The 230,686-nt window shown below is 67.7% G+C and carries 199 protein-coding genes and 1 pseudogene; 97 read left to right on the forward strand and 103 right to left on the reverse strand.

Features of this window, described 5'->3' with window-relative positions:
- Nucleotides 1-100: 100 nt before the first annotated feature.
- Genes BCO18175_RS20210 through BCO18175_RS20220 form a run of 3 tightly spaced genes read right to left on the reverse strand, consistent with a single transcriptional unit; the run spans nt 101 to nt 2,179 of the window.
- Nucleotides 101-1,339 carry an MFS transporter gene (locus BCO18175_RS20210; protein ID WP_174913697.1) on the reverse strand — a complete coding sequence of 413 codons (1,239 nt, stop codon included), beginning with the start codon at nt 1,337-1,339 and terminating at the stop codon, nt 101-103.
- Entirely contained in the window at nt 1,336-1,671 is a 336-nt protein-coding gene (locus tag BCO18175_RS20215) for a hypothetical protein (RefSeq protein ID WP_174969903.1), read from the reverse strand. The genes BCO18175_RS20210 and BCO18175_RS20215 overlap by 4 nt, the downstream gene beginning before the upstream one ends.
- A gap of 37 nt (nt 1,672-1,708) precedes the next feature.
- Nucleotides 1,709-2,179 (reverse strand): MarR family winged helix-turn-helix transcriptional regulator, encoded by a 471-nt coding sequence (locus tag BCO18175_RS20220; RefSeq protein ID WP_174983476.1) that lies wholly within the window; start codon nt 2,177-2,179, stop codon nt 1,709-1,711.
- A gap of 170 nt (nt 2,180-2,349) precedes the next feature.
- On the opposite strand from BCO18175_RS20220, the gene BCO18175_RS20225 reads away from it, so the two are divergent.
- On the forward strand, nt 2,350-2,841 hold the full coding sequence (locus tag BCO18175_RS20225) for a 2,4'-dihydroxyacetophenone dioxygenase family protein (protein WP_174913688.1): 492 nt from the start codon (nt 2,350-2,352) through the stop codon (nt 2,839-2,841).
- Between the two features lie 102 nt (nt 2,842-2,943).
- Here the strand turns inward: BCO18175_RS20225 and BCO18175_RS20230 are convergent, their stop codons facing one another.
- Nucleotides 2,944-4,092: an epoxide hydrolase family protein gene (locus BCO18175_RS20230; protein WP_174983478.1), complete on the reverse strand. Its 1,149-nt coding sequence runs from the start codon at nt 4,090-4,092 to the stop codon at nt 2,944-2,946.
- A 76-nt stretch (nt 4,093-4,168) separates the two neighbouring features.
- Nucleotides 4,169-5,128, reverse strand: coding sequence for a GlxA family transcriptional regulator (locus BCO18175_RS20235; RefSeq protein ID WP_174983481.1), 960 nt, complete (start codon nt 5,126-5,128; stop codon nt 4,169-4,171).
- Between the two features lie 134 nt (nt 5,129-5,262).
- Here BCO18175_RS20235 and BCO18175_RS20240 point away from each other — a divergent pair, with 134 nt between their 5' ends.
- The 3 genes from BCO18175_RS20240 (at nt 5,263) to BCO18175_RS20250 (ending at nt 8,630) form a co-directional block, all read left to right on the forward strand.
- Nucleotides 5,263-6,063, forward strand: coding sequence for an SDR family NAD(P)-dependent oxidoreductase (locus tag BCO18175_RS20240; RefSeq protein WP_174983483.1), 801 nt, complete (start codon nt 5,263-5,265; stop codon nt 6,061-6,063).
- A gap of 325 nt (nt 6,064-6,388) precedes the next feature.
- The gene (locus BCO18175_RS20245; RefSeq protein ID WP_254608135.1) at nt 6,389-8,209 is read left to right on the forward strand and encodes a sensor domain-containing diguanylate cyclase; all 1,821 of its coding nucleotides are present in this window, start codon (nt 6,389-6,391) and stop codon (nt 8,207-8,209) included.
- Between the two features lie 124 nt (nt 8,210-8,333).
- Entirely contained in the window at nt 8,334-8,630 is a 297-nt protein-coding gene (locus BCO18175_RS20250) for a hypothetical protein (RefSeq protein ID WP_174913677.1), read from the forward strand.
- Nucleotides 8,631-8,651: 21 nt separating this feature from the next.
- Here BCO18175_RS20250 and BCO18175_RS20255 read toward each other — a convergent pair whose 3' ends face one another.
- The 3 genes from BCO18175_RS20255 to BCO18175_RS20265 form a co-directional block, all read right to left on the reverse strand.
- Nucleotides 8,652-9,992, reverse strand: a complete 1,341-nt coding sequence (locus BCO18175_RS20255; protein WP_174983485.1) for an MFS transporter — start codon at nt 9,990-9,992, stop codon at nt 8,652-8,654.
- Nucleotides 9,993-10,079: 87 nt separating this feature from the next.
- On the reverse strand, nt 10,080-11,423 hold the full coding sequence (locus tag BCO18175_RS20260) for an MFS transporter (RefSeq protein ID WP_174913672.1): 1,344 nt from the start codon (nt 11,421-11,423) through the stop codon (nt 10,080-10,082).
- Nucleotides 11,424-11,604: 181 nt separating this feature from the next.
- Nucleotides 11,605-12,564 (reverse strand): MBL fold metallo-hydrolase, encoded by a 960-nt coding sequence (locus BCO18175_RS20265; RefSeq protein ID WP_174956349.1) that lies wholly within the window; start codon nt 12,562-12,564, stop codon nt 11,605-11,607.
- 177 nt (nt 12,565-12,741) lie between these two features.
- Here BCO18175_RS20265 and BCO18175_RS20270 point away from each other — a divergent pair, with 177 nt between their 5' ends.
- Together BCO18175_RS20270 and BCO18175_RS20275 are read left to right on the forward strand one after the other, a co-directional pair.
- The gene (locus BCO18175_RS20270; RefSeq protein ID WP_174983487.1) at nt 12,742-14,391 is read left to right on the forward strand and encodes an IclR family transcriptional regulator; all 1,650 of its coding nucleotides are present in this window, start codon (nt 12,742-12,744) and stop codon (nt 14,389-14,391) included.
- Between the two features lie 243 nt (nt 14,392-14,634).
- Nucleotides 14,635-14,778 (forward strand): hypothetical protein, encoded by a 144-nt coding sequence (locus BCO18175_RS20275; protein WP_241020352.1) that lies wholly within the window; start codon nt 14,635-14,637, stop codon nt 14,776-14,778.
- Between the two features lie 441 nt (nt 14,779-15,219).
- Here BCO18175_RS20275 and BCO18175_RS20280 read toward each other — a convergent pair whose 3' ends face one another.
- A complete protein-coding gene (locus tag BCO18175_RS20280; protein WP_021159229.1) occupies nt 15,220-15,702 on the reverse strand; it encodes an Lrp/AsnC family transcriptional regulator in 483 nt (160 codons plus the stop codon).
- 284 nt (nt 15,703-15,986) lie between these two features.
- Between BCO18175_RS20280 and BCO18175_RS20285 the strand changes: the two genes are divergently transcribed.
- The 5 genes from BCO18175_RS20285 (at nt 15,987) to BCO18175_RS20305 (ending at nt 19,173) form a co-directional block, all read left to right on the forward strand.
- Complete coding sequence (locus BCO18175_RS20285; RefSeq protein WP_174983489.1) at nt 15,987-16,625, forward strand: LysE family translocator; 639 nt, start codon at nt 15,987-15,989, stop codon at nt 16,623-16,625.
- Between the two features lie 120 nt (nt 16,626-16,745).
- On the forward strand, nt 16,746-17,921 hold the full coding sequence (kch, locus tag BCO18175_RS20290; RefSeq protein ID WP_174983491.1) for a voltage-gated potassium channel protein: 1,176 nt from the start codon (nt 16,746-16,748) through the stop codon (nt 17,919-17,921).
- Between the two features lie 69 nt (nt 17,922-17,990).
- Nucleotides 17,991-18,422 (forward strand): YqaA family protein, encoded by a 432-nt coding sequence (locus tag BCO18175_RS20295; RefSeq protein WP_174983492.1) that lies wholly within the window; start codon nt 17,991-17,993, stop codon nt 18,420-18,422.
- A 96-nt stretch (nt 18,423-18,518) separates the two neighbouring features.
- Nucleotides 18,519-18,845 (forward strand): type II toxin-antitoxin system RelE/ParE family toxin, encoded by a 327-nt coding sequence (locus BCO18175_RS20300; RefSeq protein ID WP_174983494.1) that lies wholly within the window; start codon nt 18,519-18,521, stop codon nt 18,843-18,845.
- Nucleotides 18,838-19,173: a helix-turn-helix domain-containing protein gene (locus BCO18175_RS20305; RefSeq protein ID WP_174983496.1), complete on the forward strand. Its 336-nt coding sequence runs from the start codon at nt 18,838-18,840 to the stop codon at nt 19,171-19,173. The genes BCO18175_RS20300 and BCO18175_RS20305 overlap by 8 nt, the downstream gene beginning before the upstream one ends.
- A gap of 125 nt (nt 19,174-19,298) precedes the next feature.
- On the opposite strand, the gene BCO18175_RS20310 is transcribed toward BCO18175_RS20305, so the two are convergent.
- Entirely contained in the window at nt 19,299-20,954 is a 1,656-nt protein-coding gene (locus tag BCO18175_RS20310) for an acyl-CoA synthetase (RefSeq protein WP_174983498.1), read from the reverse strand.
- A gap of 168 nt (nt 20,955-21,122) precedes the next feature.
- On the opposite strand from BCO18175_RS20310, the gene BCO18175_RS20315 reads away from it, so the two are divergent.
- The 7 genes from BCO18175_RS20315 to BCO18175_RS20345 all read left to right on the forward strand — a co-directional run bounded on the left by BCO18175_RS20315 (nt 21,123) and on the right by BCO18175_RS20345 (nt 30,911).
- Nucleotides 21,123-21,878 carry a Crp/Fnr family transcriptional regulator gene (locus BCO18175_RS20315; protein ID WP_174913646.1) on the forward strand — a complete coding sequence of 252 codons (756 nt, stop codon included), beginning with the start codon at nt 21,123-21,125 and terminating at the stop codon, nt 21,876-21,878.
- A 228-nt stretch (nt 21,879-22,106) separates the two neighbouring features.
- Nucleotides 22,107-25,274, forward strand: coding sequence for an efflux RND transporter permease subunit (locus tag BCO18175_RS20320; RefSeq protein ID WP_174983500.1), 3,168 nt, complete (start codon nt 22,107-22,109; stop codon nt 25,272-25,274).
- 36 nt (nt 25,275-25,310) lie between these two features.
- Complete coding sequence (locus tag BCO18175_RS20325) at nt 25,311-26,540, forward strand: efflux RND transporter periplasmic adaptor subunit (RefSeq protein ID WP_174983502.1); 1,230 nt, start codon at nt 25,311-25,313, stop codon at nt 26,538-26,540.
- Between the two features lie 5 nt (nt 26,541-26,545).
- A complete protein-coding gene (locus BCO18175_RS20330; protein WP_174984006.1) occupies nt 26,546-28,060 on the forward strand; it encodes an efflux transporter outer membrane subunit in 1,515 nt (504 codons plus the stop codon).
- A gap of 28 nt (nt 28,061-28,088) precedes the next feature.
- Nucleotides 28,089-28,784, forward strand: coding sequence for a heavy metal response regulator transcription factor (locus BCO18175_RS20335; RefSeq protein ID WP_011355331.1), 696 nt, complete (start codon nt 28,089-28,091; stop codon nt 28,782-28,784).
- Nucleotides 28,781-30,220 (forward strand): heavy metal sensor histidine kinase, encoded by a 1,440-nt coding sequence (locus tag BCO18175_RS20340; RefSeq protein ID WP_174983504.1) that lies wholly within the window; start codon nt 28,781-28,783, stop codon nt 30,218-30,220. Before BCO18175_RS20335 ends, BCO18175_RS20340 begins: the two co-directional genes overlap by 4 nt.
- A gap of 103 nt (nt 30,221-30,323) precedes the next feature.
- Nucleotides 30,324-30,911, forward strand: coding sequence for a LysE family translocator (locus BCO18175_RS20345; protein ID WP_174913635.1), 588 nt, complete (start codon nt 30,324-30,326; stop codon nt 30,909-30,911).
- 10 nt (nt 30,912-30,921) lie between these two features.
- Here BCO18175_RS20345 and BCO18175_RS20350 read toward each other — a convergent pair whose 3' ends face one another.
- Complete coding sequence (locus BCO18175_RS20350) at nt 30,922-31,767, reverse strand: AraC family transcriptional regulator (RefSeq protein WP_174983506.1); 846 nt, start codon at nt 31,765-31,767, stop codon at nt 30,922-30,924.
- A 233-nt stretch (nt 31,768-32,000) separates the two neighbouring features.
- Between BCO18175_RS20350 and BCO18175_RS20355 the strand changes: the two genes are divergently transcribed.
- Nucleotides 32,001-32,795, forward strand: a complete 795-nt coding sequence (locus BCO18175_RS20355; RefSeq protein WP_174974304.1) for an SDR family NAD(P)-dependent oxidoreductase — start codon at nt 32,001-32,003, stop codon at nt 32,793-32,795.
- 24 nt (nt 32,796-32,819) lie between these two features.
- On the opposite strand, the gene BCO18175_RS20360 is transcribed toward BCO18175_RS20355, so the two are convergent.
- The 5 genes from BCO18175_RS20360 to BCO18175_RS20380 all read right to left on the reverse strand — a co-directional run bounded on the left by BCO18175_RS20360 (nt 32,820) and on the right by BCO18175_RS20380 (nt 37,958).
- The gene (locus BCO18175_RS20360) at nt 32,820-33,194 is read right to left on the reverse strand and encodes a hypothetical protein (RefSeq protein WP_174983508.1); all 375 of its coding nucleotides are present in this window, start codon (nt 33,192-33,194) and stop codon (nt 32,820-32,822) included.
- A 188-nt stretch (nt 33,195-33,382) separates the two neighbouring features.
- The gene (locus BCO18175_RS20365) at nt 33,383-34,453 is read right to left on the reverse strand and encodes an AI-2E family transporter (protein ID WP_174983510.1); all 1,071 of its coding nucleotides are present in this window, start codon (nt 34,451-34,453) and stop codon (nt 33,383-33,385) included.
- Between the two features lie 128 nt (nt 34,454-34,581).
- Nucleotides 34,582-35,691 (reverse strand): NADH:flavin oxidoreductase/NADH oxidase, encoded by a 1,110-nt coding sequence (locus BCO18175_RS20370; RefSeq protein ID WP_174983512.1) that lies wholly within the window; start codon nt 35,689-35,691, stop codon nt 34,582-34,584.
- Nucleotides 35,692-35,832: 141 nt separating this feature from the next.
- Entirely contained in the window at nt 35,833-36,519 is a 687-nt protein-coding gene (locus tag BCO18175_RS20375; protein ID WP_174913617.1) for a type 1 glutamine amidotransferase domain-containing protein, read from the reverse strand.
- A gap of 410 nt (nt 36,520-36,929) precedes the next feature.
- Nucleotides 36,930-37,958: a substrate-binding domain-containing protein gene (locus BCO18175_RS20380; RefSeq protein ID WP_174983513.1), complete on the reverse strand. Its 1,029-nt coding sequence runs from the start codon at nt 37,956-37,958 to the stop codon at nt 36,930-36,932.
- Nucleotides 37,959-38,130: 172 nt separating this feature from the next.
- Between BCO18175_RS20380 and BCO18175_RS20385 the strand changes: the two genes are divergently transcribed.
- A complete protein-coding gene (locus BCO18175_RS20385; protein ID WP_174983515.1) occupies nt 38,131-39,708 on the forward strand; it encodes a glycoside hydrolase family 68 protein in 1,578 nt (525 codons plus the stop codon).
- A 175-nt stretch (nt 39,709-39,883) separates the two neighbouring features.
- Complete coding sequence (locus BCO18175_RS20390; RefSeq protein WP_174983517.1) at nt 39,884-41,521, forward strand: glycoside hydrolase family 32 protein; 1,638 nt, start codon at nt 39,884-39,886, stop codon at nt 41,519-41,521.
- A 92-nt stretch (nt 41,522-41,613) separates the two neighbouring features.
- Here BCO18175_RS20390 and BCO18175_RS20395 read toward each other — a convergent pair whose 3' ends face one another.
- Entirely contained in the window at nt 41,614-42,363 is a 750-nt protein-coding gene (locus tag BCO18175_RS20395; protein ID WP_174913604.1) for an SDR family oxidoreductase, read from the reverse strand.
- 152 nt (nt 42,364-42,515) lie between these two features.
- A complete protein-coding gene (locus tag BCO18175_RS20400; protein WP_174983519.1) occupies nt 42,516-43,433 on the reverse strand; it encodes a LysR family transcriptional regulator in 918 nt (305 codons plus the stop codon).
- Nucleotides 43,434-43,729: 296 nt separating this feature from the next.
- Between BCO18175_RS20400 and BCO18175_RS20405 the strand changes: the two genes are divergently transcribed.
- From BCO18175_RS20405 to BCO18175_RS20440, 8 genes are all read left to right on the forward strand, one after another.
- Nucleotides 43,730-45,214, forward strand: coding sequence for a PLP-dependent aminotransferase family protein (locus BCO18175_RS20405; RefSeq protein WP_174983521.1), 1,485 nt, complete (start codon nt 43,730-43,732; stop codon nt 45,212-45,214).
- A gap of 94 nt (nt 45,215-45,308) precedes the next feature.
- Entirely contained in the window at nt 45,309-45,746 is a 438-nt protein-coding gene (locus BCO18175_RS20410) for a carboxymuconolactone decarboxylase family protein (protein ID WP_124577788.1), read from the forward strand.
- A gap of 10 nt (nt 45,747-45,756) precedes the next feature.
- Nucleotides 45,757-46,182 (forward strand): cupin domain-containing protein, encoded by a 426-nt coding sequence (locus BCO18175_RS20415; protein WP_174983523.1) that lies wholly within the window; start codon nt 45,757-45,759, stop codon nt 46,180-46,182.
- 268 nt (nt 46,183-46,450) lie between these two features.
- Nucleotides 46,451-47,149 (forward strand): TetR/AcrR family transcriptional regulator, encoded by a 699-nt coding sequence (locus BCO18175_RS20420; protein WP_174983525.1) that lies wholly within the window; start codon nt 46,451-46,453, stop codon nt 47,147-47,149.
- Nucleotides 47,150-47,151: 2 nt separating this feature from the next.
- Complete coding sequence (locus BCO18175_RS20425; RefSeq protein WP_438820506.1) at nt 47,152-48,111, forward strand: HlyD family secretion protein; 960 nt, start codon at nt 47,152-47,154, stop codon at nt 48,109-48,111.
- Nucleotides 48,108-49,058, forward strand: coding sequence for an ABC transporter ATP-binding protein (locus BCO18175_RS20430; RefSeq protein WP_174983528.1), 951 nt, complete (start codon nt 48,108-48,110; stop codon nt 49,056-49,058). Before BCO18175_RS20425 ends, BCO18175_RS20430 begins: the two co-directional genes overlap by 4 nt.
- Entirely contained in the window at nt 49,055-50,209 is a 1,155-nt protein-coding gene (locus BCO18175_RS20435) for an ABC transporter permease (protein ID WP_174983530.1), read from the forward strand. Before BCO18175_RS20430 ends, BCO18175_RS20435 begins: the two co-directional genes overlap by 4 nt.
- A gap of 10 nt (nt 50,210-50,219) precedes the next feature.
- Nucleotides 50,220-51,710 carry an efflux transporter outer membrane subunit gene (locus BCO18175_RS20440; protein ID WP_174983532.1) on the forward strand — a complete coding sequence of 497 codons (1,491 nt, stop codon included), beginning with the start codon at nt 50,220-50,222 and terminating at the stop codon, nt 51,708-51,710.
- Nucleotides 51,711-51,933: 223 nt separating this feature from the next.
- On the opposite strand, the gene BCO18175_RS20445 is transcribed toward BCO18175_RS20440, so the two are convergent.
- Both BCO18175_RS20445 and BCO18175_RS20450 read right to left on the reverse strand, forming a co-directional pair.
- Entirely contained in the window at nt 51,934-53,148 is a 1,215-nt protein-coding gene (locus BCO18175_RS20445; RefSeq protein WP_174983534.1) for a porin, read from the reverse strand.
- A 489-nt stretch (nt 53,149-53,637) separates the two neighbouring features.
- Nucleotides 53,638-54,702, reverse strand: coding sequence for a phytoene/squalene synthase family protein (locus BCO18175_RS20450; RefSeq protein WP_174983536.1), 1,065 nt, complete (start codon nt 54,700-54,702; stop codon nt 53,638-53,640).
- Between the two features lie 374 nt (nt 54,703-55,076).
- Here BCO18175_RS20450 and BCO18175_RS20455 point away from each other — a divergent pair, with 374 nt between their 5' ends.
- Nucleotides 55,077-56,222 carry a glycerophosphodiester phosphodiesterase gene (locus BCO18175_RS20455; RefSeq protein WP_174983538.1) on the forward strand — a complete coding sequence of 382 codons (1,146 nt, stop codon included), beginning with the start codon at nt 55,077-55,079 and terminating at the stop codon, nt 56,220-56,222.
- A 77-nt stretch (nt 56,223-56,299) separates the two neighbouring features.
- On the opposite strand, the gene BCO18175_RS20460 is transcribed toward BCO18175_RS20455, so the two are convergent.
- Nucleotides 56,300-57,928 carry a rhodanese-related sulfurtransferase gene (locus tag BCO18175_RS20460; RefSeq protein WP_174983540.1) on the reverse strand — a complete coding sequence of 543 codons (1,629 nt, stop codon included), beginning with the start codon at nt 57,926-57,928 and terminating at the stop codon, nt 56,300-56,302.
- 110 nt (nt 57,929-58,038) lie between these two features.
- Nucleotides 58,039-58,605: a cysteine dioxygenase gene (locus tag BCO18175_RS20465; protein WP_174913563.1), complete on the reverse strand. Its 567-nt coding sequence runs from the start codon at nt 58,603-58,605 to the stop codon at nt 58,039-58,041.
- Nucleotides 58,606-58,679: 74 nt separating this feature from the next.
- On the opposite strand from BCO18175_RS20465, the gene BCO18175_RS20470 reads away from it, so the two are divergent.
- Nucleotides 58,680-59,597, forward strand: a complete 918-nt coding sequence (locus BCO18175_RS20470) for a LysR family transcriptional regulator (RefSeq protein WP_174983542.1) — start codon at nt 58,680-58,682, stop codon at nt 59,595-59,597.
- Between the two features lie 67 nt (nt 59,598-59,664).
- On the opposite strand, the gene BCO18175_RS20475 is transcribed toward BCO18175_RS20470, so the two are convergent.
- Nucleotides 59,665-61,035: an acyl-CoA dehydrogenase family protein gene (locus BCO18175_RS20475; protein WP_174983544.1), complete on the reverse strand. Its 1,371-nt coding sequence runs from the start codon at nt 61,033-61,035 to the stop codon at nt 59,665-59,667.
- A gap of 313 nt (nt 61,036-61,348) precedes the next feature.
- Here BCO18175_RS20475 and BCO18175_RS20480 point away from each other — a divergent pair, with 313 nt between their 5' ends.
- The 8 genes from BCO18175_RS20480 to BCO18175_RS20515 all read left to right on the forward strand — a co-directional run bounded on the left by BCO18175_RS20480 (nt 61,349) and on the right by BCO18175_RS20515 (nt 69,465).
- Nucleotides 61,349-62,434 carry an LLM class flavin-dependent oxidoreductase gene (locus tag BCO18175_RS20480; RefSeq protein ID WP_174983546.1) on the forward strand — a complete coding sequence of 362 codons (1,086 nt, stop codon included), beginning with the start codon at nt 61,349-61,351 and terminating at the stop codon, nt 62,432-62,434.
- Between the two features lie 23 nt (nt 62,435-62,457).
- Nucleotides 62,458-63,297, forward strand: a complete 840-nt coding sequence (locus BCO18175_RS20485) for a class II aldolase/adducin family protein (RefSeq protein ID WP_174983548.1) — start codon at nt 62,458-62,460, stop codon at nt 63,295-63,297.
- A gap of 32 nt (nt 63,298-63,329) precedes the next feature.
- Entirely contained in the window at nt 63,330-64,364 is a 1,035-nt protein-coding gene (locus BCO18175_RS20490) for an ABC transporter substrate-binding protein (protein ID WP_174983550.1), read from the forward strand.
- Nucleotides 64,365-64,368: 4 nt separating this feature from the next.
- Entirely contained in the window at nt 64,369-65,463 is a 1,095-nt protein-coding gene (locus tag BCO18175_RS20495) for an ABC transporter permease (protein ID WP_174983552.1), read from the forward strand.
- A complete protein-coding gene (locus tag BCO18175_RS20500; protein ID WP_174983553.1) occupies nt 65,457-66,284 on the forward strand; it encodes an ABC transporter ATP-binding protein in 828 nt (275 codons plus the stop codon). The genes BCO18175_RS20495 and BCO18175_RS20500 overlap by 7 nt, the downstream gene beginning before the upstream one ends.
- A gap of 50 nt (nt 66,285-66,334) precedes the next feature.
- Nucleotides 66,335-67,519 carry a c-type cytochrome gene (locus BCO18175_RS20505; protein WP_174983555.1) on the forward strand — a complete coding sequence of 395 codons (1,185 nt, stop codon included), beginning with the start codon at nt 66,335-66,337 and terminating at the stop codon, nt 67,517-67,519.
- A gap of 37 nt (nt 67,520-67,556) precedes the next feature.
- Nucleotides 67,557-68,510 carry an ABC transporter substrate-binding protein gene (locus BCO18175_RS20510; RefSeq protein ID WP_174972191.1) on the forward strand — a complete coding sequence of 318 codons (954 nt, stop codon included), beginning with the start codon at nt 67,557-67,559 and terminating at the stop codon, nt 68,508-68,510.
- Nucleotides 68,511-68,598: 88 nt separating this feature from the next.
- The gene (locus tag BCO18175_RS20515; RefSeq protein WP_174983557.1) at nt 68,599-69,465 is read left to right on the forward strand and encodes an MOSC domain-containing protein; all 867 of its coding nucleotides are present in this window, start codon (nt 68,599-68,601) and stop codon (nt 69,463-69,465) included.
- 90 nt (nt 69,466-69,555) lie between these two features.
- On the opposite strand, the gene BCO18175_RS20520 is transcribed toward BCO18175_RS20515, so the two are convergent.
- The 3 genes from BCO18175_RS20520 to BCO18175_RS20530 all read right to left on the reverse strand — a co-directional run bounded on the left by BCO18175_RS20520 (nt 69,556) and on the right by BCO18175_RS20530 (nt 73,098).
- Nucleotides 69,556-70,977 carry a sensor histidine kinase gene (locus tag BCO18175_RS20520; protein ID WP_174983559.1) on the reverse strand — a complete coding sequence of 474 codons (1,422 nt, stop codon included), beginning with the start codon at nt 70,975-70,977 and terminating at the stop codon, nt 69,556-69,558.
- Nucleotides 70,978-71,053: 76 nt separating this feature from the next.
- Complete coding sequence (locus tag BCO18175_RS20525) at nt 71,054-71,734, reverse strand: response regulator (protein WP_069251438.1); 681 nt, start codon at nt 71,732-71,734, stop codon at nt 71,054-71,056.
- A gap of 125 nt (nt 71,735-71,859) precedes the next feature.
- On the reverse strand, nt 71,860-73,098 hold the full coding sequence (locus BCO18175_RS20530) for a multidrug effflux MFS transporter (RefSeq protein ID WP_174983561.1): 1,239 nt from the start codon (nt 73,096-73,098) through the stop codon (nt 71,860-71,862).
- A 102-nt stretch (nt 73,099-73,200) separates the two neighbouring features.
- On the opposite strand from BCO18175_RS20530, the gene BCO18175_RS20535 reads away from it, so the two are divergent.
- From BCO18175_RS20535 to BCO18175_RS20555, 5 genes are all read left to right on the forward strand, one after another.
- The gene (locus tag BCO18175_RS20535) at nt 73,201-74,688 is read left to right on the forward strand and encodes a PLP-dependent aminotransferase family protein (RefSeq protein ID WP_174983562.1); all 1,488 of its coding nucleotides are present in this window, start codon (nt 73,201-73,203) and stop codon (nt 74,686-74,688) included.
- A gap of 217 nt (nt 74,689-74,905) precedes the next feature.
- Nucleotides 74,906-76,006, forward strand: a complete 1,101-nt coding sequence (locus tag BCO18175_RS20540; RefSeq protein ID WP_174983564.1) for an ABC transporter substrate-binding protein — start codon at nt 74,906-74,908, stop codon at nt 76,004-76,006.
- 100 nt (nt 76,007-76,106) lie between these two features.
- On the forward strand, nt 76,107-77,879 hold the full coding sequence (locus tag BCO18175_RS20545; RefSeq protein ID WP_174917233.1) for an ABC transporter permease: 1,773 nt from the start codon (nt 76,107-76,109) through the stop codon (nt 77,877-77,879).
- Nucleotides 77,872-78,939 (forward strand): ABC transporter ATP-binding protein, encoded by a 1,068-nt coding sequence (locus BCO18175_RS20550; RefSeq protein WP_174972213.1) that lies wholly within the window; start codon nt 77,872-77,874, stop codon nt 78,937-78,939. The genes BCO18175_RS20545 and BCO18175_RS20550 overlap by 8 nt, the downstream gene beginning before the upstream one ends.
- 168 nt (nt 78,940-79,107) lie before the next feature.
- Entirely contained in the window at nt 79,108-80,199 is a 1,092-nt protein-coding gene (locus tag BCO18175_RS20555; protein WP_174983566.1) for a porin, read from the forward strand.
- A gap of 175 nt (nt 80,200-80,374) precedes the next feature.
- Here BCO18175_RS20555 and BCO18175_RS20560 read toward each other — a convergent pair whose 3' ends face one another.
- Together BCO18175_RS20560 and BCO18175_RS20565 are read right to left on the reverse strand one after the other, a co-directional pair.
- The gene (locus BCO18175_RS20560; RefSeq protein ID WP_174983568.1) at nt 80,375-81,340 is read right to left on the reverse strand and encodes a quinone oxidoreductase family protein; all 966 of its coding nucleotides are present in this window, start codon (nt 81,338-81,340) and stop codon (nt 80,375-80,377) included.
- 46 nt (nt 81,341-81,386) lie between these two features.
- On the reverse strand, nt 81,387-81,638 hold the full coding sequence (locus BCO18175_RS20565; RefSeq protein WP_174972220.1) for a hypothetical protein: 252 nt from the start codon (nt 81,636-81,638) through the stop codon (nt 81,387-81,389).
- 95 nt (nt 81,639-81,733) lie between these two features.
- On the opposite strand from BCO18175_RS20565, the gene BCO18175_RS20570 reads away from it, so the two are divergent.
- A complete protein-coding gene (locus BCO18175_RS20570; RefSeq protein ID WP_174983570.1) occupies nt 81,734-82,531 on the forward strand; it encodes an AraC family transcriptional regulator in 798 nt (265 codons plus the stop codon).
- A gap of 50 nt (nt 82,532-82,581) precedes the next feature.
- Here BCO18175_RS20570 and BCO18175_RS20575 read toward each other — a convergent pair whose 3' ends face one another.
- The 9 genes from BCO18175_RS20575 to BCO18175_RS20615 form a co-directional block, all read right to left on the reverse strand.
- Nucleotides 82,582-83,157, reverse strand: a complete 576-nt coding sequence (locus tag BCO18175_RS20575; protein ID WP_174983572.1) for a PIN domain-containing protein — start codon at nt 83,155-83,157, stop codon at nt 82,582-82,584.
- Nucleotides 83,154-83,621: a helix-turn-helix domain-containing protein gene (locus BCO18175_RS20580; protein ID WP_174972226.1), complete on the reverse strand. Its 468-nt coding sequence runs from the start codon at nt 83,619-83,621 to the stop codon at nt 83,154-83,156. Before BCO18175_RS20580 ends, BCO18175_RS20575 begins: the two co-directional genes overlap by 4 nt.
- Before the next feature lie 113 nt (nt 83,622-83,734).
- On the reverse strand, nt 83,735-84,541 hold the full coding sequence (gene hpaI, locus BCO18175_RS20585) for a 4-hydroxy-2-oxoheptanedioate aldolase (RefSeq protein WP_174972228.1): 807 nt from the start codon (nt 84,539-84,541) through the stop codon (nt 83,735-83,737).
- 12 nt (nt 84,542-84,553) lie between these two features.
- Nucleotides 84,554-85,357: a 2-oxo-hept-4-ene-1,7-dioate hydratase gene (gene hpaH, locus BCO18175_RS20590; RefSeq protein ID WP_043183524.1), complete on the reverse strand. Its 804-nt coding sequence runs from the start codon at nt 85,355-85,357 to the stop codon at nt 84,554-84,556.
- 20 nt (nt 85,358-85,377) lie between these two features.
- A complete protein-coding gene (locus tag BCO18175_RS20595) occupies nt 85,378-85,770 on the reverse strand; it encodes a 5-carboxymethyl-2-hydroxymuconate Delta-isomerase (protein ID WP_059599287.1) in 393 nt (130 codons plus the stop codon).
- Nucleotides 85,771-85,798: 28 nt separating this feature from the next.
- Nucleotides 85,799-86,647, reverse strand: a complete 849-nt coding sequence (gene hpaD / locus BCO18175_RS20600; protein WP_174983573.1) for a 3,4-dihydroxyphenylacetate 2,3-dioxygenase — start codon at nt 86,645-86,647, stop codon at nt 85,799-85,801.
- A 50-nt stretch (nt 86,648-86,697) separates the two neighbouring features.
- Nucleotides 86,698-88,161, reverse strand: coding sequence for a 5-carboxymethyl-2-hydroxymuconate semialdehyde dehydrogenase (gene hpaE / locus BCO18175_RS20605; RefSeq protein WP_174948728.1), 1,464 nt, complete (start codon nt 88,159-88,161; stop codon nt 86,698-86,700).
- Between the two features lie 22 nt (nt 88,162-88,183).
- On the reverse strand, nt 88,184-88,948 hold the full coding sequence (locus BCO18175_RS20610) for a fumarylacetoacetate hydrolase family protein (protein ID WP_174983576.1): 765 nt from the start codon (nt 88,946-88,948) through the stop codon (nt 88,184-88,186).
- On the reverse strand, nt 88,945-89,631 hold the full coding sequence (locus tag BCO18175_RS20615) for a fumarylacetoacetate hydrolase family protein (RefSeq protein WP_174983578.1): 687 nt from the start codon (nt 89,629-89,631) through the stop codon (nt 88,945-88,947). The genes BCO18175_RS20610 and BCO18175_RS20615 overlap by 4 nt, the downstream gene beginning before the upstream one ends.
- 152 nt (nt 89,632-89,783) lie before the next feature.
- Here BCO18175_RS20615 and hpaR point away from each other — a divergent pair, with 152 nt between their 5' ends.
- Nucleotides 89,784-90,224, forward strand: coding sequence for a homoprotocatechuate degradation operon regulator HpaR (hpaR, locus tag BCO18175_RS20620; protein WP_048245409.1), 441 nt, complete (start codon nt 89,784-89,786; stop codon nt 90,222-90,224).
- 55 nt (nt 90,225-90,279) lie between these two features.
- Here the strand turns inward: hpaR and BCO18175_RS20625 are convergent, their stop codons facing one another.
- A complete protein-coding gene (locus BCO18175_RS20625) occupies nt 90,280-91,491 on the reverse strand; it encodes an SDR family oxidoreductase (protein ID WP_174983580.1) in 1,212 nt (403 codons plus the stop codon).
- Between the two features lie 653 nt (nt 91,492-92,144).
- Between BCO18175_RS20625 and BCO18175_RS20630 the strand changes: the two genes are divergently transcribed.
- From BCO18175_RS20630 to BCO18175_RS20645, 4 genes are all read left to right on the forward strand, one after another.
- Complete coding sequence (locus BCO18175_RS20630; RefSeq protein WP_174917248.1) at nt 92,145-92,489, forward strand: DUF3564 family protein; 345 nt, start codon at nt 92,145-92,147, stop codon at nt 92,487-92,489.
- Between the two features lie 418 nt (nt 92,490-92,907).
- The gene (locus tag BCO18175_RS20635; RefSeq protein ID WP_174983583.1) at nt 92,908-94,803 is read left to right on the forward strand and encodes a peptidoglycan D,D-transpeptidase FtsI family protein; all 1,896 of its coding nucleotides are present in this window, start codon (nt 92,908-92,910) and stop codon (nt 94,801-94,803) included.
- Between the two features lie 212 nt (nt 94,804-95,015).
- Nucleotides 95,016-96,011, forward strand: coding sequence for an arabinose ABC transporter substrate-binding protein (locus BCO18175_RS20640; RefSeq protein ID WP_174983585.1), 996 nt, complete (start codon nt 95,016-95,018; stop codon nt 96,009-96,011).
- 19 nt (nt 96,012-96,030) lie between these two features.
- On the forward strand, nt 96,031-96,795 hold the full coding sequence (locus tag BCO18175_RS20645) for an SDR family oxidoreductase (RefSeq protein ID WP_174983587.1): 765 nt from the start codon (nt 96,031-96,033) through the stop codon (nt 96,793-96,795).
- A 78-nt stretch (nt 96,796-96,873) separates the two neighbouring features.
- On the opposite strand, the gene BCO18175_RS20650 is transcribed toward BCO18175_RS20645, so the two are convergent.
- The 4 genes from BCO18175_RS20650 to BCO18175_RS20665 form a co-directional block, all read right to left on the reverse strand.
- The gene (locus BCO18175_RS20650; RefSeq protein ID WP_174983589.1) at nt 96,874-98,592 is read right to left on the reverse strand and encodes a cation:proton antiporter domain-containing protein; all 1,719 of its coding nucleotides are present in this window, start codon (nt 98,590-98,592) and stop codon (nt 96,874-96,876) included.
- Nucleotides 98,593-98,798: 206 nt separating this feature from the next.
- Nucleotides 98,799-100,211: a cytochrome c gene (locus tag BCO18175_RS20655; protein ID WP_174983592.1), complete on the reverse strand. Its 1,413-nt coding sequence runs from the start codon at nt 100,209-100,211 to the stop codon at nt 98,799-98,801.
- The gene (locus BCO18175_RS20660) at nt 100,208-101,986 is read right to left on the reverse strand and encodes a GMC family oxidoreductase (RefSeq protein WP_174983594.1); all 1,779 of its coding nucleotides are present in this window, start codon (nt 101,984-101,986) and stop codon (nt 100,208-100,210) included. The genes BCO18175_RS20655 and BCO18175_RS20660 overlap by 4 nt, the downstream gene beginning before the upstream one ends.
- The gene (locus BCO18175_RS20665) at nt 101,986-102,723 is read right to left on the reverse strand and encodes a gluconate 2-dehydrogenase subunit 3 family protein (RefSeq protein WP_174983596.1); all 738 of its coding nucleotides are present in this window, start codon (nt 102,721-102,723) and stop codon (nt 101,986-101,988) included. Before BCO18175_RS20665 ends, BCO18175_RS20660 begins: the two co-directional genes overlap by 1 nt.
- 603 nt (nt 102,724-103,326) lie before the next feature.
- Here BCO18175_RS20665 and BCO18175_RS20670 point away from each other — a divergent pair.
- Nucleotides 103,327-103,911 carry an RNA 2'-phosphotransferase gene (locus tag BCO18175_RS20670; protein WP_174983598.1) on the forward strand — a complete coding sequence of 195 codons (585 nt, stop codon included), beginning with the start codon at nt 103,327-103,329 and terminating at the stop codon, nt 103,909-103,911.
- 9 nt (nt 103,912-103,920) lie between these two features.
- On the opposite strand, the gene BCO18175_RS20675 is transcribed toward BCO18175_RS20670, so the two are convergent.
- Nucleotides 103,921-104,337, reverse strand: a complete 417-nt coding sequence (locus tag BCO18175_RS20675; RefSeq protein ID WP_174917291.1) for a DUF3995 domain-containing protein — start codon at nt 104,335-104,337, stop codon at nt 103,921-103,923.
- Nucleotides 104,338-104,660: 323 nt separating this feature from the next.
- Between BCO18175_RS20675 and ald the strand changes: the two genes are divergently transcribed.
- The gene (gene ald, locus BCO18175_RS20680) at nt 104,661-105,776 is read left to right on the forward strand and encodes an alanine dehydrogenase (protein ID WP_174983600.1); all 1,116 of its coding nucleotides are present in this window, start codon (nt 104,661-104,663) and stop codon (nt 105,774-105,776) included.
- Nucleotides 105,777-105,830: 54 nt separating this feature from the next.
- On the opposite strand, the gene polX is transcribed toward ald, so the two are convergent.
- The 4 genes from polX to BCO18175_RS20700 form a co-directional block, all read right to left on the reverse strand.
- Nucleotides 105,831-107,600 carry a DNA polymerase/3'-5' exonuclease PolX gene (gene polX, locus BCO18175_RS20685; protein WP_174983602.1) on the reverse strand — a complete coding sequence of 590 codons (1,770 nt, stop codon included), beginning with the start codon at nt 107,598-107,600 and terminating at the stop codon, nt 105,831-105,833.
- Nucleotides 107,601-107,761: 161 nt separating this feature from the next.
- Nucleotides 107,762-108,154: a TraR/DksA family transcriptional regulator gene (locus tag BCO18175_RS20690; RefSeq protein WP_174917259.1), complete on the reverse strand. Its 393-nt coding sequence runs from the start codon at nt 108,152-108,154 to the stop codon at nt 107,762-107,764.
- Between the two features lie 380 nt (nt 108,155-108,534).
- Nucleotides 108,535-109,950, reverse strand: a complete 1,416-nt coding sequence (locus tag BCO18175_RS20695) for an undecaprenyl-phosphate glucose phosphotransferase (protein ID WP_254608136.1) — start codon at nt 109,948-109,950, stop codon at nt 108,535-108,537.
- 2 nt (nt 109,951-109,952) lie between these two features.
- Nucleotides 109,953-110,735, reverse strand: a complete 783-nt coding sequence (locus tag BCO18175_RS20700; protein ID WP_174983604.1) for a Crp/Fnr family transcriptional regulator — start codon at nt 110,733-110,735, stop codon at nt 109,953-109,955.
- A gap of 919 nt (nt 110,736-111,654) precedes the next feature.
- On the opposite strand from BCO18175_RS20700, the gene BCO18175_RS20705 reads away from it, so the two are divergent.
- The 6 genes from BCO18175_RS20705 (at nt 111,655) to BCO18175_RS20730 (ending at nt 118,562) form a co-directional block, all read left to right on the forward strand.
- Nucleotides 111,655-112,437, forward strand: a complete 783-nt coding sequence (locus tag BCO18175_RS20705) for a Crp/Fnr family transcriptional regulator (protein WP_174983606.1) — start codon at nt 111,655-111,657, stop codon at nt 112,435-112,437.
- A gap of 174 nt (nt 112,438-112,611) precedes the next feature.
- Nucleotides 112,612-112,863, forward strand: coding sequence for an acyl carrier protein (locus tag BCO18175_RS20710; protein ID WP_174917262.1), 252 nt, complete (start codon nt 112,612-112,614; stop codon nt 112,861-112,863).
- Nucleotides 112,860-114,056 carry an acyl-CoA dehydrogenase family protein gene (locus BCO18175_RS20715; RefSeq protein ID WP_174972264.1) on the forward strand — a complete coding sequence of 399 codons (1,197 nt, stop codon included), beginning with the start codon at nt 112,860-112,862 and terminating at the stop codon, nt 114,054-114,056. Before BCO18175_RS20710 ends, BCO18175_RS20715 begins: the two co-directional genes overlap by 4 nt.
- Nucleotides 114,053-115,027 carry an amino acid--[acyl-carrier-protein] ligase gene (locus tag BCO18175_RS20720; RefSeq protein ID WP_174983608.1) on the forward strand — a complete coding sequence of 325 codons (975 nt, stop codon included), beginning with the start codon at nt 114,053-114,055 and terminating at the stop codon, nt 115,025-115,027. Before BCO18175_RS20715 ends, BCO18175_RS20720 begins: the two co-directional genes overlap by 4 nt.
- Entirely contained in the window at nt 115,024-116,082 is a 1,059-nt protein-coding gene (locus tag BCO18175_RS20725; protein WP_174983610.1) for a DUF1839 family protein, read from the forward strand. The genes BCO18175_RS20720 and BCO18175_RS20725 overlap by 4 nt, the downstream gene beginning before the upstream one ends.
- Nucleotides 116,079-118,562 carry a glycoside hydrolase family 2 protein gene (locus BCO18175_RS20730; RefSeq protein ID WP_174983612.1) on the forward strand — a complete coding sequence of 828 codons (2,484 nt, stop codon included), beginning with the start codon at nt 116,079-116,081 and terminating at the stop codon, nt 118,560-118,562. The genes BCO18175_RS20725 and BCO18175_RS20730 overlap by 4 nt, the downstream gene beginning before the upstream one ends.
- A gap of 46 nt (nt 118,563-118,608) precedes the next feature.
- On the opposite strand, the gene BCO18175_RS20735 is transcribed toward BCO18175_RS20730, so the two are convergent.
- The gene (locus BCO18175_RS20735; RefSeq protein ID WP_085037775.1) at nt 118,609-120,000 is read right to left on the reverse strand and encodes a sigma-54 dependent transcriptional regulator; all 1,392 of its coding nucleotides are present in this window, start codon (nt 119,998-120,000) and stop codon (nt 118,609-118,611) included.
- Between the two features lie 1,371 nt (nt 120,001-121,371).
- On the opposite strand from BCO18175_RS20735, the gene BCO18175_RS20740 reads away from it, so the two are divergent.
- On the forward strand, nt 121,372-122,037 hold the full coding sequence (locus BCO18175_RS20740) for a drug:proton antiporter (RefSeq protein WP_254608137.1): 666 nt from the start codon (nt 121,372-121,374) through the stop codon (nt 122,035-122,037).
- Nucleotides 122,034-123,596, forward strand: coding sequence for a mannose-1-phosphate guanylyltransferase/mannose-6-phosphate isomerase (locus BCO18175_RS20745; RefSeq protein ID WP_174983613.1), 1,563 nt, complete (start codon nt 122,034-122,036; stop codon nt 123,594-123,596). Before BCO18175_RS20740 ends, BCO18175_RS20745 begins: the two co-directional genes overlap by 4 nt.
- A gap of 27 nt (nt 123,597-123,623) precedes the next feature.
- Here BCO18175_RS20745 and BCO18175_RS20750 read toward each other — a convergent pair whose 3' ends face one another.
- From BCO18175_RS20750 to BCO18175_RS40640, 14 genes are all read right to left on the reverse strand, one after another.
- Nucleotides 123,624-124,913, reverse strand: coding sequence for a hypothetical protein (locus BCO18175_RS20750; RefSeq protein WP_174983615.1), 1,290 nt, complete (start codon nt 124,911-124,913; stop codon nt 123,624-123,626).
- Between the two features lie 80 nt (nt 124,914-124,993).
- A complete protein-coding gene (locus BCO18175_RS20755) occupies nt 124,994-126,208 on the reverse strand; it encodes a glycosyltransferase family 4 protein (protein ID WP_174983617.1) in 1,215 nt (404 codons plus the stop codon).
- 158 nt (nt 126,209-126,366) lie between these two features.
- On the reverse strand, nt 126,367-127,533 hold the full coding sequence (locus BCO18175_RS20760) for an acyltransferase family protein (protein WP_174983619.1): 1,167 nt from the start codon (nt 127,531-127,533) through the stop codon (nt 126,367-126,369).
- Nucleotides 127,534-127,645: 112 nt separating this feature from the next.
- Nucleotides 127,646-129,454 carry an alpha/beta hydrolase gene (locus BCO18175_RS20765; RefSeq protein WP_174983621.1) on the reverse strand — a complete coding sequence of 603 codons (1,809 nt, stop codon included), beginning with the start codon at nt 129,452-129,454 and terminating at the stop codon, nt 127,646-127,648.
- 204 nt (nt 129,455-129,658) lie between these two features.
- Entirely contained in the window at nt 129,659-130,867 is a 1,209-nt protein-coding gene (locus BCO18175_RS20770; protein WP_174983623.1) for a glycosyltransferase, read from the reverse strand.
- Between the two features lie 119 nt (nt 130,868-130,986).
- On the reverse strand, nt 130,987-132,225 hold the full coding sequence (locus BCO18175_RS20775; RefSeq protein ID WP_174983625.1) for a hypothetical protein: 1,239 nt from the start codon (nt 132,223-132,225) through the stop codon (nt 130,987-130,989).
- The gene (locus BCO18175_RS20780) at nt 132,222-133,661 is read right to left on the reverse strand and encodes a DUF6418 domain-containing protein (RefSeq protein ID WP_174983627.1); all 1,440 of its coding nucleotides are present in this window, start codon (nt 133,659-133,661) and stop codon (nt 132,222-132,224) included. Before BCO18175_RS20780 ends, BCO18175_RS20775 begins: the two co-directional genes overlap by 4 nt.
- Nucleotides 133,662-133,672: 11 nt before the next feature.
- On the reverse strand, nt 133,673-134,854 hold the full coding sequence (locus BCO18175_RS20785) for a glycosyltransferase (protein ID WP_174983629.1): 1,182 nt from the start codon (nt 134,852-134,854) through the stop codon (nt 133,673-133,675).
- Between the two features lie 42 nt (nt 134,855-134,896).
- The gene (locus BCO18175_RS20790; RefSeq protein ID WP_174983631.1) at nt 134,897-137,119 is read right to left on the reverse strand and encodes a GNVR domain-containing protein; all 2,223 of its coding nucleotides are present in this window, start codon (nt 137,117-137,119) and stop codon (nt 134,897-134,899) included.
- Between the two features lie 231 nt (nt 137,120-137,350).
- A complete protein-coding gene (gmhB, locus tag BCO18175_RS20795) occupies nt 137,351-137,923 on the reverse strand; it encodes a D-glycero-beta-D-manno-heptose 1,7-bisphosphate 7-phosphatase (protein ID WP_174972290.1) in 573 nt (190 codons plus the stop codon).
- Complete coding sequence (locus tag BCO18175_RS20800) at nt 137,913-138,644, reverse strand: nucleotidyltransferase family protein (protein WP_254608139.1); 732 nt, start codon at nt 138,642-138,644, stop codon at nt 137,913-137,915. The genes gmhB and BCO18175_RS20800 overlap by 11 nt, the downstream gene beginning before the upstream one ends.
- The gene (locus BCO18175_RS20805) at nt 138,641-139,222 is read right to left on the reverse strand and encodes a D-sedoheptulose-7-phosphate isomerase (RefSeq protein WP_174917280.1); all 582 of its coding nucleotides are present in this window, start codon (nt 139,220-139,222) and stop codon (nt 138,641-138,643) included. Before BCO18175_RS20805 ends, BCO18175_RS20800 begins: the two co-directional genes overlap by 4 nt.
- Nucleotides 139,219-140,265 carry a GHMP family kinase ATP-binding protein gene (locus BCO18175_RS20810; RefSeq protein WP_174917281.1) on the reverse strand — a complete coding sequence of 349 codons (1,047 nt, stop codon included), beginning with the start codon at nt 140,263-140,265 and terminating at the stop codon, nt 139,219-139,221. Before BCO18175_RS20810 ends, BCO18175_RS20805 begins: the two co-directional genes overlap by 4 nt.
- A gap of 231 nt (nt 140,266-140,496) precedes the next feature.
- Complete coding sequence (locus BCO18175_RS40640) at nt 140,497-140,907, reverse strand: hypothetical protein (RefSeq protein WP_254608150.1); 411 nt, start codon at nt 140,905-140,907, stop codon at nt 140,497-140,499.
- Here BCO18175_RS40640 and BCO18175_RS20815 point away from each other — a divergent pair.
- Both BCO18175_RS20815 and BCO18175_RS20820 read left to right on the forward strand, forming a co-directional pair.
- Complete coding sequence (locus BCO18175_RS20815) at nt 140,813-141,895, forward strand: polysaccharide biosynthesis/export family protein (RefSeq protein ID WP_254608140.1); 1,083 nt, start codon at nt 140,813-140,815, stop codon at nt 141,893-141,895. The two genes, BCO18175_RS40640 and BCO18175_RS20815, sit on opposite strands and share 95 nt — an antisense overlap.
- Nucleotides 141,896-142,356: 461 nt before the next feature.
- Complete coding sequence (locus BCO18175_RS20820) at nt 142,357-144,558, forward strand: glycoside hydrolase family 3 C-terminal domain-containing protein (protein ID WP_174983636.1); 2,202 nt, start codon at nt 142,357-142,359, stop codon at nt 144,556-144,558.
- 247 nt (nt 144,559-144,805) lie between these two features.
- Here the strand turns inward: BCO18175_RS20820 and BCO18175_RS20825 are convergent, their stop codons facing one another.
- On the reverse strand, nt 144,806-145,384 hold the full coding sequence (locus BCO18175_RS20825; protein WP_174983638.1) for a DUF4865 family protein: 579 nt from the start codon (nt 145,382-145,384) through the stop codon (nt 144,806-144,808).
- A gap of 127 nt (nt 145,385-145,511) precedes the next feature.
- Between BCO18175_RS20825 and BCO18175_RS20830 the strand changes: the two genes are divergently transcribed.
- The 3 genes from BCO18175_RS20830 (at nt 145,512) to BCO18175_RS20840 (ending at nt 147,877) form a co-directional block, all read left to right on the forward strand.
- A complete protein-coding gene (locus tag BCO18175_RS20830) occupies nt 145,512-146,369 on the forward strand; it encodes a LysR family transcriptional regulator (protein ID WP_174983640.1) in 858 nt (285 codons plus the stop codon).
- A 29-nt stretch (nt 146,370-146,398) separates the two neighbouring features.
- On the forward strand, nt 146,399-147,049 hold the full coding sequence (locus BCO18175_RS20835; RefSeq protein ID WP_174983642.1) for a DUF2625 domain-containing protein: 651 nt from the start codon (nt 146,399-146,401) through the stop codon (nt 147,047-147,049).
- A 240-nt stretch (nt 147,050-147,289) separates the two neighbouring features.
- Nucleotides 147,290-147,877: an IMPACT family protein gene (locus BCO18175_RS20840; RefSeq protein ID WP_174983644.1), complete on the forward strand. Its 588-nt coding sequence runs from the start codon at nt 147,290-147,292 to the stop codon at nt 147,875-147,877.
- 131 nt (nt 147,878-148,008) lie between these two features.
- Here BCO18175_RS20840 and ppk2 read toward each other — a convergent pair whose 3' ends face one another.
- The 7 genes from ppk2 to BCO18175_RS20875 all read right to left on the reverse strand — a co-directional run bounded on the left by ppk2 (nt 148,009) and on the right by BCO18175_RS20875 (nt 155,627).
- Nucleotides 148,009-148,959 (reverse strand): polyphosphate kinase 2, encoded by a 951-nt coding sequence (ppk2, locus tag BCO18175_RS20845; RefSeq protein WP_174983646.1) that lies wholly within the window; start codon nt 148,957-148,959, stop codon nt 148,009-148,011.
- Nucleotides 148,960-149,048: 89 nt separating this feature from the next.
- A complete protein-coding gene (locus BCO18175_RS20850) occupies nt 149,049-150,461 on the reverse strand; it encodes an OmpW/AlkL family protein (protein ID WP_174983648.1) in 1,413 nt (470 codons plus the stop codon).
- Between the two features lie 4 nt (nt 150,462-150,465).
- Complete coding sequence (locus BCO18175_RS20855) at nt 150,466-151,761, reverse strand: HlyD family secretion protein (RefSeq protein WP_124577653.1); 1,296 nt, start codon at nt 151,759-151,761, stop codon at nt 150,466-150,468.
- A gap of 12 nt (nt 151,762-151,773) precedes the next feature.
- Nucleotides 151,774-152,778, reverse strand: a complete 1,005-nt coding sequence (locus tag BCO18175_RS20860) for a hypothetical protein (RefSeq protein WP_174983650.1) — start codon at nt 152,776-152,778, stop codon at nt 151,774-151,776.
- Nucleotides 152,775-154,895, reverse strand: coding sequence for a peptidase domain-containing ABC transporter (locus BCO18175_RS20865; RefSeq protein ID WP_174983652.1), 2,121 nt, complete (start codon nt 154,893-154,895; stop codon nt 152,775-152,777). Before BCO18175_RS20865 ends, BCO18175_RS20860 begins: the two co-directional genes overlap by 4 nt.
- A 144-nt stretch (nt 154,896-155,039) precedes the next feature.
- A complete protein-coding gene (locus BCO18175_RS20870) occupies nt 155,040-155,225 on the reverse strand; it encodes a hypothetical protein (protein ID WP_027791386.1) in 186 nt (61 codons plus the stop codon).
- A 225-nt stretch (nt 155,226-155,450) separates the two neighbouring features.
- A complete protein-coding gene (locus BCO18175_RS20875) occupies nt 155,451-155,627 on the reverse strand; it encodes a hypothetical protein (RefSeq protein WP_006479216.1) in 177 nt (58 codons plus the stop codon).
- A 278-nt stretch (nt 155,628-155,905) separates the two neighbouring features.
- Between BCO18175_RS20875 and BCO18175_RS20880 the strand changes: the two genes are divergently transcribed.
- The 7 genes from BCO18175_RS20880 (at nt 155,906) to BCO18175_RS20910 (ending at nt 163,581) form a co-directional block, all read left to right on the forward strand.
- The gene (locus tag BCO18175_RS20880; RefSeq protein WP_174983654.1) at nt 155,906-157,321 is read left to right on the forward strand and encodes a TolC family protein; all 1,416 of its coding nucleotides are present in this window, start codon (nt 155,906-155,908) and stop codon (nt 157,319-157,321) included.
- A 486-nt stretch (nt 157,322-157,807) separates the two neighbouring features.
- Nucleotides 157,808-158,845 (forward strand): aliphatic amidase, encoded by a 1,038-nt coding sequence (locus BCO18175_RS20885; protein ID WP_043183421.1) that lies wholly within the window; start codon nt 157,808-157,810, stop codon nt 158,843-158,845.
- A 68-nt stretch (nt 158,846-158,913) separates the two neighbouring features.
- Nucleotides 158,914-159,396: an AmiS/UreI family transporter gene (locus BCO18175_RS20890; RefSeq protein WP_174910522.1), complete on the forward strand. Its 483-nt coding sequence runs from the start codon at nt 158,914-158,916 to the stop codon at nt 159,394-159,396.
- On the forward strand, nt 159,396-160,235 hold the full coding sequence (locus BCO18175_RS20895) for a CbbQ/NirQ/NorQ/GpvN family protein (RefSeq protein ID WP_174983656.1): 840 nt from the start codon (nt 159,396-159,398) through the stop codon (nt 160,233-160,235). Before BCO18175_RS20890 ends, BCO18175_RS20895 begins: the two co-directional genes overlap by 1 nt.
- Nucleotides 160,232-161,788: a nitric oxide reductase activation protein NorD gene (locus BCO18175_RS20900; RefSeq protein WP_174983658.1), complete on the forward strand. Its 1,557-nt coding sequence runs from the start codon at nt 160,232-160,234 to the stop codon at nt 161,786-161,788. Before BCO18175_RS20895 ends, BCO18175_RS20900 begins: the two co-directional genes overlap by 4 nt.
- Nucleotides 161,789-161,820: 32 nt before the next feature.
- Nucleotides 161,821-162,963, forward strand: coding sequence for a transporter substrate-binding domain-containing protein (locus BCO18175_RS20905; RefSeq protein WP_174932346.1), 1,143 nt, complete (start codon nt 161,821-161,823; stop codon nt 162,961-162,963).
- 6 nt (nt 162,964-162,969) lie between these two features.
- Nucleotides 162,970-163,581 carry an ANTAR domain-containing response regulator gene (locus BCO18175_RS20910; protein ID WP_174910533.1) on the forward strand — a complete coding sequence of 204 codons (612 nt, stop codon included), beginning with the start codon at nt 162,970-162,972 and terminating at the stop codon, nt 163,579-163,581.
- A gap of 22 nt (nt 163,582-163,603) precedes the next feature.
- Here BCO18175_RS20910 and BCO18175_RS20915 read toward each other — a convergent pair whose 3' ends face one another.
- Complete coding sequence (locus BCO18175_RS20915; protein WP_069251376.1) at nt 163,604-164,053, reverse strand: winged helix-turn-helix transcriptional regulator; 450 nt, start codon at nt 164,051-164,053, stop codon at nt 163,604-163,606.
- Between the two features lie 353 nt (nt 164,054-164,406).
- Between BCO18175_RS20915 and BCO18175_RS20920 the strand changes: the two genes are divergently transcribed.
- A complete protein-coding gene (locus tag BCO18175_RS20920; protein WP_174983660.1) occupies nt 164,407-165,330 on the forward strand; it encodes an alpha/beta fold hydrolase in 924 nt (307 codons plus the stop codon).
- Between the two features lie 86 nt (nt 165,331-165,416).
- Here BCO18175_RS20920 and ggt read toward each other — a convergent pair whose 3' ends face one another.
- The gene (gene ggt, locus BCO18175_RS20925) at nt 165,417-167,138 is read right to left on the reverse strand and encodes a gamma-glutamyltransferase (protein ID WP_174983662.1); all 1,722 of its coding nucleotides are present in this window, start codon (nt 167,136-167,138) and stop codon (nt 165,417-165,419) included.
- 397 nt (nt 167,139-167,535) lie between these two features.
- On the opposite strand from ggt, the gene BCO18175_RS20930 reads away from it, so the two are divergent.
- The 3 genes from BCO18175_RS20930 (at nt 167,536) to BCO18175_RS20940 (ending at nt 174,249) form a co-directional block, all read left to right on the forward strand.
- Complete coding sequence (locus BCO18175_RS20930) at nt 167,536-168,060, forward strand: metal-dependent hydrolase (protein WP_174910538.1); 525 nt, start codon at nt 167,536-167,538, stop codon at nt 168,058-168,060.
- Nucleotides 168,061-168,261: 201 nt separating this feature from the next.
- Complete coding sequence (locus BCO18175_RS20935; protein ID WP_174983664.1) at nt 168,262-172,839, forward strand: DEAD/DEAH box helicase; 4,578 nt, start codon at nt 168,262-168,264, stop codon at nt 172,837-172,839.
- 135 nt (nt 172,840-172,974) lie between these two features.
- A complete protein-coding gene (locus BCO18175_RS20940; protein ID WP_174983666.1) occupies nt 172,975-174,249 on the forward strand; it encodes an APC family permease in 1,275 nt (424 codons plus the stop codon).
- A 162-nt stretch (nt 174,250-174,411) separates the two neighbouring features.
- On the opposite strand, the gene BCO18175_RS20945 is transcribed toward BCO18175_RS20940, so the two are convergent.
- The 4 genes and pseudogenes from BCO18175_RS20945 to BCO18175_RS20960 all read right to left on the reverse strand — a co-directional run bounded on the left by BCO18175_RS20945 (nt 174,412) and on the right by BCO18175_RS20960 (nt 177,067).
- Nucleotides 174,412-174,708 carry an XRE family transcriptional regulator gene (locus BCO18175_RS20945; RefSeq protein ID WP_011355454.1) on the reverse strand — a complete coding sequence of 99 codons (297 nt, stop codon included), beginning with the start codon at nt 174,706-174,708 and terminating at the stop codon, nt 174,412-174,414.
- 76 nt (nt 174,709-174,784) lie between these two features.
- A pseudogene (locus BCO18175_RS20950) lies at nt 174,785-175,141 on the reverse strand (type II toxin-antitoxin system RelE/ParE family toxin); the annotation flags it as partial.
- A gap of 121 nt (nt 175,142-175,262) precedes the next feature.
- Nucleotides 175,263-176,249: a pca operon transcription factor PcaQ gene (gene pcaQ / locus BCO18175_RS20955; RefSeq protein ID WP_174983668.1), complete on the reverse strand. Its 987-nt coding sequence runs from the start codon at nt 176,247-176,249 to the stop codon at nt 175,263-175,265.
- 77 nt (nt 176,250-176,326) lie between these two features.
- The gene (locus BCO18175_RS20960) at nt 176,327-177,067 is read right to left on the reverse strand and encodes a helix-turn-helix domain-containing protein (protein WP_174969384.1); all 741 of its coding nucleotides are present in this window, start codon (nt 177,065-177,067) and stop codon (nt 176,327-176,329) included.
- Nucleotides 177,068-177,187: 120 nt separating this feature from the next.
- On the opposite strand from BCO18175_RS20960, the gene BCO18175_RS20965 reads away from it, so the two are divergent.
- From BCO18175_RS20965 to pcaG, 3 genes are all read left to right on the forward strand, one after another.
- Nucleotides 177,188-177,754, forward strand: a complete 567-nt coding sequence (locus BCO18175_RS20965) for a YiiX/YebB-like N1pC/P60 family cysteine hydrolase (protein WP_174983670.1) — start codon at nt 177,188-177,190, stop codon at nt 177,752-177,754.
- A gap of 273 nt (nt 177,755-178,027) precedes the next feature.
- The gene (gene pcaH, locus BCO18175_RS20970) at nt 178,028-178,735 is read left to right on the forward strand and encodes a protocatechuate 3,4-dioxygenase subunit beta (protein ID WP_006489685.1); all 708 of its coding nucleotides are present in this window, start codon (nt 178,028-178,030) and stop codon (nt 178,733-178,735) included.
- A gap of 3 nt (nt 178,736-178,738) precedes the next feature.
- Nucleotides 178,739-179,332 (forward strand): protocatechuate 3,4-dioxygenase subunit alpha, encoded by a 594-nt coding sequence (gene pcaG, locus BCO18175_RS20975; protein WP_059732799.1) that lies wholly within the window; start codon nt 178,739-178,741, stop codon nt 179,330-179,332.
- Between the two features lie 458 nt (nt 179,333-179,790).
- On the opposite strand, the gene BCO18175_RS20980 is transcribed toward pcaG, so the two are convergent.
- Nucleotides 179,791-180,570: an AraC family transcriptional regulator gene (locus tag BCO18175_RS20980; protein ID WP_174983672.1), complete on the reverse strand. Its 780-nt coding sequence runs from the start codon at nt 180,568-180,570 to the stop codon at nt 179,791-179,793.
- A gap of 142 nt (nt 180,571-180,712) precedes the next feature.
- On the opposite strand from BCO18175_RS20980, the gene BCO18175_RS20985 reads away from it, so the two are divergent.
- On the forward strand, nt 180,713-181,492 hold the full coding sequence (locus BCO18175_RS20985) for an alpha/beta fold hydrolase (protein WP_174983674.1): 780 nt from the start codon (nt 180,713-180,715) through the stop codon (nt 181,490-181,492).
- A 38-nt stretch (nt 181,493-181,530) separates the two neighbouring features.
- Here BCO18175_RS20985 and BCO18175_RS20990 read toward each other — a convergent pair whose 3' ends face one another.
- From BCO18175_RS20990 to BCO18175_RS21025, 8 genes are all read right to left on the reverse strand, one after another.
- Nucleotides 181,531-182,358, reverse strand: coding sequence for a M55 family metallopeptidase (locus BCO18175_RS20990; RefSeq protein WP_174983676.1), 828 nt, complete (start codon nt 182,356-182,358; stop codon nt 181,531-181,533).
- The gene (locus BCO18175_RS20995) at nt 182,355-183,437 is read right to left on the reverse strand and encodes a DmpA family aminopeptidase (protein ID WP_174983678.1); all 1,083 of its coding nucleotides are present in this window, start codon (nt 183,435-183,437) and stop codon (nt 182,355-182,357) included. Before BCO18175_RS20995 ends, BCO18175_RS20990 begins: the two co-directional genes overlap by 4 nt.
- A complete protein-coding gene (gsiD, locus tag BCO18175_RS21000) occupies nt 183,437-184,330 on the reverse strand; it encodes a glutathione ABC transporter permease GsiD (protein WP_174983679.1) in 894 nt (297 codons plus the stop codon). The genes BCO18175_RS20995 and gsiD overlap by 1 nt, the downstream gene beginning before the upstream one ends.
- A 7-nt stretch (nt 184,331-184,337) precedes the next feature.
- Nucleotides 184,338-185,258, reverse strand: a complete 921-nt coding sequence (gene gsiC / locus BCO18175_RS21005) for a glutathione ABC transporter permease GsiC (RefSeq protein ID WP_174910576.1) — start codon at nt 185,256-185,258, stop codon at nt 184,338-184,340.
- 79 nt (nt 185,259-185,337) lie between these two features.
- On the reverse strand, nt 185,338-186,900 hold the full coding sequence (gene gsiB, locus BCO18175_RS21010; RefSeq protein ID WP_174983681.1) for a glutathione ABC transporter substrate-binding protein GsiB: 1,563 nt from the start codon (nt 186,898-186,900) through the stop codon (nt 185,338-185,340).
- A 95-nt stretch (nt 186,901-186,995) separates the two neighbouring features.
- Entirely contained in the window at nt 186,996-188,885 is a 1,890-nt protein-coding gene (locus BCO18175_RS21015) for a dipeptide ABC transporter ATP-binding protein (protein WP_174983683.1), read from the reverse strand.
- A 29-nt stretch (nt 188,886-188,914) separates the two neighbouring features.
- Nucleotides 188,915-189,916: an isoaspartyl peptidase/L-asparaginase family protein gene (locus BCO18175_RS21020; protein ID WP_174983686.1), complete on the reverse strand. Its 1,002-nt coding sequence runs from the start codon at nt 189,914-189,916 to the stop codon at nt 188,915-188,917.
- Entirely contained in the window at nt 189,913-190,857 is a 945-nt protein-coding gene (locus BCO18175_RS21025; RefSeq protein WP_174984012.1) for a MurR/RpiR family transcriptional regulator, read from the reverse strand. The genes BCO18175_RS21020 and BCO18175_RS21025 overlap by 4 nt, the downstream gene beginning before the upstream one ends.
- Nucleotides 190,858-191,329: 472 nt before the next feature.
- On the opposite strand from BCO18175_RS21025, the gene BCO18175_RS21030 reads away from it, so the two are divergent.
- The 5 genes from BCO18175_RS21030 to BCO18175_RS21050 all read left to right on the forward strand — a co-directional run bounded on the left by BCO18175_RS21030 (nt 191,330) and on the right by BCO18175_RS21050 (nt 199,060).
- Nucleotides 191,330-192,601 (forward strand): MFS transporter, encoded by a 1,272-nt coding sequence (locus tag BCO18175_RS21030; RefSeq protein WP_174910591.1) that lies wholly within the window; start codon nt 191,330-191,332, stop codon nt 192,599-192,601.
- Nucleotides 192,602-192,628: 27 nt separating this feature from the next.
- On the forward strand, nt 192,629-195,049 hold the full coding sequence (locus BCO18175_RS21035) for a glycoside hydrolase family 31 protein (RefSeq protein ID WP_174983688.1): 2,421 nt from the start codon (nt 192,629-192,631) through the stop codon (nt 195,047-195,049).
- Between the two features lie 112 nt (nt 195,050-195,161).
- Nucleotides 195,162-196,349 carry a porin gene (locus tag BCO18175_RS21040; RefSeq protein WP_174983689.1) on the forward strand — a complete coding sequence of 396 codons (1,188 nt, stop codon included), beginning with the start codon at nt 195,162-195,164 and terminating at the stop codon, nt 196,347-196,349.
- Nucleotides 196,350-196,665: 316 nt separating this feature from the next.
- Complete coding sequence (locus BCO18175_RS21045) at nt 196,666-198,687, forward strand: BCCT family transporter (protein ID WP_174983691.1); 2,022 nt, start codon at nt 196,666-196,668, stop codon at nt 198,685-198,687.
- 61 nt (nt 198,688-198,748) lie between these two features.
- The gene (locus BCO18175_RS21050) at nt 198,749-199,060 is read left to right on the forward strand and encodes a hypothetical protein (protein WP_174983693.1); all 312 of its coding nucleotides are present in this window, start codon (nt 198,749-198,751) and stop codon (nt 199,058-199,060) included.
- A 99-nt stretch (nt 199,061-199,159) separates the two neighbouring features.
- Here the strand turns inward: BCO18175_RS21050 and BCO18175_RS21055 are convergent, their stop codons facing one another.
- Nucleotides 199,160-200,008 (reverse strand): class I SAM-dependent methyltransferase, encoded by an 849-nt coding sequence (locus BCO18175_RS21055; protein WP_174983695.1) that lies wholly within the window; start codon nt 200,006-200,008, stop codon nt 199,160-199,162.
- A gap of 198 nt (nt 200,009-200,206) precedes the next feature.
- Here BCO18175_RS21055 and BCO18175_RS21060 point away from each other — a divergent pair, with 198 nt between their 5' ends.
- From BCO18175_RS21060 to BCO18175_RS21070, 3 genes are all read left to right on the forward strand, one after another.
- Nucleotides 200,207-201,670, forward strand: a complete 1,464-nt coding sequence (locus tag BCO18175_RS21060; protein ID WP_174983697.1) for a metallophosphoesterase family protein — start codon at nt 200,207-200,209, stop codon at nt 201,668-201,670.
- A 44-nt stretch (nt 201,671-201,714) separates the two neighbouring features.
- Entirely contained in the window at nt 201,715-203,061 is a 1,347-nt protein-coding gene (locus tag BCO18175_RS21065) for a cytochrome-c peroxidase (RefSeq protein WP_174983699.1), read from the forward strand.
- A gap of 97 nt (nt 203,062-203,158) precedes the next feature.
- Nucleotides 203,159-203,434: a hypothetical protein gene (locus BCO18175_RS21070; protein WP_011355479.1), complete on the forward strand. Its 276-nt coding sequence runs from the start codon at nt 203,159-203,161 to the stop codon at nt 203,432-203,434.
- A gap of 81 nt (nt 203,435-203,515) precedes the next feature.
- Here BCO18175_RS21070 and BCO18175_RS21075 read toward each other — a convergent pair whose 3' ends face one another.
- Entirely contained in the window at nt 203,516-205,000 is a 1,485-nt protein-coding gene (locus tag BCO18175_RS21075; protein ID WP_174983701.1) for a PLP-dependent aminotransferase family protein, read from the reverse strand.
- Between the two features lie 202 nt (nt 205,001-205,202).
- Here BCO18175_RS21075 and BCO18175_RS21080 point away from each other — a divergent pair, with 202 nt between their 5' ends.
- Nucleotides 205,203-205,553, forward strand: a complete 351-nt coding sequence (locus BCO18175_RS21080) for a hypothetical protein (protein ID WP_174983703.1) — start codon at nt 205,203-205,205, stop codon at nt 205,551-205,553.
- 153 nt (nt 205,554-205,706) lie between these two features.
- Here the strand turns inward: BCO18175_RS21080 and BCO18175_RS21085 are convergent, their stop codons facing one another.
- From BCO18175_RS21085 to gtdA, 8 genes are all read right to left on the reverse strand, one after another.
- Nucleotides 205,707-206,129 (reverse strand): DUF6691 family protein, encoded by a 423-nt coding sequence (locus tag BCO18175_RS21085; protein ID WP_174983705.1) that lies wholly within the window; start codon nt 206,127-206,129, stop codon nt 205,707-205,709.
- Nucleotide 206,130: 1 nt separating this feature from the next.
- Entirely contained in the window at nt 206,131-206,565 is a 435-nt protein-coding gene (locus tag BCO18175_RS21090; RefSeq protein ID WP_174969364.1) for a YeeE/YedE family protein, read from the reverse strand.
- Complete coding sequence (locus BCO18175_RS21095) at nt 206,555-206,905, reverse strand: ArsR/SmtB family transcription factor (protein ID WP_174983707.1); 351 nt, start codon at nt 206,903-206,905, stop codon at nt 206,555-206,557. The genes BCO18175_RS21090 and BCO18175_RS21095 overlap by 11 nt, the downstream gene beginning before the upstream one ends.
- 96 nt (nt 206,906-207,001) lie before the next feature.
- On the reverse strand, nt 207,002-208,363 hold the full coding sequence (locus BCO18175_RS21100) for an MFS transporter (RefSeq protein WP_174983709.1): 1,362 nt from the start codon (nt 208,361-208,363) through the stop codon (nt 207,002-207,004).
- Nucleotides 208,364-208,443: 80 nt separating this feature from the next.
- Entirely contained in the window at nt 208,444-209,652 is a 1,209-nt protein-coding gene (locus BCO18175_RS21105) for a 3-hydroxybenzoate 6-monooxygenase (protein ID WP_174983711.1), read from the reverse strand.
- A gap of 19 nt (nt 209,653-209,671) precedes the next feature.
- Entirely contained in the window at nt 209,672-210,313 is a 642-nt protein-coding gene (gene maiA, locus BCO18175_RS21110) for a maleylacetoacetate isomerase (RefSeq protein WP_174983713.1), read from the reverse strand.
- 25 nt (nt 210,314-210,338) lie between these two features.
- Nucleotides 210,339-211,037, reverse strand: coding sequence for a fumarylacetoacetate hydrolase family protein (locus BCO18175_RS21115; protein ID WP_174910641.1), 699 nt, complete (start codon nt 211,035-211,037; stop codon nt 210,339-210,341).
- 132 nt (nt 211,038-211,169) lie between these two features.
- Nucleotides 211,170-212,213 carry a gentisate 1,2-dioxygenase gene (gtdA, locus tag BCO18175_RS21120; protein WP_174983715.1) on the reverse strand — a complete coding sequence of 348 codons (1,044 nt, stop codon included), beginning with the start codon at nt 212,211-212,213 and terminating at the stop codon, nt 211,170-211,172.
- A 164-nt stretch (nt 212,214-212,377) separates the two neighbouring features.
- On the opposite strand from gtdA, the gene BCO18175_RS21125 reads away from it, so the two are divergent.
- On the forward strand, nt 212,378-213,322 hold the full coding sequence (locus BCO18175_RS21125; RefSeq protein WP_174910646.1) for a LysR family transcriptional regulator: 945 nt from the start codon (nt 212,378-212,380) through the stop codon (nt 213,320-213,322).
- A 58-nt stretch (nt 213,323-213,380) separates the two neighbouring features.
- Here the strand turns inward: BCO18175_RS21125 and BCO18175_RS21130 are convergent, their stop codons facing one another.
- The 4 genes from BCO18175_RS21130 to BCO18175_RS21145 form a co-directional block, all read right to left on the reverse strand.
- Nucleotides 213,381-214,649 (reverse strand): NAD(P)/FAD-dependent oxidoreductase, encoded by a 1,269-nt coding sequence (locus tag BCO18175_RS21130; RefSeq protein WP_174983717.1) that lies wholly within the window; start codon nt 214,647-214,649, stop codon nt 213,381-213,383.
- The gene (locus tag BCO18175_RS21135) at nt 214,646-214,879 is read right to left on the reverse strand and encodes a 2Fe-2S iron-sulfur cluster-binding protein (RefSeq protein WP_012338331.1); all 234 of its coding nucleotides are present in this window, start codon (nt 214,877-214,879) and stop codon (nt 214,646-214,648) included. The genes BCO18175_RS21130 and BCO18175_RS21135 overlap by 4 nt, the downstream gene beginning before the upstream one ends.
- Before the next feature lie 127 nt (nt 214,880-215,006).
- On the reverse strand, nt 215,007-216,134 hold the full coding sequence (locus BCO18175_RS21140; protein ID WP_174983719.1) for an NAD(P)/FAD-dependent oxidoreductase: 1,128 nt from the start codon (nt 216,132-216,134) through the stop codon (nt 215,007-215,009).
- Nucleotides 216,131-217,063: a 4-hydroxyproline epimerase gene (locus BCO18175_RS21145; RefSeq protein ID WP_174984013.1), complete on the reverse strand. Its 933-nt coding sequence runs from the start codon at nt 217,061-217,063 to the stop codon at nt 216,131-216,133. Before BCO18175_RS21145 ends, BCO18175_RS21140 begins: the two co-directional genes overlap by 4 nt.
- Nucleotides 217,064-217,314: 251 nt before the next feature.
- Here BCO18175_RS21145 and BCO18175_RS21150 point away from each other — a divergent pair, with 251 nt between their 5' ends.
- From BCO18175_RS21150 to ilvD, 5 genes are all read left to right on the forward strand, one after another.
- Nucleotides 217,315-218,235: a dihydrodipicolinate synthase family protein gene (locus BCO18175_RS21150; RefSeq protein ID WP_006484863.1), complete on the forward strand. Its 921-nt coding sequence runs from the start codon at nt 217,315-217,317 to the stop codon at nt 218,233-218,235.
- A 234-nt stretch (nt 218,236-218,469) separates the two neighbouring features.
- Nucleotides 218,470-220,095 carry an APC family permease gene (locus BCO18175_RS21155; RefSeq protein WP_174983721.1) on the forward strand — a complete coding sequence of 542 codons (1,626 nt, stop codon included), beginning with the start codon at nt 218,470-218,472 and terminating at the stop codon, nt 220,093-220,095.
- 76 nt (nt 220,096-220,171) lie between these two features.
- Nucleotides 220,172-221,764, forward strand: coding sequence for an aldehyde dehydrogenase (NADP(+)) (locus tag BCO18175_RS21160; protein WP_174983723.1), 1,593 nt, complete (start codon nt 220,172-220,174; stop codon nt 221,762-221,764).
- Complete coding sequence (locus BCO18175_RS21165; RefSeq protein ID WP_174983724.1) at nt 221,757-222,779, forward strand: Ldh family oxidoreductase; 1,023 nt, start codon at nt 221,757-221,759, stop codon at nt 222,777-222,779. The genes BCO18175_RS21160 and BCO18175_RS21165 overlap by 8 nt, the downstream gene beginning before the upstream one ends.
- Before the next feature lie 284 nt (nt 222,780-223,063).
- The gene (gene ilvD / locus BCO18175_RS21170; protein WP_174983726.1) at nt 223,064-224,923 is read left to right on the forward strand and encodes a dihydroxy-acid dehydratase; all 1,860 of its coding nucleotides are present in this window, start codon (nt 223,064-223,066) and stop codon (nt 224,921-224,923) included.
- Nucleotides 224,924-225,034: 111 nt separating this feature from the next.
- Here ilvD and BCO18175_RS21175 read toward each other — a convergent pair whose 3' ends face one another.
- Together BCO18175_RS21175 and BCO18175_RS21180 are read right to left on the reverse strand one after the other, a co-directional pair.
- Complete coding sequence (locus BCO18175_RS21175; protein WP_217483922.1) at nt 225,035-225,835, reverse strand: SH3 domain-containing protein; 801 nt, start codon at nt 225,833-225,835, stop codon at nt 225,035-225,037.
- Nucleotides 225,836-225,874: 39 nt separating this feature from the next.
- Nucleotides 225,875-226,312, reverse strand: coding sequence for a hypothetical protein (locus BCO18175_RS21180; RefSeq protein WP_174983730.1), 438 nt, complete (start codon nt 226,310-226,312; stop codon nt 225,875-225,877).
- Nucleotides 226,313-226,610: 298 nt separating this feature from the next.
- Between BCO18175_RS21180 and BCO18175_RS21185 the strand changes: the two genes are divergently transcribed.
- Together BCO18175_RS21185 and BCO18175_RS21190 are read left to right on the forward strand one after the other, a co-directional pair.
- Nucleotides 226,611-228,146 (forward strand): sigma-70 family RNA polymerase sigma factor, encoded by a 1,536-nt coding sequence (locus BCO18175_RS21185; protein ID WP_174983732.1) that lies wholly within the window; start codon nt 226,611-226,613, stop codon nt 228,144-228,146.
- A gap of 181 nt (nt 228,147-228,327) precedes the next feature.
- Nucleotides 228,328-229,230 (forward strand): helix-hairpin-helix domain-containing protein, encoded by a 903-nt coding sequence (locus BCO18175_RS21190; protein ID WP_174983734.1) that lies wholly within the window; start codon nt 228,328-228,330, stop codon nt 229,228-229,230.
- A gap of 1 nt (nt 229,231) precedes the next feature.
- On the opposite strand, the gene BCO18175_RS21195 is transcribed toward BCO18175_RS21190, so the two are convergent.
- Both BCO18175_RS21195 and BCO18175_RS21200 read right to left on the reverse strand, forming a co-directional pair.
- Nucleotides 229,232-230,029, reverse strand: a complete 798-nt coding sequence (locus BCO18175_RS21195) for a hypothetical protein (protein WP_174983736.1) — start codon at nt 230,027-230,029, stop codon at nt 229,232-229,234.
- A gap of 104 nt (nt 230,030-230,133) precedes the next feature.
- Nucleotides 230,134-230,559, reverse strand: coding sequence for a helix-turn-helix domain-containing protein (locus BCO18175_RS21200; RefSeq protein WP_174910680.1), 426 nt, complete (start codon nt 230,557-230,559; stop codon nt 230,134-230,136).
- Between the last annotated feature and the right edge of the window lie 127 nt (nt 230,560-230,686).

Here is a 230,686-nt window from a genome sequence, read left to right on the forward strand (position 1 = left end):
TGAACGGCTGAACGGCTGAACGGCTGAACGGCTGAACGGCTGAACGGCTGAACGGCTGAACGGCTGAACGGCTGAACAGTGTGAGCCCGTTTTCGGCCGCTCAGGCCCCCTCGCCCATCCCCGGCTGCGCACGCATCCGCTTCATGAAATGCGTCGCGACGAGCGCCGCGGCAAAACCGGACAGCGCGCCGACACCGAGCGCCCAGCGCGGGCCCAGATGATTCGCGACCCAGCCGGCCACCGGCGCACCGATCGGTGTGCCGCCGAGCGCCACCGCGAGACGCAGCGCCATCACGCGACCGCGCATCGCCGGCTCGGTCGACAGTTGCACCAGGCTGTTGGTCGAGTTCATGAAGGTGATCGCGGCGATCCCGGTCAGCACCAGCGCGGCGCCGAACAGCCAGTAGCCCGGCGCCAGCGCGGCCAGCGTACAGCCGAGCCCGAACAGCGCCGCGCCGATCCACAGATGCCGGAAGCGCGGCCGGTCGCGGCGCGCCGCGAGCAACGCCCCGGTAATCGTACCGACGGCCATCATCGACGACAGCACGCCGAAGCCGCGCGCGTCGACGTGAAACACGCTAGCAGCCATCGTCGAGATGAACAGTTGGAAATTGAGCCCGAACGTGCCGATCAGGAACAGCATCACGAGGATCGCCTTCAGATCCGGGCGCTGCCACACGTAACGGAACCCGTCGAGCAGGCTCCCGCGCGTGCGGTCGGCCCGTGCATGCGCGCGCAGCTCGTCGGCGCGCAGCATCGACAGCGACGCCAGCACCGCGACGAAGCTGAGCCCGTTGAGCAGGAACGCCCAGCCGGTGCCGACCGACGCGATGATGAAGCCGGCCGCCGCCGGCCCGATCATCCGCGCCGCGTTGAACGACGTCGAGTTGAGCGCGACGGCGTTCGCCAGCTCCCGATCGGCGACCAGCTCCGCGACGAACGTCTGCCGCACCGGCGCATCGAACGCCGACGCGCAGCCGAACAGGAACGCGAACAGATACACGTGCCACAGCTGCGCGACGCCCGTCACCGTCAGCAGCCCCAGCAAGAGCGCGAGCCCGCCCATCAGTGCCTGCGTCGCCATCAGCAGCTTGCGCTGGTCGAAACGGTCGGCCGCGTAACCCGTCCACGGCAGCAGCAGAAGCTGCGGGCCGAACTGCAGCGACATCACGATACCGACGGCCGATGCGTCGTGATGCGTGAGCTGCGTGAGGACGAGCCAGTCCTGCGCGGTGCGCTGGATCCACGTGCCGATGTTCGATACCAGCGAACCGATCGCCCACACGCGATAGTTGAAGCTGCGAAGCGAGCGGAAGACGCCCGCCGCCGGCACGCTCATGGCCGCTCCCGGTCGGGCTCGTTGCCGCCGTGCAGCTCGCCGAAGTGCCTTGCGACGAACAGGCCGAGCGCGAGGATGCCGAGGCCGAACGCCGCCGCGTCGGCCGTCACCCGGAGGTCGAAATCGCCGACGCGGCACACCAGCACATAGGCCATCACGAGGTTCGCGACGCCCCACAGGACATTCACCGTGGACGACGACAATCCGCGTCCGGGCGGATTCGCGAACGGGGTCTGGAACGGCTCGCCGCGCAACCCGCTGACGAGATGCGGCACGACGTTCGCGAGAAACGCGCCGCCGAAGAAATACGACACGAGATGCGGGAGGTTCATGTTCGGGTTGTCCTTTCTCCGAGCGGGTCGAGGTGGCTCACGGGCGCAGCGGTTCCTGGAATTCGGCGAGCCGCTGCAGCAGCTTCACGGCCGACGCGAGCTCGGCCTGCTCGGCCTCCGACAGTTGCGCGTGCAGCGCGCGGAACAGCCAGTCGTCCTTGGCCGCGCGGTTGGCCTGCAGCACCTTGCGGAAACCGGGCGTGAGCGCGATCAGCGTCTGCCGGCCGTCGGAGGGATCGGGCTCGCCGCTGACAGCGCCCAGCGTCTCGAGCGTCGCGACCGTCACGCGCATCGACTGCGGCCGCACGCTTTCGGCGCGCGCGAGCGCCGACACGGTCGCGGGGCCGTCGCGGTCGAGCCTCAACAGCACCGATTTCTGCGACGACGTGAGGTCGTGCGGGTGGATCTGCTCCCGCATCCGCCGCATCAGCTTGCCGACCGAGATGCGAAGTTCGCCGGCGAGACCGGCCAGTGGGAGCGCTTCGGAGGGAAGCAATGGCGTGTTCATAAATTCAAGATAGCAGATATACAGTCAAACTGTACAGTTTAGCTGCATATTTCAAGCTGTAAGGATCGCCTCTTCGCATGAGTTCGAAAGCCGACGCAAAGCATCCCGTTCGGCTGCTCGAGCCGGCTCTGCGATAATGCGGGCTCCCCATTTCCGCTCCGCCTTCCGCCATGACGCAGCCGTCCGCCCCGCTCTCCACCGACCTGCCGCCGATCTCGTGCCTGCCCGGCGAGGCGCTGCCGTGGCTGCCGATGAGCGCCGACCTGCCGGGGCTGGCGATCAAGTACCTGCACATCAATGCGGCCGAGGACACGCTGACCGCGCTGCTGAAGATGCCGGCCGGCGGCACGCTGCCGCGCCACCGCCACGAAGGTGAGGTGTTCGTCCATACGCTGCAGGGTGCGTGGCGCTACCGCGAATACGACTGGGTGGCGCACGCCGGCTCGACGGTGCTCGAACCGGCCGGCTCGGTGCATACGCCGGAAACGCTCGGCGCACCGGGCGAGGACGTGATCACGCTGAACGTGATGCGCGGCGATCTCGTGCTGCTCGACGACGACGGCCGCGAAACCGCGCGCGAGAACTGCCGCGTCGCGCTGCTGCGCCAGCGCAAGCATGCGCGCACGGCACCGGACGACGCCGTCGCGTTCGTCACGCGGTAACGCAGGCGACAGCGTCGCGTCACGATCCGCGTGGTGTTCGCGCGCCCTATCGCCTGGATGGCCGCCGGTGCACTTGGCCTGCTTCGCCCGCCGACCGGCTCGTCACCGAAAGCGCCGGAAAAATTTCCGAATGTCGTTGGCCAGCAGATCCGGCTCTTCCATGGCCGCGAAATGGCCGCCGCTCGGCATGTCGGTCCATTGCACGACGTCGAACACGCGTTCGAGCCAGCTGCGCGGCGGCCGGCTGATTTCCTTCGGAAAGCACGCGAATGCAACGGGTACCGTCACGCGTTGCCCGGCCGCGAAGCGCATGGGCTGCAGCCGGTTTTCCCAATACATCTGCATTGAAGAGCCGATGCAGCCGGTGAACCAGTAGAGCGAGATTCCGGTCAGCAGCGCATCGTGCGAAAACCGCCGTGCGACGTCGCCGTCGCAATCGCTCCACGCACGGAATTTCTCGGCGATCCATGCGGCCAGTCCGGCCGGCGAATCGTTGAGCGCGACGGCCAGCGTCTGCGGCTTCGTCATGTGCACATGCGCGTATCCGCCTTCCAGCGCGGCCCACTCGCCGCGCTGTATCACGAAGGCCCGTTCGGCCTCGGTCAGCGGCAAAGCCGCGTCCGTCGGAGGCTCGTAGCTGCCAGGCAGGTAGTTCAGATGGATGCCGTCCACCCTGTCGGCATGTCGCGCGCCGAGCGCGACCGACACACCTGCGCCGAGATCGCCGCCTTGCGCGCCGAAGCGTCGATATCCGAGACCGGACATCAACGCCGCCCAGCGGTCGGCGACCTGAAATGCCGACATGCCGGGTGCCGTCGGTGCGGGCGAGAACAGGAAGCCCGGCAGCGACGGTACGACGACATCGAACGCGTCGTCAGGATTGCCGCCGAATGCCGCCGGATCGCAGAGGCGATCGATCAGCGCGTCGAATTCGAACACGGAGCCCGGCCAGCCGTGCGTGATGACGAGCGGATAAGGTTGCGGTCCCGCCCCGCGCCGATGGATGAAATGCACGCGCTGGCCATCTGCGTCCGCGACGAACTGCGGCAACCGGTTCAGCGTGCGCTCCACCGCCCGCCAGTCGAAGCGCTCGGCCCAGTACTCGGTCAGTTCGCGCAGCCACGCGCCGTCCATACCCTGCTGCCACGGCTCAGCGGGCGTGAGCATCGGCGGACGACGGTCGCGCAGGCGCCGACGCAGGTCATCAAGCGCGTGATCGGGTATCGCAATGTCGAACGGCTCGGCGTGCATGGTGTCTCCTCGCGAAGGATGCCGGAGATTCTGCGCGATTTTTCCGCCCCCTGCTGGCGTCTCGCGCCCGCGGGCATCAGCCCGTTTCCCGCTCGTCCGCCCGCGCGTCACGCCGCATCGCCTGCGGCGGCACGCCGAACCCGCGCACGAACGCCTCGCGCATGTGCCGGCGGTCGCGAAAGCCGTTCTCCTTCGCGATCACGTCGAGCGAATGGCGGCTCTGCTCGATCATCAGCCGCGCGGACTCCAGCCGCAGACGCTCGATCGCCTTCGCCGGCGACTGCCCCGTTTCGAGCGTGAACACGCGGCTGAACTGGCGCGGGCTCAGGTGGACGGCTTCGGCGAGATCCTCGACCGTCAGCGCACGGCCGAGATTCTGCCGCGCGTAGTTCAGCGCGTTCTGGATCCGGTCGGATTTCGGCGCGAGCTCCAGCATTTCCGAATGCTGCGACTGGCCGCCGGCCCGCCGCTGGTGCATCACGAGCTTGTGCGCGACCGACCGTGCGGCATCCGCGCCCAGATCCTTTTCCACCATCGCGAGTGCGAGGTCGAGGCCGGCCGTCATCCCGGCCGACGTCCAGATCGGGCCGTCGACGATATAGATCCGGTCTTCCTCGACGCTAATCTCCGGGTACTGCCGCTGCATGTCGCGGCCGAACGCCCAGTGCGTCGTCGCGCTGCGCTGCGCGAGCAGCCCGGCCTCGGCCAGCACGAACGCACCCGTGCAGATGCCGGCGATCCGCCGCGTGCGCGCCTGGGTGCGGCGCAGGAACGCGACGACGCCGGCCGGTGCCGGCGAAGCAAGCGGATCGTTGACGCCCGCGACGATCCACGTATCGACCGCGATCCGCCCGCGCAGTGCGTGCGTGGCAACCGGCAGCCCGAGCGACGAGCGCACGTCGCCGCCGTCGACCGAATAGTTGTCCATCACGTAGAACGGCTCGCTCATGCCCATGTTCGCGTACTCGAACACCGACTGCGCGGCGAGCGCCATGATCTGGAAGCCGTCGCTGATCAGAAAGCCGATGCGGTGCATGTGCGTTCTCCCGTCCCGGGCAAGTGGGTTGCCCGATGTCCTGAATCATACCCATCTACGTCATTTGTGTCGCAGCGATTCGAGACCAGAATGGTTTCACGCCATCCGGCCATTCCATCGAAACGGAGCACATCATGACGCAAGCACATCGCGGTACCGCCCTCATTACCGGCGCGTCGTCGGGCATCGGCGCCGTCTACGCCGACCGCCTCGCACGCCGCGGCTACGACCTGATCCTGGTCGCGCGCAGCCGTGAACGGCTGACCGCCCTCGCCGAGCGCATCACGAACGACACGCAGCGCAGCGTCGAGATCATCGACGCCGACCTCAACGACCACGCGGCACTCGCCGCCGTCGAGACGAAGCTGAAGCAGGATGCGAGCATCACGCTGCTCGTGAACAACGCCGGCGTCGGTACGCACGCGCCGCTGCTCGACAGCGACGTCGACGCGATGACGCGGATGATCGACCTGAACGTGACCGCGCTCACGCGCCTCACCTATGCGGCCGTGCCCGGTTTCGTCGCCCGCGGCCACGGTGCGGTGATCAACATTTCGTCGATCGTCGCGATCTCGCCGGAAACGCTGAACGGCGTGTACGGCGGCAGCAAGGCGTTCGTACTCGCGTTCAGCCAGTCGCTGCATCACGAGCTTGCCGGCAAGGGTGTGCAGGTGCAGGCCGTGCTGCCCGGCGCGACCGCCACCGATTTCTGGCAGACGGGCGGCCTGCCGCTCGAGCATCTGCCGAAGGAAATCGTGATGCCGGCGCCCGCCATGGTCGATGCGGCGCTGGTCGGCTTCGATCGCGGCGAACTCGTGACGATCCCGTCGCTGCATGCGGGGGACGAATGGACCGCATACGAGGCCGCGCGCCGCACGATGGCCCCGCACCTGTCGGCCGATACGCCCGCGCCGCGCTACGCGACGGCACGCTGACCACGCGGCATCCCGCAAGTCGAAAGCGACGAGCGCGTCGAACCGGGGACGCGCCACGGAACACGGTGATATACGGCGTATCGCCCGCAATCACCCGAGGTTCCGCGGCACGTTTCCGGGCACGCGCCGATCGGTGGATTCGTCTGCGGGAACCCGCGCCGGATTCTTTCCCGACCGGCGCAAATGGTGCGCATCAACAGACGATTGCGGTTCACTTGCCATGCATTCCGCGCAACAGTAAGCTCTGCGATTGCAGTCCCCAAGCGGCCTCGCTCGACCGGTATTCGTCCGATCACGAGGCAATCGTCCGTTGCGGAATTCGACCATGCGGGTCCGTATGTTCATCACCGAGACCGGCGACGCGCCGGCCTCCGCACGCGGTGCGGCAGACCGTCAGCCCGCGCTCCCGCCCCTGCCCGAACTGGACACCGTCTGTCGTGTCGCGCGTACGCATTTCGGCGCCGCCGGCGCGTTCATTGCGCGCGTCGATGCCGATGCGCAACGTGTGCTGGCCGCCGACGGCATGCTGCCCGAGCCGCTTCCCGATCCACTGCCCGCCGCTTGCTTGCCGCCCCAAATCGCGCCGGATCCGGCCGCGGATGCGCGGTTCGCCCTGCACGGCACGAACGCCAACGGGCGACCCGACGTCGACCCGCCTCACGCGCTGCGGCTCGTCGCGGCCTGCGAACTGGCCGCGCCCGATGGCACGACACTCGGCACGCTGTGCATCGTCGACGATAAGCGCCTCACGCCCGACGCCACCCAACGCGCGATGTTGCGCGACCTCGCCACGCTCGCCGCAAGCGCGCTGGCCCGCGCGATCGAAGCAGCCGCGCTGCGCGAGCGGCTCGCCGTCGTCGAGGAACACAGCACGCTGACCACGCTCGCGCTCACCGAAAGCGGCACCGGCGTGTGGGATCGCAACGTGGAAACCGGCGAGATCCATTATTCGCCCGCCTGGAAGGCGTTGCTCGGCTACGCGCCGCACGAGCTCACCACCCGCATCGAAGATGCGTACGAACGGCTGCATCCGGACGACGTCGACGACGTGAAGGCCACGATGCTGGCGCACTTCGAGCGCCGCACCGACTGCTACGCGGTCGAGCACCGCATCCGCTGCAAGGACGGTTCTTACAAATGGATCTGCAGCCGCGGCAAGGTGATTGCCCGCGACGGCAACGGCCGAGCGCTCCGGATGGTCGGGACGACCACCGACATCACCGCGCTGCGCGAGCTCGCCGCGCGGTTGCGCGACTCGGCCGCGCTCGTCACGGATCTCACCGACCAGGTTCCCGGGCTCGTGTTCCAGCTGCGGCAGGCGGCTGACGGGCACCGCGTCTTCACCTATGCGAGCGCGGGGGTCAGCGACATCTACGAACTGACGCCCGAGCAGGTCGCCCGCAGCGCGGAGGCCGTCGAGACACGGATCCATCCGGCCGACCTGGTCGCCTATCGGCTGTCGCTGCACGATTCGTCGATACGGCTGACGCCGTGGCGCCTCGAATATCGCGTGCTGCTGCCCGGCCAGGGCCTGCGCTGGCGCGAAGGCGACGCACGCCCGCAGCGCACGGCCGACGGCGGAACCGTGTGGCACGGCTTCATCACCGACGCAACCGACCGCAAGCACATCGAGGCGGAACTGCACCGGATGGCGACGACCGACCACCTGACGCAACTGTCGAACCGCCACGCGTTCATGCGGCAAAGCGAAGCCGCGCTGCGCAACGTGCGCACGACCGGCCTGGCCGCCGCGGTGCTGATGCTCGATCTCGATCACTTCAAGGCGCTGAACGACCGCTGGGGTCATCCGGTCGGCGACCGCGCGCTCCGGCATTTCGCGCGGCTGCTGCTCGCAGAAACCGGGCCGGACGGCATCGTCGGCCGGGTCGGCGGCGAGGAATTCGCGATCGTGCTGCCGAGGGCGGATCTCGACACTGCGCTGGCTTTCGCGCAGCGCGTGCAGCAACGCGCGATGCAGGCGCGGCTCATGCACGAGGACCAGCAGGTCACGCTGACCGTCAGCATCGGCATCGACGCGATGCGGGCGTCGGACTTCGGCGCGTACCAGCCGCTGTCGCGCGCCGACAAGGCGCTCTACCTCGCGAAGGAACGCGGCCGCAACCGGATCGAGGTGTATCGGGCGTAGCCGCCCCGCGCCCCCGGCCAGGCGACGGCGCGCCGCGTCAGGCTTCCGGCCGCCCCCGTTGCACGACATATTCGGGACGGATCGTGTAGGCTAGTGCCCCTGACCCTACCCGCCCCGACTTGCCATGGACAATGCCAAACGAACCGCGCGAATCGCGTCGGGTCTTCTCGTCGTCGCGCTCATCGAGTTGCTGGCACTGGTGATCGGCTACGTGTTCGCCAGTTCGATGGACGATCCGTACGCCGGCCTTCGCGTGCTCATCACCGCGCTCTTCTGGGTGGCAGGCCTGTCGGTCATCGGGGTCATCGCGGCTATCGCCTACCTGTCGATCGACCTGCAGGCGCGCGGCGGCATGATCTACGGGGCGCTGGTGCTGCACGGCCTGCTCGTCCTGCCCGGGCTGTTCCTGTACTTCCACTGAATCGCACCGTAGCCGCCAGCGTCACGCCGCGCCATCACGCGGCACCGCCCGCACACCCAGCAGCATCGCGACCGCGCACGCGGCCAGCAGCGCCGCGATCATCAGCATCGCCGAATCCATGCTGCCGGTTTTCGTGCGGATCAGCCCGACGAGCCACGGCGTGATCATGCCGCTCGACACGCCGATGCTGCTGATCAGCGCGATCCCGCCCGCCGCGCCCGCGCCGGAGAAATACGCGGACGGCACGGCCCAGAACACCGGATGCGCGGCGAAGATCAGCATCGCCGCGACCGACAGCAGCGCCATCATCGCGACGATGCTCGACAGGTGCAGCGTCAGCAGCGCGAGCGCCACCGCGCCGCCGAACGCGCACGCGGCGAAGTGCCGGCGCCGTTCGCGCTTGCGATCGGAGCGCCGCGCGATCGCGATCAGGCCGGCCGCGCCGATCGCGTTCGGCACGACCGACAACAGGCTGATCTGCACGACGTCGTGGATGCCGAATTCGCGGATCATCAGCGGCATCCAGAACAGCAGCATCAACAGCGCGGTGGTCAGCGAGAAATAGATGAACGCGAACAGGTACGTGCGCGGTTCGGCCAGCACCTGCCGCAGCGAGTGCGGCGCCGGCGTATCGGCACCGGCGTGGTCGGCGGCCAGGTCGGCCGCGAGCCGCTGCCGATCGGCATCGGACAGCCACTGCGCCTGCTCGGGACGATCGCACAGCCAGAACCACGCGATCACGCCGAGCAGGATGGCAGGCGCGCCCTCGATCGCGAACATCCATTGCCAGCCGTGCAGCCCGAGCACGCCCGACATCCCGCGCATCAGCCAGCCCGACAGCAGCCCGCCGACCATCCCGGCCACCGCGACACCCGCGTAGAAGATCGACAGCACCGACGCACGCCGCCGCGCCGGGTACCAGTACGTCAGGTAGAACACCACGCCCGGGAAAAAACCGGCCTCGAACAGCCCGAGCAGGAAGCGCAGCACGTAGAAATGCTTCGCGCTGTCGACGGTGATCATCGCGACCGACACCGCGCCCCACAGGAACATGATCCGCGCGAACGTGCGGCGCGCGCCGAAGCGGCGCAGCAGCGCGTTGCTCGGCACCTCGAACAGCACGTAGCCGACGAAGAACAGTACCGCGCCGAGGCTGTACATCGCGTCGGTCAGGCCGAGATCCTGCCGCATCTGCAACTGCGCGAAGCCGATGTTGCTGCGATCGAGGATCGACACGATGTAGCAGATGAACAGGAACGGCACGATCCGCGCGCCGATGCGCCGGTACAGCGCGTCGTCGTCGGTTGAAGCGACGCCGGACGCGACGGCACGCGCGGCGTCCGCTTGAAGAGGGGCTGACATCGATCGTCTCCTCGATGGATTCGGGTACGGGGCGCACACGTGACGCCGGTCGCCGCCGCCCGCGCGCGGCGACCGGCCGTTGCTCGTTCAGTCGCGCGGCGCGCCTTCGGCTTTCACGCCGAGCATCAACGCAACCCCGCTCGCCACCAGCAGCGCGGCCAGCAGATACACGGCGAGATCCATGCTGCCGGTGCGCGTGCGGATCATCCCGATCACCCACGGGCTGACGATGCCGCTCGTGATCCCGATGCTGCTGATCAGCGCGATCCCGGCCGCGGCCGCGTTGCCCGACAGGTAGCGGGTCGGCACGGCCCAGAAGATCGGCAGCGCGGCGAAGATCAGCGTCGCCGCGATCGACAGGCACGCGAGCATCGCCGCGAAGCTGTGCAGGTGCAGCGTCAGCGCCGCAAGCGCGAGCCCGCCGCCGATCGTGCAGCACGCGAAGTGCTTGCGGCGCTCGCCGGTGCGATCCGAACGGCGCGCGATCAGGATCAGCCCCACCGCACCGACCGCATTCGGCACGACCGTGTACAGGCTCACGGCCACGACGTCGGTCACGCCGAAGTCGCGGATCATCAGCGGCATCCAGAAATTGAGCGTCAGCGACGCGCAGGTCAGCGAGAAATAGATGAACGCGAACAGGTACACGCGCGGATTCGCGAGCGCGGCCACGAGGCTGCGCCCGTCGTGCGCGTTGCCGTGCCCGCCGCCGCCGGCGCACAGCGCGGCAACCCGCGCCTTTTCATCGGACGTGAGCCACGTGGCATCCTGCGGCCGGTCGACCAGCAACGTGAACGCGGCGAATGCGAGCAGGATTGCCGGCGCGCCTTCGATCGCGAACATCCACTGCCAGCCGTGCATCCCGAGCACGCCGCTCATGTCGCGCATGATCCAGCCCGACATCAGGCCGCCGAGCACGCCGGCCACCGCGACGCCCGCGAAGAACACCGAGATCGCGGCCGCCCGCCGGTTCGCGGGGAACCAGTAGGTCAGGTACAGCACGATGCCGGGAAAGAAGCCCGCTTCGAACACGCCGAGCAGGAAGCGCAGCACGTAGAAATGCGACGGCTGCGACACGAACATCATCCCGGTCGATGCGATGCCCCACAGCAGCATGATCCGCGTGAAGGTGCGGCGCGCGCCGAACCGCGCGAGCAGCAGGTTGCTCGGCACTTCGCAGAATACGTAGCCGACGTAGAACACCGCGGCGCCGAGGCCGTACATCGCATCGCTGAAGCCGAGGTCGTGCTTCATCTGCAACTGCGCGAAGCCGATGTTGATGCGGTCGAGGAACGAGATGACGTAGCAGAGGAACAGGAACGGCACGATCCGCCATGCGATCTTGCGGAACAGCAGCGCATCGTCCGTGGCGGCGGAAGCCGAAGCGCTCGCGTGCGCGAGCGCCGCTTCGGCGGGAAGCGATTGGGGCATGTCTCTCTCCAAACAGGCTGCGCGATTCGAGCGCGCAAGCCGTCTCCCAGGGCGTACGTGCGCCCTGCTTTTTTAATGAGATCGGATACGGCAGACGGAAAGACGGCGGAACGCCGCGGCCGGTCGCCGCTTCAGAAAAAAGGCGGAGCGCCCTGCCGGACACCCCGCCTGTGCAAGCCGCTCAGTCCTGCAGCGCGGCCCACATATCCTTGTCGCGCTGCGCGGTCCAGATGCGCGGATGCGTGATGCCGCTCGCCTCGTCGAACGCACGCGACACGTCGAACGGCAAGCAGTGCTCGTAGATGAACACGTGGCCGAACTTCGGATCCATCGCTTCACGCGTGAGCGCCATCGACGCCTTCAGGTCGAGCTTCTGCTCGACGGCCTTGCGGCCCTGTGCGAGCAGCGTCGTGACGAAATCCTTCGTGTAGTCGAGGCCCTTGTTCACGTCGGCCGGGTTCAGCAGCGCGGGGCCGCGGCCCGGCACGAGCTTCTCGGCGCCGAGCGCGCGCAGCGCCTCGAGCGTGGCCGGCCACTGTTCGAGCTGCGCGTCGCCGCAGTAGCACGCGGCGTCGTATTCGACGAGGTCGCCCGAGAACAGCACCTTCTGCGACGGGATCCAGACGATCGTGTCGCCCTTCGTGTGGCCCGAGCCGACGTGCATGATCTTCACTTCGAGCTTGCCGAGGAACAGCGTGATCTCGCGCTCGAACACGAGCGTCGGCCAGGTCAGGCCGGGCACCGTCTCGACACCGGCGAACAGGCGCGGAAAGCGTTCGATCTCCGACTTCATGTCGGCCTCGCCGCGCTCGACGATCATTTCGTACGTGCCGCGGCTCGCGATCACGTGCTGCGCGCCTTCGTCGAAATACGCGGACGCGCCGAGCACGCGCACCGCGTGGTAGTGCGACAGCACGACGTGCTTGATCGGCTTGTCGGTCACGCTGCGGATCTTCGCGATCAGGTCCTGGGCCATCGCGGGCGTCGCGGTCGTGTCGACGATCAGCACGCTGTCGTCGCCGATGATCACGCCCGAGTTCGGGTCGCCTTCGGCGGTGTACGCGTACGCGTTCTCGGACAGCTTCGTCCAGGTGACTTTCTTCTCTTCCAGATCGGCTTGGGAGGCGAATGCTTTGGCCATGTTGCGTTCCGTGGCTGCGAGCCATGTGTTGAGGGGAGTGAGCGGATCATCTTCCTGCATCGAATATTTGTCAATGACAAAGTCGCTTGCTATTGTTTAATACGGGTAAACGTGCGGGCTGGCGCGATAAATGGCGTCGGATACCATGCGGGGTTTCGTCAACGGAAGAATCATCGCGTGCAGAACCACGAAGTCAGCGCAGACGACGCGCCGCCCAAGGCGCAGCGCGGAATCCAGAGTGTCGAGGTCGGCGGCCGGCTGCTCGACGCGCTCGCGCGCCGGCGCAAGCCGCTCGGCCTGTCGGAGCTGGCCGCGGCGGCCGACCTGTCGACCGCGCAGGCGCACACCTATCTCGTCAGCCTGACGCGGCTCGCGCTCGTGAAGCGCGACGCAATCACCGGCAACTACGAGCCGGGCCCGTTGTCGCTGCGGCTCGGGCTGATGTCGATCGAGCGCCAGCCGGCTTACCGCGCGGCGCTGCCGCACGCGGCGCGGCTCGCGGAAGCGGTCGGCCTGAGCGTCGCGCTGTCGGTGGCGGGTGCGCTCGGACCGACGATCGTGCGTATCGAGCACGGCGGCTATCCGCTGCACGTGAACCTGCACGTCGGCTCGGTGATGTCGCTCGACACGACGGCCACCGGCCGCGTGTTCCGCGCGTTCGGCGATCCCGCGCAACTCGATGCGATGGCGGCCAGCCAGGCCGGCGCGGGTGCCACGCTCGCGGGCGCCGAGCAGCCCGTGCCGGACGCCGGCGTGCCGCAGGCGGAACTCGACGCGATCCGCGCACGCGGTATCGAGCGCGGCGTCGACCTGCCGAGCCCCGGCGTCAGCGCGATGTGCGTGCCGGTGTTCGACGCGGAGGGCAAGCTGCAGCTCGCGTTGACGGTAATCGGTTCGACGGGCTCGATCGACGTCGACTGGGACGGCCCGATCGCGGCGGCACTGCGCGACGCGGCACGGCAGGCCACCGCATCGCTCGGCGCGGCGCACGACGCACCGCCGCCCGCATCCGGCCCGGCCCCGGCCGCCCCGCGCGTGCCGCCCGCGCTGGCAGACGATGCGAAGACGCAGCGCGGCATCAACGCGCTCGACAGCACCGGCGAGTTGCTGCTCGCGCTGGTGTCGGCGGGCCGCGCGCTGCCGCTGCGCGATCTCGCGGCGGCAGCCGGCATGCCGGCCGCGAAGGCCTTTCCGCATCTCGTCAGCCTGCAGAAGATCGGCCTGCTGAGCCGCGACGACGCCGGCTGCTTCGGCGGCGGCCCGCTCGGGCAAGCGCTCGGCCTGATCGCGATGCAACGCGTGTCGCCGACGCGCGACGCGGAAGCCGAGATCGTCGCGCTGGCCGGCGCGACCGACATGAGCGTGGCAGCCGCGACGCTCGGGCCGCTCGGTCCGACCGTGATCCGCCTCGAGGAATCGGCGCGGCCGCAGCACGTGAGCCTGCAGGTCGGCACGGTGATGTCGCTCGTCAATACGGCGATCGGACGAATCTTCGCGGCCGGCATGTCCGACGACGTGCTGGCCGACCTGCTCGCCGACGAACCCGTGCGCCTCGCGGGCAACGTCGCCGCGCCGGCCGACGACGCCTTCCGCGCACGGCTCGCGACGATCCGCGTGGACGAACTCGATTTCGCGTTCGACGCGCCGGTGCCGGGCATCGGGACGGTCGCCGCGCCCGTGTTCGATCACACCGGCAGCATCCGGCTCGTGATCGCGATCATCGGCTCGTCGCGCGGCTTCCCGCGCGGGCCGGACAGTGACCTCGCGCAAGCGTTGCTCGCCGCGACGCGGCGGCTGTCGTGGCGGTTCGGGTGGATCGGCCGGTAAGCCGCCGCCCGCTTCCGGCATCCTCCCCGCCACTCGAATTCCCCTTTCTCATCCCATGCGATGGCCGTGCAGGCACGGCCTCGTTACGCCTGTGAGGCATGCGCAGGCAGCCGATATTCATGTTGCGAAGCAGCAACACAAATTGTCAGTAATTCTCATATAACGAAATCGCATTTCACAAAGCGGAGGCATTTCGCTATGATTAGGGTTATCCCTAACTCGCCACCTATATGGGGCTTCGTCATGCAAACGTCTAACATCTCCGACCGTTCCACCGAATCCGCTGGCTGGCTCGCACGTATGGGCGAGCTGATTGCAGAAGCGTGGGCACTCCACCTCGAGAACTGCGAAGTCATCGCTGAAGCGCACGCACGCCTGCCGCGCTGAACGTGGAATGGCCGGCCGCCAGCCGGTTGGCCAAACGATGTCCTGCCTGATCCGCTTGCCCGGACGCGCGCCATCAGGCCGCGGCGTCGGGCAACGGGTTGCATGGCAAGTCACTGGAAACAGGCCGGGTAGTCCCGTGGCATGCGCTCCCCGTATCGGACGCGCGTTGAAGTCGCTCTGAAGTTGCTTTAAACCTGATGCCGGCGCCGATCAACATCGGCGCGGTTTTGTCTGCCGGTTGCCCGGGCGGGCAGCCGTTATCTCGCCGGCGCGCGAGTACGCCGGATCGTCACGGACGGAAGATTCATCCGTCTTGGCGGCCCGGGCGCCGAACCGCGCCGTACGCGTTGCCCCTCGCCCGATTGCCGGCTTTCTCCGCGCAAACGCGCAATCACATGCGCCGTCGCTTCAACGACGGCCGCGTGCTCATCCCCGCCCTCATCACACCTGAATCGACGGCACGTCCTTCATGCAGCGCAGCGCGAACATCGAGCGGCTGTGACGGATGCTCGAAATCTTGTACAGCTTTTCGCGCAGGAAGCGCTCGTAGCCGGCGGTGCCGTCCACCGCGACCTTGATCCAGTAGTCGTACTCGCCCGACACGAGATAGGCCTCGAGCACCTCGGGCAGCGCGGCGAGTTCCTCGCCGAAGCGGGCAAGCGCGTCATCCTCGTGACGATCGAGCGTGACTTCGAGGATCACGATGTCCGCATAGCCCAGCTTCCGCTGGTTGACGAGCGCGACGTAGCCGTCGATGTAGCCGTCCACCTCGAGCTGCCGCGTGCGGTTCCAGCACGCGGTGGTCGACATGCCGATCTGTTCGGCCAGTTCGGCGTTCGACAGACGCGCATTTTTCTGCAGTGCACCAAGAATTTTGCGGTCCTGGCTGTCGAGCGTTTTCGGCGAGCGTTCACGTGTGGCCATGGCAGGAGGAATCTTCTACTGAAAACAGGGATTCTATCTGAACGACATTCCGGATTTGTGTCGGTTTGTGTGGAAAAGCGGAAGCCTTTTAATCCGGCCCCTTGATATATTTTCCCCATGCCTGTTGTCCGGCACGCTCCCCGCGACAACCCCTTCGCACCGGGACGCATGGCCGCAATCACGAGTTGCGGTGCCGGCCAGCAGGCATGCGATTCCCCGCCGTCCGCGCGCCTATCCGGCCGCGCGGCTTCGGCGCCCATGTTCCTGTTCCTGCCCTACCCGTCATGTCGTTCAGGCTTTACCTCTCGTTTCTCGCGGCTTCCGCCGTTCTCGTCTACGCCCCCGGCCCCGTCAACCTCCTCACGATGAACCAGGCGCTGCGCGCCGGCTGGCGCCGCGCGCTGCCGTGCGTCTGGGGCGGCACGCTCGCCGTGCTGCTGCAACTCGCGCTGACCGCGCTGTGCCTGAATTCGCTCGTGCATCTCGACGAGCGCGCGTTGACCGTGCTGCGCTGGGCCGGCGCGGCCTACCTCGTCTGGCTCGGCTGCAAGCAATGGCTCAGCCGTGCACCGGCCGGCGCGCCCGCCACAACGACCGGGCCGGCGACACCGGAGACCGACTCGCACCGCGCGCTGTTCTGGCGCGGCGTCGCGACCTCGGGCCTCAATCCGAAGACGCTGCTGTTCTTCCCGTCGTTCTTTCCGCAGTTCATCATCCCGAGCGCCGACTGGAGCCTGAATCAGCAGTTCCTGCTGCTCGCGGCGACGTTCGCGGTGCTGTTCGCGGGCGGCGTCGCGTCGATGGCGCTGTTCTCGCACCGGCTGAGCCGCGCGCTGCAGCGTCCGGCGCGGATGCGCGCGATGAATCGCGTGACGGGCGGCCTGCTCGTCGGGATGGGCGCAATCATGGTCGGCTGGAACTGAACGACCGGGCGGCCGGCTTCATCGCGGCCGCCGCCATGGCCCTCTAAAAAGCAGGCAATCGCCGAATGCTTTAGGGTAGCGGCTGTTTCGTTGGACATGCCCGGCCAGCCGGGCGACTGGATGAAGCCCCTCACTACCCGCCTGCGGCGCCTGTTCGCGCCGATCGGCCTGCACTGGTATCTCGCCCTCCTCCTCGCGCTCGATGCGCTCATGGTGCTGCGCCCCGTCGTCGAGCATGCAAGGCTCGGCGTGCATCACGCGTGGCTCGCCGATGCGCTGAACCTCGTCGACAACGCCGGGCTCGTCGTGTTGCCGCAAGTGGTCGTCGCGGCCGGCCTCGCGACGATGGCCATCGGCATCGTGCTGCGCGCCCGCGTCGCGTGGGTGCTGTCGATCCTGCTGCTGGTCGCGGCTGCCGCGATCAGCGTGCTCGGCGGCTATCGCAGTCACGGGGTGTTCGTGTACACGGCCGTGCTGGCCGTCGCGCTGCTGTATTACTGGCGGCACTTCGACCGCGCGAGCGTCGCCGCGAGCAGCCTGTTCGCGTTGCTGAGCATCGTGTCGCTGCTGATCTACGCGACCTTCGGCGTGCTGTATCTCGGCGACGAATTCACGCCGCCCGTCCACGATCTCGCCACGGCCGTCTATTTCTCGATCGTGTCGATGTCGACGGTCGGTTACGGCGACATCGTTCCGCACGCGCCGACCGCCCGCCTGTTCACCGCGTCGATCATCGTGCTCGGCATCACGGTGTTCGCGACGTCGATCAGCGCGGTCGTCGGCCCCGTGATCGGCGGCAATCTGAAACGGATCGTCAAGGGAGGCCTTTCGAACGTGATCCGCAAGCATCATTACCTGATCGTCGGCGCGACACCCGTCGCGCATGCGGTGCACGACGGGCTGCGCAAGCGCGGCTACGCGGTGACCGTCATCGTGCCGGCCGGCGTCGAGCACAACTATCCGGCGTCGACCGACCTGATCGTCGGCGATGCGACCGACCACGCGGTGCTGGAAAGCGCCGGCGCGGCGACCGCGCGTGCGGTGCTCGCGCTGCGCTCCGACGACGCCGAAAACGCCTTCATCATCCTCGCGATCCGCGAGATCGCGGCATCGGTCCGCACGGTCGCGCTCGTGAATCACCAGCGCAACCTCGAACGGCTGCGCCTGCTGAAGCCCGACATGGTGTTCTCGCCACAGCAGCTCGCGGGCGAACTGCTGGCCAGCACGCTCAACGACGAACCGGTCGACAAGTCGCTGATCTCGCACCTGCTGTTCGGCACGGTCGACGCAGCATGAACGCCTGACCGCATGAACGTGTGACCCTGTGCCCCGGGTTGGCCGGCGCGCGCCCGGTACAATCGCGCGATGTCCGAATTGCTCACTTACGGCGGCCTGTTCGCCGTGTCGATGGTCGCCGCGACCCTGTTCCCGCTCCAGTCCGAAGCCGTGCTCGCCGGCCTGCTGCTCGCCGGGCGCGAACCCGTGTGGGCGCTGGTGCTCGTCGCGAGCATCGGCAACGTCGCCGGCTCCGTGATCAACTGGGCGCTCGGGCGCGGCATCGAGCACTTCCGCGAGCGCCGCTGGTTTCCCGTCAAGCCGGCCGCGCTCGCGCGCGCCGAGCGCTGGTATGCGCGCTATGGCCGCTGGTCGTTGCTGCTGAGCTGGGCGCCCGTGATCGGCGATCCGCTGACGATGATCGCCGGCGTGCTGCGCGAGCCGCTACCGTCGTTCCTCGCGATCGTCACCGTCGCGAAGGTCGCCCGGTATCTGGTTGTTGCGTGGCTTGTTACGCAGTGAGCAACACGTCGCGACGCCCATTCTGCACGCACCTCCACCCAGCCCCGACCCGACGCATGCCTTGCCCGGAGTTAGCAAATTTGCTAACATTCACCGATGAATTGGACCGTCACTTACTACAGCGAACGTGTCAAACGCGATGTGTTCGAGCTGCCGCCAGGAATTCTCGCCAGTTATCTGAGACTGCTGGAATTGATGGAGTCGTACGGGGCCGACCTTCGCATGCCACACTCGCGGGCAATGGGCGGCGGTCTTTTTGAACTGCGCCCGAAGGGCCGCGAAGGTATCGGGCGTGTTTTCTACTGCATGGAGGTTGGTGAGCATATCGTTGTCCTGCACTCCTTCGTCAAGAAGACTCAGGAAACGCCGGACAGTGAATTACGCATCGCTCGTAACCGAATGAAAGAGGTACACAATGGCTAAAGCCGTACGCCCTGCTCGCGAGCACGAGGACCGGTATGCACCGGTCAAGCACACGAAAGCCGATACGAAACGTCTGCTCGCCGATCCGGCGGTCAAGGCGGCCTATGATGCGCTCGATGAGGAATTCACGGCACTCGACGCACTGTTGGCCGCTCGTCGGGATGCCGGCCTCACCCAGGCGCAGGTTGCCGAACGTATGGGAACCACCGCATCCGCCGTGTCACGTCTGGAGGCATCGCTTTCCAGCGACAAGCATTCACCGTCGTTCTCGACGTTGCGAAAATATGCGGCGGCCTGCGGGAAAAAGCTGGTGATCTCGTTCGCGTGAACAAAGTTCAGCATCGCCTCTCACCTTCAATTCGCGTGATGCCGCCCGATTGCGATACATGATGCTCGCTAACGCGGCAAATCGGGCAGCACTTTCGAAACGGCCGAAATGGTCGGGCCGATCACCTACTTCTTGTCGTCGCCCGCCAGATCGATCGCCTTGTCCGACCCGACTGCATTGCGCAGCTGGAATTTCTGGATCTTGCCGGTCGACGTCTTCGGCAGTTCGCCGAACCGCACGGCCTTCGGCACCTTGAAGCCCGCGAGCAGCTGCTTGCAATGCGCGACGATCTCCTCCTCGGTCGCGCTCGCGCCTTCGCGCAGCTCGACGAACGCGCACGGCACCTCGCCCCATTTCGGGTCGGGCATCGCAACGACGGCCGCCACCGCCACCGCCGGATGCCGGTACAGCGCATCCTCGACCTCGATGCTCGAGATGTTCTCGCCGCCCGAGATGATGATGTCCTTCTTGCGATCCTTGATCCGGATGTAGCCGTCCGGCATCAGCACGGCGAGGTCCCCGGTATGGAACCAGCCGCCGTGGAACGCCTCGTCGGTCGCCTTCGGATTCTTCAGGTAGCCCTTCATGCAGATGTTGCCGCGGAACATGATCTCGCCGAGCGTCTCGCCGTCGGCCGGCACCGGCGCCATCGTGTCGGGATCGAGCACCGTCGCGCCCGCTTCCAGGTGATAGCGCACGCCCTGGCGCGCATTGAGCCGCGCGCGGTCCTCGTCGGTCAGTTCCTCCCAGTGCGACTGCTTCGCGCACACGGTCGCCGGGCCGTAGACCTCGGTCAGCCCGTACACGTGCAGCAGGTCGAAGCCGATCTCCTTCATCTTCGCGATCACGGCCGGCGCGGGCGCCGCGCCCGCGACCATCGCGTGCACCGTGTGGTCGATGCCCGCGCGGAATTCAGCCGGTGCGTTCGCGATCGCGCTCTGCACGATCGGTGCGCCGCAGTAGTGCGTGATGCGTTCGCGGCGGATCAGGTCGAACACCGTCTTCGCGTCGAACTTGCGCAGGCAGACGTTCACGCCCGCGCGCGCCGCGACGGCCCACGGGAAGCACCAGCCGTTGCAGTGGAACATCGGCAGCGTCCACAGATAGACGGCGTGCTTCGGCATGTCCCATTCGAGGATGTTGCTGATCGCCGCCAGATACGCGCCGCGATGGTGGTAGACGACGCCCTTCGGGTCGCCGGTCGTGCCGGACGTATAGTTCAGCGCGATCGCATCCCATTCGTCGGCGGGCGGTGTCCACGCATAATCGGCGTCGCCGCTTGCGACGAGCGCCTCGTAATCCGTCGCACCCGCGAAGCGCGCGGGGTCTGCCGGCATCGCATCGGCCACGCTGACGATCTTCAGGCCCGGCACCTCGAGCGCCGCGCGATGTGCGAACTCCGCATACTCGGTGTCGACGATCAGCACCTTCGCCTCGCCATGACGCAGCATGAACAGCACCGTCGCCACGTCGAGCCGCGTGTTGATCGTGTTCAGCACCGCGCCGGCCATCGGCACGCCGAAGTGCGCCTCGACCATCGCCGGGATGTTCGGCAGCATCGCCGCGACCGTGTCGCCACGTTCGACGCCGAGCCGCGCGAGCGCGCTCGCCAGTTGCTTCGCGCGCGTGTAGGTCTCGCCCCAGGTGCGCCGCACGTCGCCGTGCACGATGGCAAGGCGATCGCCGTAGACTTCGGCCGTCCTGACCAGGAAGTCGATCGGGGTGAGCGGCACGTAATTCGCGTCGCGGCGGCCGAGTCCGGCCTCGAACATCTGCGTCATGATCCTGTCTCCCGTGTCCTGTCGACCGGGGCGCATCCACCCCGGATCGTTTTGATGTGGTTCAATTGCCGACAGCCTAACGGGCGCTATTGTGAGCCGTCTGTCATCGAAACGACAGAGTGCCTTTCACGCGCCGAGCGTTATCCCTATCCTCGCAAACCCGCACCCATGCACGACCCACTCGCTGCACCGCCCGACGCGCCCGCCCACCCGGCCGACGCGCTTTCCGAACCGGGCCCGCTGCCGGCGCTGGCCTCGCTGTTCGGCCAGTGCGCATGGTTCCGCACGCTCGCACCCGAGCACCAGGCGCTCGTGCTCGCGCAGTCGCGCGTCGAGCAGTGCGAGGCCGGCGATGTAATCGCCCATCGCCTCGCGCCGTCGGAATACTGGATCGGCGTGCACCGTGGGCTGCTGAAGCTCGCGATCTTCAATGCGTCGGGGCGCGGCTGCACGTTTTCCGGCGTGCCGTCGGGCGGCTGGTTCGGCGAAGGCAGCGTGATCAAGCGCGAACTGCGCAAGTATGAAGTCGTCGCGATCCAGCGCTCGACGGTGCTGTTCGTGCCGGTCGACACGTTCCATGCGCTGCTCGACACCAGCCTGCCGTTCACGCGCTTCGTGATCCACCAGCTGAACAACCGGATGGGCGAATTCATCGCGTCGATCCAGAACAGCCGGCTGCTCGACGTCGATGCGCGCGTCGCGCAGGCGCTCGCGCAACTCTTCAACCCCGACCTGTACCCGGACACCGGCCCGTCGCTGTCGATCTCGCAGGAGGAACTGGGGATGCTCGTCGGCGTTTCGCGGCAGCGGATCAATCAGGCGCTGCAGCAGCTCGAGAAGCTCGGCGCGCTGCGGCTCGCGTACAACCAGATCGACGTCGTCGATCTCGGTGCGCTCGCGCGCGTCGGGATCGAGCAGATCTGAGCGCGCGCCGATGAACGGAATCGCCGCCGACGCAGCCTGCCCGTCCGGTATCACGGCCGTTTGCCGGCCGTCGCGCCGCGCTGCGTTTCCTCTGCTGAATCGGCAATCGACCGCCGCGCCCCAACCTGACAATTCCGCCAGTTTCGCGACAGTAACCCGTTCCACGCCGACGCCTATCATTCGGGTTCCATTTACCCACGCCTGATCACCGCCTGTCCCGCTGCCTCCATGTGGATCGTCAATCTCGCGCTCAAGCGCCCCTACACGTTCATCGTGATGGCCATCATGATCGTGCTGGCCACCCCGCTTGCGCTGATGCGCACGCCGGTCGACGTGCTGCCCGCGATCAACATTCCCGTGATCAGCGTCATCTGGAATTACAGCGGCTTCTCCGCGACCGAGATGACGAACCGCATCACGTCCGTGCATGAACGGATCCTGACGACGACCGTCAACAACATCCAGCACGTCGAATCGACGTCGCTGCCCGGCATCGCGGTCGTGAAAGTGTTCCTGCAACCGGGCGCGAACGTGCAGACGGCGATCGCGCAGACGGTCTCGTCCGCGCAGGCGATCGTGCGGCAGATGCCGCAAGGCGCGACGCCGCCGCTCGTGATCACCTATTCGGCATCGAGCATTCCGGTGATCCAGCTCGGGCTGTCGAGCAAGACGCTCAGCGAACAGTCGCTCGCCGACATCGCGCTCAACTTCCTGCGCCCGCAGCTGATCACGGTGCCGGGCGTGCAGATCCCGTTCCCGTACGGCGGCCGCTCTCGCGTGGTCGCGATCGACCTCGATCCGCAGGCGCTGCTCGCGAAGGGGCTCACGCCCGCCGACATCGTCAACGCGGTCAACGCGCAGAACCTCGTGCTGCCGACCGGCACCGCGAAGATGGGCCAGACCGAATACCGGATCGACACGAACGCGTCGGCCGACACCATCGCCGACATCAACAACCTGCCGGTCCAGACCGTCAACGGCGCGACGACCTACCTGCGCGAGGTGGCATCGGTACGCGACGGCTTCGCGCCGCAGACCAACGTCGTGCGCCAGAACGGCCAGCGCGGCGTGCTCATCTCGATCCTGAAAAGCGGCGACGCGTCGACGCTCAAGGTCGTGTCGGACCTGAAGACGCTGCTGCCGAAGGTGATCCCGACACTGCCGGAAGGGCTCACGATCACGCCGCTGTTCGACCAGTCGGTGTTCGTCAACGCAGCCGTCCAGGGCGTGATCCACGAGGCGCTGATCGCCGCCGTGCTGACCGCGATGATGATCCTGCTGTTCCTCGGCAACTGGCGCAGCACGCTGATCATCGCGATCTCGATCCCGTTGTCCATCTTCACGTCGCTGATCGCGCTGTCCGCGCTCGGCGAGACCATCAACATCATGACGCTCGGCGGGCTCGCGCTCGCGGTCGGGATCCTGGTGGACGACGCGACGGTGACGATCGAGAACATCGAGCGGCACCTGCATCTCGGCACCAACCTGCACGACGCGATCCTCGAAGGTGCCGGCGAGATCGCGGTGCCCGCGTTCGTGTCGACGCTGTGCATCTGCATCGTGTTCGTGCCGATGTTCTTCCTGACGGGCGTCGCGCGCTTCCTGTTCGTGCCGCTCGCGGAAGCCGTCGTGTTCGCGATGCTCGCGTCGTACGTGCTGTCGCGCACGCTGGTGCCGACGCTCGCGATGCTGCTGTTCCGCCCGCAGCAGGCAAGCACCGGCCCCGATCATGCGACGTCGCGCTTCGCGCGCATCCACCATGCGTTCAACAACGCGTTCGAGCGGCTGCGTGCGTGGTACATCGTGCTGCTCAGCATCCTGCTGGTGCGCCGCCGCTTCTACGCGATGTGCTTCCTCGGCTTCTGCGTGCTGTCGACGGGCCTCGTGTTCGTGCTCGGCCGCGACTTCTTCCCGAATGCTGATTCCGGCAACATCCGGCTGCACATGCGCGCGCCGACCGGCTACCGGATCGAGGAAACCGCGCGCCTCGCCGACCAGGTCGAGCGCGTGATCCGCGAAACCGTGCCGCCCGACGAACTCGGCGCGATCGTCGACAACCTCGGCCTGCCGGTGAGCGGCATCAACCTGTCGTACAGCAACGCCGGCACGATCGGCACGCTCGACGGCGAGCTGCTGATCGCGCTGAAGCCCGGCCACCGCGCGACCCAGCACTACGTGCAGGCGCTGCGCACGGTGCTGCCCGAGCGCTTCCCGGGCGTCGAGTTCTTCTTCCAGCCGTCGGACATCATCACGCAGATCCTCAACTTCGGCCAACCGGCCGCGATCGACCTGCAGGTGCTCGGCAACGATCTCGCGAGTAACATGACTATCGCGAGCAGCCTGATGAAAAAGATCAGGCAAATCCCCGGCGCCGTCGACGTGCACGTGCTGCAACGCAACGACGAGCCGACCCTGCTGGCCGACATGGACCGTACGCGCATGCAGCAGCTCAACCTCTCCGCGCAGAACGTCGCGCAGAACATGCTGATCTCGCTGTCCGGCAGTTCTCAGACCACGCCGTCGTTCTGGATCAACCCGCGCACCGGTGTCCAGTACCCGCTGCAGATCCAGACCCCGCAATACAGCATCGCGTCGGTCGACGACCTGCTCGGCACGCCGATCTCGGCGAGCGGCCGCACGGGCATGCCGCTGCAACTGCTCGGCAACCTCGTGCAGGTGCGCAGCACCGCGAACCCGGCCGTGATCACGCACTACAACATCCGCCCGGCGATCGACGTGTACGTGAGCGTCGAAGGCCGCGACCTCGGCGCGGTCGCGGGCGAGATCGACCGCATCGTGTCGGATGCGCGCGCGACGCTGCCGCGCGGCACCGAGCTGACGATGCGCGGCCAGATCGAGACGATGCGCACGTCGTACATCGGCCTCGGCGCGGGCGTCGCGATGGCGATCGTGCTCGTCTACCTGCTGATCGTCGTCAATTTCCAGTCGTGGCTCGACCCGCTGATCATCATCAGCGCGATGCCGGCCGCGCTCGCCGGCATCGTCTGGATGCTGTTCATCACCGGCACGCACCTGAGCGTGCCCGCGCTCACCGGCGCGATCATGACGGTAGGCGTCGCGACCGCGAACAGCATCCTGGTCGTGTCGTTCGCGCGCCAGCGCCTCGAGGCCGGCGCGCCGCCGCTCACGGCCGCGCTGGAAGCAGGCGCGACGCGGATCCGGCCGGTGCTGATGACGGCGCTCGCGATGATCATCGGGATGGTGCCGATGGCGCTCGGTCTCGGCGAAGGCGCCGAGCAGAACGCGCCGCTCGGCCGCGCGGTGATCGGCGGGCTGCTGTTCGCGACCGTGTCGACCTTGCTGTTCGTGCCGCTCGTGTTCGGCGGCGTGCATGCACGGCTGGCCCGCCGGCGCGCGCGCCAGGCCGGACACTGATTTTCGTCCCACTACCCGGTTGATTTGGTTGAATTCATGGAAGAGAAACATCACAGCTCCGTCGGCATCCAGGTGGACGAACACGGCATGCACCTGCCGACGCGCACGTCGGTATCGCGACGCGGGAAAATCGTCCTGGTCGTGATCGGCGTGCTGCTGGCCGCCGGCGCCGCGCGCACGGTCTTCGTCAACGTGCTGAACCGCAACCGGCTCGACGCGGTCGCCGAGCAGAACACGCGCCAGTACGTGACGATCGCGCATCCGGTCGATGCGGCCACCGGCGGCAAGCTGACGCTGCCCGGCACGCTGCGCGGTTTCGTCGAGGCGCCGATCTACGCCCGCGCGAGCGGCTACGTGCTGCGCTGGCAGGCCGACATCGGCGCGCACGTGAAGCAAGGGCAGACGCTCGCCGAACTCGACACGCCCGAACTGAACCAGGAACTCGCGCAGGCCACCGCTCAGCGCCAGCAGGCGCAAGCCGCACTCGCGCTCGCGAAGACGTCGTTCGACCGCGCGCAGCAGTTGCGCCAGCGCGATGCCGTCTCGCAGCAGGAACTCGACGACCGGCAAGGCGCGTTCAACCAGGGCACCGCGAACCTCGCCGCGGCCGACGCGAACATGCGCCGCCTCACCGAGCTGAAAGGCTTCCAGCGGATCGTCGCCCCGATCGACGGGATCGTCACGCAGCGCAACGTCGACGTCGGCGATCTCGTCAGCTCCGGCAACGCGGGCCGCTCGCTGTTCACGGTCGTGCAGGCCGACCGGCTGCGCCTCTACGTGCAGGTGCCGCAGGCGTACGCGCAGCAGGTGAAGGTCGGCCAGCACGTGAGCGTCGCGCAGGCCGAGCTGCCGGGCCGCACGTTCGACGGGACGATCACGCGGACGTCCGAGGCGATCGACGTCGCGACGCGCTCGCTGCAGATCGAGATCACGCTGCCGAACCCGGACGGCCGGCTGCTGCCCGGCGCGTACGTGCAGGCGACGCTGCCGATGACGCCGGTCGGCCGCCTGCAGGTACCGGCCAATACGTTGCTGTTCCGCGGCGAAGGCCCGACGGTCGCGACCGTCGACGCGAACGGCCAGGTGCGCCTGAAGCAGGTGACGGTCGTGCGCACGATCGGGCAGACGCTCGAAGTCGACGGCCCGCTCACGCCGAACGACCGCCTCGTCACGAACCCGAGCGACGCGCTCGCGAACGGCGACCAGGTGATCGTCTCGGCGCCGGCCGCGAAGCCGGCCTCCGGCGCCGCGGAGACGAAGTCGTGATCGCGATGCGCTTCCGCCGGCGGCCTGCCGCCGTCTCCGCCACCGCCGTTGCGCTCGCGGCTGCCCTCGCCGGCTGCACGGTCGGCCCCGATTACAAGCGGCCCGACGTCGACACGCCCGCCGCGTGGCGGCTCGACCCGGCAGATTCGTACTGGCATCCGGCGGCACCCGCCCGCGCGCCGCTCGACCCGGCGTGGTGGACCGCATTCGGCGATCCGCAGCTCGATGCGCTGGAAGCCGAAGCGCTGCGCAACAACCAGAACCTGAAGGCCGTCGCCGCGCGCTACGACCAGGCGAAGGCGACACTCGCGTCGGTCGCATCGGCGCAGTACCCGGCCGTCGGCCTGACCGCCAGCGGCCAGCGCTTCAAGATCTCGGCCGACCGGCCGCAGACCAACTACGCGACGCAAAGCACGGCGACCGTGCAGAACGACGTCCAGGTCGGCGCGGCCGTCAGCTATGAGCTCGACCTGTTCGGCCGCGTGCGGCGCAGCGTCGAATCCGCGCAGGCGACCACCGAGCAGGCCGGCGACGATTTCGCGAACGCACGCCTGGTGCTGACGGCCGATCTCGCGTCGAGCTATTTCGCGCTGCGCGAATTCGATACCGAGATCGACGTCGTCAAGCGCTCGATCGACCTGCAGCAGAAGGCGCTCGACTACGTGAGCGCGCGCCACGACCTCGGCGCGGTATCGGGCCTCGACCTGCTGCAGCAGCGCGCGCAACTCGACGCGACGCGCACGCAGGCGCAGTTGCTGCTCCAGCAACGCGTGCAGGTCGAAACCGCGATCGCGACGCTGGTCGGCACGCCGGCCCCCGCCTTCTCGATCGCGCCGCGCGTCGTGCCGATCAACGCGCCGGCACTGCCGACCGGCCTGCCGAGCGACGTGCTGCAGCGGCGCCCGGACGTCGCATCGGCCGAGCGCGCGATGGCCGCCGCGAATGCACAGATCGGCGTCGCGCGCGCCGCGTATTTCCCGCGCATCATGCTGTCGCCCGATATCGGCTGGGACGCGACGCGCTTCGCGGGCCTGTTCACCGTGCCGGCATTGCTGTGGTCGGTCGGCGGGTCGCTCAGCCAGCCGCTGTTCGAAGGCGGCAAGCTGAAGGCCGGCGTCGATTTCGCGCAGGCCGGCTACGTCGCCGCGCAGGCCAGCTACCGGCAGACCGTACTCACCGCGTTCCAGGAGGTGCAGAATGCGGTCTCGGGATTGTCGGTGCTCGCCGAGGCCGCGCAGCAGGCCTCCGCGGCCGTCGACGACGCGCGCAAGCTCGTGTCGCTCGCGCAGGATCGCTACGCGGGCGGGCTGACGCCGTTCATCGACGTGCTGACGGCCCAGCAGCAGTTGCTGACGAGCGAGCGGCAGGCCGTGCAGATCCAGGGCCAGCGCGCGGCGCTCGTCGTGTTTCTCGCGAAGGCGCTGGGCGGCGGCTGGGATGGCCATGCCGCGGGCGGCCCCGCACCGGCCGAGGTCGCCACGGCGGCCCCGGTGCCGGCGGCGGCGCACCCGAGCCCTTAACCGGATTACCCGGACAACGGATTCGAACATGAAAGTCCTGATCGTCGAAGACGAACCGAAAGTCGTTGAATACCTGAAGAGCGGCCTGACCGAGGAAGGCTGGGTCGTCGACACCGCGCTCGACGGCGAGGACGGCGCGTGGAAAGCCGTCGAATTCGACTACGACGTGGTCGTGCTCGACGTGATGCTGCCGAAGCTGGACGGCTTCGGCGTGCTGCGCGCGTTGCGCGCGCAGAAGCAGACGCCCGTCATCATGCTGACCGCGCGCGACCGCGTCGACGACCGCGTGCGCGGGCTGCGCGGCGGCGCCGACGACTACCTGACCAAGCCGTTCTCGTTCCTCGAGCTGATCGAACGGCTGCGCGCGCTGACGCGCCGCGCGCGCGTGCAGGAATCGACGCTGATCTCGATCGGCGACCTGCGGGTCGACCTGATCGGCCGCCGCGCGACCCGCGACGGCACGCGCCTCGACCTGACCGCGCAGGAGTTCCAGCTGCTCGGCGTGCTCGCGCGGCGCAGCGGCGAAGTGCTGTCGAAGACGACCATCGCCGAACTCGTGTGGGACGTGAACTTCGACAGCAACGCGAACGTCGTCGAAACGGCGATCAAGCGCCTGCGCGCGAAACTCGACGGCCCGTTCACGGACAAGCTGCTGCATACGATCCGAGGCATGGGCTACGTGCTCGAAGCGCGCGAGGACGGCGATACCGAGAGGCCTGCATGAAACGCTCGATCGTCCTGCGGCTGTCGGCGATGTTCGGCATCGTGTCGCTGCTCGTGTTCACGCTGGTGGGCTGCGGGCTGTTCGTGATGATGGAACGCCAGCTGTTCGCCGAGCTGCGCGCAACGCTCGACACGCGTGCCAAGGTCGCCGAGATGATCGTGTCGCATGCGACCACGGCCATGCGCGGGCGTCTCATGCAGGAAAAACTCGCCGACCTCGAACCGCCCGACGGCTCGACGCGCTACCAGGTCGACAGCACGAATCCGAACTTCCGCTTCGGCAAGCCCGTCAACGGCGTGCCCGTCGGCGAGCCGTTCGGCGCGTTCCAGCAATACGCGCTCAACGACAGCACCTACGACGTGATGACGAAGACCGTCACGGTGGCCGGCAACGGCGAGCGGCCGACGTTGAACCTGATCGTCGCCAGTTCGTGCGAGCGCACGCAGCGAATGTTGCGCCGCTTCGGCTGGACGCTCGCCGCGCTGATCACGATCGCGACGATCATCACGCTGCTGCTGAGCCGCGCGGTCGCCCGCTTCGGGCTCGCGCCGCTCGACCGGCTGTCGCAGGACGCCTCGGCCATCAGCCTCGCAAACCGCCGCCAGCGGCTGCAGACCGACGCGCTGCCGGCCGAGCTGCGCGACCTCGCCACGTCGTTCAACGGCGCGCTCGACCGCATCCAGCAGACCTACGCGCGGCTCGAGGCGTTCAACGCGGACGTCGCGCACGAACTGCGCACGCCGATCAGCATCCTGATCGGCCAGACCCAGGTCGCGCTGACCAGCCGCGACCGCACGGTCGACCGGATGCAGCAGACGCTGCAGTCGAACCTCGAGGAATTCGAACGGCTGCGCGTGATCATCAACGACATGCTGTTCCTGTCGCGCAGCGACCGCGGCGAACGTGCGACCGACCTGAAGGACGTGTCGCTCGCCGACGAGGTACGGCGCATGCTCGACTTCCTCGAAATCCCGCTCGACGAGGCGCAGTTGCGCGCCGAGCTGCACGGCGATGCGCGCGCGGCCGTCGATCCGTCGCTGTTCCGCCGCGCGATGACGAACCTGCTGATCAACGCGATCCAGCATTCGGCGCCCGGCGCGACGGTCAGCGTGACGATCGTGCGCCGCGATACGCTCGTCGAAATGTCCGTCGCGAACCCCGGCGAGCCGATCGACCCCGCCCGGCGCTCGCACGTGTTCGAGCGTTTCTACCGTCTCGAGGAAGCCCGCGCGAACAGCAAGGAGAACCACGGGCTCGGGCTGTCGATCGTCAAGGCCGTCGCCGAGATGCACGGCGGCAGCGTATTCGTCGCGTGCTCGGGCGGCATCAACACGTTCGGGTTCTCGGTATCGACGCAACCCTGCGCAGGCGGCCCGCTGCGTCCGGCCGACACGCGCGATGCGCGGCCGGCGCACGCGCCGCGCGCATTGCACTGACGGCGGCCGCGCGGCCGCCCCCGAGGGCAGTTTTCTTCAATACGGGCCCGTGCGGCTCCCGTAGTCTCGATGCGACTTTCGCCCTTTCGCATGGAGACATTCAATGAGCATGCTGGTTTCGATGGCCGCGTTCGCGCTCGCCTCGTCGATCACCCCCGGCCCCGTCAACATCGTCGCGCTCAGTGCCGGCGCGCGCCACGGCCTCGGCGCGAGCCTGCGCTATGCGGCCGGCGCGACGCTCGGCTTCGTCGCGCTGTTCCTGCTGATCGGCCTCGGGCTGCACGCGGCGCTCGCGCGCTGGCCCGTGCTGACGACCGCCACGCAGTGGTCGGGGATCGCGTTCCTGCTTTATATGGCGCTGCGGCTCGCGCTCGATGACGGCCGGCTGTCGGCCGACCCGGACGTGGCCGGCCCGTCGGCGGCGGCCGGCGCGGCGATGCAGTGGCTGAATCCGAAAGCGTGGCTCGCGTGCGTGGCCGCGATGGGCGCCTATGCGGCCGACGGCGACCGCGCGCAGGTCTGGCAATTCGCCGCGCTGTATCTGGTGATCTGTTTCGCGTCGATCGCGTGCTGGTCGTATGCGGGCGCGTCGCTGCGGCACCGGCTTGCGAACGCGCGGCACATGCGCGTGTTCAACCGCTTGATGGCGCTGCTGCTCGCGGGCAGCGCACTTTTCCTGCTCGACGTGTAGCCCTTGCCGTTCAGCTCGTCGCGCTGCGGTACTGGCCGGGGGTCGCCGCCGCAATCCGGCGGAACGCGCGCTGGAAATGCGCCTGGTCGGCGAAGCCCGCGTCGAGCGCGACGTCGGCGATCGGCCGGCCGCGGCGCAGCTCCGTGCGCCCGTATTGCACGCGGCGATCGATCAGGAATGCATGCGGCGTCATCCCGTAGCGTGCGTTGAACGCGCGGATCAGGTACGACGGCGACAGATCGGCCGCCGCGCAGATCGCATCGAGCGTGACGCCCTCGCGGCAATGCGCGGCGATGTAGTCGGCCGCGCGCGCGAGCCTGGCGTTGTCGTCGCCGGCGCGCGGGCCCGGCAGTTCGCGATCGAGCGCACCGTGCAGCGCCGTGAAGAACTCGACCGCCGCGCTTTCCTTGCCGAGCGGATCGAATCCGGGCGCGACGAGCGTGCGGTAGAAGCCGCCAAATTGCGCGAACAGGTCGCGCCGCTCCGTCAACTTCGGCGAAAAACCGTGAAAATCGCTGTTTGGATCGCGGCCCAGCGAATGCTGCAGCCGCGCGAGCCACGGCACGTCGACATAGACCATCCGGTACGCCCATGCGTCGGGGCCGTACGGATTGCACGCATGCACCTGTTCCGGATCGATGATCACCAGCACGCCGCGCCCGACGTGCTCGTTCGTCGCGCCGTTCACGTAGGTGCTCGTGCCGCCGACGATCGCGCCCACCGAAAACGTGTCGTGCGTGTGCTTCGCGTAGCAGATCGCGCGGCCATCGTCGACGGTGCGCGCCTCGATGAACGGCAGCGCGGCATCACGCCAGAACGGCGACGGTACGACGGATCGGTTGGCGGTACGGCTCACGCGGCGGGCTCCCGGTTCGGACGGCGAACGCCCACCGTACAAGACTGTGCGGCGCCGCGCAACCGGATTGCCGGATTGCCGGATTGCAGGATTGCCGGATTGCCGGATTGCCGGATCGCCGGATCGCCGGATCGCCGGCTTCGACGCCGGATCGCGCCGTTTCGCCTAAGCTTTGAATTCCGTCCGCCGCGGCGCACACGGCGGTTCCCGTTCCCTCCTCTCCCGTCACGCTCATGCATATCGATCTGAAAGGCAAGACCGCGGTCGTCACTGCCTCCACCGCCGGTATCGGGCTCGCAATTGCCGAAGGGCTCGCGCGCGCCGGTGCGCGCGTCGTCGTCAACGGCCGCAGCGACGCATCGGTGCAGTCCGCGCTCGCACAATTGCGCGCCGCCGTCCCCGATGCGGGCTTCGACGGCATCGCGGCCGACCTGTCCGACGCCGCCGGCGTCGCGCGCATCACGCAGCACACGCCCGCGGCCGACATCCTCGTCAACAACGCGGGCATCTACGGCCTGAAGGCGTTCTTCGATATCGACGACGCCGAATGGGACCACTATTTCCAGACCAACGTGATGTCCGGCGTGCGCCTCGCACGGCATTACCTGAAGGGGATGATCGAACGCAATGCCGGGCGCATCGTGTTCATTTCGTCGGAATCGGGCCTGAACATCCCGGTCGACATGATTCATTACGGCTTCACGAAAACCGCGCAGCTGTCGATCGCGCGCGGGCTCGCGAAGCTCGCGGCCGGCACCCACGTGACCGTCAACTCGGTGCTGCCGGGGCCGACGATGTCGGACGGCGTGCGGGCGCTGCTGAAGGAAACGGCCGACGAAACCGGCCGCAGCGTCGAAGACGTGGCCGTGGATTTCGTGCGCAACCATCGCTCGAGCTCGATCATCCAGCGGCCTGCGACGCCCGAGGAAGTCGCGAACCTGGTCGTCTACGTGTGCTCGCCGCTCGCTTCCGCAACGACGGGCGCCGCGTTGCGGGTGGATGGCGGCGTGGTCGATACGATCGCCTGACGGCGGGCGGGCATGGCCGCCACGCTAGCGTGAAGCGGCCTTGCCCGGCTGGAGCGTGCCCTTGCGGTCGGCGTTCATGCAGGAATCGAAGCCGTATTGCGTGACGACGCCGGCCCTGTCGAACACGACGAAATACTCGCGGTGATCGTTGCCGTGCTCGATGAAGTAGTTGTAGCAGACGCCGTCGCCGTTGCGGACCATCCAGACGCTGCGCGGATTACCGGCGGCGCGGACGACATCGGCGCGCGTCGCGCCGTGCCGCGACGCGGCCCTCGCGAGCGGCGTGCGCGAATACGAGAATGGCAGCCACCAGTCGAACCACGCGCAGCCGTGCAACATCAGGCAACTGGCGGCCAGGGACAGCGTCGCTGCGGGACGGGCCATCTGAATCAATCGCATACTTGGTGAAATCTGCTGCGCCGTGCCGGCGCGATCGAAAGCCCCATGCTACTCGACCTTTGGGTCCGGATCGAAAAGAAATGTAGAGATCTTTATCCCAATCCATGCATTGCATGCTTCGGCACACGCCTGATCGTCGCCCGTCGCGGCGGCCGATGCGCGCTTGAACGCGCATCCGTACCGCCGCGTCATGCAATCCATTCGGCCCACAGCATCGTCAGCACCGTCATCAGCGCGGGGCCGACGAACAGCCCGATCAGGCCGAACGTCTCGGCGCCGCCGAGGATGCCGAACAGCACGAGCAGGAACGGCAGCCGCGCCGAGCTGCCGATCAGCACCGGCCGCACGAAGTGCTCCGCGACGAACACGACCACGAAACCGAGCACCGCCACCACGACGGCCCACATCGTCGCGCCCTGCACGAACAGCCAGAGCGCCGCACCGCAGAACACGACGGGCGCGCAGAACGGCAGCATTGCCGCGATCGCCGTGACAAGGCCGAGCAGCGCCGCATGCGGGACGCCGGCCAGCGCATACGCGACGCCGAGCAGCGCGCCCTCGCCGAGCCCGACGACGACGAGCCCCGTCACCGTGCCGAACACGGCCGCGACCATCCGCTCGATCAGCTCCGCGCCGTTGTGCCCGAACGCGCGCCGCGCGCCCTGCAGCAAGGCTCCCGACAGCTTGTGGCCCGCGCGCAGGATCACGAACAGCGTGACGAGCATGAAGCCGAATTCGAGCAGCGCATGCGCGAGCTTCGTGCCGAACTGCCGGCCGAACGCGAGGAATTTCTCGCTGTTGACGCCGTGCATCGCGCTGGCCGCATGCAGCGGATGGCCGAGGTTGGCCTGCCACCATTCGGTGATCTGCGCCGCGCCGTAAGGCAGCCGGCCGACCACGTCCGGCACCGGGATGCCGTTGTCCTGGATCGTGTGCAGCCACTCGCGCAGGTCATGCGCCTGCCCGATCGCCTGGGTCGCCGCGACGGCGACCGGCAACACGACCAGCAGCGAGATCGCCGCCGTGATGACGAGCGCGATGAGCGTCGGGCGGTTGCGGAACAGCCGGTGCGATTCGAAGCGTTTCAGCATCGGCCACATCGCGATGGCGATCACGCAGGCCCAGGCGATGGCGGGAATGAAATCGCGGATCACCCACAGCGCGATCACCAGCAGCGCCGCGTACAGCACGGCACGGGCGACCTGCTGCGCGCGCGGCCGCGTGGCAGGATCGTGAGACGACGGGACATGTGCGCCCATGGCACCTCTGTCGAAATGAAAAAATGGCGGTTCGCGCAGGCAACCGGCCTGCGCGAACCGCCATTCTATCCATCGGCGCCGGATCGGCGGCGCATGTCATGCGCGCGCCGCCCCGGTACCACGCCCGCTCAGGCCACCTTGTCGGCGGTCCGGTAACGCTCGAGCCAGTGCGCGTACGGCGCGGGCAGCGTCCACGACGGACGCTCGACGCCGAGCTGCTTGGCCGCGTAGTACGGCCAGTGCGGATCGGCCAGATGCGCGCGGCCGACCATCACGAGATCCAGCTGCTCTTCCGCCACCACGCGGTTCGCCAGTTGCGGCGTGTCGATCCCCCATGCGGACGACACCGGCAGCCCGGCCTCGCGGCGCACGCGCTCGGCGATCGGCGCGAGGAACGCCGGGCCCCACGGAATCTGCGCGTCGGGCGTCGAGAACCCGACCGACACGCTCAGCATGTCGAGCCCTTCCTGCTTCAGCCGCTGCGTGAGCGCGATCGATTCGGCGAGCGTCTCTTCGTCGCGGCCGTCGTATTCGATCACGCCGAAGCGCGCGGTCAGCGGCAGATGCTCCGGCCACACCTTGCGCACGGCCGCGAGCGTCTCGACGAGGAAACGGCCGCGATTCTCGGCCGAGCCGCCGTATTCGTCGTCACGCTGGTTCGCATGCACCGAGAAGAAGCTCTGGCCGAGATAGCCGTGCGCGAAGTGCAGTTCGAGCCATTCGAAGCCCAGGTCGCGCGCACGCTTCGCCGACGCGACGAAGTCGGCCTGCACGCGTGCGATGTCGTCGCGCGTCATCGCGCGCGGCGTCTTCGGCAGATGCGCGCCGAACGGTACGGCCGACGGTGCGATGGTCTGCCAGCCGCGCGGATCGCCGTCGGCGATATGGTCGTCGCCTTCCCACGGACGGTTCGCGCTCGCCTTGCGGCCGGCGTGTGCGATCTGGATGCCGGGCACCGCGCCGGCCGCCTTGATCGCCGCGACCGACGGCGCGAACGCCTCGGCCTGCGCATCGGTCCACAGCCCCGCGCACCCCGGCGTGATGCGCCCTTCCGGCGACACGGCGGTCGCCTCGGCGATCACGAGGCCCGCGCCGCCGCGCGCAATGCCGGCCAGATGCACGTGATGCCAGTCGTTGACGACGCCGTCCTCGGCGACGTACTGGCACATCGGCGGCACCGCGATGCGGTTGCGCAGCGTGACATCCTTGAGTTTGAACGGTTCGAACAGGGCAGACATCCACGGCTCCTTTGCTTGGTTCTGCAAAACAACTGGAAACGCGTCGCGCAATGCGCACGACGGAACGATTCGGGCCGTCGCCGGGCAGCGTGCGCCCGGCGACGGATTCGGTACGGCGCCGGCCGTGCCGGCGCCATCGGCTCAACGGTGACCGAGCTGCGCGAGCAGCGCCTCGGCCGCAGGCTCCGACGACGCGGGGTTCTGCCCCGTGATCAGCAGCCCGTCGGTGACGACATGCGGTGCCCAGTCGGCGCTGCGCTCGAATTGCGCACCGTTGGTCTTCAGCATGTCCTCGACGAGGAACGGCACGACTTCCGTCAGTTCGACGGCCGCTTCCTCGCTGTTGGTGAAGCCCGTCGCGCGCTTGCCGCGCACGACCGATTCGCCGGTCTGCGGGTTCTTCACGTGACGCAGCACGCCCGGCGCATGGCACACGGCCGCGACCGGCTTGCCGGCCGCCAGCGCGCGCTCGATCAGGCCGATCGAATGCAGATCCTCGGCGAGATCCCACAGCGGGCCATGGCCGCCGGGGTAGAACACGGCGTCGTAGTCGTCCACGGACACGTCGGCCAGCTTGCGCGTCGAAGCCAGTTCGGCCTTGGCCGCCGCATCGGCGTCGAAGCGGCGCGTCGCGTCGGTCTGGGCCGTCGGGTCACTGCTTTTCGGGTCGAGCGGCGGCTGGCCGCCCTTCGGCGACGCAAGCGTCAGCTCGACGCCCGCATCCTTGAACGTGTAATACGGCGCGGCCAGTTCCTCGAGCCAGAAGCCCGTCTTCTTGCCGGTGTCGCCGAGCGTGTCGTGCGAGGTCAGGACAACCAGAATCTTCATGATCGGATACTCCTTCGAAAATGGATGGGGAACGGGGCCGCACGACCGGGCAACCCGGCCGGCGCGGCACGCCTGTCGGTTAGTCAGCTGTGACGCGTCAACGTGCGACCCGCGTATCCGAATGCGACATGCGCCTATTAGACCAGTCGTCTAGAAAAATTCGAAATAAAAGGACGGCGTCTCACTGCACCATCAGCATCGCAGCGCGAAATGGCATTCACATGGCATTTTCGCGTCTTCGTTGCATGCGCCGCGGACGTCGTCGCATTCATGAAGACGGATGATAGCCCCGGATTAGACCGGTCGTCTAGTAAACGGATAATCGCCCCTGCCGACGTCATGGCCTTTTCGGAGGAGCGCGATCCGCCGGCGTCTGCAGTCGCCCGCGCCCCTCACCTGCACCGCGCCGGCTAGCCGCGCAACGGACCGTCCGTGTCGCCTGCCTCGATTGCCGGCGCCTCGAGCCGCCGCTCGCGAACACCGTCGCCCAGCAGCCGCAGCATCAGTTCCGCCAGTGTGCGCCCCGAAGCGTGGCCGGTCGGCTGCACGACCGCCGTCACGCGATACGGATGCGCGATGTCCGGCGGCACGCCGTCGTAGACGATCAGCGACACGTCCTCGCCCAGCCGCAGCCCGCTGTCCACGAGCGCCCGAAACGCGCCGCCGCCCGCGAGGTTGTTGTCGACCAGCAGCGCCGTCGGCCGCTCGGCGCGCGCGAGCAGCGCCCGCGCAGCCTGCAGCCCGCCGTCGTGCGTAAAGGGGCACTCGACGAGCAGCGCCGGATCCGGCTCGATACCGGCTTCGCGCAGTGCCGACAGATAGCCTGCACGGCGCTGCGCGGCGAAATTCAGTGCCAGCGGAGCGCTGATCATCGCAATGCGCCGATGCCCGAATGCCGTCAGCCGACGCACCGCGTCCCGCGCGCCGGCCTCGTTGTCGAAATCGAACCACGCATACGGCTCGGCCACCCGGGTCCGGCCGTAGGCCACGTACGGAAACGCGCTCGCTTGCAGATACGCGATGCGCGGATCGTCGACCAGCGTGCGCGCAACGATCAGCCCGTCGACAAGTTTGCCGTCGACGATGCGCCGATAGGTGTCCAGTTCCGCGTTCGGCCGCGCCGACGCGATGATGAAATCGAGATTGCGTTCCGCGAGCCGCTCGGTGATGCCCGCGACGACCTCGCCGAAACGCGGATCGCCGAGATCGCCCGCGCCGAACGGATAGACGATCCCGATCACGTCCGCGCGCCCGGTCGCGAGCCGGCGCGCGGTCGGATCCGCCACGTAGCCCATTTCCCGTGCAGCCCGCGCCACGCGCTCGCGCGTCGCCTCGCTGACGTCGTCGTAACCGTTCAGCGCGCGGCTGACCGTCGTTCTCGACAGCCCGAGCGCGTCCGATAGCGCCTTCAGATTCACCTTCACCGTCGTTCCTCGCACTCCATGTGCCGCGCGGCATGCCGCGGGTCGGCAATTGTTTCCGTTCGGTAGCGATTACCGTCAAATAATTATCTTTTGACGTCCAAACCGGTTTGAAATAGCATCCAAACCGGTTTGGACATCGATGCCCACTCAGCCGTTCACTTTCACCTTTCCTGGAAACGACGACGAGATGACATACTTTCCCCTTTTCCGCCCGATCGCGGCCAAACGTCTGTTCCTCGCTGGCGGCGCACTCGCCGCCTTCGCGTCCGTCGCGCATGCGCAGTCCGGCGGCACGGGCGCGCCCATCCCCACGCCCCATACGCAGCAGGCCTACGATCCCGAAGGCAACTTCACGATGCGCTGGACGCGTGCGGACATCCGCCAGATCGTCGCGCAGTCGCACACCGCCGGCGCGGACAAGAACTCGCTGCCGCAAGCGCTGACGATGCCGGACATCCCGCAGGATTTCCCGCTGATCAACTCGAACGTGTGGGTGTGGGACACGTGGCCGCTGGCCGACCTGCGCGCGAACCAGCTCAGCTACAAGGGCTGGGAAGTGATCTTCTCGCTCACCGCCGATCCGCATGCGGGCTACACGTTCGACGACCGTCACGTCCATGCGCGCATCGGCTTCTTCTACCGTCGCGCGGGCATCCCCGCGTCGCAGCGCCCCGCCAACGGCGGCTGGACCTGGGGCGGCCACCTGTTCCCCGACGGCGCCAGCGCCAAGGTATTCGGCACCGCGCCGATGACCAACAACGCCGAATGGTCGGGCTCGGCGCGCCTCACGCACGGCGACAACGTCAGCCTCTACTACACCGCGACGTCGTTCAACCGCTCGGCACCCGGCGGCGCCGACATCACGCCGCCGCAGGCGATCATCACGCGCGCCGACGGCCATATCCACGCCGACGACAAGCATGTGTGGTTCAGCGGCTTCGACGATCACAAGGCGCTGCTGCAACCGGACGGCAACTACTACCAGACCGGCCAGCAGAACACCTACTTCTCGTTCCGCGATCCGTTCGTGTTCACCGATCCCGCGCACCCGGGCAAGACCTACATGGTCTTCGAGGGCAACACGGGCGGCCCGCGCGGCGCACGCACCTGCACCGAAGCCGATCTCGGCTACGCGCCGAACGATCCGTACAGGGAAGATCTCAACGCGGTAATGAATTCGGGCGCAGTGTATCAAAAGGCCAATGTCGGCCTGGCGATCGCGACGAACCCGCAATTGACCGAATGGAAGTTCCTGCCGCCGATCCTGTCGGCGAACTGCGTCGACGACCAGACCGAGCGCCCGCAGATCTACCTGAAGGACGGCAAGTACTACCTGTTCACGATCAGCCACCGCACGACGATGGCGGCCGGCGTCGACGGGCCGGACGGCGTGTACGGCTTCGTCGGCAACGGCATCCGCAGCGACTTCCTGCCGCTGAACGGCGGCAGCGGCCTCGTGCTCGGCAACCCGACCGACTTCTCCGCGCCGGCCGGCGCGCCGTATTCGCAGGATCCGAACCAGAACCCGCGCGAATTCCAGTCGTATTCGCACTACGTGATGCCGGGCGGGCTCGTCGAGTCGTTCATCGATGCGATCGGCCCGCGCCGCGGCGGAACGCTCGCGCCGACGGTGAAGGTCAACATCAACGGAACGTCGACGGCGGTCGATCGCACTTATGGACGCAGCGGGCTCGGTGGCTACGGCGACATTCCGGCGAACCTGCCCGCGACCGGTGCCGGTCACAACGGCGGCAACGGCCAGTGAAATCAGGATAACCAACAATAACGAACGCTGGTAAAGGCACGGGGTTACGGAGGCGCGTATCGCGCGTGTCGCGTGCGCGCCTCCCTTTTTTCCCTTCCATCCATTGCGCACGCCGCCGTTGAAAGCGGCATGCGCCCTCCTTTCCCGCTTTGCACGGCGGAGCACGGGACCCCGCATGATATCGACGTCTTTCCGCTTTTCCATCCGGATCGCCCGGTTGCTGCTCGCCTGCGTGGCCTGCACCCAGGTCGCCGCCGCACCTTGCCAGGCGCCGGCTGAAAACGGCACGCCGCAATGGCGGCCCGCGCTCCACTACACGCCTCAGCGCAACTGGATGAACGACCCGAACGGGCTCGTCTACGACAACGGCCGCTATCACCTGTTCTATCAATACAATCCGCTTGGCAACGACTGGGGCAACATGTCATGGGGCCACGCGACGAGCACCGATCTCGTCCACTGGCGCGAGCAGCCGGTCGCGATGCGCGCGAACGCGACGGAGGAAATCTTCTCCGGCTCGATCGTCGCCGACACCCTCAACACGTCCGGCCTGGGCAAGCCGGGCCACACGCCGCTCGTCGCGCTTTATACGAGCGTATACAAGGCGGGCTCCGGTCACGCGCCGGGCATCCAGGCGCAGTCGCTCGCGTACAGCGTCGACCAAGGCGCGACCTGGCAGCCGTACGCACACAATCCGGTGCTGACGCTCGATCCGGAATCGAAGCAATTTCGCGATCCGAAAGTGTCGTGGTACGCACCGGGCGGCTACTGGCTGATGACGACGGTGGTCGCCGACGCGCACGTCGTGAAGCTCTATCGCTCGGACGACCTGATCCACTGGAATTTTCTGAGCGACTTCACGCGGCCGGGCGTGCCGCACGACGGCGCGCTGTGGGAAATGCCCGACCTCGTGCCGCTGCCGCTCGACGGCGACCCCGCACGCATCCGGTGGGTCATGATCGTCAACGTCAATCCGTGGTCGATCGCCGGCGGCTCCGGTGCAATGTACTTCGTCGGCGACTTCGACGGCCGCACGTTTACGCCGGATCGGATTGCCCCCGCCGGCTCCGATCCCGCGCAATTCCGCTGGGTCGACCATGGCGCGGACTTCTACGCAGCCGGCACCTTCTCGGGCGCACCCGGCTCACGGCCGGTCGCGATCGCGTGGATGAGCAACTGGGATTACGCGGCGAACGTGCCGACCACGCCGTGGCGCGGCGCGACGACCCTGCCGCGCGAACTGTCGCTGAAAACGATCGACGGCGAACCGACGCTCGTCGTCGCACCGGCCGCCGCGTTCGATGCATGGGCGGACGGCAGGCCCGCCGTGCATGAAGGCGACCTCACGGTCGATTCCACGACACGCGTGCTGTCGGCCGCAACGCGCGGTGTCGTCCAGCGCATCACGGTCACGATCGCGCCGCAGCACGCGGCACGTGCGGGCCTGATCGTCCGGCGCTCGGCTGACGGCTCGGTCGGCACCCGGATCGTGTACGACACGGCAAAGCGCACGCTGACGCTCGACCGTTCGATGTCCGGTGAAACGAATTTCGCCGGCACGTTCAGCCGCGAACATATCGTGGACCTGCCGCTCGAGCACGATCAGTTGCGGCTCGAGATCGTCGTCGATCGCGGCTCGGTGGAAGTGTTCGCGAACGGCGGCCGTGTAGCGCTCACCGACCTGATCTTCCCGCCGCTCGACGCCGACCGCGTCGCCGTGTTCGCCGAGCACGGCCGTGCGACGTTCTCCGGGCTCACGGTGACGCAGCTCGAAGCCGGTGGCGGTAGCCATGGCGCCTGTGCGGCGCGATAGAGGCGATGTGCGGACACCTTCCGTCCGCACGTGACGGGAACTGTCCGCCCGGCGTCACGCCGGGCGGTTGCCCCCCGCCGGGGACTCGCCGATCAGAGCAGCCCCATCCCGCCCGACGCGATGATCTCCGCGCCGACGATGAACGCGGATTCCGGCGCGCTGAGGTGCAACACCGTCGACGCGATCTCGTCCGGCGTGCCGAACCGGCCGACCGGCACGAGGCCCTTGATCTTGTCGGCCGTTTCGTCGAGCGTCGCCGCATCGAGCCCGAGCTTGCCGTAGAGCGGCGTCTGCACCGGCCCGGGGCTCACGACGTTCACGCGCACGCCGTGCGGCAGCAGTTCCGTCGACAGCGTCTTCGCGAACGAATTGACGGCCGCCTTGCTCGCCGCGTACACCGACGAGCCGGGCATCCCGATATGCGCGTTGATCGATCCGTTGATCACGATCGACGCGCCGCGGTTCAGCAGCGGCACCAGCGACTGGATCTGGAAATAGGCGCCCTTCACGTTGGTGTTGAACACGAGATCCCACATGGCCTCGTCGCTGTCCGCGAACGGCGCGAGTTTCGCGACGCCCGCGTTGATGAACACGGCGTCGAGCCGCGCCCCCGCCGACGCGATCGCATCGGCCAGCGCACGGGCCGACGCGACGCTGCCGGCCTCGTTGCGGATCGCGAGCGCGCCGGCGCCGAGCGTTTGCCGCGCGGCCTCGAGCGTCTGCGCATCGCGCCCGGTGATGATGACGCGCGCACCTTCTGCCGCGAATGCCTTGGCGGCCGCGAGGCCGATACCGCTGTTACCACCCGTGACGAGGACCGTCTTTCCTTCGAAGCGTTGCATGATGTTCTCCTGTGAACCGGTGAGTTGACCGTGAATACAGAATGCGCGCTGCGCCCCGCCTTGCCGTGCGACGTCCGCGATGAACATGTTCGAAATCTTCGAACGTGTTTGGGCGGGCAGGTTCGATTGCCCTGTTCTGTCCGGTGCTGTTGTCAGCCGGTCACGTCGATGCCGTCGAGCAGGCGCTGCGCGAGCCTCGGTTCGCGCAATTGCTCCAGCCACCACTGCAGCGCGCGGCCGTCCCGGTCGCCGTGCCACGCGACGTACAGCAGGTTCGGTTCGCGCGGATCGGCCGTCTGCCTTTCCACGAGTTCGCCGCGCGCGAGCAGCGACGCCACGCGCCGGCGCGGCACCCAGCCGACGCCGAGCCCGTCGCGCTGCGCGAGGATCTTCGCGCGCATCGACGGCACCGCGAGCACGGCTTGCCCGCCGAGCAGGCCATATGCGCGGCCGGCCGCGCGCCGCGACGAATCGGCAACGACGACCGCGCGGTGCGCGCCGATCGCATCCCGCGTCAGCGCGCCGCTCGCTGCGGCCAGCGGATGCCGCGGCGATACCGCGAACACCCACTCCATCGCCCCCAGCTCGAACCACTTGAAGCCGGGAATCGCCGGCGGCTCGTTGGTCGCGCCGACCACTAGGTCCGCGCGGCCGTCGCGCAACGCTTCCCAGGTCCCGCCGAGCACTTCGTGCGTAAAACGCAACGACACGCCCGAGTCGAGCGCATCGAATGCACGAACGACCGGCAGCAGCGTGTCGAACTCCAGCACCTCGTCACTGACGATCCACAACCGGTCTTCCCAGCCGCTCGCGACCTGCCGCACGCGCTGCGTCAGCCGCGCGACGTCCAGCGCCAGCCGTGCCGCCTCGTCGGTCAGCAACTGTCCGGCCGGCGTGAGCTGCAGCCGGTAGCCGCGCCGGTCGAACAGCAGCGCGTCGAAGCGCGTTTCGAGCTGGCGCGCCGCGTGCGACACCGTCGACGGCGCCTTGCCGAGCCGCGCGGCCGCGCGCGACAGGCTGCCGGTGGCGCGGATCGCGTCGAGCAGCGCAAGTTCGTCTTCGGACAGCATGGGCACGCTCCGGTGTGGGGTTGTCGTGGATCGTAAGGCAGCGGCGGGCCGAGGTCCAATCGCTCGACGGGGCTGCGGCGTCTGACGATGCCCGTCCCCCTGACGGATGCCGCCGGGCCAGCGTTGAACGATGCACAGCCCGCGTCGCCCCGTCCGGATTCCTTGCACCGTGACGGCCGGTTCCTGCATCGAGCGAAACCCGCGAAACCGTCACGCAGCGCAGAACCACCAATTCTCCCGCCGACTTCCGGTATGCTGGCCGGTGCAAAATCACCGCAAATGAGGTAACCACTGCGATGGACATCGCCATCCGCATCGAAGGCCGTCACGACCTGACGGGGCAGATCTTCCGGCAGCTGCGCACCGCGATCGTCGACGGGCGGCTCGCCGGCGGCGCACGGCTGCCGTCGACGCGCGACCTTGCGAAACAGCTCGGCGTATCGCGCAAGACGACGCTCGACGCGTTCGAGCGCCTCGTCGCCGAGGGCTACCTGACTACGCGCGCGGGCGACGGCACGTTCGTCGCCGACGGCCTCGCTCGCGTGCCGCACGCTGCCGCCATGTCGGCACCGTCGCTCGTCGAGGACACGCCGCGTGTCGACGCGGTCGATGCGCGTGCGCTGTGGGACGACCTGCCCGACGCGCTCGCGATGCCTACGCCGCAGGATGCGCCCGGCTTCGATTTCCGCGGCGGCGTGACCGACAAGGCGCTGTTCCCGTTCGATGCGTGGCGGCGCTGCCTGCATCACGCACTGCGCCAGCAGATGCGCGGCCCCGCCCAGTACCACGACCCGGCCGGCGATCCGCAGTTGCGCGGCGCGATCGCGCGCTACGTCGCGTTCAGCCGCGCGGTCGCGTGCGGTTGGGACGACGTGCTCGTCACGCAGGGCGCGCAACAGGCGCTCGACCTGATCGCCCGCGTCGTCGTGCGGCCCGGCGACGTGGTCGCGGTCGAGGATCCCGGCTATCCACCCGCCCGCGCCGCGTTCGCGTCGCTCGGCGCGACGGTGATCGGCGTGCCGGTCGACGCGCACGGGCTGGTGACGGAACGGCTGCCCGACGACGCGCGCCTCGTCTACGTGACGCCATCGCATCAGTTCCCGCTGGGCATGCCGATGACGCTGGACCGGCGCGTCGCGCTGCTCGAATGGGCGCAGCGCCGCCGCGCGGTGATCATCGAGGACGACTACGACGGCGAGTTCCGCTTCGAAGGCCGGCCGGTGGAATCGCTGAAGAGCCTCGACCGCACGGGCCTCGTCGCGTATGTCGGCACGTTCTCGAAGACGATCTTTCCGGAACTGCGGATCGGCTACGCGATTCCGCCGCGTGCGCTGCGCGGCGCGCTGGCCAAGGCGAAGCAGATCGTCGACTGGCATACCTGCACACTGACCCAGGCGGCGCTCGCGCGCTTCATGCTCGAAGGCGATTTCGCGCGGCACCTGAAGCGCGTGCAGAAGCACTACGATGCGCGCCGCAAGATGCTGATCGCGCATCTGCGCGGCGAGCTCGCGCCGTGGTTCGACGCGATCGTGCCGACTGCCGGCATCCACCTCGCCGCGTACCTGAAGCCGGGGCTCGACGAAGCGGCGCTGGTCCGCGCGGCCCGCGCGCAGGACATCGGCCTGTACGGCATCTCGGCGTTCCACGTCGGCGTGCCGGTGCGTGCCGGGCTGCTGTTCGGCTATGGCGGGATCGACGCGCTGCGCATCGACACGGCGCTCGCGACGCTGGCCGGCCTGCTGGGTTCCGACACCGTCGGCGGCTCGGCACTGGTTACCTGAATTTCCCAGAAATTGGCCATTCAAGCAGGCCAGCATGCGTCCTAAAGTAGGTCCTGTCGCGCCACTGTGCGCCCCAACCGAAAAAGGACCTGCCATGCAACCGCGCCTGAACTTCTATACCGCCAGCCCGAATGCGATCAAGGTGATGCGCAACGCCGAGGAATTCCTCGCGAAGAGCTCGATCGAGAAGCCGCTCGCCGAACTCGTCCGCCTGCGCGCGTCGCAGATCAACGGCTGCGCGTTCTGCGTCGACATGCACACGACCGACGCGCGCAAGGGCGGCGAAACCGACCGCCGCCTGGCCACCGTCGTCACGTGGCGCGAGACGCCGTTCTTCACCGAGCGCGAACGCGCGGCGCTGGAATGGACCGAGGCGCTGACGCTGGTCGCCAGCAACCACGTGCCCGACGCCGTGTGGGAAGCCGTGAAGCCGCATTTCACCGACGAGGAGCTGTTCGACCTGTCGATGCTGATCGCGACGATCAACTCGTGGAACCGCTTCGCGATCGCGTTCCGCAAGATGCCCGAGTAAGGAGACGACGATGACTCACGCTACGCTCCTCCGTCGCGCCGCCCTGTGCGCGTGGCTCGCGGCCGGCGCCGCGTTGCTGCCTGCCGCCGCCCGCGCACACGACGCCGGCGACAACGTGCACGCGATCATGCAGCAGGCCGTGCCCGAAGCGCCCGGCAAGCTCGCCGTCGTCGCGACCGTCGACTATGCGCCCGGCCAGGCTTCCGATGCCCACCGGCACCTCGGCTCGGTGTTCGCGGTCGTGTCGAAAGGCGAAGTGCTGTCGCAGGTGAACGGCGGCCCGCTGCACCGCTACCGCGCCGGCGAAGGCTGGTACGAGGCGCCCGGCTCGCGCCACCAGGTGTCGCGCAACGCGAGTGCGACCGAGCCTGCGCAGCTCGTCGTGTTCGGGCTGACCGGCGAACACGTGCCGCTGACGTCGCCGATCGATCAGTGACCGCCTTTCGGGGGCGCGTGCCATTGTCCCGGCACGTGCCCCCGCTTCGCGACCGGGTTCCATGCAGCCGGTTCATGCTGTCGTCCCGCTCGTTCCCCCCGCCGTTTCTCCATTAGCCGCTCCCTACATTCCGCCGCCGGCTTGCTGCGCCGCGCCGCGTCACGTCACATCCCCGCCCGCGTCCCCGTTCGACGCTCGCCTGATCGCGATCAACTCGGGCGAAAACCCTTCCTTGAAATTAACTAACTCATCAATTAGCGTCGATTTCATGAACGCGAAATCCACCGTCGCCAGGCCGCGCGGGCGCCGCCCGTCGGTCGACGATTTCGACCTGCGCGACCACATGCTCGACGTCGCGATGCAGTTGTTCGCCGAGCGCGGGATCGCCGCGACGACCGTCGCGCAGATCGCCGCCGCCGCCGGCGTCACGTCGGCGATGGTCCACTACTACTTCACGAACCGCGAGCAGCTGCTCGACGCGATCGTCGAGGAGCGGCTGGCACAGGTCATCGCGTTCGTGTGGCGGCCGACCGAGCCGCACATCGAAAACGATCCGTTCGCGCTCGTCGCCGAGCTCGTCGACCGCTTCTTCGACGTCACGCACCGCATGCCGTGGCTGCCGTCGATCTGGCTGCGCGAGATCGTCCACGAAGGCGGGCTGCTGCGCGAGCGGATGGTCCGGCGCATTCCGCTCGAACATGTCGGGCGCTTTGCCGAGCGCATCCGCGCCGCGCAGCAGGCCGGCACGCTGAACCCCGCGCTCGAACCGGCGTTCCTGTTCCACTCGATCATCGCGCTGGTGATGCTGCCGCTCGCGACCGCGAAACTGTGGCAAAGCGCGCGCGGCCTGCCACCGATCGACCGCGACGTGCTGCACCGCCATGTCCGCGCGCTGCTCGGTTCGGGCCTGCAGCCGCCGGCCGCCGCGCCTCGCGCGCGGGCGCGCTCGCCGCGGAGGTCATCGTGAATATGGCCCGCACGCTGCCGCTCGCGCTGGCCACCGCCGCCGTGCTGCTCGCCGGTTGCGGACGGTCGACGAGCAACGGCACGACCTACCAGGGTTACGTCGAAGGCGAATTCGTGTACCTGTCGTCGTCACAATCGGGCACGCTGACGCAGTTGTCGGTCGCGCGCGGCCAGGCCCTCGCCGCCGGCGCGCCGGCCTTCTCGCTCGAAGCCGTCAGCGAAACGGCCGCGCTGCTGCAGGCACAGCACCAGCTCGCGGCCGCCCGCGCGCAGCTTGCCGATCTGCAGACGGGCAAGCGCCCGCCGGAAATCGCGGTCACGCAGGCGCAGCTCGCCCAGGCCACCGCGCAGGCCGCGCGGGCCGCCGCGCAACGCGCGCGCGATGAAAGCCAGTATGCGGCCGGGGGCCTGTCGAAACAGCAGCTCGACGATTCGCGCACGTCCGCGCAAACCACCGCCGCGCAGATGCGCGAACTGCAGAAACAGGTCGACGTCGCGCGCCTGCCGGGCCGCGCGCAGCAGGTCGCCGCGCAGGCCGCGCAGGTCGACGCCGCGCAGGCGACCGTCGCCGAGGCGCAATGGAAGCTCGACCAGAAGCGCGTCGCCGCACCCGCCGCCGGGCGCGTGTACGACACGCTGTACCGCGTCGGCGAATGGGTGCAGGCCGGCAATCCGGTCGTGCAGATGCTGCCGCCGCAAAACCTGAAGGTACGCTTCTTCGTGCCGGAGGCCGCGATTGCATCGCTCGCGCCGGGGCGCACGGTCGCGATCCACTGCGACGGCTGCGCGGCCGACGTGCCCGCGCGCATCACCTACGTGTCGAGCGAGGCCGAATACACGCCGCCCGTGATCTACAGCAACGAGAGCCGGACCAAGCTCGTGTTCATGATCGAGGCGCGCCCCGCCGTCGCCGACGCACCGAAGCTGCATCCCGGTCAGCCCGTCGCCGTGAGGGTGCCATGAACGCACCGTACGCGATCGACGTCGATCGCCTGAACAAGCGTTTCGGCGACAAGCATGTCGTGAAGGACGTATCGCTGCGGGTCGCGCGCGGCGAGATCTTCGGCTTTCTCGGGCCGAACGGCAGCGGCAAGACCACGTCGATCCGGATGATGTGCGGGCTGCTCACGCCCGACTCGGGCAGCGGCACCTGCCTCGGCTACGACATCGTGCGCGACAGCGCGCAGATCAAGCGGCGCGTCGGCTACATGACGCAGCGCTTCTCGTACTGGGAAGACCTGTCGATCCGCGAGAACCTCGACTTCGTCGCCCGCGTGTACGGGATGCCCGACCGCAAGGCAGCCGTCGCGCGCGCACTCGACGGGCTCGGCCTCGCGAGCCGCGCGGACCAGCTCACGGGGGCGCTGTCGGGCGGCTGGAAGCAGCGCCTCGCGCTGGCCGCCTGCATGCTGCACGAGCCGGCGCTGCTGCTGCTCGACGAGCCCACGGCCGGCGTCGACCCGGCCGCACGCCGCGACTTCTGGGAAGAGCTTCACCGGCTGGCGGCACAAGGGATCTCGGTGCTCGTCAGCACGCACTACATGGACGAAGCCGAGCGCTGCCACAAGCTCGCGTACATCGCGTACGGCGAGCTGCTCGCACAGGGCACGTCGGCGGAAATCGTCGCGTCGCAGGGGCTCGCGACCCGAGCGATCACGGGCGCGCATCTGAGCGAACTGTCCGCTCGGCTGCGCATGATGCCGGGCGTCGACCAGACGGTCGTGTTCGGCTCGGCGCTGCACGTGAGCGGCCGCGATCGCGCGCTGCTCGACGCGACGCTCGCGCAGGTCGCGGCGCAGGCCGGCGGCCCTGACGCACTGCAGGTCGCGCCGATCGACACCGGGCTCGAGGACGTCTTCATCTACATGATGGGCCGCGCATCCGGGCCGCCCGGCGGAGCGTCGTCATGACCGCGTGGGCGCGCTTGCGCGATTCGTTCTCGGTCGCACGCTGGTGGAGCATCGTGCTGAAGGAGTTCCTGCAGCTGCGGCGCGACCGCGTGACGTTCGCGATGATCGTCGGCGTGCCGATCATCCAGCTCACGCTGTTCGGCTTCGCGATCAACACCGATCCGAAGCACCTGCCCACGGCGGTGATCGTCGCCGATGCGAGCCCGTTCGCGCGCAGCTTCGTCGCCGCGATGCGCAATTCCGCGTACTTCGACATCGTCGAAACGCTGCCCGACGAAGCGGCCGGCCAGCGTGCGCTCGCACGCGGCGACGTGCTGTTCGTCTTGAACGTGCCGGCCGATTTCTCGCGGCGGCTGCTGCGCGGCGAGCGTCCGTCGCTGCTCGTCGAGGCGGACGCAACCGATCCCGTTGCGACCGCGTCGGCGATCGGCGCGCTATCCGGCCTCGTGCAGCCGGTCGCCGACAAGGACCTGACCGGCCCGCTCGCTCACCTGAACGGCCGCCCGGCCGCGTTCGACGTCGTGCTGCACCGGCTGTACAACCCCGAAGGCATCACGCAGTACAACGTCGTGCCGGGCCTGATGGGCGTGATCCTGACGATGACGATGGTGATGATGACGGGCCTCGCGATCACGCGCGAACGCGAGCGCGGCACGATGGAGAACCTGCTCGCGACACCCGTGCGGCCGCTCGAGGTGATGACGGGCAAGATCGTCCCGTATGTGCTGATCGGGCTGATCCAGGTATCGATCATCGTGGCCGCGGCGCGGTTCGTGTTCGACGTACCGTTCGTCGGCGGCGTGTTCGCGATCTACCTGTCCGCGCTGCTGTTCATCGCCGCGAACCTGACGGTCGGCATCACGTTGTCGTCGCTCGCGCAGAACCAGTTGCAGGCGATGCAGCTCGCGGTGTTCTATTTCCTGCCGAACATCCTGCTGTCGGGCTTCATGTTCCCATTCGCCGGGATGCCGAAGTGGGCGCAGTTCATCGGCAACCTGCTGCCGCTCACCTACTTCAACCGCCTCGTGCGCGGCATCCTGCTGAAAGGCAACGGCTGGAGCGACCTGTGGCCGTCCGTGTGGCCGGTCGCGCTGTTCACCGTCATCGTGATGGGCGTCGCGCTGCGCTTCTACCGGCGCACGCTCGACTAGGGGCCGCACGATGAAACCGGCTTCGCGTCGCCTCGCCAACGCCACCCGCGGCTGCACACTGGCGGCCGCCGCGCTGCTCGTCGCGGGATGTGCGGTCGGGCCGGATTTCCACGCGCCCGATGCACCTGCCACGCAGCACTACACGCGCGGCGAGCCGCCCATAACGACGGCCACCGCTGCCGGCCCGGCCGGCGACGCGCAGACGTTCGCATCGGCCGCGCACACACCGCAGCACTGGTGGACGCAGTTCGGCTCCGAACCGCTGAATCGGCTCGTCGATACCGCGTGGCACAACAGCCCGACACTCGCCGAGGCTCGTGCCCGGCTCGACGAAGCGCGGCAGAACCATGCGGCCGAAGCCGGCGCGACGATGTTGCCGAAAGTCGATGCGAGCCTGTCCGCTACACGCGAGCGGGTCGACACGACCGCGTTCGGCCTGCCCGCCAACGTGCCCAGCCCGGGGCCGTTCACGCTTTATGACGCGTCGGTGAGCGTGTCGTATGTGCTCGATGTGTTCGGCGGCAACCGCCGTGCGCTCGAAGCGCTGCGCGCGAAGGTCGACTACCAGGCGTACACGCTCGACGCCGCGCGCCTGACGCTCGCGGGCAACGTCGTCGCGACCGCGATCCTGCGCGCGTCGCTCGCGCAGCAGGTCGCGCTCACGCGACAGTTGATCGACGCGCAGGCGCGGCAGTTGCGCATCGTCGACGCGCGTTTAGCGGCGGGCGGCGTATCGCAGGCCGACGTGCATGCGCAACGCGCGCTGCTCGCTCAGACGCAGGCGTCGCTGCCGCCGCTCGAGGCCCGCCTCGCGCAGTCCGGCCACCGGCTCGGGATTCTGCTCGGCGTGCCGCCGTCCGATGCCGTGTTGCCCAACCTCACGCTCGATGCGCTCGCGCTACCGCGCACGCTGCCGGTCGCGCTGCCGTCGACGCTCGCGCGCGAACGGCCCGACATCCGCGCGGCCGAAGCCGTGCTGCACCAGGCGAGCGCGAACGTCGGCGTGGCCACTGCAAACCTGTATCCGCGCTTGTCGATTTCGGCGGGGATCGGCTCGGAGCGCACGCGCATCGCTGATCTCGTGAGCGGACTCAATGTGTGGAATGTCGGCCTCGGCCTGACGCAACCGCTCTTTCACGGCGGTGAACTGCGCGCGAAGAAACGTGCGGCCGAAGCGGCATACGACGCGGCGTTCGCGAGTTACCGGGAAACCGTGCTCGAGGCGCTGCAGCAGGTGGCCGATGCAATGCGCGCGGTCGAACACGACGCGGCTGCACTGCAGGCGAGAGATACTGCCGCGCAGGAAGCGGCGGCCAGCAACAGGATTGCCGGCGACCGTTACGCCGCAGGCGGGATCAGCACGTTCGACCTGCTCGATACGCAGCGGCAGGCGCTGCAGACAGCGCTCGACCGTACGCGGGCGCAGGCCGACCGGCTTGCCGATACGGCGGCTTTGTTTCAGGCACTGGCGGGAAGCTGGACGGATGGCGCGGCGGAGTGATCGGCTGGACGACATTGGCACGGGCCGGATGCTGCCGCCTGCGCGCCAGCACCGCGTGAGCGATGCGCTCGTCAGGCGCGGCTCTCGTCGCCCTCCGCATCCGGTCGATGCCGGCCGGTAACGGACCCGGAATACGCGCAATACGTACCGCACATAAAAAAACCGGCCCGAAGGCCGGTTTTCATACCGCATGCCGCAAGCGGCGCTCGCGCGCCGCGCGACATCAGAAGCGGTGGATCATGCCGACGCCGACGCCGATCTGGTTCTGCTTCGAACCTGCGCCCACGCCGTCGCCGATCGACGTCGTTGCAGCGATGATCTTGCCGCCGTTCAGCGTGTTGCCGCTCGAATGCTGGTACGCCTCAACTGCGTACAGGCCCGTGCGCTTCGACAGGCTGTAGTACTGCGACAGCGTGACCTGGTGGTACTTGGCCGAGCTGGTGATGCCGTTCGACTGCGTTGCCGCCGTGTACGAGTAGCCCGCTGCGAAGTCCCACTGAGCGGCTGCCTTCCAGTGCAGCACGGCGCCTGCCGTGTTGAAGATGGCCGTGTTGCGGAACGCCGAACCCGTGCCCGGCGTGTACTGGACGTTCGAGTACGATGCCGAAATGTCCCATGCCGGCGTGAACTGGTAGCCCGCCGTCACGGCGATACGCTGCTGCGATTGCGCCGTCGCATAGCCGTTGTTGATCGACGAAACTGCCGGCTGGTTGCCGTCGCCCGATGCCGTCAGGCCGTTCTGGACCGTCGAGTTCGCGCCCCACACGCCGCCGCCGAGCGTTGCGTTGTTGATCTTCTGATAGCCGACTGCGATGCCTGCCGGGCCGTTCAGGTACTGGATCGCCGCGCTCCACGTCGAGCCGCGGTTCGTTGCGCCTGCAACGCCGCCGAACGAGTACGAACCGCCGACCGTGACGCCGTAGAACTTCGGCGACATGTAGACGAGCGAGTTGTTCGCGCGGTAGCTGGTATCCAGCGAGTCGATATCGCCCGGGTGCGCGCCGTAGTAGCCGGTCAGCCAGGTCGTCGGGCTGTACGGCGACAGCAGCGTGTAGTACGCGGTGTACTGGCGGCCAGCCGTCAGCGTACCGTACGTGTTGTTGGTCAGGCCGACCCACGCTTGACGCGTGAAGATGCCGTTGGTCCACTGCGACGAGCCGTTAGCCGTGTTGACGCCGGCTTCCAACTGGAAAATCGCCTTCGTGCCGCCGCCGAGATCTTCGCTGCCCTTCAGGCCGAAGCGGCTGCCTGCCCACACGCCGGTGGACATTTGCACCTTCGAGTGACCACCCGTGGTCGCACCGACTGCCGACGAGTTGTTCTGGTAAGCCAGACCGTTGTCGACGATACCGTACAGGGTCACGCTGCTCTGGGCGTGGGCGGCGGTAGCGGCTGCAAGGCCCACTGCCGTCATGGCGAAAGCGACGCGCTTTTTCATTGATTCTCCGTCCTCAAAGAATGATTTCTTTTCTGGTGTGGTTTTATGACTGACACATGTGCGAGTACATGCCGACGGGATTCTGACGGATTACCGATTATTTCCCAACACGTGCAGTCGGTCATCGTATGATCGACGCAACGCACGGGTTCACCAAGCAGTTACATAACACCTGAAAACGCTTACGCAGCGGGCCTTTCCGGCATTTCCCGGTGAAAACCCTAGCTTTACATTTTTACGGGTGCAACGCGACCGTCGGATGTCGTCAGATGCCTTCGGCAACATACATCTTACAAATGCGCGACCGCGGCTGATACCACGATTCACGCCGCCGCGAAGGATCGCTGACGTTCATGACACCCACGTTTCGCGACACGAAATAATGAAAACGTTTTTAGTCGACGCGCGGGAGATGCGCGGGAGCGGCCCGGCGAACGCGGGCCGAGGGGCGATGCCGGCACCTGTCGTGCCGGCATCGTTCAGTGCGATTCAGCGCGTGGCCGGTTGCACGAGATGCGCGTTCACGGCATCGGTGAGCGCGGTCATGCGCGCGCGAATCGCGGCATTCGAGCCGACCAGCGCGAGCGACGACGCCATGATCCGGTAGACGCGCTTTCTCGGCACCTTGGCCGGCTTCGCCGGATCGAGCCACGCCATGTTGCCGGCCAGCAGTTCGAGCGTTTCGAGGCCGATCATGATCGGCCACAGGCACGCGAGCCGCAGTCGCACGAAGCGGCGCGGGATCGCAAGCGTATACAGGCACGCATCGCGATACTGGTCGAGCGTCGCGCGCAGCAGCTCGACGAGTACGCCGCGCGCGCGCGCCGACGCATCGGGCGCCAGCAGGTCGGCGACGCCGAGCCCGTGTGCGCCCAGCACGTCGTCGGGCAGGTAGCAGCGGCCGATGCGCAGATCCTTCCCGCAGTCGCGCAGGATGTTGGTCATCTGCAGCGCCTTGCCGAAACGGATGCCCTTCTCGCACATGTCCGGCAGGTTCCAGCGGCGCGCGGCCGGCGTGTGCATGCCCGTCATGTCGGTCCAGAACTCGCCCACGCAGCCGGCCACGAGATACGTGTAGCGGTCGAGTTCGCCGCGCGTCGGCAGCGATGCGACCCGTCCCGACTGCTCGTCCGGGAACGTGCGCAGGTCGAACACCATCCCCGCGGTCAGCGTCGCGACGACCTTGCGGATCGACGCGCGATCGGCATCCGGCTGCGTGCGCAGCAGCGCGAGCATCGGCTCCATCGAGCCGAGCAGCACGTGTTCGTGCGAATCGGTCTGCATCCGCGTCACGTCCTCGAGCGCGCGCGACAGCGCAATGCCGTCGCCGAGCCGTTCGACCTCGTCGCGCAGGTCGGTCAGCAACGCCGCCCGGCGATCGGGTGCGACGAGCGCGGTGTCGGCGATCGTGTCGGCCGCGCGCGCGAGCAGGTACGCAAGGCCGACCGGGTCGCGCATGCCGTCGGGCAGCACGCGCAGCGTCAGGTAGAAGGAGCGGGAAACGTTCTTCAGCAGGTCGCCGAGCAGGAAAGCGGAATCGGTTCGAGTCGTCATGGGTCGGGAAAAATCGGCCGGCGCGGGTCCCGGGCGCACACGGGCGCCGGGCGCCCGCGCCGGCCCGCGAGTCGCCGCATCGTCGCGCCAGGCGGGCGTCGGCCCCGGCGCGGCGATGCAAAATTCCCGCAAGTTTAGTGCATCCGGCCCGCGCCCTGCCTGAGACGGCAGGAATGCGTCACGCCCCAGGCCGCAGCAACCGCTCTTCCGCGGGCATCGCGCCCCAAAAATACTCAACGGAAAGGTCGAAGTAATACATATGTAATTATTCGGTGCGACGATCGCGTCCCATTCGACTCCGTGCGACACGGCACGACAGCCGCACCGCCGGAGCGATCGCCCCTTTCCGACTCTCGTTTCGAAGGTTCATCGACATGCTCTTCAAGCGCCCGACCTCCCTGCGCTACGTCCCGTTCGCCTGTGCCGCCGCGTTCCTGCTCGCCGCGTGCGGTGGCGACGACGACGTCGCGTCCGATCCCACCCAGCCGATTTCCGCGAAGGTCCAGGTGGTCGGCCATCGCGGCGCGAGCGCGCTGCGCCCCGAACACACACTCGCGTCGTACCGCAAGGCGATCGAGGACGGCGCCGACGTGATCGAACCCGACCTCGTGTCGACCCGCGACGGCGTGCTCGTCGCGCGTCACGAGAACGAGATCTCGGGCACGACGAACGTGTCGACGCTGCCGCAGTTCGCGAGCCGCAAGGCGACCAAGACGATCGACGGCGCGGAACTGACGGGCTGGTTCACCGAGGATTTCACGCTCGCCGAGCTGAAGACGCTGCGCGCCCGCGAGCGCATTCCGCAGGTCCGCCCCGCGAACACCGCGTACAACGACCAGTTCGAGATCCCGACGTTCGACGAGATCGTCGCGCTCGCGAAGCAGATGTCCGCGCAGACCGGCCGCACGATCCACCTGTATCCGGAAACCAAGCATCCGACCTACTTCCAGTCGATCGGCCTGGCCCTCGAGGACCGTCTGGTCGATGCGCTGCTGAAGGATTCGTACACGGCACGCACCGCGACCGTCTACATCCAGTCGTTCGAGGTCGCGAACCTGAAGACGATCCGCAACCGGATCAAGTCGAGCCAGCCGAACTGGAAGCTCGTGCAGCTGATGGACGAAGCCGGCCAGCGCCCGTACGACTTCGTGAAGGCGAACGACAAGCGCACCTACGGCGACCTGTCGACGCGCGACGGCATGCGTGAGGTCGCGACCTATGCGAACGGCGTCGGCCCGTACAAGACGTCGATCATCGCGGTCGCCGCGGACGGCACGCTGCAGCAGCCGACGCCGTACGTGCGCTACGCGCACGAGGCCGGCCTCGTCGTGCATCCGTACACGTTCCGCCCGGAGAACAACTTCCTGCCCGCGTCGCTGAAGGACGGCGGCACGCCGGCCACGCGCAACACGGCCGGCTCGGTGCGCGAGATCCAGGCGTACCTGCGCGCGGGCATCGACGGCTTCTTTACCGACGATCCGGCCGTCGGCCGCACGGCCGTCGATACGTTCAAGCGCTGATCGCGCCGAACGTTCCCGCCATACGGCAACGGGGCGCGGCGCACTGCGTGCCGCCGCGCCCCGTTACGCCGCATCGGTCAGATCACGTTGAAGTGATGCGTGCCGTCCCGCTTCAACTGATCGACCAGCCCGTACTCCCAGTCGAGATACGCCTGCATCGCGGCCGCCGCATTGTCGGTGCCTTCGTACGGGCGGCGGTAGCGGTCGACGCGCGGTGACGCCAGATGCGTCTCGCCGCTTTCGAGCGGCAGCCCGGCCTCGATCCACGCAGCCGTACCACCGGTGAGCACCGAGATGTCAGCCGAAGCCGGCAGCAGCGCACGCGCGTCATCCGCCGCGAATCGCGCCAGCAGGCTCGACCCGCACGTAAACACATAGCGCTTCGCGGCCGGAATCGCCGCGAGCGCGTCGCGCAACTGCGCACGCACGGCGAACCACGCGCCCGGGATATGGCGCTTCACGTAGTTCGCGCTGGCCGTCACGTCGACGATCGCCAGCTCGCCCGGCGCGGCCTCCTTCAGCCAGCCCGCGAGCGTCGCGGGCGATACGTCGGTCACGGTCGGCGTCGCCGGCACGTCGCGCGGCGGCTGGCCGCGCTCGCCGAACTTCGCCGTACCGTCCTCCGGCTCAACGACACGCACGTCCCAGCCCATCTGCGCGAGCCACGACGCGGTCATGTCGGCGCGCACGCCGTCGTCGTCGGCGAGCACGATCCGCGCACCGCGCACGGCCGCGTGATGATCGGTCTCCTGCACGAGCTGGCCGCCCGGCGTGCTCAGGAAGCCCGTCAGATGGCCGGCGTCATACTCCTCCGGCGTGCGCACGTCGAAGCGGTACAACGTGCGGCCCGGCGCTTCGAGTGCGGCGACATCCGCGAGCGCGATGCGCGGCACGCCCGCGCGTTCGGCCACCGCGCGCGCCGCCTGGCGTGCGCCGGCGCGCTGCGTCGCGTCGATGTCGTCCGGAAAGCGTCGCGCGGCGCCACGCTCGAGCGTCTGCCCGGCAAGCGTCCAGCCGATCGTGCCGTTGCGCAGCGCCGCGACCGGATTCGGCAGCCCCGCGTTGACGAGCGACTGCGTGCCGATGATGCTGCGCGTGCGGCCCGCGCAGTTGACGATCACCTGTGTCGCCGGGTTCGGTGCAAGCGCGCGCACGCGCAGCACGAGTTCCGCGCCCGGCACGCTCGTCGAGGTCGGGATGTTCATCGTCTGGTATTCGTCGAAACGGCGCGCGTCGACGATCACGACATCGGCCTTCGCGTCGATCAGCGCCTGCACCTCCTGCGCGGACAGCGACGGCGTATGCCGCTCGGCCTCGACCCATTCGCCGAACGACTTGCTCGGCACGTTCACGTCGATGAACAGTTCGCCGCCCGCGGCGAGCCAGCCCGCGAGGCCGCCGTCGAGCAGCCGCACGTCGGTATAGCCGAGTTGCGCGAGCTTCGCGGCCGCGCGCGGCGCGAGATCCTCGCCGCCCGCTTCGCCGAATACGACGATCGGCGTGTCGCGGCGCGGAATCCGCGTCCACGCGTCGAGTTCGAGTTTCGACAGCGGAAAGTTGGCGGCCCACAGCGGGTGGCCCTGCGCGTACGGATCTTCCTCGCGTACGTCGATCAGCGCGATCTCGTCGCGGGCAAGCAGGCGTGCGCGCACGTCCTGGTACGACGCGACGGGAAAGCGGGAAGTGGAATCGGCGGATTGCGTCACGGTGTCTCTGTCTTGATTGAATGCGTTGAAGTCGGTGAAGAAAGCGGAACGGATGAATCGTGGGCCCGCCGGCGCATGCGCGGCAACCGGCCGCGCCGGCGGGCGTTGCATCAGGCGTTCGAATAGCCCGACACGAAAGGCTTCACGGTGCCGTCGTCCAGGTACACCGCGCGCTCGACCTTGCCGATGTTCGCGCCGTACACGTGGATGCTGATCGATACCTGGTCGGCGAACGCGTTGGTCACGCGGTGGACGTCGCCGATGCGCGGCGACACGGCCTCGATTTCGCCCGGCTGCAGCCGCACGGCTTCGCCGGACGGCACCGGCTTGCCCGCTGCATCGAACCGGTACGGCTGCGAGAATTCGCCGCCGCGCAGCATCCCGATCAGCCCCCACACCGTGTGGTTGTGGATCGGCGTCGTCTGGCCGGGCCCCCACACGAAGCTGACGACCGAGAACCGCTCGTCCGGGTCGAGATGCAGCAGGTACTGCCGATAGCGCGCGGGGTCGGGCTGCGCGAATGCGTCGGGTAACCAGTCGTCGTGTTCGACGAGCGCCGCGAGCAGCGCGCCGCCCTCGTCGAGGATGCGCGCCTCGTTCGCGCCGGACGCGAGCAGCGCGCCCAGACCGTCGACGAACGGCCGCAACGGCGTCTGATGCAACGAAAGCGTACTCATCGGCTGACTCCTCGAATATGATGCCGAATATGATAGATCGTCATGATGCACCCGAAAGACCATGCAGAACAAACATGAAAATTAGCGATATCGACGCTTTTGCAGCGGTCGTCCGCTGCCAGACCCTGAGCCAGGCCGCGGCCGAGCTCGGGATGACGCAGCCGGCGATCACGCGGCGCGTCCAGAATCTCGAGGAAGCGCTCGGCGTGATCCTGCTCGATCGCAACACGAAACCGCCGCGCCCGACCGACATCGGCCGGCAGGTGTTCGAGCAGTGTCGCGCGATCCTGCGCGAAGTCGATGCGCTGCGCGAGCTGACGGCCGGCGAGCAGCCGCCCGCCGGCGAATTCCGGATCGGGCTCACGCAGGGCCTCGGCGAGCTGATGCTGCCCGCGCTGATCGCCGAACTCGCCGCGCAGTGGCCCGCGCTCGCGACGCAGGTCACGACCGCGTGGGGCGGCATGCTCGTCGAGCGCGTCGCCCGCCGCGAACTCGATGCGGCGCTCGTGTTCCTCGCGAGCGAAATGGTGCTGCCCGCGCAGGTCGAGGGCGAACGGCTGCTGGCCACGCGGCTCGTCGCGGTCGGCCGCAAGGGTGACTGGCCGCGCCGCAGCTACCGGCTCGCCGATTGCCACGCGCGCGGCTGGGTGCTCAATCCGGACGGCTGCGGTTTTCGCGCGGGCTTGCGGCGCGCGCTCGACGCGCAGGGCCTGCCGATGCCGGTCACGCTCGACACCTACGGCCGCGACCTGCAGTTGCAGAGCGTCGCGAACGGCTTCGGCATCGGGCTGATGCCGCTGCCGCTCGTCGAAGGCAGCCCGCTGCGCGATGCGCTCGACATCGTGCCACTCGCCGATTTCAAGCCGCAGATCGATCTGTGGTTGCTGCGCCGGCACGATGCGGCTCGCTTCGACGCGCCGCTCGCCGCCGTTGCCGCGCATGCGCGCACGGCGTTCGCATTGCCCGAGCAAGCGCACGGCAAGGCTGCGTGACCGTACCGGGCGGCAACGGCATCGCGCCGCCCGATCGACGCCCGCGCCCGCGCCAGCCCTGCTCCGCTCACACATCGCCGCGGCCGCGTCCGGTCTCGTTGACCGGCGCCCCGCCCGTCTCCGCCTCCGCGTCGCCCTTCGGTTCGTCTTTCGTCTCGCCCCGGCTCGCCGCTTCGAGTACCGCACGCCCCGCCGCCGCCGCGATCGCATCGTCCTGCGGCGTATGCACGCGGCTGCACAGCACGTCGCGATAGTGGCGTTCGAGCGGATTAGCGCGGCTCAGCCCGTGATTGCCCGACAGCTTCAGCGCCTGCTCGACCACGCGGATCGCGTGCTCAGTCACGGTGCGCTTGACGAGGCCACTCGTCGTGACCGCCGGTGCATTGCCCTCGTCGGTGCGCGCGACGTGATCGTCGAGCAGCACGCGGTTCGCATGCAGCCAGCCCTCGATTTCGCCGACCGCTTCCTGCACGCGCGGCAGCGTCGCGAGCGGCGCGCCCAGCCCGCTCGGCGCACGTGTCGTCGCGAACCCGACCAGCCAGTCGCGCGACGCACGTGCCACCGCGTCGTACAGGCTGCCGAGCAACGCAACCATCCACGCCTGCTGGTCGGCCTGCGCGTCGGCATCCGCATGAGTCGCGGCCGACACGGCCCATGCGTCCGGCGCGCGTACGTCGACCGCGTGATCGGCCGACAGCCGCACACCGTCGAACACGACCTCATGGCTGCCTGACGCACGCAGGCCGAGGTGATTCCAGCTTTCGATCACGCGGATGCGATCGCCATCCGCATCGCGGTCGCGCGGCACGAGAAACACGCCGACCCGCGGCGCCGGTTCATCGGTGCGCGCCCATACGGCCAGCCAGCGCAGCGCCGGGATCCCGGTGCTGTACAGCTTGTGGCCGGACAGCCGCCAGCCGTCGCCGTCGCGCCTTGCAATGGTTTCCGGCAGGCCGCCGCGCGACGGCGAACCGAGTGCAGGCTCGACGCGCAGCGCGTTGATCAGCGCACCGTGCGTGACCGCGCTGTCGAACACCGCGCGCCGCACGTGCGCCGGCCAGCGGTTGTCGGCACGCGCGAGCGCGCGATGCTGCAGGTAGGTCATCGTCAGCACCAGCGCGGTCGCCGGATCGGCCCGCGCGACGGCGGCCACGATCCGGCTCGCCTGCGCGAGCGTCGTACCGGCGCCGCCATGCTCGCGCGGCACGACCTGTGCGATCAGCCCGGCGCGATGCAGCCGCGCGAAGTTCTCGTGCGGAAAGCGGCCGTCGACGTCGTTGCGGGCCGCATCGGCGGCCAGCTCCGGCGCGAGGCGGTCGAGCAGCGCGGCGACGCGTGCGTCGTCGGCATCGGCATCGGCATCTTCGGTGGGCAGGAGGCGCAGCGAACGCGGCTGTGGCTGCGGCGACGGCGAGGAAGCGGCAAGGCTGGCGGACATCGAAACGGATTCCCTGGGTAATGCCGAAAGGCGGCAACCGCGGCAAAAGCCGCAACTAGCGGCAATCGAGCGCCACGCGGCGCGGCTTCTCATGAAGTCGGCGATCTGGAACACGCGGCGCCGGATGCACCGGCGCCCGCGCGCCCGATCGTTCGTGAGCCCACAGCGTATGCGCAGCACACCCCCGCCCAAACCATGCAAATCTGATATTCAAATCGGGATTGATTATTTCCGTTTCGCATGATCCCGGCGTTAACCTGCGCTCCATTCCTGCCCGGCCACGCGCCGGGACGTCCCTGCACCGGAGACCCAGATGAGCGTCGAATTCATCGGCATGATCCAGAGCCAGAAGCAGTCGGAAATCCACCCGGCGTCCGGCCCTGTCGTCGATCCCGATTACGTGCGTGACTTCGCACGCGCCCACGAGACGGCCGGCTTCGACCGGATCCTCGTGCCGCACCACTCGACCGGCCCGTCGGCGACGCTGACGATCGCGTTCGCCGCGGCCGCGACCGAGCGCATCCACTTCATGCTCGCGCATCGCCCGGGCTTCACCGCGCCGACGCTCGCCGCGCGGCAGATCGCGACGCTCGACCAGTTCAGCCGCGGCCGGCTCGCCGTGCACTTCATCTCCGGCGGCTCGGACAGCGAACAGCAGCGCGACGGCGACTTCCTCGATCACGATGCGCGCTATGCGCGCACCGACGAATACCTCGGCATCCTGCGGCGGATCTGGACCGAAGCGCAGCCGTTCGATCACGACGGCGCGCACTACCGGTTCAAGCAGGGCTTTTCGGAAGTGAAGCCGTTTCAGCAACCGCATGTGCCGATCTATTTCGGTGGCGCATCGGAAGCCGCGCTCGAAGTGGCCGGCAAGCACGCGGACGTCTATGCGCTGTGGGGCGAATCGCTCGACCAGGTGCGCGACCTGACGACGCGCGTGCGCGCCGAAGCCGCGAAGCACGGCCGCCAGGTGCGCTTCTCCGTGTCGTTCCGCCCGATCCTCGCCGCGACCGAAGACGAAGCGTGGGCGCGCGCGCATCGCATCCTCGACGAAACACGCCGGCTGCGCGAAGCGGCCGGCCTCGGCGCCGGCGGGCCGCAGCAGAGCGAAGGCGCGCGCCGCCTGCTCGCCGCGGCCGATCGCGGCTCGCGCGTCGACAAGCGGCTGTGGACCGAGATCGCGAAGCTCACCGGCGCGCGCTCGAATTCGACGGCGCTCGTCGGCACGCCCGAACAGGTCGCCGATGCGCTGCTCGACTACTACGACCTCGGCGTGACCACGTTCCTGATCCGCGGCTTCGATCCGCTCGAAGACGCGATCGACTACGGCCGCGAACTGATTCCCCGCGTACGCAGTGCCGTCGCCGCACGCGACGCGGCACGCCGCGCGGCCTGAGCCCAACGGAGCCATACGCCATCATGTCCGCCGTCCTTTCCTCGCCCGTCCGTACCGCATCGGGCCTCGAACTCGCCGAAGCGCCGCGCCAGCATTTCTGGTTCGACGCGCCCGCGCCGCGCATCGACGTCGCCGCCGAGCGCCGTCACCGTCAGGAACGGCTCGCGGCCGCATTCCGTCTGTTCGCCCGCTTCGGCTTCGCGCAGGGGCTCGCCGGCCACATCACCGCACGCGACCCCGAACTGCCCGACCACTTCTGGGTGAATCCGCTCGGCGTGCATTTCTCGCAGATCAAGGTGTCCGACCTGCTGCTCGTCAATGCCCGCGGCGAAACCGCGATCGGCACGCGGCCGCTGAACAAGGCCGCGTTCGCGATCCATGCGGCGATCCACGAGGCGCATCCGCACATCGTCGCCGCCGCGCATACGCATTCGACGTACGGCAAGGCGTGGTCGACGCTCGGCCGCCCGCTCGATCCGCTCACGCAGGACGCGTGCGTGTTCTACGAAGATCACGCGCTGTTCGACGACTTCACGGGGATGGTCGTCGACACGAGCGAAGGCGCACGCATTGCGGATGCACTAGTGAAGCCGGACGACACCACGCACAAGGGCGTGATCCTGAAGAACCACGGGATCCTGACCGCCGGCCCGACGGTCGAGGCCGCCGCGTGGTGGTACATCGCGCTCGACAACGCCGCGCACACGCAGTTGCTGGCCGAGGCGGCCGGCACGCCGCAGCCGATCGATCACGCCACCGCGCGCCACACGCACGGCCAGATCGGCGGCCCCGAGGGTGCGCTGCATGCGTTCGACAGCCTGTTCGCGCGCGTCGTCGCCGACGAACCCGACCTGCTCGACTGAGCGCCTTTCCGCACGACCGGAGACCAGACCACATGACCCGAACCACCGCACCCGCGCCCGCCGGTACGCACGACGACAAACGCCGCAAGCTGCTGCGCGCCGCCGGCGCCGCCGCGCTCGCCGCACCCGCGATCACGCTGGGCCGCAAGGCCTGGTCCGCGCCGCCGCTGAAGAAGCTCACGTTCGCGTGGAACCAGAACGCGTTCTGCCTGACGCCGATCGTCGTCGCGCAGGAGCGCGGCTTCTTCGAGAAGAACGGCCTGAAGGTCGACCTGATCAACTACAGCGGGTCGACCGACCAGTTGCTCGAATCGATCGCGACCGGCAAGGCCGATGCGGCGGTCGGGATGATTCACCGCTGGTTGAAGCCGCTCGAAGCCGGCTTCGACGTGAAGATCATCGGCAGCTCGCATGGCGGCTGCGTGCGGCTTGTCGGCGCGAAGGCGGCCGGCGTGACGACGCTGCAGGCGCTGAAGGGCAAGACGGTCGGCGTCAGCGATCTGGCCGCGCCCGGCAAGCATTTCTTCTCGATCCTGCTCGCGAAGAACGGGATCGATCCCGAGCGCGACATCACATGGCGGCAGTATCCGGCCGACCTGCTCGGCGTGGCGGTCGACAAGGGCGAGATCCACGCGATCGCCGACGGCGACCCGAACCTCTATCTGCTCGAAAAGCGCAGCAACGGTGCATACACCGAACTGGCGACGAACCTGTCCGGCGAATACGCGCGCAAGGTGTGCTGCGTGATCGGCGCGCGCGGCGATCTCGTGCGCAACGACCGGCCGTCGGCCGCCGCGCTCGCGCGCTCGATCGTGCAGGCCACCGAGTTCACGCACGACAACCCGAACGAAGCCGCGAAGGTGTTCGCGAAGTATTCGCCGAAGATCAGCCCCGAGGACCTGCGCAAGCTCTACGCGACGCTCACCTACAACCACCACCCGACCAACGTCGACCTGCAGCAGGAAATCGCGTTCTATGCGGACGATTTCCGCCGCATCAGCGTGCTGAAGAAGAGCACCGACCCGCAGCGCTTCGCGCAGCAGGTCTATGCGAACGTGCTGGGGTGACGCGATGTCGACGATCGAACACGCTCCCTCCGCACGCACCGCGCCCGCCCCTTCCGGCGGCAGTGCTGCCGCATCCGCGACGCGTCCCGCCTGCACGGCGTGCGAAGCCACGCTGGCCGCCGAAGCGCGCCGCGCACGCACCTGGCCGACCGGCATCGCCGCCGCGCTCGCGTGGGCCGCGCTCGGCGCCCTCACGCAGCTGTGGCCGAACCGCGTCGTCGGCTTCACCGACTGGGCGTACACCGACGAATTCGCCGTCGGCGCGTGGACGATCGCCGCGTTGTTGCTCATCGCCGCGACGCTCGGCCATCTCGTCCCCGCGACGCGCACGCGGCTCGCGCGCGTGCGGCCGGCCGGCCCATGGCTAGTCGCGCTGCCACTCGTACTCGCCGCGTGGGAAATCGTCACCGCGAAAACCGGCTGGCTGCCGACGCCGTTCTTCGCGCCGCCGCAGGCGCTGATCGAGGTCTACATCGACGACTGGCCGCGCCTCGTCGGCAGCGCCGGCAACACGCTGAAGCTGCTCGCGCTCGGCTTTGCGTATGGCGTCGCGGTCGGTTTCGCGGTCGGCGTCTCGATCGGCTGGTCGCGCCGGATCGGCTACTGGGTGCATCCGGTGCTGCGCGTGCTCGGCCCCGTGCCGGCCACCGCGCTGCTGCCGCTCACGTTCTACTTCTTCCCGTCGAGCTATTCGGCTGCAGCGTTCCTGATCGCGCTCGCGACCGGCTTCCCGGTCGCGGTGCTCACGTGGTCGGGCGTCGCGAGCGTCAACAAGCAGTATTACGACGTCGCGCGCACGCTCGGTGCGAACGCACGCTTCCTCGTGCTCCGCGTCGCGATTCCGGCCGCGCTGCCGCACGTGTTCGTCGGCATCTTCATGGGGCTGAGCGCGTCGTTCACGGTGCTGGTCGTCGCCGAGATGATGGGCGTCAAGTCGGGGCTCGGCTGGTACCTGAGCTGGGCGCAGGGCTGGGCATCGTACGTGAACATGTATGCGGCGCTGATCGTGATGGCGCTGCTGTTTTCCGGGCTGATCGCGTTGCTGTTCGCGGTGCGCGATCGCGTGCTCGCCTGGCAGAAAGGAACCGTCAAATGGTGAGCGCCGCCGTACTCGAATCTTCCGTTGCATCGTCCGTTGCCGCTGCGCCCGCCGTCGCGGCGCCGCGCGGTGCGCGCATCGACATCCGCCGCGTGAGCCATGCGTTCGACGGCCCCGGCGGTGCGCTGCCGGTGCTCGACGACGTCACGCTGTCGGTCGCGGCCGGCGAATTCGTCGCACTGCTCGGCCCGAGCGGCTGCGGAAAGTCGACGCTGCTGCGCCTCGTCGCGGGCCTCGACGCCGCGCGCCAGGGCACGATCGCACAGGACGGCGTGCCGATCGAACAACCCGATCCGTCGCGCATCGTCGTGTTCCAGGACCCGACGCTGTACCCGTGGCGCCGCGTGCGCGCGAACGTCGCGCTCGGCCTCGAAGCGCGCGGCGTGGCGCGTGCATCGCAGCATCGTGTCGACGATGCGCTCGCGCGCGTCGGGCTGCAGGAATTCTCGAACGTGTTCCCGCATCAGTTGTCCGGCGGGATGGCGCAGCGGGTCGCACTGGCCCGCGCGCTCGTCAACGATCCGCGCCTGCTGATTCTCGACGAGCCGCTCGGCAAGCTCGATTCGCTCACGCGGCTCACGATGCAGGCCGAGCTCACCGCGCTGTGGCAACGCGACGGTTTCTCCGCGCTGCTCGTCACGCACGATGTCGAGGAAGCGCTGTTCCTCGCGCAGCGCGTGATCGTGTTCGGGCCGCGTCCCGCGCAAATCGTCGCCGAATTGCGCGTCGACCTGCCCTACCCGCGCCATCGCGGCGACCCGCGCCTCGCCGAGCTGCGTCACGACGCGTTGCGGCACCTCGGGCTCGACGCGAGCTGGTAGATGCGCGGTGCCGCTCGACGATGGGCCGCCGCGCGGCGGGAACATAGCCGATGAACGCGCCGACGTTCGCCGACTGGGCGCTCCTGTTTCTGCAAGGGCTGTACCGCGCGCAAATCGTGCTGGCGCGCGTGCTGCATGCGCTCGGGCTGACGGGCGACGCCGACGGTCAAGCCGCGTGGCCATGGGCCCATCGCGTCGCGCTCGAAACGCTGCGCATCGACGCGGGGCTCACGCGGCAACTCGCGTTCGCCGCCGCGGCGACGACGCTGGCCGTCGTGCTCGCGGGTATCGCGCTCGCTTCGCGCAAATGGCGAGTCGCTTCGGCGCTCGCTGCACTGGCCCTTGCATGGCTCGCGCCGTGGCCGCCGTCTTCGCTGTGGCTCTCGCCCGCCGTGCCGACGAGTTTCCAGCGCGATCCCGAGCCGTTTTCGGTAGCGAACGTGATGCGCGGCGCGCACCTGTATGCGCAACACTGCGCCGCATGCCACGGTGCGGACGGACGCGGCGAAGGGCCGCTCGCGGCCACACTCTCGCACTGGCCGCCGACCTTTGCCGGCGCGCTGCTCGCCCGACGTCTCGACGGCGAGCTGTTCTGGCGCGTGCGCCACGGCACGCGCGACGAACACGGCGCGGCGACGATGCCCGGCTTCGCCGCGACGCTCGGCCCCCAGGACACCTGGGCCGTGCTCGACTACCTGAAAGCGCTCAGCGCGGGCAGCGGCGCGCAGGCGGAAGGCGCGTGGCCCGTGCCCGTCCCGCTGCCGGCGCTCGACGTGCGCTGCGGCGCCGCCGCGCCCCAACCGCTCGATCGCTGGCGCGAAGGCCAGCGCGTGCGCATCGTCGCGCTCGCGCCGGGCGCGACGCCGCCGCCGGAAGACGCGCGCTGGCAAACCCTGCTCGTCACGGCACGCGGTGCGCCTTTGGTGCAGGCAACCAGCACTGCGCGAGCCAATTGCGTCGCATCGACGCCCGATGCATGGCTCGCGTTCGCGACGATCGCCGGGGTGGCGCCCGACGCGCTCGGCGGCACGCAGCTCCTCGCCGATCGCCGCGGCTGGCTGCGGGCGCGCGCGTTGCCGGGCAGCACCGGCTGGTCGGATGCCGACCTGCTGTGCCGCTCCGACGCCACCGCACGACCGGCCGTACCGGCAGCGACCGGCGATCCGCTGACCGCGCTGCTGCTGCGCGTCGATACGGAGCCCGTGCGCGATGTGCAGGCCGGGCTCCCGCACTGACTTCCCGAATCCCTCTTTCGACCGAACGAACTTCACGATGAATCCGACCCGACGCCATTTCCTCGCCCAAGCAAGCGCCCTCGCCACGATCGCCGCGGCCCCCGCGGCACTGCGTGCGCAATCGGGCACGCGGCCGCTGCTGCGCGCCGGCGACCAGAAAGGCGGTCTGCGTGCGCTGCTCGAAGCGGCCGGCGAACTGAACGGCCTTGCATACGACATCGCGTGGACCGAGTTCCCGGCCGCCGCGCCGCTCGCCGAAGCGCTGAACGCGGCCGCCGTCGACTGCGGGCCGATCGGCGACGCGCCGGTGATCTTCGCGCTCGCATCGGGTGCACGCATCAAGGTGATCGGCGCGAACCGCTCCGACCCGTACGGCACGGCCGTGCTCGTGCGGCCCGATGCGGCGCTGAAAGGCGCGGCCGACCTGAAGGGCAAGCGCATCGGCACCACGCGCGGCTCGATCGGCCACTTCGTCACGTTGAAGGCGCTCGACGCGGCCGGCCTGCCGCCCGATGCCGTCTCGCTCCGCTTCCTGCCGCCGGCCGACACGATGCTTGCGCTCGCAACCGGTTCGATCGACGCCTGGGCGACCTGGGAACCCTATACCGCGCTAGCCGAAACGAGCGGCCGCGCGCGCGTGCTCGTCAACGGCCGCGGGCTGTGGTCGGGCCTCAGCTACATCGCGGCGACCGATGCAGCGATCGCGTCGAAGCGCGACGTGCTGCACGATTTCCTGCGGCGCGTCGTGCGCGCGCAGACGTGGTCGTACCGGCATGTCGATGCATATTCCGCGGCGCTCGCGCGCATCATCGGTATTCCGCCGGCGGCCGCGAAACTGCAGTTCGAGCGCCGCAACACGCGCTGGCTGCCGATCGATGCGACGGTCATCGCCGAACAACAGCGCACGGCCGACTTCTACCTGAAGGCCGGACTGCTGCGCCAGCCGCTCGACGTGCGTACGACGTTCGACCCCGGCTTCCCGCTCGCATGACAGGCCACGCGACGGTACGCAGCCGTCCAAACGGCTGCGGCGCGATCTGGCACAATCGCTGTCTCGTCATCCGCCTTCAGCCAGCGTCATGCCAGCCATCGCCGAACTCTTCGTCTATCCGATCAAATCCTGTGCCGGCATCGCGCTGTCGCGCGCGCAACTGCTCGAAACGGGCCTGGCGTACGACCGCCACTGGCTGATCACCGACCCCGCCGGGCAGATGATCACGCAGCGCACGCACCCGCGCCTCGCGCTGATCCGCACCGCGCTCGACAGCGATGCGCTCGTGCTGAACGCGCCGGGCATGCGCGAGCTCCGCACGCCGCTCGACGGCGACGTATCGCCCGCCACGCCGAAAATGGCCGCGACCGTGTGGCGCGATACCGTCGACGCGATCGATACGGGCGCCGAAACGGCGGCATGGCTCACCGAATTCCTCGGCACGCCCACGAAGCTCGCGCGCTTCGGGCCCGATGCGCGCCGCGTCTGCAACCGCAAATGGACCGGCGAGATCGATACGCACACGCAGTTCGCGGACGGTTACCCGCTGCTCGTGATCGGCCAGTCGTCGCTCGACGACCTGAACGCGCGGCTCACCGCGAAAGGTGCGCCGGCGATCCCGATGAACCGCTTCCGCCCGAATATCGTCGTGTCGGATCTCGATGCGTACGAAGAGGATTTCGTCGAACATCTCGACACGGAAGGCGCGACGCCCGTGCGGCTGCGCCTCGTCAAGCTGTGTACGCGCTGCCCGATGCCGACGATCGACCAGGTCACCGGCGCGCCCGATCCTGCGTGGCCGCACGAGCCGACCGACACGATGCAGACCTATCGCGCGAACCCGAACTTCAACGGCGAGCTGACGTTCGGCATCAATGCGATCGTCGTGGAAGGCGCGGGCACGTGGCTCGAAGTCGGCCAGCCGCTGGAAGCGGAGATCGGGTTCGGCGATTGACGGCAGCGCACGGAACCGCTCACCCGATCACATCGTCTTCGCAGCCGGGAAGCCGCCGCATCCGGCCGCTTCCCGCCTCGCTACGCGCCATCACGCGGCGTGCAGCTCTGCGTCGATCGCCACCGGCAGCCACACCGTCACGACCAGCCCGCCGCCTGCCGCATCGCCCAGCGTCACGCTGCCCTGATGCACGCGCGCGATCTCGCGCACGATCGACAACCCGAGCCCCGTCCCTTCGACCGTCTGGGTCTTGCTGCCGCGATGAAAGCGCTCGAACACCGCGTCGCGCTCGTCCGCCGGAATGCCCGGCCCGTTGTCGATGACGTCGAGCCGCGCATGCTCGCCGTCGCGCGACACGCGCACCGTGATCACCGCACGGTCGCCCGCATAACGGATCGCATTGTCGATCAGGTTGCCGACCATCTCGCCGAGCAGGTCGGACTGCCCGTGCACGTCGATGTCGGCCTCGTGCTCGAAACCGAGATCGATGTCGCGCGCGCGCGCAACCGGCGACCAGTCGAGCGTCACGCTACGCGCGAGCCGGTGCAGCGCGACCGGCTTGTGCGCGACCGCATGGCCGCTGTCCGAATCGAGCCGCGACAGCGACAGCAGTTGCTGGACGATCTTCGCGGCCTGCCGCACCGCGCCGTTCGCACGCCGCAGGTGCCCGTTCGCGCGCGGCTGCTCGTCGGGCCGCAGCGCGAGCTCGACGCCCGCCTGCACGGCCGCGAGCGGCGTCTTCAGTTGGTGGGCCGCGTCCGCGAAGAAGCGGCGCCGCGCGACCTGCATCCGCTGCGTGCGGCCGATGTACTGGTTGATCGACTCGACGAGCGGCGCGAGTTCGCTCGGCACCGTGCCGGTATCGAGCGGCGTCGTATCGTCCTCGCTGCGCGCGGCGACCGTCGCCGACAGCCGGTTCAGCGGCCGCAGCCCGCGCCCGACGCCCAGCCACACGATACCGAGCGCCAGCACGACGAGCAGCCCCTCCTGCAGCAGCGACCCAACCAGGATTTCGCGTGCGAGCGCCTGGCGCGCCTCGATCGTCTCGCCGACCATCACCCACACGATGCGCGACTGCGCGGTCGGCACGTCGTGCACCGGAATGCGCAGCGCGGCCATCCGCAACTGCTCGCCGCGATAAACGACGTCGTAGTAGCGCGTGACGAACAGCGCGCCGTCGCCCGCGTCGCGCCCTTGCGGCAGCGGCAGGTCCGGGTAGCCGGTGATCGTGTGGCCGTTGTCCTCGCGGATCAGGTAGTAGATCTTGCCGCCGTCGCTCGACTCGAGCATTTCGAGCGCGAGATACGGCAGGTCGACCTCGATCTCGCCGTCATTGAGCCGCACGCCTTCGCGGATCGACTTCAGCGACGACGACAGCGTGCGGTCGAACGCGACGTGCGCGGCGCTCATCGCGCGCTGGTACGTGAGCCACGAGTCGAGCGCGAGCAGGCCGAGCAGCGGCAGCAACAGCCACAGCGCGACCTGGGCGCGCAGGTTCGGGCGGGTCACCATGCCGCCCGGCGGGCCGTCCCGCGAAAGGGATGCGTCCCCCCGCTCAGCAGCGAACAACAATAAGCGCGGTGGCGGCTCATTCCGCCGTCTCCGCCTTCGCTTCCAGCAGATAACCGAGCCCGCGCAGCGTGACGATCGCGACACCCGTGTTCTCGAGCTTCTTGCGCAGCCGGTACACGTAGATCTCGATCGCATCGGCGTTCACCGACTCGTCGAGCCCGAAGATCTTTTCCGACAGCGTTTCCTTGTTGATCGCACGCCCGTTGCGCAGGATCAGCACCTCGAGCACCGAGCGTTCGCGCGGTGTGAGCGACAGCGGCTCGCCCGCGAGATGGAAGCTGCGGTCGATACTGTCGTACGAAAGCGGCCCGCACTCGACCCGCGAATGCTCGTGGCCGAGGCTGCGGCGGATCAGTGCGCGAGCGCGCGCCTCCAGTTCGGTCAGTTCGAACGGCTTCGCGAGATAGTCGTCGGCGCCGAGATCGAGCCCCTTCACGCGATCCTCGACCGAACCGTGCGCGGTCAGGATCAGCACCGGCACCGGATTGCGCCGCGCGCGCAACCGCCGCAGCACTTCCAGCCCGTCGAGCTTCGGCAGCCCGAGATCGAGGATCACCAGCGCGTAATCCTGCGTGCGCAGCACGTGGTCGGCCGCCTCCCCGTCCGCCATGTGATCGACCGCGAAGCGCGCCGCGCTCAGCGCGTCGTTCAGCGACTGGGCGAGGTTCGGATTGTCTTCGACGAGCAGCACACGCATGGGGATTCCGGTAAGGTCAGCGACAGGCCGCTACATTACATGATCCTTTCCATCGCGACGCCTCGCGGAAACACGGGTTGCGCCGACGGCGCGGGCGCGCGTCGGCCGGCCCGGCCGAGCGTCGCTCAGCGTTCGGCGGCGGGCCGGTTCCGCGTCGCGAAGCGCGCACCGTCACCGGTGCGCCGCCGCTCGCGCAGGCCGACCGCCACCGCCAGGAACGCCACGCTCGCGCCGACCGTGACGACGATCATCGGTCGCGCGGTGCCGTCCGACAGCCACGCCAGCACGCCGCCGCACGCGGCCGTGATCGCCATCTGGATAAAGAAGAACAGCCCGGACGCCGTCCCCGCGATCGTCGTGTACGGCTGCATCACCGCGAACTGGCAGGCCGGGATCGCGATCCCGACGGCAATCATCACGAAGAACATCGGGACGACGAGCGCCGCCACCGCCGTCGGCGCGATCGCACCGCCGATCCACAACACGGCGGCGCTGGCCAGATTGATGCCCGCCGCCGCCGCGATGACCGAATCGGCCTTCCAGCGGGTGCCGGTCCGCGCGAACACGTTCGAGCCGATCAGGTAGCCGAGCACGGTCAGGCCGAAGATCGCCGCATACACGGGGCCGGATACGCCGCGTTGCCGCTGGAACAGCGTCGACGATTCCGCGATGAACGGGTAGTACGTGCAGTACGCGAAACTGATGGCGAGCGAGTAGCGCAGAAAACTGCGCTCGCGCAGCAGGCCCGCGTACGTCCGCAGGAGCCCCTTGCCCGGCGCCGGCCGCGCGTCGCGTTCGCGGGTCTCCGGCAGGTAGCGCAGCACCATCGCCGTCGCGATGAGCCCGCCCGCCGCCAGCAATCCGAACACGCCGCGCCATCCGAGCCACTCGGCCACCGCGCTGCCGGCCAGCGGCGCAATCACCGGCGACAGCGCCATCCCGGCCGAGATGCGCCCCAGCATCGTGGCCTGCATCACGGTCGGGAAGCGCTCGCGCACGATCACCCGCCCGATCACCGTTCCGCAGCAGCCGCCCAGTGCCTGGAAGATGCGCGCGGCGACGATCGCGGTGACGCTGGTCGACCACGCACAGGCAACACTCGCGACCACGTAGAGGCACAGGCCGCCGAGCAGGACGGGACGGCGGCCGTAACGGTCGGACAACGGCCCCGACACCAGCATCGACAGCGCATAGCCGACCATGTAGAGGGTCAGCGTGAGCTGCAACTGGGCGTCGGTGCCGTGCAGCGCGTCCGCCATCGCCGGCAGCGACGGCAGGTACGCGTCGATCGTGACCCGCGGCAGGCACACGACGAGCATCAACAGGAACAGCCAGCCCCACTGGGGTAATGAACGCGTTTTCATGCGGTGAGCCCGTCTCCGGTCGGATTGATGTGGTCGACAGCAATCTAAGGTCAAAGTGATATAAGCTGAAGGGCCATTAAATCCGCCAATGACTGGACCACTATGTCGCGAGGCAAAGCCGCGATTCCGCTTGATCTGCCTTGCCCTGCCGGGTTGTCCACGGGCAGTCCGCAGTCGAAGCAGGAGTGCATCGCCGACGCGCTGCGCGACGCGATCCTAAAGCGCCTGCTTCCCGGTGACAGCCCGCTGCCGTCCAGCCGCACGCTCGCCGCACGCTGGGGCGTCGCACGGGGGACCGTCGAAGCGGCATACGACCGGCTGGGCTCCGAGGGCTACATCGCCCGCACGCAAGGGTCGGGGTCGCGGGTATGCGCGGTGGTGCCGGACAGCTATCTGCGCGCGGCCGCCCAGTCGCGCGACAACGGCCTTCCCCCTTCCGACGTGCGCCCCACGCCGGCGCGCACAACCGACGCGGCTGTGCCGGAACAAGGCGTGCGTCCGGGCGTCCCGTTCGTCGCGCGGCTCGCCGATCCCGGCCTGCTGCCGATGCAGCAATGGAAGAAGGCGCTCGGGGCCAGCCTGCTCGCCGCGACGGCGAACGACCTCGGGGCGACGCCGGCGCAAGGCGTCGAGGGCCTGCGCGACGAAATCGCCGCGTACCTGCGGGAATACCGCGGCATCCCGTGCGACGCCGGCGACATCTTCATCACGACCGGCATCCGCCACTCGATCGATCTCGTCGCGCGCTCGCTGCTCGCGCCCGGCTCGACGGTGCTGATGGAGGATCCCGGCTATGCGTCGGCGTGGCAGATTTTCACGATCGCGGGCGCGACTGTGATCGACGTGCCGGTCGATCGGGAAGGCATCGACACGGCGTCGCTGGGCCTGCACCCCGATGCGCGCGCGGCCTACGTGACGCCCGCCCATCAGGCGCCGCTCGGCGTCACGATGTCGGTGTCGCGCCGGCTCGAACTGCTCGACTGGGCGCAGCGCAACCGCGCGTGGATCATCGAAGACGACTACGACGGCGAATTCAGCTACCAGACCGCCCCGCTGCCCGCGCTGAAATCGCTCGACGCATGCGATCGCGTGATCTACTGCGGCTCGTTCAACAAGACGCTGTTCTCGGGGCTGCGCATCGGCTTCATGGTCGTGCCGGCGGAACTGCGGCCGGCGCTGTCGGCCGTTTGGCATGCGACCGCGCGCTCGGTCGGCGCAGCGCCTCAGCTGGCGCTGGCCCGCTTCATCGCGCACGGCGATTTTGCGAAGCACCTGCGCGCCGCGCGTCACGCGTACCGCCAGCGGCGCGACATCGTGCTCGACCAGTTGGCGAAGCACGCCGGCGGGCAATACACGGTGTCCGGCGAACACGCGGGCTTTCATTTCGTGCTGTGGCTGCCGCCCGGGATGGACGACGCGACGTATGTCGCGCAAGCCCATGCGGCCGGCGTCGAACTGCAGCCGATCCGCGGATTCTGTCGAAGCGCCCGGTGCGAAGCGGGCGTCGTCGTCGGGTATTCCGCATTGACGGCCGCGCACGCGCGGCATGGCGGCCGGCTGCTCGGCAAGCTGCTCGCGCACCCCGCATAGCCGCCCCTGTCATCGTTGCCGCGCCCCGCGGCAACCCGCCTCCCTCCCTTGCCTGACCGTGCCGCGCGACGCGAAACGCGCGGCCGCCGCCGCTGCGACCTCGGGAAATCCATGACACAAAGGACGCGATTGCTTACCTAAATGAAAGCAGGCTGAAAGTGCGCCGCAATTAACATCCGCTCCACTCGAACAACACTAGACGTTACTGGAGGAAGACATGCCGTTTGCACCGAAGCACCTCGCCGCCGCGCTGGCGGTCGTTCTGGGCACTGCCGCCGGCAGCGCCGCCGCGCAGGTTCCGGCCGGGTATCCGGGGAGCTACCAGGGCGTGATCGACGCCGCGAAGAAGGAAGGCAAGCTGATCGTCTACTCGACGACCGACACGGGCCTCGTGCGCCCGCTGATCAAGGACTTCGAAAGCCTGTACGGCGTGAAGGTCGAGTACAACGACATGAACAGCACCGAGCTGTATAACCGCTACATCAGCGAGAACGCGGCGAGCAGCACCAGCGCCGACGTGCTGTGGAGCTCGGCGATGGACCTGCAGGTCAAGCTCGTCAACGACGGACTGATGGCGTCCTACGATTCGCCCGAAAGCCCGAACGTGCCGCAATGGGCGCAGTACCAGAAGCAGGCGTACGGCACGACGTTCGAACCGCTCGCGATCGTCTACAACAAGCGCCTGATCCCCGAGAACGAAGCGCCGACCACGCGCGCCGACCTGATCAAGCTGCTCACCACGCAGGCCGACAAGTTCAAGGGCAAGGTCACGACCTACGACATCGAGAAATCAGGCGTCGGCTTCAACTACCTGACGCAGGATGCGCACGTGAACGAGAAGGTCACGTGGGAGCTCGTGAAGGCGATGGGCGCGACCGGCCCGAAGCTGCAATCGAGCACGGGCGCGATGATGGAGCGCATTTCGTCGGGCGAAAACCTGATCGGCTACAACATCATCGGTTCGTATGCGTACGCGAAGGCGAAGAAGGACAAGTCGATCGGCTACGTGTTTCCGAAGGACTACACGCAGGTCGTGAGCCGCCTCGCCACGGTGTCGAAGAAGGCGAAGAACCCGAACGCCGCGAAGCTGTGGGTCGACTACCTGCTGTCCAAGCGCGGCCAGACACTGATCGCGAACCAGGCGAACCTTTACGCGATCCGCGCGGACGTGACCGGCGAAACGTCGGCCGCGAGCCTCACGAAGGAACTCGACGATTCGCTGAAGCCGATCCAGATCGGCACCGGCCTGCTCGTCTATCTCGACCAGTCGAAGCGCCTCGCTTTCCTGAAGCAATGGCAGCAGGCGATCAAGCGCTGATCCGCTGACTGACCGCCGCCCGCCGCACACGGCGCGGGCGGCCCCTTCCCCTTACCGACTTCCTTGAGGCGGCCATCCGGATGGCCGCAGGGGCGAACTCATGCTTTCAACCAGCACACGCGGAACGGCACCGGCCGTTCCGCCCACCACCGGCCCGCGCGACGCGATTCCCGCGCTGCCGGTCAACAGCCTGCAACCGCTCGCCGGCATGCTGCGCTGGATCGTCGTCGCGGTGCTGACCATCGCGGTCGCGCTGCCGCTCGGCTTCATCCTGTTCCAGAGCCTGCTGTCCGCGCCGTTCTTCGATGCGAACAAGACGCTCGGCATCGAAGGCTTCCGCTTCATCTTCAGCGATCCCGACTTCTGGTCGGCCGTGAAGAACTCGTTCATCATCGCCGGCGGGATGCTGTTCATCTCGATCCCGCTCGGCGGCATCCTTGCGTTCCTGATGGTGCGCACCGACCTGCCCGGCCGCCGCTGGCTCGAACCGCTGCTGCTCACGCCCGTGTTCGTGTCGCCGATGGTGCTCGCATTCGGCTACGTGGTCGCGGCCGGCCCGGTCGGCTTCTACTCGGTGTGGTTCAAGGAACTGTTCGGGGTGCAAAGCGTGCCCTGGAACGTGTACTCGATCTTCGCGATCACGGTGATCGTCGGCCTCACGCACGTACCGCACGTGTACCTGTATTCGTCGGCCGCGCTGCGCAACCTCGGCTCGGACGTCGAGGAAGCCGCCCGCGTGACGGGCGCCCGCCCGTTCCGCGTCGCGCTCGACGTCAGCCTGCCGATGACGATGCCCGCGCTGCTGTTCGCCGGCGTGCTCGTGTTCTTCCTCGGCTTCGAGGTGTTCGGGCTGCCGCTCGTGCTCGGCGATCCGGAAGGCCACCTCGTGCTCGCGACCTACCTGTACAAGCTGACCAACAAGCTCGGCGTGCCGTCGTATCACCTGATGGCCGCGGTCGCGGTGTGCATCGTCGCGATCACGTTCCCGCTCGTGCTGCTGCAGCGCCGCCTGCTGAAGACCGCGAACCGCTTCGTCACCGTGAAGGGCAAGGCCGGCCGCGCGACGGTGCTGCCGCTCGGCGTATGGCGCTGGGTCGCGCTCGCGATCGTCGCGCTGTGGCTGATGTTGACCGTGATCGTGCCGATCTCGGGCATCGTGCTGCGCGCGTTCGTGACCAACTGGGGCGAAGGCGTCGCGCTCGCCGAGGTGCTGACGCTGTCGAACTTCATCGAACTGTTCGAGCAGGACAACCTGGTGCGCGCGATCGTCAACACGCTCGGCATCGGCGTGATCGGCGGCGCGCTCGCGATCGGCTTCTACTCGCTCGTCGCGTTCGCCGGCCACCGCCGCCCCGACTGGGCAACCAAGCTGCTCGACTACCTCGTGCTGCTGCCGCGCGCGGTGCCCGGCCTGCTCGCCGGCCTCGCGTTCCTGTGGATCTTCCTGTTCGTCCCCGGCCTGCGCGAGCTGAAGAACTCGATGTGGAGCATCTGGATCGCGTACACGGTCGTGTGGCTCGCGTACGGGATGCGGCTCATCCAGAGCGCGCTGCTGCAGGTCGGCCCCGAACTCGAGGAAGCCGGCCGCAGCGTCGGCGCGACGCGCAGCCGCGTGTCGCTCGACGTGACGCTGCCGCTTGTGCGCTTCGGCCTGCTCGCCGCGTGGCTGCTGATCTTCATGATCTTCGAGCGCGAATATTCGACGGCCGTCTACCTGCTGTCCCCCGGCACCGAAGTGATCGGCGCGCTGCTCGTGTCGCTGTGGGCGACCGGCGCCGTCGACCAGGTCGCCGCGCTTTCTGTCATCAACATTGCGATGGTCGGCGCCGGTCTCGGCGTGGCCCTGCGCTTCGGAGTGAAACTTCATGGATAAGCTCATCGTCGACGACCTGCACCTCAGCTACGGCGCCAATCCGATCCTCAAGGGCGTGTCGTTCGAACTGAAGGCCGGCGAAGTCGTGTGCCTGCTCGGCGCGTCGGGTAGCGGCAAGACCACGCTGCTGCGCGCGGTGGCCGGCCTCGAACAGCCGTCCGACGGCCGCATCCAGCTCGACGACCGCGTGTTCTTCGACGGCGCGCAGCGCGTCGACCTGCCCGTCGAGCAGCGCTCGCTCGGCCTCGTGTTCCAGTCGTACGCGCTGTGGCCACATCGCACCGTCGCCGACAACGTCGGTTACGGACTGAAGCTGCGCCGCGTCGCGCCGGCCGAACAGAAGCGCCGCGTGCAGGCCGCGCTCGACCAGCTCGGCCTCGGCCATCTCGCGGAACGCTTTCCGCATCAACTGTCGGGCGGCCAGCAGCAGCGCGTCGCGATTGCGCGCGCGCTCGTCTACAACCCGCCGGTCATCCTGCTCGACGAACCGCTGTCGAACCTCGACGCCAAGCTGCGCGAGGAAGCGCGTGCGTGGCTGCGCGAGCTGATCGTGTCGCTCGGTCTGTCGGCCCTGTGCGTAACGCACGACCAGACCGAGGCAATGGCGATGTCCGACCGCATCCTGCTGCTGCGCAACGGCCGCATCGAGCAGGAAGGCACGCCGGCCGAGCTGTACGGCGCGCCGCGCTCGCTGTACACGGCCGAGTTCATGGGCAGCAACAACCGGATCGACGCGCGCGTCGCGGCCGTCGACGGCGAACGCGTGACGCTCGCGGGCGACGGCTGGGAACTGCAGGCCGTGGCCCGCGACACGTTCGCGCCGGGCCAGGACGCGCAGGCCGTGATCCGCCTCGAGCGCGTGCAGGTCGCCGACGGCCCGGGCGCGAACCGGCTGCAGGCCGACCTCGTCACGTCGATGTATCTCGGCGACCGCTGGGAATACCTGTTCCATTGCGGCGAGATGCGCCTGCGCGCATTCGGCCACGTGCCGCGCGCAGCGGGCAAGCACTGGATCGAATTCCCGACCAACGACTGCTGGGCGTTCGCGAAAGCGGGCTGACCTGCGCGGCGGGCGCCACGCCCGCCACCTGCGCGCTTTCCGTCGTGTCATGACAGGCATGTCCGGCGGACGTCTTCGGGCGTCCGCCGCGGCGTGCCGCGCGCCGCATTCGCTTTACCCCGTTTCGCCTAGTTTCACCCACTCACAAGAACCAAGGAGACATCGTCAATGAAGTCACGCGCAGAACGTTCCCTTCGCGCCGCCGTCCTGACCGGCTCGGCCGCCGTCGCCGGCCTCACCGCAGGCGCCGCGCACGCACAGTCGTCGGTCACGATGTACGGGATCATGGATGCCGGCATCGAGTTCGCCAACCACGCGGCGCCGGAAGGCGGCAATTCGTACAAGCTCAAGTCCGGCAACAAGAACACGTCGCGCTGGGGCCTGCGCGGCGTCGAGGATCTCGGCGGCGGGCTGAAGGCCGTGTTCCGCCTCGAAAGCGGGATCGATCTCGCCAACGGTGCGTCCGACGACGGCCCCGACTCGATCTTCGGGCGCCGCGCAACCGTCGGCCTGAAGGGCAAGTGGGGCGAGATCTCGCTCGGCCGCAACTTCACCGTCACCTACGACTACATGCTGCCGTTCGACCCGATGGGTTATGCGCAGAACTACTCGTGGGCGACATCGTCGATGGCGACCGGCGGCCGCAAGGACGGCATGTTCACGCGTTCGTCGAATGCGGTGCGCTACGACGGCGAATTCAGCGGCTTCGAGTTCGGCGCGATGTACGGTTTCGGCAACGTGCCCGGCAGCGTGAAGACCAGCTCGAAGTACGATGCGGCGATCGGCTACGAGGGCGGCCCGTTCGCCGCGGTGGTCGCGTTCGACCGGCAGAACGGCGCGTCCGACAGCGTGACGCCGGCCGATCCGGTCAACTACATCCAGGGGATTCATGCGGGCCTGAGCTACGACTTCGGCAACCTGAAGACGATGGCCGGCTACCGCAACTACAAGCGCACGTATCGCACGAGCGCCGCGAACCAGTTGAGCGACATGTATTGGGTCGGCGGCTCGTACCAGTTCACGCCGACGTTCTCGTTGATCGGCGCCGTGTATCACCAGAACATCAAGGGCGGCACGGATGCCGATCCGACGCTCGTGTCGATGCGCGCGCAATACGCGCTGTCGAAGCGCACGGTGCTGTATGCGGCCGGTGCGTTTGCGATCGGGCAGCACGGACAGAAGGTCGGCGTATCGCGCGATGTCAACGGCTACGGCACCACGCAGGTCGGGGTGACGGCCGGGATTCAGCAGCGGTTCTGAGCCTGACGGCGGGTGGCGGCGCGCGCATTGCGCGCCGCATCACCGGCTCGCGGCTGGCCACCCTGCCCTGGGTGGTTGCACGAAGCGGTTCGCCGGACCAATCGGTATCCTGACGAGATCGCGTGCGCAAACGGTGCCAGCCGCGCGTGCGGCCAGGCGGCGCACCGCCCCATCGTCATCCGCTTTCGCGCATCGTGAACACCGGTCGCACCAGGCTGCTCGTGTCGCTCCAATGCACGCCGACGTCCGCCAGCGGCACGGCCCGCGTCTCGATCGTCAGGCCCGCCGGCCCGGCCGCGTCGAACACACCGCGCACCGACGCCAGCAGGCGCGGCAGCGACACGCTGCCGAGGCCGCTGCCCATCAGTTCGATGGCCGTCGCACGCAGCACCGCACCCGGCAACAGCACATCCGCGCCGCCGATCGAGCCGATCTGCACGAAACGCAGCCGGCGGCCATCGGGGGTCGCCTTCGCCGCAGCGACCAGCAACGCCTGCGCGCTGCTCCCCCACAGATAGTCGAGCACGACATCCACACCGGCGCGGAAATGCGGCTCGAGCGCCCGCGCCAAGTGCGCGTCGCCTTGTTGCAGCGACACGACGGCATCCGCGCCCGCGCCGAGTAATGCCTGCAGCGCGGCCGCGTTGCGGCCGGTCGCGATCACCTTCGCGGCGCCGAGATGCTTCGCGATCCGCACCGCCAGACGCCCCGACGTACCGGTCGCGCCGTTCACGAGCACCGTCTCGCCCGCGACGAGCCGCGCACGCTCGGTCAACGCGGCCCACGATGACATCCCTGGAATCGCGATCGCCGCGGCCGTTACGTCGTCGAGCCCGTCGGGCAACGGCACGCACCGCGTATCGGGCGTGATCGTGCGCTCGGCCATCGCGCCGAACGGTGCGGGCGAGCCGAAGAAATAGACGCGTTGCCCGTCGTCGAGACGGCCCACGCCGTCGACGCCGACGACGAACGGATAACGCCCGTCCGACGAGTAATGCGTGCCGGACGCACGCGCCTGCGCGATCCGGCTCAGCGCGGACGCAGTCACGTCGATCAGGTGGTGGCCCGGCATCGCACGCGGCGCTTCGAATTCCATATGGACGGGACGCTCGCCGGCGCCCGTCACGACTGCTGCTTTCATGGTGACTCCTTGAATCGGGATTCTCGATCGACGGTTCCGGTGCGCGTCAGCGTGCGTCGAGCCACGCGCGCAGCGCGGGATCGCGTACGTCCAGCACGTCGAACAGGCCAAGTGCGCGCAAAGCGGGCAATGCGTCGATCGTGTCGGCTTCCGCGCGCGCCCGGTCGGCGGGCGCGGCGTTCGGGTCGGTCAGCACCCGCGCGTTGACCAGGAACGCGCCGACGGTGCCCTTGCGGATCGTCGTTCCGTCGACCTCGATCCGGTCGGCTTGGTCGGGAAGCATCTGTTCGGCTCGCATCGTGTCGTACTCCGGTTGTTATCGATGGACGCAGTTTAGGCGTGCGAATCCGGCCGATCTCCGGTATAACGGCCATTCGATACCGATTTCCGGCCATGTCCGATCCACTTCTTCCCGCCCGATTCGTCACGTCCGACGACGGCCCGTTCGTCGTCGCTGCCGTCCTGTCGCAACGCGACCCGCGCGTGACGCCATCCCACTCGCATGCGCGCGGCCAGCTCGTCGGCGCGCTGAGCGGGCTGCTGACGATCGGGCTCGACGACCAGGACTGGGTCGTACCGGCCATTCATGCGATCTGGATTCCGCCGCATTGCCGGCATTCGCTGCGCTCGTTCGGACCGATTTCCGGCTGGTCGGCGTTCGTCGCCGAAGCGCGCTGTGCGGATCTGCCGGATACCCCGCGCGCGATCCGAACAACGCCGCTGCTGCGCGAAGCCGTGCAGCGCGCGGCAAGTTGGGGGGATTCGGAACTGGATGCCGCGCGGACGCGGATCGCCGACGTGATCCTCGATGAAATCACGTCGTCGGAGGTCGAAGCGCTGGGGCTGGTGCGGCCGCAGGATCCGAGGTTGATGAAGATCACCGATGCGCTTGCCGCGGATCTCGCGGACAACCGGCGGCTGGAGGAATGGGCCGAATGGGCCGGCATCAGCGCGCGGACGATGAGCCGTCGCTTCGTCGCGGAGACGGGGCTGACGTTCGCGCAGTGGCGTCAGCAGGCAAGGTTGCTGCGGGCGCTGGAGCGCATTGCCGACGGCGTGCCGGTGACGACGATCGCGCTCGATCTCGGGTACGACAATGTGAGCGCGTTCATCGACATGTTCCGGCGTGCGTTGGGGACGACGCCGGGGAGGTATATGGAGGATGGGCGGGAGCCGCGAAGCGCGGTATAGAAAGCGGATCGCGCGAAGTCATTGAACCGGGCGCACCGCATAACACCACCTCAAAGAATTGCCCGGTAGGCTTCGAGTGCTTTGCACGTCTGGACCATGCCTTGACGTTGCAGGATCTCCAGATATCGATCTGCGGTCACTGGCGGATACTTGAGCGTTTCTCGTTGCCGCCGCGCAGCCGCAACGACCGCCGCAGGCTCAAGATCGAAAAGATTATCGACGAACTCGTCGGGGTGCTGGGCCTCGACGCCGTACTGCGACAGTCCCTCGTCCGGGAAATCTTTCTGATTGAACGTCACGATCACACTAGCGTTGCAACGGATTGCAGCCGCAAGTACGTGACGATCATCGGCATCAGGAAGCGTAAGCCCATCGATCAGCGATTCATATCCGGTCACGACAGCATCGGGTATTGCCCGATCCATCAGACACGACGTCCGATCAAGCTGCTCGGCGCTCAAGTCGGGGCGATTGCGCAGCAGGTTACGCTTCCACTCGTTGTGAATATGCGCGCTCCAGCGAGCGCGGAAGCATCCACTCAACGCAAGCCGCATCAGAAAATCGCGAAGCGGCGCGGGATAAAGCACACAGGCATCATAGACGGCCGTGAACGGCGAACTCGTCATTCGTAGCCCATCCGCAACTCCTGAGCCTGCCTGCTCAACTCATCCATTGCGTCGGCACTCGCCTGATCGCGCTCTGCCTTGTAATGCATCAGATCGGAAAAACGCACACGCCGATGCTTGCCCGTCCGGTGATACGGCAACGCATTCGATTCAAGCAGCTTGATCAGGTGCGGGCGAGAAACATTGAGCAAATCTGCCGCTTCCTGAGTCGTCAATTCCGCGTGAACCGGTACGACCTTGACCGCGTTGCCGTCGGCCAGCTCCGCGAGAATATCTACCAACAGCCGAAGTGCCGACGTCGGGAGCTCAACCTGATGCGCGCGATTCTCGTCGTCAAAGATCTGAATGCGCTGCGTATCGGTTCGCGTTGCGAGATACGCCGCCAGCGTGCGCTGCCCTTCGACAGCCGCCTGCATCTCGCGCTCGACAGGCAAGATCACGTCGGGTGTCGTGGTATGGGGCATCGCGCTCTCCAATCGAGGGTTTCAGAAGTGCACCAGCTTATTCGAAATAAACGAAAATCGCAATAATCGAAACTTGATATAACCCCAATTATTTCAACGACACCCCGCTTGGCTCAGTACGTCCCATCCCCCTTCTTCACGACCTCGCCGCCCTTCCCCTTGAACTGCGCAGCCAACCGCTCCGCACTCCTCGCCAGCAGCGTCGTATCCACTCCAACCGCGACGAACAACGCCCCCGCTTCCAGATAACGCCGCGCGGCGGCCTCATCCGCGCTGAGAATGCCCGGCGCCTTGCCAGCCGCCTTGATCGTCCGGATCGCGCCGTCGATTGCCGCCTGCACGTCCGGATGCCCCGGATTGCCGAGATGCCCGAGGTCCGCAGCCAGATCCGCCGGCCCGATGAACACGCCGTCGACGCCTTCGACCCGCGCAATCGCATCGATCGCATCGAGCCCCGCCCGTGTCTCGACCTGCACGAGCACGGCCATCTCGTCGTTCGCGCGATGCAGGTAGTCACCGACGCGATTCCACCGCGACGCCCGCGCCAGCGCACTGCCGACACCGCGAATCCCGTGCGGCGGATAACGCGTCGCCGCCACCGCCGCGCGCGCTTCATCCGCGCTCTGCACCATCGGCACGAGCAAGGTCTGCGCGCCAAGGTCGAGCACCTGCTTCACGATCACCGGATCGTTCCACGGCACGCGCACGACCGGATGCGACGGATACGGCGCGATCGCCTGCAGTTGCGCGAGGATCGTCGGCACCGTGTTCGGCGCATGCTCGCCGTCGATCAGCAGCCAGTCGAAACCGGCGCCTGCGACGACTTCGGCGCTGTACGGATTCGCGAGCCCGAGCCACAGCCCGACCTGCGCGTCGCCACGTGCAAGCGCGGCCTTGAATACATTCGAAGGAATCTGCATCGCTCGCTCACCTCATTCGAAGTAGCACTGGATCGTCCCTAGCGGGCCGTAGTCGACGCTGAACGTGTCGCCCGGCCGCGCCGCGCACGGCCGCGTGAACGACCCGCCGAGCACGATCTGCCCCGGTTCCAGCGCGACGTCGAAGCGCGCCAGCCGGTTCGCGAGCCACGCGACGCCGTTCGCCGGATGGTTCAGCACGCCGGCCGCGACGCCTGTTTCCTCGACCACGCCGTTGCGCGACATGATTGCCGCGACCCAGCGCAGGTCGACGTCCTGCGGCTTCACGGGCCGCCCGCCGATCACGACGCCCGCGTTCGCGGCATTGTCGGCGATCGTGTCGAACACCTTGCGTGGCCGTTTCGTATCAGGATCGATCGACTGGCTGCGCGCGTCGATGATCTCCAGCGCCGGCACCACATAGTCGACCGCGTCGTACACGTCGAAGATCGTGCAGTCCGGGCCCGTCAGCCGCTTGCCGAGCACGAACGCGAGTTCGACCTCGACGCGCGGCACGATGAAGCGGCCGGTGGGAATCGTGCCGCCGTCGGCGAAGAACATGTCGTCGAGCAGCGCGCCGTAGTCGGGCTCGTCGATCTGCGACGTGTTCTGCATCGCCTTCGACGTGAGGCCGATCTTGTGGCCTTTCAGCGTGCGGCCTTCCGCGAGCTTGAGGGCCACCCACGCGCGCTGGATCGCATACGCGTCGTCGATCGTAATGTCGGGATGGTCGAGCGAGATCTGGCGGATCTGCTTGCGCTCGCGCTCGGCGTCGTGCAGACGCTGCGCGAGCTGGTCGATGATGGCGGGTTCGAGCATGGTCGGATCGGGAATGGGGTTCAACCGGCCCGCTTGTAGCGGGCGTGAATGTTGTTGTGCTTGTACGAGCCGCTTTCGCTGAACTCGGTCAGTTCCATCGACAGCGCAAGGTAGCGTTTCGCGTACAGCTCCGCGAAATGCGCCTTGATCGCGTCGAACAGCGCGTCGCACGCAGCCTTCTTCGTCTCGTCGCTGCGGCCCGAGCCGATCTTCAGCGTCACGTGGACGAACGCGTCGTCCTCCGTGCCGTCGGCAACGCAGTAGTCCTGCAACTCGATCGCGCGCGAGCGGATTCCGCCCGTCGGGAACACGCCACCCTGCGCGATCAGCGTGGCGTTGATCGTGCGCAGCAGCGCGGGAATGCGCGCGTCGTCGCGGATGTTCGCGGTGTATTCGACGACGATATGGGGCATGGCTAGTCTCCTGTCGAATGCGTGGCGTTCAGGACAACGGAAAGATCGCGTTGATCTGTCCGGTGCCTGAACTCGCGAAATAGTCGGTGACGATCTCGACGGGCTTGTCGTAGCGATCCCAGCCGAGCAAGCCGAGCAGCATCGCCGTGTCGTGCATCCCGCCTTCGCCGTGGCAATGCGTGTTGTACTCGGGCAGCATCGCGCAGAAGGTCTTGAAATCGCCCTGCTTCCACAGCTCGACCACGCGCAGGTCGACCTGCCGGAAGAATTCTCGGCTGATCTCGTGGATCGATTCCTCGGGGCTGCCGTTGTCGTTGAAGCGGTGCGACAGCGAACCGCTCGCGAGAAACGCGACGTTCGAATCGCTCTTCTCGATCGCTTCGAGCAGCGCCTCGCCGAAGCGCCGGCTTTCGTCGAGCTGATGCCACATGCACCAGCCGGCGATCGACACGACCTTGAAGTGCTGGTCGGCGTTCATGTAGCGCATCGGCACGAGCGTGCCGTATTCGAGTTCGAGGCTGTCGATCTCGTGCGCGCGCGTCGCGATCCCGCGCTCGGTGGCCGTCTCGGCGATCAGCCGGCCGAGCGCCGGGTTGCCCGGATACGCGTACTGCATGTCGCGGATGAAATGCGGCAGCTCGTTGCTCGTGTACGTGCCCGCGAACCGCGCATTGCAGTTCACGTGATAGCCGGCGTTGACGAGCCAGTGCACGTCCGACACGACGATCGTGTCGACGCCGAGCGCGCGGCAGCGCTCGCCGATCAGTTGATGGCCGCGGATCGCCGCCTCGCGGCAGCCGTGATGCCTGCCGGGCAGTTCCGACAGGTACATCGACGGCACGTGCGTGATTTTTGCGGCGAGGGACAGTTTGCCCATCGTTCAAGTCTCCGTATGGTTCTTTCGTGCTGCCAGACGACCCGCGCCCGTTACACGCCCCAGCGCGGAATGTGATGCGAACCCATCGAGATGCACACGTTCTTGATCTCCGCGAACACCTCGAAACTGTACTCGCCGCCCTCGCGTCCGGTGCCCGATTCCTTCACGCCGCCGAACGGCTGGCGCAGGTCGCGCACGTTCTGGCTGTTCACGAACACCATCCCGGCCTCGATGCCGCGCGCGAGGCGATGCACCTTGCCGACGTCCTGCGTCCAGATGTACGAAGCAAGACCGTACGCGGTGTCGTTCGCGAGCCGCAGCCCTTCGTCTTCGTCCTCGAACGGAATGATGCAGGCGACCGGACCGAAGATCTCTTCTTGCGCGACGCGCATCCGGTTGTCGACGTCGGCCAGCACGGTCGGCCGCACGAAGTTGCCGTTGCGCAGATGGTCGGGCAGGCCCGCCGGCTTGTCCGCGCCGCCGGCAACCACGCGCGCGCCTTCCTGCTCGCCGATGCGGATGTAGCCCGTCACCTTCTCCCAGTGCTGGCGCGTGATCATCGCGCCGAGGTTCGTGGCCGGATCGGACGGATCGCCGACCACCAGGTTGTTCGCGCGGCGCGCGAATTCCTGCACGAAGCGGTCGTAGATCGTGCGCTGCACGAAGATCCGCGAGCCGGCCGTGCAGCGTTCTCCGTTGATCGAGAAGATCGTGAACAGCGATGCGTCGAGCGCGCGGTCGAAATCGGCGTCGTCGAAGATCAGCACCGGCGACTTGCCGCCGAGTTCCATCGAATACTTCTTGAGACCGGCACGCTCCATGATCCGCTTGCCGGTGACGGTGCCGCCGGTGAACGACACCGCACGCACGTCCGGATGGCGCACGAGCGCATCGCCGGCCGTCGCGCCATAGCCCTGCACGACGTTGAGCACGCCCGGCGGAATGCCGGCTTCGAGCGCGAGGCGGCCGAGCTGGTCGGCCGTCAGCGGCGACAGCTCCGACATCTTCAGCACGGCCGTGTTGCCGAGCGCGAGGCACGGCGCCGTCTTCCACGTCGCGGTCATGAACGGCACGTTCCATGGCGACACCAGCGCGCACACGCCGACCGGCTGGTACAGCGTGTAGTTCAGCATCTGGTCGTCGACCGGATAGGTGCGGCCGTTCATCTGTACGCACACTTCCGCGAAGAAGTTGAAGTTCTCGGACGCGCGCGGAATCAGCTGCTTGCTCGTCTGCGCGATCGGCAGGCCGGTGTCCTGCGTCTCCAGCGCCGCGAGCATCGGCACGTTCTTCTCGATCAGCTCGCCGAGCTTGCGCATCAGCTTCGCGCGCTCCTTGGCGGGCGTGTTCGCCCATTTCGGGAAGGCTTCCTTCGCGGCGCGCACCGCCGCGTCGACTTCGGCCTCGCCGCCCGATGCGACGTCGGTGATGACATCGCCTGTCGCGGGATTCAGCGTCGTGAACGTCTCGCGGCTCTCGACTTCGCGGCCGTCGATCCAGTGCTTGATGGTCATGCTCTCTCCTTGGGCGACGGGCTCAGCCGGCGCGATAGTAGTCTGCTTCGCCGACGATCGTGTTCACGAGCCGGCCAATCCCTTCGATCTCGGTCACGACCTCGTCGCCCGGCTTCGTATCCGCCAGCCCTTCCGGCGTGCCGGTCAGGATCAGGTCGCCCGGCGAGAGCGTCATGAAGCCGCTGATGTGCTCGATCAACGCCGGCACGTCGAAGATCATGTCGCGCGTGCTGCCGCGCTGCGTCTCCTGGCCGTTCACCGTCGTGCGCAGCGTCAGGTCGCCCGCATCGCCGATCTCGTCGCGGCTGACGAACCACGGCCCGAGCGGCGTGCAGGTGTCGCGGTTCTTCACGCGCAGGTTCGGACGGTAGTAGTTCTCGAGATAGTCGCGGATCGCGTAGTCGTTCGCGACCGTATAGCCGGCCACGTAGTCGAGCGCCTGCGCGCGGCTCACGTTGCGCGCGGGCCGGCCGATCACGACGGCCAGTTCGCACTCGTAGTGCATGTGGGTGGCATCCGCCGGGCGCACGGTGCGCGACCGGTGGCCGACGAACGTGTTCGGCCCCTTCAGGAAGATCAGCGGCTCGCTCGGCGCCTTGAACGCGAGCTCCTTCGCGTGGTCGGCGTAGTTGAGGCCGAGCGCGAACGTCGTGCGCGGCGCGACGGGCGGCAGCCATTCGACCACCTCTTCGGCGACGACTCTCCCCGTATCGAGGCGGATTGCGCCGTCGCCGGCCGGTTCGGCGGCATGCAGTGCGCCGTTGTAGATCACGCGCGCCGTCTTCATCGTGCTTCCTCCGCAATCAGCGTGTGCCGCAACGTGCCGATACCGGCGGCGGCGATCTCGATCGTGCTGCCCGCGCGGGCGCGCGGTGCGCCGCCCGCGACGCCGAGCAGCAGTACGTCGCCCGCGTCGAACGACATGAAGGCCGTCACGTCGGCGATCAGTTCGCGCACCGAGCGAATCAGCGTGGCCGTCGACGTGGACACGGCAACCTCGCCGTCGATCCGCACGGTCAGGCCGATCGCGTCGACATCGCCAAGCGCGGTGGCCGGCACGATGGCCGGGCCCAGCGGGCAGAAGCCGTCGCGGCACTTGAAGCGCACCGCAGGACGGTAGTAATCGGGATGCGGCACCGACACGTCACTCGCCAGCGTGAAGCCGTGAAGGTAGTCGAGCGCCTGCTCGGCCGGCACGCGCGTCGCGCGCCGGGCGAACACGACGGCCACCGACGCGCCGATCTCCAGCGCGTCGACGCCGGCCGGCACGACGACAGCCGCGCCGTCGGCCGCATGCGTGTTGGCGGGCTTGATGTACAGGATCGGCGCCTGCGGCGGGCGGCCGTAAGGCGGTGCGTTCACGGCATCGCCGAGCGCGTCGAGTGCCGCGCGCTCGTTGAGCAGCGCACCGTAGACGGTACCGATGGCGACCGGCAACGGCGGCGCCGCGGTCGTGCAAGACAGCTCCATGCGTCATTCCCCTGCCGCGCGTCGCGGCGCATCGTCAATAGTTAATATCTTAAGTAAACAATCGGGCGCTGGCAACCTCGATTACCCTGATATGCGAAATTCACTACCCGCGGCTGTTAAGATTGATGCGTCCCCGTCCACTGCTCATCCCGATGAACCGTACGCTCGACCATCGCAACCTGGCCATGCTGCTGCTCGAGGCCCGCGAAACGCTGATGGGCCTGTTTCGCCCCATTCTCAAGGAATTCGCGCTGACCGAACAGCAATGGCGGATCATCCGCGTGCTCGACGGCGAACCGGCGCATGCGCTCGAAGCGGGACAGATCGCGCGGCGCTGCTGCATCCTGAGCCCGAGCCTCACAGGCGTGCTGGAACGGATGGAGCGCGACGGCCTGATCACGCGCACGCGCGCGCAGGAAGATCAGCGCCGGCTGCTGGTCAGCCTGACGCCGCAAAGCAGGAAACTGGTCACGGAAATCGGTCCGCGGATCGACGAGCAGTACCGGCAGCTCGAGTCGCGGTTCGGCCAGGACGGCCTCGAAGACATCTATCGCGCGCTCGACCGGCTCATCGAGCTCGGCGGCAACACGTGATGACAGCCCCCGCTCCCGCCTGATGCGGGAACAGGGGCCGGTGCAGCGCGGGCGGTCAGTGCAGCGCGCCGCGCATCAGCTCGGTCACGGCCACGCCACGCGACGTGCGCATGCATTCCTCGACGTAATCGATGAACGGCAACGGCTCGAAATCGATTTCATCGCGCACGCGGCGGTTGTCGAACACGCGATCGACCGTCGCGAATTCCCCGCAGCGCTGCAGCGCCCGGCCGATCACGCGTTCGAGTGCCGGATCGTTCCGCCCGAGCACATCGCGCACCACGAGCGGCAATTCGGCCGGCGCACACGCCGCGTAGCGCGGCGCGCCCGTCATCCCCGCCGCCTCGTCCATCGCGCGCACGATCTGCGCGACCTGCGGCGCCTCGTCGCCGGCCGACACGTGATACAGGTCGTGCGCGAGCGTCGGCTTGACGGCCAGCAGCATCGTCGCGCGCGCCACGTCGTCCACCGACACGATGTCGATGCGCGTCATCGGCCGCGCGGTGAAGCGGCGCGCGGCATGCGCGAGCCGGAACATCCAGAACGAATTCGGCGCGGGCCGCGTACCGAGCACCGTGTGGCCGACCACATGCGACGGCCGCACCACGACGAGCGGCAGCCCGAGCGCGCGCAGGCGCTGCTCGGTTTCCGCCTTCGCGTGCAGGTAGTCCGCCGCGAGCACCGCACCCGGCAGGCCTTCTTCGTCGCGCGCGACGTCGTTCGCCGCGTCGCCTGCCACCTCTTCCTGCACGATCCCGCCGCGGCCCGCATGCGCGTAGGCCGTGCCGACATACACGAAGCGCTGCAGGCGCGGCGCCCGTGCGAAGCGTTCGGCGAAGCGCACCGCATCGGCGATGTCGGCCCGCAGGTGCGCGCCATCGGCCGGCGATGCATGGCCTGCGCAATGAATCACGTGCGTCGCGGCGGCGAGGCGCGACGCGTCGGCGCCGTGCCACACGTCGCCGAGCGCACCGACGATCACGTTCGCATCGGTCAGGCGCGACGCCCAGTAAGGCGCGAGCCCCGCGCGCAGCGCCGCTTCGCGCAGCCGCGCGACGGCGTGGCCGCGATTCTGAGCGCGCACGACGCAAACGATGCGGTCGAGCAGCCCCGCATTGACGAGCGCCGTCAGTACGGTACTGCCGATGAAGCCGGTTGCGCCGGTCAGCACCAGGCGCCCGACGTTCGCCGCCGCGACCGGTGCGCTGGCCGGCGACACGAGGCTCGTCCGCCAGTTGAGCGACAACGCGGTTTTCCAGATCAGCACGATAGTCTCCTTCGAAGAATCGGCCGGGCGGCGCAACGCCCGCGGTTGCGGGCTGCGCACGGCTCACCGGCCGGGCCGGGGCCTGACGCGCGCCCCGGCAGTCCCGATCGGGCGTGCGGCCCGCGATCGCGTCGATCGCGTCTCTGGCTCGAGGCGGCGGCAGCCGCCGAGGACGGGCGTCCGCGGCACTGGATCGGGAAGATCCCAGTGTGGGGCCCGACCGCAGGCAAGTCTGTCCCGAAAGTTTCGTGAAAGTGTGCCGATTTGTACGCGATTGTCGGAGTCTGTCGTACCGGCCGCGCCGTCAAAACGCCGCAATATCCGGTCGGGCCGCCTTTCGAGGGCGCGGCGCCGCCGTGGTCGGCCGGGTTTCTGCAACCGGCCGCACGCGACAGATCGACGCGCCTCGCGGCCATGTCATCCCATGTCTCGAAGGTCGACCCGGCCCCCATCGGCACCGCGATCGCCGATGCGCGTGTGTTTGCGCGCACACCGCCGGAATAACCATGAATCGTCAGACGTCGTTCCATCTGAAAACCGCAATGAACTCAATATGAATTTATTGCGCTTTATCACTTGCGTTTCACACCAGTCTATCTAGACTGTTCAAGTCAAAACGGTCGAATGTGTCATTTTTTTAGGAGACGATCACAATGCGCCTCACCATTCGGATTAATGGCAGCGAATCGGCAACCCGGCATTCCTTCGCGGTCCTGTGGGTCGATACCGACGAGGGGCTGTGGTCGCGCGAGGCACATCAGGGCATGGATCTTCCGACCTGGGGCAAGGTCCGCGACGTCGAGGGCGCAATGGCGCTCTGCGCGGCCGATGGCGGGAATGCCGTGTGCCAGTTGAAGGGGCTGTCGTTCGACGCGACGCAGCGCGAACAGGGCCCTGCGGTGCTCGCCGGCAATCACCCCGGCGCGTGGCGGCTGCAAGCCGTCGATCGCTGCACCAGCGAGCCGGAATACCGGGAATTCATTTCCGTCGCCCGATAGAAATAATCGATGTAATTCGTCTGCGGTTTTCGGGCTAATTCCGGTTTCAGCGATATTCATTTCGATATTCAGTATTAACGGCGCCCCATTTCGGGGCGTTTTTCATTTTCCGGTTTAAAGAAATAACCGCGAACCGGGCAATTGATCGCACAGCGGGGACGGTCGGCGTCTGCCATAACCAAGATCGTGCCCCCCGGATCGACACGCAGCGGATCGCCCGCCGTTCATCGCCTGCCGCGTCGGTGAAATTCCGCTTCCGCCCTGCCTTTCCCTCCCCTTTTCTCCCCATGTCGAAGCACCTGCACCCGCTTTTTCTCGGGGCCGGAACATACTTTCCCCACACGGTGTTTACTCATTTATTACAATCGCATTATCCAGACTGACTCGCCGCCCCTCGGCGGCCCGACCCGGCCATTGCATGAGCGTGAAAAAGAAGACCCACCCCGCCGATCCGTACGCGGCCGCGACCAAGAACCCCATGCTCGCGTCACGCCTGCCGATGTGGCGCTCGAAGCTGATCGTGATCCTCGTGTTCCTCGCGTTCGCCGCGCTGATCGGCCGCGCGTTCTGGGTGCAGGTCGCAAACAAGGAGTTCTACGTCGGCCAGGGCCAGAAACGCTACCAGCGCACGATCGAGCTCGACGCGACGCGCGGGCGCATCGTCGACCGCAACGGCGCGATGCTCGCAGTCAGCCTGTCGACCTATGAAATCTGGGCGAACCCGAAACAGGTCGCCGACACCGACTACCCGCAGATCTCGAAGCTGCTCGACATGCCGCTCGTCGAGGTCAAGCGGCGCCTCGGCAACGACAAGACGTTCGTGCTGCTCAAGCGGCAGGTCGACGCGGACACCGCGGGCAAGCTCGACAAGCTCGCGATCGACGGCGTCACGCAGATCGCCGATTCGAAGCGCTTCTACCCGGAAGGCGAATCGGCGGCGCACGTGGTCGGCTTCACGAACGTCGAGGACAAAGGCCAGGAAGGCGTCGAGCTCGCGGCGAATGCGCGCCTGGTGGGCACGTCCGGGCAGCGCGAGGTGATCCGCGACCGGCTGGGCCGCATCGTGTCGGACACGCGCCCGCTCGTCCCGGCGCAGCACGGCGCGACGATCGAACTGACGATCGACCGCCGCATCCAGCAGCTCGCGTTCAGCCAGCTCAAGGCGGCCGTGGTCGAGAACAACGCGGTGGCCGGCAGCGTCGTGGTGCTCGACGCGCAGAACGGCGAGATCCTCGCGCTCGCGAACTACCCGACCTTCGACCCGAACGACCGCGCGCGCCTCACCGGCCAGCAGTTGCGCAACCGCGCGGTGATCGACACGTTCGAACCGGGCTCGACGATCAAGCCGCTCGTCGTCGCGTTGTCGATCGACGAGCGCAAGGTGTCGCCGAACACGATCATCAACACATCGCCGGGCACCTACAAGATCGGCCCGGCCGTGATCCACGACACGTCGAACCACGGCTCGCTGACGGTCGCGCAGGCGCTGCAGAAGTCGAGCAACGTCGCGCTCGCGAAGCTCGCGCTGAACCTGCCCGCCGAAACGATCTGGAACAAGTACCAGGAATACGGGATCGGCCGCGCGCCGGAACTGACGTTCCCGGGCGTCGCATCGGGCCGGCTGCGCGGCTACAAGCGCTGGCGGCCGATCGAACAGGCGACGATGGCATACGGCTACGGCCTGTCGATGTCGCTGCTGCAGATCGCGCAGACCTACACGGCCTATGCGGGCGACGGCACGCTGCACCCGGTGTCGCTGCTGAAGAACGGCACCGACCAGCAGACGATCGATGCGCATCGCGGCCACCGCGTGACGTCGGCGCAGACGGCCGCGTCGATCCGCTCGATGCTCGAGATGGCGGTCGGCGAAGGCGGCACGGGGCGCCGCGCGCGCGTCGACGGCTACCGGATCGGCGGCAAGACGGGTACCGCGCGCAAGCAGGTCGGCGCGACCTATGCGAAGGGCAAGTACCGTGCGCTGTTCGCCGGGATGGCGCCGATGAGCAACCCGCGCCTGATCGTCGCGGTGATGATCGACGAGCCGCGCGGCAAGGGCTACTACGGCGGCACGGTGGCTGGCCCGGTGTTCGCGTCGGTCACGAGCGGCTCGCTGCAGCTGCTCGGCGTGCCGCCCGATGCACCGGTCGAGCCGGAGAAGACGCCGCCGGCGAAGGCCGTTGCGCCGCAGAAGACGGTGGCTGCGCCGAAAGCGACGACGCAGGCAAAGACGGCCGCTGCGCCTAAAACGGCCGCGACGCTGAAGACTGCCGCGCCGTCGAGAGCGCCGGCGCAGACAAACACGGCGGCGGGCTGATCGACGCAGCCCGCGCGACGCGCCGCCCACCGGCGCGCGCGTCACGCCCCGACAGCCGCGTCGCCGCCGCACATCTCCCCGCCATCGGGCACCGTCCCACTTTCTAGGAACGCCGCGCATCATTTGAGCGTTCCCGCTGCCTCCTCCTACAATTTTTCAGCGCGTCGGGCAGCCCTGCCCGGGTGCGCGACTACAACAAAGGAGAGAGACGCATGCGATTCCACTGGAAGACGCTCGCACTGGCCATCGCGAGCGCGGTGCTGGTCGGCGGGGTGCCCGCCCATGCCGCCGACCCCGCCGATCTGAAAATCGGCTTTCTCGTCAAACAGCCGGACGATCCGTGGTTCCAGGACGAATGGCGCTTCGCCGAACAGGCGGCGAAGGAAAAGCATTTCACGCTGATCAAGATCGCGACGCCGAGCGGCGAAAAGGTATCGACCGCGCTCGACAGCCTCGCCGCGCAAAAGGCGCAGGGCGTGATCATCTGCGCGCCCGACGTGAAGCTCGGCCCCGGCATCGCCGCCAAGGCGAAGCGCGCGGGGATCAAGCTGATGTCGGTCGACGACCAGCTCGTCGACGGCCGCGGCGCGCCGCTCCAGGGCGTACCGCACATGGGCATCTCCGCGTACAAGATCGGCCAGCAGGTCGGCCAGGCGATCGCGGACGAAACGAAGCGGCGCGGCTGGAATCCGGCCGAGGTCGGCATCATCCGGATCGCGTACGACCAGTTGCCGACCGCCAAAGAGCGCACGACCGGCGCGGTCGATGCGCTCAAGGCCGCCGGTTTCCCGGCCGCGAACGTGATCGACGCGCCCGAAATGACGGCCGACACCGAAGGCGCATTCAACGCGGCGAACATCGCGCTCACCAAGCATGCGAATTTCAAGCGCTGGGTGGCGTTCGGCTCGAACGACGACACGACGGTGGGCGCGGTACGCGCCGCCGAGGGGCGCGGCATCGGCGCCGACGCGATGGTCGCGGTCGGCATCAACGGCAGCCAGGTCGCGCTCAACGAATTCGCGAAGCCGAAGCCGACCGGCTTCTACGGCTCGATCCTGCTGAATCCGCGCCAGCACGGCTACCAGACGAGCATCAACATGTACGACTGGATCATGAAGAACCAGGCGCCGCCGCCGCTCGTGCTGACGTCCGGCACGCTGATCACGCGCGACAACGAAAAGCAGGCGCGCGCCGCGCTCGGTCTGTGAGCCAGCCCAAGGAGCCGACATGACACGCACCACCCTCGTGACGGGCGCCGCCGGCGGCATCGGCCAGGCGCTGTGCCGCACCTTCCTCGCGGCCGGCGACCGCGTGCTCGCGCTCGACCGCGACCGCACGGCGCTCGACCGCTTCCTCGATACGCTCGGCGACGCGCGCGCGACGCCGGTCGTCGACGACCTGACCGACGTCGAGCGGTTGCGTTCGCTGCTCGCATCGCATCCGCAAGCCGACGTGCTCGTCGCGAACGCGGGCACGGCGGCGTCGACCACGCTGCGCGACACGACGCCCGCCACCTGGCGCACGGATCTCGACGCGAACCTGACGGCCACCTACGTGAGCGTCGAAGCCGTGCTGCCCGGCATGCGCGAGCGAGGGCGCGGCGCGATCGCGATCATCGGTTCGGTCAACGGTGTGCATGCGCTCGGGCATCCGGCGTACAGCGCGGCGAAGGCCGGGCTGATCAGCTACACGAAATCGCTCGCGATCGAATACGGCCGCGACGGCGTGCGCGCGAACATTGTGCTACCGGGCACCGTGAAGACACCCGCGTGGGAAGCGCGCGTGGAGCGCAACCCGCAGGTGTTCGAGCAATTGAGGAAGTGGTATCCGCTGGACGATTTCGCGACACCAGACGACGTCGCGCAGGCTGCACTGTTCCTGTGTTCGCCGGCCGCGCGGATCATCACCGGCGTCGCACTGCCCGTCGACGGCGGCCTGCTGGCCGGCAACCGCGTGATGGCGCAGGAACTGACGCTGGAGACGTTCTACTGATCGTGAAGCGGTGCGCGGGGCCGGCGGCCGCCCGGGCCGCCGCGCCCTGCCCGGTGCGCGGCGCGATGCCGCGCGCCCTTAATGCGCAGCGGCCGCAACCGGCTTCGTCATCCTGCCGAGCACGTGCTCGGTCATCCCGCGCGCGAGTTCGGTCTCGCCCATGAAAACGGTGCCGATGCCCTCGTTCGACAGCAGCGCGGCCTCGTCGCCGCTGTTCGTGCACAGCACGACCTCGAGCGCCGGGTTCAGCGTGCGCGAGATCTCGACGATCTGCCGCACGTCGAACACATCGGGCAGCGTGACGACCAGCATCCCGGCGCGCGCGATGTGCGCCTGGACGAGCACGATCGGCTCGATCGCATCGCCCGACACGGCCGCGATACCGTCCGCGCGCAGCTTCTCGACGAGCTCGCGATTCTGCTCGACGACGACATACGCGATGCCGCGCTCATCCAGCGCGTGCGCGATCCGCGTGCCGACCTTGCCGTAGCCGACGATCACGACCTGCCCGGTCAAGTGCGTCTGCGGCGTCGACATCGGCAGCGCGGCGAGCGGATCGTCGCGTGCCTCGAGCTTGCGCGCGAACGCCGAATGCTTGCGAATCCACACGAGCGCCGGATCGATCATCGCGAACAGCAGCGTGTTCATCGCGATCGAGATCAGCGCGACCGCCAGAATCAGGCTCTGCCCCTCGGCCGACAGCAGCCCGAGCGCACGGCCGAGCCCTGCGAGGATGAACGAGAACTCGCCGATCTGCGCAAGCCCCGCGCCGACCGTCAGCGCGGTGTTCAGCGGATAGCGGAACGCGATCACGAGCGCGACCGCCGCGAGCGTCTTGCCGATCACCACGATCGCCGCGACCTCGATCACGTGCAGCGGCTCCGCGAGCAGGATCTTCGGGTCGAACAGCATCCCGACCGAAATGAAGAACAACACCGAGAACGCGTCGCGCAGCGGCAGCGTCTCGTCGGCCGCGCGCCGGCTGAATTCCGACTCGCGCATCATCATCCCGGCAAAAAATGCGCCGAGTGCGAACGACACGTCGAACAGCTTCGCCGCGCCGAACGCGATGCCGACAGCGGCCGCGATCATGCACAGCGTGAACAGCTCGCGCGAGCCCGTGCGCGCGACGAGCCACAGAATGCGCGGAAACACGCGCTTGCCGACCACCAGCATCAATGCGATGAACGCCGCGACCTTCAGCATCGTGACGCCGAGCGTGCCCCACACACTGCCGCCGGCCGCATGCGCGTCGCCGGGCGGCGTGCCGCCGAGCAGCCCCGCGACGGGCGGCAGCAGCACCAGCACGAGCACCATCACGAGATCCTCGACGACGAGCCAGCCCACCGCGATGCGCCCGTTGACCGTCTCGACGAGCCCGCGCCCTTCGAGCGCGCGCAGCAGCACGACGGTACTCGCGACCGACAGCGCGAGCCCGAACACGAGCGCCGCCCCGACGCTCCAGCCCCAGGTGAGCGCGAGCCCGCCGCCGAGCAGCGTGGCCACCGTAATCTGGACGATTGCACCCGGCAGCGCGATCTTGCGCACCGCGAGCAGATCGCCGAGCGAGAAATGCAGGCCGACGCCGAACATCAGCAGCATCACGCCGACTTCGGCGAGCTGCTGCGCGAGCGACAGGTCGCCGACGAAGCCGGGCGTGCCGGGGCCGATCACGATCCCGGCGAGCAGATAGCCGACGAGCGGCGGCATTTTCAACAGCGACGCGAAATAACCGAAGACCATCGCGAGACCGAAACCGGCCGCGAGCAACGCAATCAGGCTGACGTCATGAGGCATCCCCCCTCCCGAGTTATTGTAACTATTTAGTAAGGTTCAAGAACGAAAGGATAAGGGATGAGGCGGAAAAATGCGCGACACTGCGAAAATTTCACGCGGTGGCGCGCCTTTGCGGGGTGCAACCCCGGCGAAACGAAAGGCGCCGCGCGGGTGCGGCGGCGCCTTGAAGTCCATCGATCCGGCGGGGCTGGCGCCCCGCCGCCCCGTCAGCGCGACACTTGCGGGAACCGCGCGCCCGGCGGCGGTTCGGGCCGGGTCGACGGCACGCTCTTGCGCACCTTCGCAACCTGCGCGGCCGTCACCGGCGCACCCGTGTTGCCCCAGCTCGTGCGCACGAAGTTCGACACGTCCGCGACTTCCTGGTCCGAGAGGCGCCAGCCGAACGGCGGCATCGTGAACGTCGACGGCGCGGTGCGCGTGCCCTGCAGCGCGCTGCCTTCCAGCACGACGTGGATCAGCGAGGTCGGATCGTCGCCCTGCACGACCGGGTTGCCGGCGAGCGCCGGGAACACGCGCGTGTAGCCGTGACCGTCGCTGCGGTGGCAGGCCATGCAGTTGTCGCGATAGACGGCCGCGCCCGGTTTGCTCGCATCGCCGGTCTGCAGCGCCTTCGCGGCAGCCGCGTCGTACACGTGCGGCTGCTCGCCCTGCACGCGTGGCGGCAGCGTCTTCAGGTAGCGTGCGATCGCGTTCAGGTCGTCGTCGGTCATGTGCTGCATGCTGTGGCCGACCACGTCCGTCATCCCGCCGAACGCGGCCGTGCGCAGCGTGCGGCCCGTCTTCAGGAACTGCACGATCTCGGTTTCCGTCCACGTGCCGAGGCCCGTGCGCGGCTCACCGCGCAGGCTCGTCGGCACCCAGCCGTCGATCGCCGCGCCGCCGGCCAGGAAGTCCGGGCCGTCCGCGTCGGTCAGCCCGCGCTCCTGCATCGTCGGTGCGCGCGGCGTATGGCACGCGCCGCAGTGGCCGAGACCCTGCACGAGATACGCGCCGCGCGCGACCACCGGATCGGTGTACGGCGCCGCGTCGAACGGTTTCGGCGTCGGCGCGAACATCTTGCGCCAGATGCCGAGCGGCCAGCGCATCGACAGCGGCCACACGATGTCGACCGCGCGGTTCTCGTGCTCGACCGGCGCGACACCGTGCATGAAGTACGCGTACAGCGCCTTCATGTCGTCGTCGGTCAGGCGCGCATAGGACGGAAACGGCATGGCCGGATACATCGTGTCGCCGTTCTTGCGCACGCCTTCGCGCACCGCCCGCGTGAAGTCCTCGACCGTCCAGCCGCCGAGGCCCGTTTTCGGATCCGGCGTGATGTTCGTCGAATAGATCCCGCCGATCGGCGTATCGAATTTCAGCCCGCCCGCGAACGGCTTGCCGCCGCTCGCGGTGTGGCATGCGATACAGTCGCCCGCTCGCGCGAGATATTCGCCGCGCTTGATCAGGGCCGCGTCGGCGGATTGGGCACCGGGTGCTGCCGCGGTGCCGGAAGCTGCCGCGGGGGTTGCCGGTTGCGCGAAGGCCGCCGTGCCCGCGAAGCCGAACGCGGCCCAGGCCGCACCGGCCGCCAGCGCGCGCGACATCCGGCGCGCGACGTTGTGGTTCATCGTCCTCTTCATACGGTCACCAGCGGGGCGGGATTTTTCAGGTATTGCTCGCGGATCGCACGTGCCGACCAGTAGGCCAGCGCCGCGATGATCCCGGTCGGGTTGTAGCCGATGCCCTGCGGCAGCGCCGATGCGCCCATCACGAACACGTTGTGCACGTCCCAGCACTGCAGGTAGCGGTTCAGCACGCTCGTCTTCGGGTCGGTGCCCATGATCGCGCCGCCGACGAGGTGGGTCGTCTGGTATGCACGCGAATCGAAGTGCTTGCCGAACTCGCGCGTCGACACACCGATCGCCTTCGGCCCCATCGCCTCCGCGATCTTCTTCATCTGCCCGGTCACGTACTGCGCCATCTTGATGTCGTTGCCCTTCCAGTCGAAGGTCATCCGCAACAGCGGCTGGCCGTACGAATCGCGATAGGTCGGATCGAGGTCGAGATACACGTCGCGGTACGACATGTTGCTGCCGTGCGCGTCCATCGAGATCGTGTGCGCGTAGTTGTCCTTGACCGCCTTCTTCCACGCCGAGCCCCACTGCGGCGTACCGGGCGGCGTCGCGATGCCGCTGATCGGCTTCACGCCGGCCTGGTTCACCCACAGCGGCGAGCCGCCGACGAAGCCGAGCGGGCCGTGGTCGAAGTTGTCCGCGTTGAAATCGTCCACCGCGACGCCGTTGCCGCCTGCGCCGATGAACGGGTTCGTGTAGGTGTCCTTGTCGAAGAACGCCTTGATCGTCGACAGGTTCTGGTACGCGAAATTGCGGCCCACGACGCCTTCGCCGGAGATCGGGTCGTACGGCTTGCCGATGCCCGACAGCAGCAGCAGGTGCACGTTGTGATACTGGAACGCGGCCACGATCACGAGATCGGCCGGCTGGTGCACTTCACGCCCGGCCGGGTCGACGTAGGTCACACCCGTCGCGCGCTTCTTCGTATCGTCGAGGTCCACGCGCAGCACGTGGCACTTCGAGCGCAGCTCGAAGTTCGGCGCCTGCTTCAGCGCGGGCAGGATGTTCAGGTTCGGCGACGCCTTCGAGTACATGTAGCACGCGTAGCCGCTGCAGTAGCCGCAGAAGTTGCACGGGCCCATCTGCACGCCGTACGGGTTCGTGTACGGGCCCGACGTGTTCGCCGACGGCAGCCGGTACGGATGCAGGCCGAGCGACTTGGCCGCATCGAAGAAGCGCTGTGCCGAATACGTGTTGAGCTGCGCGGGCAGCGGGAAGTTGTCGCTGCGGTTCGCTTCGAACACGTTGCCGTCGCCGACCACCTTGCCGCCGACCTTGTACGCCTGCCCCGACGTGCCGAACACCTTCTCGGCGAAATCGAAATGCGGCTCGAGCTCGTCGTAGGTCACGCCGGTGTCCTGGATCGTCATCCCTTCGGGGATGAACTTCTTGCCGTAGCGCTCTTCATAGTGGCTGCGCAGGCGCAGCTCTTCCGGCGTGATCCGGAAATGCACGCCCGACCAGTGCAGCCCCGCGCCGCCCACGCCTTCGCCCGGCAGGAACGCGGCGAGCTGCCGGTACGGCAGCGCGGTGTCCTGCAGGCCGTGGCGGATCGACACGGTCGTCTTCGACAGGTCGAGGAACAGCTTCTTGCGGACGTTGTAGGTCAGCTCGTCGATCGTATTCGGATACGCGCCGTCCGGATAGGTGTCGCGATACTCGCCGCGCTCGAGCGCGACGACGTTCAGGCCCGCTTCGGTCAGTTCCTTCGCGAGAATCGCGCCGGTCCAGCCGAAGCCGACGATCACCGCATCGACATGCGGTTTTTTCTCTGCGGCCATCAGCTGCGCTCCCCGTTGATCGAGACGGGGCCGTACGGATAGGGCTTGCCGTTCTGGTTGACGAAATCCATGAAGTCCGCGCGCGCGCCCGGAAAGCCGATCATCTTCCACGCGGCCATGTCGTGATTGCCGCCATGCACCGGATCGCAGAAGTAGCCTTCGTGCGTGTTCTGCAGCAGTTGACCGAAGAACACGCCGGGCGGCACGTCGTCGATCTGCGCGCTGCCCTTCTCCAGCGCGCCGAGCACGGTGTCGCGCGTCGGCGCGTCGAGATCCGCGAACGCCTTGCCGTGGGTCTTCTCGCAATAGCGGTTGACCGCCGCGATGCCGAGCCGGTAGATGTCGCGCGGCACCAGCTTCAACTGGTAGCCGAGCTCGGGCACGCCCTGCTGGAACGGCCCCTGCATGTACCAGGTGGCGCCGTTCGCATACGGCGTCTCCATCTGGCGGTCGATGAATTCGGGCACGCCCGATTCGAGTGCGCCGGGGCCTTCGGCGTCGGCCGGAATCAGCCGGTCGACGGCGGCCTGGACGAACGCCCATTCCTTCGCATCGAAGAAGGTCGGCTTGTACGGGGCGCGTTCGGCGTTGGCCGATGCACCGGGCGCGTTGCCGGTCGTCGCGGAAGGCGACGACGAACGCAGGTCGCAGCCGGCGACCGACGCGATCGGCACGAGCGCGACCGACGTGCGCAGGAAACGACGGCGCGAGTTGGGTTTGTCAGGTGGCGTGGACATGGTCGGATGTTGATCGTTGGGGATCGGGGCCCGGACGCGCGCACTCCGCATGCGGCATGTCCGGCATGGCAGCCATGCCGCATGCGGCTGGCCGTCCTGTTCTTTCGTCTGTTGCGAACAACCTCGCTGCAGGCGCCGCCCGTGCAATGCGCGGCAGCGCCTTCATGCAGCCGCGCATCGCGCCAGTTCAGGCTGCGCTGCACGGATCGGCCTCTTTGCGAGCCTTATCGTCTGACAAATACCGGCATCCGCCTGCATCTGCCCCTCATCGCTCATGACCCTCATTCAACTTAGACGCCGCGTTTGCCGGCAGCAAGCGCGACGTGCACGACCCTCTTTCGGGGTCCGGCGCCGAGTGCCGCGAATTATATATGGAACCGGTTCCATAAAAAGGCGACATCAATGCAATTCAATGCATCGAAAATCGCAACAATTGAAAAATCCGGGAGCCGGAACGATCAAGGATCGCGTGATTACCTGCCGATGCGGGCGTCAGGGAGAGGATTGTTGTGTGGCGCGCCGCGTCGAAGGCTGTCTCTTTCCAGCCACGCGGCGCACGCGCGGGTGCCGGTTTGCATGGCGGTCTGGTAGCCTCCGCGTCTCATGAGCAAACAGAAGAATGAACTGCCGGCGCCCGACGCGACCCGCATCAGCCGATATCTCAGCTACCTGCTGCGGCACGCGCCGCAAACGATCGGGCTGCAACTCGACCCGGAAGGCTGGGCCGACATCGACGAACTGATCGCCGGTGCCGCCCGCCACGGGCACCCACTCGATCGCGCGACGCTCGAAACCGTCTGCGCGACCAACGACAAGCAGCGCTTCGCCCTTTCCGACGACGGCCGTCGCATCCGTGCAGTACAAGGGCATTCGACGCCCGTCGTGCAGCGCAGCTATCCGGCCGCGCAGCCACCCGAGCGCCTCTATCACGGCACCGCAACACGCTTCCTGGATTCGATTCGGGCGCAAGGGCTGAAACCTGGCGCCCGTCATCGTGTGCATCTGTCGCCGGACATCCGGACGGCGCTGGCAGTCGGCACGCGCTACGGCGTGCCCGTGATACTCGAGGTCGATGCGCAGCGCATGCATCGGCAAGGCCACACGTTCTTCGTTGCCGAAAACGGCGTATGGCTGACCGACACCGTGCCGGCGGAATTCCTCACAGAGATGGACAGTCCCGCACGCTGAGACGCGCGCTCACCACGGCCAGAACATCGATGCGATGGACAGCGCCAGCGCCGCGCAAAGCGGCGAGTAATACAGCGTGTCCATCCGCGCGAAACGCGACCCGCGAATCCGCTTGAAGAAGCCGACGTAACGGAAATCGCCGACGGCCCGCACCGCGAAGATCAGTGCGAACGCAACGACCGCGAACGAGATCGTGCCGGGATACGCGTTCGGCCCCAGCCAGCCGGCACGCGCGGCAACCACGCACGCGCCGCCCAGCAATGCCGCCGCGACGGCAAGCGTGCCAATGGCGGTCGGTCGCAGCAACGGCTCGCCGTCCTGCTCCGGAATGGCCGCTCGTTTGCCGCGCCGCCCACCCAACGCCCAGTAGACGTGAATGAGCGCGATTGCGCAAAGCGTCGGCACGCTGAAATACGCTCCGGTCATGTCGGTCAATGCCCTCGTCTCGTTGTTTCGATGTGTTGCCGGCGAAGTTCCGGCACGCGGTCTCGGCCCGCGACACACGTGACGATACCGAAACCCGGCAACACGTGCATTGCGACGTCCGGTCGCAACCCGTCACCACGCATGTTGCGATGCAGTGCACGTGCAGGCGCTTGCGGGCCGGCCGCTTGACTTCCCTCCGCGCACTACTACCCTGTTATTCCAGTACTGCAGTCGATACGCCGCTGCGCGATCGGCCGCACGTGCAGCGTTCGCCGCATGGCGCACCTGTACGACAACGATAACGAAGGCCATGGAGGCGACTCATGCTGATCGGCGTGCCGAAGGAGATCAAGAACCACGAATACCGTGTCGGCCTCACGCCGGCCGGCGCACACGAGCTGACGCGGCACGGCCATCGCGTGCTGGTGCAGCGCGGCGCGGGCACGGCGATCGGCCTGCTCGACGACGACTACACGGCCGCGGGCGCATCGCTCTGCGACGGCGCCGACGAAGTCTTCGCGCGCGCCGACATGATCATCAAGGTGAAAGAGCCACAGCCGGCGGAATGCGCGATGCTGCGGCGCGGGCAAATCCTCTACACGTACCTGCATCTCGCGCCCGATCCCGACCAGGCGGCCGCGCTCGTGAAGTCCGGCGCCGTCTGCATCGCGTACGAAACCGTGACGGGCTCCGGCGGCGGCCTGCCGCTGCTCGCGCCGATGAGCGAGGTGGCCGGGCGCATGTCGATCCAGGTCGCGGCGACTCACCTCGAGAGCCCGCGCGGCGGGCGTGGCCTGCTGATGGCCGGGGTGCCCGGCGTGCCGGCCGCGCACGTCGTCGTGCTCGGCGCGGGCGTGGTGGGCACCGGCGCGCTGCAGATGGCGGTCGGCCTCGGCGCACGTGTGACCGTGCTCGACACCAACGTGAACCGGCTGCGCCAGCTCGACCTCGTCTTCGCCAACCGGATCACGACCGTCTGCTCGAATGCGCACACGATCGACGAAGCCGTGCGCGATGCCGACGTCGTGATCGGCGCCGTGCTCGTGCCGGGCGCATCGGCGCCGCGGCTCGTCACGCGCGACATGATCGCGACGATGCGCACGGGGGCGGTCGTCGTCGACGTCGCGATCGACCAGGGTGGATGCTTCGAGACCTCGCATGCGACGACGCACGCGAACCCGACCTTCGTCGTCGACGGCGTCGTGCACTACTGCGTCGCGAACATGCCGGGCGCGGTCGCGCGCACGTCGACCTTCGCGCTGAACAACGCGACGCTTGGGGCTGCGCTCGCGCTCGCCGACAAGGGCTGGAAGCAGGCGATGACCGACGATCCGCATCTGCGCGCGGGCCTGAACGTGTGCGACGGACACATCACGTACGAAGCGGTCGCGCTGGCGCTCGGCCTGCCCTATGTGCCGGCGGCCCGCGTGCTGGCATGACGTGACCGCATTCAAGTACGGCTAGCGGCTGACCGCACGCGCGGCCGGCCGCGTTCACGCACCCTTCGCGCCGCCGCTGCGCTTCGACGCGCCGCCCGCCCCCATCGTGCGCGCCAGCAGCGGCCTCAATTGCGCCAGCGTGCGCGTGTTCAGCACGTCGGGCCGCGTGAGCCAGCCGCGTCGCGCCTGATCGACGCCGTACGCAAGATTGTCGAGTTCGTCCGCACTGCACGCATCCGAGCCGATCGCCACCGGCACGCCGGCCTTCGCGGCCTCGCGGCACCAGATGTCCGGCAGGTCGAGCCGCCGCGGCTGCGCATCGAGTTCGACGAAGCAGCCGCGCGCCGCGGCGTGCGCGATCACGCGCGGCACGTCCAGTTCGCATGCGTCGCGCTCGCCGAGCACGCGGCCCGTCAGGTGCGCGAGAATCGTGAAATGCGGATGGTCCATCGCGCGCAGCATGCGCGCGGTCTGCGCGTCACGCGGCAACTCGAAGCCGTCGCGTACCGCACCGATCACGAGATCGAGCCGGCCGAGCATCGCGTCGGGCACATCGAGGCTGCCGTCCTCCCGAATGCCGGCCTCCACACCCTTGAGCAGCACGAAATCGTCGAACGACGCGTTGAGGCGATCGATCTCGTCGAGCTGGTGCGCAAGCCAGTCGAAGCTGTTGCGGCCGCTGCCGGCATGCGGTGCCCGGTCGGTGATGGCCAGGTACGCGAACCCGCGTGCGCGTGCCGCATCGGCCATCGCGCGCAGGCTGTCACGGCCGGCCGATGCGTCGGTATGCGCATGCAGGTCGCCATGGACGTGCTTGCGCTCGACCAGCGCGGGCAGCGTGCCCGCGCGCGCCGCGTCGATCTCGCCGCGATCCTCGCGCAATTCGGGCGGCACGTCGTGCAGCCCGATCGCGGCGTAGACCGACGCCTCGGTCGCGCCGGCAATCCGTTCGTCGCCACGAAACACGCCGTACTCGTTGATCTTCAGCCCGCCTGCCTGCGCGATCCTGCGCAACGCGATGTTGTGCGCCTTCGATCCCGTGAAGTAAACGAGCGCCGCGCCGAACGCGTCGGCATCGACGACACGCAGGTCGACCTGCAACCCGCTGGCGAGCACGACGCTCGACTTCGTCTTGCCGTGCGCCAGCACGCGCGCCACCTCGCCATAGCCGACGAACGCTTCGGCGACGGCCACCGGATCGCGTGCGGTGACGAGGATGTCGAGATCGCCGACCGTCTCGCGGCGGCGGCGGAAACTGCCGGCCGGCACGGCCTTGCCGACGCCGGCCATCGCGCGCAGCTTTTCGAGCAGCGGCAGCAGCGAGTGCGCCGCATCCGGCAGCAGAAAACGTTGGGGCTCGCGCTTCAGCCGGTCGTCGATCGCTTCGAGCAGATGCGCTTCGGTTTTCGCACCGAAGCCCGGCAGCTCGCGCACGTGCCCGCTCTTCGCTTCCGCGCGAAGCTGCTCGAGCGAATCGACGTGCAGTGCATCATGCAGCGCCTTCACGCGTTTGGCGCCGAGCCCCGGCACGTCGAGCAACTCGACGATCGCGCCCGGCAGCGCGTGGCGTAGCGTTTGCTGGAGTTCGCAGGTGCCGGTCGCGGCGATCTCGCGCAGCTTCGACGCGAGATCGGGCCCAATCGACGGAATCTTCCCGAGATCGTCGCCGTTCGCGATCATCGTCGGGATATCGCGCCCGTAGTCGGCAATCGTCCGTGCGGCATTGCGATAGGCACGCACCCGGAACGGGTTGGCGCCCTGGATCTCGAGCATGTCGGCAATCTCGGCGAACACGGCCGCACACCCGGCATTGTGGATCGGCATGATCGGCGTGGCTCCCTTCCACGTGGATGGCGCCGCACGCGTGCGCGACGGCGTCTGCCCGCCCGGCGCCGCATGCTGACGCCGCCGGGCGCCCGTTCATCATCGTACGCCGGCCGCGCCGCGCGTGCAGCGCCGTTGCGGTCGTGACGTCAGAGTCAGAGTCAGAGGGAGGCGCGCGGCGTCGTCGCGTATTGCCGCTCGTAGATCGACTGGCAATGCGTGCAGCGTTCGGCGGCCGGGCGTGCCAGCAGGCGCTCGTAGCCGACCGAGCCGTCGCAGTCGATGCATTCGCCGTAGCTGCCGTCGCGCATCCGCTGCAGCGCGCGGCCGATCGCGCGCAGTTCGGTCAGCTTCATGCCGATCAATGCATGATCGACGTCGACGAACAGATCCGCATTCGCCTCGTCGCCCTCGTCCGGCGCCGCGCCGGCGAGGTCTGCATAGGATTCCGACGCACGTTGGTCTTCGCTCGTGCGTATTTCCGCACGCAACGTCTGCTCGCTCTCGTTCAGCCGCTGTTTCAGCGTCTGCCGTTGTTGTTGGTCGAGCGCCATGGCCGTCTCTCCTGTTCCGGGTTCCGCGCGGAGCATTGCGGCGCGCGGTGTCGCGCCGGTGCGCGGCGGGCAGGCGTCACCGCCTGCCACCGTGTCCGGATGTGCGTACGGAGACACGAAGTGCCGGACGCATTCGACGCAGGATAAACCCATTGAACACGCGTGTGTTGACCGGAATCAGCGTGCACTGCGATGCACGTGAAGTGCTTGCAGAAACTGGGGACGGACGCGAAAACGCGACGCCCGGCTCGGGCCTCGCGGCCCCGCATCGCAGCCGCAGCGCAGCAATTCACCGCGCTGTCACGCCCGCACTTCGGTTCGACGTCGATCCCCTGACGTGATTGACGGCGTGGTTAGCCTCTTCCGATGATTTGTCATCCTCAGAACGCATTGCGCCCGATGAACCCCCGCACGACCGTCAACAGGATGATCTTCATGTCGAACCAGAAGCTCCAGTTCTGCATGTAGAACAGATCGAACTTCACGCGCGCTTCCATCGCCTCGACCTTGCGCGTCTCGCCGCGATAGCCGTTCACCTGTGCCCATCCGGTGATGCCGGGCCGCACGCGGTAGCGATACATGTAGCAGTCGATCAGTTGCCGGTAGAAGTCGTCGTGTTCGATCGCATGCGGACGCGGGCCGACGACCGACATCTGCCCGAACAGTACGTTGAAGAACTGCGGCAGCTCGTCGAGCGACGTGCGCCGCAGGAACGCGCCGACGCGCGTGATCCGCGAATCGTTGCGCGATGCCTGCCGCACGACGCCCGGTTGTGCGCGATGCACGCGCATCGTCCGGAACTTCAGGATGTCGAACTCGCGGCCGTCGACGCCCTTGCGGCGTTGCCTGAACAGCACGGGCCCCGGCGACGACAGCTTGACCGCGATCGCCAGCATCGACAGCAGCGGCAGCAACGGAATCAGCACGCCGAACGCGAACAGCCGGTCGAACGCGAACTTCGCCCACAGCTCCGGCGCCGAGCGCGGCGTGGTCGCGAGGTTGATCGCCGGCATGCCGAGCACGTCGGTCGCCGAGCGATCGACCACCGCCATCTGCCGCACGTCGGGCAGCAGCCGCAACTCCACGAACTCGTCGCGCAACTCGCGGACGATGCGCTGGATCCGCCACTCGTGCGACATCGGCAGCGTGAGCCATACCTCGTCGATTTCGCCGCGACGAATCAGGTCGCGTAGCGCGTTCCAGTCATCGATCACCGGCACGCCGCCGATGCCGCCGGAGGCAGCCTGTGCGTCGTCATCGAATACGCACGCCGCCACGAAAGGCCCTTGCGGCGCGAGCTGCATCCGCTCGACCGCGACACGCCCGTAGGCCGTTGCGCCGACCACCGCGACGCGGCGCTGCCGCGCGCGCGGGTCGTCACGCGTCAGCGCGAACGCCAGCAGCGCGGCACGGCCGAGCAGCAACGCGGCGTCGCCGGCCAGCACCGTGCGCACGATCCAGCGGGTCGTGATCGTGCCGCCGCGGTTCATGATCCACAACGCGGCGGTCACCGTCAGCACGCTCGCGCAGACGAGCGCCACCGTCGTCTGTGTCAGCGCATGCGTGCCGCCTTGCGGTGCCACGCCGCCACGCACGGTGCGCAGGTAGCGCGGCAGCAATGCCACCGTCAGCACGCACAGCAGCGCGATCGCGCCGCGCTGCGCGTCGGACAGCTCGCGCCACGCGAGGCCCGACGCCGCCTGCGCGGCGAGCGCGCCTGTCAGCACGAGCACGACGTCGGTCGCTGCGATCGCGGCACGCCGCATCGCATTCGTTCCACCGGACCTCGACTGCATCGTCACGCACCATGTGCCGGGAACCCGCGATGCCCCTCCGGCATGCGGGGCCGAACCGGCGTCGGCCTCGCCGTGCCGCGCGTGCCGAGCAACCTGCGATAGTCGGCGCGAATCAGGTCGTAGCATTCGCATGCATGATGTTCGAGGCCGTCGCGGTCGAGCACCGTGATACGGCCGCGGCGCTGCCGGATCAACCCAGCTTCCTGCAGGTTGCCCGCCGCTTCCGTCACGCCTTCGCGCCGCACGCCGAGCATGTTCGCGATCGTCTGCTGCGTGACGGCCAGTTCGTCGCCGTCGATGCGGTCGTGCGCAAGCAGCAGCCAGCGGCTGAGCTGCTCGCTGACCGAGTGATGACGGTTGCACAGCGCGCTGCGCGAGATCTGCGCCATCGTCGCCTGGCAGTAATTGAGCAGCAAGCGGTAGGTCGCCGGCGAGCGCTCGAATTCCGCGCGCATCACGCAGCTCGGCACGCGATAGGCCATCCCGCCGATGCGGACCTCGACCCGGAGCGACGCCGCAGCGCCACCGACCATCGTCGCCAGCCCGACCACCCCCTCGCGGCCGACCTGCGCGACCTCGACCATCGCACCGTCTTCCATCAGGTGCTGCACCGACATCATCGACGTCGTCGGGAAATGCACGTGACGCATCGGCTCGCCGACACGGTCGAGCATCCCGGCCTTGATCCTGACCAGTTCGAGATGCGGTGCGATGGTGCGGATGCTGTCCTCGGGGAGGGCATCGAGGATGGCATTCGCCGAGAAGCTCGAGTGAAGATGAAGCATGTCTGTATCCCTTTTATCGTCCGCGCCGCCTGCAGCCGCGTGCACGGAACTCGTTATAGCGATGCGTGCCAGGACGTTGGCAGGGGTTGCGGCCACAACCCTGATTGCGACTGACCATCGGCTTGTCGCCGGATCGAGTCGGTCGTCCCGTTTCGACACGCCAGCCCGAATAAGCGATTTACGTGCCAATACATGCCCATCCTTAATATATGAATCACGCCTGATTTAGATCACCCGAATTACCGGCTGAAAAACAAAAAAAGCGTCTCATTTCCGGACACTCTTCCCGGCAATGGACACCGCACACCATTTGACTGATCATTTCACCTGCGTCGCGCCGCAGAAGCCGCACCGGTGCCGCGAGGCTTGCTGTTCATATACTTACAGTCGATTTTCAATTGTTTCCATGATGTACCGGGCAGCACTCCACTGCGGCGTTACGCCTCACACGGCCGTTTGAAACTGTCTCAAATTTGAATCGGCACACTAATTTCAGGCTCTGTCACCTACCGCACATTTTGACCACAAGCCGTTGATTTACATCGTCATTTTTGCGCGCGCCATTTATTTGTCAAACAATGTTCAATGCCTTTAACGCACTTTAACGATGCGATGCACGCCCCCCGCGCGATTGATCACCGGCCGACACGGAATGAATGATCGACGTCGCATTCAATTTCCGGATGATTAATTCCGTCGAAATGAATCATTAAATCCAGATAACGTTTGCACCCAGCCAAAATCGTCAAACTTTGTGAAATGACGCAATGTGCAATTGATTGAATTCAATGGCGTGCTAGCCTTTTCGCCAGTATCGTCACTCCATTTTTGACGAACACAAGTCCGCACGATCGTGCGAATCCCCCATTTCGGGGTATCGCCGCGACGACGCGCGACCGCCACCCTACGAGGATGCGCCGTGACTCACCAGGCCCCTGACGCCGTCGCGTACGCGAACGGCACGATCGAGCTTTCCCACAGTTTCGATGCGAACCGGTTTCTCGCGGCCATCGACCGCGACGAGCTCGCGACGCTGGTCCCCCACCTTCAACTCGTCCACCTGAAATCGGGGCAAGTGCTCTGCGAACCCGGCGAAATGCTCGCGGCGGTCTACCTGCCCGTCACGACCGCGATTTCGCTGCAGTACGTGTCGTCCGGCGGCATGACGCTGGAAGTCGCGGAGATCGGCAGCGAGAGCGTGGTGTGCGACGACGTGATCGGCGGCAGCGGCCGGATGCCCTGCCGGGCCGTCGCCTGCCGCGACGGTTTCGTCTACCGGCTCGACCGGCGCGTGTTCGCCGCCGCGTTCGATACGTCGCCGGTGATCCGCCATCTCGTGTTCATCTGCGTGCGGCTGCTGATGGCGCAGGTCTCGCAGATCACGTTCTGCAGCCGCCATCACGTGCTCAAACATCAGCTATGCAGATGGTTCCTGCTCGCGTACGACCGGACCCGCAGCATCGAGATCCAGGTGACGCACAGCATGCTGGCGCAGATGCTTGGCGTGCGGCGCGAAACGGTCACCGATGCCGCCGGCGAAATCCAGAAGCTGGGCCTGATCCGGCAATACCGGAGCTCGATCGAGCTTGCCGACCTCGACGGCCTCGAAAAAATGTCGTGCGGCTGCCGCGCGATCGTGCGCGACGAGATGAAACGCATCCTGTCGGCCGACTCGTGCGTGCCGGCCGCGTCGCGCGCCTGACCGGCCTGCCGGCGCGTCGGCGCCGCGCTTCCGCGTGCGAGGTTAGCTGTTTGTAGGGTGGCGAACAGAACGCCGTGTCTGCCAATGGTCTACTGATGCCGGACTGCCGGGGGGACGTCAACGCGTATCGCGCGTCTGCCCGAGCGGACGACAACACGCACGCCGGAGCAGCACGTGAAAAACGAAATCAGAACCATCCTGAAGCACGTCGCCCACCTCGAAGCCGCGATCGATTCGATCGGTGACGGGGACGACCTCTACGACGCGGGCCTCTCCTCGCTCGACACGATCCAGCTGATGCTCGCGATCGAGAAGCAGTTCAACATCGAGATTCCCGACGAGATGCTGAACCGCAACCTGTTCCGCAGCATCGACGCCCTCGCGGACACGATCGCCACGTTGCAACGCACCGAGCATTCCGCATGAGCGCGCTGCTTCCCGAACTCGCGACCGACAGCGATTCACGTCGGCTCGACGAGGCCGCGCATGCCGTCGCGCAGATCGCCGCGCAGCACGCGGACGCGGTCGACCGCGACGCGCGCTGCCCGGTCGAGGCAATCGAGGCGATGCGCGCGCGCCGCCTGCTCGGCGCGATGGTGCCGACCCATCTCGGCGGCGCTGGCGCGTCGCTGGAAGACATCGCATCGGCCTGCTCGATTCTCGGCCAGGCCTGCGCGTCGTCGGCGATGGTGTTCGCGATGCACCAGATCCAGGTCGCCTGCATCGTCGACCACGCGCTCGACCAGGGCTGGCACAAGCTGTTCCTGCAGCAGCTCGTGCGCCACCAGTGGCTGCTCGCATCGGCCACGTCGGAAGACGGTGTCGGCGGCAACCTGCGCGCGAGCCAGTGCGCGCTCGAAACCGACGGCGGCGAGTTCCGGCTGCGCAAATCCGCGCCGACGATCTCGTACGGCGACTACGCGGACGGCATCCTCGCGACCGCGCGACGCGATGCGGACGCGCCGGCTTCCGAGCAGGTGCTCGTCACGCTGCTGCGCGACGGCTACACGCTCACGCGCCGCGGCGAATGGGACACGCTCGGGATGCGCGGCACCTGCAGCAACGGCTTCGAGCTCGACGCGCAAGGCGCCGCCGTCCAGTGCCTGCCGGTGCCGTTCGCGAAGATCGCCGAAGAAACGATGGTGCCGGTGTCGCACATCCTGTGGGCCGCGGTATGGATCGGCGTGGCCGGCGACGCGTTCCATCGCGCGCACCAGTTCTTCCGCGCGCAGGCACGCCAGACCGATGGCGCACCGTCGCCCGCGTCGCGGCGCATCGCCGAATCGCTCGCGCTGATGCAGGCGATGCAGGCCCGCGTCGACAACGTGCTGCGCCTTCATGCGAATCCGGCGTCTCGCTCGTGGTCGGCCGGCATGGCCCGGGCCGCCGAGATCAACACGCTGAAGACCTACGTGTCGACGACCGCGCTGGAAGTCGCGCACCAGGCCATGATGATCTGCGGGATGGCCGGCTACAAGCAGGGCACGCCGTTCAGCATCGGCCGCCACATTCGCGACCTGCATGCGGCGCCGCTGATGATCAGCAACGACCGCATTGCCGTCAACACCTCGAACCTGCTGCTCGCGCTGCGTCCTGCGACGCTGGAGAAACATACGTGAACGATCGCCTAGCCGTGCCCTCCGCCGCCTCCGCTCCCGCCGATGCACCGATCGACCGCGCGGGCGTCAACCCGCTGCGCGACGAACTGATCGACGCGGGCCTGCTGGTCTCGACCGGCATCCAGGGCCTGTTCGGCCGCAGCGAGCGGTTCGAGCGTGTCGTGGAAGCGCTCGACGCGTTCGTCACGCGTATCGGCGCCGACCAGCAGGCGGAAGTGCTGCGCTTCCCGCCGGCGATGAGCCGCACCGAGTTCGAGCGCAGCGAATACATGAAGAGCTTCCCGCAGCTCGCGGGCAGCGTGCATGCGTTCTGCGGCGACGAGCGCCAGCACCAGCGCGTACTGCAGTGCCTCGATCACGGCGACGACTGGACGGAAAGCCAGAAGCCGACCTATGTCGTGATGACGCCGGCCGCGTGCTACCCGGTCTACCCTGTCGTCGCACGCGCGGGCGCGCTGCCGGCCGACGGCCGGATCGTCGACGTGTTCTCGTACTGCTTCCGCCACGAGCCGTCGCTCGATCCGACCCGCATGCAGCTGTTCCGGATGCGCGAATACGTGCGGATCGGCACGCCCGAGCAGATCGTGTCGTTCCGCGAGACCTGGATCGAACGCGGCACGCGGATGATCGAGGCACTGCGCCTGCCCAATGCGATCGATCTCGCGAACGATCCGTTCTTCGGGCGCGGCGGCAAGATCGTCGCGAACAGCCAGCGCGAGCAGAACCTGAAATTCGAACTGCTGATCCCGATCGAGCACGACGGTCGCCAGACCGCCTGCCTGAGCTTCAACTACCACATGGACCATTTCGGGCTGCTGTGGGACATCCGCACCGCGACGGGCGACGTCGCGCACACGGGCTGCGTCGGCTTTGGTCTCGAACGGCTCACGCTCGCGCTGTTCCGCCACCACGGCTTCGACATCGATGCGTGGCCGCGCGAAGTCCGCGACGTGCTGTGGGGCACGCCATGAAATTCGTGTCCCGAGGCGGCGAAGACGCGTCGTTCGAGGATGTGCGCCACCGCGCGCGCCACTACCGGCCGCATCCGCTGCATAGCCAGGAGATGGTCTGGAAACAGACCAACTGCTACGTCGACATGTGGCTTGAGGTGCTCCGGTGGTGGGGCTTCAATCCGTACGCGGCGCTGCCGTTCACGATCGCGCTCGATTTCGAGGGTGACCAGTTCACGTTCTTCAAGTTTCCGCACGACGAACTGGAGCGGCTGTACGGGATCGTCGTGCAGGAGCACTCGATCTACGAATCGCTCGACCAGCACATCGAAACGCAGGTCGCGCGCGGCCACCTGATGATCGTCGAAGTCGACGCGTGGTTTCTGCCCGATACGCGCGGCAGCAGCTACCGGACGCAGCACACGAAGACGACGATCGGCATCGACGCGATCGATCGAGCGAAACGCCAGATCGGCTATTTCCACAACAGCGGCTATTACGTGGCCGAGGATTTCGACTACAACGGGCTCGTCGGCGGCAGCTCGCCGATGACGCTGCCGCCGTACGTCGAATGCGCGAAGCGGCGGTTTGCGCCGCTCGACGAGCGCGAGCTGTGCGAAACGTCGCTCGCCGCGCTGCAGCGCCACCTGCGGCGCCTGCCGGTCGTCGACCCGATCGCCGCATTCCGGCGGCAGTTGCAGACCGACGCGCGGACGCTCGCCGATTCGCCGCTCGAGCACTTCCATGCGTACTCGTTCAATTCGGTGCGGCAACTCGGCGCGAATTTCGAACTGTTCGGTCACTACGTGCGCTGGTTGCAGGCCAGCGGCTGCGTCGGGCCGTTCACCGAGATCCGCGCCGCGTGCGACCGCATCGCGTCCGAAGCGATGGTGCTGGAATTCCGGCTCGCGCGTGCCTGCGCGCGCGGCAAGGAGGAGCGCGGCGACTCGACGCTCGAAGCGATCCAGGCCGCGTACGCGGATGTGGTCGCCTGCGCGCGGCAGATCGCGTTGCCGCTGCGGCACATGACGTCCGCGCGCAGCGACACCGCGGCACCCGTGCCGGTCATGCGGTGACGCGCACGCGTGCCCTGCCCGCGTGGTCGATGCTGGCGACGGCCGCGGGTGCCGCGCGGGAACCGCGCGATCTCCCGGCCGCGGGCGACGGCTGGATTCCGGCGACCGTGCCGGGCACCGTCGCGCAATCGCTCGCGCTCGCCGGCCGGCTCGACGAAGCCGAATCGCTCGACGAGCGCGACCACTGGTACCGGATCGAGCTGCGCGGATACGGGCCGCGCGTGCTGCGCTTTCACGGCCTCGCGACGCTCGCGCAGGTGTGGCTCGACGACACACCGGTCCTCCACTCCGACAGCATGTTCGTCGCGCACGACGTGCCCGTATCGCTCGACGGCACGCACCGGCTGATCCTCTGTTTCCGCGCACTCGCCCCGCACCTGCGCGACACGCGCGCGCCGCGCCGGGCGCGGTGGCGCACGCGGCTCGCGGAGCCTGCAACACTGCGCACGATCCGCACGTCGATGTTCGGGCACATGCCGGGCTGGTTTCCGCCATACGTGCCGACCGGCCCGTGGCGGCCAGTGGACGTGCTCGATCCAGCCGACGGGCCCGTTCTCGTCGATTGCGACCTGCACGCGCGCATCGAAGGCGACACGGGCTGGCTCGACGCGGAACTGACGTTCGCCGCGCCGCTGCCCGACACGCTCGCGGCACGGTTGTCGTGCGGCCAGCACCACGCGACGCTCGAACGTGCGGGCGCCGACCGTCTGCGCGCCAGCGTCGCGGTGCCCAACGTGTGCCGCTGGTGGCCGCATACGCACGGCGAGCCGGTGCTGTACGACGTTGCACTGCATATCGGCGACGAACGGCGGCCGCTCGGCGCGACGGGCTTCCGCACGATCGAGGTCGACACCGGCGCCGACGGCAAGGGCTTCGGGCTGCGCATCAACGGCGTGCCCGTATTCGCGCGCGGCGCGTGCTGGAGCAGCGCCGCGCCGCTCGCGCTGCACGCCGACGACGCCACCTACGCCCGCCTGCTCGGGCTCGCGCGCGACGCCGGCTTCAACATGATCCGCGTCGGCGGCACGATGACCTACGAGGCCGACGCCTTTCACGCCTGGTGCGACCGGCTCGGGCTGCTGGTCTGGCAGGATTTCATGTTCGCGAACTTCGACTATGCGCTCGACGATCCGGCGTTCGCGGACAACGTCGACCGCGAAGCCCGGCAGTTCCTGTCGCGCCACGGCGCATCGCCGTCGCTTGCCGTACTGTGCGGCGGCAGCGAGATCGCGCAACAGGCCGCGATGTCCGGGCTCGGGCCGAAGCAGCGCTTCCTCGAGCTGACTGCCGACCGGCTGGCCGGCCAGGCGGCCGCATGCCGGCCCGATGTGCCGTACGTGCCCGATTCGCCCGACGGCGGCGTGCTGCCGTTCGCGCCGCGCGAACGCGTGTCGCACTACTACGGCGTCGGTGCGTACCTGCGCCCGCTCGACGACGCGCGCCGCGCGGACGTGCGCTTCGCGAGCGAATGCCTCGCCTTCTCGAACGTGCCGTGCGACGCGACGCTCGCCGAGCTCGGCTGGCCCGGCGTGCACGAGCCGCGCTGGAAGGCGGCCGTGCCGCGCGACCCCGGCACGTCGTGGGATTTCGAGGACGTTCGCGATCACTATCTGCAAACGCTCTACGACGTCGCGCCCGACCGGCTGCGGCGCGAGGATCCGGCGCGCTACTTCGAGCTGTCACGCGCAGTGATCGCGGACCTGATGCGCGAAACGTTTTCCGAATGGCGGCGCACCGGCTCGCGCTGTGCCGGCGCGCTCGTCTGGCAGTTCCTGGACGTGATGCCGGGCGCCGGCTGGGGGGTGATCGACGCCGCGCACCGGCCGAAATCGGCGTGGCATGCGCTGCGCCAGGTCCTGCAGCCCGTACAGGTGCTACTGGTCGACGAAGGCTTGAACGGGCTCGACGTGCATGTCGTCAACGAGCGCCCCGCGCCGCTGTCGGCGGCGCTCGAGCTGGTCGCGCTGCGCGACGGCCGCACGCCGGTCGCGCGCGCGGGCTGCCCGGTGCGGATCGCGGCGCACGACACGGTGCGGATCGGCTCGGCCGAGCTGCTCGGCCGCTTCTTCGACTGGACCTACGCGTACCGCTTCGGGCCCTGCGAGCACGACACCGTCGTCGCGACGCTGCGCGCCGACGACGGCACGCTGCTGTCGCAGGCGTTCCATTTCCCGTCCCGCACGCATCCGGCCGTGCTGGCGCGCCGAGAACTCGGGCTGGAGGCATGCGTGTCGCGCACCGGCGACACATGGCACGTCGACATCGACACACGGCACGTCGCGCGGCATGTCCAGATCGATGCGCCGGGCTACGTGCCGCGCGACGACTGGTTCCATCTCGCGCCCGGCACGCCGGCGCGCGTCGCGCTCGTTCCGCTTGAAATGATCGGGAAGAATGGGGCCGCGGCGGATGTGCCGCCGGCCGTGGAAATCCGGGCCGTGAACGCCGCGCGCACGGTGCGCGCCACGCAGGCCGGTTGACGCGACGCTCGCGGCGGCTGAAAGCCGCGAGCGCCCCTGTCGAATCTCAGTCGGACGAGCCCGTGCCGCGCGGCCGCTCGATCCCGTATGCCTCCATCCAGCGATACAGCGTCGCGCGCGACACGCCGAGTTCGCGTGCCGACGCCGCGACGCGCCCGCGCGTGCGCAGCAGCGCCGTTTCGATTGCCTCGCGCTCGATCGACTTGCGGATGTCGGCCACCGACGGTGACGCGGCATCGAGGCAGTATTCGAGTTCGAGATCCTGCGCGGTAATCAGGCGCCCTTCCGTCATCACGACCGCGCGGCGCACGCGGTTGATCAGCTCGCGGACATTGCCCGGCCAGTCGTGCTTGTAGAGTGCCGTGATCGCATCCGTCGAGAATCCGCGCACGCGGTGGCGCGCGTCGCCGCGGAAACGCTCCAGCATGTGATGCGCGAGCAGTTCGATGTCCTTGCCGCGCGCGCGCAGCGGCGGCTGGTCGATCCGCATCACGCACAGACGGTGGAACAGGTCCGGCCGGAAGCGCCCTTCCTCCATTGCGCCGCGCAGGTCGACGTGTGTCGCCGACACGATCCGGACATCGACCGGCACCGGATCGCTACCGCCCAGGCGATGGATGGCGCGTTCCTGCAGAAAACGCAGCAGGCTCGCCTGGCTCTCGTGCGGCAGGTCGCCGATCTCGTCGAGCAGCAACGTGCCACCGTTCGCCGCTTCGACATAGCCGATCTTGCGCGCGTTCGCGCCGGTAAATGCGCCGCGCTCATAGCCGAATAGCTCGGATTGCAGCAGATGGGGCGGAATGGCGCCGCAGTTGACCGCGACGAACGGGCCGTTGCGGCGCTCCGAGTGACGATGGATCGCGACGGCCGTCAGCTCCTTGCCGGTCCCCGTTTCGCCGAACACGAACACCGGTGCGTCCGTGCGCGCGAAGCGCCGCACCGTATCGAACAGCCGCAGCATCGCGCTGCAGGTGCCGACGATGCCTTTCTCTTCCGATTCGAGCCGTTCGCGATCGCGCGCGAACAGGCACTCCATGCCGTACGCATGGCCGACCGTATCGGCGATCCGCTGATGCGATGCGGGCAATGTGACGTAATCGAAGCAATAGTCGCGCAACAGCGCGCGCACGTTCGGCGAAGCCGTCTGGCCGACGTCGACGAGTGCGACCCAGACGACGTCGCGCATCGACGCGCAGGTCGACGCGATGCTGCCGATCGCATCGGCATGGCCACCGCTCAGGTCGAGGATGCCGCAGGTGATTTCGCCCGACGTGTCGCGCAGCTCGCTCGCCTGCGCGACGATCGACACTTTCCAGTCGCGCCGCGCCAGTTCCTTTCGCAGCATGACGGACGGCGACTGCGTCCAGTAAATCAGCGGACGCTGCCCGTTGCCACTCCCCGCGCCGGCGCTCTTATCGCGCGTTATTGGCATATTCATAACGAACCATCACTTTCTCCACTCCGCGAACCGTTCGCGTGCGCTGCGGCCGGCGGCGCATGGCCGCCTTTCCGCGCTGCGTTTCCGCAGCTTTGGCGAAGATCGAAACTGCACACGGCGAGAGCCCCCGGAGGTCGAGCCGGATGTCATCCGGCCTCGTTGTCATCGAACTCGAAGGGAACGCGCGGCTGCGGGAGCCACGACGTTCCCGCTTTGACGCGACCCGCCATCCAGGCGAAGCGCATCGGCAGACGGGAATGCCGTCGGCATCTGCGTCACGTCGTACACGACCGTTGCGCACGATGCTGAACCGGATGGCCGCCAACCCGTTCCAGGAATGACCGCCGCATTTCATCCGCTCCTGAATTTACACCCCGTTTCGAGATGGGCTTGTTACCAAAAGATAATCCTGAATCAACCGGTTACGCGACCGGTCGCCCCGCACCACGCGCGTTTGACCACTGAGATTTGATTATCTATGAGCATTCCAGTCAATCAGTGGCAAATACTACTTTTCCGCAAAATGGGGGCGGTCGATTGCCTGTTATTTCCATCGAAATCCCCGGGAAAGACCGATACCGCATTCCACTCGCCACATAATCGCGCGCACTGCCGATCGGCCGCATCGTATCGCGACGGCGCGCGGCCCGCTCATTCCCCGCTCGTCCGTTACATGCCGTAATCAACCGCACCGCATCGCGCATCACGTTTCGCGGTGCCGACGCACGGCGGCACACATGCCGCTCGCGCCGGGCGTTCGCCGGTGAGTCGTCATTGCCACGTGTGAAATCGGTCGTGCCGGCGCTCGTCTCCCGCAATGCAGCATCGTGGTCCGGCGCGCGACGCACCGGCACGTCGCGACCGGGTCCGGCGCGCCGTCGGTACGGATGGGGTCTGCCTGTTGTCGTCATCGGCCAGGCGCCATCGCCTGATCGCAAGCGGCAACAACGGCAGATCGCTGCGGTAGCGCATGCGTGCAGACAACGGCATGCGGATGAAGGACGTGTGCACCGCTCAGGCACGCACGCTCCTGAAGGAATTCGACGCGGCTGCACACGGTCGGCCTGCGCGATGCAGCCGACCGCGTGCATGAGAGTGTGCCCGGCACCGCCATGCACGATCGGCCCGTCGTGAACGCTCGCAATCTTCAAGTCTGCCCCCGGGGTCTTTATTGACATTCGATGCTGACTGGCCGCGCATCGAGGCGGGCCGCCAGGATGGGTCAATTATGGAAAAGCACCGGCCGCCGCGGTGTGTGCTACCGCACCTTGCGACGCTCGCGCGGCACGCCGGGGCCGCGCATGCCGCACCGGCCGGGCGAATCCGGATCGTGAGTGCGCTTTCGAACAGACCGGCGCACCGTGCACCCGGATGATGAGGATCGCCGCGCTGCACGGAACGATCGCGTCCGTGCGGCACGGCGTGCCGAAGGCATCACGCGAGGACAGCATCATGGAATGGCATTGTTGTGAATTCGAACATCTGGGCGCCGTCGATCTCTATGCAATCCTGCGCGCGCGCAACGCCGTGCTGGTGGTCGAGGACGCGCACACGCATCTCGACATCGACGGCAAGGACGCCGGCGCGCTGCATGTCTATGCACTCGTGCGCGACAGCGACACGACGGAAGTCGCGGCATACGCGCGCATCCTGCCCGGTGACGACATCGACCCGGACGTCGTGATCGACAAGGTGCTGACAAGCGAAAGCCGCCGCGACGACGATACGCTCGAGCGGCTGATCGAGCGCGCACTCACCGCCGCTCAGGCGGCATGGCCCGACGCCGCGGTGCGCACGCACGTCCCGGCGCTGCGCCAGGCGTTCTACAAGCGTTTCGGATTCCGCAAGGCCTATGGCCCGTATCTCGAACAGGGGGCGCCATTCGTCGGCCTGGTGCGATCAGCCGACCGCGCCGCAGGCGCGCTGCGCAGCCTGCTGTCCCGGGCTGTTTCCGCACACCGGCCGCGCAACGACGACGCGCGCGCCGACAGCCGCACGCACAACCGGCAGCCCGCCGACACCGGAGCCAATCGATGACCCGCACCCTTCACCCGGTTCCCGAGCCCGACCTGCCGCGCATCCTGCCGGTGATTCTCGCGGGCGGCTCGGGCACACGGCTGTGGCCGCTGTCGCGCGAGCAGTATCCGAAGCAGCTGATCGAGCTGGTTTCGAACGAATCGCCGCTGTCGGCGACGGCGCGCCGCCTGAACGGCATCGCGAACGCGTCGCTCGGCGATACGCTGCTGCTGGTCTGCGGCGAGCAGCATCGCGTCATGAGTGCCGCACAGGTGCTCGGCCGCGCGGCGCCCGCCCGCATCCTGCTCGAACCGGCCGCACGCAACACCGCGCCCGCGCTGACGCTTGCGGCACTCGACGCGAGCCAGCTCGCGGACGATCCCGTGCTCGCCGTGATGCCGGCCGATCACGTGATCACCGACGTCGGCGCGTTCCAGGATGCGATCGCGCGCGCGGCGCGCTACGCGCAGGAAGGCGCGATCGTCACGCTCGGCGTGCTGCCGCGTCGCGCGGAAACGGGCTACGGCTACATCCAGGTCAGCGAGCCGCGTGCGGGCCGCTGCGGCGGCCAGGGTGGCTACACAATCGGGCGTTTCGTCGAAAAGCCCGATGCGGCACTTGCGGAGCGCTACCTGCAATCGGGCGACTACTGGTGGAACAGCGGGATTTACGTCACGCGCGCCTCGGTCTGGCTGAAGGCGATCGGCACGCTCGCGCCCGGCATTCTTGCGGCCTGCGAAACCGCATGGCGCGCGGGCATCGCCGAGGATCCTTTCTTCCGGATCGATGCGGCCGCCTTCGACGCGTGCCCGTCGGACTCGATCGACTATGCGGTGATGGAACGCCTCACGGAACACGGCGAACTCGGCATCGAAGGCATCGTGGTACCGCTCGCGGCCGGCTGGTCGGACGTCGGCACCTGGGATGCGATCTGGGAAATCATGCCGAAGGACGATCACGGCAACGTCGCGCGCGGCCCGATCGTGTTCGAGGACACGCAGGACAGCCTCGTGCGGTCGGAGGGCCGCCTGATCGCGTGCGTCGGGATGAAGGACGTCGTCGTGATCGAGACGCCCGATGCCGTGCTGGTCGCGAACAAGCACGACGTGCAGCGCGTGAAGAACATCGTCGCGCGCCTGAAGACCGACCGGCGCCCGCAGGCGAGCGAGCACCGCAAGGTGCAGCGGCCGTGGGGACACTACGATTCGATCGATCTCGGCCAGCGCTTCCAGGTGAAGCGGATCGTCGTCGACCCCGGCAAGCGACTGTCGCTGCAGATGCACTATCACCGCGCCGAGCACTGGATCGTCGTGCGCGGCACCGCGAAAGTGACGCGCGGCGACGAGACGTTCCTGCTCTGCGAGAACGAGTCGACGTATATCGCGGTCGGCGAAGTGCATCGCCTCGAGAATCCCGGCCGGATTCCGCTCGAAATCATCGAGGTGCAGTCGGGCGACTATCTCGGCGAGGACGACATCGTCCGCTTCGACGATCAGTACGGCCGGCCGACCTGCGCACCGCAGGAGCCGGACGCATCAAAGCCGGCCGCGCTTGCGCTGCCGACGGCGAACGATGCGTGATGATCGTGCCGCCGTTGCCTGCGCGAATCAGTGCACGACAATGGCCGCCGACACGACGTTCTCGATGAACGGCTTGCCGACCGCCTTGATGAAATAGGTGCCCGCGCGGCTGTCCGGAAGCGGAATGCTCGTCGCATCGGCCGGATAGCGGCCGGCCAGCCTGAACGACGCGGTGCCGAGCTGTTCGTACAGCTCGAGATGGTCGACGGTTTCCTGATGGGTGATCCGGACGGTCACGCTCGCACCCACGGGCTGTGCGTCGATCGCGGTACAACTGGCAATGCCGGTTTCGAGCGCGCTCCCCTCCTCGTAGTCGTTCCACGTAATCAACTGGACGAACGGCAACTGCTGCCGCGCGCTGTAGCGCTCGTTGATGCTCTTGAACGTATCGAGCCAGGTTTTCCCGCACGATGGCGCGAGAAAGCGCGGCGCCGCGGCGCCCCACGATGCCTTCGAATCGTCGAACCCGCTCCATGCGCCGCCGACCGTGATCGTGCCCGGCGGCTGGTTCCGCGCGATGTTGTAGAAGCGCTCGCGATACAGCAGGTCGTGCCGCGTACCGGCTGCCTGCGGCGTGGCCCACGACGACGGTTGCGCCCAGACATACGCGCCCTTGCCATACGGAAGATCGAAGCCTTGCACCAGCGTATGGATCCAGTAGATGTCGGGATACGCCGCATGAATGCGCGCCCAGTCGGCCTTCCCGACTGCGTCCATCCCGAACTCGGACACGACCGGATGGCCGTCATGACGCAGATACTGGTCCGACGTGAAGTATTCGCGGCTGATGTACGCCAGGTTGTTCAGGATCGTCGCGGTCAGGTCGCAGCCGCGACACGGATTGAACTTGAAGGAGCCGCTGTCGATCATGATCGAGAACGTCATCCCGGGAAACTTCGCCAGTTCAGGCAGGGACGCCCGCCATGCCGTGTCGACGAAATGCCCCTCGCCGTACCAGTCGACGATCACGCCGTCGATGCCGCGCGAGCGCATGTCGGCAAAGGTACGAAAAGCCTGGTGCGGATCGTCGGATCGGTAGCCGACGTTCACGCCTCGCGGGTCGGGCCCCCACCACGGCAGGTAATGGGCCAGCACCTGCGTCGTACTGCCCGGGTACAGCAACGTATGCACGTCGATCTTCGATATCGACGACGTGCCGCCGAGCAGGCCGTTCGACGAGCCCTTGAAATCGCGGCTGGCGGACGTATTGGCCGGCGCGAGCGCCGCCACCCGCACACCGTCATGGCAGTAGCCGTGACCGGCCGACAACGCCAGTGCACCAAGCGCGACCGCCGCGATGCGTCGACATGCCCGCATGACATTCCTCTCGAGTGAGTGTTGCGGCCGCGCAGCGAACGCGCGACCGGTATCGTCGGGCGACGAATCCGCGCCGCGCCCTAGTGCCCCTGTTGACCGCCGAGCCCCATCCAAGACGCGAGCTGCGCCGCGTAGTGCGCCGGCGTGTAGGCCGAACAGTCGTAGTGCCGACCGGCAGTACGCAGGTGACGGTTCAATTCGTCGAGCGCGCCCGTCAGGCCGGCCGGCGAATTCCGGTACAGGATCTTGTTGCCGATCTCGCTGCCGAACGTCGACAGGCTGCCGATTTCGTGCGCGAGCACCGGCAGCCCCAGCGTCGCCGCCTCGACCATGACGAGCGGTGCGTTTTCGGCCCAGACGGACGGCAATACCAGCGCATCGTGTGCGCGCAGTGCATGAAACAGCGCGTCGTGGCCGAGCCGCCCGGCAAAGCGCAACCGCTCGGCCTGAACCAGATCCTGGTGGCGTGCTTCGAGCTCCGCGCGCAGCAACCCGTCGCCGTACAGCGTCAGACTGCCGATGCGACGGAAATCCGTCCGGCGCGCCAGTTCGATGAACTCGTGAATGCCCTTCTCCGGGTCGAGCCGCCCCACAAAGGCAAGATCGAACTGCTCGCGCACACTCACGCGCGGCGGGAACGGCTCTGCCAGTCGGCTCACCGGATTCGGCAGCAACGCGCTGTTCGTGATGCCTCGCTGCGCCAGCGCCGTGCGCATGTACGGACTCGGGCACAGGAACACGTCGAATATGTCGCGCGGATTGCAGTACGCGTACACCGCATGCCAGTGCAGCTTCTTCACCGTGTCGTGGAGACGCCCGCGAGGGCTCGCCAGTGCGAGCAGCCGCGCCGGATTCGACAGCGCATCGACCGGAACGGGCACCGGGCGGCCGTCGCGATAGGTCAGCATGTTCGGGTTGTAGAACACCAGATGGTAATCGTGGCACGTGAGATACGTGCGGAATCCCTGTTCGCGGCGGCGCCGTGCGAGGACCGGCAGGATCGATTGCGTCAGCAGGTTGTGATAGTTGTGCACGAGCACGTGATGCGGGCGCACCTCGTCGAGCAGCGCCGCCAGCGCGTTCGCCGCGGCGCGATTCCAGCCGCGCGTGAACGCGCCTTCGCCCGGCGCGAAACTCGTCTCGTCGAACGAGTACACGTCGACGTCCGGAATGTTTCGCAGCACCTCGATGGAAGTCTGGTAAACCTCCTCCGCGCCCCCCTTTCTCGCGTAGTCGTTGATGACGACAACACGCGTGGCTTCCGCACGGGAGCCGATCGAAGATAATCCGTTCAATTCGGCATCCGGAACGTCGGTTGAACAATCCGGTATCTCGGCATGCCGCCGTAACCATCAAGCCCGCTTGCACTCGCCAGCATCATTTCCACTCCGTACAGTCCATTCATGTCGGCAACTCGCGATTGCCGTTTCAAGCCGTCATTCGCCCGTGCCCGTCAGTTTCGAACCGGGTCTTGCGCCGCGTTGACCGGACGCGTTCCGACCGGCAGGTCGCCGCGTTGCCGCGACGCGGTCAGGCGGTGCGCAAGCCGCACACAGGGCGCCTCGCAATACCGGTAGCTTGCGTACGACAGCGCAATCAACGGCACGACGGGAACGATCATGTAGACGCCCAGCGGCCAACCGGTCCATCGATAGTGTTCGCACAGCCAGTAGAACGCGAACAACGGGATCGCGTGAAACAGGTAAACCGAGTAGCTGACCTCGCCCAGCTTCGCCACCATGCGCAGGCGAACCTTCAATACCGTCGCCATTGCCACGAAGATCGCGACGCCGATCACGTACGCCAGCGACGACGGAAGATGCGTCATGTTGTGATGCCGCCAGTCGTTGGCGGCCCCGATCAGCGCGACGCCGGCGATCATCGCCGTCAGCAGGCCGACGACGGACCGGTACGTCAGCGCGATGCGGCGGTGTTCGCGTCGCCCCCATCGCACCTGCAACACCGCAAGCGGATGGTCGTAGGCCTGACGAAAGCACGCACCCCAGAACATGATCGCGAGGTGATACGGCATCGCCTTGTACTGGCCCAACGTATTCTCAGGGAACACGTGCAACCCGAGCGTGACCACGAAACCCGCGCAGAGCCCGATGCAGACGAGCGCGAGATCGCGCATCCGGTGCAGCCCGCCCCACCAGAACAGCACGAGACACAGCCCGTAGAAATACAGCTCGGTCTCGAGCGTCCAGTAATGCCCCATGACGGGCTCCTGCCCCAACGCAGTCGGAATCATCGTGGCGTTCGCGACGATCAGCCACGCGCTCACCGGCTTTCCGAACAACGTCCAGAAGACCAGGCAACCGACCGGAATCGACAACCAGAATGCCGGATACAGCCGCAGGAAGCGCCGGATCAGGAAGCGTCGCGTGCCCGATCCGGCGGGGCCGCGCAGGCTGACCGGTATCAGCAGGCCGCTGATGCCGAAGAAGACCACCACGCCGATCCGTCCGAAATTGACGGCGCGCTGCAGCGTGTCGAGCCACTGCTGAGCGCCCGCCAGCGGCGCGAACCGCTCGGCGTAGTGGGTCCAGATGACGAACAGGACCGCGACGGCGCGCATCGCGTCGATATGGTCCAGACGTCCGGGGCTTTCGGGGTTCATCGTCAGGGTCGCGTAGAGGCCGGGCAGTGTCGCCGAATACAGGCGAGTTACCGTATCACCGCACCGGCTCTCCGACTGTGCGACATCTGACACAGCCTCCGCCGGCCCCGCATCACGCGGGCGATTCGGCCTTGACGATCCGCCCCGCCGGTGCGCGTCGCGCGTCGAGCCCCTTGACGAACTCGCTGCACAGCCCGACCACCGCGTCGACCGCATGCGAGCTGAAGACGCTGTGATCGAGATCGTCGAGCACGACGGCACGCGCGCCCGAAAACCGGGACAGCCGCTTGCCGCGCGGGCCGAAGTACATCGTCATCAGGTCCAGACTGCTGTCGTATGCGCCGCACACGAACAGCGTGCTCACCTCCTTGCGCTGCAGCGTGCGCAGGATGTCATGAGGCTCGACCGGCATCGTCTCCGCGCACGACCATCCGGCGATCCGACGTCGCCACGCGCCGATCCGCACGGCTGCGAGCGTCGTCACGCGCTTCAGCACGAGCCGGACGAACGGCATGATCCTGCGCTTGCCGGCCAGCACCTGTTTCCATTTCTCGACCTCGAAGAACGAAGACCGGTAACCGGCGATCGAATTGGGACGATGCCGGCGCAGCGCGTCGGTCGACAGGCCGTCGGGCATGTGGAAGCTCTGCAGGTTCACCGATATGACGCCGGACAGCGCCCGCCCCACGAGCGCCGCGCGCAACGCACTGTAAGCGCCCGAGCAGATGCCGAACGACACGACGTGCCGATATCCCTGCTCCTTCAGCCAGTGGGCGGCCGTCGAGACGTCCTCGACGACCGCGCTCGAATAGACCGGCTGACGCACGTCGTCCGGCGTGCCGCCGCCGCGTACCGATGAACTGTCGCCGATCCCGCGGCCATCGAAGCGCAGCGACGCGATGCCGCGTCGCGCCAGCTCCCGCGCGATCCGTACCGACAGCCGGCTATCGCCGACATGCGAGCTGGCCGACGTATTCGTGATCAGCAGAACCGGCCCACGGTCGTGCATCGCATGCGGCATGCACATGATGCCGAACAGGCCGGCCACGCCGAACCTGACCGGCTGTTCGCAGGCTTCCGGCGTGCGAAGCATCAGGCCGGCATCCTTGCCCGGGTTCGATACGGCACGTGGCGGCGGCGCCCGCCGGGCCGCCGTGGCCGCGACCCAGTCGACCACCGCGTCGAATACACGGGTGGGCAAGCTCGAGAACGTGGTTTCCTGCATGAACGCGGCATAGCCTTCGAAGGACCGGTGCTCGACCGAGCCGCCCAACTCTTCGAGCCGCTTGTGCAGCGATTCGCTGCCGCCGGCATTCACGTCGACGATCAGCGTGCCCGATGCCGGCGCGCTGGTGCTGTCCTTCAGTGCGTCGACCGCGTCGAACGCATTGAGCCGTGCGCGGAACTCATGACTGTAGACCTGTCCGAGCACGTTGAATGGCGCGTCCTTCGGCTGCGCGTCCCGCAACGGCGCAGGCAGCTGGTCGAGCCAGATATTGCGCATGATCGACAGCTCGCGCACGTAGCTGCGCCCGCTTGCCACCGGCGCCAGCAATACGAGTTGATCGACGTCGCATCGACCGGCCGCCAGCAACGCGAAAGCCGCGCCCAGCCGCAGGCCGCACAGCGTCACCCGCGCCACGCCCGTTTCTTCGCGTAGCCGCGCGATGGCCGCGCACACGTCGTCGACGGCCGTCTCGAACTGGTCGCTCGCGCCATCGGCCCCCTCGGAATCGCCCGTGCCGCGGTAATCGAAGCGCAGCACCGGCATCCCGCGGGCGGACAGGCGGTCCGCCAGATTCCGCATGCCGCCGTGACTCCAGACGGATTCGTGCCCATAAGCGTTGCACAGGACGACGCCCCGCGTCCCGCTGCCCGGATGCAGCCATCCGAACCGCCCGCCAAATATGATCGGTCTCATTTTCTATTAGGTATCGGTGAAGAATGGTTACGGCGTCCTTCGGCCGAACTGCTGAATCGATCGGCCGCGGGACGGCAAATCGCTCACGGAAGACATTCCCCTTTCCGGTGGCCACGCTGCACATGCGCGGTCCGGAAGCCAGTCGTCCGCAAGCCGTTCAGGTCACGACATCGATGCCCTCCTTTGCTGCGCTGCGTGGGCCCGTCACGACGGGCTGTCAGACGGTGGCGCGATCAACTCGCGCCACCGCCGGTCGAATACCGGCATGCTGAAGTGCTGTTCGCAATACGCGGCGAAGCGCGTCGCCGCTTCCACGACACGATCCAGCTCCGCGGCGGGATCGATGACGAACCGTTCGAGCCGCGATTCGCTCATCGCGAGCGCGTCGTCGTGGAACCCGAGGCCCTCGAAGGCCGTTTCGTTCCCGACCGGCACGCAGCCGTACGACACGGCTTCCAGCACCTTCGACTTGATGCCGCCGCGCAGGAACGCGGGGCACAACGCAATGGAGCACGCGGTATAGACGTCCGCCTGGGTCGGCGCGAATCCGGCAAACTCGACGTTCGGCACGGGATCGTAGCGCCCGGCCATGCGCCCGTAGATCACCAGCGGCGTGGCCGGCCCGACGCGTGCCCACAACGCCACCAGATACTCGATCGCCAGCCGGTTCTGCAACTGCCGGTCCGAACCGATGAACACGAACCGGAACGGCGCCGCCGGATGCCGCATCGGCATCAGCGCATTCATCGGCGGCGCGATCACGTGCGTCTTCACGGCTTCGGCGTTCGTGAGCGACTGCCGCAACGCGTGCGCGTCCTCCATGGAGACGAGCGTGACGGCATGCGACGACCCGATCGCCGCGCGCTCCTGCCGCTTCAGCGCGAACGCTTCATAGCCGAGGAGTGCGTTGCGGATCAGCCTCGCGTTGGCGAGCCTGACGAACGGCCCCGGCAGCGACTTCTCCAGATATCCGGCCGACAGCGGAAAATCCTGCTCGCGCAGGATGTTCGCGCGGCGCGACATCAGGTCGTCGAAATCCACGACGATCCGGCAGCCGGGCACGCGGTGCCGAACCAGGATCGCGTAGTCCACGAGCCGGATGCCGTCGAAATAGATCACGTCCGGCTTGAATGCGTCGACGGCGCGCAGCAGCGCCGTCCGCTTGCGCGGATGCGAAAACATCGCCACCTGAAGCGCGCACGGCGCGCCGCGCAACACGCTCCATCCCACCCGCATCGCCGCGCCGATCTTCGCGCGGATACCGCCGTCCTCGAACACCGACCGGATCTTGAATTCGGCCACTTCCGTGTGGTCGCCGATCGCCTTCCGGATGAAACTCAGCGTACGCTCCCGCCCGTTCGATACATCCTGCGGAATGTCCCGCGTCATCACCATCAGCACCCGGTTTTTCACGAGCGACCTCCCTATCGATCCGAAACCCTCTTGCCTGCACGCGGCGCCTGCGGATCGCGGCACCCGCGTCCGGCCGGGTGCCGGCGCAACGGGGCCCATGTCCGCATCGAACCGGCCGTTCATGGACGCGCCCTGTTATGGAAAAGATGGCCGAGCACGACGCACCAGAACGCGACGAGCGAGACGGCGATCCCCGTCGACGGCGCATACATCACCAGCGCGCGCGGCATGACGAACGGCGCGGCGACGATCGCCGCGACGATCAGCACCTGCTTGACCATGATGAGCCGGTAGCGGCGCACGGCCAGGAGCCACGTGCTCAGCCCCGCATCGACGAACGTGGCGATCGAGCAGCCGGTCGCGTAGATCATGATCGGCACGCCGTCGACGAACGCGGGCCCGTAGATCATCAGGAACACCTTGCGGCCGATGAACCAGCTGCCGACCCACGCGACACAGCCGACGAGGCCGAGATACAGGCCGAGCTTCAACGCCTTGGCGCGCACCAGCGATTCGGTCCGCGCCGCGAAGACCATGCTCGGCGCCAAGGCCAGCGCCAGCGTCGTGCCAACCGAATTCCACTGTTCGACCAGCGACGCCGCCGACGCGTAAATGCCGAGATCGGCTTTGGAAACCAGCACGCCGAGCAGCAGCCGGTCCATGCGCAGCACCAGCACGCTGGCCGCGATGGCCGGCCAGATCCGCAGCCCGCGCACGACCAGCGCTTTCGTGACGGCCGCGCTGCCGCGGAACGATTTCGGCGACGTCAGCGCCAGCGCGCGATAGCGGCTGAACGGTGCGGCGGCCGCCACGCATGCCTCGAGCGGCCACGCGAACGCCGCGACGATCACGCCCATCGACGCATGCGCCGCGACGTACAGCCACAGCACGCGGACACAGCTTGCGTACGCCCTCGCCCGCGTGATGACCCACGGACGGGATTCGGCATACGCCATCAGCGACCCGAGCGCGATCGGCTCCACGATCAGCGCGAAGGCCGCGATCAGCGTGAGCTCGGAGACGCTCGACGGCCGCATGACGATCACCACGATGCCCATGAACAGCAGCATCACGGCCAGCGTCAGCGTGAGCCGCAGACGGAACGCGCGGTAGACGACCATGTGCCGCAAGCGCGGATGCTTGCCGAGGATCGGCTGGATCACCTGCGCACCGAAAATCAGCGCAACGCTGCCGATCACGTACGCGAGCGACAACGCGAACTGCAATTCACCGAACAGGCGCGCGCCGTAGATGTTCGCGAACAGGTGATTGCTCGCGATCGCCGCGAGCGCCCCGATGATCTTTTCGCACACCACGCCCGCGAACGACGAAAACAGAAGCCTGACGAACGCGTTCAAGATGCCCCCGTCCCCATCCATTTCGCGTCGGCGTTCGCGCGCCTTGCGTCGATGCAGTACCACCAGGCCAGCGCGATCGCCAGGTAGAACAGCGTGCGCGCGCCGAACAGCGTCCAGTAATCGCCCTGCTGGATCGCATAGGTCGCGTACGCAAAGATCTTCGTGGCGAGCCACAGCATCACGACGCCGCCGCGCATCGCGACCCGGATCAGGATCGCGCTCGCCGCGCCGTAGATCGCGCCCGTCAACGCGACGAAGAGCGCGCCGCCCGCATAGCCGAACCAGTACACGGGCACCGCCACGTTGCCCATCGTGAACGTGACGTCGTCGAACACGTAGGCCTTCAGGATCTCGGGCGTGCCGTACGACAGCATCAGGTCGCGCAGGCCGCTCACCGGCGCATCGCTGAAGAACGTCGGCTCGGTGAACGAGCCCAGCGAACCCACGAAGCGCCCGAACGCCGCCATGCCTCCGAGCGTCGGTGCGCTGAACAGGTGCGCGTCGCCATCGACCACGTACCACGCCTGCCCCTGTTCGAGAAACCGCGACACCACCGTCTCCGCGATGTCCAGCCCCTGCCCGCGGTACGCATAGAACACGGACACGCTGCCGATCACGAGCGCGATGACCGAGCCGATCCCGAGGTAGCGCATCACCGGCTTGCCGTTCATCGCGTGAATGGCGATGAACGGGATCAGAAACGTCAGGCACACGTGCAGCACGGCCATGAACTGCTCGCCGTGCAACGCTTCGAGCACCAGGTCGGCGACGATCAGGGCGACGGCCCCCCATCGCACGCTCCGGTTCGAACTCGTGCAGAAGGTGCCGAGCAGCACGGCGACGAACGTCTGGTTGTTCAGGAACAGGTTGAATAGCGAACTATTCGACGCGTCGTTGCGCAGCGCGTAGCGGTTGACGCCGCTCAGCACCGCGAAGCCGCCCGTCAGGCCCGCCAGCACGCCCGTCGCGAGGATCGCGCCGACCAGCCCCAGCCCGAGCACGACGCTGGCCGGCTGGCGCGTCATCCGTGCGCGGATCGGCACGTGCACCAGGCGCTCGTTCAGGAGCCGCTCGAACGCGAACAGCGCGCACGCGACGAAGATCGCGTAGAACGACAGCAGCCGGCTGAACGCGCCGTTCGCGACACCAAAGATGTCCGTTTCCCGCAGGAAACCGCCGGATTCGATCCCCACGCCGGCCACGAACGCGGTCAATCCGATCACCAGCGTGTAGAGCATCGACACGGCGAATACCGGGCGGGCAACGACCAGCGCGACCAGACCCGCGACCGCCACCAGCAACGTACAGGTCGCGCTCGGGTCCATCGCGCCGAGCGCCGGCAGCATCGCATTGATCGTCAATGCGAGGATGAACAGCGTCGACACGGCCAGCCCCGTGAAAGCCGCGGCCCGGCCGTCGGCCTGAATCGTTCGCATCGCCGCCTCTTTCACGCTTGCGTCCGTCCTGCGCGCGGCCGGTCATGCACGGCCCGGTCCAGCGCACCGTGCAATTGCGCGCTCACCGCGCCGGACGAAAAACGCTGCGCGTTCACCCGCCCGGCGCTCACTCGTTCGGCCCGCAGCGACGGGTCGCCCGCGACGCGCTCGATCTGCCGGCCCCATTCGGCGGCATCCGTCGCATCGGCAACGGCCACGAACGACTCGCCCATCGTGTAGCGGTACACCGGCAAATCCGACGCGACGACCGGAAGGCCGACGAACTGCGCCTCGATCACCGTGCGGCCGAAGCCTTCGTGCAACGTCGGCGACACGTACAGATCCGATGCCTGGAAGAAGTAGCCGAGATCGTCGTCGCCGACGTTCTCGACGAAATGCGCGGCGAATCCCGCCTGTGCGGCGATGTCCCGGCATTCGTCGCGATTGGCCTGGTTCTGCGCGCTGCCCACCCGCAGCACCATCACATCCTTGCGCCCGAGCGAGGCCAGCGCGCGAAACAGCGTCGCATTGTTCTTGCGCGTTTCGTCGGAGCCGACGTTCAGCACGACCAGCGCTGCGTCGACACGGATGCCGAAGCGAGTCAGGAGCATCGCGCGCGCCCGTTCGCGCACCGCGGCGTCGATCGGCGTATAGCGATCGTCGAACGCATTGGGTACGACCTGTATCCGGTCGGCACGGATGCGCAGGTCCGCCAGCGCTTCCTGCGCCGTCACCTCCGACGGCGCGAGCACCACGTCCGCGGTCGCGATCAGCGACTGCGTCAGCCGCATGTACGCATTCTTCAGCTTCTCGACGACACCGCGCACCTGCCCCGGACGCTGCACGTGATGCAGCACGATGCCGACGCGGCCGCCCGCCCACCGCACCAGCGGAATCATGAACGCCAGGTCTTCCTGGTACAGCATCACGAAGTGCCCGGCGCGCGCCGCCGCGACTGCCCGCAGCGGGTACAGCACGAACTGCGTCCAGTAGCGCCGGAACGAGCGCGGCGCGGCCGGAATGTCGACCGGCTCGACGTCGAATCCCGCCAATGCGGGGATGAAGTCGATACATTTGAGGCTGTATCGCATGACCCCATTCCAGCTCACCGGCCGCGGCCCGAGAAACCATACGACCCGCACCACCTGCGCGTCGCGCCGCAGTCCATCCTTGCTTGCCATCGAATCACTCATGCGCTGCGCTCCTCGCCCAATAGCATCGAATCACCCATGCGATCAGGCGCGCGCCGCGGCGAAGCCGGCGCCGATCCGGCGAATGCCGCGCAACGGCGACGGCTCGAAGCCGTTGAACACCAGCCCGTCGATGCGCACGCCGATCTTGCCCAGGCTTTCGAGTGCGTCGGTGACGCCGGCCGAGTTCGCCGAACCCTGGCGGGCTACCAGCAGCGTCATGTCCGCAACGCGTGACAATGCCGCGAGGTCGGCCACCGGCAGCGCGGACGGCGCATCCACGATGACCATGTCGTACCGGCTCCGCAACGACGCGGCCAGCGCGTCGAGACGTGCCTGGTCGAACAGGTTGCGCGTCGACGCGCCCTGCTTGCCGGCGGACAGCGCATCGAGCCGGCCGGCGACGCGGGTGATCGCATCATCGACCGGCAGCGCGTCCTTCAGTACGTCGGACAGGCCTTTCGTCGCCGTGACCGGCAGATAGCGATGCAGCCCCGGCGCGCGCACGTTGGCATCCACGATCACCGTCTTGAACCCCTTCTCGGCGTACAGGTACGCGAGATTGGCGGCGATCATCGACTTGCCCTGCGCCGGCGCCGCGGACGACACCAGCACGACCTTCGCATCGCCGCCATACGCGGCCAGCCGGTGCCGCAACGTCAACGCCAGACTGTCCATCGCGTCGGCCAGCGGCACGTCGGCCGGCTCCTTCGTCGCGATGAATGCGGGCGTGCGGTTCGCATCCGCTTCGGCCTGGCGGCGCGAATTCGGCAGAATGCCGAGCATCGGGATGCCGAGTGCCGCTTCCAGGTCATGTGGATCGCGAATGCGCCCGGCCAGCAATGCACGGCCCTGCGCGACGAGAAAGCCCAGCATCAGTCCGGTCACGGCACCGGCCAGGATCGCGATCAGGCGCTTCGGCCGGACCGGCTTGTCGCTGACGACCGCCTTGTCGACGATCGACGCGTTGCCGACCGTGCCGGCTTCCGCGATCTGCAACTGCTGCGTGTTGTTCAGCAACCCGACGTAGAGCTGATTGTTGACCTCGACGTCGCGCGCCAGACGCAAGTACGTCTGCTGTTGCGACGGCAGCCGCGCGGCTTTCTCCTTCAGCACCGCGGCCTGCTTGTCGAGTTCCTTCAGCTTGTTGGCCGCCGCCACGACCTGCGGCTGCCCCGGCACGTATTTCGACAACAGGTCCTGGTACGCGAGCTTGGTCTCGAGCCGCGACTTGTCGACGAACGCCAATTGCTCGACGAGCAGCCGGATGTCGCCCTGCGCATCGATCGAACCCTGCTGGTTGCGAAACGCGTTCAGCGCCTGCTCGGCCTGTTGCAGCCGCGCCTTGACGATCGGCATCTGCGCGTTGAGGAACGTGAGACTGCGCTCGGCATCGTCGGCACGGCGTCTCGCGTTGAAGCTCAGGTAGGCCGCGGCGATCGCGTTGAGCATGCGCGCGGCAAAGACCGGATCGGCGTCCTCGAAACTCAGCTGCATGATGCCCGACTGCCGCTTCGTCTCTGTCACGCCCAGTTTCTTCAGGATTGCCTCGAGACGCACGTCGGTGGCGACGCACCGCACGCGGAATTCCGCGCCGGGACGCGCGACGATCCGCGCCACGTCGACGCGATAGCCGTTGCTCTCGCTCGGTACGCCGACCACCCCGCTCAGCACCACCTGACCGCTGCGGTCCTTCAGCCGAAACCGGTTGTCGTCGAGATTATCGAACGTCAGCGCCTTGCCGGCCTGCGCGGCCGGCACCTCGAACGTCCTGAACTCCAGGCGCTCGCCGCCCCATGCCCACGACGACATCCCGAGCGGTGCGTCGGCGAGACCGTTCGCGTCCTTCGGCATGAGCGAACCGATGAGGCCGCCAATGACCGGAAACCGGTTCTCGACCGACACCTCGGCCTGCGCGGCCGTCGCATTCATTGCTTCCACGACGACCGAACGCGAGCGGACGATGTCGATTTCGCCGACCACGGCCGAATTCTGGATATCGAGCGCCTTCGAGATCGACGACAGCGATCCCAGTGCACTGGCCTTGTTCTCTTCGATCTGGATCAGCGTGTCGGCCGAATACACCGGCGTTGCCGCAACCGCATAGACGATCGCCAGCAGCAGGCAGGCCGCGAACACGGCCGCGAAGAGGCGCCCGTTGTCGATCAGGTTCTCCAGCAAATCGATCGGCGACAACCGCGTCGCATTCCGGCCGGCGTGTTTCGTTTCGTTTTGATGCCCGGTAAATGCAGGTCGGTCCATCTTCATGCTGAACTCCAGAATGGAAGATCCGGCTGGCTTCGCCGCTTTACGCGCGTTGTTGTTCACGTTCATGTCTTTGAAAATCCGGCTGGAAATCCTTCAGTGCCGATCGGGAAAACCGCGCCCCGCGAACCTGGATTCCCCGTGTGTTTCCGCCCGACGGGCGCGACGGCCGGCGTCCGTTCCCGAGCCCTCGCTCGTGTCATTCCGGCATGCCGTCGTCGATGCTGCCGCCCCCTACGCACGCGCGGCGGCGATCTCCGTACCCAGCAGCGCCGCGCCGATGTCGGCGAGCCGTGCGACGACGTCGGCCGCCGGATCGGCTTCCGCATGGCCGGGCTGGTCGCCCACGAACAGGAAGCGACGTCCGACGCCGGCGCGCGCGCCCGCATCGAGATCGGACTGCTTGTCGCCGACCAGGATCGACGCGGACAGGTCGAGATCGAGATCGCGCCGCGCGTCGTGCAGCATCCCGGGCTGCGGTTTCCGGCATGCGCACGCCTGCCGGTAGCGGCCCATCCCGGCCACCGGGTGATGCGGGCAGAAATAGACGCGGTCGATTCTCGCGCCCCGCTCGTCGAACCTGCGCCGCATCCATTCCATGAACGCGACGAACTGCGACTCCGAAAAATACCCGCGGCCGATGCCGGCCTGATTCGTCACGACGACCACCTGGTGACCGGTCGCATTGGCCAGCCGCACGAGATCGAAAATGCCGTCGACGAACACGCAGTCCTGCTGCCGGTGCACGTAGCCGTAGTCGACGTTGATCACGCCGTCGCGATCCAGGAACAGTGCCTTACGCTTCACTGGTTCGCGTCTCCAGCATCGGCGGAATGACGGTTTGCGCACGTCGGTAGTCCGCCGGCACACCGATGTCGATGAATGCCGTGACCTCCGGAAACACGCGGATGTCGAGCGCGTCGAACCGTTCGCCCAGGAAGTCCTGCTCGAACGAGAATTTCTCCGGCAGCGCGCAACCGAGCAGCGTGCGCGCGTTGACGACGTACGTGCCCGCATTGATGTAGCCCTGCGCCGGGCGCTTCTCGCGGAATGCCGACAGCCTGCGCGAGGTCGCGTCGAATTCGAGCGTGCCGTAGCGCGACGCATCGTCGACCCGCGTTGCCGCCACGACCAAATCGGGGCGCATCGCACGATAGAACGCCGACAAGGCCTGCACATCCAGGTTCGACCACGTATCGCCGTTCATCACGATCATGTCGCGCTCGCCACTGGCCTTCAGCGCGTGAACGATCGCGCCGCCGGTGCCGAGCGGCTCGTGCTCCTCGACCACGGAAATCGCGATGCCGAAATCGCGCGACGTCACGAGCGCCTTGATCGGGCCGCTGCCGTAGCCGAGCGACAGCACCACCTCCTTCACGCCCTGCTGCCGGAGCCCCTGCAGCATCCAGTACAGAAACGGCTCGCCGTCGATCGGCGCGAGCGCCTTCGGCAGCGTGTCGCCCAGCACCGGGCGCAGCCGCGTGCCGAGGCCGCCGGCAAGGATCAGGCAGGGCAGCATCGCATTCATGCAAAGATCCGCTCTTCGACGATGCCGCAAATGATGTGGCCGCACACGAGATGCCCTTCCTGGATCTTCGGTGTCGACGCGGACGGAATCTCGATGCAGAGGTCGGCACGCTTGCGCATTTCGGCGGCACCGGGGCCGTTACCGGTGAACCCGACCGAAAACATGCCGGCCGTCCGGGCCACTTCCAGCGCACGGAGGATGTTCGGCGAACGCCCGGACGTCGAATACGCCCAGAAAATGTCGCCGGGGCGCCCCGTCGCCTGGATCTGGCGCTCGAACAGTTTCTCGTAGCCGTAGTCGTTGCCGATCGCGGTCATGACCGAGCTGTCCACGGTCAGCGCAAACGCCGCGAGGCCCGGCCGATCGAAGTTGAAACGGCTGACGAATTCGCCTGCGATGTGCTGTGCGTCCGCCGCGCTGCCGCCATTGCCCGCCAGCAGGATCTTGTTGCCCGCGCGCAGCGCCTCCGTCACGCGCTCGGCCACCTGCTCGATCCGCGCCACTTGCTCGCGGTCCGACACGAGCGCCGTCAGCACCGACAACGTCTGGCGAATTTCGCTCTCTACCGCGATCGTCATTGATTCTTTCTCCACGACTGTGCACCGATGTCGGTGAACGTACAGTTGAGCACCTGGCCATTGATCCCGTTGTATGCATCCAGCGCGCGCATCACGGCCGGCCGTTCGACCGGATCGACGAAGAACATCATGAAGCCGCCGCCGCCCGCGCCGGACACCTTGCCCGCCTTCGCGCCGGCCCGGACCGCGACGCGGTACAGGTCGTCGATCATCGAGTTCGAGATGTTCTTCGCCATCCGCTTCTTCGATTCCCATGCGTCGCGCATCGACGCGGCGAACGCGTCGAAATCGGCGCGCAGCACGGCCTCCTTCATGCGCACGGCCTCGTCCTTCACTTCGTGCAACGCGGCCAGCGAATCGACCACGCCTTCCGTCACGTTGCTGCTTTGTTCCTTGATGATGTTGGCCGACTCGCGCGATACGCCCGTGTAATACAGCACGAGCGACGCCTCCATCTCGGCCTTGATTTCCTGCTTGATCCGCAACGGATTGACGATCACGCGATCGCCGTAGAACTCCATGAAGTTCAGCCCGCCGAACGTCGCCGCGTATTGATCCTGCTTGCCGCCGGCAAGCCCGAGATCCTCCCGCTCGATGTCGTGCGCGAGGTGGGCGATGTCGTATTCGCCGAGCGGCAGCGACAGCAGTTCGCAGAAGGCCCTGACCAGCGCGACGACGATCGTCGACGACGATCCGAGCCCGGAGCCCGGAGGCGCTTCGGAGCACGTCGTGATCGTGACGGCCAGCGGATGGCCGCCGTGAAAATCGCGGACGATCCGGTTGTAGACGCCCACGTGCAGCCCGAGCCCGTTCTGCACCTCGAGCACCGGCGACACGGGGCCGATCCATCGGGTATCCGTATCGGCCGCGACCAGTTCGACCTTCGCGTCGTCGCGCGGCGCGATCGACGCGTACGCAAACTTCTCGATCGTCACATTCAGCGCCAGACCGCCGAACCGGTCCGAATAAGGCGGCACGTCGGTTCCGCCGCCGCCCAAACCCAACCTCAAAGGCGCCCTCGAACGGGCAATGAAGCGTGTCATGAAATCTCTCGCAGACAATGAGCCGGACGCCGGCACGATGCCGTTCCCGCTCCCGCACATTCCGCCGGGAATGCACGGCCATGTTCGTTGGCGCCACTATGCGATAGATGTCCGGCACGCTGCGTGCGATGGCTTACATTAAGCCGCCGCCGCGATTTCGAAGCGTCCAACCTGCGTTACGCTCTGTTCGCGATCGGCCCGGCGACGGGCGAAACGGCATGAAAAACGCCGTCACGTTCCCGGCCACGCGCGACGACGTCCTTCCGTCATTGCCGGTTTTTGACAATTGCTTTCGGAAGCGATGCCGCGGCGAAACACGCGCCGATTGCCCGGTGCCTGAATGCCGCCGGGAAGCGTCATCACGATGTTCGGAACGAAGCGGGCACGCGACGAGCGGCCCGAATTCGATCCGGATAACGTATCAATCGATTCATCGCTGCTGGACACAAAAATGAAAAACGTTCTACCGTTCGATTCCGTGGCGCCGGGCCACACTCGCACTGCCGTGCGCGGAATGTGCATCGCGCTCTCCTTCGCAACCGTCGCGATGCTTTCCGCATGCACGGTCGTGCCGGGGCAGCACATGAGTTCGACCGCGTTGCCGGTCACGACCGCCGACAACGGCGACGTGACCAGCGACATGCAGGTGCCGGTCAAGCAGATCGACCTGACGCAGATCGAGCAGATCCGGGCCGAACAGAAACGCGCCCCCGCCGCGTCCATCCCGCCGAACCTGTTCGCGAAGTCGGACATGTACCGGCTCGGTGCCGGCGACGTGCTGCAGATCACGGTGTGGGATCACCCCGAATTCGCGACGGCCGCCGGGCAGCCCGTGCAGAACACGAAGGCCGCGGACGCCGCGCCCGGCTTCGTCGTCGACAGCAGCGGCAACGTGCAGTTTCCGTACGTCCCACGGCCGATCCATGCAGTCGGGAAAACCGTCGCGCAGATCCAGCACGAGGTCAAGACCGAGCTCAGCAAGGTGTTCGTCAAGCCGCAGGTCACGGTTCGCGTCGCCTCGTTCCGCGCGACGCAGGTCTATATCGACGGCGAAGTGCGCAACCCGGGCGCACAGGCGATCAACGACATTCCGATGACGCTGATCGAAGCCGTCAGCCGCGCGGGCGGATTCGCGCCGACCGCGGATCAGAGCCGCGTCACGATCACCCGCAACGGCACGATCTATCCGCTGAACGTCGCGCAGATGATGAAGACGGGGAAGAATCCGGCGGACATCATGCTGAAGCCCGGCGACATGCTGCATGTGGGCGCACGCGACGACAATCCCGTGTACGTGATGGGCGAAGTGGTCAGGCCGCAAGCCGTCGCGCCGCTGCGCGACGGTACGCTCACGCTGAGTGAAGCGCTCACGCAGGCCGGCCAGCTCAACCAGCAGACCTCGAATGCCAAGCAGGTGTTCGTGCTGCGCAAGGCCGCCGACAGCGCCCCCGTCATCTATCACCTCGACATGCAGTCGCCGGTGTCGATGCTGCTCGCGAACCAGTTCCCGCTGGCGTCGAAGGACGTCGTCTATGTCGACAACACCGGGCTCGTCCGCGCAAGCCGCGTGCTGAACCTGCTGCTGCCGGCGATCAGCGCCGGATTGACCGGCGCGCTCGTCACGAAGTAAGCCGCCGAGTGCGTGGCCCGGTCCGGTTCGATGCGCACGCAACGAACCGGATCGCCCGCGTCGGCATCTTTCCCGCAAAAGCGCCTGCCTCAAGGTACTTCTTACCCGGCCGCACCCCATCGATCGGGAACGATGACCGTCTTTCCACCCCGCCGCGCGAGCGAGCCGAAGAAAGATCGGACATATCGGTATAAACACCGATGCTGTAGTCAAACTACATTCATACCATTAGTCGCTGCAGAGAATCGCTACATCCGATTCGGCAGCGTCGGGCGGCCCGTGCGTCGTCGCCCGCGTGCGCCGGTCGGGCCCATCCGGCCGTAACGATTCCCCGCCTGATCTGGCATGCCGACGCGCAATCACCCAGCATCGCCAGCCGTATGCGTCCAGTGCGAATCCATCGGACGTGCGCAGCTCCAGACATCATCCGAACAACCGGCAATACGATCATGGAGAGCAACATGCGGGACACACTCTGGCCGGCCGTCGTGCTGGCAGCGACCCTCTGCACCACCGCCTATGCGGGCGATGCCGATTTCAATGCGCAAGGCGACGCCACCGATGCGTTCGCGTCCGCTGCGGCGGTCCGGCGCGCCGACCTGCTCGTGCGCAAGATGACGCTCGACGAAAAACTTCAGTTCATTCATTCGCAATACGAAATGTCGAAGGTGCCGGGCGGCGGCGCCGGCTACATCCAGGGCGTGCCGAGGCTCGGCATTCCCGACCTGAACATGGTCGATTCGGCGACAGGTTCCGGCAGCACGTCGCAGGCCAGCACGACGTTCCCCGCGACGATCGCCGTCGCAGCGAGCTGGGATCGCCGCCTGTCGTACGACTACGGCAAGCAGGTCGCGATCCAGTTGCGCGCGCAAGGGTTCGGCATGGGTCTCGGCGGCGGCACCAATCTCGCACGCGAACCGCGCGGCGGCCGCCTGTTCGAGTATCTCGGCGAGGATCCGCTGCTGGCCGGCGACCTGCTCGCCGAACGCACGCTTGCCACGCAGCGGCAGAAGGTCATCGCGACCATCAAGCACTACGCCGGCAACGAGCAGGAGCACGGCCGGATGGGCGGCAACACGCAGATCGACGAGCGCACGCTTCGCGAGATCTACTTGCTGCCGTTCGAGATCGCCGCGAAGCGCGGGCGGCCCGGCAGCGTGATGTGCAGCTACAACCGCCTGAACGGCGCGTATGCGTGCGAGAACCCTCACCTGCTGAACGACGTGCTGAAGAACGAATGGGGCTTCCAGGGCCAGGTGCAGTCCGACTGGGGCGCGACGCACAGCACCGCCGCCGCGATCAACGCCGGGCTCGACGAGGAAGAGGACGTCGGGCCGTCCGTGTACCTGACGCCGACGGCCGTCAAGCAGGCCATTGCGAACGGCTCGGTGTCGACGGCACGACTCGACGACATGGTGCGGCGCAAGCTCGCGGTGATGATCCGCGTCGGCGTGATGGACGATCCGGCCAAGGGCGGCGGCACGATCGATTTCGCGGCCGCGAACCGGTTCGCACAGGCCGCTTCCGAGCAGTCGATCGTGCTGCTGAAGAACGACGGCAACCAGTTGCCGCTCGCCGCGTCGGCGCTGTCGCATATCGCCGTGATCGGCGGCCATGCCGATGCGGCCGTGCTGTCGGGCGGTGGCTCGGGCAACACACGCGACCCTGTCTCGGGATCGTTCGCGGGCTGCGGCGGCCTCACGTTCGGGTCATCGACGGGATGCAGCTGGTGGCGCAATCCGTGGCTGAAAGTCGACGTGCCGATCGTCGCGGCGATCCGCGCGCTCGCGCCGGCCGCGCAGGTCACGTATGCGGGCAACAGCGACCAGCAGTCGCCGTTCCGCGCGTACACGCAGCAGGAGATCGACCAGGCCGCGGCACTCGCGGGCCGCTCGGACGTCGCGATCGTCGTAGTCGCGCAGCCGGCCGGCGAGGATTTCGGCGATCTCCAGAGCCTGAGCCTCGCGAACCCGTCGAATCAGGATGCGCTCGTCGAAGCCGTCGCGCGCGCGAATCCGCACACGATCGTCGTCGTCCAGAGCGGCAACCCGGTGCTGATGCCGTGGAAGGACCAGGTGTCCGCGATCGTCGAGGCGTGGTATCCGGGCGAGGCCGGCGGCAAGGCGATCGCGAACGTGCTGTTCGGCGCGGTCAACCCGTCCGGCAAGCTGCCCGTCACGTTCCCCGCGCGCGATCAGGATTCGCCTGCCTGGGGGCAAAACGGTGCGTTCGACAACGATCCCGTCTACGCGGAAAGGCTGAACATGGGCTATCGCTGGTATGACGCGCGCAACATCAAGCCGATGTTCGAGTTCGGCTACGGGCTGTCGTACACGCATTTCGCGTATTCGGGGCTGTCGGTGGCGAGGCAATGGGACGGCTCGCTGAGCGTCGCGTTCACGGTGCGCAACGACGGGCGCGTCGCCGGTGCGGAAACGCCGCAGGTCTATCTCGGCGTGCCGTACAAGGACGAACCGCCGAAGCGGCTGGTCGGCTGGGAGAAGATCCGGCTGAATCCGGGCGAGACGCGGCGTGTACGCGTGACCGTGTCGCCGCGGATGCAGAGCGTGTGGGATACGTCGCGTAACGGCTGGCGCGTGGTGCCGGGCGGGACGGTGTACGTCGGCGCGTCGTCGCGGGATATCCGGCTGCAGGGGCACTGAGCGGCGATAACCCGACGGAAGAGCCGCGCGTGGCGTTGCCCGGCTCTTCCGTATTCACCCGTGCTCACTGGCGATCGTTACCGGAACAGCAGCGCCAGCAACGTCGCGAGCGCGGCGATCGTGGCGATCCCCGCTGCCATCCCGGCCAGATGCGCGGTGATCACCAGGCCGGCCGGCAACCGCACCGATGCCGCGCCACTCCGCCTGCCCGCCGGCCCGGTCCGCGATCGAGACGCGACGCAGGTCATCACACCCCGCTCCCTTCGAGCGTATCGAGCAACGGCCGGGCCAGATGCAGGACCTGGTACACCGTGCCCGCGCCGCCGTCGTCCGGTTCGTGTTCCGATACGAGCACTCGCATCAGCCGCCAGCGCAGCGGATCGAGGCTGACGGCGGCCGCGACCGTCCCCTGCCGCGCCGCCACATCTCGATTGCGCGCGATCTCCTGTGCCAGCGTCGCATCGAGGTCGGCATCCGCCGGAATATCGGCGGCTTCCAGCCGCACGAAGCGCCCCGTCGACGCACTGCCCTTGCGCGCATCGAGTGCGACCTGCACGTCGATCGGCGCGCGCCCGAAACTGTCCGTCACGACCCGGTAGCGGCCGTCCGTGACGAACCCGGCGAACGCCTGTTCATTGCGCCACAGATAAAACGACGCATAGCCGTTTTCCGTCGCACCGTAGCGGCCCGCCTCGCGCAGCAGGAACCCCTTGAACACCAGGTCCGGCGTGTCGTCCCAGAGCCTGCCGCGCTCGCGCACGCGATTGCGGATGATGTCGAGGTCGTAGTCCGCCGGCAGGCGGTGCACGTAGTACGCGGTCAGCATGATCGACTCCTGGGAAGGAAAAGGGAGATTCCGAACGGCTTGGGAACAGCGTAGAAGACCTTGAATCATTTGAAAAGACGATGGCAGAATATTTCAATGATTCATTTTCCAAATGGATGAGTAAGCGATGAAGACGCTCGACATCGAAGCCGTGCAGGCGTTCGTGCTGACCGCCGACCTCAAGAGCTTCACGCGGGCTGCCGAGGCGATGGACACGACGCAGTCCGCGGTGAGCCTGAAGATCAAGCGGCTTGAAGACGGCCTCGGCCGCCGCCTGCTGGAACGCACGCCGCGGCAGGTTCGCCTGTCGGCCGACGGCACCGCGTTCCTGGAACCCGCGCGCGAGCTCGTGGCCGCTCACCAGGGTGCGGTCGGCGCGTTCGGCGCCGGCCAGCGGCGGCTGGCGATCGGCGTGAGCCATCACGTTGTCGGCGCCGATCTGCCGATGCTGCTTCGGCGCATGAGCGAAGCGGAACCGGGGCTCGTGCTGGAGATCCGGGTCGCCGCGTCGCGCGACGTGCTCGACGCGTTCGACCGCGGCCAGCTCGATGCCGCCGTCGCGCTGCAGCACGACAGCCGGCGCCTCGACGGTGAAACCCTGCTGTCGGAGTCGTTCGGCTGGATGGCCGCGAGCGATTTCGAGTACCATCCGCCGCAACCGCTGCGGCTCGCGACGCAGGCCGAGCCGTGCAGCGTGCGTCGCATGGCGATCGGTGCGCTGGACGAAGCCGGTGTCGCGTGGACGGAAGTATTCGTCGGCGGCGGCGTGGCGACGATCGGCGCGGCGGTAGCCGCGGGGCTGGCCGTCGCCGCGCTCGGGCATCGCGTGGCGCCCGTCGGGACGGTCGACGTGGGGGCGCGATACGGGCTGCCGCCCTTGCCGACCCGCGACGTGGTGCTCTATTCGAACCTGACCGATGCGCGGGCCCGGCAGGCGCTGCGCACGCTGGGCGCGGCGCTGCGGTCGTCGGTCGGCGTGCGCTGATGTCGCGCTTGAACAATCGGAGAGAAAACATGCGTCCGCTGGACGAACTGGTAAACGAACGCGAGTCCGCGCTCCCGAATTTGCTCGAGTGGGCGGCTGCAGCCAGTCACCGTTGCGAAATACTGCCCGCCTCCGATCGGAGCGGCGAAGTGCTTTCCGCGCTTCAGGTAACCACCCGATCACCCCTGGGCGCAATCGCTTATTCGACCGGCGGCATACTGGTGGACGGGGGCTACCTTCGTCTGCTCGGCTCAGGCCATCCCCGGCTGCCCAGAGACATCGTCGGCTGGAATGACGGGCGATCGTCCGGCTTTCTATTGATCGCGGACGATGCCGTCGGCGGATTCTTCGCATTGAACGGAGGCGCACTCGGCGACGACACGGGTTCGGTGTACTACCTTGCGCCTGACACCCTGGAATGGGAGCCCCTCGAGATCGGGTACAGCGACTTCGTGCGGTGGTCGCTCAGCGAGAATCTGCACGACTTCTATGCGAGCTTGCGCTGGCCGGGCTGGCAAGCGGATGTCCAGCATCTGACGACGGATCAATGCTTCAGCTTTTATCCGTTCCTGTGGACGAAAGAAGGATCGGTGGAACACAGCAGCCGCAAGGCGGTCAGCGTGTCCGAGCTTTACGCGCTCCATGCCGACCCTGGATCCGCCGCGTCACGGCAACCGTGACCAGGCCGCAATATCTGAATATCGACCACCGCACCATTCACATCGGTGCGCCTCTTTTTTTGTCTCCGGCACATCACGCAGGCCGGGTTCCGACGGCATCGAAATGCTTCGATGCGCGCCACGGTAAAATTCGGTCTTCATCCCGCCCATGCAGCCGGCCCATGCCTGCCCGGGCCCGGACCAAAAGAATCGATACGCCACCATCATCTTGATTTTCTTACACTTTCCCCGTCGCGACGCATGATGTACTCGCTCGCCACCACTTACATCCGCGAACTCGAGATCCGCAAGAGCCGCTTCATCGCGTACGCGATTCCCGTCGACGACCGCGACGCCGCGATGCAGGCGCTGCAACGCCTGCGCGAAGAACACCCGACGGCCACGCACGTGTGCTGGGCACTGCTGGCAGGCGGTCAATCGGGGATGTCGGACGACGGCGAGCCGTCGGGCACGGCGGGCCGGCCGATCCTGGAAGTGCTGCGCCATCACGATCTCGATGGCGTGCTCGGCGCAGTCGTGCGTTACTACGGTGGCGTGAAGCTCGGCGCGGGCGGCCTGGTGCGCGCGTACACCGATGCAATCGCGTCGGCGTTGCTCGATGCCGAGCGCATCGAGCGCATCCGCTACACGCGGCTCGCGATCGAGATCGGCTATCCCGAGGAGGCGCGCGTGCGCCGCTGGATCGATCAGGCGGGTTATGAACTGGTGGATAGCGCGTACGGGATGACGGTCAAGCTCGTGATCAAGCTGCCCGAGACCGCCGACGCGAATGCGCGAATCGAGTTGTTCGACCTGACGCAAGGGCGATCGGGCTTTCCCGATCTGTGACGTACGCGAACCGCCCGCCCCGTCATCCCGCTGCCGGCAAATTCCGCCGAAAAATCAGATTGGCTCGATAGAAAACTGCGCGCCGCGTTGCACGGCGCGCCCTATCATCGCATCGAATCCGCGCTGGCCGCTCAGTAAGTATCCGGCACGATCATGTTGTCCGGCACCGGGCGGCGGATGTAATCCTCGTGATGCTCGCGCGGCGGCAGGTCGATCGACGCGTGCGGGACCTCGTGATACGGCACCTGCTGCAGCAGATGGTGAATGCAGTTCAGCCGCGCGCGCTTCTTGTCGACGGCCTGCACGACCCACCACGGCGCTTCCGGAATGTGCGTGCGCAGCAGCATCTCTTCCTTCGCGGCCGTGTAGGCTTCCCAGCGGCGGCGGCTCTCGAGATCCATCGGGCTCAGCTTCCATTGCTTGAGCGGATCCTCGATGCGGCTCTGGAATCGCACTTCCTGCTCGTGATCGGTGATCGAGAACCAGTACTTGACGATCTGGATCCCGCTGCGCACCAGCATCTTCTCGAACTCGGGCACCGAACGGAAAAACTCCTCGTATTCCTCGTCGGTGCAGAAGTTCATCACGCGCTCGACGCCCGCGCGGTTGTACCAGCTGCGGTCGAACAGCACGATCTCGCCGCCGGCCGGCAGATGCGCGACATAGCGCTGGAAATACCATTGCGTGCGTTCGCGGTTGCTCGGTGCGGGCAGCGCGGCGACCCGGCAGACACGCGGATTCAGCCGCTGCGTGATGCGCTTGATCGCACCACCCTTGCCGGCCGCGTCGCGCCCCTCGAAAATGACGACGAGCCGGTGCCCGGTGCTCACGACCCAGTCCTGCAGCTTGACGAGCTCGCCCTGCAGCCGGAACAGCTCGCGGAAATACTCCTTGCGCGCCTCGCGACGCTCCTGCGAAAACAGCAGGTCGTCGTTGTCGTCGAAGCGGCGGTCGTCGAGCTCCATCTCGAGCTCTTCGTCGTAGGCGTCGACCAGATCTTCCTCGAAGCGGCGCTGGCGCGCCTCCATCGATTCCATATCGGTGCGGTCGTCGGTCTCGGTGCGGGTATCGTTGTCGCCCATGGGGCCTCCTTCCATCATTGACGCAGCCAAACTCCAACATTATCCCAGTGTCGCGCGTCAAATTCATGAAAAAAGGGCCGGCGCGCCGATCAGAAGCGGAACGCGAGCAACACGCTGGCCAGCACGGGGTTCGCGGCAATATCGAACGTGTTCGACGCGAGCTGCCGGTTCGGCTGGTCGATGTCCAGCGTAATCTTCGTACGTAACGGGATATAGGTCACCATGCCGGTGATCCAGAACTGGCGCGTGATCTGGTAGCTCGCGCCGACGGTGAACACCGGCTCCCACACGCTCTTCACCTTGGCCGACACGTTGGTCTTGCCCGACAGCAGCAGGTCGCCGCCGGCATCCCAGATGCGCTGGAACAGCGACGGGTCGAGCAGCAGCGACTGCAGGCTGCCGATGTCCGAGCCCGCCGCGAGCAGCCCGCCGAGCGACGCGAGCTTGCGCTGGAACACGGGATTCAGGTTCGTGTTCGTGAAGCGCGTATAGCTGATGCCGATGCCCGCGAACGGGCGAAAGCGATCGTCGCGCTCGCCGAGGTAATACTTGAATACGACGGACCCGAGCCACGCGCGCGTGGTCGCGAGCGGGTTGCTTTGCGTGTTCGCGAGATCGATCAGCGGCAGCCGGCCCTGGACGCCCGCGAAGATTCGGTCGAGCGGCAGCCCGATGCTGCCGTGCCCGCGCAGCGTCAGCACCGGCGGAATGCCGCCGCCGAGTTCGGCCGCCCAGTTTTCCGAGAAAAAGTGGGTCAACGTGAACGCCAGCGTGTTCGTGTTGCTCAGCGACAGCTGCGAACCCTGGTTCTGGAAGCTGTTCAGCCCAAGCGCGTCGGTGCGTGTCGTGACGGGCGTCGAACGGCCCGTCGTCGCGACGAAATGCCAGCCGAGGCCGACCATGTTGCGATCGCTGCCCATCAGTTGCTCCATCAGCGGCGGCGCCTGCGCGGCAGGCAGGTCGGGCAGCCGCGACGGATCGATCGGATGCAGCTCGTACGGCATCCGGTCCGCGTGGACGACGCCCCGCGAGACCGCACCACTCTCCGCTGCCTCGCGTACGGCAGCCGATGCGCAGCGTGCACCGCCCTGTCCGTCGTCATCGCTGGCGAAGCCGATCCCGTCCGCGCCGTCGACGGCACCGACACCCTCGTCGTGCGCCGGGCCGCATGCGGCCGTCCGCTGACCGAGCGTGATCTTGCCTGCCGTCAGCGGCACCGCACGCGGCGGCACGTCGGCCGCACCCTCCGCACCGGCGGCCCCACGCCGGGCCGGCCCCGCATCGGTCGCCCACGCGCTCGCATCGAACCCGTCCGCGTCGCCGCCCGGCCAGAAGCCGATCCCGTCGGCACCGGCCTGCCAGCGTGGCCCGGCATCGCCGTCGGGCTGCGGCGCGCCCTGCGCGGCGGCCGCACACGCGAACAGCGTCGCGCCGAGCCAGCGCGACAGCGGACGCACGGCGCCCGGCCGCACGCGGCGGCGGTCCTTGTTCCGGCTCGCCATCGGCTCAGGCCGGCACGCCGAACAGGCGTTGACGGATGCGGTACAGCGGCTCGAACAGCCATTCGAGCAGGCTGCGCCGCTCCAGCACGATGTCGGCCTTCAGCATCATCCCGGCCCGCAGCGACAGCGGCCGTCCTTCGAACGCGGGCGTGCGGTCGGCCAGCTCGACCCAGGTCTTGAAGTAGGTCTGCGGCGTGGCGGCATCGCCCGGCAGGTTCAGCTCCTTCGCGGAAAACGCGACGGGCGAGATCGACAGCACCTTGCCGCGATACGTGCCGAACTTCTCGACCGGATAGCTTGCATACGCCACCTTCACTTCCTGCCCCTTCTTCACGAAGCCGGCCTTCGACGACGGAATGTAGACCTCGGCGATCAGCCCGTCGGCCTTCGCGGGCAGGATCTCGACGACGCGCGTGCCCGGCGGGTCGATCACGCCGCCCTGCACGACATCGAGCCGCACGATCTGCCCGTCGGCCGGCGCGTACAGCACCTGGTTGACGTTCTCGTCGATGTTGTATTCCTTCGCGTTCAGCTCCTCCTGCTTGATCTTCAGTTCAGCGTTCGCGCCGTCGTACTTGCTCTGCATCGTGTCGAGGTCGCCGCGCAGCTTCATCGCGTTCTTCGCGAGCTCGGCGCGGCGCAGCAGCAGGTCCTGGTACGCCTGCCCGGCCTGCAGGTACTGCGTGTTGACCTGGTTGTACTGCTCGAGTGTCACGACCTGTTCGTCGAGCAGCTGCTTCACACGTGCGCGCCGTTCGCCGTACTCGTCGACGATGCGCTTCTGGTCCTGTATTTGCCGGCCGATCAGCCCGCTGCTCTCGCCCTGCGCGGCGATCTGCTGGTTGATCTGCTGTACCGACGACTTGTATTCGAGCCGCGCCGCGTCGATCTGCTGCGTCACCTCGACACGCTGCCGGTCGAGCGCCGCGCGCATCCCCTGCACGTTGTTGGCCTGGCTCACGAAGCTCGTGTCGCGCGTCACCGCGAGCAGCCGCTGGCCGGCCTTCACGTGCTGGTCCTTGCCGACGTAGACGTCGCGCACGGCCCAGCCCGGCGGCGCGCTGACGCCGATCAGCCCCGAGCGCGGCGTCAGCATCCCCGACACGCTCTCGGTGTTCGCGTAGCTCAGTTCGACGAGCGCGGTCACGAACATCGCGAACATCGCGAGCGACAGGTAGCAGAAGAACCGCATCGACACCGGCACGTCGACGACGCCGTGGATCACGGTGCCGAAGGTCGTGCCGCGCGCGAGCTTGCGCGACGGCTTCTGTTCTCGGAGGGCGGAGTTCCAGGTCGGCATGGGGCGGGCTCGTCAGGAGCGACGCCGCGCGGCCGCATCGAGCAGCGGCGTCGGCATCAGGTAAGGCGTGAAGTGTTCCCAGAAATGCCACTGTTCGGGCTGGCGCACGAGCGCCTGCTCGAGCCGGTCGACGATGCGCTGGTGCGTCGCGCGCACGGGCGACGCGTCGTCGTCGGCACCGAGCATCGGCGCGAGCGGGCTGGCCGCGAGCTCGGTGAAATGGACCGCGCAGCGGTCGCGGAACGGCACGCCCGTCGCATACGCGACGAGCAGCGGAATCCCCTGCTCGACCGCGAGCTTCACGCCGCCGCCGGCCATTCGCACCCAGCGCCCGCCGAGCCGGCAGCGGTTGGTCTTGCCGAACTTGCCGTGCAGGTCGGAGAACAGCAGGAACACGGGCGCCTCGCGCCGCAGGCTCGTGATCAGCCGCCGCAGGTGCACGCGCTCCTCGATGTCGATGAACTCGACAACGCCTGCGCCGTATTCGGCGACGAGCCGCAGCGCATCGTCGAAGAACGCGCCCGGCGCATCGCGGTGCAGGATCACCATCAGCTTGCGGTCGTCGGGAATCATGAAGCGCAGCTTCGTGACGAACAGCATCAGGTTGCCGAAGTGCAGCCCCGCCAGCATCAGCGGGCCGCCGCGCGCGAGCGCCGCGCGCAGCTGCGCGTCGCCTTCGCACGCCATCCCGTCGATCATCGACTTCATCGATTCGAGGCTGTGCGTCCGCAGCTTGAGCCCTGCGAACTCGGCTTCGAACAGCTCGCGCACGATCGCCGCCGACACCTCCCGCACGCGTCGCGGATCGTCGTTCAGGTGCGCGCTCAGCATGTACGCCACGGCACGCTCGATCGACTCGCGAATGCACGGAAAGCAGCGCAGGCATGCACGCGAGCACCAGCGCATCAGCCGCAGCCCGCGCGCGGGCGACGTCCGCAGCGCGACGGCGCGCACCGCGCGCCGCACCAGGAACGCATACGAGAACGGATTGAGCAGAAAGAGTCGTCCGAGCATCACCGTGTCTCCTCGGCCGAACGCCATGCGCCGGTCGCATCGGTCAATACGCCGTCCTGCATCTCGTAGATCCGGTCGACCATCGACAGGATCGACGCGTCGTGCGTGACGAGCACGATGGTGCACGGCAGCGTCAGCACGTTGCGGCAGATCTCGTGCGTCGTCGCCTGGTCGAGGTTCGACGAAAATTCGTCGAGGATCAGCAGGCGCGGCTCGCAATACAGCGCCCGCGCGATCAGGAGCCGCTGCATCTGCCCGGCCGACAGGAATTTCTGCGTATCGCCGAGCGGCGTGTCGTAGCGATGGTCGAGCCGCTCGATCTCGTCATGGATGCACGCGAGCTTCGCCGCGTCGAACATCGCGCCGATCCGCGGCGCGGGCGCGAAGTTCGTGATGTTGTCGCGGATCGTCCCGCGAAACAGCTGGTCGGACTGCGTGACGGCCGCGAGATGCTTGCGGTACTGCCGCAGGTTCACTTCCGCGAGATCCACACCGCCGACGAACAGCGTGCCGGGCTCGGGCCGCACGAGCCCGCAGATCAGGTTCAGCAGCGTCGTCTTGCCGCTGCCGGTGCGGCCGACGATCGCGATCTTGCCGCCCGCCGGCACGTCGAGCGCGATGTCGCGCAGGATCGGGCGGTTGCCGCCCTTCGGCGTATACGACAACGCGCGGATCGCCAGCGCGCCGTCGAACCCGTCGACCGGCCGCACGACCGCGTCCGGCGCGGGCTCCTCCGTCTCGGTCTGCAACACATCCGCGACGCGGTCCATATGCACCTGCAGCACCTTGCGGCGCACGTAGAGCTGGATCGAATCGATGAACTTGTCGGCGAACAGGTTCTTGTACTGGATGAACGCGTAGATCACGCCGATCGTGCTCTGGCCGTGCATCACGAGCCACGCGCCGTACGTGACGATCACGAGCTGCTCGACGTGCACGATCCCCTTCGATATCGCATCGAACAGCAACTGCAGCCGCTCCTGCTGGCGCATCGCCTGCAGCTTCTGCGTGAACGCGTTCACCCACAGGCTGCTGCGCGCGGTCTCGGCCGACAACAGCTTGATCGAATGCGCGGAGCGGATGTTCTCGATCAGCAGCGCATCGGCTTCGGCGCCGCGCGTGAGGATCTGCGACATCGCGTCCTGCAGTTGCGGCTGGATCGCGAGCCGGCTCAGCGCGAACAGCACCATCCCGGCCAGGCTGATGCCGGCCAGCACCGGGCTGTAGTACAGCATCAGCACGAGCGTCAGCGTGCAGGTGACGATATTGAGCAGCCCGCCGACCAGCCCATCGACGAGAAAGCGCCCGACCTCCGACACCGACGACACGCGCGAGATCGAATCGCCGGTGTTGTGGAACAGGAAATAGCCGATCGGCAGCCGCGCGAGATGCCCGACCATGTTCGCCGACAACTGCTGCGACACGATGTTGCGCAGGTAGCTCTTGATGTTGCCGACGAGGTTCGCGTAGAGCGTGTCGAACAGGAACACGATCGCGAACAGGATCGTCAACAGGTACAGGATGTCGACGTCGGTCTTCTTCAGCGCCTCGTCGATCGTCAACTGCACGTACGACGGCCCGAGCAGCAGCAGGAGCTGCGCGGCAACGCCGCCCGCGATGCCGATCGCGAGGCTCTTGCGGATGCCGGTCAGCCCTTCGAGGTAGTCGCGCAACCGGATCCGGTCAGCCTGCCCAGCCCGCGTGAAGCCGATGTCCGGATTCAGTTCGAGCGCATAGCCGGTGATGTGCGTGAGCGCCTGCGCGAGCGGCAGTTTCGTCTCGCCGAGCGCGGGATCGACGATGTGCACGCTGCCGTAGCCGACCTTCGTCAGCACGACATAGTGGTTCATCCCCCAGTGCAGGATGCACGGCGTCTTGAGCCCGTCGAGCTCGCCCGCGTCGAACTGCAGCCCGCGAGCGCGCAGGCCGAGATCGTTCGAGATCTCCATCAGGTCGAAGAACGACAGCCCGGAATCGATCCGGACCGGATAGCGGTTGCGCAGCGTGCGCAACGTCGTTTCGCGCCCGTGCCACGACGCGATCATCGCGAGGCAGGCCAGGCCGCACTCCGTCACCTCGTCCTGCAGGACCGGACGGACTTTACGCGTATTGAAGAGCATGGTCGGGCACCCGGGGCGCGACGACGCGCCGCCCGGGCCTGCCGGTAGCGGCCCGTGGCGGGTCGTGCGCGATACGCATGGGCGCAGCCGGCACGCTGCCGGCTGCGACGGAAGATCGGTGTTACCGGCTGCTGGGCGGGCCGCTCAGCGCGACGAGCCGAGCGACATCCGGAACTGTTCGACGGCGCGGGTCTGGTACTGGGTCATCAGGCCCTGGAGCGTGGTCCCGATCGACTGGTTGACGAGATCGACCGTATAGGCGGCCGAATTGGAGTAAAGCGACGCGCCGCCGCGAATCTGGCGGGCCTGTTCTTCAGTGATGTCTCGCATTTGTTGTGGCCTTTATATTGTCGGAATGCCCGCCACCGTCAGCCAATTGCAATCTCATTGGCTGTTGACTTTATTACGGGAATAATCCGGCACTCCTGCCTCCTGATAATCTCCCGAACCGAAAATAATGCATTTCGGATTCGCTTTATTTCCACTGCGGCGATCGATTCTTTTCCTTCTGTTTCGCAGCATTTCGCGCGGGGGGCGCCTCCCCGCGCACGGCGGTTACTTGCCGGTGTTATTGAACGTCTTCGGGTTCTGCAGGTAATTGCCGAGGCTCGGCAGGAACTGGCCGAGCGCGGTCACCACCGGCGCCGCGTCAACAGCGAGGCTACCCAGCGAGCTGATCGCACCGCCGCCATGCACATTCCTGACCTGTTCCGTCGTCATGACCTTCATCATTCTCTCCTCGTAAAAAATAAAGATGATGCAAAGAACCTTCATTGAAAGACAAACGGCTTTTAATCCCTAGCGACTTGTTAATCTAATAATCACTGCGATTACGAGCCGAAATCAGGCTATCATGCGAGCGCATCGGAATTCAATGGAGGACACACTCTTACAGGCGCGTTTTCCGATGCGCCACTGATAGCAGGCATTCACGCTGTTTGAATTTCAATTTCAATACGTTTAAATCCCGCCGCAATGCGTTGCGGCACGGGCAGGAGACGGAGACGGCCATGTTTGAAACGAGGTGCGCGAATTGCGGATCGGCGACGCGGAATGCGGGTAATTCCCTATCAAGTTTTTCGACTAGGTGGAATCCCCGACTTGCAACCATGACATTGTTCGCTGTAACGATAGCCGGAATGTCCGCAAACGCGCATGCGTTCTGCCTCGACAACGCCTTCCAGTACGCGGCCGTGCACGATCCGCGCTACCTGCAGGCGCGCAGCGAATACGACGCGGCCCGCCAGAAATTCCCCGAAGCACGCGCGCAGATGTTGCCGCAGGCTGCCGCGCAACTCGAATGGGGACGCTACGGGACGCATGCCAACCTGTTCGGCATCGACGTCAGCGGATCGAGCAATGCCGCCTACGGTTCCGCGCAGGTCACGCAGGCGCTGTTCAACGTGCCCTACCTGTACGACATGCGGCGCGCGACCGAGTACGAGGAATCGGCGAAACAGAAGCTCGAGGTGGCGAGGCAGGACCTGATCCTGCGCGTCGCGAATGCGTGCTTCGACCTGCTGAGCGCGCGCGAAAAACTGCAGTCGGCCGACGACGAAGTGAACGCGCTCACCCGGCTCGAAAGCGATACGCGGCGCATGGCGCAGCTCGGGATGAAGACGATCGGCGATACGGCCGAAATCGAGGCGCGCCGCAGCCTCGCGCAATCCGACGAAGCGCTCGCGCAAACCGATGTCGATGCGCGCCGCGCGCGCTACGAGACGCTGCTCGGTTCGACGATCGATTTCTCGCGCTGGCCGCGGCTCGCGATGCGCGGGTCGTCGCCGCGCATTCCGGCGGGCGAATACGCGCCGCAGGACAACCCCGCGTACCGGCAGGCGTATCGCGACGTCCAGGTCGCGCGGCTCGCCGCGAAGCGCGTCAGCGCCGAGCACTTGCCGACCGTCGACCTGTTCGCGTCGTATTCGCGCGGGCTCAACCCGAACCTGCGCGGGCTCACCGATCGCTCCGACTTCCATCAGAGCGCGGTCGGCGTGCAGGTGACGATCCCGATCTTCTCCGGCGGCAGCGTGTACTACCGGCAGGTGGAAGCCGAGCACGTGACCGAGCAATACCGCAACCGGCTGCGCGAGGTCGAGGAGCAACTGGGCACCGACCATCGCGAGGCGCTGTCCGCGCTCGAATCGGTCGGCAAGCGCATCCGCGCGCTGCAGCAGTCGCTGCAGGCCGCGCGGCTCGCATACGATTCGTCGATGAAGGCGCATCAGGTCGGCTACAGCACGACATACGAAACGCTGAACCTGCGCCGCGACATCTCGGGCATCCGGCAGAAGCTGTTCGACAGCTATCTCGATGCGCTGAAGCTGCAGTTGAAGCTGAAAAGCGTGCTGGGCACGCTCGACGAGCAGTCGCTGATCGCGGTGGACAGCTTCCTCGAAAGCAACGCGGCGAACGACCGGAGCTGAGCATCGTTCGACGCGCATCGGCATGCCCATGAAGGTTGTACGCGCAACCTTCAAGGTAATGCCGATGTGCCGGTTACGACGATCGGTTCGCGCCGACGTGCGCACGATACCGCCCCATCGTCCGCGCAATCTTGCGTCCGACCCCGCTCAATCTCCCGACGCAATGCACGACCCCGGACGCACCCCGCGCAGTCGCCGCTTGATCACGACGTGCAGGGGTATACGCGATGTTGCGTCAAAAAAAAACTTTGCCTAGAGTGCATCCCATCGATCCGGCGGACAAAGACGTCCCACGATCGTGCGCAGCGCGTGCCCGCTAGCCCGCGCTTCGCCGGCCCGACATCGGGCCACCCATCCGCATTCCCGTTATCCGACAGCGTTGTCGGATGAACGGACCGGCAAAGAAGCCCTTGCCTCGCTCGTCGAGGCAAGGGCTTTTTTTTGTCTTTCGAAAACGCACGTCTTCACCCGAACCAGGAGCACACCATGCGTCATGGCGATATTTCCAGCAGCAACGACGCCGTCGGCGTCGCCGTCGTCCAGTACAAGATGCCGCGCCTGCACACGCGCGCCGACGTGATCGCGAACGCCCGCGAAATCGCGGAGCGCGTGGTCGGCATCAAGCGCGGCCTGCCCGGCATGGACCTCATCGTGTTTCCCGAATACTCGACGCACGGGATCATGTACGACGCGAAGGAGATGTACGACACGGCCTCGACGATCCCCGGCGAGGAGACCGACATCTTCGCGGCCGCATGCCGCAAGGCCAATGTGTGGGGCGTGTTCTCGCTGACCGGCGAGCGCCACGAGGAACACCCGAACAAGGCGCCGTACAACACGCTCGTGCTGATCAACAACCAGGGCGAGATCGTGCAGAAGTACCGCAAGATCATGCCGTGGGTGCCGGTCGAAGGCTGGTATCCGGGCGACTGCACGTATGTCGCCGAAGGGCCGAAGGGGCTCAAGATCAGCCTGATCATCTGCGACGACGGCAACTACCCGGAGATCTGGCGCGACTGCGTGATGCGCGGCGCCGAGCTCGTCGTGCGCTGCCAGGGCTACATGTACCCGGCGAAGGACCAGCAGGTGCTCGTGTCGAAGGCGATGGCGTTCATGAACAACTGCTACGTCGCGGTCGCGAATGCGTCCGGGTTCGACGGCGTGTATTCGTATTTCGGCCACTCGGCGATCGTCGGCTTCGACGGCCGCACGCTCGGCGAATGCGGCGAGGAAGAAAATGGCGTGCAGTATGCGGAGCTGTCGGTGAGCCTGATCCGCGACGCGCGCCGCAACATGCAGTCGCAGAACCACCTGTACAAGCTGCTGCATCGCGGCTACACGGGCAAGATCGGTTCCGGCGAATCGCCGAACGGCGTCGCGCAATGCCCATTCGAGTTCTACGCGAACTGGGTGAACGACCCGGACGGCACGCGCCAGGCCGTCGAACGCCTCACGCGCGCGACACCCGGCACGCCCGAATGCCCGATCGAGGGCATCCCGTCCGAAGCGCCCGCGCACCGCTGAGCCCGCGCCCTGCCCGGCCGTTCGCGCCGCGTGCGCGAACGGCTCCGTCTCTCTCTGGAGCCTCCATCATGCTCGGTGTCGCTCTCTTCTTCATCGGCGCGGTGCTGGTCGTCAACGGCGTCGCGCTCACCGGTCGCATCGAACCGCGCGACGCAGCCGGCCTGAACCTGCTCGTCGGGCTGCTCGCGTTGCTGATCAACCTCGTCGGCCTCGTGCAGGCCTCGGCGCCGCAGCAATATTTCTCGAGCGCGGGCGGCCTGCTGTTCGCATTCACGTACCTGTATCTCGCCGCCGTCCAGTGGCGCGGGCTGCAAGGCGCGGGCCTCGGCTGGTACTGCCTGTTCGTCGCGATCAGCGCGCTCGTCTATGCCGGCACGTCGCATGACGTGCGCTTCGGCACGATGTGGCTGCTGTGGTCGAGCCTGTGGTTCCTGTTCTTCGTCGCGCTCGGGCTGAAGCGGCGCGTGCGCTTCCTGCCCGGCTACACGATCGCGATCGGCGTCGGCACCTGCTGGCTGCCCGGCATGCTGATGATGACCGGGAGGTGGTAATGAGCGCACGCGATACGCCGCTTGCCACCGATCCGCTTGCCGGGCACCGCATTGCCGACGCACCGTTCTACCAGGCTGCCGGCGCCGAGGCCGCCTGGTTCGAGACGGCCTGCCGCCATCACCTGCCGGTGCTGCTGAAAGGGCCGACCGGCTGCGGCAAGACCCGTTTCGTCGAGTACATGGCGTGGCGCATGGGCCTGCCACTGATCCAGGTCGCGTGCAACGACGATACGTCGGCCGCCGACCTGACCGGCCGCCACCTGCTCGACGCCGACGGCACCTACTGGGCCGACGGGCCGCTCACGCTCGCGGCGCGGCATGGCGCGATCTGCTATCTCGACGAGATCGTCGAGGCGCGCCCCGATGCAACGGTCGTGATCCATCCGCTGACCGATTCGCGGCGCGTGCTGCCGCTCGACCGGCTCGGCGAGGTCGTGCATGCGCATCCGGATTTTCATCTGGTGATCTCGTACAACCCCGGCTATCACGGCGAGCACCGGCGGTTGAAGCCGTCGACGCGGCAACGTTTCGTCGCGATCGATTTCGGCTATCCGGATGCCGCGCATGAAGCCGACGTCGTCGTGCGCGAAAGCGGCGCCGACCGGGAAACCGCGCGCCGGCTCGTCGATCTCGCCCACCGTACGCGCGCGCTGGCGCAGGCGGGCAACGGGCTCGACGAAGGTGCATCGACGCGCCTGCTCGTGCACGCGGCCCGGCTGATCGTCGCGGGGCTTGCGCCGCTCGATGCGTGCCGGATCGCGATCAGCGACGCGGCGACCGACGACGCCGACACGCGTGCCGCGTTGCAGACGATGGCCGCCGCGCACTTCGCGACATGAGCGCGCTGCAACTCGCCCGCTTCCTGCACGGAATGACCGCGCACGAGACCGACGTGCGGCTCGACGATGCGGCGCTGCGCGCGACGCTCGGCCATGCCGCGTTGCGTGTGCCGAGCGCGTTGCCGCCCGATGCGCGCATCGCGGCGGCCGCGCACGCGCTGGCACACTGGCGGCACTCGCCTTCCGGCGAACCGGCCGACAAGCTGACGCCGATCGGCATCGCGATCGCCGGGCTGATCGAAGATGCGCGCGTCGAGGCGCTGCTTGCACACACATGGCCGGGGCTCGCGACGTTCTGGGCGCCCGCGTTCGCGCCGATCGACCGCGAAGGGCTCACGTTCGGCCGCCTGTGCGCGCGGCTGGCGAAAGCGCTGTTCGATCCGTCATATCGCGACGGCAACCCGTGGGTCGACAAGGGCGTGCAACTGTTCAACGATCACCGCGATGCGCTCGACGACTACCGCGCGTTCCGCACGATCGCATCGCGGCTCGCGAACGATCTCGGCCAGATGCGCGTGCGCTTCGAAACCGACGACAGCGCATGGCTGCCCTATCGCGACGACAACGCGTGGCTGTGGGCGCAGCCGGCCGCCGCGGCCGAACAGGCCGGCAACGAAGGCGTCGAGATGTCGGCCTCGACCGGCGGCCACGGCGACGAACCGGACGACGAACCGCCGCCCGCGCCCGATGCGCCGCGCTATCCCGAATGGAATTGCCACACCCAACGTGAACGCCGCGACTGGACGACGATCGTCGAACGCCCGCCGGCCACGTCGGTACCACCCCGTTCGCTTGCCGCACTGATCGAAGCCGACCGGCGCACGGCGAAGCGGGTGCCGTCTCCGCGTGCGGCCGAGCCGATGCGGCGCGTCGGCCGCCAGCTCGACGGCGATGCGCTCGACGTCGACGCCGTGATCGCCGCACGGATCTCACGCCGTGCCGGGCATGCGCCCGATCCGCGCGTGTTTCGCCGCCGCATGGCGCAGGACGCGTGCGGGCCCGTGCTGATCCTGCTCGACCTGTCGGCGTCGACGGCCGCGCAGGTCGCCACGCTCGAAAAGAGAGCGGCGTTCGTGCTCGGCGACCTGTTCGACCAGCAGCGGCGCCGCTGGGCCGTGCACGGCTACACGTCGGACGGCCGGCATCGCGTGTACTACGCACGCTTCAAGGATTTCGGCGAAGCGTTCGACACTGGCCGTCGTGCGGCGCTGCTTGCGGCCGACAGCGGGATGAGTACGCGCACGGGCGCCGCACTGCGCCATGCGCTGGCGTTGCTGCACCGCGAAGCCGCGAGCGCACGGGCCGCCGTGCTGATGATCGGCGACGGCGAAGCCGCCGACATCGACGTGTTCGACCCGCGCTACCTCGTCGAGGATGCGCGCCACGCGGCACGCCAGGGCCGGCGGCGTGGCGTCGCGATCGCCGGTTTGTCGTTCGGCGCGCCGCCCGGGTTGTCTACAATACTTGGCGTCGGCCCGAGCTGCGTCCACGCGGCGAACGGCGACGCATTGCCGGCCGTCGTCGCGCACGCGGCCGGGCGGCTGACCGCGTGACGGCCCCACCCGGAAGAGACAGGAAAGACCGAATGAACAGTGTGAAGGTTGGCGTATTGTTCTCGCAAAGCGGATGCACGTCGCACCTCGGCCAGAGCCAGTTGCGCGGCACGCTGCAGGCAATCGCCGAGATCAACGAGGCGGGCGGCGCGAACGGCTGCGAGATCGTGCCGGTCGTGCGCGATGCCTGTTCGGACCCGGCCGTCTACGCGCGGCTCGCCGAAGAGCTGATCGCCACCGAGCGCGTGAACGTGCTGTTCGGCGCGTACATGTCGAGCAGCCGCAAGGCGCTGATTCCGATCGTCGAGAAGTGGGACAAGCTGCTGTTCTACCCGACGCTCTACGAAGGCTTCGAGTTCTCGCCGAACGTGATCTACACGGGCGCGGCGCCCAACCAGAACAGCGTGCAGCTCGCCGCGTTCATGACCGCGCAGTTCGGCGCGCGCGTGTACCTGGTCGGGTCCGACTACATCTACCCGTACGAGTCGAACCGCATCATGATCGACCTCGTCACGCAGCATCCGGAAGGCCAGATCCTCGGCGAGGTGTACATGCCGCTCGTCGCGTCCGAGCAGGATTTCGCGGCGGTGGTCGAGGACATCCGCGCGAAGGCGCCCGACTTCGTGTTCAGCACGCTGGTGGGCGACAGCACGGCAGCGTTCTACCGCGCGTATGCGCAAGCCGGCCTCGATGCGCGCAAGATGCCGATCGCGAGCCTGACGACCTCCGAGATCGAGCTCGGCCAGATGGGCGCGGCCGCGGCCGGCCACTACACGTCATCGCCCTATTTCCAGACCATCGATTCGGACGTGAACCGGCGCTGCATCGCGCAGCTCAAGGCGCGTTTCGGCGACGACGCGAGCGCGTCCGCGCCATGGGAAGCCGCGTATTTCCAGGTGCACCTGTTCGCCAACGCGCTCGCGCGTGCCGGCACCGACCAGCGCGACCGGCTCGTCGAACATCTCGCGGATGCGGAATTCGACGCGCCGCAAGGGCGCGTGAAGATCGACCGGCTCACGCAGCACACGTGCCTCTACCCGCGCATCGGCTGCGCGACGGCCGACGGCAATTTCACGATCGTGCGCGAAGCGACGCGGCGCGTGCATCCCGATCCGTACCTCGTCACGCATTCGCTCGGCGACCGCGTGCACGCGCCCGACGAACAGAAGGCGTAACCGACGATGCGCGCCCGCACCCCGATCCGCTCGACGCCTCGCCTGCTCGCCGAACTGCGCTCGCTGCGCGTGATGGTGTACTACCCGGATGACGACAACGGCCTGCTGCTCGTCGAACAGCTCTCGCGCATCGGCTGCCCGACCGAGCAGCGCTGGCCGCCGCCCGCCGCGTTGCCGGAAAGCGTCGACCTCGTGATTCTCGCGGTCCGGCCCGACCTGCTGCACCTGTCGATCCCGTGGCTGGAGGACGACGCACGGCCGCCGCTCATCGCCGTCACGACCTACGAGAGCCCGACGATCCTCGAACTGATGCTGCGCATCGATGCGCAGAGCGCGGTGACGACGCCGGTGCGCTCGTTCGGCCTGTTGAGCGCGATGGCGCTCGCGTGCCACCAGAGCCGCCGGCACGACGAATACCGGCGCCGCATCGCACAGCTCGAACAGCGCGTGATGTCCGCGCGCACGCTGCAGGAAGCGAAGACGCTGCTGATGCAGCACAACGCGATCAGCGAGGAAGAGGCCTATCAGCAGATTCGCTCGCAGGCGATGGAACGGCGCATCTCGATCAACCAGCTCGCCGAGCAGATCGTACAGGCGCACGCGCTGCTGAAGCGGTAACTCAAGTGCGATCGGCCGCGCGTCAATCCGGCGGCGGCAGCACAACAGTGTCTTCCGGCCCGAGCACGCGCCCGTCCTGCGACCGCAGTTCCAGTTTCCTGACCGGCAATCCGCTCTTGCGGTCGACGAGCAGCACGTGCGCCTCGTCCGGTTCGAAGAAGAAATCCTCGCCCCACTGACGCAGCGCGACGAGCAGCGGAAACAGGCCGCGCCCTTTCTCGGTCAGCACGTATTCGTGATGCGCGCCGCCGTCCGCGGCCGGCACGATGTCCATGATCCCGTGCGCGACCAGGTTGCGCAGACGCGCGGCCAGGATGTTCTTGGCCAGCCCGAGGTTCTTCTGGAATTCGCCGAAGCGGCGCAGCCCGTCGAACGCATCGCGCACGATCAGCAGCGACCACCAGTCGCCGATCGCGTCCAGCGGGCGGGCAACGCCGCAGGGGGAATCCTCGTGCGTGGTTCGTCTGTTCATCGATGCATGGGGCGACGCCGTTCCCTGAATGCGGGTGGAACGGCGGTCGGGTCCGTTGAAATGAATGGTTGCAATATAAAACTCGTTACACGAAAGATCAATCGCCCGAGGCCCGACTGTTCGCGTTCGACGAACGGAATGGTCGATTCGGGCCTGATTGGCACTTCAACTCCTATGTCCAGCCGATAAATTCCGGCACTGTTCCCTTCCGACGCATCATCACGCACCCATGGCGCAGTCCATCCAAGGTTGGCCCGGACATCTTTTTGGTTGCAACTTGAAACCTAATATCCTACGCTTCGATTCGGTTTCAACTTGAAACCAACCTGTCCGACTATCCGAAGGAGCGTTCGATGATCAGGCCCGATGCCACGTTCGATGGCACCTTTCCATTCGCCCCGCATTTCGACGACACATCCGGCTTCCGGATGCACTACGTGGACGAAGGCCCGCACGACGGCGAAACCATCCTGTGCCTGCATGGCGAACCCACGTGGGGCTATCTGTTCCGCCACCTAGTTACGGCGCTGAGTCCGACGCATCGCATCGTCGTCCCCGATCACATGGGCTTCGGCAAAAGCGCGACGCCGCAGGGCCGCAGCTACTGGCTGCAAGACCATATCGACAATCTTGAGCGCTTCGTGCTCGCGCTCGACCTGGATCGCATCACGCTCGTGATGCACGACTTCGGTGGCCCGGTCGGCATGGGGCTGGCCGCACGACATCCGGGTCGTATCCGGCGCATCGTGTCCGCGAACGGGCCGACTCCGTTCGGCCAGCCCGACCTGGTCGAGCGCCTGACCGCGAACGGCCGCGATGCGCCTTGGTTCCAGTGGATCATGCGCGCGGCGGCGGACGATACGCTGGAGACGGTGCTCGGTCAGCTCGGCTTCAACATCCTGAGCACGTTGAAGCTGAACGGGTTCGAAAATCACGCGGTCATCAACGACACCTGGATCGCCGCATATGGCGCGCCGTTCGCGCAGCCTGAGGACTGCGTCGGCGCGATCGGATGGGCCCGCGGGTTTGCCGCCGGCGCGCACCGGTTCGAGGAGCCCGATGCGGCGGCGCTGCGCGCGATACGCGAAAAGCCCGCGCTCGCGATCTGGGGAGACGCCGATCGAACGCTCGGCGCCGAACACTTCCTGCCGCTCTTTGCGGCCCTGTTTCCGGCCGCGCCCGTCGAACGGCTGGCGGGCGTCGGGCACTACTGCTTCGAGGATGCGCCCGACGTCATCGCGGCACGCATCGCCGGATTCATCCGGTCCACCGGCTGAGTGCGTTCCGCAGCCGGCGGCACGACACCCGGCTGTGGAACATGGCGTGCGCGGCCGCCTTCGCCACCGCGCACGCCCCGTTCACGTCAGTGAATGATCCGCGTCACGCCACGCCCGCGCGGGTCGGCCATCGCTTCCGGCGTCTTGCCGTCGATCTTGATCACCTGGATGTCGCCGCTGAAATCCTGCCCCTTCAGCGTATAGCCGCGCGCCTCGATCTGCTTCGCGAGTTCGCCTTCGATCGGGTGGTACGGCTCCCAGAAGATCGTGTTCGGCGGCAGCAGTTGGTGATGGAAGCGCATCGCGCCAACCGCTTCCTTCAACGGCATCTTGAAGTCGTAGATGTTGTTGATCACCTGGAAGATCGACGTGAAGATGCGCGAGCCGCCCGGCGTGCCGATCACGAGCGATACCTTGCCGTCCTTGGTCATGATCGTCGGCGACATCGACGACAGCGGGCGCTTCTTCGGTTCGATCGCGTTCGCGTCGCTGCCGACCACGCCGAACATGTTCGCGACACCCGGCTTCGCGGAGAAGTCGTCCATTTCGTCGTTCAGCACGATGCCCGTGCCGTCGGCGATCACGCCCGAGCCGAAGTAGCCGTTGATCGTGTACGTGTTCGACACCGCATTGCCCCACTTGTCGACCACCGAGAAGTGCGTCGTTTCAGCCTTTTCCGGCATCGTCGTGCCGAGGCCCGGCTGCACGCTCTTCGTATCCGACGGTTCCTTCGGGTTGACTTCGCCCGCCCGCTTCGCGATGTATGCGTTGTCGGTCAGCTGCGCGATCGGCACCTTGTAGAAATCCGGATCGCCGAGATACTGCGCACGATCGGCGAACACGCGCTTCTCGATTTCCGCGACGAGGTGGATGTACTGCGGCGAGTTGAGCTTCACGCCCTCGAAGTCCTGCTTGAGGTCGGCCTTCATCTTCAGCAGCTGCACGAGGCCGATGCCGCCCGAGCTCGGAGGCGGCGCGGTAATCACGTCATAGCCGTTCCACTTCGCCTGCACCGGCTGGCGCCACACCGCGCGGTACTGCGCGAGATCTTCGGTGGTGATCAGCCCGTTGCCGTCACCGGTCTTCATCGATGCGGCGATCAGCTCGGCCGTCTTGCCCTTGTAGAAACCTTCCGCGCCGTCGTCCGCAATGCGCGTGAGCACGTCGGCGAGATCCGGCTGCTTGAAGTTCACGCCGGCCTTCAGCCCGGAAAAATACTTGTCGAAGTTGGTCTTGCCGCCGAACTCCTTCGATGCGTCGACGCCGCGCTGCGCGAGCTGTTCGTCGACGACGAAACCGTCGCGCGCATAGTGGATCGCCGGCGCGAGCACCTGCTTCCATTTCAGCTTGCCGAAGCGCTTCTGCGCTTCCCACATGCCCGCGACCGTGCCCGGCACGCCGACCGCGCGCGGACCATACAGGCTCATGCCCTTGACGACGTTGCCGTCCTTGTCGAGATACATGTCCTTCGTCGCGGCGAGCGGTGCACGTTCGCGGTAGTCGATGAAGTACGGCTTGCCGTCCTTGTAGATCGTCATGAAGCCGCCGCCGCCGATGTTGCCGGCTTCCGGATACGTGACGGCGAGCGTGAATGCGATCGCGACGGCCGCGTCGATCGCGTTGCCGCCTTCCTTGAAGATCCGCTCCGCGGCATCCGCGCTGTACTTGTCGGCCACCGCAACGGCCGAGCTCGTCAGGACGGCCGGCTGCGGCCCCTTCGCATAGACGGGCGCGTTCGGCAGGAAGCCGATGCCGGCCACCGTCGCGAGCACGACGGCGGATGATTTGAAGCGATTCAGCGTAGTCATTGCATGTCCCCCATGTGGATCTCCTTCAGGCAGGAAAAGCACCTGTTCCGCTCATGGCCGCCGGCACGCCGACGGCCATCTCCGGTTTCGTAGTATAGGGGGACAAAAAGGGTCGAACACGTGGCGTGCGACGAAAGCGCATTCGTCGTGTGCGCGCGATCATGCTGCGGCTTCCGAACATGCATGCGGATCGGTCGAAATTGCACGTGATGCACATCATCACGCAGCGCACAAAACCGAAAGTTGCGAACTGCGCGACGGGCCACGCGGCACGTGCAAAAAAATCTGCAAACGGCCCTCCCGCACCACGAGACGATCTGCGAAGATAGCGCCCCGCTTTCGCACCGCATCATTTTTTCGTTCACGCTCCGCTTCACGTTTCTTCGTCTCGCTTCCTATGGCATCACACAATGCGCATCATGCGTCCGGCTTCGCAGCCGGAGTCGCCGCCGCCGTCCTCGTCGCACAAACCGGGGCAACAGGCCCGTGGCATTCGGGCCTGTTCGCCGCATTCGCGGCGGGCGTCGCGGGCGGCACCGCGCCCGACTGGCTCGAAGTCGCATGGTGGAGCCGCAAGCGCCGCCTGTGGATCACGCATCGCACCGTCACGCACTGGGGCATCGGCTGGATCGCGCTGCTCGCGCTCGGGTGGCACGGGCTCATCCATCATCCGCATCCGCTGTGGGCCGCGCCGCTGTTCGGCTTCGCGTGCGGCGGCGTGATGCACCTGCTCGCCGACTGGCCGAACCCGCTCGGCGTGCCGTGGATCTGGCGGCGTCATTCGCTGAACCTGTGGAACAGCGGGAATTGCGACCTGATCGTCGTGGCCGCCGCATGGGGCGGCACGCTGTGGCTCGCGCAGTCGTTGTGGTCGCGTGCGCCGCTGCTCGAACACTGGCTCGGCTGGCTGAATCGCGTTTAGTTGCAATTTGACGCAATTCGGCGCGCGATCGGCATGCCGACGCGCATGCAACTTTCCGTTCATTGAAAGTACGGTGCGGGCCCCCATCTGAATCCGAATCGTCGACCTGCGTGCCCGGCACGCACGCGCGACGTCTGGCACACTGACGATTCGATTCGCACGCGCACCTTCCGCGCGCTTGCACCCCATTTCAACGCTCCGATGGACGTCACCGCTACCCGCCCTGCCGCCAGTGCGCTCGACGTGTTCCACCCGGCCGTCGCCGCGTGGTTCCGGCGCACGTTCGCCGCGCCGACCGGCGCGCAGGCGCTCGCGTGGCCGCACATCAAGGCCGGCCGCTCGACGCTGGTCGCCGCGCCCACCGGCTCCGGCAAGACGCTCACCGCGTTCCTGTGCGCGCTCGACGAGCTGGTGCGCGATGCGCTCGCGCACGACGGCACGCTGCCCGACGCGACGCTCGTCGTGTACGTGTCACCGCTGAAGGCGCTGTCGAACGACATCCACGTGAACCTCGATGCGCCGCTGGCCGGCATCGCCGAATCGCTCGCGCAACTCGGCCTGCCGGTGCCGGCGATCCGCACCGCCGTGCGCACCGGCGACACGACGCAGGCCGAGCGCGCCGCGCTGCGCAAGCGCGCGCCGCACATCCTCGTGACGACACCCGAATCGCTGTACGTACTGCTGTCGTCCACGTCGGGGAGGCAGATGCTGTCGAACGTGCGCTCGGTCATCGTCGATGAAATCCATGCGCTCGCGTCATCGAAGCGCGGCAGCCATCTCGCGTTGTCGCTCGAACGTCTCGACGCGCTGGCCGGTCGTGCGCTGCCGCGCATCGGGCTGTCAGCCACGCAGAAGCCGATCGACGCGGTCGCGCGGTTCCTGGTCGGTGGCCCGGCTGACGCGCCGCGTGACTGCACGATCGTCGACACGGGCCACGCGCGCGAGCGCGACCTCGCGCTCGAACTGCCGAACGTGCCGCTCGAACCCGTGATGGCAACCGACGTGTGGGAACAGGTGTACGACCGCATCGCCGGCCTCGCGGCCGCGCATCGCACGACGCTGGTGTTCGTCAACACGCGGCGCACCGCCGAGCGCATGGCGCGCCATCTCGCCGACCGGCTCGGCAAGGAAGCGATCGCCGCGCATCATGGCAGCCTCGCGAAGGAGCACCGCTTCGACGCCGAGCAGCGCCTGAAGCGCGGCGAACTGAAGCTGCTCGTCGCCACCGCATCGCTCGAACTCGGCATCGATATCGGCGACGTCGATCTCGTCTGCCAGGTCGGCTCGCCGCGCGGGATCGCACCGTTCCTGCAGCGCGTCGGCCGCTCCGGGCACCATGTCGGCGGCGTGCCGAAGGGCCGGCTCTTTCCGCTGTCGCGCGACGAACTCGTCGAATGCGCGGCGCTGCTCGATTGCGTGCAGCGCGGCGAGCTCGACACGCTGCGCATTCCCGAAGCGCCGCTCGACGTGCTCGCGCAGCAGATCGTCGCCGAAGTGGCGTGCACGGAATGGCAGGAAGACGCGCTGTATGCAAGCTTCACGCGCGCGGCGCCGTACGCGCGGCTGACGCGCGAGCGCTTCGACGAAGTCATGACGATGCTCGCCGAAGGTTTCACGAGCCGGCGCGGCGTGCGCGGCGCATACCTGCATCGCGACGTGGTCGGCGGCACCGTGCGCGGGCGCCGCAACGCGATGATGACTGCGACCACGTCGGGCGGCACGATCCCCGACATGGCCGACTACGCTGTGCTGCTCGAACCGCAGGGCATCCAGGTCGGCACCGTCAACGAGGATTTCGCGATCGAGAGCCTCGCGGGCGACGTGTTCCAGCTGGGCAACCAGTCGTACCGGATCATTCGCGTGGAAACAGGCCGCGTGCGTGTCGAGGACGCTCAAGGCCAGTCGCCGAACATTCCGTTCTGGCTCGGCGAGGCGCCGGGGCGCAGCGACGAGCTGTCGGCGGCGGTCGGCCGGCTGCGCGCGCGGCTCGACGGACTGTTCGCGGATGGCGAGCGGCAAGGGCATGCCGGAGGCAGTGAACGCACTGACGTCGATATCGGCGGGAAGACGGCTGCTGGAGTCAAGGCGACGACCAAATCCAAGACCAAGGGCGGTGCAAAATCGACGCGACGTGTTAAAGCCGAAGCCGAAGCCGAAGCCGAAGCCGAAGCCGAAGCCGAAGCCGAAGCCGCGATCAGTGTACGAAACGACGTCGCCCGTGCCGCCCCTGCCAGCCCGGCCGAAAGCCGCCTCATGCCGGCGTTGCGCTGGCTCGTCGACGATCTGCACCTGTCGCCCGACGCCGCGCACCAGATCACCGACTACCTCGCACGCACCCGCGCCGCGCTCGGCGCGCTGCCGACGCAGGACACGCTCGTGATGGAGCGCTTCTTCGACGAATCGGGCGGCACGCAGCTCGTGATCCATTCGCCGTTCGGCAGCCGGATCAACCGCGCCTGGGGGCTTGCGCTGCGCAAGCGCTTTTGCCGCAGCTTCAACTTCGAACTGCAGGCAGCCGCGACCGACGACGCGATCATCCTGTCGCTGTCGCTCGCGCACAGCTTCGCGCTCGACGAAGTGTGGCACTACCTGCGTTCGGCCAGCGCCGAGCACGTGCTGATCCAGGCACTGCTCGACGCGCCGTTGTTCGGCGTGCGCTGGCGCTGGAACGCGACGACCGCGCTCGCGCTGCCGCGCTTCACCGGCGGCAAGCGTACCGCGCCGCAACTGCAGCGGATGAAGAGCGAGGACCTGCTCGCGACCGTGTTCCCCGATCAGGTCGCGTGCCTCGAGAACATCGTCGGCGAGCGCGAGATTCCGCATCACCCGCTCGTCGACCAGACGCTAGACGACTGCCTGCACGACGCGATGGACACCGATGGCTGGCTTGCGCTGCTGCGCCGGATCGAAAGCGGCGCGATCGAACTCGTCGCGCGCGACCTGCCCGCGCCGTCGCCGCTCGCGGCCGAGATCCTGAACGCAAAGCCCTACGCGTTCCTCGACGATGCACCGCTCGAGGAGCGCCGCACGCAGGCCGTACAGTCGCGCCGCTGGAGCGATCCCGAATCGGCCGACGAGCTCGGCGCGCTCGACGCCGACGCGATCGATGCGGTGCGCGACGAAGCATGGCCGCTCGTGCGCGACGCCGACGAAATGCACGACGCGCTGCTCACGCTCGCGTGCATCGCCGACAGTGAAGCACGCGTACACGAAGGCTGGCCCGACCGCCTCGCGGAGCTCGCCGAACGCCGCCGCGCAACGAAACTGGTTGTGCCCGATGGCGCCGCCCTGTGGGTGCCGGTCGAACGGCTCGTGTGCCTGCGTACGCTGCATCCGGACGCGCGCATCGCGCCGGCGCTCAAGGTACCGGCTGCCTGCGCGCAGCCGTGGGAAGCGGATGCCGCACTCGTCGACGTGATCCGCGCACGGCTCACCGGCTTCGGCCCGCTTGCCCTCGATTCGATCGCGACACCGCTCGGCCTGCCGCCTGCGTCGATCGCGACGGCACTCGCAGCGCTGGAGCGCGAAGGCTATGTGATGCGCGGCCGGTTCACGCCGGGCACAACGACGGACGAATGGTGCGAACGCCATCTGCTTGCGCGCATTCATCGCTATACGGTGAAGCGGCTGCGCCGCGAGATCGAGCCGGTCGAGCGCGCCGATTTCATGCGCTTCCTGTTCCACTGGCAACATCTGGCGCCCGACACGCGCGGCACGGGCCGCGATGCACTCGCGGCCGTGGTCGAACAGTTCGAAGGCTACGAGGCCGCGGCGAGTGCATGGGAAGACGCGCTGCTGCCCGCGCGGCTCACCGACTACATGGCGGGCGGGCTCGACGAGCTGTGCCGCTCCGGCAAGCTCGTGTGGACCCGCATCGGCGCACCGGCGCGCGCAGCCGGCACCCCCGTGAAGACGACGCCGATCGTGCTGCTGCCGCGCCGCCACCTCTCCGCGTGGCAGGCGTTGCGCGATCCCGATGCGCAGCCGGCGCTGTCCGCGCGGGCCACGCAGGTACGCGACGCCCTCGCCGCGCACGGCGCGATGTTCTTCGACGCGCTGCTCGACGACCTGCACATGCTGCCCGTCGAACTTGAACAGGCGCTCGGCGAACTCGTGTCGGCCGGCCTCGTGAATGCGGACAGCTACGCTGGCCTGCGTGCGCTGCTGAAACCGGCCGTCAAGCGCAGCGCGACCTATGCGCCGCGCACGCGGCGCGGCGGCGCGCTGATCGGCGGGATGGACGACGCCGGCCGCTGGGCACTCGTACAACGCCACGCGCCGGCGGACGATGCACCGGCACCGAAACGCGGCCAGGCGACCGACCCCGACGCGCTCGAACACATCGCATGGACGCTGCTGCGCCGCTACGGTGTCGTGTTCTGGCGGCTGCTCGAACGCGAAGCCGACTGGCTGCCGAGCTGGCGTGAACTCGTGCGCGTGCTGCAGCGTCTCGAAGCGCGCGGCGAGATTCGCGGCGGACGCTTCGTCGCCGGGCTCGCGGGCGAACAGTTCGCGCTGCCCGAAGCGATTCCGATCCTCCGTGAACTGCGGCGGCAACCGGGCAACGGACAGTATGTGTGCGTGACGGGCGCCGATCCGCTGAATCTTGCCGGCACGCTGCTGCCCGGCGACAAGGTGCCGGCGCTGGCCGGCAATCGCGTGTTGTTCCGTGACGGCGTGCCCGTCGCATCGCTGGTCTCGGGAGCGTTCCACTACGCGCCCGAACTGTCGCCCGCCGCGCGCGAGGATGCCCGCCTGCGGCTCGCGCGCCACTGCTGACATCGGCTGACACGCGCCGGGGCACGGACTACTAATCGCCGGGCCGCGCTGCCCTCATCGTTCGGGTAGCATCGGACGATTTTCCGCGCGGACGCGCGCGCCCAAACACAACAAGACTTCCGGAGACTGCTGCCCATGCCCTCGCATGCCGATTCGCCCGCCGCTCATCACTCGGGCTCGCTGACGATTTTCCAGGGCGCCGCGCTCTATATCGGCGCGGTGCTTGGCACCGGCGTGATCGCACTGCCCGCCCTGGCTGCCGACGTCGCGGGCCCGGCCTCGCTTCTCGCATGGGCCGCGCTCGTCGTGCTGTCCGGGCCGCTCGCGGCCACCTTCGCCGCACTCGGCGCGCGCTATCCCGATTCAGGCGGGGTGTCGACTTACGCGCGGCGCGCGTTCGGGCCGAAAGCCGCGGCGATCGTCGGCTGGTGCTTCTACTTCGCGGTACCGGCCGGTGCGCCGGCCGCCGCGATGTTCGGCGGCGCATACGTCGCGGCCGTCACGGGCGGCGGGCACACGACGATCATCGTCACGGCTGCCGCGCTGATCGCGACCGTGTCGGCCGCGAATGCATTCGGCGTCACCGTTTCGGGCCGCATGCAGCTCGTCTTGTCGGCACTGCTCGTCACGCTGCTGCTCGCCGCGGTGCTCGCCTCCGCGCCGCATGCGCGCACCGTGAACCTGCATCCGTTCGCGCCGCACGGCTGGCTCGCGGTCGGCCAGGCCGCCGCGCTGCTCGTGTGGAGTTTCGCCGGCTGGGAAGCGATCACGCATCTCGCGGCCGAATTCCGCCGGCCCGCGCACGACATGCCGCGCTCGGCCGGGATCGCGGTCGTGGTGGTCGGGTTCCTGTATCTGTCAGTCGCCGCCGCGAGCGTGACGGTGCTCGGGCCGTCCGCGGGCGCATCGGGTGCGCCGCTCGCCGAACTGATCGCGGGCGGCATCGGCGGCCACGCGCAGGTGCTGGCCGCCGCGGGCGCGCTGTTGCTCACGCTCGGCACGATGAACGCGTATTTCGCGGGCGCGGCCAAGCTCGGCGCGGCGCTCGGTCGCGACGGCGCGTTGCCCGCGTGGCTCGCGCAAGGCAGCCAGGTCGGCGGCGTCCCGCGCCGCAGTCTCGGCGTGATCGCTGTGCTCGCAGCCGTCGCACTGGCTGCGACGACGCTGTCGGACGTCGGACCGAAGCCGCTCGTGCTCGTCACGTCCGGATGCTTCGTGATGGTGTATGGGCTCGGCGCAGCCGCCGCGCTGAAACTGCTGCCGCGTGGCGGCATCGCGCGCCGATGTGCATGGATTTCTCTGGTCGCGGTCGCCGGGCTGTTCCTGACGACCGGCTGGTACATCCTGTGCCCGCTGATGCTCGCGGGCGGTGCGCTGCTCTATCTGCAGATGGCCGGGCCGCGTCAATGACCCGGCATGCGCGCGCGGGCCGGCACTCGCCCGCTTGCGGCGACGCGCCGGCTGATCATGAGCGAATCGACGACCGAATCGCTGGCCGGCTTGCCGGCCATTCCGCCGTGCGCATCGCACGGATGGTCGCGGACTCGGCCGTACACCGATTCTTCACGCCCGTCAGGCGGGCACCAGCTCGAAGCTGAGCCGTTTGCCGAGTGCGGCGGCCGCGCTCGCGAGCGTCGCCAGCGTGAGGCTCGTGTCGGTTTCGTCGAGCAGACGGTTGAGCGCGGCGCGGCTGGTTTTCATCCGCGCGGCCATCGCGGTTTTCGTGATGTGCTGCGCCTTCATTTCCTGCCCGATCTGCCAGGCGATCACGCGCTTGATCGCGGTGGCGGTGGCCGCTTCGAGATTGCCGTCCTCCTCGAGGAAGGTATCGAAATCGCTGCCGATATGCGGATTGTTCGTGGTCGTCATGGGGTACTCCAGTGCATGGCGTTGCCGGCTGCCTGACCGTCGACGACGGTGCGTTCCAGCACAACCGGTAAATTCGGATGGCGCGCGTCAGCGCTTTCAGGCGCACAACGGTGACATCGAGATCGTCCGACGGCGTGGCCCGCGACTGCTTGAAGAAGCCATGCAGCAGGACCATCGCGCCGCTGACGACCGTAAACAGCACGCGGGCGCTCCGCCCCGGCAACATCACGCGGATCTCCCACAGATCCTGCGCGATCTTCCGGACCAGCGGCATGCCGAGCGGCCAGCCCAGTTGAACGGTCTTGATCTCTTCGCCGATCGCCCTTCGCTCCGCTTGCCCGAGCGCCTTCAGCCATTCGCGCACCGGCTCGTTGCCACGGACCGTCTGGAAGAACCGCACGCCGAGCGTGACCTGGATCTGCTGTCTCGTCATCGTCTTGACACCAATCGCACCAAAATCGGTACGATACGCCAAGCACCACGAGGCCTGCTACTGACCGGATGGCCAATCCGGCAGCCGGGAACGGGCCGCGCTTGCCGCGCGGTCCGCCGGGTCAATCGTCGCGACGCGCCGGTTTGCGCGCGGCGCGTGAGGCCCCGCGTGCGCGCGTGTCGCCGAACCGCGACCGCGCGATGTCGCGCACGGCATCGATCAGCGTCCGCGCGACCGGCGACGGCTGCGCATCGGTGCGCAACACGAGCCCGACCGGCTCGTCGGTGCCCGCCGACGGCAGCGGCAGGCGTGCCAGCGCTCCGGCCGACAAATCGTATTCGGCCGCATAGAGCGGCACGAACCAGACCGCATCGTTCTCGAGCGCCAGCGCGCGCGCGACCGATACCGACAGCACCTCGATGAACGAATCCAGCGGCGGCACACCGCAGGCGCCGAGCAGTTGCTCGGCCGATTGGCGGATCAGCGTGCCGAACGGCGGCAGCACGACCGGATAGCGCGCGAGCTCGGCCGCCGGCGCCGCGCTCGAAAGCAGCGGATGCCCGGCGCGCACGACAGCAACGAGCGGCTCGTTGTACAACTGCTCGAACGCGAGCCCGATCATCCGCTCCGGCTCCGACAGCCGCCCGATCGCGCACTCGATCGCGCCGGACTTCAGGCGCTCGAGCAGATCGGCGTTCGCGGCCGTCGCGATCCGCACGACGACGCGCGGCCAGCGCTCGGCGAGCGCCTTCATCAACGCGGGCGCGAGCGATGCCGCGACGGTCGGCAGCATGCCGATTTCCAGCGTCGCGGCGGCGGCCCCGCCTTCGCGCGCGAGCAGCCCGACCCCTTGCCGCAGCGCCAGCACGCACGCGTTCGCGTGCGGCATGAACAACTGCGCCTCGCGGGTCGGCTGCGCGCCCTGCCGGCCGCGCTCGAACAGCTTCACGCCGAGGATCGCCTCCAGCTCGGCGATCGTCTTCGAGACGGCCGGCTGCGTGATCGACAGGCTTTCCGCGGCCTTCTGCACGCCGCCCAGCTGCGCGACGGCGAGAAAGCACTGCAGGTGCCGGAACTTGACGCGGCCGTCGGCGATACGATTATTCATAACGGGTGGTTATGCGATTGACGGTGAAATGCCATTTTGCATAACTTTCCGGATAGTCCCAAGCACTCGACGATGTATCACGACGCGACGCGCCGCAACGCCTGAAAACTGGCCGGCTCCCACATCCGCTTCGCGATCAGCAAGCTCGTCCCGTGCTTCTGCGCGAGCGGCGCGGACGACGATTCCGCGTGCAGCGCGGCCGCCTTGCTGCGCAACCGGCGCAACTCCAGGTCGAGCTCCGCAGCGGCGGCCTCCGTCAGCATCCCCTGCGAGAACGTCATCGTCTCGCCGTCGCGGTCGAAGCGGCTGTCGAGAAAATCGCCAAGCGCATGCGCATGGAAATAGCGGCGGATCGGCCCGCCCGGCAGCCAGTCGAAATCGCGCGCGACGCGCACGCGAATCCGGTCGCCCGGCAGCAGCGCGACGACGTTCATCCGGTCGAGCATCAGCAGGTATTTCACGCACTCGGCCTTCGTCACCTGATAGGCCGACACGATGTCCTGCACGGTCCAGTAGTTGATCGCGCAAACGGCGACGACGAGCAATTTCTCGTCCGACACCAGCAACGCCTCCTGCTGCTCGGTCAGCACGTGCAGCCTCGGCGCAGACGCCGATGCTTCCTGCACAAGCTCGGCCAGCGTGTAGCCGAGCAGTTGGGCGATCTCCACGACACGCTCCAGCGTAAAGCGGCCGCTGGCGAACAGCCGCTTCACGCTCGTCTCGGAGACGTCGAGGGCACGCGCGACATCGCGGTAAGTCATGCCCTGCGCCTTCAACTGGCGCTTCAGCGTTTCGATGAGTTGGGCGGTTTCAGTCATGTTGGTATCGAAAAATGGTGCTCCAGGTCAGATATTAGGCCACTTGTGCAGGCAGATGAACACTTTCGGATACTTGTCTGCATAATCCGCTCCGTGCTGTCACCGAACGACGGAGCCGAAATGACCACCCGAACCGAAATCGCCGCCTACGAATCGCATCACACCGCCCCGCGCGATGCCCGCGACACCGATCGCACGATGCCGCTCGCTACGGTCCGTACGCTGGCCGCCAGCGCGCACGTCGGGGATCTCGTGTTCATCCGCGTGCCGGCGAATGCACCGCGCGACGCGGCAGGCACCACGGGTGCGTGGGCCAATCGCTTCGGCATCGTCGTCGATACGTCGGGCGACGAGCCCGTGATCGCCGAATCCGCGTTTGCGTGGACGAAGCTCACGCCGCTGTCGCGCTTCGTGGCCCGTACCGACGGCGGACGCATCGCGCTGGCACGCCGCATCGCGGCACCGACCGCCGATGCGCAGCGCCAGGTGCATGCAACCGCTGAACGGCGAATCGACGCGCTGCTCGGCAACCGCTTCAACCTGCGGACGCGGCGCGGCTTCTGCGCGGACTACGTGAGCGACGTGCTCGGTGCCGATCGGGACGCGACGCCGGCCGCACTGCTGCGCAGCGGCACGCTGTCACTCGAATTCGACGGGATCGTGTTTGATCCCGGCCGCCAGTCATAACAGGCGCTCAGGGAGACCGGATAACAACAAGAACGACAACACAAAAAAGCGGCGACGGGTTGGCTGGAGGGCCGTGCACGGGGTCGTCACCGACGACGCGAAGCCCGATCGCTTTTTCCGCCGGACAGGCATCCTGTCCGGCGGAATTTTCATTGGTGCGTCGAACATAACGAACGGTTATGCGATTCGCGAAAAAAGGTCATTTTGCATAACTTTCCGGATTGGCTAAAGTCGTGCCATCCACTTCGCGAAATACCTATCAGGAGACGCCCGATGGATTCCCCCACGATCCTCACGCCGCGCGACTGGCCGTCGCATCCGGCCTATGTCCACCCCGAGTACCGTTCGTCGGTGAAGCGCGGCCCGACCCGCCCGCTGATCCCGCTGAAAGAGAAACTGCGCGACCAGTACGCGCCCGTCTACGGCGCCGAAGATCTCGGCGCGCTCGACCATGACCTGACGAAGAACGCCGTGAAGAACGGCGAGCCGCTCGGCGAACGCATGGTCGTCACGGGCCGCGTGCTCGACGAAGGCGGCAAGCCCGTGCGCAACACGCTCGTCGAGGTGTGGCAGGCGAACGCGGCCGGCCGCTACGTGCACAAGGTCGACCAGCACGATGCGCCGCTCGACCCGAACTTCCTCGGCGCGGGCCGCTGCCTGACCGACGACGAAGGCCGCTACCGCTTCCTGACGATCAAGCCCGGCGCGTATCCGTGGGGCAACCATCCGAACGCGTGGCGCCCGAATCACATCCATTTCTCGCTGTTCGGCGATTACTTCGGCTCGCGTCTCGTCACGCAGATGTACTTCCCCGGCGACCCGCTGCTCGCGTACGACCCGATCTTCCAGGGCACGCCCGAGGCCGCGCGCGATCGCCTGATCTCGCGCTTCTCGATGGACATCACCGAAGAAGGCTATGCGCTCGGCTACGAATTCGACATCGTGCTGCGCGGCCGCGACGCTACCCCGATGGAGCGCTGAACCATGACGACGCTGAAGCAAACCCCTTCGCAGACGGTCGGCCCGTACTTCGCGTACGGCCTGTGCCCGCAGCAATACGACTACGACCTGAAGAGCCTGTTCACGCCGACGATCGCCGCTGCACACGCCGAAGGCGAGCACGTGCTGCTGGTCGGCCAGGTGTTCGACGGTGACGGCAACGTCGTCGGCGACGCGGTGCTCGAATTCACGCAGGTGGACGGCGCGGGCCGCTACCCGGCGTCGCGCGACGACATCGCGAAATCCGGCTTCACGGGTTTCGCGCGGGTCGGCACCGGCACCGATGCGCAGCAGCGTTTCGTCGTCGAGACGGTAAAACCGGGCCGTATCGCCGCCGGCGAAGCGCCGCACATCAACGTGACCGTGATGATGCGCGGGATCCTCACCCACGCGTTCACACGCGTGTACTTCGACGACGAAGCCGCCGCGAACGCGGCCGACCCCGTGCTGAACGCGGTGCCGGCCGAGCGCCGCGCGACGCTCGTCGCGAAACGCGATGCGCAGCCGGGCCGCCCGGTCGTCTACCGCTTCGACATCCGCATGCAGGGGCCGGACGAAACCGTGTTCTTCGACGTGTGACGCGCGGGCCGGCGCACGCCGGTTTCGCCCGCTACCGCACCGCCGCGTGGCGCGATACCAACAGGCATCGCGGCACGCGGCGTTTTTCATGCTCCGTCGCATCATTCGATGCTGCGGCGCATCGCGCCGGGTCACGGGTGCCCATGCCCGTTGTCACATGCCTCTGTCTCCCGAATCGAACGCGCGATTGAAACGCATGCTGCGACCGCACATCACTCGTCGGTCCGGCAGGATATCGTTTGCGCGTTATGCGGCGTATTCTTCGTTATCCGCAACGCCTCAACGGAATTGAATCGCGACCAGCAATAATTACATATGTAATGCGCGACACCGCCCGGCAGGCTGTGCGCGCATTTTTTCTGACCGAGTGCCTTTAAACGCGTCTGACCGAAATTGGCAGGCGCGTATTTTTTTGTGCCAGCCGGCGCACGGGCGTGGCGCGCGCCGATTCGTTCCGGTTAGCGCCGAATCTCCAGATAGCGGCTCGGCGTGTCGCCCAGAATGCGGCGAAACGCCGACGTGAACGCGCTGGCGCTCGCGTACCCGAGATCGAGCGCGACGCGCGTCACCGATTGCCCGTCGCTCAGGCGTGCGATCGCCGCGAGCATGCACACCTGTTGGCGCCATGCGGCAAAACTCACGCCCGTCTGCGCGCGAAACTGCCGCGTGAACGTGCGACGGCTCACACCCGCGTCGGCGGCCACCTGGTCGAGATCGGCCGCGATCGACGGCGATGCGAGCAGGTGCCGGCACACCTTCGCCAGCCGTGCGTCGGCAGGCAGCGGCGCATGCAGCGACAGGCGCGGCATCGTCGCGATTTCCGCGACCAGCAGCGCCATCAGCTTGCCCGCGCGCCCGTCGACGTCGTACAGGGCCGGCAGGTCGATCGCATCGTCGATCAGTTGGCGCAGCAGCGCCGATACGCCATACACGCCGCACTGCGCGGGCAGACCCGCCTCCAGCGCGGCGTCTGCGGCCACGAACGTGTTGAGCATCGTGACCGGCCCGGTCATCGTCATTTCGTGCCGCACGCCGGCCGGCACCCAGCACGCGCGCTGCGGCGGCACCAGCCAGCGCCCGTGCGGCGTCGACACGCTGATCGTGCCGCGCGACGCGAACGCGAATTGCCCGCGCCCGTGCGCGTGATCCGGAAACGTCGTGCCCGCCGCATAGTCGTTCGCGGTCACGACCACGCTCCGGGGAATGTTTTCGTAGGGATCTAGCAGCGTATTTCTCACGGCCCGAATTCCATCATCAATGACCCTATATCGAAGGCGGGTCTCCTTCGCGCGATCTACGATCCGCTCCACCCTTGCGCGACCTGACGGCCGCAAGACCCGTCGGCCTGATCGGCCGGATTACCACTGCATCGGAGCGGACATGCCGAATACGTTTCATCGCGTGGGGGACGGCCCCCACCCTGTTCTTGTACTGCCCGGCTGGTTCGGCGACGCCCGCGCGTTCGAACCCGTCGAAGCGTGGCTGTCGCGCGAGCATTTCAGCTATGTATTCATGGACTACCGAGGTTACGGCCGCATGCGCGACGCAGCGGGCGACTACACGATCGACGAGATCGCCGCCGACGCGCTCGCGCTGGCCGACGCACTCGATTTCGCGACCTTCAGCATCGTCGGCCACTCGATGGGCGCAATGGCGGCCGAGAAAGTCGCCGTCATGGCGCCCGGGCGCGTGCGCGCGCTGGTGCCGGTCACGCCCGTGCCGTGCGGCGGCTTGCCGTTCGACGCGGAGAAACGCGCGCTATTCGAGCGCGCGGCCGACCACGTCGCCGATCGCCGGACCATCATCGATCGCAGCACCGGCGGCCGGCTGCCCGCCGCCTGGGTCGAGTGGAAAGCCGCGTATTCGGCAGCCCGTTCGTCGCCATCTGCGTTCAGCGCGTACTTCCGCGCGTGGGCCGATACGGATTTCAGCGACGAGATCGCCGGCATCCATCCGGTGAAAGTGCTCATCGGCGAGCACGATCCGGCGTTCGACGCGGCGTTGATGGCCCGCACCTACCTGCGGCGCTATCCGCTCGCCACCGTCGACGTGCTGCGCAATGCGGGCCACTATCCGATGAACGAGACGCCGCTCGCGCTGGTCGCGGCGATGGAAGCGTTCCTGCTCGCCTCGACGGCGAGCCCGGTCGGCAACCCCTGACGACGCGCGGCGCGCAAGCGGCACGGCGACGACACGCATCACCGCAGCATGAACGACATCGCCGACAAACTGTTCAGCGTGCGCACCACATGCTCGACCGACGGCCCGTCGAAGCGCAGCGTCACCGCATCGACGCGCTCGAGCGACGGCAGCACGCAGAACAGGTCGGCCAGCGCCGCCGTCTGCACGCGCAGCGTGCACGCGGCCGGCGCGGGCCGATGGGCGCCGGCGCGCACGCCTGCCGACACTGCGTGCGCGACCGTTTCGCGCGCGGCGGTTGCGATCCGCGCACATGACGCGGCGGGCGTGAGCGTATCGCCGCTCGATGCGCCGCCGGCCGTCTTGATCGTCTCGAAATGCGCATCCGGAAACAGCGGTTGCGTTTCCTCCGTGAACACGTCGTCACCCGTGGCCAGCGCGACGTGCGCGCCGTATTCCCGCGCCAGCGCACCGTACAGCCCGGCTTCGCCGAGTTCGACGCCGTTCAGCCACACCTGCGTGAACGCGAAGCTGTTGATCGTGTGCGCGAGTACGCCGCGCGTCTGCGATTTCGCGTGATAGCCGATCATGAACACGAGATCGGGCTGCTGTTCGAGGCCCGCCATCATCCCGAGCGTGCGCGGCTTGCCGAGCACGACGCGCGCACGCGCATCGAGCCCGTCGGGCAGCAGGTTGCGAAAGCCGCCGTGCGAATCGTTGACCCACACGGCCTGCGCGCCGCCCGTGAACGCGCCTTCGATCGCCGCGTTCGCCTCGGCGGTCATCCAGCGGCGCGCGCGCTCGTATTCCGGATTGCCGGCGCGCGTCTGCTCGGTGGCGAATACGCCGGCGACGCCTTCGATATCGGTCGAAATCAGGATCTTCATGACTGGGTAAGACGTCCTTCGTGGCCTTCGTTGAACAGGCGATCGAGATCGGGCACCGCATCGCGCAGCGATTGCCGCATGTGGCCGTCGCGCCCCGCCACCGTCACGGCCTGCAGCAACGCATCGGCGATCGCGTGTTCGACGCTTTCGGCCGCGGCCATGAACAGCGGGTCGAGCGCGGCATCGGCGACGAGGGCCGGTAGCGCGATGGTCGATGCGTCGTGCGCGATCGTGTATGCGGTGGAGAATGCGAGCGCGATGTCGCCGCTGCCGTGCCCGTAGACCGAGCCCGTGCGGGCCAGCCCCGCACCTGCACGGCGTGCGAGCCGCGACAGTTGTCGCGCATCGAGCGGCGCATCGGTGGCCAGCAGCAGGATGATCGAGCCCTGCTCGGGCGCCGCCGCGTGCGCGGCCGCGGCCGCACGCCGTTGCGCGGCGATGCGCCCGACCGGCACACCGCCGAGCGTCAGCATCGGCAGCCGGCCGAAATTCGCGAGCACGAGTGCGCCGACCGTATAGGGCCTGCCGGCCGCGACGGCGACGCACGATGCCGAACCGATCCCGCCCTTCAGGTCGAAGCTCGACATCCCGCGCCCGGCGCCCACCGCGCCGCGTGCGACGTCGCGCGATGCCGCGCGGTACGCGTCGTCGTAATGCGCGGCCGTGACCGCGAATGCCTGGATATCGTTCAGGTAGCCGTCGTTGCACTCGAACACGAGCGGGTTGACGGTCGACCAGTCGCGGCCGATCTGCGGATTCGCCGCGATCGCCGCGCGGATCTGCGCCTGCGCGACCGCGCCGACGCCGAACGTATTGGTCAGTGCGATCGGCGTCTCGAGCGTGCCGAGCTCGTCGACCTGCACGAGCCCGACACTCTTGCCGAAGCCGTTGATCACCGCAGCCCCCGCCGGTACCTTGCTGCGGTACACGTCACCCGGATGCGGCTTCACGACCGTCACACCCGTCTGCACGTTGCCGGCATCAAGCGTGCAATGGCCGACCGTCACACCCGGCACGTCGGCGATCGTGCCGCGCGGCCCGGCCGGCAGCGTTGCCGCCCACATCGGTGCACTGCGCATCAGCGGCGCTCCAGCTTGGGATCGAGCGCGTCGCGCAGCCCGTCGCCGAGCAGGTTGAACGCGAGCACGGTCAGGAAGATCGCGAGGCTCGGGAAGATCGCGATGTGCGGCGCCGTCACCATGTCCGCACGCGCCTCGTTGAGCATCGCGCCCCACTCCGGCGTCGGCGGCTGCGCGCCGAGCCCGAGGAACGACAGGCTCGCGGCCGTGATGATCGACGTGCCGATCCGCATCGTGAAGTAGACGACGACCGACGACACGGTGCCCGGCAGGATGTGCCGCATGATGATCGTCCGGTCCGACGCGCCGATGCTGCGCGCGGCCTCGACATAGGTCATGTGCTTGAGCATCAGCGTGTTGCCGCGCACGAGCCGCGCGAACGCCGGGATGCTGAAGATCGCGACCGCGCAGATCACGTTGACCATCCCGTTACCGAGGATCGCCACCACGCCGATCGCGAGCAGGATGCCCGGGAACGCGAACAGCACGTCGGCCACGCGCATCGTGATGCGGTCCCACCAGCCTTCGTAGTAGCCGGCGAGCAGCCCGAAGAACGTGCCGATCACCGCGCCGAGCGCGACCGAGAAAAAGCCGGCCGCGAGCGAGATGCGCGTGCCCGCGATGATCCGGCTGAAGATGTCGCGGCCGAGCGAATCGACACCGAACCAGTGCACGGCCGACGGCCCCGCGTTCAGCGCGTCGTAGTCGAAATAGTTTTCCGGATCGAACGGCACGATGTGCGGGCCGACGAACGCCAGCACGACAAGCGCCAGCACGAAGCCGCCCGCGACGAGCGCGACGGTCTGCTTGCGGAACTTGCGCCAGAATTCGCGCCACGGCGTGCGGATCGCGGTCGGTGCGGCCGGCGCCGCGGTCGGGACTGTCGCGTTCATGCGCGCCTCACTTGAACCGGATGGTCGGGTTGATGACCGCGTACAGCACGTCGACGGTCAGGTTGATCAGGATGAACTCGAGCGAAAACAGCAATACGATCGCCTGGATCACCGGGTAGTCGCGCATCGTCACCGCATCGACGAGCAGGCGCCCGAGCCCCGGCCAGTTGAACACGACCTCGACGACGATCGAGCCGCCGAGCAGGAAGCCGAACTGCAGCCCCATCATCGTGACGACCGGGATCATCGCGTTGCGCAGGCAGTGCTTGAGCACCACCATCGGCTCGTGCACACCCTTCGCACGCGCGGTGCGGACGAAATCCTCGTTCAGCACCTCGACGAACGACGCGCGCGTGAAGCGCGCCATCACGGCCGCGACCGCGGCGCCGAGCGTCAGCGACGGCAGCACGTAGCTCTTCCACGAGCCGTCCGGCACGACCGGCAGCCAGCCGAGCTTCACCGAGAAGATTTCCATCAGCAGCATGCCGAGCGCGAACGCGGGAAACGAGATGCCCGACACCGCGAGCGTCATGCCGAGGCGGTCCGGCCAGCGGTTGCGCCACACCGCCGACGCGATCCCGATCGCCATCCCGAAGGCCGTCGCCCACACCATGCTGACGAGCGTCAGCATCAGCGTCGGCATGAAGCGCTCGCCGATCTCGGTCGAGACCGGCCGCTTGCTGCGCGTCGACATGCCGAAGTCGCCGTGCGCGATCTTCGTGAAGAAGTTCACGAACTGCGCGGGCAGCGGCCGGTCGAGTCCGAGATCGGCACGCACGAGCGCGACCGTCGCGTCGTCGGCTTCGGGGCCGGCCGCGAGCCGCGCCGGATCGCCCGGCAGCAGGTGGACGAACAGAAACACCAGCACCGCGACGATCGCGAGCGTGGGCAGCAGGCCGAACAGGCGTTTGACGAGAAAATTCAGCATGAGGCACCGATCGAATCAGCGTGCCGGCGGCTTGCGCCGCCGGCACCGCATGGCGGACGAACCGCCGTCATCACCACTGTCATTTCAGCGAGATTTCGTCGAAGTTGAACGAGCCGTCCGGCATCACGTACGCGCCCTGCAGCCGCTTGCTGCGCGCATACACGATCTTCTCCTGCACGAGGAAGATCCACGGTGCATCGGCCCAGATCTGCTTCTGCGCATCGGCGTAGAGGTCGGTCTTCTTCGCGCGATCGACCGTCTCCAGCGCCTTCGTCAGATCGCCGTCGACCGTGTCGTTCTTGTAGTACGCGGTGTTGACGAGCTTCGGCGGCGCCGACGCGCCGGCGAGCAGCGGCGTGATCGCCCAGTTCGCCTCGCCGGTCGACGACGACCAGCCGATGTAGTACATCCGCACCGGCGCCTTCGCCGGATCCGGCGCGCTCTCGACCTTCGCGACGCGCTCGCCGGCTTCCAGCGCCTGCACCTGCACCTTCACGCCGACCTGCGCGAGCTGCTGCTGCACGAACTGGATCGCCTTCTGCGACGTCGAGTTGTTATACGCGGACCACAGCGTCGTCTCGAAGCCGTTCGGATAGCCGGCCTCCTTCAGCAGCGCGCGCGCCTTCGCCGGGTCGTACGGCCACGGGCCCAGCTTCGTCGCGTAGTCGACACCCTGCGGCACCACGCCGGTCGACGGCGTCGCGAAGCCGGAGAACGCGACCTTCGCGAGCGCTTCCTTGTTCACCGCATAGTTCAGCGCCTGGCGCACCTTCGGGTTGTCGAACGGCTTCTGCTGCATGTTCAGCGACACGTAGCGCTGCACGATCGACGCCCGCTCGACGATGTCGACCTTCGGGTTGCCCTTCAGGTCGACCGCCTGCTCGAACGGGATGCGGAACGCGAAATCGGCTTCGCCCGTCTTGATCAGCGCCGCCCGCGTGTTGTTGTCGACCACCGGCTTCCAGTCGATCGCGTCGATCTTCGGATAGCCCTTCTTCCAGTAGCCGGCGAACTTCTTCACCTTCAGGTCGTCGGTCTGCTTCCATTCGACGAACTCGAACGGGCCCGTGCCGACCGGATGCAGCGCGATGTCGCGGCCCCACTTCTTCAGCGCGGCCGGCGAGATCATCACGGCCGACGGGTGCGCGAGCGTGTTGATCAGCGCCGAGAACGGCTCGCGCAGCGTGATCTTCACCGTGTACGGATCGACCACTTCGGTCTTCTCGATCACGCGGAACATGTTGTAGCGCTTCAGATGGTTCGCGGGATCGGTCACGCGGTCGAAGTTCGCCTTCACGGCCGCCGCGTTGAAATCGGTGCCGTCGTGGAATTTCACGCCCTGGCGCAGCTTGATCGTGTAGACCTTCGCATCGGGGCTCGCGTCGTAGCTGGTCGCCAGCACGTTGACGAGCTTCATGTCCTTGTCGAAGCCGAACAGCCCCTGGTAGAACGACTTCACGACGGCCTGCGACACCGTATCGTTCGCGTCGTACGGATCCATCGTCGTGAACGTCGAGTCCACCGCCATCACCGCGGTCTGCTGCGCGAACGCGGGCACCGCGGCCGACAGCGCGAACGCGCCGGCAAGCGCGACGAAACACGCGCGCGGACGAAACATCGGAAACGGATGCTGCTTGGTCATTTTGCTGGGCTCCTATCGGTGAATCGGTGACGCCTCACGGGCGTTTCGGTTTCGACTTCCTGCAAGCTCGCGCATCGCCGTGGCGATGCATTCCTTCAGTACGCGCCGCCGACGCGGTGCGTTGCGACGTAATGATCGGGGCCGACCGCGACGAGCGGCGCGACGGCGGGCTCGTCGCCGACCGCGCGGATCGGGCTGGGAATCTCGTCCGCCGCGAGCTGGCGCGGCGCATGCCGGCGCGCGGGGTCGGCCACCGGCACCGCGCTCATCAGCTTCTTCGTATAGGGGTGCTGCGGTGCCTCGAACACGGCGCGGCGCGGGCCGATCTCGACGATCTGGCCGAGATACATCACCGCGACGCGATGGCTGATGCGTTCGACCACGGCCATGTCGTGCGAGATGAACAGGTACGCGACGCCGAGCTCGCGCTGCAGGTCGAGCATCAGGTTGACGATCTGCGCCTGCACCGACACGTCGAGCGCCGACACCGATTCGTCGGCGATCACGACCTTCGGGTTCAGCGCGAGCGCACGCGCGATCGCGATCCGCTGGCGCTGGCCACCCGAGAATTCATGCGGATAACGGCGCGCGGCCTCCGGCGGCAGGCCGACCTTGTCGAGCAGCCAGTCGACGCGCGCCTGCGCTTCACGGCCGCTCGCGACGCCGTGCACCAGCAGCGGCTCCATGATCGAGAAGCCGACGGTCAGGCGCGGATTCAGCGACGCGAACGGATCCTGGAAGATGAACTGGATGTTCCGGCGCAGCGCCTGCAGGTCCGCGCCCTTCATCGCGCTGATGTCGCGGCCGTCGAATTCGATCGAGCCGCTCTGCGATTCGACGAGGCGCAGCAGCGAGCGGCCGGTGGTCGACTTGCCGCAGCCCGATTCGCCGACCAGCGCGAGCGTCTCGCCCGCGCGCAGTTCGAAGCTCACGCGCTCGACCGCATGCACGTATTGCGACACGCGACCGAACACGCCGCTCTTCACCGGAAAGCGCGTCACGAGATCGCTCACGCGCAGGATCGGCGACGCCGACTGATCGACGGGCGGCTGCGCCTCGCCGTTCGCCGCCGGTGCTGCCGCGCTCGCGCCCTCCACCTTCAGCAGCGGGAATTTCTCGGGTGCGTCGGTGCCCTGCATCGAACCGAGCTTCGGCACGGCCGCGAGCAGCGCGCGCGTGTAGCGATGCTCGGGCGCCGCGAAGATGCGATCCGATTCGCCCTCCTCGACCTTCTCGCCGCGATACATCACGAGCACGCGGTCGGCCACTTCGGCCACCACGCCCATGTCGTGCGTGATGAAGATCACGCCCATGTTCATTTCGTCCTGCAGCCCGCGCACGAGTTGCAGGATCTGCGCCTGGATCGTCACGTCGAGCGCGGTGGTCGGCTCGTCGGCGATCAGCAGCGAAGGCCGGCACGACAGCGCCATCGCGATCATCACGCGCTGCCGCATCCCGCCCGACAACTGGTGCGGATAGCGCGCGAACACGCGGCGCGCCTCCGGAATGCGCACGAGTTCGAGCAGCCGCAGCGTCTCCGCGCGCGCTTCCGTCGCGCTTTTAGACTGATGCAGCGCGATCGCCTCGCTGATCTGGTCGCCGACCGTGAACACCGGGTTCAGCGACGTCATCGGCTCCTGGAAGATCATCGCGATATCCGCGCCGCGAATGCCGCGCATCGTCGAGCCGCTCGCCTGCGCGAGATCGACGAGCGCGCCGCCGCGCCGGCGGAATGCGATCCGGCCGTTCGTGATCGCGCCGCCGCCGTGCTCGACGAGCCGCATCAGCGCGAGCGACGTGACCGACTTGCCCGAGCCCGATTCGCCGACGATCGCGAGCGTCTCGCCGCGATCGACGTGAAACGACACGTTGCGCACCGCGTCGAACGTCGCACCTTCGCGGCGGAACGTGACCGACAGGTCGTCGACGGCCACCACGCGCTGCTCGGGCAGCACCAGGCCGGACGGGTTACGGCTCGAAGTCATCGTGGGTCTCCTCCTCGTGCGGTCCGCTTTCAGGCCGTGTCGTCGTCGCGATAGATGCCGACCACCGGCGCTTCACCTACGCGCGCGTAGCCGCGGTACATCCCTTCGGTGTTGAACGGCATCGCGACGTTGCCGTGCGCGTCGACCGCGATGATCCCGCCACGGCCGGCGAGGCGCGGCAGCTTGTTCATCACGACGTCGTGCGCGGCGTCGGCGAGCGATGCGCCGCGATACGCGATCTGCGCAGCCACATCATGTGCGGTCGCGAGCCGGATGAACATCTCGCCGGTGCCCGTCGACGATACCGCGCACGTTGCGTCGTCCGCGTAGCAGCCCGCGCCGATGATCGGCGAATCGCCGACACGCCCCGGCTGCTTGTTCGTGATGCCGCCCGTCGACGTCGCCGCCGCGATGTGGCCGTGCCGGTCGCACGCGACCGCGCCGACCGTGCCGTGCTTGCGGTCCGGATCGAGCGGTTCGGCGGGTTGCGGCTGCGATTGTGACGCGCCGAATGCTAACGATGCCGCGTCGTGGTCGAGCATCATGCCGGCCGCTGCGCGCGCCTTGACCCACTGCGCGTGACGCGCCTCGGTGTCGAAATAGCCCGGTTCCGCGAGTTCGAGCCCCTGTGCGGCCGCGAACGCATCGGCGCCCTCACCCGCGAACAGCACATGCTCGCTTGCTTCCATCACGCGCCGCGCGGCAAGCACCGGATTGCGCACGCGCGTCGCGCAGCAGATCGCGCCGGCGCCGAGCGTCGCGCCATCCATGACCGCCGCGTCGAGCTCGTGCTTGCCTTCGGCCGTATAGACGGCGCCGCGCCCGGCATTGAACAGCGGGCAGTCCTCGAGCATCCGCACCGCGACGGTGACGGCGTCGAGCGCGCTGCCGCCGTCGGCCAGCACCTGTTGCGCGGCCTCCAGGATCGCGGTCAGTTCGGCACGGTACTGACGTTCGGTGTCGGAATCCATCGCCTCGCGCAGGATGGTGCCTGCGCCGCCGTGAATCGCAACGATCGCGGGTGAAGTCATGTTTTTTTCGGACGGTGAGAAGAAGGGTTGGCGGCCGGCGGCGTCGCTTGCGGCTGCATGAGCCACGGCAGCAGGAATTCGGTCATCTCGGCCGCGGATTTCGCGGACCGGTGCGTGCGCAGCGCGACCGCGTCGATCAGCGCCTCGATCATCGCGAGCACGGCCGCTTCCGACGTGGCCGCGAAGCGCCGTTCGGCCTTGACGTACAGGTTCAGCGACGCGACCGGTGCAAGCGGCGATTGCGGGCCGTCGGAGATACCCAGTACGCGCGCACCGCGTGCGGCCGCGCGACGGGCGAGTTCGATCGTGTCCTTCACATAACGCGGAAACGCTAGCGCGATCACGAGATCGCGCGAGTCGGCCGTATAGAGGCGCCGCGCCGCGTGCGACGGGCCGCCGAGCAGCGCGAGCGACTGCACGTTGTCATGACAGACGGACAGCCCGTGCTCCATCAGCCCGGTGAGAAACGCGCTCGACCCCGCGCCGAGGATCAGCACGCGCCGCGCGCCGACGATCGCCTCGACCGCGGCTTCGACATCGGCCGCGTCCAGTTGCGCGCGCGTGTTCTCGATGTTCGCGACCGCCTGGTCGAAGACCGCGTCGATCCATGCGGCACCGCGTACGCCCGGTTCCTGCTCCTGCGCGGAACGCAGCCGCTCGACCGGCCCGAGCGTCGCCTCGAAGCCGCGCACGAGCGCCGCGCGCATCGCCGGATAGCCGTCGAAACCGAGCGCCTTCGCGAAGCGGTTCGCGGTCGCGATCGACGCATTCACGGCCTGCGCGAGTTCGTCGATGCGCATCGTCGCCGCGCGGAACGGATTCGCGAGCACGAACTCGCCCATGCGGCGATGGATCGGCGTCATCAACGGCATCGCCGACGCGATCCGCTCGGCGATCGCGGGTTCGTCGTGACTGGCGTCGTGCGGAACGAGAAGCGTCATGCGAAGGGTTGTTGCAAGGAAGATGAAAATGAATTTACACAACTCCAATCTCAAAAAGAAATAAATTTTCATCAGGGTTGTCACGCCCCATCCCGCGCCCGTCGCTCGCCCGACACCCGCACAGCCCCGCCGCACGGGCCTTTGGCGCGTGATCGCCGTCCGTCGCCACGGGCGTTGATTGCCCTCGCATATCGGGAAAACCCCGAGCAAGTTCGTTCGAATGCAATTTCACGTTGACCGGATTCGAATTCGAACATAGGATGTTCGAAAATGATCAGTCGTCAGATAACATTGGCCTTCAACGAAGGTGAAATGTTCGCTTGAACACCATTATTCCGACTCAAATCGGAAAAAATGGCGCCAATCAAGATCGGACATCGTACAAATAAAGCGAAAACAAGCCATCCCGAACGGATGGTCGTCATGGATCGGGCCGGCGCCACGCGCCGGCCCTGCCCGACAGGAGACAGCAGTGAAGACAGTCAAGGCGTTGCGTTGGTGGATCATCGTGCTCGTATGTCTCGGCACGATCCTCAACTACCTCGCACGGAATTCCCTCGCGGTGCTCGCCCCCGAGCTGAAGCAGGTCTTTTCGATCTCGACGCAGCAGTATTCGTACATCGTCGGCGCGTTCCAGATCGGTTACACGATCATGCAGCCGGTGTGCGGCTTCGTCGTCGACCTGATCGGGCTGCGGCTCGGGTTCGCGTTGTTCGCGATGCTGTGGTCGGTGGTCGGCGTCGCGCACGGCTTCGCGTCGGGCTGGCTGTCGCTCGGCGTCCTGCGCGGCTTCCTGGGCCTGTTCGAAGCCGCCGCGATTCCGTCGGGGATGAAGGCGGTTGCCGAATGGTTTCCCGATCGCGAGAAATCCGTCGCGGTCGGCTATTTCAACGCGGGCACGTCGCTCGGCGCCGCGATCGCGCCGCCGCTCGTCGTGTTCCTGTCGATGCGGTACGGCTGGCAGGCCGCGTTCATGGCCACCGGCGCGCTCGGCTTCGTGTGGGCCGCGCTCTGGTACACGCAATACCGGTCGCCGTCGGACCATCCGCGCATTACGCCGCAGGAGCGCGCGCTGATCCGCGACGGCCAGGCGACGATGCCGCCCGTGTCGAAGCGCCGCATCCGCGACGTCGTCACCGCACGGCGCTTCTGGGCCATCGCGCTGCCGCGCTTCTTCGCCGAGCCCGCGTGGCAGACCTTCAGCTTCTGGATCCCGCTGTATCTCGCGACTGAGCGCCACATGGAACTCAAGCAGATCGCGATCTTCGCGTGGATGCCGTTTCTCGCGGCCGACCTCGGCGGCATCGCGGGCGGCTACCTGTCGCCGTATCTGGCCAAGCGGTTCGAGTTGCCGCTCGTGTGGTCGCGCGTTGCCGGCGTCGCGCTCGGCGCGGTGCTGATGCTCGGGCCCGCGATGATCGGGCTCGTGGCGTCGCCGTACACGGCCATCGCGCTGTTCTGCGTCGGCGGCTTCGCGCACCAGATGATCTCCGCGCTCGTCAACACGCTGTCGGCCGACGTGTTCGATCCCGAGGAAGTCGGCACCGCGAGCGGCTTCGCCGGGATGGCCGCGTGGATCGGCGGGCTCGGTTTCTCGCTGCTGGTCGGCGCGCTCGCCGACAAGATCGGCTATGCGCCGCTGTTCGCGTGCCTCGGCCTGTTCGACATCATCGGCGTCACGCTGCTCGCGGTGCTGATCCGCGGGCAGTCGAAGCAGGAACGCCTGCTCGCACGGCACGCCTGACCTTCGCTCTCACCAGGAATCGCATTCATGACTTCGCTTCTTCATCCGCCCGTGTTCCGCGTCGCCGGCCAGCTCGCGAACCGTGTGCTGCTCGCGTCCGAGGCGGGCGCAACCGTCGAGATCTTCGTGCTCGAGGACGACATCGTGCGGGTGCGCGTACTGCCCGACGCGACGGCACGCAACCCGCGCACGTGGTCGATCGCGCCGGGCCTCGACGACGTGCCGCTCGACGGGCGCGACCGTCTCGACCTCGACGGCTTCGCCCTGCCCGCCTATACGCTCGTCGAAGACGACGACCTCGTGTGCATCGAAACCGCGCAGATCCGCGTCGCGGTGCGCAAGCAAGGCGGCCACTGCACGTGGTCGATGCGCGGCGCGGACGGCGCGTGGCGCGTCGCACTCGCCGACCGCGCGACGCAGGCGTACAACTTCGGCTGGTGGGACGATCGCGCGTATCACTACGTCGCTCGCGAGCGCGGCGACAAGGTGTTCGGCCTCGGCGAACGCGCGGGCGACCTCGACCGCACCGGCGCACGCTTCGAGATGCGCAACATCGACGCGATGGGCTACAGCGCGAAGCACACCGACCCGCTGTACAAGCACATTCCCTTCTACATCACGTGGTCGCCCGATGCATGCCAGGGGTTCGGGCTGTTCTACGACACGCTGTCGGACTGCTCGTTCGACATGGGCCGCGAGCTCGACAACTATCACGGCCCGTACCGCTATTTCGTCGCCGAGCACGGCGATCTCGACTACTACTTCATCGCGTCGCCCGACACGCCGCTCGCGGCCGCCCGGCGCTTCACGTGGCTGACGGGGCGCCCCGCGCGCACGCCGAAATGGGGGCTCGGCTATTCGGGCTCGACGATGAGCTACACCGATGCGCCGGACGCGCAGCAGCAGATGAACCAGTTCGTCGAACAGTGCGACACGCACGACATCCTGTGCGATTCGTTCCACCTGTCGTCGGGCTATACGTCGATCGGCGCGAAGCGCTACGTGTTCAACTGGAACCGCGACAAGTTTCCCGACGCGAAGGGCTTCGTGAAGCATTACCGCGACCACGGCATCCGCCTGTGCGCGAACATCAAGCCGTGCCTGCTGCGCGACCATCCCGCATTCGAAGACGCGGCAAGGCGCGGGCTGCTGATCCGCTCGGCGTCCGGCGAGCCTGCATGGGTGCAGTTCTGGGACGAAGTCGGTGCGTATCTCGACTTTACGCAGCCTGACGCGTACCGCTGGTGGCGCGAGCAGGTCACGTCGGCGCTGCTCGAATACGGAATCGAGTCGACCTGGAACGACAACAACGAGTACGAGATCTGGTCGCCCGACGCGATCGCACACGGCTTCGGCCAGCCGTTTCCGGCGCGCGAGGCGAAAGTGCTGCAGACGATGCTGATGATGCGCGCGTCGCGCGAAGCGCAGCGCGCGCATGCGCCGGCGCAGCGGCCGTTCCTCGTGTCGCGCTCCGGCGGCGCCGGCATGCAGCGCTATGTGCAGACCTGGTCCGGCGACAACACCACGTCGTGGGAAACCTTGCGCTACAACCTGAAGATGGGCCTCGGGCTCGCGCTGTCGGGCGTGTCGAACATCGGCCACGACATCGGCGGCTTCTCCGGGCCCGCGCCGTCGCCGGAACTGCTGCTGCGCTGGGTGCAGTTCGGCATCTTCATGCCGCGCTTCAGCATCCATTCGTGGAACGACGACGGCACCGTCAACGAGCCGTGGATGTACCCGGAGACCACCGCGCAGATCGCGTCGCTGATCAAGCAGCGCTACCGGCTGCTGCCCTACCTCTATCACCTGCTGTGGCTGTCGACCACGCGCTACGAGCCCGTGCTGCGGCCGACCTTCGCCGATTTCCCCGGCGACGCGCGCTGCTACGACGCGTGCGACGACATGATGCTCGGCGACGCGCTGCTCGTCGCACCGGTCGTCGATCCCGGCCTGACCGAACGCGCCGTCTACCTGCCGTCGGGCGCGCGCTGGATGTGCTGCGCGAGCGCACAGTCGTTCGACGGCGGCACGAGCGTGACGCTGCCCGCGCCGTTCGATACACCGGTGATGTTGTTGCGTGAAGGCCGCGTGCTGCCGCTGAACGTCGCGGAACAGCATTTCAGCGCGCGTGCCGACACGCGCGGCTTCCTCGTCGCGCCGCGCATCGAGGACGGTGTCGCATACGGCGAATGCGTCGAGGACGACGGCGAGACGGAAGCATGGCGCGACGGCGAATACGGGCTGTGGCGCATCGAAACGGGCCGCGAGGCGTCGGGCGCGCTCGGCGTATCGGTACGCTGGGACGGCCGCCCGGCGCGCCCGTCCGACCGCGTCGAGATCCTGCTGCCCGCGTCGCTGCAAGGCCCGGTCGCCGTGCGCGGCGCGCGCGTCGAGCAGGATGCGCCGGACGGCGCATGGCGCCGCCTCGTCGTCGCATTCGATAGCTGAACCGCGTCATCGCACGCCAGGCGGGCCGTTCACGCGGCCCGTCGACCGCCACAGAGGAGGCGACCGAGCCTCCCGTCCACCTTGAAAAGATGAAGAGATCTGGAGATCGACAATGAAAGCACCCGTCAACCGCTTTGCAATCCTGATTTTATCGGCCGCGTCGCTCGGCACGACCGCTGCCCACGCGCAGAGCAGCGTGACGCTGTATGGCGTCGTCGACGATTCGCTCGCTTACGTGAACAACCAGCAGGGCCATTCGAACATCTACATGCGCGACGGCAACCTGTATGCGTCGAAGTTCGGGCTGCGCGGCGACGAGGATCTCGGCGGCGGCACGCATGCGATCTTCGACCTGCAGTCCGGCTTCAACCTGAACAACGGCGCGCAATCGGCCGCCGGCCTGATCTTCAATCGCCAGGCGTTCGTCGGCCTGCGCAACGATCACTACGGCACGATGACGGCCGGGCGCCAGTACACGCCCTACTTCCTGTTCGTCGGCCCATACGCCTCGAGCAGCTGGCTGACCGGCGCGACGGGCGCGCATCCGGGCGACATCGACGGCCTCGACACGACGATCCGCGTGAACAACTCGGTCACCTACACGTCGCCGACCTTCGCCGGGCTGACCGCGAGCGCGATGTACGCATTCGGCGGCATTGCCGGCGCGACCGGCAAGGGCAACACGTTCAGCGCCGCGCTGCGTTATGCGAACGGCCCGATTGGTGTCGCGGCCGGCTACCTGCGCATCAACAGCTCGGGCTCGTCGGCCGGCTTCCTGAACCCGGCGACCGCCGCATCGGGCAGCTTCGCGGTATCCGTGCTGAACCAGGGCTACCTGACTGCGAAGGCCATCGAGCAGGTCGCGGCGGCCGGCAACTACACGCTCGGCGACCTGACGATGGGTCTCAACTATTCGAACGTGAAGTACCTGCCCGGCAACGGCTCCGCGTTCACGGACACGGCCGTATTCAACACCTACGGCGCGCTCGCCGCGTACCGCTTCACGCCGGTGTTCTCGGTGGCCGGTGCGTTCGCGTACACACTTGCGTCGAAGGCGAACGGCGTCAACAGTGCGGCCCGCTACCAGCAGTATTCGCTGAAGGAGTCGTACAGCCTGTCGAAGCGCACGACACTCTATGCGCTGCAGGCGTACACGCATTCGAGCGGGCAGACGCTCGGTGCACAAGGTGCCGGCCACATCATCGACGCGGCGCCGATCGTCGGCGATTCGCAGCAGCTCACGCCATCGACGACGCACGGCCAGTTCGTCGGCATGGCCGGCATCGCCGTCACCTTCTGATCCATCGCGGCAGCGCCTTCGGCGCGCTGCCCCTGCCCCGGACGACACGCATTTCGCGCATTCCACGCGTGCCGTCCGGGCGCCATTTACACGCCCGCCGCGGTGTGTTCAGCACCTCGTCCGCCCATCTCACGAGCCACGCGGGTTTTCTCGATCTCCCCAATACCTTACAATTCGTCAGGTTTCTCCCCTCTGCATGCCCCCTTCTTGCAGTCCTGACACCGCGGTACACTCGACGCACGCCGTATCAGGGTCCGACGCACGACGCGCGCCGGGCGGCGTCGCGCCTCGTTGCGCCCACAACTGGATGCCAGCCATGCCAGATTCCCGTCCCTCGACCCGCACGACGTTCAAGCCGCAGGTCGTCCTGCCCGCGCTCGCGGTCATCGGCGCGCTGCTCGTCGTGTGCGCGCTGCTCCCGAGCGAAGCCGGCGCGCTGTTCTCCGCCGGCCAGCAATGGGTCATCGCGCGCTTCGACTGGTTCTACGTGCTCGCCGTCACCGGCTTCCTCGTGTTTCTCGTGCTGATCGCCGCCAGCGACTTCGGCAACATCCGGCTCGGCCCCGACGACGCCGAACCCGAATTCAGCTTCGTGTCGTGGACAGCGATGCTGTTCGCGGCCGGCATGGGCATCGGCCTCATGTATTTCGGCGTCGGCGAGCCGATGCAGCACTTCCTGAAGCCGCCGACCGTCGACCCCGGCACGCCCGCCGCCGCACGCGAGGCGATGCTGATGACGTTCTTCCACTGGGGCTTCCATGCGTGGGCGATCTACGGGCTGATGGGGCTTGTGCTCGCGTACTTCGGCTTTCGCTACAACCTGCCGCTGACGCTGCGCTCGGGGCTGTATCCGGTGCTGCGCGAGCGCATCAACGGCTGGATCGGACACACGGTCGACGCGTTCGCGCTGGTCGGCACGGTCGCCGGTATCGCGACGACGCTCGGCTACGGCGTGATGCAGCTGAGCGCGGGCCTGCATACCGTCGCCGGCTGGGACACCGGCAGCAACGTGTTTCGCATCGGGCTCGTCGCGGTCGTCGTGATCCTCGCGGGCGTATCGGCCGCGACCGGCCTCGACAAGGGCGTGCGGCGGCTGTCCGAGCTGAACCTGCTGCTGGCGTTCCTGTTGCTCGCCTTCGTGGTCGTCGCGGGCCCCACGCTGTTCCTGTTCCGCGCGCTCGGCGACAACGTCGGCCAGTACCTGTCGCACCTCGTCGACCTGTCGTTCCGCACGTATGCGTACGCGCCGCCGCGCGAGGAAGGCTGGTTCGGCGGCTGGACGATCCTCTACTGGGCATGGTGGGTATCGTGGTCGCCGTTCGTCGGCATGTTCATCGCGCGCATCTCGCGCGGCCGCACGATCCGCCAGTTCGTGATCGGCGTGCTGCTCGTGCCGACCGCGTTCAACCTCGTGTGGATGACCGTGTTCGGCAACAGCGCGATCTGGCTCGATACGCACGGCGCGGCCGGCGCGCTCGCGCAGACGGCCACCAATGTCGATGCACTGCTGTTCCGCTTCTTCGATTTCCTGCCGATGCCGCAACTGCTGTCGATCGCCGCGATCGTGCTGATCGCGGTGTTCTTCGTCACGTCCGCCGATTCGGGCGCGTTCGTGATCGACCAGATCGCGACGCGCGGCAACGCGCACTCGCCCGTGTGGCAACGGCTGTTCTGGGCCGCGCTGCTCGGCGTGACGGCCGCGGTGCTGCTCGTCGCAGGCGGGCTCGGCGCATTGCAGGCGATGACATTGATCGCCGCGCTGCCGGTCGCGATCATCATGATCGCGCTCTGCTACGGGCTGTGGCGCGGGCTCGCGGCCGACCGCGTGCACTATTCGCAGGACGTCGCCCCCGCGACGAGCTTCTGGACCGGCCAGCACTGGCGCCACCGCCTGACGCACATCCTGCGGCAGACGACCGAAGCCGAAGCGCGCCAGTTCGTCGCCGAGACGGTCGAGCCCGCGTTGCGCAAGGTCGCCGGCGAGTTGCGCGCGAGCGGCGTCGATGCGAATGTGCAGCGCGACAGCGACGATGCCGTGCGCCTCACCGTGCCGACCGCCGACCACCGCGATTTCGTGTACGGCGTGCGCGTGACAGTGAAATCGGCAGCCGCGTTCCTGGTGCGCGAGGCGGCCGAGCCGGAAGCGGAACGGGCACACGTGTACGGGATCGTTACCTTCTTCGAGGACGGGCGGCTCGGCTACGACATCGAATACCTGCGCGGCGACGAAGTGATTGCCGACGTGTTGCGCCAGTACGAACGCTACGTGTCGCTCGCGGCCGACAAGCGCACGCATCTGCTGAGCCGTGCGCCGGGGCACGCGACGGAGGCCGAATGAACCTGCATGTCGCTGCATTCGCTGCGCCGTGGCGGTCCGCCACCCGAGCCGGAGCCGCACGATGACCGGGCTCCTGCAAAGCAGCGCTTCCGACGTCATCGCGCTCGGCACGCTCGCCGTGCTCTACCTCGGCGGAGCCGGCATCGCACTGTGGCGGATCCGGGCCGCGGCGCCGCGCGGCAAGGTCTACTGGATCGTCTGCGCTGCGCTGCTCGCCGGCGGCGCCATCGCGATGGGCATCAACCTGTCGCCGATGCCGGAGACGGGCGATATGCCGCCCGGGTTTGCGCTCGGCGTCGAGGCCGTCCTGCTTGGCCTCGCCTTGGTCGCCGGCGGTTGCGCGTGGCTGATGCTGCGCGCGCGGCGACGCTGACGCGCATACGTCACGCGGCCCGGCTTCGTCCCGCACAAACTACAACGCGCGGGACGAACCGGCCGCCGCTTCCCTGATCCGCGTCTTTACCGCAATGCGTTACGCGGACGGTGCGCGCGCCGTCACGAGCCAGCATGCCGCGTCGAAGCGCACATCGGCACCATCCACGTAAGGCTCGAACGCGGCACGCATCGTGTCGACGGCGCGTAGCCGAGTCGCCTCGTCCACCTCCAGCAACGCAAGCCCGACCGGGCCGAGCCGCGTGATGTAGTCGTCCAGCGCGGGCGCAGGCAGCGCGCACGCCAGATCGACCGGCTCGATCGCGATGTCCGCCCAGCCGCTGTCCGACAGCACCGACTCGATCCGCTGCCGGTCGCCGAACGCAAACTGCCCCGGCGCGCCGGGCCGCCGCGCGGGCAGGTTCGGCAGCAACGGCGCGGCGGCCCGCTCGGCGATCGTCATGAACGGATTGTCGGCCGCGCCGCGCCACGCGACGAACCGCATCTGCGCATTCGGCCGTGCCGCATGCCGCAGATTCGCAAAGGCACGAACCGGATCGTCGAAGAACATCACGCCGAGGCGCGACACGATCAGGTCGACGCTCGCGGGCTCGAACGCGTGCGTCTGCACATCCGCACGCACGAAACGGGCGTGAACGCCGCTGCGTTCGGCGCGCGCTTGCGCGGCGTCGATCATCCGGGCCGAGATATCGATGCCCGTGCACTGCGCGTCCGCCCCAAGCCGCCGCGCGATCGAAAGCGTGACCGCTCCCGTGCCGCAGCCGACATCGAGCACGGTGCGCGCGGACGACGCGGCCGCCGCATCCACGAGCAACTTCTCCAGCAGTTCGAACATCCGGTCGATCGGCGCCTGCGTATCAACCCAGGCGCGCCCCGACGGGCCATTCCATAGCGCGGATTGTTCATCGTTGGGCCGGCTGGTTTCCATCGTCGATTCCCCTTCTGGTTCGTTGATCGTGCCTCGCACTTTGCTGCTTCAAGCCGGCTTGAGGTCAAGGCCCCCCGGCCGCGACCTGCCGTCGCAATGTCGACGCCCAGCCCGAGTGCCCCCCCATCGCGCCCCGTTCTTTTCACATTTCTTACATTCGCGCTGCGTATCGTTGACGACTTTCCTACGGTGCCTCCCATGCGACGACTCCTCACGCGCGCGCTGCTCGTGCGCTGCGCTCCCCTTGTTGCCCTCGCCGCGCTATCGGCGTGCTCGAACCACATCGATTCGCCCGCCGATCCGGCGAGTGCGTCGGTCAACGTCCAGGCCGCATGGGTCGAGATCGGCGAGTCGAACCAGGCAATCGCGCGCGTCATCACGAACTACACGCCCGCGTCGGCCAGCGATCCGCTGTGCCCGCAACTGACCGTCGACGGCAAGCTGTCGCGCATGTCCGTACGCGCGGGCGCCGCGACCATCGCCCAGCGGCCGACCGCCAGCGACCCGTCCGATTCGAAGCCGTCGAGCTTCCCGGTATCCGTCTGCGAGATGACGCTGCCGGCCGGCGCGCAGGCGGCGAGCGTCGCGGGCCGCACGCTGCCGTTGCCGAAGGCGCAGCCGCAACGCATCGCGATCATCGCCGACACCGGCTGCCGCATGAAGAAGGCCGACAACGCGTGGCAGGCGTGCAACGACGCGTCGGTCTGGCCGCTCGACACGATCGCGGCCAGCGTCGCGAAGCTGTCGCCCGACCTGGTGATGCACATCGGCGACTACCACTATCGCGAGAACGCCTGCCCGCCGGACATCGCCGGCTGCAAGGACAGCCCGTGGGGCTATGGCTGGGATACGTGGCAGGCCGACCTGTTCCGCCCGGCCGCGCCGCTGCTCGCGAAGGCGCCGTGGGTCGTCGTGCGCGGCAACCACGAGGAGTGCGCGCGCGCAGGCCAGGGGTGGTTCCGCTTCCTCGATCCGCGCCCGTATTCGGCCGCCCGCTCGTGTGACGAGCCGGCCAACGACAACAACGCGAACTACTCGGAGCCCTATGCGGTGTCGCTCGGCAGCGGCTCGCAGGTGATCGTGTTCGACACCGCGAAGGTCGGCCGCACGCCGCTCAAGACCACCGACGCGCAATTCGGCATCTACCAGAAGCAGTTCCAGACGGTCGCCGCGCTCGCGTCGACGGCCGGCATGACGACGACGATCTTCACGAACCATCATCCGATCCTCGCGTTCGCGCCGATCGCCGGCAGCACGCCCGCGCCGGGCAACCTCGCGCTGCAGTCGGTGATGTCGAGCCTCAACGCGCAGGCGTACTACCCGCCCGGCGTGCACGTCGCGCTGCACGGGCACGTGCACGATTTCCAGGCGATCAACTTCTCGTCCGGGCATCCGGCGACAATCGTGTCCGGCAACGGCGGCGACAACCTCGACGTCGCGCTGCCCGACCCGTTCCCGGCCGGCCTGACGCCCGCACCGGGCGCCGTGATCGAGCGGCTGTCGCACAACAACAGCTTCGGCTTCCTGATCATGGAACGCCGCGACGCCCCGGCGACCGGCTGGGTGTTCCACGCGTATTCGGCGGCCGGCAAGCTGCTCGCGTCGTGCAACCAGTCGGGCAGGACGCTCGCCTGCGACAAGACGGGGTTCATTGCGCCGTGAGTGAAGAAGTTCGAGATGACGGCCGCCATGCTCGCGGCCGGCAAATGCTGCGCACACTGGCCGCGGCCGGGCTCGCGGGCCTGGCGCTCGCGGCCCACGCCGCACCGGCCGAAACGATCCTGCTTCCCGGTGCACCGCCTTCGCGAGTCGTCGACACGATCGGCAACGGCACGCCGCAGGTGACGGGCAAGATCGATGCGGCGACCGCGCGCTTCGCGCCCGACCCGACGCTCGTCGCGCTCGGCCGCCGGATCTTCTTCGATCCGCGCCTGTCCGAGCCGCGCGGCATCTCGTGCGCGGGCTGCCACGACCCGGGCCGCGCGTTCGCGCCGACGCTGTCGGCCGCCGCGCTCGCGGGGCCGGGCGTGCCGGAAGGCAGCCGGCCCGGGCGTTTCAGCCAGCGCAACGCGCCGTCGCTGCTCTATGTACGCTACGTGCCGCGCCGCCACTTCTACCAGGACGACGATGCGCCCGCGCCGTCGCCGTTCGGCGGCCTGTTCAGCGACGGGCGCGCGGATACGCTCGCCGAGCAGATCCGCGGGCCGCTGTTCGATCCGAACGAGATGAACAACCGGTCGCCGGCCGCGCTGCTGCGCAAGATCGACGCGACCGAACTCGCGCCGGATCTCGCCGCGCGCTTCGGCGCGCCGGTGCGGCGCGATCCCGAGCAACTGGTGCGCGCGCTGGGCCTGGCCGTCGAAGCCTATCTGCAGAGCGACGAGATGGCGCCGTTCACGTCGCGCTTCGACACGTTCCTGCGCACGCGCAAGCCGCTCGCGCCGGCCGAGATGCGCGGCCTCGCGCTGTTCCGGAATCCGGACAAGGGCAACTGCATGAGCTGCCATACGCTGTCGGAGACGTCGAGCCGCCCGGAACGTTCGCTCTTCACCGATTTCGGCTACGACGCGATCGCGGTGCCGCGCAACCGCGCGCTGCCGGCGAACCGCGATCCGCGCCATTTCGACAACGGGCTGTGCGACACGGCACGGCGGCTGCGCTGGCCCGAGCCGACGCAATGGTGCGGCTACCTGCGCACGCCGGGGCTGCGCAACGTCGCGGTCAAGCAGACATTCATGCACAACGGCGTGTTCACGACGCTGCGCGACGCGGTCGCGTTCTACAACACGCGCTCGACCGACCCGGGCTTCTGGTATCACGGGGCCAGAACGTTCGACGACGTGCCGGCCGCCTACCGAGGCAACATCAACGTCAACTCGACGCCGATGAACCGCCGGCCCGGCACGCCGCCCGCGCTGACCGACGCGGAAATCGACGACATCGTCGCGTTCCTCGGCACGCTGACCGACGCGCGCTATACGAAGGTTGCTGCTCCCGTAGCGCCCGCGGCCCCTGCCGCCCGGATCACGCGAACCGCCGCGCCGGCTCACTGACCCTGGCCGAACGGCCAGCCGCACACGCACCCGCTTGCGGTCGTCGCAAACACTGGTTATATTTACAGTACTGTATTTATGAACAGTGAGGTGCGCGATGGAACATCTGGTCCGTATCGTCAACGAAGCCGATCGCCAAGTGCTGGCGTGGCTCCGCGCCCAGGTCGGCGATGCCCGCGTCGAGCGCGCGGCTCGCCAGCTCGGGCATACGCGCAAGCCCTTCCCGTCCGCCGTATGCCGGTATCTGGGCATGAGCGCACCGGCCACGCTGCGCCAGGCCGAACGGCCCCGCGCCGCGCGCGATTTCTCGGTTGGCGATCGTTACCTGTCGCTGATCCGCCAGCACCTCGCTACGCACTCGGCCAGCCGATGAAATGGCGGCGGCTCGCCGCGTCGGTGGCTCGGAAAGCTGCGGCGCTTGCGTATTCGCAAGCCCGGCCGGTCGCCACCGCGCTTACGTGGCCGCGGTGGCTTCCCGTACGAGGCGGCCGAGCGTTTCGAATGCCGCTTCGTGCGCCGCATCGAACACGCGCGTGCAAGCAAGCCGGATATAGCCGTCGAAGCGGTCGGAATTCGAGAAGATCGAACCGGGCGCGATCCTGACCCCATGGGCCAGCGCGGCGTCGAACAGCACCTCGGAGCGCACGCCGTCCGGTAGCGCGATCCACAGCAGCATCCCTCCCGGCGGCTGGTTCATCCGGGTGCCGGCCGGGAAATGCCGTGCAATCGCGTCGATCGTCACGTCGCGCTGCACACGCAACTGTTCGCGGAACCGGTGCAGATGGCGATCGAACGCGCCCGAACCGACGAATTCGGCCGCAACGGCCTGCAGCAACGCGGCGTTGTGCCGGCTGTGCGCAAACTTCAGCATCTTCACGCGCGCATGCCAGCGCCCCGCGCTGATCCAGCCAAGCCGCATCCCGGGAGCCAGCACCTTGTTGAACGACGGGCAGTAGATCACCGTGCCGTCGCGGTCCCATGCCTTCACCGGCTTGACCGCCTGCGGCGCCTCGACGAGCTCGCGATAAGGCTCGTCCTCGATCACGGCCACGCCGTGGCGCGAACAGAGCGAGACGAGCGCGGCCTTGCGCTCGTCGGGCATCACGCAGCCGAGCGGGTTCTGCAGGTTCGGCACGACGACCACGGCCCGAATGTCCGGATACGCGGTCAGCGCCACTTCGAGCGCCTCGATCGACAGGCCGGTCGTCGGGCTGGCCGGGATTTCGAGCGCGCGCAAACCGAGGCTCTCCAGCAACTGGATCAAGCCGAAGAACGCCGGCGATTCGATCGCGATCGTGTCGCCGGGGCGCGCCACCGCGCGCAATGCGAGATTCACGGCATCGACGCCGCCGCTCGTCGACATCACGTCGTCCGGCGCCACCGTCACGCCGTACGACAGCGCGCGCTTGGCCATCGTCTGCCGGAACTCGGGCGAACCGCCGACGGGCCCCGCATCGGTCAGCAGCGTGGGCTTGCGCCGCAACAGCCGGATCGCGAGCGCCTGCAGGCGCTCGGCCGGATACAGCGTGGCCAGCGCGGAAGCACCGCCGAGATTCAGCGCATCGGGCGCCGCGTTGGCGCGATCGATCACGCGCGACACGCGTTCGTGCAGGCCCGCGAACGGCGGCTCGACGCTCAGCGGTGGCCCGTCGCTTTCCGGCAGCGTTTCGAGCGCGACCGCCGCGCGGCGCCGCACGAAGTAGCCGGAGCGCGGCTTCGCCTCGCACCAGCCCGTATCCTCGAGCCGCCGGAACGCCTGGATCGCGGTCGACAGGCTCACGCCGTGCTGTGCCATGAATGCACGCACCGACGGCATCCGGTCGCCGGGCGACAGCGTGCCGGCTGCGATGATTCGGCGGTAATGCTCGGCGAGCCGTTCGTAAAGCGGCTCGCCGTCCATCGGCAAGGGCGGGCGGGATGAATCGGCGAAAGGCGTCATGCAGCCGATCGTGCCCGCGCGGCCGATCGCACGCCAGATACAGATTCCGGGGAAACCCACCGATACAGCGACGCAAATTCGTCGCTGCACCGCAACAGATTCCCGCCCCCTGAATCTGTCGTGCCGGTGCCCGTTTCCCTAACCTGATTGCACGCTGTCGCCTCGCCGTCGCGAGGCCGCGCAACCGGGAAAGGGAATCGCCATGCAGACGCATCACATCCGGCTCGACGCCGGGCAAAGCCACTTTGCGTGGTACGACAAGGGCAGCCAGGTGATCGTGCTCGATGGCGCGCTGGCGGTCACGCTGCGGCACGGCGGGCTCGACTGGCTGCCCGACGCGCCGCAGCACATTCGCCGCCTGCTCGACGAAGGTGAATGCCTGACGTTCGAGACGGCTGGCCACGTCGCGCTGTCGGCCGGCGGCACGGGCGCGGTCAGCACGGCGGTCGTGGAGCCGGACGGACAGCCCGTCGTGCTCGCGGGATTGCGTGCGGCCCTACGCTGGCTATCCGAGCGGATGCGCGGCGGCCATCGTGTGCGCGAGCATTCCTGAAATCGGGACTTGCCGCGTCACGAAGAAGCATCAGGCTGACACCGCATCATCCGATGGAGATTGGACTCGATCCGGTTCGGCCGCGCTCATGCAGATCGACCGGCCTTGACCGATCAACCGCCACCGCTTGCTTGGTACGCGGCGACCGTCACCTTACCGCGCACTCCTGCGACGCTCGACCCACTCGAATACGGCCATCCCTGCCAGCATCGCGACGACGAACACGATCCCCTTCGCCGATCCGAAGCCGATCGACACGATCGCAGGCCCCGGGCAGAACCCGGCGATCCCCCAGCCGATGCCGAACACGGCACTGCCGGCAACCATCCGCATGGTGATCGCCCGCACGGCGGGCAACTGCATCGGCAAACCGAGCCACGACCGCGTCCGGCGTTTCGCCCATGCGAACGCAAACACGGCCACGCCCATCGCGCCGGCCATCACGAACGCGAGCGACGGATCCCAGCGGCCCGCCAGGTCGAGAAAGCCGAGCACCTTCTGCGGACTGGCCATGCCCGACACGATGAGGCCGACGCCGAACAGCAACCCCGCGAGAAATGCGAATCCTGCCTGCATGTCAGCCTCCCAGCACGTGCCGTCGCACGAAGACGGTCACGAAGCCTGCGACCATGAAGACCACCGTCGCGACCACCGAACGCAGCGCACCGCGCGACATCCCGCACACACCGTGGCCGCTCGTGCAGCCGCCCGCGTACCGCGTGCCGACTCCGACCAGTAGCCCGGCCGCCACCAGTTCGACCCAGCCTGCATCGACCTGCGGCGTCAGGCTGTTCCCGGCGACGTGCATCACGAGCGGTGCGGCGATCAGCCCGGCGACGAACGCGGCGCGCCAGTCGCGCTCGCCCGCGCGTGCCGCGAACAGACCGCCGACGATGCCGCTGATGCCGGCAATCCGGCCGTTGAACGCAACGAGCCACGCTGCCGCGAGCCCGATCAGTACGCCGCCGGCCAACGACAGCCACGGCGTGAAATGAAGCGCATCAAGCTGCATCGCGCCGCCCCTTCGCGGCCGGGCCGCAGAATTGCTCGTACAGCACGCCCATCACCGCAATCGCGGCCGGGCTGTCGAGCGAATAGCGGATGTTCTTGCCGTCGCGGCGCGTGCGAACCAGCGCGTTGTCCCGCAACACACCGAGCTGCTGCGACAGCGTCGGCTGGCGGATATCCAGCGCTGTCTCGAGATCGCTCACGCAGCGCTCGCCCTGGGACAGTTCGCAGAGCAGCAGCAGCCGGTCGGGATTCGACAGCACCTTGAGCAGCGCGCAGGCCGATTCGGCGGCCGCGCGCATCTGGGCGGGTTCCGGCAACCCGGCGGAAAGATCGTCGTTCATCGGCGCAGAAAGACAGTTAAAGAATCAATATTATATCAATTCATATAACGTCGAACCTTGCCACTTTCCGACAGGCGGCCTTGCGCCCTCCTTCGCTCAGGCCTGCTCGCCCGCCATCGCCTTCGCGGCGGGCATGCGCGCCGCATCGGCACGCACCACGCCGAGCGCCAGCACCGCAATCCCCGCGATCACGCACGGCGCCGCGACGACGGCAAACGCCGTCGACAACGGCACGCCCATCGCCAGCATCGCGCCGCCCGCCATCGATCCGACGACCGAGCCGCCACGGCCGATCCCGTTCGCCCAGCTCACGCCGGTGGTGCGGCACTCGGTCGGATAGAACGCGGCCGACAGCGCATTCGCGCCGACCTGCGAACCCGATACGCAGAAACCGGCCGCGAACACGGCCAGCGCGGCGCTCCACGGCGACGCGGCAAACACGCCGATCGCCGCGACGAACACGCCGGCCGCCGCGTAGCTGCAGGCCAGTACGCGATGCGGATCGAAACGGTCCATCAGCCCGCCGAGGACGATCGCACCGAGCGTGCCGCCGACCTGGAACATCGCGGTCACGCGCGCGGCCGTCTGCAGCGTCGCGCCGGTCGTGCGCAGCAGCGTCGGCAGCCAGCTCGACAACAGGTAGATCACGAGCAGGCTCATGAAGAACGTGAGCCACAGCAGCAGCGTGCCGCGCAGCAGGTCGGCCCTGAACAGGCGGCCGAGCGGCGATCCGGCCGGCTTGCCGGCGGGCGCGGTGAATGACGCGCTCCGAAGATGCGGATCCGGCGCGATGCGTCCCAGCATCGCCGCAATCCGCTCGGAAGGTGCACCCTGATTGACGAGATAGCGCACCGATTCCGGCAGCCGCCACGCGAGCACCGGCAGGAGCAGCAATGGCGCGGCCCCGCCGACGACGAGCACCGCACGCCAGCCGTAGTGCTCGATCAGCGACGCGGCCGCGAGCCCGCCGAGTGCCGAGCCGATCGTGAAGCCGCAGAACATCGTCGTCACCAGCAGCGAGCGGCGCCGCGCCGGACAGTATTCGGACGTCAGCGTGATCGCATTGGGCATCGCACCGCCCAGCCCGAGCCCGGTCACGAAGCGCCACGCGATCAGCTCGGTCAGGCCGCCGGCACTCGCCGACGCGGCGCTCGCGATGCCGAAGCACGCCACACAGGCGAGCAGCAGCCGCTTGCGGCCGAACCGGTCGCCGAACGGCCCGAACACGAGCGCGCCGGCCATCAGCCCCGCGAGCCCCGCGCCGAACACCGGCGCGAGCTGCGCGGGCGACAGGCCCCATTCCGCGCGGATGACGGGGGCGATGAAACCGATCGATGCGGTATCGAAACCGTCGATCGCGACGATCAGAAAGCACAGGACGACGATCGCGGCCTGAAACGGCGCAACGCGATGCCGGTCGATCCATTCGCTGACGTCGATGAACAGCGTATCGGCCATGATGGTGTCTCCTCCAGGAAGGCGGTCGCGCGTCGTATCGTTGAAATGCGCGCCGCCGGAATCGGGCCAACCGCGCCGCGTTACGCGACGGACTTCAGGCAATCCTCCGCACGCCAGCCGTGCAGCCAGTCGAGCGCGTCGAAGAACTGCGCCTGCGTACGGCCGACCCAGAGCCCGTTGCGTACCTGCCTTTCGACGCCCTTCGCGTGATAGATCCGCCCCATCTCGCGCGCCGAATACAGTACGCGCGCGGTGCGCGGAATCCGCACACGTTCGTACAGTGCGAACGCGGCTTCGAAATCGCCGTCGGTCCGGGCCACGGCCGCACCGAGCGTCACTGCATCCTCGAGCGCCTGGCACGCGCCCTGCGCGATGTATTGCGTCATCGGATGCGCGGCGTCGCCGAGCACCGTCGCGCGGCCCGCGCTCCAGCGTTCGACCGGATCGCGATCGGCGGTCGCCCAGCGCTTCCACGACGTCGGCCGGTCGAGCATCTGCTTCGGCAGCGGATGGATGCCGTCGAAGTACGACAGCACTTCCTCCTTGCTGCCCTCGCGCACGCCCCAGGTTTCCTGCTCGCGGCTGTGGAACGTGACGACGAGGTTGTACTGCCGTCCGCCGCGCAGCGGATAGTGAACGAGATGGCAATGCGGCCCGGCCCACACGACCGGCGCATTGATCTGCAGGTCCTGCGGCATGTTGTCGACGTCGACCACCGCGCGATACACGACGTGGCCCGTCACGCGATGCACATCGCCGATCAGCGCGTGACGGATCGCGGATTTCACGCCGTCGCAGCCGATCACCGCATCGGCGCGATACCGTTCGCCGTGCTGGTCGGTCACCGTCACGCCGTTGCCGTCCTGCTCGAAGGCACACACCTGCGTGCTCGTGCGGAATTCGATCAGCGGATGATCCTTGACCGCCTCGTAGATCGACAGGTGAATGTCCGCGCGATGAATCACCGCATACGGATTGCCGAAGCGCTCGCGGTACGCGGCGCCCGTATCGATGCGCGCAACCTCGCGTGCATCGACCGCATCCATCAGCTGCAGCCGGTCGGTGAACACGGCCCGGCCGCGCGCGGCCTCGCCGACACCGAGCGCGTCGAGCGCGTTGAATGCATTCGCCGCGAGCTGGATCCCCGCGCCGATCTCGCCGATCCGATCTGCCTGTTCGAGCAGCTTCACGCGAATGCCCTGGCGCGCGAGCGCGAGCGCCGTCGCGAGCCCGCCGATTCCGCCGCCGATCACCAGCACGCGCCGGCCGTTATGTTTTGTCTCGCCCATGTCTGTCTCCTGCTTCGTGTTACGCGACGTAATCCGGTTGCCGCTGCGGTTGTGCGGCCTCGAACGCCGGGTCGTGCCGCGCGTGTTCAAACACCGCGAGGCTGCGCGGATACGCACTCAGGTCGCAATCCATCCGCAACGCGTTCGCGACCTGAGGCACGAGGCATACGTCGGCGAGCGTCGGCGTGTCGCCGAAGCACCACGGGCTCTCGTCCGCGCGCGCGAGCAGCCGCTCGACACCGGCCATCCCTTCCGCGATCCAGTGCCGGTACCACGCTGTCTTCTGCTGCGGCGTGACCTTCAGCTCGCTGTCGAGATAGCGCAGCACGCGCAGGTTGTTGACCGGATGGATGTCGCATGCGATCAGCGCCGCGAGTTCCAGCACGCGGGCGCAATGGTGCGGTTCGAGCGGAATCAGTCGAGGCGTCGGCTGGATCTGGTCGAGGTAATCGAGTATCGCGAGCGACTGCCCGAGACGGAAATCGCCGTCGACCAGTGCCGGCACCGCGGCCGACGGGTTCACGTTCGCGACGTAGGCCGCGTCGCGATGCTCGCCGGTGCGGATGTTCACCGGCAGCGTGTCGTACGACAGCCCTTTCAGCGCGAGCGCGATGCGCACCCGGTAGGACGTCGAACTGTTGAAGAAGCTATGCAGTTGCACGATGTCGCCTTTCGATCAAGATGCGTCAGACCACGCGCACGGTCAGTTCGCCGAGCCGTTCGACGCCGACCTTCATCACGTCGCCCGCGACCACCGCGCCGACGCCTTCGGGCGTGCCCGTGAAGATCACGTCGCCCGGTTCGAGGCGGAAGAACTTCGACAGGTCGGCCACCGTTTCCGCGACCGACCAGATCAGGTGCGACACGTCGCTCGTCTGCTTCGTTGCGCCGTTGACGGTCAGCCACAGGCCGCCCTGCTCGAAATGACCGACGTCGCTTGCCGGATGCACGGGCCCGATCGGCGCGGAGCGGTCGAATGCCTTGCCGATTTCCCACGGCCGGCCCATTTCGCGCATCTTCATCTGCAGGTCGCGGCGCGTCATGTCGAGGCCGACCGCATAGCCCCACACGTGTTCGAGCGCGTGCTCGAGCGGAATGTCCGAGCCGCCCTTGCCGATCACCGCGACGAGTTCGGCTTCGTAGTGATAGTTCTGCGTCTGCGACGGATACGCGAGATCGAGCGTTTCGCCGTACGCGACCGGCACGATCGAATCGGCCGGCTTGCAGAAGAAGAACGGCGGCTCGCGATCGGGATCGAAGCCCATTTCGCGTGCATGGGCCGCGTAGTTGCGGCCGACGCAATAGACGCGGCGTACCGCGAATTGCGCATCGCTGCCGGCGACGGGGAGTGCCACGGGCGCTTCGGGCGGGAAAACGAAAGTCATGTATGGCTCCAGCGTAAATACGAATGAAGGGGGCGCGCCGAGGTGACGGCGCGCGGGAAACGGGAAACGGGAATCGGGAATCGGGAATCGGGAATCGGGAATCGGGAAACGAATCGTTGAAAGCAGCCGGCGTCAGTCGCGCGCTTCGCGCAGCAGGTTCAGCGCGGACAACACGGGCCTGTCGGAATAGCTGAACAGCACGCTGCCGGACGACGCCGACAGCCGCACGGGCGCCCACGACGGCGCGACGAAGATGTCATGCGGCTCGAATTCGAATGCGTTGCCGCCGATGTGCGCGGTGCCGCTGCCTTCGACGACGCAGTAGATCGTCGCGTCGGTGCTGCGGTACGTGCGGCCGTTGAAGCCGGCGGGCAGGAACTGCATGAAGGTGGCGATCGTCGGCATCGGCCAGCCACCCGTCGCGGGGTTCACGTAGCGCAGCTTCACGCCGTCCCACGCGTCGAGCTCGCCGTTCCGGTACAGCGCGTCAAGCGCCTCGCGGGTGCGGGCATACGGATAGCTGAACACCGGCGACGTCGGATCGCTCACGCGATGCCGCACCGGCACCATGTTGTGACCGAAGCGCGCGAAGCTGTCGCCTTCCGGGCGATTCACGGGCTGCACGGCTTCCGGGTAGTTCTCCGCGAAGCCTGCGTCGAGGTTCGCGAGCAGCGGAATGTCAAGCCCGTCGAGCCACACGACCGGCTCGCCGCCCTCTTCCTCCGACGGGTTGCCGTGGTCGTGCCACGCCCACGACGGCGTGATGATGAAGTCGCCCGGATGCATCGTCGTGCGCTCGCCGTTCACGGCCGTCCACGCGCCGCATCCTTCGACGATGAAGCGCAGCGCCGACTGCGTATGCCGGTGGCTCGGCGCGATCTCGCCCGGCAGGATCAGCTGCAGGCCCGCGTACAGGGTCGGCGTCATGCTCGACTTGCCCGGCAACCCGGGGTTCTCCAGCACCAGCACGCGGCGCACGGCTTCTTCCGCGCTGATCACGCTGCCGGCCTGCATCACGAGGTCGCGCACCTGCGCGTACTTCCAGATCGCTGCCTGCGCGGCCGGCTGCGGGGATTTCGGCACGAGGTTGTGCAGCGATTCCCACAGCGGCGCCAGGCGTTGCTCGGCGATCCGTGCGTAATAGGCGGCGCGCGACGCGTCCGGCTGGGTCGTCATGATGTCTCCTTGGAGTCGGCCGATCGGCGTCGGCGCTATGTCGGGGCGAGGACCATGCAGCAGTCCGTTAGCTGATTTATATTCGACCCAGACATACCCGGTAAAATGGTCAAATCATCTAATCCATATAGTTATGGATATACCTACTCGCGGCGAGGCATGCGATGGACTGGACCCACCGGCTGCGACTGCGGCACCTGCAGGTACTGTTGAGCCTTGCCGGCACCGGCAATCTGAGCCAGTCGGCGGTAGCGCTTGCGACCACGCAGCCCGCGCTGTCGAAATGGCTGAAGGAACTGGAAGAGGATGTCGGGCTACCGCTGTTCGAGCGGCATGCGCGCGGCCTGCGGCCGACGCCCTACGGCGAAGCGCTGATCGAGCATGCACGCCGCGTCGAAGCGCAGCTCGACGTCGCGCGCGACGACATGGCCGCCCTGCGGGAAGGCGGTAGCGGCCTCGTGACGATCGGCACGTCGGGCGTCGCGGCGGCCGACACGGTGCCGCTCGCGGTATCGCAGTTGCTGAAACGGATGCCGCGCGCGCAGGTTCGGATGACCGAAAGCACGATGAACCAGCTGATGCCGCAGCTCGCGCGCAGCGAACTGGATATCGTCGTGGGCCGCTCGGGGTCGACATCCGTCGATCCGCTGCTGCATGCGGAAGCGCTGTATGTCGATCCGGTCGTGTTCGTCGCGCGTCCCGGCCACGCGCTCGCCGGTGCGGCGTCGGTCGGCTGGGACGACGTGCTCGCTTATTCGTGGATCGTGTGGCCGTCGGGCACGCCCGTGCACAACGCGCTGGAGACCGCGCTGACGGCCGCCGGCCGCGTGCGGCCGCCGCACTGCGTCGAATCGAATTCGTCGATCCTCAACCTCACGCTGCTGAACAACACCGACTTGCTCGGCGTCGCGTCGCATCGCGCCGCGCAGCGCTTCGCGCAATTGAACGCGATCCGGATCCTGCCGATGCAGCTCGAAGGCCAGGGCGCGGTGTCGATGTACTGGCACCCCGATAGTGCGAATCGCGCGGCCGTGGCCGCGACGATCGAATGCCTGCGTGCCTGTGCGGCACCGCAGGTCGGCGGATGGGAGAAAGTGAAGGCGGATTGAATGTGGCTCGGCCCGGCGTCAACCGGGCCGAGCCACCACGACGCCGCGATGCATCACGTCACGCGCCGTCGCAGGACACCGTGCCGTCCAGCATCAGCGTGCCGACCCGCGCGGGCACGAGCGGCGTGCGCGGTATGGGCGGCGTCCAGCCGAACAGTGCCTGCGCGGCCGCGCCGCACACACGGCCCTGGCACGCGCCCATCCCGCAACGTGACTGCAGTTTCGCGGCCGTCCAGCCCGGCGCTTGCGCGACTGCATCGAATCGCACGTCTTCGCACCGGCACAGCAGCGTATCGGGCCGCGCAAGCCGGCGGATCGGCTCGCGGATCGCGAAACGCTCGCGCACGGCATCCGCAAAAGCCTGCCAGTGCGCTCGCTGCGTAACCAGCGCAGCCAACTGCGCCGTCTGCCCGGTCGCCGCCAAACCGGCGATCTCGCCTTCGACCATCGCCAGCTCGCTGCCGCCGACGCCCGTGCACTCGCCCGCCGCGAAAACCCCGTCGCGGCTCGTACGCTGGTGCGCATCGACCGCCACCGCGCCGTTGTCGATCCGGCAGCCGAGATGACTCGGCAGCACGGTATTCGGCACGAGGCCGAAGCCGCACGCGAGCCGGTCGCAGTCGACGTCGAACTCGCGATCGCCCTGACGAATCCGCACGCGTTCGAGCCGCTTGTCGCCGAACGCTTCGACGACATGCGCATCGGGCCGATAGGCGGCCGTGACGAGCTTCGCGGCCTGCGCGAGCTTCGACGGCCAGCGCCACAGCCCCGCCCCGAAACCGGCCACGCTGCCCCATGCGGCCTGTTCGAGCACGTGCGACACGCGTGCGCCGGCCTGACGGGCCGTCGCGGCGCTCGCCAGCAGCAGCGGTCCGCTGCCCGCGATCACCGTGCGCTGCCCGCGCACATCGAGGCCGTACTTGATCAACGCCTGCAAGCCGCCCGCACCGGTGACACCCGGCAGCGTCCAGCCCGGAAACGGCAGCAGCAGCTCGCGTGCGCCGCAGCACAGAATCAGCATCCGGAAATCGAGCAGCAGCCCGCGTTCGTCGTCTTCGAGCAGCAGCGTGCCCGGCTGCGTTTCGGCGACGATGCGCGTCGCCGCGAGATGCGTGACGTTCGGTTGCCGCAATACGGCGAGCCGCTCGGCGGCAGCCGGCGCCGGCGTTGCCGCTGCGCCTTGCCGCCAGATCTGCCCGCCCGCCCGCGGGTTGTCGTCGACGATCGCAACCGTCGCACCGCTGCGCGCGGCGGCCCGTGCGGCCGACAGCCCGGCCGGGCCCGCGCCGACGATTGCGACATCGACGCTCAGTCGTTCCTGTTTCATCGCGTGCGCTCCACCTGCATCCCGTCTCGGCACAGCGTCTGGCAAGCCAGCCGGCGCCGGCCGTCGATCGTCATTCTGCACTCCTGGCAAATGCCCATTCCACAAAACGGCGCACGCGCCGCGCCCGTGCACGACACGCGCGTCGTGTCGTCGCCGCTCGCCGCGACGGCGGCCGCGACGGTCGCGCCGTCGGCCACCGTCAGCGCGCGGCCGTCCAGATGAATGATCATGTCAGCCTCCGCCGGGCCGCCCCAAGGGGGCTGACGGCCCCCGCGAGGGGCGCCGTGCATGGGACCGGAGTAAGCGCTGCAGCGCCAACTCCGGCCGACAGTGAGCGAAGTGAGCGTGGGGGTCGTTTCATGTCAGCGCTCCGGTTACGGGGGACGCGGTCAGGAAGCGTCCCGGCAAATACGGTTCGATATCGATGGGCGGCCGCTCGCCGGCCATCAGCGCGGCAACGAGCCGCGCGCTGCCCGGTGCGGTCGTCACGCCGAGCCCTTCGTGCCCGACCGCGAGCCACACGCCCGGCCGCGCCGGATGCTCGCCGAGCAGCGGCAGCCCGTCGGGGCTTGCGGAACGGAACCCCGTCCATGCACGGATCCCGTTCAGGTCGGCCAGGTCGGGCAGATAGCCCACCGCGCGGCACAGCATGCGCGCGAGCACGGGCGGCTCGACTTGCGCGTCCTCGGTGTCGAACTGGCGCGACGAACCGATCAGCAACTGGCCGGTCGGCCGCGGTTGCACGTTGAACGCGACTGACGTGCCGTCGCTCGCATGCGCGCTCGCCGCATAGCCCAGCTCGACGAGCTGGTGCGACACCTGGCCCGGATAGCGGTCGGTAATCAGCAGATGGCCTTTTTTCGGGCGCAGCGGCAGTTCGGGCAGCAACGTGCGCGCGGCAACGCCGTTGGCGACGACCACCCGCTCCGCGCGCAGCGTGTCGCCGCTCGCGAGCGTCACGCTCGGGCCATCGACTGCGACGGCCCGGTCGCGCCGCAACGTGATGCGCGGCGCGCGCTGCAGCAGCCAGTTCGCGGTGACGGGCGCATAGAGGATTGCATCGCCGGGAATCTTCAGCGCACCGCCGAGGCCGGCACGCAGCATCGGTTCCAGTTGCGCGAGCGTCGCCGCGTCGATCAGTTCGCCCGCGACGCCGTGCGCGGCCAACGCTGCCTGCTTCGCGCGCGCCAGATCCATTTCGTGCGCATCGGCCGCGAGCCACAACGTGCCGCAGTTGCGGTACGCGCAACCGTCGGGCATCTCGTTGCTCAGCGCGCGCCACAGTTCGATCGAGTAATGGCTGAGCGCGAGTTCGGCCGCGTTGTCGTCCATCGCGACGAGGTGCCCCATGCCCGCGCCGGTTGCACCGCCGCTCGCGTCGTCGACGACGAGCACGCGCAGCCCGCGCTGCGCGAGTTCGTGCGCGCACGCCGCGCCGACGATGCCGGCGCCGATCACGACGACATCCGTCTTGGTGTCGCTCACGGCGCGATACCCCAGCCGAACGGATCGTCTTCCTCGATCAGCAGCGTCGCTTCCGCGCTCAGGTGGGCACTGCCGCGGATCGTCGGCACGATGCCGCCTTCGGCCTGCTCGTAGCTCGCATGGAACACGCTGCCGATCACGCTCGCCTGCCGCCACACCGCGCCCGGCGCGAGCTTGCCGTCGGCCGCGAGGCACGCGAGCTTCGCGCTCGTGCCGGTGCCGCACGGCGAACGGTCGTACGCGAGGCCCGGGCACAGCACGAAGCTGCGGCTGTCGTGTTCGGGATCGTCGGCGAACAGCTCGATATGGTCGATCTCGCCGCCGTTCGCGCCGGTGATGCCCGCGCGTTCGAGCCCTTCGCGCACGGCCGACGCATACGCGGTGAGCGCCGCGACGTTGTCGCCGGCGACGCGCTGCCCGTGGTCGCTGATCAGGAAGAACCAGTTGCCGCCCCACGCGATGTCGCCCTTTACGGGGCCGTAACCCGGCACGTCGAGCGCGACGCCCTTTGCATGGCGATACGCGGGCACGTTGCGCACGCTGACCGACAGGTCGTCGTGCAGCGTCGCCTCGACGGTGCCGACGGGCGTTTCGATCCGGTGCACGCCGGGCGCGATGCGCCCCATATGGTGCAGCGTGCGCACGACGCCGATCGTGCCGTGCCCGCACATCCCGAGATAGCCACTATTGTTGAAGAAGATCACGCCGGCCGCCGCATCGGGCGACACGGGTTCGCACAGCAGCGCGCCGACCAGCACGTCGCTGCCGCGCGGTTCGAGAATGCATGCGGTGCGGTAACGGTCGTGCTCGCGCGCGAGCACGTCGCGGCGCTCGGCCATGGTGCCGCTGCCGAGCGCGGGAAAGCCGGACACGACGAGCCGAGTGGGTTCGCCGCCCGTGTGCGAATCGATGATCTGGATGCGCTTCATCATGAGCCGTCCGAAGTGGGGAAAGGAGCACAGCTTCCTCCGTCGCGCGTCCGCCCGCTTGTGGCTTTTCGATGAGGACGACGACGAAATCGGCATAGTGCGAAGCGCCCTTCCCGCGCCGTCCGGCCACTGTGCCGATTTCGTCATTTTGCTCCGCGATACGACTCAAGCGTGATGGGCATTTGCGCGGCGATACTGGTTGCCACACCGACACCTGTCGGCCGACCGATACAAACACGTAGGAGATTGAAGTGAGCCGAAACGCCATTCAGTGGACCGGGGTTTTCCCGGCCGTCAGCACCCAGTTCAAGCCGGACTTTTCCCTCGACATCGACGCCACGCATCGCGTGGTGAAGAACCTGGTGAACGACGGCGTGTCGGGCCTCGTGGTCTGCGGCACGGTCGGCGAAAACACGTCGCTGTCGACGAGCGAGAAGCTCCAGGTGATCGAGGCCGCACGCGACGCAGCCGGCGGCAAGATTCCGGTGATCGCCGGCATCGCCGAATTCACGACCGAATTCGCGCGCAACACGGTGCGTGAAGCCCAGCGCGTCGGCGTCGACGGCGTGATGGTGATGCCCGCGCTGGTCTACTCGGCCAAGCCGCACGAAACCGCCGCGCACTTCCGCGCGGTCGCGACGAGCACCGACCTGCCGGTGATGGTCTACAACAACCCGCCGATCTACAAGAACGACGTGACGCCCGACGTGCTGATCGCGCTGCAGGATTGCGAGAACATCGTCTGCTTCAAGGATTCGTCGGGCGATACGCGCCGCTTCATCGACCTGCGCAACGCGGTCGGCGATCGCTTCGTGCTGTTCGCGGGCCTCGACGACGTCGTGGTCGAGAGCATCGCCGTCGGCGCCGAAGGCTGGGTGTCGGGCATGTCGAATGCGTTCCCGAAGGAAGGCGAAACGCTGTTCCGCCTCGCGAAGCAAAAGCGTTTCGACGAAGCGCTCGCGCTGTATCGCTGGTTCATGCCGCTGCTGCACCTCGACGCACGCCCCGACCTCGTGCAGTGCATCAAGCTGTGCGAAGAGCTGGTCGGCCGCGGCAGCGCGATCACGCGTCCGCCGCGCCTCGCGCTGCAGGGCGACACGCTCGCGGAAGTGAAGGCCATCGTCGCGAAGGCGCTCGAAACGCGCCCGGCACTGCCCGACGTCGGTCTCTGATCGACTCCCCCTGCGGCGGCGCGCGGGCTTTCCCCCCAGCGCGCCGCCGTCTCCGGTCCGGCATGGCCTGCGGGCCCGTTCGCACCGGCGCCTGCCCGCGCCGCGTGTGAACGCCCCGCAGCCCGCCCCGGTCGTTCGAACCGGGCGCCGCCGGCCGGCAGGCAAGCGCCGCTGCTCCGTCGGAGCGCGGCGCACCTCAAGCCTGTGCCGATATTCCCCCTAGGAGACAAGCCCATGCCAGGCCAAGGCAACGCTCACCCGTCTGTCCCGCTTTCCCGTTCCGCGCACCCCGACGCGGGTCACGGCAAGTTCAAGAAACAGCTGTCACTGACCGATCTCACGTTCATCGGTCTCGGCGCCATTTTCGGTTCGGGGTGGCTGTTCGCCGCGAGTCACGTGTCGACGATCGCGGGCCCGGCCGGCATCTTCTCGTGGCTGCTCGGCGGCTTCGCGGTGCTGCTGCTCGGCATCGTCTACTGCGAACTCGGCGCCGCGCTGCCGCGCGCGGGCGGCGTGGTCCGCTACCCGGTGTTCTCGCACGGCCCGCTGCTCGGCTACCTGATGGGCTTCATCACGCTGATCGCCTTTTCGAGCCTGATCGCGATCGAAGTCGTCGCCGCGCGCCAGTATGCGGCCGCGTGGTTTCCGGGCCTGACCGTCGAAGGATCGAGCGACCCGACCACGCTCGGCTGGCTCGTGCAGGCCGCGCTGCTGTGCTTCTTCTTTTACCTGAACTATTCGAGCGTGAAGACGTTCGCGAAGGCGAACAACATCATCAGCATCTTCAAGTTCATCGTGCCGCTGGCGGTGATCGCGGTGCTGTTCACGTTCTTCAAGCCCGCGAACCTGACGATCCAGGGCTTCGCGCCGTTCGGCATGCCGGGCATCGAGATGGCCGTGTCCGCGGGCGGCATCATCTTCGCGTACCTCGGACTCACGCCGATCGTGTCGGTCGCGAGCGAAGTGCGCAATCCGCAGCGCACGATCCCGATCGCGCTGATCCTGTCGATCCTGCTGTCGACGCTGATCTACGTGCTGCTGCAGCTCGCGTTCATCGGCAGCATTCCCACCAACATGCTCGCCGCCGGCTGGCATGACGTGAGCAAGGCGTTCTCGCTGCCGTACCGCGACATCGCGCTGGCGCTCGGCGTCGGCTGGCTCGCGGTGATGGTCGTCGCCGACGCGATGATTTCGCCGAGCGGCTGCGGCAACATCTACATGAACGCGACGCCGCGTGTCGTCTACGGCTGGGCGAAGACGGGCACCTTCTTCAAGGTGTTCACGCGCGTCGACGAAGCGTCGGGCATCCCGCGCGCGGGCCTGTGGCTCACGTTCGGCCTCGCGATCTTCTGGACGCTGCCGTTCCCGTCGTGGGAAGCGCTGATCAACATCGTGTCGGCCGCGCTGGTGCTGAGCTATGCGGTCGCGCCGGTATCGGTCGCCGCACTCCGCCGCACCGCACCCGACCTGCCGCGGCCGTTCCGCGCCAGCGCGTTCGGCATCACCGGCCCCGCATCGTTCGTGATCGCCGCACTGATTGTCTACTGGTCGGGCTGGAGCACGGTGTCCTGGCTGCTCGGCCTGCAGATCGTGATGTTCGTCATCTATCTCGCGTGCCGCCGCTGGGTGCCGACCGCGCACCTGAGCCTCACCGAGCAAGTGCGCTCGTCCGCGTGGCTGATCGCGTTCTATGCCGCGATGATCGTGCTGTCGTATCTCGGCGGCTTCGGCGGCACGGGCCAGCTTGCGCATCCGTACGACACGGTCGTCGTCGCGGCCGTCGCGCTCGTCATCTACTACTGGGGTGCGAATACCGGCGTGCGCGCCGACAAGCTGCAACTCGACGACGACGAGGACTGACGCGCCCGCGCGCTTACCCATGATCCCTTCGGCCGGGCGCCCTACGCCCGGCCCCTGTTTTTTTCCGAGGAAAACCATGCAACTCACAGGTCAGCTCCTGATCGGCCAGTCCGCCGTCGCCGGACAGAACGGCACCCTCCACGCGATCGCCGCCGCAACCGGCGAGCGGCTCGAACCCGCCTTCGGCGGCGCGAGCCTGCACGACCTGGAGACGGCCTGCGCACTCGCCGACGATGCATTCGACACGTATCGCGAAACGTCGCTCGAGGCCCGCGCCGCGTTTCTCGACGCGATCGGCCGCCACATCATGGCGCTCAGCGACGACCTGATCGAGCGCTGCGTCGTCGAAACGGGCCTGCCGCGCGCCCGCATCGAAGGCGAGCGCGGCCGCACCGTCGGCCAGCTCGCGCTGTTCGCGTCGCTCGTGCGCGACGGCGGCTTTCTCGATGCGCGGATCGATCCGGCGCGCCCCGAGCGCAAGCCGCTGCCGCGCGTCGACCTGCGCCTGCGCAACGTCGCGGCCGGGCCCGTCGCCGTGTTCGGCGCGTCGAACTTCCCGCTCGCGTTCTCGGTCGCCGGCGGCGATACCGCATCGGCGCTCGCGGCCGGCTGCCCGGTGATCGTCAAGGCGCATTCGGCGCACCCGGGCACGTCGGAGCTCGTCGGCCGCGCGATCCAGCAGGCCGCGCGCGAATGCGGGATGCCGGCCGGCGTGTTCTCGCTGCTGTTCGACGCGTCGCGCGAGATCGGCCAGGCGCTCGTCGCCGATCCGCGCATCAAGGCGGTCGGCTTCACCGGCTCGCGCCGCGGCGGCGTCGCGCTGATGCACATCGCGGCCACGCGCCCCGAGCCGATTCCCGTCTATGCGGAAATGAGCTCGATCAATCCCGTGCTGCTGTGTCCCGCCGCGCTCGACGCGCGCCATGATGCGATCGCGCCGCAGTTCGTCGCGTCGCTCACGCTCGGCGCCGGCCAGTTCTGCACGAACCCGGGCCTCGTGCTCGCGGTCGACGGGCCCGCCCTGCGCGCGTTCGAGGAAACGGCCGCGGCTGCGGTGCGTGCGGCGCCCGCGCAAACGATGCTGACGCCGCACATCCACGCCAGCTACGAACAAGGTGTCGCGGCGCTGCGCGATCACGCTGCGGTCGAACTGCTCGCGCAAGGCGCGGAAGGCAATCGCCTGCAGGCCCGCGCCGCACTGTTCGCAACCTCGGCCGACGCCTTCATCGCGCATCCCGAGCTGCGCGACGAAGTGTTCGGCCCCGCTTCGCTGATCGTCCGTTGCCCGGACGTCGGCACGCTGCATCGCGTGCTGAAGTCGCTCGAAGGCCAGCTGACGATCGCCGCGCATCTCGCCGACGGCGACGCCGCACTGTTCGCCGCGCTGCGACCGTTGCTCGAGCGCAAGGCCGGCCGCATTCTCGTCAACGGCTTCGGCACGGGCGTCGAGGTCGGTCATGCGATGGTGCACGGCGGCCCGTTCCCGGCCACGTCCGACACGCGCACGACGTCCGTCGGCGCGCGCGCGATCGAGCGCTTCCTGCGCCCCGTGTCGTATCAGGACCTGCCGGATGCGCTGCTGCCGGACGAGATCCGCAACGACAACCCGCTGAACGTGCCGCAACGCATCGACGGCGTGCCGGCGCCGCGGGAGGCGAACCATGTCTGAGCCGATCGCCGAAGTCGTCCTGTCGCTCGATGAAGTCCACGCGCTCGCGCTGCGCGTGCTGACGCACAACGGGATGTCCGATGCCCATGCGCGGGCCATCGCCAACGTGATCGCGCAGGGCCAGCGCGACGAATGCCATTCGCACGGCGTGTACCGGCTGCTCGTCTGCGTGCGTTCGCTCAAGAAGGGCAAGGTCGATCCGCAGGCCGTGCCGACGCTGCGCCGGCTGTCGTCGTCGATCGTCTCGGTCGACGCGCATCGCGGCTTTTCGCTGCTGAGCTTCGAAACGGGCCTGCCCGTGCTCGTCGAGATGGCGAAGCAGCACGGCATCGCCGCCATGACGATCAACCATTGCTACCACTTCTCCGCGCTGTGGCCGGAAGTCGAGGCGATCGCGGCCGAGGGGCTGGTCGGCATCGCGATGAACCCGAGCCATAGCTGGGTTGCGCCGGAAGGCGGCAAGGAGCCGGTGTTCGGCACGAACCCGATCGCGTTCGCATGGCCGCGCCCGGGCGGCGTGCCATTCGTGTTCGATTTCGCGACGAGCGCGATCGCGCGCGGCGACATCGAGCTGCATGCGAAGCAAGGCAAGGCGATCCCGCCGGAATGGGCAATCGACGCCGAAGGCCGGCCGACCACCGATCCGAAGGCCGCGCTGCAAGGCGCGATGCGTACGTTCGGCGGCCACAAGGGTTCGGCGCTCGCGGCGATGGTCGAACTGCTCGGCGGCGCGCTGATCGGCGACATGACGAGCCGGGAATCGATGGACTTCGACGAAGGCGTCGGCGCGACGCCGTGCCACGGCGAACTCGTGATCGCGTTCGACCCGAAGGTGTTCCTCGGCGACGAACTCGACACGGGGCTCGCGCGCGGCGAGCGGATGTTCGAATCGATCGTCGCGCAGGGTGCGCGGCTGCCGTCGCAACGCCGCTTCGACGCCCGCGCGCGCAGCATCGCGAACGGCGTGCGGATTCCGAAGGCGCTGTACGACGAGATCCTGACGCTGCTCGACTGATGGCAAGGCGCGGGGCCGGATCGCGTATCCATCGCCGATCGATGCGCGATCCGGCCATCTCCCTGGACGGTCACACGGGCATCGTGCAGCCACGCGCGGGTGCCGCGCCGGGCACACCGCACATGCCCGTTGCCGGCCCCATGGGCGCCACGCCCGCGGCGGCTGTGGGATAATCGCCCGGTTTGCCCTGGGCGCAGCTCAAGAGGTTGTTCGCACGGGCGCGAGAGAGGCCTTTATTCCCCGTGCCTCCACCCTTTTCCCGCGATATTTCTTCAGCAACGACAATGCCCACTTACCGTTCCAAAACCTCCACCGCTGGCCGCAACATGGCTGGTGCGCGCTCGCTGTGGCGCGCCACCGGCATGAAAGACGACGATTTCTCGAAGCCGATCATCGCGGTCGTCAACTCGTTCACGCAGTTCGTGCCGGGGCACGTGCACCTGAAGGATCTCGGCCAGCTCGTCGCACGCGAGATCGAGGCTGCCGGCGGCGTCGCGAAGGAATTCAACACGATCGCGGTCGACGACGGCATCGCGATGGGCCACGACGGCATGCTGTATTCGCTGCCGAGCCGCGACATCATCGCCGACTCGGTCGAATACATGGTGAACGCGCATTGCGCGGACGCGATGGTCTGCATCTCGAACTGCGACAAGATCACGCCGGGGATGCTGATGGCCGCGATGCGCCTCAACATTCCGGTGATCTTCGTGTCCGGCGGCCCGATGGAAGCGGGCAAGACGCGCCTCGCGAACCCGGTCACCAAGGCCATCGAAGTGAAAAAGCTCGACCTCGTCGACGCGATGGTGATCGCGGTCGACCCGTCGTACTCCGACGCCGAAGTCGCCGAAGTCGAACGCTCGGCCTGCCCGACCTGCGGCTCGTGCTCGGGCATGTTCACCGCGAACTCGATGAACTGCCTGACCGAAGCGCTCGGCCTGTCGCTGCCCGGCAACGGCACGGTGGTGGCCACGCACGCCGATCGCGAGCAACTGTTCAAGCGCGCCGGCCGCCGCATCGTCGAACTCACGCGCCAGCACTACGAGCAGGACGACGAACGCGTGCTGCCGCGCTCGGTGGGCTTCAAGGCGTTCGAGAACGCGATGACGCTCGACATCGCGATGGGCGGCTCGACCAACACGATCCTGCACCTGCTGGCGATCGCGCAGGAAGCCGGCATCGACTTCACGATGAAGGACATCGACCGCCTGTCGCGCGTCGTGCCGCAGCTGTGCAAGGTCGCGCCGAACACGAACAAGTACCACATCGAAGACGTGCACCGCGCAGGCGGCATCATGGCGATCCTCGGCGAGCTCGACCGCGCGGGCAAGCTGCACACCGACGTGCCGACCGTGCACACGCCGTCGCTGAAGGACGCACTCGACCAGTGGGACATCGTCCGCACGCAGGACGAAGCGGTCCGCACGTTCTACCAGGCCGGCCCGGCCGGCATCCCGACGCAGGTCGCGTTCAGCCAGAACACGCGCTGGCCGAGCCTCGACCTCGACCGCGCCGAAGGCTGCATCCGCTCGTACGAGCATGCGTTCTCGAAGGAAGGCGGCCTCGCGGTGCTGACGGGCAACATCGCGCTCGACGGCTGCGTGGTGAAGACGGCCGGCGTCGACGAGAGCATCCTCGTGTTCGAAGGCACGGCGCACGTGACCGAATCGCAGGATGAGGCAGTCGAAAACATCCTGAACGACAAGGTCAAGGCGGGCGACGTGGTGATCGTGCGCTACGAAGGCCCGAAGGGCGGCCCCGGCATGCAGGAAATGCTCTACCCGACCAGCTACATCAAGTCGAAGGGCCTCGGCAAGGCATGCGCGCTGCTGACGGACGGCCGCTTCTCGGGCGGTACGTCGGGCCTGTCGATCGGCCATTGCTCGCCGGAAGCGGCAGCGGGCGGCGCGATCGGCCTCGTGCGCGACGGCGACAGGATCCGCATCGACATCCCGAACCGCACGATCGACGTGCTGGTGTCGGACGAGGAACTGGCGCGCCGCCGCGAAGAGCAGAACGCGAAGGGCTGGAAGCCGGTGCAACCGCGTCCGCGCAAGGTGTCGGCCGCGCTGAAGGCCTACGCGAAGCTGGTCATGTCCGCCGACAAGGGTGCCGTGCGCGACCTGTCGCTGCTCGACGACTGACAGGGGTAGCTCGACCGGCTGCCTGCAACACGCAGCCGGTCAGCCCGATCCAGAAGCCGCTCTCCGGAGCGGCTTTTTTTCGTCCGGCGCCGGCAGATTGCGCCGGCATCGTCAGTGACGGAGTTCTTCCGGACCGCCGCCTCCGCCACCGCCGTGGCTTCCGCCGCCGTTCCCGCCGCCTTGCGGCCGCGCACCGCTGTAACCCCCGCCGCCACCGCTCGGGCGCACCTGCGCGGGCATCGTGCGGACCTCGCCGCCCGGTGCGGGAGGCGGGCGCATGACGGCCGGCGGTGGCCCTGCCGGACGCGCATTGCCGCCTGCACCCGGCATCGGCGCAGGCGCAGCCGGCGGCTGCGTGCGGATCGCGCCGTTCCAGCCGCCCCGCGCAGCCGACGGTCGTGCATCATGCACGGGCGGCGGACCGCCCGGTGTGACCTGCACCGCCCCGCCCGGTTGCGGGCGTCCCTGTCCCGGCGGCCTCCCGCCCGGGCCGAGCCGCGGTTCCGCGCGGTGCTCCCACCGGTCGCGGTCATGGAACCACGGCCGGTGACGGTAGTAGCGATCCCAGTACGCGCCGATCGCGAACCCGGTGATCGGCACGCCGATGATCGCGCCGTACTCGAGGAGCGGCGCGTATCCGCCCTGGTACGGATAGTCGATCAGTTGCGCGTCGATCCAGCCGCGCACGCCCGGCAGCGCAACGTCGCACCACGAGTAGTCGCTCAGGCAGCCGAACACGTCCAGCGCGGTGCCCGGCGGAATCTGCGCGACGACCGGATAGTCGGGCGCCGGCCCGGCGAACAGTTCGGCCGGCGAGTTCGTGTAGCCGGTGCTCTGCGCCTGCGCAATGCCCGGCGCGGCCGCCAGGCCGAACAGGGCGACCCACAGGCCGCGAACGATCGTATTCCTCATGCTCATGATGCTCTCCCGCGCGGTGCCGCCGCGCGCCGGTCAATGCCGATGCCCGCCCCAGCCGCCACCCCAGTGGCTGCCGCCCCACGGACGATGCCAGTACCCGCCGCGTCCACGCCAGCCGCCGCCCCAGCCGCCCCAGAAGCCGACCGAGATCGCCGGCGCGCCCCAGCCGTACCAGCCCGGGTAATACGCGGGGGCATAGTACGGATACGGATAGGGATACGGCGCCGGATAGGCCGGCGCGACGTAGACGGGAGCCGGATCGACCACCGGCGGCGCGACCGCCGCCGCAGCCGGGCCCGGCGCAGCGGTGCCCGGTGTAGCCGGCGTGACGGGGATCTCGCGCTGCGTCAGCGTGGCCGGTGCCGGCGCGTAGTACGGAGCATAGCCATACGGACTCGTGTAATAACAGCCGCCGAGGGTCAGCGTCGTCAATGCGAATACCGCACACCTCGCGGCAGGAATCGGGGTCATGTCTTGCTCCGGCAGAGTCCGCGCGTCGCCGCCAGGCGCGCGCCTGACTCTAGCTTACGTCCCCTGCAGATTACCGCTGGGTATGATCGGTTACTTTTTGTTTCCTGCACCGGACGGTCGTGCGGGAATGCCGCGTGCTGGCACGTCTGCCGCGCTCGCGTTGAAGTTTGCGCAAACGCCCTCAACTTGAACGATGTCAGGCTGGCCGGCGCGGACAGGGGTTCGCGAGCAACCGGCGGCCCGAAACCGGCGGACTTCGGCCCGCCCCGACAGGAACGCGGCTCACGCCGCCATCGACATGACTACGCCACGCCCCACTCCCCGGGCGGACACGCCGCTCGATCCGATCATCCAGTTGCTGGCGCTCGCCGGCGAACAGGGTTATCTGACCCACGCCGACCTCGTCGACGCGCTGCCGCCCGAAAGCGACAGCCCCGACGCGCTCGACGTCGTGCGCGCCGCGCTCGCCGACATCGGCATCGCCGTGCTCGACGAGCCGGCCGCGCCTGCGCCGTTCACCGGTGCGGCGCCTGTCGACGTCGATCGCGATGCGCTCGACGAAGGCCGCGCGATGCTCGGCGATCTCGCACGCGGCACGAGCGCATCGACCGATCCGCTCGCCCTCTACATGCGGCGCATGCAGGCGGTGCCGCTGCTCACGCGTGAAGGCGAAATCGTGCTGGCGCGCGAGATCGAGACGGGCCGCCACCAGATCCTGCACGCGCTCGCCGGCCATCCGGCCGCGGTCGACGCGCTGCTTGCGCGTCATCGCGCAACGGCTGCGACCGGCACTGCCGGATCGTCCGATGACGACGCCGCCGACACGCCCGCGCCGGCCAGCTACGACGCGCTGCAGGCGGCCGTCGCGGCGTTGCGCGACGCGTTGCACGCGCACGGCTTCCGTTCGGATGAGTACCGTGACGCGCGCAACCACGTGGCTGCCCTGCTCGGCTCGATCGCGTGGGTCGCACCGGCCGTCGACGACGCGAGCCGCGTCGTGCGCACGCTCGCGTCCGCGCCGCATGGCACCGCAGCGGACGAAGCCGCCTGCTTCGACACGGTCGCGCGACGGGCACTCGCCGCCGCGCTCACCGACGGCCAGCATAAGGTGCGTGACGCCACGCGCGCGATGCTCGAGGCGAACCTGCGGCTCGTGCTGTCGATCGCGCGCAAATACATGAACCGCGGCGTCGACCTGCCCGATCTCGTGCAGGACGGCAGCCTCGGCCTGATGCGCGCGATCGAGAAGTTCGAATACCGGCGCGGGTTCAAGTTCTCGACCTATGCGACCTGGTGGATCCGCCAGGCGATCACGCGCGCGGTCGCGGATCGCGCACGCACGATCCGCGTGCCTGTGCACGTCGGCGACCAGTACCAGCGCGTGCAGCGGCATGCGCTGCGTTTTCGCCAGCGCACGGGCCGCCGGGCGACGCCGGGCGAACTCGCAGCCGAAACCGGCCTCGACGAGGACAAGCTGCGCGCGGTGCTCGCGCTGCCTGCGGAGCCCGTGTCGCTCGACGCGCCGCTGCCCGACGCGGACACCGGCCTCGTGGAGCTGATCGAGGACCAGACGTCGGCCAGCCCGTTCGAGCAACTGGCCGACACGCGCATGCGCGAGTGCGTGAGGTCGCTGCTCCGGTCGGTCACGCCGGCCGAGGCCGACGTGCTGCGCCGGCGGTTCGGCCTCGGCGGCACCGAGCCCGATACCTACGACGCGATCGCGCAGGACGCGGGCATGTCGCGCGAACGCGTGCGGCAGATCGAGAAACGGGCGCTCGCCGCGTTGCGCACGGCCGCCGAGGCCGAAAACGCCCAGTCGTTCCTCGACGCGTGATCGCATCGAGCGACGCACGGTCGTGCCACTTTCCGGCACGACCGTGCGCTTCGAACCTGTGCTACGTTTGCCATTGACGTGCGTCAAGTTTTCTTCATCGCGTGTCGCGACAATGATGAAAAGCCGACCGGCGCATCGTTCGCCGTGTCCATTCCGTTTGTGCTTCCCCGGGTCCCTCGCCATGCAGACGAGCGCCAGCCAAACGTACGAGGAAAACCGGCATATCGCGACCTGCCTGCGCGAGGCGGCGCAGCGGCTGGCTGACCAGGGCGCGAATCCGTACCGGGTCGCCGCATACCGCGCGTCGGCCGGGACGGTCGATACGCTCGACCTCGACATCCGCACACTGTTCGAATCCGGCGGCGTCGATGCGCTCGGTATGCTGCCCGAGATCGGCACGGGCGTCGCCCAGGCGATCGCCGAGCTGCTGGTGACGGGACGCTGGCGCCAGCTCGACCGGCTGTGCGGCGACGCCGAGCGCACCTCCGCGTTCGAAGCGGTGCCGGGCATCGGCCACGCGCTCGCGCTGCGCATTCACGACCTGCTGCACATCGATACGCTCGAGGAACTCGAACGCGCGGCCCGCAACGGCCAGCTCGAAACGATCTCGGGCGTCGGCCCGCGGCGGGCGGCCGGCATCCGCACCGCGCTCGACGACGTGCTGAGCCGCCGCCGGCGCTGGCAGGGCCACGTGCAGGACGCCGGCCCCGGCACGGAGCCGCCCGTCGAACTGCTGCTCTACATCGACCGCCTGTACCGCAACAAGGCCGCCGCGGGCGTGTTGCCGACGCCTGGCGTTTTGCAACGCGTCACCGCGCATCGGCGCCCGAACGCGGACGGCTACGTGCCGCTGCCCGTGATGCACATGACCAAGGGCGGCTGGCATTTCACCGCACTGTGCCTGCATGCCGCGATGCGCACGCCGGAGGCCTCCCGCCCGACGGACTGGGTCTCGCTCTATTTTTACGACGCCGTGCAATGCGAGCACCAGCGCACCGTCTTCACCGAAACGTACGGCTCGCTCGTCGGCAAGCGCATCGTGCGCGGGCGCGAGCAGGAATGCCGCGTGTACTACGCCGGATGAATCAGTCGTCGCCGGTTTCGTCGACGTCGAACACAACGCCGAGCAGCGACGCGATCTCGCGACATGCATGGGTGAGCGCGCGTGTGCGGCGGCCGGAATAGTCTGCCGCGAGATAGAACCAAGTCGAGAACGACTCGTAGTCGGCCGTGCTTTTCCGGTTCGGCACGTCGAACCAGAACGTCACCATGTAGCCGCCCTTCCAGCGAACCGGAATCACCTGCGTGAGCCGCAGTCTCGTGATTGCGCCGTGGCGGAACCGGAAGCTGTCGTCGCCGACGCGGAACCCCGACCACGCGCCGTCGTTCGACACGAACACGGTCAACGCTTCGTCCGGTGGCGCGGCGGACACGCCGTCTTCCGGGGCCAGTTCGGCCGTCGTCACCATCGCCGCGCCCGAACCGTCGCGCCCCGTCTCGACATCCACGTACGCTTCGATCGTCCGCTTCGCGTTGTCGTAGAAGCTGCGCGTGACGTCGGGTCGTGCGGTGTCGGCAATCAGCACCAGTTGCTTGAATCGTGCCTGCTCGCCGTATTGAAGCGGCACATCGGGCGCGTCGCCGGGCTCGTCAACCGGTTCGTCCTCCAGACTATCGGTCGATACGGGCGGTGCGGTCATGTCAGGCGGTTCAACGCCCCCGCGCCGCCGTTTCACCCAAGCGCTTCCCCACGTCAGCAGCGCGGTCTGCATCGCCAGCACGGCGGCCATCGTCGCGCACCCGGCGAGAAACCCGTAACGCGGCCCGACCTTCGATGCCGCATACGCGGCAGGAAGCACATAAAGCACAAGTAAAAACCACACGCGGCAACCCCGTTGTTCTTGTTAGTGATGTGCGGTACGGAATGGTGCGGCTCGCCACCCTACCGTCGGGCCGCCACTCCAACCCGCCGAAGCATGCGCGCCGCCTACGCGCCTTCCGCCTTCGTGCGGCGCGCCGGATGACGATGCGCGGCAATGCGCAGCAGCTTCTGGAACGACGGGCATTCGAGATGGTTCGATGCAGGACACACGGCCGCATGCCGCAGCGCATCGCGCACGGCGCCGAGACGGCGAATCGTACGGTCGAGTTCGTCGGCCTTGCCGTCGAGCTTCGCGCGATCGATCGCAGGCAGGCCATCCGTGCCGACCATCGCGAGGATGTCGTCGAGCGAAAAACCGGCCTCGCGGCCAAGCGCAATCAGCGCCAGGCGCTCCAGCACCGACTCGTCGTATTGCCGACGCAGCCCGTGGCGGCCGGTCGGGACGATCAGCCCCTTTTCCTCGTAGTAGCGCAGCGTCGACGCGGGCAATCCCGAGCGTCGCGCCACATCCGCAATGTCCAGCCGGCTCATGCTTGACCTCAAGTGAACTTGAAGTTGCAAGATAGTCGCTCGACTCCATAAAGACAAGCGCTGACTGCCATGAAACCGCTGAAACCACGCTGTATTCCACTGCACCGCGCAGCCTTTGCCCTTCTTC

This window comes from Burkholderia lata, from assembly GCF_902499335.1.
In the GTDB taxonomy this organism is placed as follows: domain Bacteria; phylum Pseudomonadota; class Gammaproteobacteria; order Burkholderiales; family Burkholderiaceae; genus Burkholderia; species Burkholderia lata_B.

Bases quoted from the DNA above. Each gene is read 5' to 3' on its own strand.
- BCO18175_RS20210 (WP_174913697.1), bottom strand. From the start codon at position 1,339: ATGAGCGTGCCGGCGGCGGGCGTCTTCCGCTCGCTTCGCAGCTTCAAC.
- BCO18175_RS20215 (WP_174969903.1), bottom strand. From the start codon at position 1,671: ATGAACCTCCCGCATCTCGTGTCGTATTTCTTCGGCGGCGCGTTTCTC.
- BCO18175_RS20220 (WP_174983476.1), bottom strand. From the start codon at position 2,179: ATGAACACGCCATTGCTTCCCTCCGAAGCGCTCCCACTGGCCGGTCTC.
- BCO18175_RS20225 (WP_174913688.1), top strand. From the start codon at position 2,350: ATGACGCAGCCGTCCGCCCCGCTCTCCACCGACCTGCCGCCGATCTCG.
- BCO18175_RS20230 (WP_174983478.1), bottom strand. From the start codon at position 4,092: ATGCACGCCGAGCCGTTCGACATTGCGATACCCGATCACGCGCTTGAT.
- BCO18175_RS20235 (WP_174983481.1), bottom strand. From the start codon at position 5,128: ATGCACCGCATCGGCTTTCTGATCAGCGACGGCTTCCAGATCATGGCG.
- BCO18175_RS20240 (WP_174983483.1), top strand. From the start codon at position 5,263: ATGACGCAAGCACATCGCGGTACCGCCCTCATTACCGGCGCGTCGTCG.
- BCO18175_RS20245 (WP_254608135.1), top strand. From the start codon at position 6,389: ATGCGGGTCCGTATGTTCATCACCGAGACCGGCGACGCGCCGGCCTCC.
- BCO18175_RS20250 (WP_174913677.1), top strand. From the start codon at position 8,334: ATGGACAATGCCAAACGAACCGCGCGAATCGCGTCGGGTCTTCTCGTC.
- BCO18175_RS20255 (WP_174983485.1), bottom strand. From the start codon at position 9,992: ATGTCAGCCCCTCTTCAAGCGGACGCCGCGCGTGCCGTCGCGTCCGGC.
- BCO18175_RS20260 (WP_174913672.1), bottom strand. From the start codon at position 11,423: ATGCCCCAATCGCTTCCCGCCGAAGCGGCGCTCGCGCACGCGAGCGCT.
- BCO18175_RS20265 (WP_174956349.1), bottom strand. From the start codon at position 12,564: ATGGCCAAAGCATTCGCCTCCCAAGCCGATCTGGAAGAGAAGAAAGTC.
- BCO18175_RS20275 (WP_241020352.1), top strand. From the start codon at position 14,635: ATGCAAACGTCTAACATCTCCGACCGTTCCACCGAATCCGCTGGCTGG.
- BCO18175_RS20280 (WP_021159229.1), bottom strand. From the start codon at position 15,702: ATGGCCACACGTGAACGCTCGCCGAAAACGCTCGACAGCCAGGACCGC.
- BCO18175_RS20285 (WP_174983489.1), top strand. From the start codon at position 15,987: ATGTCGTTCAGGCTTTACCTCTCGTTTCTCGCGGCTTCCGCCGTTCTC.
- kch (WP_174983491.1), top strand. From the start codon at position 16,746: ATGAAGCCCCTCACTACCCGCCTGCGGCGCCTGTTCGCGCCGATCGGC.
- BCO18175_RS20295 (WP_174983492.1), top strand. From the start codon at position 17,991: ATGTCCGAATTGCTCACTTACGGCGGCCTGTTCGCCGTGTCGATGGTC.
- BCO18175_RS20300 (WP_174983494.1), top strand. From the start codon at position 18,519: ATGAATTGGACCGTCACTTACTACAGCGAACGTGTCAAACGCGATGTG.
- BCO18175_RS20305 (WP_174983496.1), top strand. From the start codon at position 18,838: ATGGCTAAAGCCGTACGCCCTGCTCGCGAGCACGAGGACCGGTATGCA.
- BCO18175_RS20310 (WP_174983498.1), bottom strand. From the start codon at position 20,954: ATGACGCAGATGTTCGAGGCCGGACTCGGCCGCCGCGACGCGAATTAC.
- BCO18175_RS20315 (WP_174913646.1), top strand. From the start codon at position 21,123: ATGCACGACCCACTCGCTGCACCGCCCGACGCGCCCGCCCACCCGGCC.
- BCO18175_RS20320 (WP_174983500.1), top strand. From the start codon at position 22,107: ATGTGGATCGTCAATCTCGCGCTCAAGCGCCCCTACACGTTCATCGTG.
- BCO18175_RS20325 (WP_174983502.1), top strand. From the start codon at position 25,311: ATGGAAGAGAAACATCACAGCTCCGTCGGCATCCAGGTGGACGAACAC.
- BCO18175_RS20330 (WP_174984006.1), top strand. From the start codon at position 26,546: ATGCGCTTCCGCCGGCGGCCTGCCGCCGTCTCCGCCACCGCCGTTGCG.
- BCO18175_RS20335 (WP_011355331.1), top strand. From the start codon at position 28,089: ATGAAAGTCCTGATCGTCGAAGACGAACCGAAAGTCGTTGAATACCTG.
- BCO18175_RS20340 (WP_174983504.1), top strand. From the start codon at position 28,781: ATGAAACGCTCGATCGTCCTGCGGCTGTCGGCGATGTTCGGCATCGTG.
- BCO18175_RS20345 (WP_174913635.1), top strand. From the start codon at position 30,324: ATGAGCATGCTGGTTTCGATGGCCGCGTTCGCGCTCGCCTCGTCGATC.
- BCO18175_RS20355 (WP_174974304.1), top strand. From the start codon at position 32,001: ATGCATATCGATCTGAAAGGCAAGACCGCGGTCGTCACTGCCTCCACC.
- BCO18175_RS20360 (WP_174983508.1), bottom strand. From the start codon at position 33,194: ATGCGATTGATTCAGATGGCCCGTCCCGCAGCGACGCTGTCCCTGGCC.
- BCO18175_RS20365 (WP_174983510.1), bottom strand. From the start codon at position 34,453: ATGGGCGCACATGTCCCGTCGTCTCACGATCCTGCCACGCGGCCGCGC.
- BCO18175_RS20370 (WP_174983512.1), bottom strand. From the start codon at position 35,691: ATGTCTGCCCTGTTCGAACCGTTCAAACTCAAGGATGTCACGCTGCGC.
- BCO18175_RS20375 (WP_174913617.1), bottom strand. From the start codon at position 36,519: ATGAAGATTCTGGTTGTCCTGACCTCGCACGACACGCTCGGCGACACC.
- BCO18175_RS20385 (WP_174983515.1), top strand. From the start codon at position 38,131: ATGACATACTTTCCCCTTTTCCGCCCGATCGCGGCCAAACGTCTGTTC.
- BCO18175_RS20390 (WP_174983517.1), top strand. From the start codon at position 39,884: ATGATATCGACGTCTTTCCGCTTTTCCATCCGGATCGCCCGGTTGCTG.
- BCO18175_RS20395 (WP_174913604.1), bottom strand. From the start codon at position 42,363: ATGCAACGCTTCGAAGGAAAGACGGTCCTCGTCACGGGTGGTAACAGC.
- BCO18175_RS20400 (WP_174983519.1), bottom strand. From the start codon at position 43,433: ATGCTGTCCGAAGACGAACTTGCGCTGCTCGACGCGATCCGCGCCACC.
- BCO18175_RS20405 (WP_174983521.1), top strand. From the start codon at position 43,730: ATGGACATCGCCATCCGCATCGAAGGCCGTCACGACCTGACGGGGCAG.
- BCO18175_RS20410 (WP_124577788.1), top strand. From the start codon at position 45,309: ATGCAACCGCGCCTGAACTTCTATACCGCCAGCCCGAATGCGATCAAG.
- BCO18175_RS20415 (WP_174983523.1), top strand. From the start codon at position 45,757: ATGACTCACGCTACGCTCCTCCGTCGCGCCGCCCTGTGCGCGTGGCTC.
- BCO18175_RS20420 (WP_174983525.1), top strand. From the start codon at position 46,451: ATGAACGCGAAATCCACCGTCGCCAGGCCGCGCGGGCGCCGCCCGTCG.
- BCO18175_RS20425 (WP_438820506.1), top strand. From the start codon at position 47,152: ATGGCCCGCACGCTGCCGCTCGCGCTGGCCACCGCCGCCGTGCTGCTC.
- BCO18175_RS20430 (WP_174983528.1), top strand. From the start codon at position 48,108: ATGAACGCACCGTACGCGATCGACGTCGATCGCCTGAACAAGCGTTTC.
- BCO18175_RS20435 (WP_174983530.1), top strand. From the start codon at position 49,055: ATGACCGCGTGGGCGCGCTTGCGCGATTCGTTCTCGGTCGCACGCTGG.
- BCO18175_RS20440 (WP_174983532.1), top strand. From the start codon at position 50,220: ATGAAACCGGCTTCGCGTCGCCTCGCCAACGCCACCCGCGGCTGCACA.
- BCO18175_RS20445 (WP_174983534.1), bottom strand. From the start codon at position 53,148: ATGAAAAAGCGCGTCGCTTTCGCCATGACGGCAGTGGGCCTTGCAGCC.
- BCO18175_RS20450 (WP_174983536.1), bottom strand. From the start codon at position 54,702: ATGACGACTCGAACCGATTCCGCTTTCCTGCTCGGCGACCTGCTGAAG.
- BCO18175_RS20455 (WP_174983538.1), top strand. From the start codon at position 55,077: ATGCTCTTCAAGCGCCCGACCTCCCTGCGCTACGTCCCGTTCGCCTGT.
- BCO18175_RS20465 (WP_174913563.1), bottom strand. From the start codon at position 58,605: ATGAGTACGCTTTCGTTGCATCAGACGCCGTTGCGGCCGTTCGTCGAC.
- BCO18175_RS20470 (WP_174983542.1), top strand. From the start codon at position 58,680: ATGAAAATTAGCGATATCGACGCTTTTGCAGCGGTCGTCCGCTGCCAG.
- BCO18175_RS20475 (WP_174983544.1), bottom strand. From the start codon at position 61,035: ATGTCCGCCAGCCTTGCCGCTTCCTCGCCGTCGCCGCAGCCACAGCCG.
- BCO18175_RS20480 (WP_174983546.1), top strand. From the start codon at position 61,349: ATGAGCGTCGAATTCATCGGCATGATCCAGAGCCAGAAGCAGTCGGAA.
- BCO18175_RS20485 (WP_174983548.1), top strand. From the start codon at position 62,458: ATGTCCGCCGTCCTTTCCTCGCCCGTCCGTACCGCATCGGGCCTCGAA.
- BCO18175_RS20490 (WP_174983550.1), top strand. From the start codon at position 63,330: ATGACCCGAACCACCGCACCCGCGCCCGCCGGTACGCACGACGACAAA.
- BCO18175_RS20495 (WP_174983552.1), top strand. From the start codon at position 64,369: ATGTCGACGATCGAACACGCTCCCTCCGCACGCACCGCGCCCGCCCCT.
- BCO18175_RS20500 (WP_174983553.1), top strand. From the start codon at position 65,457: ATGGTGAGCGCCGCCGTACTCGAATCTTCCGTTGCATCGTCCGTTGCC.
- BCO18175_RS20505 (WP_174983555.1), top strand. From the start codon at position 66,335: ATGAACGCGCCGACGTTCGCCGACTGGGCGCTCCTGTTTCTGCAAGGG.
- BCO18175_RS20510 (WP_174972191.1), top strand. From the start codon at position 67,557: ATGAATCCGACCCGACGCCATTTCCTCGCCCAAGCAAGCGCCCTCGCC.
- BCO18175_RS20515 (WP_174983557.1), top strand. From the start codon at position 68,599: ATGCCAGCCATCGCCGAACTCTTCGTCTATCCGATCAAATCCTGTGCC.
- BCO18175_RS20520 (WP_174983559.1), bottom strand. From the start codon at position 70,977: ATGGTGACCCGCCCGAACCTGCGCGCCCAGGTCGCGCTGTGGCTGTTG.
- BCO18175_RS20525 (WP_069251438.1), bottom strand. From the start codon at position 71,734: ATGCGTGTGCTGCTCGTCGAAGACAATCCGAACCTCGCCCAGTCGCTG.
- BCO18175_RS20530 (WP_174983561.1), bottom strand. From the start codon at position 73,098: ATGAAAACGCGTTCATTACCCCAGTGGGGCTGGCTGTTCCTGTTGATG.
- BCO18175_RS20535 (WP_174983562.1), top strand. From the start codon at position 73,201: ATGTCGCGAGGCAAAGCCGCGATTCCGCTTGATCTGCCTTGCCCTGCC.
- BCO18175_RS20540 (WP_174983564.1), top strand. From the start codon at position 74,906: ATGCCGTTTGCACCGAAGCACCTCGCCGCCGCGCTGGCGGTCGTTCTG.
- BCO18175_RS20545 (WP_174917233.1), top strand. From the start codon at position 76,107: ATGCTTTCAACCAGCACACGCGGAACGGCACCGGCCGTTCCGCCCACC.
- BCO18175_RS20550 (WP_174972213.1), top strand. From the start codon at position 77,872: ATGGATAAGCTCATCGTCGACGACCTGCACCTCAGCTACGGCGCCAAT.
- BCO18175_RS20555 (WP_174983566.1), top strand. From the start codon at position 79,108: ATGAAGTCACGCGCAGAACGTTCCCTTCGCGCCGCCGTCCTGACCGGC.
- BCO18175_RS20560 (WP_174983568.1), bottom strand. From the start codon at position 81,340: ATGAAAGCAGCAGTCGTGACGGGCGCCGGCGAGCGTCCCGTCCATATG.
- BCO18175_RS20565 (WP_174972220.1), bottom strand. From the start codon at position 81,638: ATGCGAGCCGAACAGATGCTTCCCGACCAAGCCGACCGGATCGAGGTC.
- BCO18175_RS20570 (WP_174983570.1), top strand. From the start codon at position 81,734: ATGTCCGATCCACTTCTTCCCGCCCGATTCGTCACGTCCGACGACGGC.
- BCO18175_RS20575 (WP_174983572.1), bottom strand. From the start codon at position 83,157: ATGACGAGTTCGCCGTTCACGGCCGTCTATGATGCCTGTGTGCTTTAT.
- BCO18175_RS20580 (WP_174972226.1), bottom strand. From the start codon at position 83,621: ATGCCCCATACCACGACACCCGACGTGATCTTGCCTGTCGAGCGCGAG.
- hpaI (WP_174972228.1), bottom strand. From the start codon at position 84,541: ATGCAGATTCCTTCGAATGTATTCAAGGCCGCGCTTGCACGTGGCGAC.
- hpaH (WP_043183524.1), bottom strand. From the start codon at position 85,357: ATGCTCGAACCCGCCATCATCGACCAGCTCGCGCAGCGTCTGCACGAC.
- BCO18175_RS20595 (WP_059599287.1), bottom strand. From the start codon at position 85,770: ATGCCCCATATCGTCGTCGAATACACCGCGAACATCCGCGACGACGCG.
- hpaD (WP_174983573.1), bottom strand. From the start codon at position 86,647: ATGGGCAAACTGTCCCTCGCCGCAAAAATCACGCACGTGCCGTCGATG.
- hpaE (WP_174948728.1), bottom strand. From the start codon at position 88,161: ATGACCATCAAGCACTGGATCGACGGCCGCGAAGTCGAGAGCCGCGAG.
- BCO18175_RS20610 (WP_174983576.1), bottom strand. From the start codon at position 88,948: ATGAAGACGGCGCGCGTGATCTACAACGGCGCACTGCATGCCGCCGAA.
- BCO18175_RS20615 (WP_174983578.1), bottom strand. From the start codon at position 89,631: ATGGAGCTGTCTTGCACGACCGCGGCGCCGCCGTTGCCGGTCGCCATC.
- hpaR (WP_048245409.1), top strand. From the start codon at position 89,784: ATGAACCGTACGCTCGACCATCGCAACCTGGCCATGCTGCTGCTCGAG.
- BCO18175_RS20630 (WP_174917248.1), top strand. From the start codon at position 92,145: ATGCGCCTCACCATTCGGATTAATGGCAGCGAATCGGCAACCCGGCAT.
- BCO18175_RS20635 (WP_174983583.1), top strand. From the start codon at position 92,908: ATGAGCGTGAAAAAGAAGACCCACCCCGCCGATCCGTACGCGGCCGCG.
- BCO18175_RS20640 (WP_174983585.1), top strand. From the start codon at position 95,016: ATGCGATTCCACTGGAAGACGCTCGCACTGGCCATCGCGAGCGCGGTG.
- BCO18175_RS20645 (WP_174983587.1), top strand. From the start codon at position 96,031: ATGACACGCACCACCCTCGTGACGGGCGCCGCCGGCGGCATCGGCCAG.
- BCO18175_RS20650 (WP_174983589.1), bottom strand. From the start codon at position 98,592: ATGCCTCATGACGTCAGCCTGATTGCGTTGCTCGCGGCCGGTTTCGGT.
- BCO18175_RS20655 (WP_174983592.1), bottom strand. From the start codon at position 100,211: ATGAAGAGGACGATGAACCACAACGTCGCGCGCCGGATGTCGCGCGCG.
- BCO18175_RS20660 (WP_174983594.1), bottom strand. From the start codon at position 101,986: ATGGCCGCAGAGAAAAAACCGCATGTCGATGCGGTGATCGTCGGCTTC.
- BCO18175_RS20665 (WP_174983596.1), bottom strand. From the start codon at position 102,723: ATGTCCACGCCACCTGACAAACCCAACTCGCGCCGTCGTTTCCTGCGC.
- BCO18175_RS20670 (WP_174983598.1), top strand. From the start codon at position 103,327: ATGAGCAAACAGAAGAATGAACTGCCGGCGCCCGACGCGACCCGCATC.
- BCO18175_RS20675 (WP_174917291.1), bottom strand. From the start codon at position 104,337: ATGACCGGAGCGTATTTCAGCGTGCCGACGCTTTGCGCAATCGCGCTC.
- ald (WP_174983600.1), top strand. From the start codon at position 104,661: ATGCTGATCGGCGTGCCGAAGGAGATCAAGAACCACGAATACCGTGTC.
- polX (WP_174983602.1), bottom strand. From the start codon at position 107,600: ATGCCGATCCACAATGCCGGGTGTGCGGCCGTGTTCGCCGAGATTGCC.
- BCO18175_RS20690 (WP_174917259.1), bottom strand. From the start codon at position 108,154: ATGGCGCTCGACCAACAACAACGGCAGACGCTGAAACAGCGGCTGAAC.
- BCO18175_RS20695 (WP_254608136.1), bottom strand. From the start codon at position 109,950: ATGCAGTCGAGGTCCGGTGGAACGAATGCGATGCGGCGTGCCGCGATC.
- BCO18175_RS20700 (WP_174983604.1), bottom strand. From the start codon at position 110,735: ATGCTTCATCTTCACTCGAGCTTCTCGGCGAATGCCATCCTCGATGCC.
- BCO18175_RS20715 (WP_174972264.1), top strand. From the start codon at position 112,860: ATGAGCGCGCTGCTTCCCGAACTCGCGACCGACAGCGATTCACGTCGG.
- BCO18175_RS20725 (WP_174983610.1), top strand. From the start codon at position 115,024: ATGAAATTCGTGTCCCGAGGCGGCGAAGACGCGTCGTTCGAGGATGTG.
- BCO18175_RS20735 (WP_085037775.1), bottom strand. From the start codon at position 120,000: ATGAATATGCCAATAACGCGCGATAAGAGCGCCGGCGCGGGGAGTGGC.
- BCO18175_RS20740 (WP_254608137.1), top strand. From the start codon at position 121,372: ATGATGAGGATCGCCGCGCTGCACGGAACGATCGCGTCCGTGCGGCAC.
- BCO18175_RS20745 (WP_174983613.1), top strand. From the start codon at position 122,034: ATGACCCGCACCCTTCACCCGGTTCCCGAGCCCGACCTGCCGCGCATC.
- BCO18175_RS20750 (WP_174983615.1), bottom strand. From the start codon at position 124,913: ATGCGGGCATGTCGACGCATCGCGGCGGTCGCGCTTGGTGCACTGGCG.
- BCO18175_RS20760 (WP_174983619.1), bottom strand. From the start codon at position 127,533: ATGAACCCCGAAAGCCCCGGACGTCTGGACCATATCGACGCGATGCGC.
- BCO18175_RS20765 (WP_174983621.1), bottom strand. From the start codon at position 129,454: ATGAGACCGATCATATTTGGCGGGCGGTTCGGATGGCTGCATCCGGGC.
- BCO18175_RS20780 (WP_174983627.1), bottom strand. From the start codon at position 133,661: ATGCGAACGATTCAGGCCGACGGCCGGGCCGCGGCTTTCACGGGGCTG.
- BCO18175_RS20785 (WP_174983629.1), bottom strand. From the start codon at position 134,854: ATGAGTGATTCGATGGCAAGCAAGGATGGACTGCGGCGCGACGCGCAG.
- BCO18175_RS20790 (WP_174983631.1), bottom strand. From the start codon at position 137,119: ATGAAGATGGACCGACCTGCATTTACCGGGCATCAAAACGAAACGAAA.
- BCO18175_RS20800 (WP_254608139.1), bottom strand. From the start codon at position 138,644: ATGAATGCGATGCTGCCCTGCCTGATCCTTGCCGGCGGCCTCGGCACG.
- BCO18175_RS20805 (WP_174917280.1), bottom strand. From the start codon at position 139,222: ATGACGATCGCGGTAGAGAGCGAAATTCGCCAGACGTTGTCGGTGCTG.
- BCO18175_RS20810 (WP_174917281.1), bottom strand. From the start codon at position 140,265: ATGACACGCTTCATTGCCCGTTCGAGGGCGCCTTTGAGGTTGGGTTTG.
- BCO18175_RS20815 (WP_254608140.1), top strand. From the start codon at position 140,813: ATGCTTTCCGCATGCACGGTCGTGCCGGGGCAGCACATGAGTTCGACC.
- BCO18175_RS40640 (WP_254608150.1), bottom strand. From the start codon at position 140,907: ATGTCGCTGGTCACGTCGCCGTTGTCGGCGGTCGTGACCGGCAACGCG.
- BCO18175_RS20820 (WP_174983636.1), top strand. From the start codon at position 142,357: ATGCGGGACACACTCTGGCCGGCCGTCGTGCTGGCAGCGACCCTCTGC.
- BCO18175_RS20825 (WP_174983638.1), bottom strand. From the start codon at position 145,384: ATGCTGACCGCGTACTACGTGCACCGCCTGCCGGCGGACTACGACCTC.
- BCO18175_RS20830 (WP_174983640.1), top strand. From the start codon at position 145,512: ATGAAGACGCTCGACATCGAAGCCGTGCAGGCGTTCGTGCTGACCGCC.
- BCO18175_RS20835 (WP_174983642.1), top strand. From the start codon at position 146,399: ATGCGTCCGCTGGACGAACTGGTAAACGAACGCGAGTCCGCGCTCCCG.
- BCO18175_RS20840 (WP_174983644.1), top strand. From the start codon at position 147,290: ATGATGTACTCGCTCGCCACCACTTACATCCGCGAACTCGAGATCCGC.
- ppk2 (WP_174983646.1), bottom strand. From the start codon at position 148,959: ATGGGCGACAACGATACCCGCACCGAGACCGACGACCGCACCGATATG.
- BCO18175_RS20850 (WP_174983648.1), bottom strand. From the start codon at position 150,461: ATGGCGAGCCGGAACAAGGACCGCCGCCGCGTGCGGCCGGGCGCCGTG.
- BCO18175_RS20855 (WP_124577653.1), bottom strand. From the start codon at position 151,761: ATGCCGACCTGGAACTCCGCCCTCCGAGAACAGAAGCCGTCGCGCAAG.
- BCO18175_RS20865 (WP_174983652.1), bottom strand. From the start codon at position 154,895: ATGCTCTTCAATACGCGTAAAGTCCGTCCGGTCCTGCAGGACGAGGTG.
- BCO18175_RS20870 (WP_027791386.1), bottom strand. From the start codon at position 155,225: ATGCGAGACATCACTGAAGAACAGGCCCGCCAGATTCGCGGCGGCGCG.
- BCO18175_RS20875 (WP_006479216.1), bottom strand. From the start codon at position 155,627: ATGATGAAGGTCATGACGACGGAACAGGTCAGGAATGTGCATGGCGGC.
- BCO18175_RS20880 (WP_174983654.1), top strand. From the start codon at position 155,906: ATGTTTGAAACGAGGTGCGCGAATTGCGGATCGGCGACGCGGAATGCG.
- BCO18175_RS20885 (WP_043183421.1), top strand. From the start codon at position 157,808: ATGCGTCATGGCGATATTTCCAGCAGCAACGACGCCGTCGGCGTCGCC.
- BCO18175_RS20890 (WP_174910522.1), top strand. From the start codon at position 158,914: ATGCTCGGTGTCGCTCTCTTCTTCATCGGCGCGGTGCTGGTCGTCAAC.
- BCO18175_RS20895 (WP_174983656.1), top strand. From the start codon at position 159,396: ATGAGCGCACGCGATACGCCGCTTGCCACCGATCCGCTTGCCGGGCAC.
- BCO18175_RS20900 (WP_174983658.1), top strand. From the start codon at position 160,232: ATGAGCGCGCTGCAACTCGCCCGCTTCCTGCACGGAATGACCGCGCAC.
- BCO18175_RS20905 (WP_174932346.1), top strand. From the start codon at position 161,821: ATGAACAGTGTGAAGGTTGGCGTATTGTTCTCGCAAAGCGGATGCACG.
- BCO18175_RS20910 (WP_174910533.1), top strand. From the start codon at position 162,970: ATGCGCGCCCGCACCCCGATCCGCTCGACGCCTCGCCTGCTCGCCGAA.
- BCO18175_RS20915 (WP_069251376.1), bottom strand. From the start codon at position 164,053: ATGAACAGACGAACCACGCACGAGGATTCCCCCTGCGGCGTTGCCCGC.
- BCO18175_RS20920 (WP_174983660.1), top strand. From the start codon at position 164,407: ATGATCAGGCCCGATGCCACGTTCGATGGCACCTTTCCATTCGCCCCG.
- ggt (WP_174983662.1), bottom strand. From the start codon at position 167,138: ATGACTACGCTGAATCGCTTCAAATCATCCGCCGTCGTGCTCGCGACG.
- BCO18175_RS20930 (WP_174910538.1), top strand. From the start codon at position 167,536: ATGGCATCACACAATGCGCATCATGCGTCCGGCTTCGCAGCCGGAGTC.
- BCO18175_RS20935 (WP_174983664.1), top strand. From the start codon at position 168,262: ATGGACGTCACCGCTACCCGCCCTGCCGCCAGTGCGCTCGACGTGTTC.
- BCO18175_RS20940 (WP_174983666.1), top strand. From the start codon at position 172,975: ATGCCCTCGCATGCCGATTCGCCCGCCGCTCATCACTCGGGCTCGCTG.
- BCO18175_RS20945 (WP_011355454.1), bottom strand. From the start codon at position 174,708: ATGACGACCACGAACAATCCGCATATCGGCAGCGATTTCGATACCTTC.
- pcaQ (WP_174983668.1), bottom strand. From the start codon at position 176,249: ATGAATAATCGTATCGCCGACGGCCGCGTCAAGTTCCGGCACCTGCAG.
- BCO18175_RS20960 (WP_174969384.1), bottom strand. From the start codon at position 177,067: ATGACTGAAACCGCCCAACTCATCGAAACGCTGAAGCGCCAGTTGAAG.
- BCO18175_RS20965 (WP_174983670.1), top strand. From the start codon at position 177,188: ATGACCACCCGAACCGAAATCGCCGCCTACGAATCGCATCACACCGCC.
- pcaH (WP_006489685.1), top strand. From the start codon at position 178,028: ATGGATTCCCCCACGATCCTCACGCCGCGCGACTGGCCGTCGCATCCG.
- pcaG (WP_059732799.1), top strand. From the start codon at position 178,739: ATGACGACGCTGAAGCAAACCCCTTCGCAGACGGTCGGCCCGTACTTC.
- BCO18175_RS20985 (WP_174983674.1), top strand. From the start codon at position 180,713: ATGCCGAATACGTTTCATCGCGTGGGGGACGGCCCCCACCCTGTTCTT.
- BCO18175_RS20990 (WP_174983676.1), bottom strand. From the start codon at position 182,358: ATGAAGATCCTGATTTCGACCGATATCGAAGGCGTCGCCGGCGTATTC.
- BCO18175_RS20995 (WP_174983678.1), bottom strand. From the start codon at position 183,437: ATGCGCAGTGCACCGATGTGGGCGGCAACGCTGCCGGCCGGGCCGCGC.
- gsiD (WP_174983679.1), bottom strand. From the start codon at position 184,330: ATGAACGCGACAGTCCCGACCGCGGCGCCGGCCGCACCGACCGCGATC.
- gsiC (WP_174910576.1), bottom strand. From the start codon at position 185,258: ATGCTGAATTTTCTCGTCAAACGCCTGTTCGGCCTGCTGCCCACGCTC.
- gsiB (WP_174983681.1), bottom strand. From the start codon at position 186,900: ATGACCAAGCAGCATCCGTTTCCGATGTTTCGTCCGCGCGCGTGTTTC.
- BCO18175_RS21015 (WP_174983683.1), bottom strand. From the start codon at position 188,885: ATGACTTCGAGCCGTAACCCGTCCGGCCTGGTGCTGCCCGAGCAGCGC.
- BCO18175_RS21020 (WP_174983686.1), bottom strand. From the start codon at position 189,916: ATGACTTCACCCGCGATCGTTGCGATTCACGGCGGCGCAGGCACCATC.
- BCO18175_RS21025 (WP_174984012.1), bottom strand. From the start codon at position 190,857: ATGACGCTTCTCGTTCCGCACGACGCCAGTCACGACGAACCCGCGATC.
- BCO18175_RS21035 (WP_174983688.1), top strand. From the start codon at position 192,629: ATGACTTCGCTTCTTCATCCGCCCGTGTTCCGCGTCGCCGGCCAGCTC.
- BCO18175_RS21040 (WP_174983689.1), top strand. From the start codon at position 195,162: ATGAAAGCACCCGTCAACCGCTTTGCAATCCTGATTTTATCGGCCGCG.
- BCO18175_RS21045 (WP_174983691.1), top strand. From the start codon at position 196,666: ATGCCAGATTCCCGTCCCTCGACCCGCACGACGTTCAAGCCGCAGGTC.
- BCO18175_RS21050 (WP_174983693.1), top strand. From the start codon at position 198,749: ATGACCGGGCTCCTGCAAAGCAGCGCTTCCGACGTCATCGCGCTCGGC.
- BCO18175_RS21055 (WP_174983695.1), bottom strand. From the start codon at position 200,008: ATGGAAACCAGCCGGCCCAACGATGAACAATCCGCGCTATGGAATGGC.
- BCO18175_RS21060 (WP_174983697.1), top strand. From the start codon at position 200,207: ATGCGACGACTCCTCACGCGCGCGCTGCTCGTGCGCTGCGCTCCCCTT.
- BCO18175_RS21065 (WP_174983699.1), top strand. From the start codon at position 201,715: ATGCTGCGCACACTGGCCGCGGCCGGGCTCGCGGGCCTGGCGCTCGCG.
- BCO18175_RS21070 (WP_011355479.1), top strand. From the start codon at position 203,159: ATGGAACATCTGGTCCGTATCGTCAACGAAGCCGATCGCCAAGTGCTG.
- BCO18175_RS21075 (WP_174983701.1), bottom strand. From the start codon at position 205,000: ATGACGCCTTTCGCCGATTCATCCCGCCCGCCCTTGCCGATGGACGGC.
- BCO18175_RS21080 (WP_174983703.1), top strand. From the start codon at position 205,203: ATGCAGACGCATCACATCCGGCTCGACGCCGGGCAAAGCCACTTTGCG.
- BCO18175_RS21085 (WP_174983705.1), bottom strand. From the start codon at position 206,129: ATGCAGGCAGGATTCGCATTTCTCGCGGGGTTGCTGTTCGGCGTCGGC.
- BCO18175_RS21090 (WP_174969364.1), bottom strand. From the start codon at position 206,565: ATGCAGCTTGATGCGCTTCATTTCACGCCGTGGCTGTCGTTGGCCGGC.
- BCO18175_RS21095 (WP_174983707.1), bottom strand. From the start codon at position 206,905: ATGAACGACGATCTTTCCGCCGGGTTGCCGGAACCCGCCCAGATGCGC.
- BCO18175_RS21100 (WP_174983709.1), bottom strand. From the start codon at position 208,363: ATGGCCGATACGCTGTTCATCGACGTCAGCGAATGGATCGACCGGCAT.
- BCO18175_RS21105 (WP_174983711.1), bottom strand. From the start codon at position 209,652: ATGGGCGAGACAAAACATAACGGCCGGCGCGTGCTGGTGATCGGCGGC.
- BCO18175_RS21115 (WP_174910641.1), bottom strand. From the start codon at position 211,037: ATGACTTTCGTTTTCCCGCCCGAAGCGCCCGTGGCACTCCCCGTCGCC.
- gtdA (WP_174983715.1), bottom strand. From the start codon at position 212,213: ATGACGACCCAGCCGGACGCGTCGCGCGCCGCCTATTACGCACGGATC.
- BCO18175_RS21125 (WP_174910646.1), top strand. From the start codon at position 212,378: ATGGACTGGACCCACCGGCTGCGACTGCGGCACCTGCAGGTACTGTTG.
- BCO18175_RS21130 (WP_174983717.1), bottom strand. From the start codon at position 214,649: ATGAAACAGGAACGACTGAGCGTCGATGTCGCAATCGTCGGCGCGGGC.
- BCO18175_RS21135 (WP_012338331.1), bottom strand. From the start codon at position 214,879: ATGATCATTCATCTGGACGGCCGCGCGCTGACGGTGGCCGACGGCGCG.
- BCO18175_RS21145 (WP_174984013.1), bottom strand. From the start codon at position 217,063: ATGAAGCGCATCCAGATCATCGATTCGCACACGGGCGGCGAACCCACT.
- BCO18175_RS21155 (WP_174983721.1), top strand. From the start codon at position 218,470: ATGCCAGGCCAAGGCAACGCTCACCCGTCTGTCCCGCTTTCCCGTTCC.
- BCO18175_RS21160 (WP_174983723.1), top strand. From the start codon at position 220,172: ATGCAACTCACAGGTCAGCTCCTGATCGGCCAGTCCGCCGTCGCCGGA.
- BCO18175_RS21165 (WP_174983724.1), top strand. From the start codon at position 221,757: ATGTCTGAGCCGATCGCCGAAGTCGTCCTGTCGCTCGATGAAGTCCAC.
- ilvD (WP_174983726.1), top strand. From the start codon at position 223,064: ATGCCCACTTACCGTTCCAAAACCTCCACCGCTGGCCGCAACATGGCT.
- BCO18175_RS21175 (WP_217483922.1), bottom strand. From the start codon at position 225,835: ATGAGGAATACGATCGTTCGCGGCCTGTGGGTCGCCCTGTTCGGCCTG.
- BCO18175_RS21180 (WP_174983730.1), bottom strand. From the start codon at position 226,312: ATGACCCCGATTCCTGCCGCGAGGTGTGCGGTATTCGCATTGACGACG.
- BCO18175_RS21185 (WP_174983732.1), top strand. From the start codon at position 226,611: ATGACTACGCCACGCCCCACTCCCCGGGCGGACACGCCGCTCGATCCG.
- BCO18175_RS21190 (WP_174983734.1), top strand. From the start codon at position 228,328: ATGCAGACGAGCGCCAGCCAAACGTACGAGGAAAACCGGCATATCGCG.
- BCO18175_RS21200 (WP_174910680.1), bottom strand. From the start codon at position 230,559: ATGAGCCGGCTGGACATTGCGGATGTGGCGCGACGCTCGGGATTGCCC.